Source organism: Myxococcus xanthus (assembly GCF_006402735.1).
Taxonomy (GTDB): domain Bacteria; phylum Myxococcota; class Myxococcia; order Myxococcales; family Myxococcaceae; genus Myxococcus; species Myxococcus xanthus_A.
Genome location: NZ_CP017174.1, coordinates 653,847 through 881,933 on the forward strand (window position 1 = coordinate 653,847; position 228,087 = coordinate 881,933).

Consider the following 228,087-nt stretch of genomic DNA (forward strand, 5'->3'; position numbering starts at 1 on the left):
TGCCGATGCCCGCGTCACGGGCCCGTCGTGTGAGCTCCCGCTCCAACCGGGCGCCGCCTCGCGTGAAGGCGACGCACAGGTGCAGGCCCGCGACGGATGGCAGTTGCTCAAAGGCGTCTCCAAAGTGGTGGCGGAGTTTCTCCGACAGCCGCGTGTGCCGTTGCTCGTACTCGCGCCGCGTCTTTCGCAGGTGCCGGGCCAGTGCTCCCGTGTCGATGAAGCGCGCGAGCGCCGCCTGCGCGGGAAGCTGGCTGTGCCAGTCCGTCACCTGCTTCGCCAGCCGGAGCTCTCGTTGGAGCGAGGGCGGCGCGACGAGGAATCCCAATCGCAGCGCGGGGAGCAGCACCTTGGAGAACGAGCCCACGTAGAGGACTCGGCCCGAACGGTCCAGGCTGTGCAACGTCTCCAAGGGCCGGCCGCCGAAGCGGAACTCGCTGTCGTAGTCGTCCTCGATGACCACCGCGTCGCGCCGCCGGGCCCAGTCGAGCAGGGCCCTGCGGCGCGCGGGCGACATCACGATGCCCAGCGGGAACTGGTGGGACGGCGTGACGTAGACGAGGCGCGTGTCGTCCGGCAGCGCCTGCATGTCGAGCCCCTCCTCGTCGACTGGCACCGGAACCACGCGGGCTCCGAGTGACTGGAACAGGAGCCGTGCGGGCGGGTAGCCGGGTTCCTCCACGGCGACGCGGTCTCCGGGCTCCAGCAGCACCCGGCCCGCGAGGTCTAGCGCCTGCTGCGCTCCATGCGTGATGAGCACGTCCGACGCTTCGGCACGAACGCCTCGGGAGACGCCCACGTGGCGTGCCACGGCCTCGCGCAGCTCGGGGTGGCCGGCCGGGTCCGCGTAGGCTGCCGTCATCACGGCGGCGCGCAGGTGCCGCGCGAGCAGCCGATGCCAGGTTTCGAACGGGAACAACGCGGCGTCGGGGGTGCCGACGCGGAAGTCATACGGCGCTGGCGGCTCGGCGGGTGGAGGGACGTGCAGCTCGCTCCAGACGGCGCGCGGACGCAGCTTCACACCGCGCGTCGCCGCCGCGCGCGCACATTGTTCCCGGGGCGCGTTCTGGACGAAGCTGCCCGCGCGGCCTCGGCCCACGAGCAGGCCCTCGGCGGCCAGCCATTCGTAGGCTACGCCCACCGTGTTGCGCGAGACGCCCAGCCGCTGGGCCAGCTCACGCGATGGAGGAACCTGCTCACCGTCCCGCAGCCGCCCGTCGAGAATCCGCGCGCGCAGCCCTCGGTAGATCTGCCCCGCGACGTCTCTGCGGTCCTGGAGGTCGACGTGAAGGTCCATGCCAGGAGCCCCTCTAGTTTGGCCCAGTGAGATTCGTCAATTCTGGCCCGGTGGGCGGGCCAGTGAGGGCGCAAGGTGACGGCGTTTCTTCACAGGAGCCATCATGAACGACACGTCCTTGTCCTCTGCGTCCTCGCGCCCGGTCGACCCTGAGCGCATGCCCTGGATTCCCATGGGCCCCGCGGGCCTCTCCTTCAAGCCGCTTCGTTTCTTCCGGGATGGCTCCGGCTGGATGTACCTCTTCCGCTTGGAGCCCGGCACCGTCATTCCCCGGCACCGCCACACCGGCGAGGTGCACGGCTTCAACCTCTCCGGGACTCGCGAGCTGCTCGACACGGGGGAGGTGATTGGCCCCGGTGGCTACGTCTACGAGCCGCCCGGCAATGTCGACAGCTGGCGGGTGACGGGCGACGCGCCGGTCGTCCTGCTGATCACCGTGCGCGGGGCCATCGAGTACCTGACGGAGGATGGCCAGGTCTCCAAGCGCGTCACGTCCGAGGACCGGCTCCAGACCTACCGCCGCTGGTGCGAGGCGAACAGCGCGCCGTTCATGGCCACACTCGAGTGAGCCCCGACGGCATGGTGTGAAGGCACGCTTGTTATGCTGACGCGGTGAAGACCCGGCACCTCAAGTCCGTGCTCCTGGCCCTGACCGTGGCGGGAGTGGCCATCCCCTACGCGGCCTTCGTGCCCTTCGTCGTGGAGCACGGGCTGGATGTTCCACTGTTCGTCGCGCAGGCCGCGGCCAATCGCATCAGCGCGTTTGCATGGCTGGACGTCGTGGTGTCCGCGGTCGTGTTGCTGGTGGCCGCGTACTCCGGCAGGTTCATCCAGCGGAATCAGGCCCTCTTCGTCACCGGCCTCACCCTGGGGGCCGGCGTTTCGGCGGGCCTGCCGCTGTTCCTGTACTTCGCGCTCGATGCCGGCGCGTTCAAGAGGGATTGAAAGAAGATGGATGCCGTCATGGAGCAGGCCCAGAGGGGGCTCCTGGCGGCACCGTTCGCTTTTCCACGCCTGCGGGGCGGGCCAAGGGGCGACGGCTTGTTCCGGGCTGCCCCCACCTGTCGGGGCCGGTCGTTCGAGCCCCACGGGGTTGGGGGACGCTCTCGCCTTGAGTGCGCTGTTGCACCCTGGTATCCGCAGAGCCCCTCACTCCACCTTAAGCAGGAAGGCCCAGATGGCCCAGAATTTCATCTTCACGATGCAGGACCTGCGCAAGGTCAAGAACGGCAAGGAGATCCTCAAGGGCATCTACCTCTCGTTCTTCCCCGGCGCGAAGATTGGCGTCATTGGCCCCAACGGCTCCGGTAAGTCGACGCTGCTGCGCATCATGGCGGGCGTGGACACGGAGTTCTTCGGGGTCGCCAAGCCAGACCCCAGCGCCAAGGTCGGCTACCTGGCGCAGGAGCCGCAGCTCGACGCCTCGCTCGACGTGAAGGGCAACGTCGAGCTGGGTCTGAAGGAGATTCGCGCCACGCTGGACCGCTTCAACGAGGTCAGCGCGAAGTTCGCCGAGCCCATGAGCGACGCGGAGATGGAGAAGCTGCTGGCCGAGCAGGGCCGGCTGCAGGACGCCATCGACGCGGTGAATGGCTGGGAGTTGGACCGCACGATTGAAATGGCCATGGACGCGCTGCGCCTGCCGCCGGGCGACGCGGACGTGACGAAGCTGTCCGGTGGTGAGAAGCGCCGCGTGGCGCTGTGCCGCATCCTGCTGGAGAAGCCGGACCTGCTCCTGCTGGACGAGCCCACCAACCACCTGGACGCGGAGAGCGTCGCGTGGCTGGAGCAGGCGCTCAAGGAGTACAAGGGCACCATCGTCTGCATCACCCACGACCGGTATTTCCTGGACAACGCGGCCGAGTGGATTCTGGAGCTGGACCGCGGCGAGGGTGTGCCCTGGAAGGGCAACTACTCCAGCTGGCTGGAGCAGAAGCAGAAGCGCCTGGAGCTGGAGGAGAAGTCGGAGAGCCACCGCCAGAAGACGCTCAAGCGCGAGCTGGAGTGGGTGCGTGCCTCCCCGAAGGCCCGTCAGGCCAAGAGCAAGGCGCGCATCGCGGCCTACGAGGAACTGCTCAACCAGACGCAGGACAAGCGCGACGCGACGGGCGAGGTCATCATTCCGCCCGGGCCGCCGCTGGGCGGGCTCGTCATCGAAGCCAAGGGGCTGCGCAAGGCCTACGGCGACCGGCTGCTCATCGACGACCTGAGCTTCAAGCTGCCGCCGGGTGGCATCGTGGGCGTCATCGGTCCCAACGGCGCGGGCAAGACGACGCTGTTCCGGATGATGACGGGCGTGGAGTCGCCGGACGCGGGCGAGCTGCGCATCGGCGAGACGGTGAAGCTGGCCTACGTGGACCAGAGCCGCGACGCGCTGGACGGCGACAACACGGTGTTCCAGGAGGTGAGCGGAGGGCTGGACCACCTGGACCTGGGCAAGGCCGGGCAGGTGCCCAGCCGCGCGTACCTGGCGGGCTTCGCCTTCAAGGGGCAGGACCAGCAGAAGCGGGTGAAGGACCTGTCCGGCGGTGAGCGCAACCGCACGCACCTGGCGAAGATGCTCAAGAGCGGCGGCAACCTGCTGCTGCTCGACGAGCCCACCAACGACCTGGACGTGGAGACGCTGCGGAGCCTGGAGGACGCGCTGCTGAGCTTCGCGGGTTGCGCGGTGGTCATCAGCCACGACCGCTGGTTCCTCGACCGCATCGCCACGCACATCCTCGCGTTCGAGGGCGACAGCAAGGCGTTCTTCTTCGAGGGCAACTTCGAGGACTACGAGGCGGACAAGAAGAAGCGCCTAGGCCCCGAGGCCCTGGAGCCGCACCGCATCCGCTACCGGCCGATTACGAAGAGCTGAGCTGCTGCAGCCCGGAGCCACCGTACCGTGAGGTGCGGTGGCTCCACGGTGCTTCAGCAGCTGTGGATGCAGTCCACCGTGTAGAACGGCGTCACGTCCTCGGTGTTGTAGCAATCCGGGTTCGCGCAGGAGCAGTGCAGCGTCATCACGTACTCCGTGAGCGCCTCGTCGTTGTAGTACGTGTACGTGCAGGCCTGGTTGAGCGACTCGGCCTCGGCGACGGGCGTGTACCCCAGGCCGCCGACGACAACCCCCGCGGGAACCGCCAGCACCGCGAACGCCATGAGCAGCTTCTTCATGTCTCTCTCCTGAGTCAGGGCCGGTACTCCCAGTGCCAGGGCTCGGACGGGACGGTGCGCACGAAGCCGAAGTTCTTCGCGTTGTTGGCCATCCACCGGTACGTCGAGGTGCCAGTGCCGCCCGTGTTGACGTCCACCGCGATGCCGCCCTGGTGGTTGGAGTAGCCCGGAGGCGCGGCCAGGTTGCCGGTGCCGTTCTTGTACGCGCGGTACAGAGCTTCCTGCTCCCCCATGCTGCGGAAGCCGCTGTTCACCTTCAGGGTGATGCCCTGCGCGCGCGCCGCCGCGTACATGCGGTTGTACGCCGCCGCCGCGTCCGAGCGCATCTCCTTGCCGTTCGGGACCGACGAGAGCGAAATCTGCCGAGGCTGCCCGTTCACATAGCCCGTGACGACGCGTCCGCCACCGCCTCCGCCCGGGTTGGTGACGGGGCCCTGCACGTTGATGCCCAGCTTGTCCCACGTCTTGGGACCGACGATGCCGTCCGCCACCAGACCGCGGGACTGCTGGAAGGCCTTCACCGCGGACAGCGTCTTCGGACCGAACGCGCCGTCCGCCGTGCCCGACTTGAAGCCCAGCACGTTGAGCCGCTGCTGGAGCGCACGCACCGGCTCGCCCCGCGCGCCATTGCGCAGCGTGGGGCCCGAGCCGCCCGTACCGCCCGCGGAGTTGAGCGCGCTCCACGTCTTGGGCCCGACGATGCCGTCCACCTGGAGCCCACGCGCACGCTGGAAGGACTGCACCGCCGCCTGTGTCTTCGGACCGAACACGCCATCCGCGGCGCCTGGGTTGAAGCCCGCGGCCCTGAGCTTGTTCTGGAGTTGCGTCACGGCCGCGCCGCGCGCGCCACTGCGCAGCGTGGGCGAGGCAGAACGGGACGTGCTGCTGGACGCAGCCGCGGAGGAGCGGGCAATGGCTACCATGGGGGGACTCTTCCCTTAAAAGAAGAATGGAGTTGGACCCATTTTCCCAACCGCTCAAATAAAGTTGCCTGGGATTCCGTCAAAAACGCGTGTCAATCCAAGCGCGCGCTCATGATTGAGCTGCGTTTCGTGGCGTGACGGAAAATTTGCGCCAAGGTGACAGTGGGCAGACGGGATTCGTGGCATTCATTGTTGTGGAAATATTCCACCTTCTTCGTCTGATTTGTCATTGCTGACGCGGGAAGGGGATGTGCGGTGGAGTCGCACGTGTGGCGCCCAGAACTCACCCCTGGTGTGGAGCCGCACGGGCAGGGCCCAGGCACCCAACCTGGCGGCCGATCAAGCCCCGGGGAAACGCCCGTAAAGGCCGTTTCATAGAGAAAATCTCAGGTTCCTGAAGGAACAACCTTGGGAAGTGCCCCGTCGGAAGGCTGTTCTAGTCCGGTCGGGACAAGAAGTGGCCGACGAAGCTTGCATTCGTCCCGCGCTGCTGAATGTTGTCCCCAAGGTTTTTTCTAGGGAGAGAGAGTCATGAAGGGAAGCTTCGCCAAGCGCATCACACTGTTCGTCCTGACCAACCTCGCGGTGGTCGCGATGCTGGCGATCGTCGGGCAGCTCATCGGGGTGGAGAACCTGCTCGCCCGCCGCGGCGTGGGGCTGAACCTGCCGGGCCTGCTCATCATGGCGGCGGTGATGGGCTTCGGCGGCGCCATCTTCTCGCTGCTCATCTCCAAGCCCATGGCCAAGTGGAGCACGGGGGCGAAGGTCATCACGTCGCCGCGCTCGGAGGACGAGCGCTGGCTGCTGGAGACGGTGCACCGGCTGGCCCGCGACGCGGGCATCGGCATGCCCGATGTGGCCATCTACGACAGCCCGGACATGAACGCCTTCGCCACGGGCGCCAAGCGCAACAGCGCCCTGGTCGCGGTGTCCACCGGCCTGCTCCATGGCATGAAGCGGGACGAGGTGGAGGCCGTGCTCGGCCACGAGGTGGCCCACGTGGCCAACGGTGACATGGTGACGCTCACGCTGCTGCAGGGCGTGCTCAACACCTTCGTCATCTTCCTCAGCCGCGTGGTGGGCTTCTTCGTGGACCGCTTCCTCAGCCGCTCCGAGGATGGCGAGGAGAGCGGCGGCTCGGGGCCGGCCTACTTCATCACCAGCATCGTGCTCCAAATCGTGTTTGGCATTGGCGCCAGCATGATCGTGGCCTGGTACAGCCGCCGGCGTGAGTTCCGCGCGGATGACGGCGGCGCGCAGCTGGTGGACCCGGGCGCCATGGCGCGGGCGCTGAACCGGCTGCGCATGCAGCAGGGGGAGCCGGCCATGCTGCCGTCCAACATGCAGGCGTTCGGCATCCGGGGCGGCGGGATGATGGCGCTCTTCTCCAGCCACCCGCCGCTGGAGCTGCGCATCCAGCGCCTGATGGACGGCAGCTGGAAGAGCTGACGCGAGCGCGGTCGTAACGCCGGCACATGTCACGAATGTGTGACATGTGCCGGGCTGTTCCGTGACACGGCGAAGGGGCCTGTGACGGTGAGGCAACAACAAGGGCCCTTGCGTTGCGGCAGTTCATTCCGTCCTGTAACGGGAGCGCAAACTCGAGCCCGTGCGCGCTTTCGCGCTCTGCTGGCAGTTCCGCGCCGTCATGACCCCCACCGCTTCGTTCCGCGCTGCTCTCCAGGTCCTGTTGTCCGGCTCCGCGCTGCTTCTGGCGCCTCTTGCCCACGCGCAGCAGGACGAGGCCGCGCCCTCGTCCTCCACCGAGACACCTCCTGCTTCCGAGCCGACGCCCACGCCGACGCCGGTTCCCGAGGCGGCGATGCCCGAGCCGGAGACGAAGCCCGAGGCGGAGAAGAAGGAGCAGGCCTGGTACGACCGCATCCGCATCCGGGGCTACACGCAGTTCCGCTACAACCGGCTGCCCAGCTTCCGGGTGAATGACGAGCTGGTCAACGACCAGGGCGACCGCTTCCTCGGCAAGAACACCGGCTTTGGCATCCGGCGCGCGCGCCTCGTGCTGTTCGGTGACGTCTCCGACCGCGTGTCCATCTACCTCCAGCCGGACTTCGCGTCGGTCATCGGGGACCAGTACAACGTCACCATCATGCGGGACTGGTACGCGGACATCTTCCTGGACGCGAAGAAGGAGTTCCGGCTGCGCGTGGGCCAGTCGAAGGTGCCGTTCGGCTTCGAGAACCTCCAGTCCAGCCAGAACCGCGTTCCCCTGGATCGCAATGACGGCATCAACAGCGGGCTCAAGGACGAACGCGACCTGGGCGTCTTCTTCTACTGGGCGCCCGACGAAATCCGGAAGCGCTTCAAGTTCCTCGTCGACAACAACCTGAAGGGCTCCGGCGACTACGGCGTGGTCGGCTTCGGCGTCTTCAACGGCCAGACGGCCAACCGCGCCGAGCGCAATGACACGCCGCATGGTGTCGTTCGCGTCACGTGGCCCTTCCTGTTCGGCTCGCAGTACGTGGAAGCGGGCGTGGGCGGCTACTACGGCCGCTTCGACCTCACTGCCTCGCCGCGTGACGGCGCGCCCTACGCGCTCGCCCGGGGCTCCAACATGGTGGACGCGCGCGCCATCGTCAGCCTGGTCATCTACCCGCAGCCGCTGGGCTTCCAGGCCGAGTTCAACCTGGGCCGCGGTCCCTCGCTGGGCGAGGGGCCCGTCGATGGCCTGCTCATCGACAGCCGCCAGCTCCGGGGCGGCTATGCGCAGCTCATGTACAAGCTGGACGGCGTGCTAGGCGTGTCCCTCATCCCCTACATCCGAGGCACCCTCTACGACGGCGGCAAGAAGTTCGAGACGAACGCGCCGCTCTACGACGTGCGGGAGATGGAGATGGGCGCCGAGTGGCAGCTGAACAAGGTCTTGGAGCTGACGGGCACCTACCTCATCTCGGACCGCACCTCGTCCCGCTATCCGTATATCCAGCAGCAGGGACACGTGACGCGCGTCCAGCTTCAGGTCAATTATTGAGCAATTCTGGATGCTGCCGCCGGGTGTCTGTCACAATCCTGTGACTGGTGCGGTGCGTCAGGGCTTGTTCATGTGCACTGGATTTGAACGCTGAGGCTGTTGTTTCGCGGCTTGCGCAACTTTCGGATATTGATCCGGAAAACCATGGAGGCGTCTGACTTACTTCGCCCCCCATGGAGCCGCTGATGACTGGTAGCAACTCCTATCGAATCCGCCAGGGAGATACGCTCAGCGCCATCGCCCGGCGCAACAACACGACCGTCGATGCGCTGGCGCGAGCGAACAACCTCCAGAACCCGGACCGCATCATCGCCGGGAAGACCCTGGTCATTCCGGGCGCCAACGATGGCTTCGAGGCCAATGCGCCTCGTCCGATGCCGCGCCCAGCCAACCGGCTGGCGGGTACGTCACAGAACCGTGACAGCTTTGAGCCTGGCACCGCGCAGGGCACCGTGGCGCAGGGCGTCACGCCGGCGGGCACCGCTGGCGTGTCTGGCACCCAGAATGGCTATCGCAACATCGACCTGACGGCCTTCCGCCAGGGCGGGTCCAACTCCGAGTCCGCCATTGTCGTTGGCACCTCGGAAGGCAACCGCACGCCGAACGGTGGCTTCACGGCGAGCTACGGGGGCCACACCGACCCGGGCAATGCCAAGCACAACCGCGGCTCGTTCTCCTACCAGGGTGGCGGCGCGAACTCCCCGTCGCACGCGGACGAAATCTGGAACCGCGAGCTGGGCCGCGTCACGCCGCAGTACCAGCGCGCCGCCGAGCGCGCGGGCCTGGACCCGAACAACGCGCTGCTGGCCTCCACCTTCTACGACCTGCACACGCAGTCGCCCCGCGCGGCGCAGAACTTCCTCAACCGCGAGCTGCCCAAGCTGGCGCAGGACCCCCGTGGCGTGACGTCCGAGGCGCTCGTCGACGCGCGCGTGAATGCGTTCCGCACGGACAACGGGCAGATCAGCGCCTCCGGCTTCGACCACAACGAGCAGCGCCTGCGCGCCGACCAGACGCGGCGTGAGACGGCGTTGGTCCGGGCCCTGGACGCGCGCGGCTACCGCGACGGCGGCGGCGCGGTCGAAAACGCGCCCATCCCGCGCCCGCGCCCGGAGAACCTCACGGCGGGCACCACGGAGCTGCCCGCCGAGGTCCCCATCCCGCGCCCGCGCCCGGAGAACCTCCAGGCCTCCAACACCACCGAGGGCGCGACGCCCACTGACTTGAGCGACACGGCGGAGATCGCGCCCGCGGCGGACCGCCCGGCGGTGCAGACGGCCACGCCGTGGGTCAGCCAGTACAACGCGTCGAAGGTGGAGCGTGCCGGTGACAAGGCCTGCTTCCGCGCCGCGGTGGTGATGGCCGCGGGCGCCGGGGCCACCGTGACGGGGCCGGACAACCGCATCCAGGTGGCCACGGGGGATGACCCGAACGGCGGCGTCACGGTGAATGCCGCGGCGGCGCGCCGGGGCCGTGAGTACATCGATGGCCAGCTCGACGCGGGCAAGCCCGTCGTCGTGGGCGTGGACCACCGCTCTGGCCGGAACTCGGACAACGTGGACGGCATCACCGACCACTTCGTGGTGATTACGGGCCGCGGCACGGACGAGCAGGGCCGCACGTACTACACGTTCCACGACCCGGCGACGAACCACGAGCAGCGCGGCGCGGACACCAACCCGAACAACCGCTTCTACGTGGACCAGGACACGGGCAACCTCTACCGGGAGGGCCCCACCACGGGCAACGTCGTCCAGCGGCACTTTGAAGTGTCGATGGTCCGGCCGAACGCCTAGCCGTTCCGCTGGGAGACGTGCAGGGCGCTGGGAAGCCCTGATTCCAGGCGCACCCGAGGCGGGAAGGAGTGACTTCCCGCCTCCGGGCGTTCAGTCAGGAACTGGGCGCGGGCGCGCGGCGCGATATGGTCGCCTGTGCCCCGAGGAGCCATGAACTTCGTCTTCATCTCCCCCCACTTCCCTCCGCATTACTTCCACTTCATCTCCGCGCTGCGGGAGCGGGGCGTCACGGTTCTGGGCATCGGTGACGCGTCCTACGAGTCGCTCCGCCCCGAGCTGAAGGAGTCCCTGCGCGAGTACTACTTCGTCCCCAGCCTCATGGACGAGGATGCGCTCACCCGCGCGGCGGGATACCTCACGTGGCGGCACGGCCGCATCCACCGCATCGACTCGCTCAACGAGTCCTGGCTGGAGGTGGAGGCGCGCTTGCGTGGGGACTTCAACGTGCCGGGCCTGCAGCCCGCGGACATCCACCGGCTGCGCTCCAAGTCCGGCATGGCGGAGGTGTTCCAGGAAGCGGGCGTGCCGCACCCGGACCTCATTCGCGTCCGCGACGCCGCGCAGGTGAAGGCGTTCGCCGCGCGCGTGGGCTACCCGCTGGTGCTCAAGCCGGACGTGGGCGTGGGCGCCGCCAACACCTTCAAGGTGGCCAGCGACGCGGAGGTGGACGCGGCCCTGTCCTATCCGCTGCCCACCACCTACGTGGCACAGCCCTTCGTGCGCGGCACCATCGTCACCTACGACGGCATCGTGGACCGGCACGGCGTCATCGTCTTCAACCTCAGTCACGAATACAGCGACGGAGGCATGGAGACGGTGGTGGAGCAGCGCGACATCTCCTTCTGGAGCCACAAGGAGATTCCCCCCGCGCTGGACGTGCTGGGCCGGCAGGTGGTGGCCGCCTTCGGCCTGCGCGAGCGCTGGTTCCACCTGGAGTTCTTCCGTCTGCCAGATGGCCGCTTCATGGTGCTGGAGGCCAACCTGCGGCCGCCCGGCGGCTTCATGGTGGACATGATGAACTACACGTGTGACATCGACGTGTACCGGCTCTGGGCGCGGGTGGTGACGGGCGACCCGGTGGCGGACTTTCGCTTCACGCCGCGCTACCACGTCTGTCACAGCGCGCGCCGCAAGTCCCGCCGCTACCGGCACCCGCACGCGGACGTGGAGAAGAAGCTGGGCACGTCACTCATCCTCCACCGCGAGCTGCCGAGCATCTACCACAGCCTCCTGGGCGAGGAGATGTACCTCACCCGCCACGCGGACATGGACGCCCTGCGGGATACGGTGCGCTTCATCCAGGACAAGGCGTAGCGCGCTCAGCGCGCCGCCCAGGTGAGCTGGTAGGTGGTGCTGTCCGCGTCCTCGTGGATGCGCGCCACGCGGGGGGACTCGGCGCCGCCCAGGCGCAGCAGGGACTCGAAGAGCGCCTCCGCGTAGCCGGGCGCGTCCACCCGCGAGTTCATCCGCATGGCGTAGGTGGTGGGGCCCTGCTCGGTGAGCTCCACCTCCGTGTAGTTGTCGGTGGCGCGCAGCGTCTGCGGCAGGCGCTGCACCAGGCGGCGGGGGCCCAGCAGCCGCATGACGCCGTACACCGCGCGGCCCAAGACGGTGCGCCCGTAGCCCTGCACGTGGCGCTCGGCGAGCTGGCGGAAGGCCTCCTCCCGGGGCAGGCCCGGAAAGGCCTCCTCGACGATGACGTCGAGGCACTTTCCCCACAGGAGCACCGGATAGCCCGGCAGCAGGGGCCGGTCCAGGTCGATGCCCGCCTGCCGCAACCGGTGCTTGAGGCGGGGCGACACGCTGCCGCGCAGCCCGTGCTCGAGCAGGCCCTCCACCACCTGGACGTAGACGAGCCGCTGCTCCAGGGGAACCGCCCTGCGGTGCTTCATTCGAAGCGCCTCACCCCAGCAGCCAGCGCATGGCGGAGGGCAGGCGCCGCTGCCAGTCCCGCTCGTGGTGCCCGCCGTGTGGATCCAACACCAGCGCCAGTTCGTGGTCCGCGTAGCCCAGGTGCTTGAGGTGCTCGTAGAAGGCGCGCGTGGATTCGCCGTAGTAGACGGGCACGCCGCTGGCGTCCGTGTACTCGTGGGCGCCCGCGTCCAGGTAGATGCGCGTCCAGCGGCGGCTGTGCGCCGACCATGCGCCGAAGAGCTGGTTGGCGCCCCACGTCACGGTGGGAGACAGGGCGCCGATGCGGCCGAACACCTCCGGATAGCGGCACCCGAGGTAGAGCGAAATCAGGCCGCCCAGCGACGAGCCCATGGCGCCCGTCCACTGCGGCTCCGTCCGGGTGCGGTAGGTGCGGTCCACCAGCGGCTTGAGGTGCTCCACCAGGAAGCGGCCGTAGGCCTCGCCGCGCGCGTGCATCGGGCTGCGCGGTTCATTCCACGGCGAATAGTCGTGCACGCGCCCCACGCCCGAGTCCACCGCGACGATGAGCCACGGCTCCAGGCTTCCTTCGCCCACGCCGTGCTCCAACGCGAGGTTGGCGCACCAGGTCTCGAAGAGGGCGGATTCGGGGTGGGCGAACACGTTCTGCCCGTCGTGCATGTACAGCACGGGGAACCGATGGCCCGGCATCGCATCGTATGCGTGGGGGGTGTAGACGCGCACGGTGCGCGCGAAGCCCTCCTGGGGGGAGGGGAAGTCTCGGACGATGTGGACGTGGCCCATGGGAACCGGGTGCCAGCATACCTGGAGGGGGTGACCGGTCGGGAAGCGCTGGCCCCGGGGATGCACAGGCGACGGGCGGACCGCGCGGTGCTCCCAATCTGCGTGGAAAGCTGCTTAATCTGGAGTTCCATCATGGAGCTGGAACACCCGCATCTGGCGGTCCTGCTGCTCACCACCGAGTCCGACTTGCGCGAGGCGCGGGAGGCCTTGGATGGCAGCGAGGAGTCACGCCTTCGTTACGTCGCCGCGGAGAGCCGCGCGGAGGCCGCGTACTTCCTGGCGTGGGACCTGCTGGAAGTCGACCCGCGCATGGGCCGGGCCTGAGCTCCTGACACGCGTGTCCCGCCTTTGGACGGCGCGTCCGCGTGCCGGACGGCCCGTGAGAAGGGGGCTGCTGTAGGGAATCGTGGTCCTGGATGTGCACAAGGCGCGGTGCGTGCGTCGGGTGCTCTGGGTGGGATGGTGTTTGGGTTGGTGGCTGGCGGGCGCGCTGCCCGTGCATGCCGCGCCGTATGAAGTGGAGCCCGAGTCCGTGGGCGCGCAGGACCTGCTCGCGCTCGTGGAAGAGGGCGCCATCTCCGCCGAGACACTCTCCACGCTGCTGGCCTTGCGACGGACGGGCGTGGACCTGGGGCTGGCGTCGCGTGCCTCGCTCTACGGCTTGCCGGGGCTGACGTACTCGGACGTGGATGTGCTGCTGCGGTCGCGGGGAGAAGGCGGCGCCGCGGGTGGCGCGTTGACGGAGGCGGCGTCGCGGCGGCTCGCGCCGTTCCTGGAGGTACGGACGCCAGGACGGCTGTCGGGTGACGCGCGGTTGATGATGGCCTTCGCGGCGTCGGATGGGCTGCCGCCACCGTTGGCGTTGCAGGTCCGCGCTGGAGGGCTCGCGGGGCTTCGGGTGGGACTGCTGACGACGCTGGCCCGGCGGACGCTGGAGCCTCCGCGCAGGGACGCGCGGCGGCGTGCCTTCGTGGTGGAGGCGCCCGGGACGTCCGTCATGCTGCCCAAGCTGTACGTGCAGTGGACGGGAGCGCGCGCGTCGCTGCTGGCGGGGACGTACCGGCTGGGCTTCGGACAGCGGCTCACGCTGGACACCACGGCGCTGCCGTCACCCGACGGGTTCCTTCCTGACGATAACGTGCGTCCTCCGGCGGGATTGGAGCGCGCGTGTCTGGCGGGCGGTGCGGGTTGCGAGCCCGAGGAACGCCTGTCGGACGTCACTCCGGACTTCCGCTGGGACGAGGGCTTTCGGGGCGTCGCGGGCACGGTGCGAGGTCCGCTGGGGACGGGGGCCGCGCTGTCGCTCACCGGCTTCGGCTCGTATCAGTCCCGTGCGCTGGCTCGGCATGCGGTGCTGGACCGCTCGTTGTGTCCGTCGTCCGCCCGAGGCGTGTGCAAGGCCCCTGACGTCTGGGTGTCCGTGGCGGAGGGGCGATGGGAGAAGCTCACGGCACGGACGCTGCCGGGGATGTTCCGAGAGCTGGCGGGCGGTGGCAACGCGACGCTGGCGCTGTCGTCGCGGAGCCATGTGGGGCTCACCGGTTGGATGGCTCGGCCCGTGTGGGGCCAGGAGGGGGCGAAGCTCGACTTCCAGCCCAACGCCCGCTACCCAGCGGGAGGTGCCTTTGGCGCATTCGGGCTCGACGCCGCGTGGGGGCGTGGCGCGCTGGACGTCTTCTTTGAAGGCACACGCAGCTTCGATGCCGCGCCGGGTGGCGGCGGGGACTTCGGTGCGGTGCAGCGCACCGTGCTGTCAGGGGAGTCGCGCGAGCTGGAGCTGTCGCTGCGCTACTACGGGCGCGGTTTCGCCAATCCCTACAGCGGCGCGACGTCAGGCCCGGATGCGCTGGAAGGACTGCGCGTCCGCAACGAGCTGGGCGCCCGGCTGCGCTATCTCCACCGTGAGGAAGGCGCATGGCGGCTGCGAGGGCAGGTGGACGCCTGGACGCTGCCCGCGGATGGGGCGGTGTCTGGGAGCGCGGGCACGCTGCATGCGCGTGCCTCGATGCGCGGGGACCTTCGGGTGCGGCCCTGGCTTCAGCCCTCGCTCCAGGTGGAGTTGCGTGACAACGGCGTGGGTGGGATGGGGGCGTGCGCGGATGACTCGCTCTCCGCGCAAGAGGTGGCGGACCTGTGCGCCAGCGCGCGGTACGGCGTCACCGCCCGGGTGCGCTCCGACGTCGCGAAGGGGCTGACGGTTTCGCTCCAGTACGGACATGCGCGCGTGCAGGCACCCGAGACGAAGGGACTTCGCGACGACGCGCAGGCGGTGCTGGATGTCCGTGCCCAGCCGCTCGCGTCGCTGAAGTTGCATGGGCGACTGGTGTGGAAGGACCAGGACCTTTCCGAGCGCAGCCGGCTTCAACAGGAGCTGCGGACCGCGCTGGATGTCGCGTGGAGGGTGTCGAGCGCCGTGTCCGCCCGGGGCCGGTACGCGTGGGTGCTCGACTTGAAGGACGCGCGCGTGGCGCGTGTGCCTCCCGACCCGCCGCGCCACCTCTTCCACCTGGAGTTGGAGACGCGCTTTTGACGGAGCTGAACGTGAGGGGGCAGGGCATGAAGGGCTGGGGCAGGTACTTGGGGTGGGGCTGGTTGCTGGGGTTGGCGGGCGCGTGGGCGTGTGGTGGCACACCCCTGGACGAAGACGTGGACGCGGCGTGCGCGGGGCTGTTGCCCGGTGATGTCGTCATCACCGAGTACCTCAACGACCCGGTGGGGTCGGACACGGGCCAGGAGTACGTGGAGCTGCACAACCCCACGCGCATCCCCGTGGACCTGTATGGGCTGACGCTCTACGCGTCCCGCTCGGATGGCTCGCAGGAGAAGGCCTATGCCGTCCTCGATGAGATGACGGTGGCGGCGGGGGACTACCTGGTGCTGGGCGACGTGCGCGACGGGCCGGTGCCCGCGCACGTGGACCACGCCTATGGCGACGGGCTGGGGGCGTTGGGGAACTCAGGCGGACGGCTGGGCATCCGGTGCGGTGAGCGGGTCCTGGACGAGGTCCAGCTCTCCGCGCCCGCGAAGAGCGGGGTATCGCGCATCTACGACGGACGCCTGGTGCCGGACATGGCGGGGAATGACGACCAGGCTCGCTGGTGTGACTCGCCCGACGCCGGTGTCGGCGGGACGCTCCAGGGGAGTCCTGGCGCCGCGAACGCCCCCTGTGGCCCCGTGGGTGACGCGGGTGTCCCCGCGGACGCGGGTGTGGTGGCGACGTGCAGGCCCGCGGGCGCCGATGCCGGGAGACCTGTCCTGCTTCCGGCGCCTGGAGACCTGGTCATCACTGAGCTCATGGCCAATCCGCGTGGCGACGACACGTTGGGTGAGTGGGTGGAGCTGCGAGCCACGGCCCCCGTGGACCTCAACGGCGTGACGCTGGTCGCCGAGGCGGGTGAGGCGACGGTGAAGGCGGACGGTTGCCTGTCACTCGCGACGGGGGAGTACGCGGTGCTGGCCCGTCGCACGGATGCCACCCTCAACGGAGGGCTTCCTCCGCCCGTGGCGACGTTCAACATGGACCTGCGCAATGCGGGCGGTCGGTTGCAGGTGAAGGCCGGGGGCGTGGTGGTCGACGCGGTCGATTACGGTCTGGCGATGGATGGCGTGGCCACGCAGGTGTCCGCACCGCTCGCGGATGCTGTCCAGAATGACGCGCCCTCCGCATGGTGCGCAGCCACGGCCGCCTATGGCTCGCGCGGTGACCTGGGGACGCCCGGTCGTGGGAATCGTGTCTGTGAGGGAGACGGAGGCACGCTGGGCGGCGCTGGCGACGGTGGAACCTCCGATGGCGGCGTGGATGCCGGGACGCTCGAGGACGGATGTATTGACCGGACCACCGGAAGGACGCGCGCGCGCAGGGTTCCCGATGGGGGCTCGCTCGTCCTCACCGAATTCATGGCGGACCCACAGGCGGTAGCGGACGCCATGGGGGAGTGGGTGGAGGTGCTCGCGCTGCGCGACGTGGACCTCAATGGTGTGTCGCTGTCCAACGAGAGCGGGAGCCGCTCGACGTTCGACTCGGCGCTGTGTCTGGCAGTGAAGGCAGGAGGCCGCGCGGTCCTGGCGCGCAGTGAGGACGCGTCCCGCAATGGCGGGCTGCCCGCGGTGCTCGGCACCTTCAACTTCAACCTGGCGAATACAACGGGCAGCCGGAAGCTCGAGCTCTCGGTGGAAGGGCGCGTGCTCGACGCCGTGTCGTGGACCGGCGCGGCCATCCCGGGTGTGTCCTCACAGCTCGACCCCGGGCGCAGTGACCCTCAACGCAATGACTGGCCCGGGAGCTTCTGTCCCACGCCCGAGTCGGCCCGTTATGGCCGGGGAGACCGGGGCACGCCGGGAGGGGTGAACCGCTCATGCGCGCCTTGATGAAATGTGCGTTGGCCTGTTTGCTGGCGGCCTGTGGCGGAGGTGACGCGGAAGTCTCTTGCGGCCCCGCTTCAGGACGGGTGGCGGAGGTCCTGGATGGGGACACGGTCGTCCTGGAGAGCGGCGAGCGTGTTCGCTACCTGCTCGCGGATGCACCGGAGCGCACGGGCGCGGGCGGTGACTGCTTCGGTCCGGAGGCGCATGCCTTCAACCGGGGGCTCGTCGAGGGCAGGCGGGTAGCGCTGACCTATGGCGAGGCGTGCGAGGACCGCTTCGGCCGGCGCCTCGCCTACGTGTCCGTGGACGGTCGCGAGGTGAACACGCTGTTGGTGGAGAGAGGCCATGCCTGCGTGCTCCACGTTCCTCCCGCGGGCCGTTCGAGACGCGCGGAGTTCGAGGCACTGGAGGCGCAGGCCCGGTTGGCGAGGCGCGGTGTCTGGGGGGCCTGCGCGCCCGTCCCCTGTCAGCGGTGAGCCACCTGTCGGACGAGGCACCGCCGTGGCTGCCTCTCCCGCGAGGCATCATCCGAGCCCGACTTGGAGACGGGCAGTCCCGCCGGGGGGCGGGATGTATCCCAGTGGTAACAGCCACGCGCGGCCCGCATGGAGAGGGCGGGCGTTCCTGGTTGGGGGGCTGGTGAGGACATGCCAGGGCAATCATCGACCACGAAGGCGCGCGCATGAGTCCAAGCGTCACGCCGACGCTCTCGCTGCCGGACGTCTTGGAGGTCCTTCGGGAGGACATCATCCGGCGCCTGATGGCGGGGGTGGGCGCCGCGCTCGGAGCGCTCGCGCCCCTGGCGAGCGCGGATGCGGGGGGCCTTCACAAGCTCGTGGGGCGGCTCGGGGCGCTGCTCCGAATCCCCTCCATGGCGGCGCGGCTGGCGGAGGCTCGCGCCCTGGGCTGTGAGTATGGACGTGAGCGCTACCTGGCGGGCTTCAGTATCAGCTCGCTGGTGCTCGAGTATGGCGCGCTGCGCGACGCCATCCTCGAGAGCCTGGATGCCGTGGGCTGGGTCCCCGAGCTCGCGGGGCTGCGCGCGCTGGCCCAGGTGCTCGACGCGGGGCTGGCGGAGGCGGTGGGCCAGTCCTCCCTGGAGGACGAGCGCACCGCGCGGGCGACGGGGGCCTGGCTGCACGGGCTGCTCGACCACGCACCGACGCTCATCTACGCCAAGGACACGGCGGGCCGGTACCTCTACGTGAACCACGGTTTCGAGAGGGCCTCCGGTAAGCTCCGGCGCGATGTGATGGGGCGCACCGACTTCGACCTGTTCTCCGCGGAGGTCGCCAGCACCTTCTCCGGCAATGACCGGCAGGTGCTGGACTCCGGCCAGCAGCTCACCATCGATGAGCACGTGCCGCTCATCGACGGGCTGCACGTCTTCCAGACCCTCAAGTTCCCCCTGCCGGACGCGCAGGGGCGTGTCGTTGGCGTGTGCGGCTTTTCCACCGACTTCACCGAGGCGAAGCGGCTGGAGCGCGAGCGGGACGAGGCCCGCGAGCACTTGCGCCGCATCGTCACCCAGTTGCCCGTCATCCTCTGGGCCACGGACGCGCAGGGCATCATCACCCTCTTCGAGGGCGAGCGGCTGAGCGCGCTGGGGCTGGAGCGAGGCGCCTACGTGGGGCGCTCCGCGTTCGACGTGTACCGCGACCGGCCGGACCTCGTGGCCGCCACGATGCGCGCCCAGGAGGGGCAGTCCTTCACCCTGGAGGTGGAGATGGCGGGCTCCTATTTCATGACGGGCGTCTCCCCCGTCATCGGGCCCGACGGCAGCGTGATGAGCGTGGCGGGCGTGTCGCTGGACATCAGCGAGCGGCGGCGCGCCGAGGAGGTGCTGCGCCAGTCGGAGATGCGCTACCGGCTGGCCACGCTGGCGACCAGCGACGTCATCTACGACTGGGACCTGGACGCGGGGACCGTCGAGTGGAGTGAGTTGGCCGCCGCCCAGTTCCGGCTGGCCTCGCGCGCCCCGCCGCGGGACATCGCGTGGTGGACGGAGCACATCCATCCGGAGGACCGCGAGCGGATTGCCCGGGACATGCAGGCCGTCATCGACCAGGGCGCGAGCCATTGGGCGGACGAGTACCGCTTCCTGCGCGGGGATGGCACCTGGGCCGTGGTCGCCGACCGGGGGCAGGTGGTCCGGGACGCCGAGGGCCACGCGGTGCGCATGGTGGGCGCCATGCAGGACATCACCGAGCGGCGGGCCACGGAGCTGGAGGCGAAGCGGCGCGCGGAGTTCGAGCAGCTCCTCATCGGCATCGTCAGCCACGACCTGCGCAACCCCCTCGCCGCCATCAGCATGTCCGCCACCGCGCTGCTGCGGCGGGAAGGCCAGGATGAACGGCTCCGCAAGGGCCTGGGTCGCATCCTCTCCAGCGCCGAGCGCGCCACGCGCATGCTGAGGGATTTGCTCGACTTCACGCAGGCCCGGCTGGGCGGTGGCATTCCCATGGAGCCCCAGTGGTTGGACCTGCACGAGCTGACTCGGCAAGTGGTGGAGGAGGTCCGGCTCACCCGCCCGGAGCGGACGCTGGAGCTGGAGTGCCGGGGAGACGGCTACGGGCTGTGGGACGCGGACCGGCTGGCGCAGGTCATCACCAACCTGGTCAACAACGCGCTCAGCTACAGCCCGGAGCACTGCCCGGTGCGCATCCGCACGCATGGACTGCGCGATGACGTGCTGCTGACCGTCCATAACGCGGGCGGGCCCATTGAGCCGGAGCTTCGGACCCGCCTGTTCGAGCCGATGAAGCGCCCGGAGCGCAAGGGCGCCCGGGGCGGACTGGGGCTGGGCCTCTTCATCGTGAAGCACATCGTGGATGCCCACGGCGGCGCGGTCCGCGTCCACTCCACGGAGCAGGAGGGAACCACGTTCCAGGCCCGCCTTCCCCGCCAGCCCATGCCGCCTGCTCGCCCGGACGTTGACGCTCCGTGACACCGTGACGCTTGCTCCAGGGGGCCCAGCCCGGCTAGCACTGGGTCCGTGGTGACACGTCTTCCCTGGAGGGTTTCATGAAGAAGGTCCTCATCGGACTGGGCATCGGCTGCGGTGTCTTCATCCTGGCGGGCATCGGCTTGATGCTGGCGGGTGGCATCTGGGCCAAGAACAAGTTTGGCGGCAGCATCGAAGCCATGCAGGCGATGCAGGCTCAGGAGCAGGAGCTGACACAGCTCAACGCCAGCAATCCATTCAAGGCGCCCCCGGAGGGGCAGGTATTGCCGTTGGACGAGCAGCGGCTGCTGGCCTACCTGACGGTGCGCGAGTCGGCGCTGCCGGCCTTCAAGGCCTTCGAGGTGAAGTCCAAGGAGTTCGAGGCCCAGCACGAGGGCGACGGTGACGAGAAGCCGGGCTTCAACGCGGCCGTGGACGCCGCGGGCCTGTTCATGGGGCTGATGGCGGACGTGCGCAAGGCGTACATCGCCGGCCTCAAGGCGCAGGGGATGTCGCCCGCCGAGTTCCAGAGCATCACCACCACTGTCTACGCCTCCATGGTGGCCGACAGCCTGGACCAGATTGGCGCCGCGGCGGAGCAGGGCCGGAAGATGATGGTGACGCAGCTGGCCGAGGTCGACAAGCGGCTGGCGGACGACTCGCTCGCCGACGAGGAGCGCGCGCAGTTGGAGGAGGCCCGGGCGCAGCTCCAGGAGACGCTGGACACGATTGAGGAGACCCACGCGAACGAGGAGCAGCCGCTGTCCGAGGAGTCCAAGAAGGCGGCCGCCGCCAACGTGGCGCTGCTGAAGAAGCACAAGGAGCGCGTGGAGCTGATGGCCAACGTGGCCTTCGACGGCTTCGTGTTGGGTGGTGCCGGCGCCGACGGTCAGGCCGCGGGCCTGGAGTAGCCGTTCCGCCGTGTCATGGGCGTTCCCGGCTCAGGCCTCCCGTTCCACGGGGGCGCCGGGCCGGGACGCCGCCGCCGCGCGTGCCTCCCGCCGCCGCGCGCGCTGGCTGGCCCACGCCGCCCCCGTGATGAGCGTGACGATGATGAGCACGGACGTCATGGGCAGGACGTGGAGCCACGGCTCCAGCACCATCTTCAGCCCCGCGAAGGCCAGCACACCCGCCAGGCCGTAGTGCAGGTAGCGCAGCGTCCCGACGGTGCCCGCCAGCACCAGGTAGAGCGCGCGCAGCCCCAGGATGGCGAAGGCGTTGGAGTTGTAGAGGGGGCACGGAGTCCACCGCGAGCAACACCAGCACCACGGCCCAGAAGACAATCCACATCCATGGCGGCACGCTCTGCATGGCGGAGTCAACCGATGCATGCCTGCCTCCGCGCGGGCGTGCGCACCCTGGTTGCGCCCCGCGTTGCAGTTGCAGGCGTTTTTCACATGCGCAATGGATTGCGCCCGCCAAAGGTAGGCGCGTGTGGCCTTCCGTCCGCCCGGCCTCTCCCTTTGCGGCCAGCCGTCCGTGAGATATGCAAGCGATTGAATACAACGAAAGTCGCTTCGCGCGGGGAGGGGCGCGTGAACCTTTGAGGAATGGAGTTGGACGTCTGATGAACAAGGTCATCTTCGCCTGTGTACGCAACGCTGGCCGCTCGCTGATGGCGGAGGCGTTCTTCAATGTGATGGTAGACCCCCAGAAGGCGCGCGCCGTCTCCGCGGGGACGCAGCCTGGCGACAAGGTGCATCCCGAAGTGCTCGCGGCCATGCGGGACATCGGCATCGACCTGCACGACGTGAAGCCCCGCCTGCTCACGGACGACCTGGCCCAGGACGCGCAATGGCTCATCACCCTGGGATGTGGCGAGGCCTGTCCCCAGGTGCCGGGGCTCCAGCGCGAGGACTGGCCGCTGGAGGACCCCAAGGACAAGTCGGACGTCCTGGTCCACCGCATCCGCGACGAGCTGGCCGCCCGCGTGGCCGGATTGCTGGAGCGCGAAGGGTGGATGCGCGCCGGCTAGCGCGGCTTCGAACGCGCGCTCATTCCAGGTGGTAGTTGAAGGGCAGCTCGACGGTGACCCGGTCGCCGAGCGCTGGCGGAGGCGGAGGAAAGGGCGCGGCATGCCGCACCGCCTCCTGCGCGGCTTCGCACAGGAGGGGGTGGGGGCAGGGGCCCAGCACCCCCAGGGCCACCAGCTGGCCCTGCACGCCCACGGAGATGCGCAGCACCAAGGACCCTTCGATGCCCGCCATCCGCGCCTCGTGGGGGTAGGGAACGTCCTCGAAGCGGTCGCGGAACATCTGTTCGAAGTAGCGCCGGGCCGCGTCCTCGCGGTTGTCGGGGGCCGTGGCGGGCGGCGGCTCCACGAGCAGCCCCGGGAGGCCTGGCCCCAGGGCGCGCTGGGTAATGCCCGCCACGGCGCGGCCCGCCAGGCTGTCACGGCCATGGGCTGGGATGCCGGCGGGGCGCCCGACGGACAGCGGCTCCGCGAGTTCGGAGGCGCGCGGTGCCGCGGCGGTGCGCGGCGGTAAGGGGGCGCGCAAGGGGCGAGGCCTGCGCGCGGTCCGGGGCCGAGGGGGCGCGGGGGCTGGCCCGGTGACGTCCCCCTCGGGATCCGAAGGTGGCATGGCGGTCAGGCGGAGCACGAGGACTTCTCCCCGAGTGGTTTCGCCTTCGAGCCGTCGCGGTGTGCCGTGCCAGAAAGAGGCCGCGCCGATGAGCGCCGCGGCGTGCAGACCGATGACGGCCAGGACCAGCATCAGCGTGCGTTGACGGCTCCGGGCCCCTGTCTCGTGGTCACGGAAGGCCGAGGCGAACAACACGTCCTCCGGCGCGCGGGCCTTCGCTGGTGCGTCCGGCATGGTGTGCCCCCCTCTCCCGCCCACGTCGCGCCACGGGATGGGGGTAGTGGCGTGCGTGTCGGACGTGAAGGGTTCCTGCGCCGCGGGCGTGTGCGGCGGTCCGCACTCAGCCAGCGCGGTGTCGGGCGGCCTTCAGTGCGGGGACACCGGAGGACGGGGTTTGCGGAACACCACGGTGAGGTTGTTGCTGGGCATGTCCACCACGCGCTCGCGCTCCAGGCCATGCAGGGCGGCCTCGGCGGTGACGGCTTCCAGCGACCTCACGCCCCACGCTGGATTCCTGGCGCGGAGGGAGGCGTCGAACTCCAGGTTGCTGGGAGCCGTCTCGCGGCCCTCGACGAAGTAGGGGCCATACAGGACGAGCAGCCCGCCGGGAATCAGCACCCGGCCCGCGCCTCGCATCAATCCCTGGCAGGCCGCCCAGGGGGAGATGTGAATCATGTTCACGTTGAGGATGACGTCCACGGCCGTCTCCGGCCAGGACTCCGCGCTCGCGTCGAGCCGGCGTGGCGGCAGCAGGTTGGGCGGGCCTTCCTCGGTGCGCCACGCCTCGATGCTCTCCAGCGACTCCGCGTCCACGTCGGTGGGCTGCCAGACGAGGTGGGGGAGGGCTCGGGCGAACCAGGCCGCGTGTTGGCCGGTGCCGCTGGCCACCTCCAGCACCCTGCCGGAGGCGGGAAGGACTTCGCGGAGGACAGCGAGCAGGGACTCGCGATTGCGTTCCGTGGCCGGGGCGTGACGCTTCATCCCCCGGGTTTCGCACATCCGCCGCGTTCCGTGCGAGCGCCGCTGGCCGCCTGCGTGGGCCAGCGGACGCATGGCGTTCAGTCGGGCCGCCAGCGCTCGATGCGCGCGGGGGGCGTTCCATCCTCCACCACGCGGTACAGCGCCACCGTGCGTGCGCCGGACTGCGCGTCCACGGTGTGATGCACGAGGAGCGGCGACACGGGAACGTTGGGGATCGCGGCGCGCACCCGCTGGAGCGCGGCCTCGGGCGTCTGGGCCTCGAGCACGCCCGCCGTTCCGTGCCCTGTCAGCGACGCGTTGATGAGCATCTGCAGTTCCTCGTCCGTGCGGACCTCGTCCGCGAAGACCAGGTCCGGGTCCTGCCTCAGGAACGCGCGGAGTGTGCCAGGCATCGTCATCTCACCTCCGGGCTGGACGATGCTGAAGCGGAGGTCCGTGGCGCGGGGCGTCTCCAACGCGGCCAGCCCGCGCACACCGTCCGGGAGTGCCTCGATGGCCGCGTGGAGCGACGTCGTCCGCCCCGAGCCGCGCGCGCCGGTGAAGAGCACCAACTGCCCCTGGAAGAGTGAGTCGAGCCGGAGGAAGCGCTCCGACAGGAAGTCGGCCTCCTCGGCGGACAGGGGCAGCGAGGCGAACGAGGGGAACGCGTCCCGTGTCCGTGGGTCCCGGGCCACGGAGATGACCCACGGGCCCAGCGCGCCCGGCTGGAAGACGACCCGGAACTCCACCTCCGGGCTGCTGGCGTCGTAGGGGAATGGCACGCTGCCCCGGTCGGGCCGCCGGGCATCGGCGCCGCGTTTCGCGAGCGCCGCCATGGCCTCCGTGAGGGGCCCGTGGAGCGACAGGTCCAGGGCGTGCCGCACCACGCGCTTCTCCGCGCCGAGCAGCCCCGGTGGTGCCGACGTGTCGGGGACGTCATGGAAGAAGAGGCTGATGCCCGCGGCGTCCTGCCCGTCTTCGAGCGTGTCCGCCCACACCGAGAAGTGCGCGGCCCGCGTCTGCCCGGCGATGGCGTAGAGCGCCCGCGCGGCTTCATCGAAAGTTCGCGCTGCGGGCGGCGTGGCCACGGAGCGGTCCTCCCGGGCCAGCGTTTCGAGCAGTCCTGCAATCACGGCGGAGATGGGCGAAGGGGGCGGACTCATGGTGTAACTCCGATGCGGAGACGGCCGACTCTCTCACGGGAGACACCCACCGAAGCGCACCTCCTCTCAGGCGCACCACCCATGCACCGACGTGTCGTGGTCCTCGCCTTCCTCGCTCTCGTTGCCACGGCGTGTTCGGATGCCTCGGAAGCCGGGCCGGCGGACAGCGGCACCGTGCTTCCGGACGGCGGCGGCGACGCGGGCACGCCCACCCGGGCGCTGGAGCTGTGGACGGCCCGGGCCACCCTGGCTCCCGGGATGCCCCCGGTCACCTACGCGGCCGGCCGCCTGGTGATGTATGACGGGCAGCTCTACCGGGCCCGTTCCGCCAGCACGGAGCAGGTGCCTCCGGAGCATCCGGCCGTCTGGGAGCGGCTGCCCCCGCCGGTGGACGACCTGCGCACCGCCCCGGGGAGCGAGTGGGCAGAGCGGGGCGTGGGCCTCCTGCCGTGACTCCGGGTCCGGGTCCGGGCTGGAAGGAACGTTCCGTCCACGCCCGTCTGTTTCCCACCCGGCAATTTCCGGCCCCCCGGGTCGAGTTGGAGTGTCGCCCCCAGATGGCCCTTGGGGGGGTACATTGGGGGCATGGTTCCACGGCAGGTGGACGGGCCGGGCGTTATCTCTGGCGTTACCGTCTCCCAAAGAGGAAAGTTCACCCAGGGCTCCCCTTCCTACCGGGCGAGCGGGCACTGGGATGCACTCCTGCGCCCGCGGGTTACACTGCCAGGCGTGGGTCCCAAGCAGGGCGGGGCGCTTCACATGTGTGTACGGTCCCTTGTTGTCGCGGACCTGCCTGCCACACCTTTAGGTGGGCAGGCCTGAAACCCAATTCGGAGGAGAGTCACCATCATTCGCGAACAGAGAAGCAGCCGCGGCGGGAGCCGCGACCAGAGAACCAATCGCCGTATCCGTGCCCGTGAGGTCCGCGTCGTCGGGTCTGACGGTAGCCAGCTCGGGGTCATGCCTCTCGAGGCGGCCCTGGATCGCGCCCGGACCGAGGGGCTGGACCTCGTTGAAATCAGCCCCATGGCCAGTCCTCCGGTCTGCAAGATCATGGACTACGGCAAGTTCAAGTACGAGGAGAAGAAGAAGGCCTCGGAAGCGAAGCGTGCCCAGGTCACGGTCCTGCTCAAGGAAGTGAAGCTCCGTCCGAAGACGGAAGAGCACGACTACGAGTTCAAGGTCCGCAATACCCGCCGGTTCATCGAGGACGGGAACAAGGCGAAGGTCGTCATCCAGTTCCGTGGGCGTGAAATCACGCACAAGGAGCAGGGCACGGCCATCCTCGACGACGTGGCCAAGGACCTGAAGGACGTGGCCGTCGTGGAGCAGATGCCCCGCATGGAAGGGCGTCTGATGTTCATGATCCTCGCGCCCACGCCGAAGGTGGCGCAGAAGGCCCGCGAGCTGGTTCGTCAGGCCGCCACCGCCGCCAAGCGGACCCCTCCTCCGGGTGCCCCTGCCGCGGGCAAGTCGGCTGGTGCCAGCAGTGGCGCTGGGGAGAAGTCCGAGGAGAAGGCCGAGGAGACGGCCGAGGAGACGAAGGAAGCGCAGGCCGCGCCGGCAGCAGCCGAGGCGCAGAGCCCGACGGCGTCCTGAGGGATTGCCGGCACGCGGTGGGTCTGGGTTCCCACCGCGTGCGGCGCCTCTCGAAAGTTGGGAAGGTGTGGCCGCCGCCACACGGGCAGGCAGCCAGGCGTGGCTCGCCGCCCACACATCCGGCGCACGTTGCCAGGGAGAGGCCGCCCAGGAGGCTGGCAGGCGACTTGAAAAGGAGGGCACTGCTGCCGCAGTCTGTCCGCCCGCGAACGCTCGCGGACCTCCTTCTATCAAGGACGCGTGATGCTGCCTGTCCTCCTCGCCGTGCTGCTGGCGCAGACGCCCGCCTCCAATCCCCGTCAACAGGGCGTGCCCATTGGCAAGGGCAAGACGCTCCCGGTCGTCACCCTGACCGCGCCGTCGGGCGGTTGGACGGTGGACCGGATGATGCTCATCGAGGGCACCGTCAGCGACACCACCATTGACCCGGTGGTGGTGTCCATCAACGGCGACCGCTACCTGATGCGCACGTACCGCGGGCGCTTCAGCCGCAAGTTCCCCGCCGCCAGCGGGAAGAATGTCGTCACGGTGATGGCCACCAACCAGGCCGGCACCGCGCGCACCCAGGCCACCAGCTACGCGCAGATTCCGCCGGTGCCCTTCAAGGTGGTGCTTACCAGCGACACCGACGGCGTCTACACCGACCTGCACCTGTACGAGCCCACCGACGCCAGCGCCGCGGGTGACACCCTGGACGTGCAGAAGATGGCGCACGTGTACTGGGCCGACACCGCGAGCCCCTCCGGTGGCACCTTCTTCCTCAACTCGCAGGGCGGTGACTTCGACCAGCCCGCGTATGGCCCGTACCTCTACATCCACCGCGCGCCGCCCAAGGGCGTGTACCTGGTGGCCACCAACTACTGGCCCAGCGGTGACAAGGCCCACACCGTGGCCACGCTGAACCTGTCGCTCTTCGAGGGCACGCCGAACGAGATTCGCCGCATGGTGCGCATCCCCCTGGCCACGCCGGGTACCACCCGCGTGCTGGCCTGGGTGAACGTGCTCGGGGGCGGGCAGGCGGAGGTGTACGTGCCCTCGCAGGACCCGCGTCCGAAGCACGCCGCGTGGCCGAAGAATCTGGATGAGGCCCTCAAGGCGCTCCAGTCCAATGGGGATGGCGGCGGCGAAGGCGAGTACTGACGCCTCCGTCATTCAGGGCCTCCACGTCCATGCGCCGCGTCCTTCCCGTGCTCCTGCTGCTCCATGCATCCGCGCCTCTGGCGAACGGAACGGCTGGCGTGCGGCCTCATGCGTCAGCGCCGTCCGCGTCCGGCGCGGTCAGTGTGCGGACCCACGCGTCCTCGCCTGCGGCGCCGTCCCATGCTTCCGCGCCAGCGGCAGCGGACGCGAGGCCGCCCGACGCGGAGGCAGCCACGACGCCCGAGACGCGCGACATGCTGCTCCGTCGTCTGGTGGCGCGCGTGGCGCTGGCCCAGGTCCGCAAGCAGGACGCCGCGTGGCATCCGGACCAGCGTGACTGCGCGGGCCTCATCCGCTTCGCCTTCCGTTCCGCCTACAAGCAGGTGGCTCCGGACCGCCTGTCCACGCCGCTGTGGCGTGACGGCCGGGGCCACCCGTCGGACTTCGCGGACGCGGAGGTGCTGCTCCAGCACAGCTTCCAGCTCCTGGGCCGTGACGATGCCACCCGGGAGTCGCTGCGCACCGGCGACGTGCTCGCCTTCCGCCAGGAGCAGGACGCGGGCCCCATCTTCCATCTGATGCTGGTGGTGCGCCCGGAGGACCGGGCCCATGCGCCCGCGCGCGTCGTCTACCACCCGGGGGAGAAGGGCGCCGCGGTGCGCACCGGCGTCCTCCACCACCTGGCCACCGAGGCGCCGCTGGAGTGGCGCCCGGTGCCGCAGAACGCTTCCTTCCTCGGCTTCTTCCGTTTCAAGGAGTGGATGTCATGACGTCTCCCAAGAGTGGCCCGCCCAAGGCGCTGCTCATCGGCGTGGTTACCGTCCTCGTGGGCGGCGCCGTGGCCGGAGCCTTCTTCCTGGGCCGGCGCAGCGGGCAGTCAGGCGACGGCGGTGGCACTGTCACGAACCTGCTCGGCGGCGAGCGCAAGGGCCCGCCCAGCGCGGGCGCCGGCGTGGAAGGCCTGCCCGCGCCCGCGATGACGGCGCTGGAGGTGCCCGGCACGGCCGCGCCTTCCGCCCTCTGGGTGGACGTGCACCACCCGGGCAAGGTGCGGGATGCGCTGGCGGCCAACGTGTGGCTGCGCGACCAGCTCCAGAAGCCGCTGGGCCAGGGCTTCATCGGTGCGTGGGCCGCCTTCTTCGGCTCCACCGGCGAGGACCTCCAGGCGGGCTTCAAGGGCGCGGTGCTGGACCTCTTCGCGGGGCAGCTGTTGGACGCCCCCTTCCGCGTGACGTGGTTCGCCGGTGACGCGCGCTCCAGCACGCCGGCCTTCATCCTTCCCAAGCCGGGCCGCGCCGCGACGTCCGCGTACGAGGCGCTGGACGGCGTGGCCAGCCGCGGCGGCATGACGGCGCCGCACTGCCCGGGCGGCGGCTCGGAAGGCACCTTCGAGCTGAAGCGCTGGCTGGTGGCGGAGCAGACGCTGTGGGCGGGCCGGCTCAAAGACAGGCTGGTGCTCGCGCGCCACCCGGTGGCGGTGCTCCACGGCCTGTGCGCGGAGCTGCCGGAGCTGAAGGCGAAGGACGGCGTGGACGTGGAGCTGGGTTACGACCCGGAGGCCTACGGCCGCGAGGTGCAGCTCTTGTCGAGCGTGGTGGGGCTGGCCCCGGGCACGCGGCTCCAGTTCGGCGTGGAGGCGGGACGGCTGGTGGGCCGGGGCATCGCGGGCGAGTTGCTGGACGGCCCCGCGCGCCTGGACGCCGCGCCCCTGTCCGACGACCTGCTGAAGCTGGTGCCGGAGGACACGCCGGTGCTGCTGGCCTTCCAGCTCAAGCTGCCGGAGTCGTTGGACCCCGAGACACTCAAGGCGTACTGGGAGAAGGGCGGCGGCAAGGGCCCCACGCGCACGCGCCAGGTGGCGCTGGTGTGGACGCCGCGCGGTGATGCGAAGCTGCCCGTGGAGCTGGCCGTGCTGTGGGGCCGCACCGACGACGCAGCCGCGCTGGAGGGCCTGTTCTCCGGTGGCTACAACCGGTTGGTGCGCGGCACCCACTGCAACCACGTGGTGCTGGCGTCCAACGACGCGGAGCTGGAGCGGCTGCGCAAGGCGTGCGCGGGTCAGCAGCCCAACATGCTCAACGCCGCGGGCCCGGTGGTGGCGGGGCTGCGCGCGCCCACCTCGGTGGCTTTCGGGGTGAACACGGGCCGGCTGCTCAGCGGACTCACCATGGATGGTTACCTGTCCGAGTTCCGGGTCAGCCGCAACGCGCCCATGCCGAGCACGGCGCCCCCGGAAATCGAAGCGGCGCGGAGCGACCTGGAGTCGCTGCCGTACCTGGGCCTGCGCGGCACCGTGCAGGGCGATTCGCTGGTTCCTGGAGGTTTCGGGTCATGAAGTGCCTCATCCGACTGGCGGCTCTGTCCGCGCTCATGCTGTCCGGCGTGGCCCTGGCCAAGCCGCTCTACATCACCGTCCCGCGCTCCTATGGCACCCAGGAGCCGGTGGCGGTGGACGTCGCCTTCGAGGACAAGGGCCCCGTCGAGCTGCGCGTCCTCAAGCCGGAGAACCTGGACGCCTTCATCCGCGCCCAGGGAGATTTGCGTCGCGCGTACCAGACGCCGCCCACGCTGAAGAACCCGGGCCGCGCGCTCAGCCGGGGCTTCAACGCGGTGCGCACGCCGGGCATGTTCCTGCTCGACACGCTCAACCCCGCGTTCCGCGACGAGGTGGGAGAGGTGCTGCCCCGTTCGCCGCAAGCGTCGGGCTCGGGCGAGCCGCTGGCCAAGGTGGCCGAGGGACCGGAGCGCCTGGTGGGCGTGCCGCCCGGCTTCACGGTGGCGCGCAGCCAGTGGCTGAACCTGGACCTGGGCGGCGCCGAGCGGGACTTCAACGTCCCCGGCTTCAACGCCAGTGGCCCCAGCGGCTTCCAGGAGCGCCGCGTCACGCTGGCGCCGCTGCCCGCGGGCACCTACGTGCTCCAGATGGTGCAGGGCCGCGTGGAGGGACAGGTGGTGCTGGTCGTCAGTGACTTGACGGTGCAGCTCAAGCAGACGGATGGCCAGGTGCTGGTGCGCGTGGCGGGCCGGGACCAGAAGCCGCGCGAGGGCGCCGAGGTGCAGGTGTACCTGCCCAAGGGCAAGGGCCCGGTGGGGAAGACGAACGCGAAGGGCGAGGTGACGCTGGAGGTGTCGGAGCCGCGCGTCATCGCCACGGCGACGGCGGGTGGGGACACGGCCATTGTCGACACGGACTTCTACTCCGCGCTGGCGGTGGCGCCGGACGTGTTCATCTACAGCGACCGGCCCATCTACAAGCCGGGCCACGAGGTGAAGTTCCGCGGCGTGGTGCGCCAGCCGGACACCTTCCTGGCGCGCCTCTTCACGCCGAAGAAGCGCCAGGTGCAGGTGAAGCTCGTCTCGCAGGAGGGCCGCGCCCTGACCACGCGCGCCTCGGTGGACGAGTTCGGCGCCTTCCACGGCACGCTGAAGGTGCCGGAGGACCTGGGCACCGGCGTGCTGCGCGTGGAGGCGGAGGTGGACGGCCACCCGCACCAGGGCGAGGCCCGCGTTCAGGACTACGTGAAGCCCACCTTCTATCTGGAGATGGAGCCCGCGTCGGAGACGGTGGTGCCCGGGCAGACGCTGCGCGCGAAGGTGCGCGCCCGCCGCTATGCCGGTGGGACGCCCGACGCCACGAAGTACGAGGTGTTCCTCTACCGCAGCCTGCTGGACGCGCCCGCCTGGGTGGATGACGCGGGCAAGGGCGGTCAGGGCAGCGACGTGACGTACGGCAGCGCCTCCAGCACGGAGGGCAAGCTGAGCGTGCCGGAGCGGCTGTACTCCTCCGTGGAGGCGCGCGGCGCCTATGACGACCCGTGGTCCAGCGCCAGCGGCTTCGACGCCAACGGCGAGGCTGAAATCGAGGTGGCCGTGCCGGCGCTGGCCGCTGGCGAGGAGCGGCTGCCGTACCGGTACTCGCTCACCGTGCGCGCGCGCGATGACCAGGAGACCTTCGCCAACGCCACGTCCGCCTTCTTCCTGTCGAAGGTGGAGGTGCTGGGCCTGGCGCGTTACTCCGACGCGGTGGTGGCCAAGAGCGGCGACGCGACGCTGGCGATTCGCGCCACCACGCTGTCGGGCAAGCCCTACGGCGTGACGCAGGGCGAGGTGGAGTTCGTGCGGCGCGCGGCGGATGGCTCGGAGAAGAGCCTGGGCAAGCGCTCCTTCTCCACGGCGGCGGATGGCACGCACCGTGAGAAGGTCCCCACCTCGGACGTGGGCACCGTGCTGGCGCGCGTGGTGGTGAAGGACAAGAACGGTGAGACGTGGCAGGGCGAGGAGTCCCTGCTCGTCATCGGCGGCGCGGACGAGCCGGTGGCGCGCGTGCCCAACCTGACGCTGGCCTCGCTGTCCGGGACGCTGGCGCCGGGAGACACCGCGAAGCTGGTGGCGCTGATGCCGGACAGCTGGGGCTCGGGCGGCCGTGACGCGGGCCCGGTGTGGGTGACGCTGTCGGGCGCCTCGCTCTACGACACGCAGGTGGTGGAGCTGACGGGCCGCACGCTGGTGCACAGCTTCAACGTGGAGAAGCGCTTCGGCAGCGCGGTGTACGCGTCCGTCGCGTACCCCACGGCTACGGGCCGCTGGGAGGAGCGCACGGTGGCCTTCCGGGTGATTCCGCGCGAGCGCACCCTCACGGTGGAGCTGCAGCCCCGGCGCGCGGAGGCCCCGCCGCTCACCGAGCAGAGCATCGACGTGCGCGTGGTGGACCACGAGGGCCGCGGCGTGGTGGCGCAGCTGTCCGTGGGCGTGGTGGACAAGGCCGTCTACGCCATCCAGAGCGAGTTCCGGCCCAAGGTGCTGGACTTCTTCTACCCGCCGGCGCGCAACAACGTGTCCAACTTCTTCTCCTCGGAGTTCCAGGGCTACGGCTACGGCGAGGCGCTGGCGCGGAAGATGGCGGGGCTGCCGGACCACGCCTTCGCCTCCATCAAGCCGCCCAGCCGCCAGACGAAGGACCTGGAGCGCGACACCGCGCACTGGGACCCGACGGTGGTGACGGACCGGGATGGCCGCGCCACGGTGCGCTTCACGCTGCCCTCCAACCAGACGTTGTGGGTGGTGACGGCGGTGGCGGCGGACACCTCCGGCCGCTTCGGCGAGGGCACCTCCGAGTTCGCCACGCGCGGCGGCCTCAACCTCTACGCCGCGCTGCCGCAGTTCCTCCGCGAAGGCGACGAGGCGCTCGCCTCCGTGCGTCTGTCGGCGGGAGAGAAGTCGCCGGCCAGCCAGCTGCTGGACGTGAAGCTGGCGTCGCTGGGCGCGCTGAAGGCGGACCAGTTCGAGCACAAGGTGGAGCTGGCGAAGGGCGGTGAGCAGGTGGTGCCGCTGACGCTGAAGGCCGCGTCCACGGGCGCCGCGCAGCTCACCGTGAATGTGGCGGGCGGCAAGGACCCGCTGAGGGACCTCAAGCGCTTCGACGTGGGCCCGGCGGCGGTGGAGGACGAGGTGAAGGTGAGCGCCTGGGGCGGCGGCGCGCTGGAGGTGCCCGCGCCTCAGGAAGCGACGCTGGCGCGCGTGGAGCTGGTACTCCAGCCGTCCATCGTCGACGCGGCGCTGTCCAACGTGCGCGAGCTGCTCACGTACCCCTACGGCTGCCTGGAGCAGCTGGTGTCCACCACCGTGCCCAACGTGGCGGTGTACCAGGTGCTGCAGAAGGCGGGCGCGCTGGCGAAGCTGGACACGGACACGCAGGCGCTGCTGGCGGAGGCGCGCAGCCGCTCCGTGCAGGGCACCGCGCGCATCCTCGACCTGTCGGTGAAGGGCGGCGGCTTCACCTGGTTCGGCGGCTATGAGACGCCGAGCCTGCCGCTGACGCTCATCGCGCTGGACGGCCTGGCCTACGCCGCCGAGGCGGGGCTGGTGGACCGCGCCGACCCGCGCCTGGTGGAGAGCGCCCGCTGGCTGGAGGCGCAGGAGGGCCTGCCGCCAGAATACGACGCCACGCGCGCCTACGTGCTGGCGCGGCTGGAGGGCTCCAAGCAGGCCGCGCGCGTCCGGGCGCTGGTGCAGGGCGCGGAGGGCGGGGACCTGTACCCGCTGGCCCTGGCGGTGCTGGCCGCGGAGAAGGCCGGCGTCATCAAGGAGCCCGCGCTCCAGACTCAAATCAACGCGCTGGTCGCGCGCAGCGCGCAGGGCTACGCCACGCTGGCCGCCCTCACGCCGGGCCAGCCGCTGGAGCAGTCGGAGGCCTTCTTCCGCTTCCCGCTGCGGCGCGTGGGCATGACGGCCATCGCCGCGCACGCGGCCTCGTTCGGCACGCTGGACATCACCCGCGCGCGCCGCCGCATCCTGGAGCTGCTGTCCGAGCCTGACCTGTCCACCTTCGACCGGAGCACCGCGCTGCTGCACTCGCTGTGGCTGCTGGAGCGCGACGCGAAGGCGATGCAGGGCATGAAGGCGCCCGAGGTGAAGGGCGTGAAGACGCCGGTGAAGTTCGCCCCGCGCGGTCTGGGCCTGGTGGCGGTGCTGGCGCCGGGTACGCGCACCGTGGACGTGGGCGGCTTCGACGGCGTGGCCACGCTGCGCGCCACCACGCGCACTCCGTTGTCCGCCGTGCAGCCGAAGGCGGAGGGCATGTCCATCCAGCGCGCCTACTACGTGCTGCGCGAGGGCGGGAAGGTGCGGCTGGGCGCGGGCGACACCGTGTCCCAGGGCGAGGAGGTCTACGTGGAGCTGACGCTGGATGCGCGCGGCGACAACCGCGTGCGCTCGGCGTACTACGTGGTGGAGGACGCGGTGCCCGCCGGCTTCGTGCCGCTCCAGGAGGACAAGGCCTTCCGTGGGCCGCCGCACTCGCTGCCGCTGGTGCCCGAGGCGCTCAAGCGCCGCGTGCTCAACCCGGAGCGGGCGACCTTCTTCTTCGAGGAGCCGGCGTGGTGGAGCGACAGCCCGCGCACCGTGGGCTACGTGCTGCGCGCGCAGTTCGCCGGCACCTTCTCCGCGCCGCCCGCGCACATCGAGGACATGTACGCCGCCAGCATCCACGGGCGGACGGCCGCGGACTCGCTGAAGGTGGTGCCCTCCAAGAAGCGCCTGGGCGACCTGTAGTCCATGGGGTTGGCTGTCACGGTGGCCGTGCTGCTCGCGGCCACCCCCACCTTCGTCACTCGCGGCGACGTGACGCCCGAGGTAGGGCTGCGCCGCGAGGCCGAGGCCGCCTGGACGGCGCTGGAGGCGCGTTACGTCCAGGAGGCCGGAGGCGTGCCGGCGAAGCCCCCGGCTTCCATCGTCCTCCAGAGGGGCGCGGCGCTGACGCCCCAGCGCAACGGCCAGGGGCGCCCGGGGCTGGTGGAGCTGCGGCAGAACACGCCGGGCGTGCTGGATGAGCGGCTGCGGCTGGCGCTCCGGCACGAGCTGGCACACCAGCTCTTGTGGTGGGCGTGTCCCCAGTCCAGCGAGGACCGCCTCTTCCACGAAGCCTTCGCTGTCGCGGTGAGTGGCGAGCTGCCTTCATGGAAGGAGGGGCCCTACCTGTCGTTGTCCCGCGCAGCGTCGGAGCTGGCCGTGGCGCCGGAGGTGGACACGCCCCGGGCCCGGCGCGCGCTGGCGCGGTTGCTGAACGAGTCCACGGGCTTTCCCCCGGCGCTGTCGCGCAGGCTTCGGCAGTGCCAGGACGGCGCGCGCTGGGCGTCGCCGCTGTCCATCGACGAGCTGGCGGGCGTGGGCGTACGCGAGGCCCGGCCCGCGACGGTGGTGGTGAGCCGCCATTCGGGAGAGGTGTTGCTTTCGGAGGGCGACGTGCGGCGCGCGCTGCCGTACGGCTCGGTGCTCAAGCCCTTCCTGTACGTGGCGGGCGCGGAGCACCCGACGCTGCCGCCGCGCCCGGGCGTGCCGGAGTGGGCCTGCGGCGCGGGGTTGCCGGCGAAGGTGGACGCGCGCACCGCGCTGCTGCGTTCGTGCAACGGCTACTTCCTGGACTGGGAGGCGCGGGGCTCGGCGCCCCGGGCCTTCGGCGCGTGGGGACCGGTGCTGGCCGCGGTGGGACTGACGGGCCTGCCGGAGGATATGGCGGAGGCGACGGGGCTTCGCTCCACGCTGGCCGTGTCGCCCTGGGGCGTGGCGCAGGCGTACCGGCTGCTGGCGGAGGCCCGGCCGGATGTGGTGGCGCTGCTAGCGGACAATGCCGCGCGCGGCACGCTGGCGGAGTTGCCCGCGTCGAAGTCACTGGTGGGCGTGGCGACCAAGACGGGCACCGTGCGCGACGCGGCGAGCCGGCCCCAGTTCGGTTGGATTGCCGCCGTGGACCCGGATTTGGTGGCGGTGGTGGTGCGGCCCGGCGCGATGCCCCGCCAGTTCGCGGACGAAGTGCCCAAGGCGCTGGCGCGCGCGCGCAAGCAGGCTGGCCTGGAGGCCGCGCGCGTGCAGGTGCTGGGGCTGCTTCCACCGGGGGACGTGGAGGCGCGGTGCTCCGGTGCGGGCTTCGCACTGGTGGAGGGTGTGCCGCGCGCGGGCGCGGAGACCTGGGCACCACTGGCATCCCTCACCCAGCGTGGCGCGGCCGTGTGTCTGGGCGCGCCCTGGCGCGTGCGCTTTCCCGGTGGCCCGGAAGAGGGCCGTGACTACGCGGGCGTCTTCATCACCTCCGAGCCTCCGCCGTACCGGCCGCCGCCGGGCGTTCCCACCACCCCCAGCGCCATGAAGGCGCGGCGCGGCTCCGACTTCGTCTTCCGCACCACGCGTCTGCAATACGCGGCGGGCGTGGTGTCCGCCGAGGACGTGACGCTGACGGGCGAGGCTCGCGTGGCGCTGGCGCGGGTGGTGGCCCACAACGAGCAACATGGCCACAGCCGTCACCCGGGGCGCCCCGTCTGTGACACCACGCACTGTCAGGCCTTCCGCGGCACCGTGCGCGTGCGGTCCGAGGATGCGAAGGCCCTGGGACTGGCGCCGCTGAAGTGGCGCAAGTGGCTGACCTTCTCTCAGGGCGGGGAGGAGCCCTGGCGGCAGGCGCGGCCCCGCGCGGAGGTGGAGCGCCTGTTGGGGCGCGGGCTGGTGTCGCTGCGCTTCGAGGCGGGGCGGGTGCACTACCTGCGCGCGGAGACGGATGGCGACGCGACGTTCGACACCGCGCGCTCGGTGCCGTGTGACTTGCTGCGCTCCGGTTTGAAGCTGCCGTCGTGCCCGCGCACCGCGTCATTCAATGGCGAATCACTGATGTTCGAGGGCCGTGGCCGAGGCCATGGCGAGGGTTTGGATGTCGAAGCCGCCAAGGCCGCGGGTTCGCGCAGCGACGCGATACTCGAGGAGGCATATGGACAGTGAAGATGGGTGAGAAAAATTCGATATATCTATCTGCTTTCCATGTTTAACGATGAATCACGTGAAATCATGTCAGGGCCGGGCGTAGAGTGGTTTTGCCCGCCCTTTCCGGCGGGCCCTCATCGTTAGGAGTGGTCGCCCATGCGCATCACCCGTACCGCCTCTCGCAGAAAGCTGTTCGGCGCGCTGTTGTGTACCCTCTCTGTCGCGGCCTGCGGCCCGGCGCCCGAAGGAGAGCCCTCCGGTGAGAAGTCCCCCGAGATGGGTTCGCAGGAGAATCCCGTTGTCTATGGCACGGACCACCGCACGGACGTCTATGCCTATCCGGCGTCCGCACTGCGGACCCGGGCCGAGAAGTCCACCGTGGCGCTGATGAGTCCGTCGGACTTCAACGCCTCCAATCCCAACAACGTCACCTTCAATGGCAGCACGCTGCAGAGCGCCTACAACCTCTGCTCCACGCAGCGCTTCCTGAATGACCCGACGCCGGCCTTCTGCTCGGGTACGCTCATCGATGATGACCTGGTGCTCACCGCGGGGCACTGCATCACCAGCGCGTCCGCCTGCGCCAACACGCGCTTCGTCTTCAACTTCTACCGCACGTCGGCGACGGCACTGCAGACGGTGACCACGGCAGACATCTTCTCCTGCCAGTCCATCGTCGCGCGTCAGCAGAGCACGGTGAACGGCCGCAACCTGGACTTCGCCGTCGTCCGGCTGGACCGTCCGGCCACGCCGCGCTTCGAGCCGGCGCCCATCCGTCCGGGCAACACCGCCCTGCCGCTGAACACGGGCGTGTCCGTGATTGGTTCCGGCAGCGGCATCCCGTTCAAGATTGACGACGGTGGCTGGGTGCGAGACGCCCGCGCCGGCACGCTGGACTACTTCGTCGCCAACACCGACACCTTCGGTGGCAACTCGGGCTCGGGCGTGTATGAGAACAACGGCGTCACCGTGGCCGGCATCCTGGTCCGGGGCGTGACGGACTACGTCAGCCAGGGCAGCTGCAACGTTGTGAACCAGTGCACCGACACGGGCTGCGGTGGCGAGTCCATCACCTACGTGCGTCCCGCCATCGACGCGTACTGCGCCGTCGCGGGCAGCATGCGCCTGTGCGGCACCACCGAGCCGCCTCCGCCCCCGCCGGTCAAGACCTTCACCTTCAACGTGACCAACACCAACAGCGCGCAGCAGAACACCACCAACGTCAGCGTGACGCTGGCGGCTGGCCAGACGCTGTCCTTCGGCACCTGCTCGCTGCCGCAGGCCGCGGGCACGGGCGACACCTACCTGCGCCTGTTCAACACGGCGACGAACACCCAGGTGGCGGCCAACGACGACTCCTGCAGCCTGCTGTCCTACGTGTCCTTCACGGCGCCCGCGGCGGGCACGTACCAGATGCGCGTCGGCTGCTACTCCAGCGGCAGCTGCAGCGGCACGGTGGCCTACTCCATCCAGTAGCACCGCTTTGACGTGAGGGCGCGGGTGGCCCTGCCGCCACCCGCGCCCGTAGCTTCGCAGACAACACCTCGCATCCCCTTGTTGCCCGCGTGTCCTCGCGTTCCCCGTGGCCTCCCTCTGGAGCGCGGGTGGAGCGCCTCCGGCACGCGCCGTGCTCTGGGCCTCCGCCGGGCCGAGCCCGGAGCCGGTCCCTCAACAAGGACGATGCGTTACATGAATCAGCGGAAACACACGAAACAGCTACGCCGCCAGCTGCGTTGGGCGGGCTTGTCCGCGACGGTGCTGGCCGCGCCCGCGAGCTTCGCGCAGGACTGTCCCAAGCCCACATTGCAGCAGTGCGTGGACGCCGACTACCGCGCCAGCAGCTGCGGCAGCGTCCACGACGCGTATTGCCAGGGGGAAGTGGAGCAGCAGTGGAAGGCCGGTTGGGAGGCTGCTCCCAAGCGCGTGGCGCTGCTGCCCGAGGAGCTGGGTGGCGGGGTGGACACGGTGGCCTACGAGCCTCACGTCCCGAAGCGCACGCGCTTCCAGGGCATGGACCAGAGCATCATGGGGCAGGTGCTCAAGGGGCAGATTCTCTACCGCAAGAACCTGGAGAACCTGACGAAGGACGAGCAGGCCTACCTGTCCCGGATTCGGAGCTGGGAGAAGGACGGCACGCAGGTGACGTCCTGCCAGGAGTTCGTCGACGAGAAATACCTCGGCTTCAGCCGCTTCGAGCGGCAGGCGGGCCGGTACGGCGACGACTACCGCGCCTTCTTCAACGGCGCCTTCGGCAAGGACGGCATCGCGCACCGCGTGCTCTACAGCCGGGACCAGGAGAAGCTGGCGCCCATCTGGGACGGGCAGCGCGCGGCGAAGAACGCGTACTTCCGCTTCACGCCCGGCCGTTACCCGAAGGGCACCGACGGCTACGTCTTCAAGTCCGAGGCGGCGAAGCTGGCCAACAACGTGGAGGCGCGCAACTGGGTCGCCCCGTCGGACCATTGGCACCAGGAGCAGGCCGAGCAGTTCAGCCACATCGCGGATGACGTGCTCAACCACTACCAGGTGGAGCAGGAGTCCTTCACCGCGCTGCTGCGTCAGCGCGACGCCGTCTACGCGGAGTGGGAGCAGGCCTCGAAGGTCCTCCGCTCGCGCGACCACCAGACGGTGGAGCTGGACAAGCTGACCGCGGAGCGGCTGTACGGGTTGGACCAGGCCATCGAGGAGTCGCTGGTCAAGGCGCAGAAGGACGGCTGCCTCGACACCCAGGGCCCCACGGTGTGTGACTGGAGCCCCCGCCGCTACAAGACGATGCTGGAGGCCGCCATGGCCCCGCGCCGCGAGGCCGACCTGCAGGCGTGCCTCTTCCTGACCGGCAACGACTTCGGTCTGGAGAGCTTCGTGCGCAACGCGGACAAGCTCAAGGTGAAGGGCCTGGACCGGAAGGACTACACGCTCTCCTCGTCGTTGCTGGCGCAGTACATCGCCATCTACGGCGCCCACATCCACGGGCTGAACGTGCCGACGAACCCGTCCACGGGCGCGGTGCGGCACGGGGGAGAGGCCAGCGACAGTGGCTACGCGGGCGGCGACACCTTCGGTGGTGGCTACGACTACGTGGCTGGCTGGGAGTACGTCCAGCCGGGCTCGGGCCTGAGCAACAAGGCCCTGGGCGCCTGGTGTGACAGCGACGTGCGGCTCTACGGCGAGTTCAACGCCTATGCGAATGTGTTCGGTCCCACCCGGCACGAGATGGCGCACGTGAGCGGTGAGGCTGGCACGGAAGGCAACGGCATCCGCCTCAAGCTGGACGCGCGCGTGCTGGGCACCTCCCTCTACAGCCACGACAAGCACTACCCGCTGCGCGTCACCTTCTATGAGGGCAAGCCCGTCTTCGACAGTGACGTCGCGAAGGCCTCCACGACCTTCGTCGTCGTGTTCGTCCCCGTCACCGTGCAGGGCGGTCTGTCCGCGGAGACGGGCGTGAAGCTGAACATTGGCGGCGCCGTCACCCGCAACTGCACTGAAGACCTGCTGGGCGTGGACCTGTACGGGACCATCACCCCGTTCGCCTCGGTCAAGGGCTTCGCGTCCGTGGGCATCGGGATTCCGGGCCTCCAGGTGGGCGTGAAGGGCGAGCTGGTCATCGCCCGCGTCAACGTGCCGCTCTACGGCGACATCGGCCTCTACCTGAGCTCGCCCTCGCACCCGACGAATCCGAACACGCTGTACCTGCGGGCGTCGTCGAAGCTCGACATCGAGCTGCGCTTCCTGGACGGCAGCATCAAGCTCTTCGGTGAGCTGCTCTTCCTGAAGGGCGAGACGACCATCGTGAGCTGGAGCGGCTTCGGCAACACCTGGAACATCTACAACGAGTCCAAGTCGCTGCCGCTGGTCCGCGTCTACTAGTCCGTCTCACCCCCTGGCTCGTGCCTGACGCGAGCCGGGGGCCCCTCGCCGCCGCGGTGTGCCCATCCGCCGCCGCGGCGCTCCTTCTCCCTCATCTGTCTGGAGTCCTTCATGCGTCGCTCGAGGCTCGCCGTCCGCACGGCCGCGCTGACCACCACCCTGCTGTTCGTGGGCGCGGTGCCCGTCTGGTCCTACTTCCACCACGCCGCGCCGGAAGCCGTGGTGGCCGCCGCGCCCGTGAGCGCCTCCCGGCTGCCGCTCTACCGGTGGACCGTGGGGGAGGAGCGCACGTACCACTTCGTCTGGAACGACCTGCAGCGCGTGGCGCTCCCCGTTCCGCAGCAGGGGGATGCACCCCAGACGATGGACGGTACGCTGAGCCTGGACGGTGAGCTGACGCTCCAGGCGCTGGAGGTCCGCGCGAATGGCGCGCGCGTGCGGCTGGCGGTGAAGCGGCTGGACCGGCACGACGCGACGCTCTCCGGCCAGGCGCTCTTCCCCGACGCCGCGGCCGTGCAGGCGCACCTGCCCCAGACGGCTTCGGCGTGGCTGGAGCTGGACGGCCGGGGCGCGCTCGTGGCCGTCCGGTTCTCCGACGCGGAGCCGCCCCTGTTCCGCCAGGTCGCGCAGACGCTGGCGGCGGAGTTGTTCCCCACGGAGCTGCGCGACGCCGCCGAGTGGAGCGCCGTCGAGTCCACGCAGACGGGCGAGGTGGAGGCGCGCTTCCAGTTCGACGGCGAGGACGCGCGCCTGACGCGCCGCCGCGCGCGCTACCAGTCCCTGCGGGCCGCCGCCACGGCGCCGGCCTTCCGGCAGACGCTGAGCTCCCTCACGCACTTCGACCGGGACCCGGAGGGCTTCCTGGCCGGGGTGTCCCACGACGAAATCCTGGATGCCACGCACACCGATGGCCGCCCGCTGATGTCGCGGCGCGTCCGCCTGCGCCTCGCGTTCTCCACGCGTCAGCAGAAGCCGCTGCCGCCTGCCACGGAGGACAAGCCCATTGTCCGCGCGCCGTCGCAGGTGGCCTTCGAGGGCGACGAGGAGCTAGCGCTGACGACCAGCCAGGCCGACGGCATGACGGTGGACGCGGCGCTCCAGGTGCTGGCGTCCGCCACCGACCCCGGCGCCATCCCCGAACTGGGCACCTTCGCGCGGCGGGCCATCGCCGCGCTCAAGCTGGAGCCCCACCGGGCCGGTGAGCTGGGGCAGCTGTTCCTCCAGAAGGGCAGGTCTCCCGCGATGCGCGAGCTGATGCTCGACCTGCTGGCCGGCGCGGGGCACGCCGATGCCCAGGCCACGCTGCGCGAGCTGATTGTCTCCACGGAGGCCCGCGAGCATGCCGGCGCGCATGGGCTGATGGTGCAGCGCGCGGGCTTCCTCCGCGAGCCGGAGCCCGAGACGGGCCGGCTGCTGGCGCGGATGAACACGGAGGCCCGGACCGCCGGTGACGTCGGCGCCGAGCGCGCGTCCGCCTACGCTCTGGGCGCCGTCGTCTCCCGCCTGCCCAAGGGCAGCCCCGAGGTGGCCGAGTTCCTCCGCCCGCTGGAGGACGCCCTGGCACGCGCGGACAACGCCGAGTCACTGGAGCACTCCCTGCGCGCGCTGGGCAACAGCGGCACGGAGCGCGTCATGGACCTGGCGTCGCCCCACTTGCGTGACGAGGCGCCCGAGGTGCGCTCCGCCGCCGCGGGGGCCCTGCGCACCGCGCCCCAGGAGGCCGCCACACGCATGTTGCTGGACGCGCTGATGTCCGAGCCAGCGCGTGCCGTGCAAGGCGCGCTGCTGGACGCGCTGAATGCCCGCACCCTGGGCGCACCCGAGCTGGAGCGCCTGAGCGGCTGGGTCGTGGCGGGGCAGCTGGCGCCGGGTGCCGAGGCCGCGCTGCTCAACGTCCTCACCCCTCGCATGGACGACAGCGCCGCCGTCCTCCGGATGCTCCAGGCCCTCTCGGTCCGTCCCGACCAGCAGCCCGCCACCCGGGCCCGCGTCATGGCGCTGATGGCCCAGGCCTCGGCCAGCCGCGGCGGCTGAGCCCCTTCGCTTCAACCCACCCACCGCAGTCGAGGTCCTCATGAAACGCAGTCTCAACGGGCTGTTGCCCCTGGCCCTGCTTGGCTTCTTCCTGGCGCAGGCCGCCCACGCGGACGTCGTGGACGACGTGTGGCGCGGCACGAACATCCGGCTCAACGCCGCGCGCATCCGCGTGAAAGGCAATGACTACGCCACCGGCTACTGGCTGCTGCCGAAGGCGGCGAACACGCTGAATCTCAACGTGCCGGCGCGGCAGTTCGGTCTCAACTCGGACCTGGTGCTGCACATGTATGGCTCGCGCTCCGGGAACGTCATCACCTGGACCTTCGATGACACCTTGCCCAGCCGCTACAACCTGGGGGACTCCACCTACGTGACGCGTGTGCGGGGGACGCTGAAGGCCTACGCCCGGCAGGTGCGTGGCGCGGATGACCCCTACTGTGACAGCGCCGCCTGCCCCCACAACGTGGAGCTGACCCTTGCGCCTGGCTCCAGCGCGAAGGTGAGCGGCTACAAGACCTTCATCTTCGACATCGACTTCACGGAGGACGTCCAGGTGAAGCAGTTCGTCGCGTATGGCGGCGTCCCGCGCCCCCGGCTGTCGTCGATGGCGGTCGTCACCCCCAGCAGCCGTTGCCCGTCCTCGGGGCCCAGCGAGCTGTCCGGCGACGTGGTGCTCAGCAGCCCCGCGCCCACCGGCGGCATCCTGGTGGACCTGATGAGCGTGGACGCGAGCGTGGGCGTGCTGCCCGTGCGCGTCCCCGAGGGCCAGCGCTCCGCGCGCTTCACGCTGCGCCTGCCGCCCTACTGGACGGGGCCCACCGTCGTCTACGGCGCGTCGGGCGGCGTCCGGAAGAGCGTGAAGGTGGGCGTGCGCCCGTGCCTGGTGCGTGTCTTCCCCTTCGTGCGCTGGTACCTCATCGATTCGCTCTACGCCCCCGCGCACCTGCTCAACGGTGGGGCGGTGATTGCCCGGTACAAGGAGGCGGAGTCGGACGTCCTGCTGACGGGCAAGGGCGAGACGTACTGGCTGAACGAGGTGCTCGGCGCGCAGCAGGCGCGCGTGGCGGGCGTCAACTCGACGGGGGACATCTTCGGCACGGCATACACCTCCAAGGGCCCCAACGCGTTCCTGCTCCGTTCGGAGGACGTGAAGGCGGGCGCGGAGCAGTGGCTGGAAGGCTGGGAGGCCGTGACGGCCAACGCACACGGCACGCTGCTGGTGCGTGACCCGAAGGACGCGAAGAGCATCTACCGCGTGGACGAGGTGGGGCCCGCCAGGCACCCCGGCTTGTCCGAGCTGCTTCCGAGCCGCGTCCTCTTCAATGCGCTGGGGGAGGTGGCGGTGACGCTGGAGACGGAGAAGGGGCTCCGCGCCGCGCGCGTCTACGGCAAGGACGTGAAGGTGCTGCTGGACAACGAGTCCGAGGTCACCGCGCTGAACGACGTGGGGGTGTTCGTGGGCACCGCGCTCGATTCGGACAAGCGCCCCCGTCCTTTCATCTGGTCGCGGCAGGAGGAGGCCCGGTGGCTGCCGATGCCCAAGGGCGCCGTGTCCGCGAAGGCCGTGGCCATCAACGACGGAGGCTGGGTGCTGGGTACCGCCACCGCCGAGGACGGCAAGACGCAGGTGCCCTTCCTCGCCTCGCCCGACGGGAAGACGGCCACGCGGTTGGATGAGGTGCTGCCGGAGGAGCTGAAGAAGGCCGGCTACCGCGTCCTGAGGGCGCTCGCGCTCGCCGACGACTTCAGCGTGCTGGTGCAGGCCCTGGATGGACAGGGCCAGCGCGTCCACCTGGTGCTGAGCCCGTGAGCCGCATTCCGGCCAGCGCGACTTCCACTCTTCCACAAACAAGGACCTTCCTCGTGAAATCAAACCTTCCCCTTCTTCGGGGGCTGATGATGGTGTTCATGGCCATCCTGGCGGGCTGCGGCGGTTGCCAGAGCAGCTCATCGTCGTGTTCCCCAAGCCAGTATGGAACCAACGGCTGTGCCTGCAGGACGGACTCCGCCAGCTGCAACGCCGGGCTGGTCTGCCGCAGCGGCACGTGTGAGCCGTGTGGCAACGAAGGCGGCGCTTGCTGCGTCAACGCGGGCACCACGTCCTGCAGTGGCACGTTGACGTGTGTGATGGAGGCCGCGGGCGAGCGCTGCCGCAACTGCGGCGAAGTGGGCGAGGCGTGCTGCGTCTCGTCGGGGAACAGCCAGTTCTGCCGCGCGAACGCCGTGTGTGTCAGCGGGAGCTGCCAGTCCGTGGCGGCGCACACCTGCGACCCGAATGGCACTGTGTACTCAGTGGGCATCCAGGACACGAACCTGTGCGCGCGGCGCGTGGTGGAGGTCCGCGCGAGCTCGCCCGCGAACGCGCTGCAGTGTGCCAGTGCCAGCGGGATGCTGGCGGCGGATGAGACCGTCTATGAAATCCCCAACACGCCCATCACCGACTACGAGCTGTGCCTGGAGTCGGAGAGCCAGGGCCGGCGCACCACGAGCGTGCAGGCGTTCGAGGACTACAACGCGCTTCGCTGCGCGCGCTGGACGCGGTGTGGCGCCAGCGACCCGTGCACCAGCGTGACGCACGGCGCCTGCACGCCCTGAGGCGAGGGGGGACGGATGCGGGGCGGAGCGCGCGGAGGGGGACGCTCCGCCCCGTGTCATGTCGGGAGGAGCCGCAGCACCGCCTGGGCCGCGCGCTCGGTGCCGTCCACGCCCTCCAGCGTCGCGGCCAGGGCGCGGGCCCTGGTGGCCACCTCTGGCTGGGACACCTGGGTGAACGCGTGGGCGATGGACGCGGCGCCCAGCGCGGAGGGCAGCACGGCGCGGCCCACGCCAAGCCGCTCCACGCGCCGCGCGTTCGCGAGCTGGTCGCCGCCGAAGGGCACGACGACCATGGGGCGTCCGGCCGCGAGCGATTCCTGCACGGTGTTGTTCCCACCGTGCGTCACCACCAGGTCCACCTTCTGGAGTAGCGGCACTTGAGGCACACGGCGGAACACCCGCGTGCGTGGGCCCGCGCGGGCCTGGAGTCGTTCGAAGCTGGCGCCCGCGCTGACCACCACGTCCACGTCGTGCCGCGCCAGCCCGTCCAGGATGGCGTGGAAGACGTGCGGCTGGGCGTTGAACACCGTGCCCAGTGACACGTAGACGTGCGTGCGGCCGGGCCGGATGGCGGTGAGCGCGGGGTCATCCACGTTCGCGGGCGCGGGCCGGGGCAGGCACGGGCCGGTCATCTCCACCGGGCCGGGCAGCGGCTTGAGGCCGGGCTCCAGCGCCGGGGTCGTCGCCATCAGGTTGAGGTCGTCGGAGATGGGCGCAGCGAGCAGTCCGTTCGTCTTCAAGGGGACGCGCAGGCGCTTCGCGGCACGGGCGACACGCGCATCGAACCAGCGCAGCAGCGCGAGCCCCCGTTGCTCGGCCTGGGTCCATGCGGCATCGCGGGGGGCGTCGTCCTCGAGCCCACTCCCAAAAGGAGCCGCGCCCTCCACGGGGAAGGGAAGGGCGGAGTGATACAGCGCCACATAGGGGCGCCGGGTCCTCCGGGCCGCGAGCAGGGCCGCGGGCATGAGGTAGTCCGCCAGCACGACGTCAGTCCCAGAGGTTTCGATTTCCTCGGCGATGCGCCGTGCATGCCCCTCCATGCCGGTGGTGAACAGCCGGAGCGCCCACCCCAGCTCGTCGAGTCCCCGGGCCCGGGTGATGCGCATGCCGTACCAGAGCGCGGCCGGAGAAGGGCGCAAGGGCACCAGCCTGAGTCCGTCCTGGCGCAGGGCTTCCGGAAGCTGGGAGGCGAAGCGCAGCGGCTCTGGCATCAGGCCGGGAAAGCGCGCCGGCGCCACGACCGTTGCGATGGCCAGGTCGTGGCCGAGTTCACGCAGGCGCCCACCCATGGCGCGCAGTGCGTTGGTGTGCCCCGCCGTGGGGTGGGCCGCCATGAGAATCCTCGCCATGGGGCCCAGCGTAGCAGTGCGGGGCCGCCCGCCCGACAGGCACTCCGCCGTGACGCTCGGCGTGGTGCCGCTGTCCGGGCCCGCTGGCGCCAACGTCGTGGTAGCGGCCAGGCGCCAGGACTGAGTCCCGTGTCCACGGGGCCCCACGGGGAGGCCCCGCCGGGCAGGCCATGTTTGCCATAAGCGCCACTCGGGCCCCACCTTCGGACATCGCTTCGTCGGGAGGTGGACATGACTGGAAGGCTTGGCAGAGCAGGCGGCGTGGCGGTTCTTGCGGCCCTGTGGGGCACCCCCCTGGTGGGGCTCACCGCCCGGGCGGAGGCGCCCCAGGCGGGGCAGACGCGGGACGTCCTGTCAGAGCGGGACCTGCTCCTGGGACAGCTCGCCCTCTTCGACGCGAAGACCATCGCGGCGGGCAACCTGGCGTTGGAGAAGTCGACCAACCCGCAGGTGCGGCAGTTCGCGTTGCGGCTGGTGGAGGACCACCGCCGGCACCTGCAGGACTTGAAGGCGTGGGGAAGCTCGCCGTCCATGGACATGGTGGTGGCGGACCTCACGCAGCCCCGGGTCACCGCAGGGATTGGTGGCTCGGGGAGCAAGGACGGGGGCCTCATCCCGGGGCCGAGTCTGCCCATGCAGCGCGCGGACGCCCGCCTGGAGCAGGCCGTGGCGTATGCCCAGCAGCATCTGGACGTGCTCCGCAAGGCGCAGGGCCGGGACTTCGACGAGGCCTTCCTGAAGCGCGTCATCAAGGACCAGGAGGACGGCCTGCGGCTCGTGAAGCAGGCACAGGCGACGTACAAGAACGATGGGGCGTTCACCCTCATGCTCGACAGAACGGGGAACCTCGCGGACCGTCATCTGCAGCGGGCTCAAGGGCTGAAAGAGTCATTCGAGTGAACGCGCCATCCATTCGCCCGGCCTGCCGGGTTGACGTGACGAAGAGGGGGCGCCTAACTGCGGCGGCATGAGGACCGCCGCGAGGCTGCTGTGGGTGTACCTGGCCGGGGCCCTGTGCTCGTGCGCCGCGCCCGCGCCTCGTGTGTCGCCCGTGCCCCCCGAGGGCGCGACGCCCGTGGGCCCCTTCCTTCCCGAAGCCCGCGCCTTGTTCGAGGGGTGCACGCCGGTGCCGGACCGGGCCGACTCACGGCTGTACCGCTGTGACGGCGTGACGGTGTGGCTGACCGAGCGGGAGGACCTGACGCCCGAGCAGGCATTGACGGAGGCCCAGGCACGAATCACCGAACGGCTGGGGCCCGGTGCCACGGTGGTAGAGGAAGCGCTGCCGCTGGCGGGAAGTCCGTGGCCCTCGGTCCGGGTCGAGGCGTGCGAGGCGGAGGACTGTCGCGCCGCCGGGTATGCATCCGCTGTCACTGGGACACTGGGTCGGGTGCGGCAGGTCGGGTGCGTGGTCCGGGCGCCCGTGCGGCCTCTGCTGGCGCGCTGCCTGGAGTTGCTCGAGTCCCTCGCCTCGAATGGCAGCCCCGAGGGCGAGACGCTGGGACGCGAGGCGCTGCTCGTTCCGCCGCGCCTGCCGTGGCGGGCCCTGGCCGTGCCGGACGGATGTCAGCTCGCCGCGTCCACGGCGCGCGCGGGACGCATCCGCTGTGAGGGGGCATCGCTGTTGTGGAGCCTCTATCAACCGGCACGGTCCGAGGTGACGGAGCGCTGGCGCTCGCAGAGCGTGGCGGAGTTGGTGGACGCGCTGCCGGGAGCGGGGCCCGTCGAGGATGTGCCCTGCCGGCTGGAGAACCTGGACACGCGATGCGCGCGCTTCACGGTGCCTTCTCCCGAGGGGCCGCTGCTCGTGTGGGCCGCGGCCGTGACGTGGGAGGACCGGGCGCTCTTCGCCGCGTGCAGCCACCGGGCCTCCGAGCCTCCATATCCCGCCGTCTGCAATGGCGCGTTCACCCTGCCTTGATGCTGCGAAGGACGGCACCCCGTGTACGAGCTTCAGGACGTCTCCAAATGCTACGGGGCCACGCAGGCCTTGCATCCGCTCAGCTTGAGCCTGCCGACAGGACGCACCACCGTGCTGCTGGGGCCGAGCGGCTGTGGCAAGTCCACGCTGCTGCGCCTGCTCAACGGGTTGTTGCCGTGTGACACCGGGCGAGTCCTCTTCGATGGCAAGCCTCTGCCCACGGGAGGCGAGGCGCTGCTCGCGGTGCGCCATCGCGTGGGGTACGCGCTCCAGGGTGGCGGCCTCTTTCCGCATCTCACGGGCGAGGAGAACGTCACCCTCATGGCGAGCCACCTGCGCTGGCCCGCGGCGAAGACGCGCGAGCGGCTGGATGCATTGGTGGAGTTGACGCGCTTTCCCACGGACGCGCTGGCGCGCTATCCCTCGCAGCTCTCCGGTGGCCAGCGTCAGCGGGTGGCGCTGATGCGCGCGTTGATGTTGGACCCGGACGTGTTGCTGCTGGACGAGCCCCTGGGCGCGTTGGACCCCCTGGTCCGTCACGAGCTGCAAGGTGACCTGCGCGGCATCTTCGCCCGGCTGCGCAAGACGGTGGTGCTGGTGACGCATGACCTGGCGGAGGCGGGCTTCCTGGGGGACAGCATCCTGCTCATGCGAGAGGGACGCGTGGTGCAGCAGGGGCGGCTCGCGGATTTGGAGGCGCGGCCGACGGATGACTTCGTCACCCGGTTCATCCAGGCGCAGCGGCCGCTGCCTGGTGGTGGGCCGGGAGGCGAGGCGTGAGGGTGTGGCTCCTGGTGTTGCTGCTCGTGGGGGCGTGTGGCGGGGCGCCCTCGTCTGGGGACGGCGCGCCCCAGGTGCGCGTGGGCTCCAAGAAGTTCACCGAGTCCGTCATCTTGGGAGAAGCGGTGACGCAGCTCGCGCGGAGCACCGGTGCGCGTGTCACGCACCGGCGGGAGCTGGGCGGTACCACCGTGCTCTGGGAGGCGCTGCGCCGGGGCGAGCTCGACGTGTATCCCGAGTACACGGGCACGCTGCGCCAAGAGCTGCTGTCCGGCCGCCACCTGCCGGACGACGCGGCGCTGCGGGCAGCCCTGGCCGAGGCCGGGCTGCGGATGAGCGAGCCGCTGGGCTTCAACAACACGTATGCCCTGGGCATGAAGGAAGCGGAGGCCGAGCGGCTGGGCATCCGCCGCATCTCCGATTTGCGCGCCCATCCCTCGCTGCGTTTGGGTTTCAGCAACGAGTTCATGGACCGCGCGGACGGCTGGCCCGCCTTGCGGGACAGCTACCGGTTGCCGCAGCGGGACGTGCGCGGGCTGGACCATGATTTGGCGTACCGGGGCATGGAGAGCGGGTCGCTCCAGCTCACGGACCTGTACTCCACCGATGCGGAGATTCAGGCCTACGGGCTGCGCGTGCTGGAGGACGACCTGCACCACTTCCCCGCGTATGACGCCGTGCTGCTGTATCGCGACGACCTGGAGGCGCGGGCGCCCGAGGCACTGGCCGCGATGCTTCGTCTGGAAGGCCGCGTGTCCGAGGAGGACATGGTGAAGCTCAACGCGCAGGCCCGGTTGGAGCGCGTGTCGGAGGGCCGTGTGGCCTCGGGCTTCCTCGCCACGGCGCTGGGGGTCACTTCGGAGGTGCGTGGGGACGGGCTGGCCTCTCGCGTGTGGAAGCGGACGCGTGAGCACCTGTTCCTGGTGGGGGTGTCGCTGCTGGCGGCGATGGCGCTCGCGGTGCCCTTGGGTGTGTTGGCCGCGCGGCGGCCTCGGCTGGGGCGCGGTGTGCTGGGGCTGACAGGTGTCATCCAGACGGTGCCGTCGCTGGCGCTGCTGGTGGTGATGATTCCGCTGCTGGGAATCGGTTCACGTCCGGCGATTGCCGCGTTGTTTCTCTACAGCCTGTTGCCCATTGTCCGGAACACAGCGGCGGGGTTGGCCGGAATCCCACCCGAGGTTCGCGAGTCCGCGGAGGCATTGGGACTGCCCGCACGGGCGCGGCTGTGGCGCATCGAATTGCCCATGGCGGCGCCGTCCATCCTCGCGGGCATCCAGACGGCCGCGGTCATCAACGTGGGCACCGCCACGCTGGGTGCGCTGGTGGGGGCAGGGGGCTACGGCCAGCCGATTCTCACGGGCATCCGGTTGGATGACGTGCGGCTCATCCTGGAGGGAGCGATTCCCGCCGCCGCGCTGGCACTGGTCGCCAGTGGCCTGTTCGACGTCGTGGAGCGTGTGGTGGTGCCCCGGGGGCTGCGGCTGGGCGCGGCGGCGCGTCCACGTTGAGACCTGGGCGGTTGTCGTCAGGGCTCGTCGAGGGCGTCGAGCTGGACCTGGGCGAGCTCTCGATAGAACGGGACGACTTCAACGGCGAGTAACTCCATGAGCGCCGCGCGCGCCCCGTCCGTGTCGCCCGCTTCCTGCCGTCTGTTCGCTTCAGTCAGCGCTCGTGACAGTCGCCAGGAGCCTTCACGGATTCGCTTTGCGACTTCTCTGAGCAGCTCAGTGGCGCTCGCGTTGCCTTGGAGCGCCAGGGCGACGGTGTCGGACGCGATGGCCACGTCGGATGCGGTGTCACGCAGGAGTGCCCGGATTTCGTCCGTGAGCGCGAGCGGTTCGCCCAAGTCGTTGACGCGGCGGTTGAGCTCCCGGATGGCGTGCCAGGTGCGATGTTCCGGCATCGGAGGCCTCTAGCGCTTTCTGCGGCTGCAGTCTTCATAGGGCCACTGCCGTTGCCCTTCGCAGTACCGGAAACAGGCCTAGCAGTCGCCGTCCCATGTCGGCTTCTTTTGATCCCGACACAGGACGTATGTGTTCAGGCAGTGTTCACGCCAACCGTCGTCGGCGTCGTCTCCTTGATCCATGGTGCTGGTTGGGTTCATGGCTGCATCCAAGGCTCCGATGTAAACGGCCACGCCTGGGTTGCGCATGATGCAGCACGATACGCTGTCGGAGCAGGACGCCAGGGCATAGGCGTTGCTGTGGTCCATGTCGCGGCGGGTGCCGCTGACAGTGGCACTGCTGGAACATCCCAACGCCAAGGCCAAGAAGGCGCACGCCATGAAAGTGGCGATGTTCGGTTTTCGCACGGCACGCAGCCTAGCCGCGGCATGTTCTTCCGGCCCCTCGAACGGGAGCGGTTCGCTCAGACCGGCTCGGCGCTCGAAGCGGGCGAGGCTTCCGTCACGACCCTGGGCGCATCCGCGGCCAGGCCCGCCGCGCACAGCACCACCACCGCCATCCACACGAAGTCCGCCAGCAGCAGGTGCACCAGCTGCATCCACACCGGCGCCAGCAGCAGCAGATTGGTGACGCCCGCGCCCAACTGCACCGCGTAGAGCACGGTGATGGCGGACGCCGCGCGCCGCACGTCCTCCGATGGCCGTGCCCGCGCCACCCACCGTGACGCCAGCACCAGGAACGCGCCCACGCTCACCGCCAGCAGCGGGTGCAGCACCCGCAGCTTGATGAGGATGTGTGCCGTCTCCGAAATATCCTGGCGCAAACCCTCCGCCAGCGTCGTGGACGGGAACAGGGTGTCCCCCAGCGCCGCGATGGCGCCACTCACGCCCAGCACCAGCAGCCCCAGGATGCTCAGGCCCATCAGCGCGCCCGGCAGCCCCTGTCCCCGCAGGCTCAGGGGGGCGCGTCCCCGGGAGAACCAGATGACCAGCGTCTGCGCACCCACCAGCAGGAAGGTGTTCACCAGGTGCACGCCCATCCACAGGGCCCGGCCCACGGAGGCGTTGTCCGCCACGTACTTCAGCAGCACGATGCCCGCGCCGACGAGCGCCTCCGTCATCATGAAGAACAGGGCCCAGGCCGCCGCGCTCCGCACCGGGTGGCCCTTGGCGTGCCCCTTCCGGGCCCAGACGTAGAGCGCCACCGCCAGAATCATCGCCAGGCCGCTCGTCAGCCGGTGCGTGTATTCGATGAGCGTCTGGACGCTGGGGGCCCGGGGGATGACCTCGCCATTGCACACCGGCCAGTGGTCTCCACAGCCGGCACCCGAGCCCGTGGCGCGCACGAACGCACCCCACAGAATCACGACCAGCGTGAAGGCAAGCACCCCCAGGCTGAAGGCCTGGAACCGGCGGGACGAGGCAGCGTGGGTCATCACGCTCCCCCTTAACCCACTTCCACCCCCCGCCGCTGTCCCACACGTCGCTTGGACGCTCACCCCGGCCATCAGCGCGGCTGCTCGGCTGTCGGGCCGGCTGGGCATCCAGTGTATCCGGAATGATTCAGATGGATGCTGCCCTGCATCCATTGGATATGCCCGCCCCCTGTCCGGGCGCGCGGATGATTTCCATTTAAGTCAATCACCCTCCCGGGCATTGGCACGCCGGGTGCTTAACACCCCCCCAGTGCATCCGGTGCCGCGGTGGGCGCCGGAGGCACACATCTTTCGCATGAGGCCGCTTCGGTGGCCTCGGCACCCCGGGTTGGAGTTTCCCCCCTCTCCGACCCGTGGGTGTGTTCTTCCAGAGACGTGGACGCACGCATCTCTGGAGTCGCTTCCCACAGGGGTGTGGGGAAACAGGGTGGAGCGCATCGCGGGCTGAGGCCACTCCTCTGGCTTCAGCCCGCGATGCGCATCTGCTCCGCGCCCAGCACCGCGGGGAACGGCCCGTAGGCCATCGACCGCTCAATCACGTTCCGCAACTCGCGCACGTTGCCGGGCCACGGGTGTGACATCAGCGCGGCGATGGCATCTGGCCCCAGTTGCGGCGGCTCCATGCCCTCGGGCGTGAGCTGCCGGACGAAGTGCCGGGCCAGCGCCACCACGTCCTCGCGCCGCTCGCGCAGCGGGGGCACGCGCACCGGCACCACCTGGAGGCGGTAGTAGAGGTCCTCGCGGAAGCGGCCCTCCCGCACCAGCTGGCCCAAATCCCGGTGCGTGGCCGCCACCACCCGGACGTCCACCTCCACCGGTCGCATCTCCCCCAGCGGGAAGACTTCGCCGTTCTCCAGGAAGCGCAGCAGCTTGGGCTGCACCTCCAGGGGGAGCTCGCCAATCTCGTCCAGGAAGAGGGTGCCGCCGTGCGCGGCGCGGATGACGCCCGGATGGTCCGTGGCCGCGCCGGTGTACGCGCCGCGCCGGTAGCCGAAGAGCTGCCCTTCGAAGAGGTCCCGGGGCACCGCGGCGCAGTTGAAGGCCACGTAGGGCCGCTGCGAGCGCGCGGACAAGGCGTGCAGCGCCCGCGCCACCACCTCCTTGCCGGAGCCGGACTCGCCGGTGACGATGACGGTGGCGCGGCTGGAGGACAGGCTCGCCAGCTCCGAGCGCAGCCGCCGCATGGCGGATGAGGCGGCGATGAAGCCCGGCACGTCCGTATCCCGCACGTCCGTGTCGTCACTGGCCAGCGCGGGCACGTCCACCTGGGCAAAGCCTCGCAGGGTGGCGACCTCCATCGCGAAGCCGCCCAGCCGGGACAGCGCCGTCAGCAGCGCGCGGCCGTCCGGGGGCAGGTGGCCCGCGACGCCCAGGCGGAGCCGCCGGCCACAGCCGTCCCCGAACTCCACGGCCTCGGTGGCGGGCACGGAGGTGTCGCCGCCCAGCGGCGTGGCCCGGCCCTGCGAGTCCAGCTCCTCCAGCCGGGGCGCGCAGTGGGGGAAGAGTCCCTCCACCACGGCCAGCAGCTCGCGCTGGATGAGGGGCGCGCCCATGCCGCGCACCGACAGCCGCTCGAAGGGCACCACCAGGGCCTCCGCGCCCAGGCGGGGAGCGCCCTCGGCTTCGCGGGCAGTGGCGTGGGGCTCGCGGGCGACGTAGTGCACGAAGTGCTGCGGGTGCACCACCATGCCCACGCGGCGCAGCTCCGCCTCGCTGGCGGCCAGCAGCTCGCCGGCGGCGGGGTCGCCCTCCATCCGCGCCAGCAGCGCCAGCAGGTGGCGCGTGTAGACGGCCATGCACAGGTCGCCGGTGAGGCTGAAGGTGCCCAGCGCGGCCTCGAGCAGCGACCGGGCCTCGGCGGTGCGCCCGTCCAGGACGTGCAACAAGGCCTCGAAGCGGTGGAGAAGGGCGGAGTGCCACGCGGACGGCATGCGCTCCAGGAAGGCGCGCGCCCGCCGTAGCAGCACCAGGCCCTCGTCTCGCTGGCATGCGTAGACGCGCGCATACGTCTCGTACAGCAGGCATTCGCGGCGCAGGTAGGGCCAGCCGCCCAACTCCATGGTGCGCTGTCCGGCCGCGGCGAAGCCCTCCGCCGCGCGATGCGCGTTGCCCTCGGCGAGGTCGGCCAGCGACTCCGCGAACTGGGCATAGGCCCCGGTGAGTGCCCGCTGGATGGTGCCGTCGTAGGCCGTCAGGTGCCGCGACAGCTTGCGCAGGCCCGGGTACCGGCCACTGAGCAGGTACAGCCGCGCGCGCGTCACCGTCAGGTACAGCGGCGTCCAGCGCAGCTCCTCCACCACCGCGTCCGCTTCATCCAGCACGGCCTCGGCTTCCGCGAAGCGCGCCAGCCGCAGCAGGGCCTCGGCCTCCGCGCGCGCGGCGAAGATGAAGGAGAAGCCGCGCACCATGCGCCCGCCATACGCGGCCTCCCGCGCGCGGCGCACCATCTGGAGCGCCTCGGCTGGCTCGCAGGCCTCGTCCAGCCGGCGCTGGGCCAGGAAGGCCAGGTTGCGCGCCTCCAGGAAGGCGTAACCCATCCGCGCCGCGCCCTGCGCCACCTCGCGGAAGCGCCGCGTGGCCAGGGTGGCCTCGCCGCGCAGGGCCGCCTCGTGGGCGCAGGCGTCCTCGGCGAGCAGTCGCAGGGCCGGGTCCTTCACCCGCACGAGCGCATCCTCCAGCCGTCCGGACCCGTGGGTGATGCGCTCCGCCTCGCCCAGGTAGAAGCCGCAGGCCACCTCGGCCATGCGCAGCTGGCAGCGCACCTCCGGGTCGTCGTGGTTGGCCAGCAGCGCCTCCGCGCGCGCCACGTAAGCGGCGGACTTGTTCGCGTCGAACAGCTTCCCATCCGGTGACGCGTAGAGGTTGGCCGCCATGGCGAGCACGCGCAGCTCCACCTCTTCGGGAAAGATGCCGGCGTCCGCGAACGCCAGGTGGGGCAGCAGCGTGGTGAAGGCGCCCCGGCTGTCCTCGCGGCCCCAGCGCTGGAGATAGGCCAGTCCCACCGCGGCCATGGCCCGCGCGCCCGGGGTGCGCAGCAGTCCCGAGGCCAGCAGTGACAGCAGTTCCTCTTCGGCGGCTCGCCACTCGGCCCGCGTCAGGTGGGTGACGCTGGGGAGGATGCGAGCCAGCTCCTCGGGATGCAGCTCCTGCCGCCGGGACGCGGAGACGACGGGCGTGGGGGCCCCGCCTCGCGCGGCGAGCTGACGGAGCGCCAAGGCCACGCGGCCTCGCGGACGGCGGGCCTGGGGGGCTTCGCTCGGCAGCTCCCAGCGGTAGACGGTGAGAGGGGTGACGCCCAGCAGGCGAGCAAACGCCGCGCGGCTCTGCTCACCTCGCAGGGCGCGGATGGTCTCGGGTTCCCACCCGGCGCTCGCCCCCTTCTCCTCCGGTAACTCCACGGCACCTGCCCCCTTTTTCGCCCCCCGCCAGGGCACATTCTCTACGGAGTTTCCCAGGACGAATGCAAACGGTTGAGCATTTCCGTTTGTTGCACCCTGCATATGCAGCAGGCGACGAATGGCGCGCATCCCCTCCCTGCGGGGACGTGTCGTCGTTATCGTCACCCCGTGCCTCGCGGACGTTCCCAGCCTCCGATTTCCCCGCCTTCCCGTCTCCAATATGAACGCCTGCTCAGGTTGGAGGACGCGCTTTCGGAGGGTCGTGCGCGTGAGGACGCGGCGGTGGAGGCCTGGGTGCGCCGCACCGGGCAGATGCCGCCCCGGAAGATTCGCCGGAAGTGGGAGAAGCAGTGGCGGCGGGAGGCGAAGCACGCCGCCCGCCGCGCCGAACGGGAGGTGCTGTCCAACCGCTCTCGCAACCCCGCGCGGGGCGCCGCCTACGTCACCGCGTCGATAACGTGCGTGCTGATTGCCCTGGCGCAGCCCCGCAGGCTGTGGTGGCTGGTCTTCGTGGCCCTGGGCTTCTTCCTGGCTTCGTTGAAGCACCTGGAGCGCCCCCGTCGTGACGAGGGCCGTGCGCGCGACGCTGGAGCTCCGGAGCGGGCGCCCGTGGGTGTCTCGGCGGGGGAATCGGACGCCCGGGTGGCGAAGGTGGATGCCCTCTGCGTCCGGCTGATGGAGGCCCTGCGCGAGGGGCCCGCGGTGCTGCGCGAGCTGGTGCATGCGCCGGAGCGCACGGTGGAGGCCCTGCGACAGGGCTGTCACGCACTGGTGCGCCGTGAGCGGGAGCTGCGGGCGCTGGCGCCACCGGATGAGGCCCAGCGGCTGGACGCCGAGCGGGACGCGCTGGCCGCGCGGGTGGCTTCGGAAGAGGACGCGGTGGTGCGGGAGCGGCTGGCCGGCGCGCTGGCCGCGCTGGAGGCGCAGCGGCGTCAGCGCGCGGAGCTGGCCACCGCGGCGGCGCGGCTCGAGGCGGAGCACATGCGCCTCTACTACACCCTGGAGGGCCTCTACGCGCAGGTGCTGCGGGTGCGCTCGGCGGACACCGCGGGGGAGGACATCGCTGGGCTGGGGCTGCGGCAGAGCGTGGAGCAGCTCGGCGCGGAGGTGGAGGCGGTGACGCAGGCGCTGGAGGAGGTCCACGCCGCGCCCGGCGGTGGTGGCCGGACGCGGACGCGGTAGAGGCCTGGAGCGTGGGTCACGCCGGTGTGCTGTCCGGCGCGTCTACGTGGGACGCGGTTCGCGGTGGGACGGCCGCCCTCGCCCCCGGCGCTCAGCGGACCTCGGGGCAGTCCCAGACGTTGCGCGTGCCCAGGGGGCGGCAGGTGCAGACGTAGTCGGACCAGATGCCATCCGTACACTGCTGCGTCGTGCCCGGGCCGGGGCACGACGTGTAGTGGAGGTTCCAGCAGAACTGGAGCAGCGGCGGCCGACTGGCGTCGGCGGCCTCCTGGCTCACGAGCTCCTCCGGGTCCACGTCCACCGACAGGTCCTCCGAATCGAAGTCAGACGAGGCGAACGCGGGCAGGGATAGGGACAGGGCGATGAGGAAAGCCTTCTTCATGGGACGGACTCCGTGGGGTGAGAGGGATTGCAGCTGAAGACGAAGCAACTCGAATCCTGGGGAGGCACCTCTATCGTTACCGGTGTGAGGCCGCGAGCGCCTGGGGCTCCTGCTGCGGTGCCTCGGAGGTGGCGGGAAGCAACGGGCCCCCCTCGTATTCCACCCCCTTGGGGTAGGGGAATTCCAGGCCATTGGCGGTGAAGGCCTCGATCAGCAGCCGGTTGAGAAGCCGCTTCACGTCGAAGTGTGTCCCTGGCTGCACCTTGGCTTCGATGCGCATGGTCATCCAGCTCTCGTCCATGCTCTCGATACCCAGAAGCTTGGGGATTTCGGACACCTTCCCCTGCGACAGCATGGGCACCTGCTCGCACACCTGGCGAATCACATCCATCACCTTCTTCAGGTCGCTTTCGTAGGCCACGGCCATGTCCACAATGGCCAGCGTCCAGCCGCGGCTGTAGTTGATGACATTCTTGACCTCGCCATTGCGGAGGATGTGAAGGCGCCCGAAGCGGTCGCGAATGCGGGTGATGCGAGGCGTTATCTCCTCCACCACGCCCTCTGTATCGTTGATGCGGATGTAGTCGCCGTTCAATATCTGGTCTTCGAAGAGCAGGAAGACGCCGTTGACCATGTCCGTAACGATGGCCTGCGAGCCCAGGCCCACGGTGAGGCCGACGATGCCGGCGCCCGCGAGGATGGGGGTGGGGTCCACGCCAATGTCGCTGAGCACCATCATCCCCACCAGGAAGTAGACTAGGTATTTGGAGGTGCTCTGGATGAGGGCGACGAAGGTGTTGCGCCGCCGGGTCGCATCATCCAGGTCGGGGCCGTCCACCTTGAATGCCCGGGCGATGAGCAGCCGGACGAACTCCACGACGACGCTGGCGGCGAAGAACAGGGCGATGACGCGGATGAGCACCGGCCCGTACGGAGCAAAGAGTTCCAGGCCCTGGAACCGGCGGATGATGAGGGTCGCCACCGAGATGTAGACGATGGCCTCCAGGCTCTTCTGCCCCACCGGTAGCAGCCGGCTGAGCGCCATGAAGTACTCCTCGTACTTCGTGGCCGTGTTCTTCGCCGCCCAGGTCCCGACCAGCCGCCCTGACATCAGGTGCAGCAGCGACACCGCCAGGCGCCCGCCGCTGATGGACATCAGCACGAAGAGGATGGTGCCAATGAGCCAGTCGAACACGGTTGGGAGTTGCAGCGAGGTGAGCGCCAGGCCCACCACGAAGTAGGCCAGCACCAGCTTGATGAAGCCGGGGCCCTGCTCCATCGCCTTCTGGGCATGTGCCCTGTGTTCCGGGGGCAGTTGCCATTCATTCAACCTGCGTTCGATTCGCACCAGGAGCTGGCGGGCCGCTCGATCCAGCACCAGGAAGGCCGCCATCAACAGCACCAGCAGCCCCGCACCGCGCCCCAGGTCCGCCAGCCCTTCCGCCGTCACCCCCGCAAGCAAGGCATTGAAGTGGGGGGCCAGGTCCTTCTCCGCCCACAGGGCGAAGCCCAGCACCGCGATGCCGGCGACCACCACCACCAAGGACAGGAGGGCGGCGCTCAGCCGGGCGCGCTTGCGAAGGGCGTCGGCCGCCTGCTCCAGCGCCTTCAGCCCCACCAGCCGGATGCCCCGGTACAGCAGCGCGCTGGAGCCCACGAGAAGGGCCCAGAGCGCGAGCAGCATCAATGTCACGCTCAGGCCGACGAGCCAGGCGTTATTCAATTCGACCGTATCCGCGATTCTGAAGATCTCCATGCAATGCGTGCATATCATGCCGATGGACGCGCTGCGTCTCAGGCTACTCGCTGATGGCGGCGCGAGGCGGAGGCTGCTGCGCCGTGTCCTCCGACGCCGCGATGCGGACGGACTTGATGTTGACGAACTCGTGGATGCCCACGTCCGCCAGCTCGCGCCCGTGGCCGGAGTGCTTCACGCCGCCAAACGGAAGCCTGGCGTCCGACGCCACCAGCGCGTTGACGAACACCATGCCCGCTTCGATGCCGTCGATGAAGCGCCGCTGCTCGGCTTCGTCTTGCGTCCACACGCTGGCGCCCAGGCCGAACGGCGTCGCGTTGGCCAGCTCCAGGGCGTGGTCGACGTCACGCGCGCGCAGCAGCGTGGCCACGGGGCCGAAGAGCTCGTCGTGGAAGGCGGGGGCTTGGGGCGGGGGCTCGGCCAGGACGGTGGCCGGGTAGAAGTTCCCCGGACCCTCTAGGGGCTTGCCGCCCAGGAGCAGCCTCGCGCCGGCCTTCACGCTCGCCTCCACCTGGGCATGGAGCCCGTCGAGGATGCCGCGCGTCGCCAGGGGACCCAGGTCCGTCTTCGCATCCATGGGGTCGCCCACGGTGACGCGCTTCATCCGCTCCACGAAGCGACGCTCGAACTCGGGGTAGATGGCGTCGGCGACGATGAAGCGCTTGGCGGCGATGCAGGACTGGCCGTTGTTGATGAGGCGCGCGGACACCGCCGTCTCCACCGCCTTCTCCAGGTCCGCGCTGGGCATGACGATGAACGGGTCACTGCCGCCCAGCTCCAGCACCACCTTCTTGATGGCCTTGCCCGCGGCGGCGCCCACGGCCCGGCCCGCGCCCTCGCTGCCGGTGAGCGTCACCGCGCGCACGCGGCGGTCCTCGATGACGCGATTGACGTCGGCTGACTCGATGAGCAGCGTCTGGAAGGCGCCGCGTGGGAAGCCCGCCTGAAGGAAGAGTTCCTCCAGGGCCAGCGCGCACTGGGGCACGTTGTGGGCGTGCTTGAGCAGGCCCACGTTCCCCGCCATCAGCGCGGGCGCGGCGAAGCGGACCACCTGCCAGAAGGGGAAGTTCCACGGCATGATGGCCAGCACGGGCCCCAGGGGCTGGTAGCGCACGAAGGCGCGGCCGGTGCCCATGTCGACGAGCCTGTCGCGCAGGAGGGATTCGCCCTTGTCCACGTAGTAGCGGCAGGCCGTGGCGCACTTCTTCGCCTCGGCCTTGGCGGCGTCGAAGGGCTTGCCCATCTCCTGCGTCATGATGCGGCCGTAGCGGTCGGCCTCGGCCTCCAGCAGGTCGGCCGCGCGCCGCAGCCAGATAACGCGGTCGGCGAAGGTCGTCTCGCGGTAGGCGCGGAACGTGTCGGCGGCCGTCTGAAGCTTCGCCTCCAGTTCCTCGGCGGAGAGGGGCGTGAAGGTGCGCAGCGTCTTGCCGGTCGCCGGGTCGATGGTGGAAATGGCCATGGAAGTGCCTCCTTGGGGCCCTGTGATAGCAGCCAGGCGCGGGGAGCCCGTGCCGCTCGTGGCCCGAGCGTCCAGCCGTTCACTCCAGGGCTTTCGCGGCCCCGGCCCCTCCTTTATATGGGGGGCAGGACTGGAGACTGCCATGGCCGACATCATCCGCGAGCGCCGCTTCAACTTCCTCATCGCTGGGGTGCTGTCCTTTTTCATTCCCGGCCTGGGACAGCTCTACAAAGGCCAGTTCCTGCGCGCCGTCCTGTGGTTCCTGATGGTGGGGGCCGGCTACTGGTTCTTCCTCATCCCGGGCTTCGTCCTGCACTTCTTCTGCGTCCTCGGCGCGGCCTTCGGCAGCGCGGGCAGCGACCGCATCCGTCTTCCCGGATAGCCAACGTTCAGCGCGGGAGACGTCCCGCCGGACGCCGGAGTGCATACAGTCACCGCCATGTGGCGGAGGCTCTGGCAGTGGATGTCGGGATGGGACGTGGCGGTGACGCGGCCATTGGGGCTGCTGTTGTTGTTGCTGGTCTGCTGTCTGAGCTTCATCGCCCTGTCAGACGAGGTGGCCGAGGGCGAGACGCAGCAGCTCGATGAACGCATGCTGTTGGCGCTGCGCAATCCCGAGGACCCGGCGCGGCCTCGCGGGCCCTGGTGGCTGCGGCGCACGGCGGAGGACGTGACGGCGCTGGGCGGCGTTCCCGTGCTGACGCTCGCCACCATGGCGGTGTGTGGCTTCCTCCTGCTGGTGAGGCGCTACCGGACGCTGCTGCTCGTGCTGGGCGCGACGCTGGGTGGCGCGGGCCTCAATGTCTTGCTGAAGCAGTTCTTCGCCCGGCCTCGGCCATCCGTGGTGCCGCACCTCACCGAGGTGGTCAGCCAGAGCTTCCCCAGTGGGCACGCCATGCTGTCGGCCACCGTGTACCTCACGCTGGGCGCACTGCTGGCTCAGCTCGCCGAGCGCAGGCGACTCAAAATCTACATCCTCACCGTGGCGCTGCTGCTGCCGTTCCTCGTGGGTCTGACGCGCGTCTACCTGGGCGTGCACTACCCCACGGACGTGCTTGGTGGCTGGGTGGCCGGACTGGCGTGGGCGCTGCTCATGGCGGTCTGCGCGCGGACGCTCCGCCGGCGGAGTCCCGCGCTGCGCGCGGAGGCCCGGCGCCCGGTGGAGTGAAGCGCGGCGGGCCGCGTCATGCCGTCCACCCCATGGCGCCGTTCACTGCGCGAAGCTCCACGGTGCCGTGGTGCCTGGGCGTCCTGTTGGACCCTGGTCCCAGACCTGGCGCCGTGAGAGACATGGGCCCATGAGCCTGTGGGACTGGCTGTCGCGATGGAGCTGGGGCGGCGCGCCGGTGCCCGCCTTCTACGACGAGTCCTACCGGCTGCCCCTCGCCGGCATCGAGTCCTCCGTGGGCATCGAGCCGCGCGGCGTGGACTTCACCACCTGGTATCTCCTGGAGGCCCGCGCGCTGCGCTCCCAGGACGTGCACCACCCGCAGCCGGTGAGCCTCGCCGAACTGTCGCGCGTGCATGACGCCGCCTACCTGGAGTCGCTCGGCCAGCCGGAGACGCTGGCGCGCATCTTCGCCACCAACCCCGCCGACGTGCCAGTGGACGCGCTGCTGTCCAACCTGCGGCGGGTGTGCGGCGGCACGCTGGGCGCGGCGCGGCTCGCGGTGGCGCGCAAGGGCCCGGTGGTGAACATGGCGGGCGGCTTCCACCACGCCGGTCCGGCGCGCGGCGGCGGTTTCTGCGCGGTGAATGACATCGCGATAGCGCTCGCCGCCCTCCACGCGGATGGCTTCGACGGACAGGCCGTGGTGCTCGACCTGGATGCCCACCCGCCGGATGGCACGGCGGAGTGTCTGGCGGGCCAGAAGCGGGCCTGGATTGGCTCGCTGTCCGGCAGCGACTGGGGCGCGCTGTCGCCCGAAGTGGATGAGACGCGCGTCCCCGAGGACACGGACGACAGGACGTACCTGGCCCTGCTCGACGGCCTCCTGGAGCGCATGCCCCGGCCGGACGTGGCCTTCGTCATCGCGGGCAGCGACGTGCTCGCGGGAGACCGCTTCGGCCGCGTGGGCCTGTCCCTGGACGGCGCCCGTCGCAGGGACCGGGCCGTGGCGCGCGCCCTGCGTGGCATCCCCAGCGTCTGGCTTCCAGGCGGGGGCTATCACCGCGACGCGTGGAAGGTGTTCGCGGGCACCGTGCTCGTCCTCGCGGGGCAGGGCCGTCGCCGCATCAAGGCGCGCTATGACCCGCTGAGCGCGCGCTATCAGCGCATCGCCCGCTCACTGACGCGCGAGGGCGCGACGCCGCTGGACGAGCCCATCACCCAGGAGGACCTGGAGGGCTCCCTCGGCCTGAGCGGCGGCCAGCGCCAGCCGCGCATCCTCGGCTACTACACGGCGCAGGCGCTCGAGTACGCCTTCTTCCGCTACGGCCTCCTCTCCTTCGTGGAGCGGCTCGGCTACAGCCGGCTGCGCGTGGCGGTGGGCTCCGTGGGGGAGGGAGACCGGATGGAGGTGCACGGCTGCGCGGCGGGCCAGGAGCACCTGCTGGTGGACTGCGTCGTGGAGCGCCGCGTGCTGGCGGGGGAGCCCTTCCTCTTCGTCAACTGGCTCAGCCTGCGCCACCCTCGCGCCCGCTTCAGCGAGGGGCGCTCGCGGCTCCCCGGCCAGGACGTCCCGGGCCTGGGCCTGGCGCGCGAGGCGACGGAGATGCTGCTCGTGATGGCCCGGCGCCTCGTCCTGGCGGGCGTGGCCTTCCGTCCCATGTGGTTCCACCTGGCGGCGCTGGCGCGCGCGCGCTTCCGCTTCCTCGACCCGGCGCGGCAAGGGCGCTTCGAGGCGCTGCTGCGCGACCTGGGGCAGCTGCCCCTCCTGCAGGTCTCCCAGGCGGTGGTGGACGGCCACGTCCTGCTCAACGGTCAGCCCTACGCGTGGGAGGCGAGCGACATGGTGTCGCGCCTGGAGCCCGCGGCCGGAGACGTGGAGGCCATTGCCCGGGAGCGTGAGCGCTGCCAGTTCACCTGGGAACCCACCCGGCTGGCCACCGGAGCATGATAGGGAACGGGCGTGGACCTGGACGCGCTTCGCCGTGAGCAACACAAGCGCCGGCTCTCCTGGATGCCGTGGCTCTACTTCGTCCTCAAGCCCCGCCACCGCGAATGGGCGGATGCCTGGCAGCGCGAGGTGCAGGCGCTGTTGCGCGAACTGGAGACGGTGGACATCGCGGAGGGGTGCTTCATCGCCCCGGAGGCGCGCATCTTCGCCGAGCCCGGACGCACCGTCTCCATCGGCCCCGGGTGCAGCATCGCCGCAGATGTCTTCCTCCACGGTCCCGTGTCACTCGGACCCCGGGTGAGCATCAACGCCCGGGCGAGCCTGGACGGCGGCGCCGCGGGCATCCGCATCGGCGAGGGCACCCGCATCGCCACCGGGGCCACCCTCTACGCCTTCGACCACGGCATTGCCCCGGACCGGCCCGTGCGCGAGCAACCCGTCACCTCGCGGGGGCTCGTCATCGGCGCGGACGTGTGGGTGGGGGCCAATGCCGGCATCACGGACGGTGTCACCGTGGGGGACCACGCCGTGGTGGCCATGGGGGCCGTCGTCACCCGGGATGTGCCGGAGTGGGCCATTGTCGCGGGCGTGCCGGCCCGCGTCGTGGGGGACCGGCGGCAGCGGCCCCGCTCAGGTGCTCCGGGTGGATGGGAGCCCGAAGACGGAGCGTGAACTTCTCCCGCCTTCATTGACTTCCAGTTATTGAGACCCAATATGCTTCGGGTCGACGTCGCCACGGGAGGGGAACCGCAGGGTCTGGATTCGCTCCCGGCAGCCGTAGGTGCTGTCAGGGCTCCGGCCCCTCTCCGATGAGGCGCTAGGGAGGCCAGCACGTGGCAGACGAGCAACGGGACGCGGCGGTCATGGACGCTCCCGGGAAGGCTTCAGGGACAGTTCCCGCCGACATGGCGTGTGAGCTGCTCCCTCCCATGAAGTCGCAGGCGTCACACGCCGGGAGCCAGGTGGAGTCCGAGCGTTTCCAGCACCTGTCCGAGCTGCTGCACGAGGTGGTGTTCCAGCTCGACGCGCAGGGGCGGCTCACGGTGCTGGGGGGGGCCTGGGCGCGGCTCACCGGGACGCCCGTGTCCGCGTGGCGGGGCCGCGCGCTCCTGGAGGCCATCCACCCGGAGGACCGCGAGCGCGCCCAGGCGTTGCTGGCGTACACGCCCGGCACCGCCGTTTCGCGCCAGGAAGTGCGCGTGGACACGGGCGGCGGCCATGGCGTCCGCTGGGTGGAGCTGTCCGCCCGGGCCCTGGCCACCGTGCCGGGCGAGGTGATGGGGACGCTCCTGGACGTGACGTCGCGGCGCACCGCCGAGGAGGCCGTCACCACCCGCGAGCGCTACCTGGAAGCCATGGTGCAGGTGCAGCGGCGGATGATGGGGCACGAACTGCCGGATGACCTGTACGGCGCCGTCGTCGAGCCGCTGGGCCACGTGTCCGCCGCCAGCCGCGTCTACGTCTTCGAGATGCACTTCGCCGAGAACGGCACGCTGCTGGCGTCGCAGCGCGCGGAGTGGTGCGAGCCCGGGGTTCCTCCCAACCTGGAGGACCCCAACATGCACGGCCTGCCCTTCGACGAGGCCCTGAGGCCCCACCAGTCCGAACAGCTGCAGCGCGGCGAGCCGGTGCAGGGCCAGCCGCGCGACTTCTCGGAGCTGCTGGCGCCCATGCTGGAGGCGCAGGGCGTCCGCTCCGTGCTGCTGCTGCCCATGCACGTCCACGGGCAGCTCTTCGGCGTCATCGGCTTCGACAACTGTCGCGAGCCCCATTCCTGGGGCCCCATCGAGGTGAACCTGCTGTCGGGTGCGGCGGGCGCGCTGTCCCTGGCGCTGGAGCAGCGCACGGCCAACGCGCTGCGCATGCGCACGGAGACGACGCTGCGGCGCACCGAGGCCGGCGTCCACCTGCTCATCGAGGCCTTCCCGGACCCGGTGCTGGTGCACGTGGGCGACGGCGTGCTGCTCTCCGTCAACCCGGCGCTGGTGCAGTACCTGGGCTTCCGCGACGCCTCGGAGCTGGTGGGCCGCCACATGCTGGACCTGGTCCGCCCCGAGGACCGGGGGGCCGCGCAGCTCCACCTGAGCCAGGCGCTGGAGGGCAAGAGCGCGGCGCGCGTGGTGGAGATGCCGCTGGTGCGCAGCGATGGCGAGGTGGTGGTGGCGGACCTGGTGACGCTGGCCGTGGTGCTGGATGGCTCGCCCGCGCGCATCACCGTGGCGCGCGACTTCACCGAGCGCAAGCGCACCCAGGCGCAGCTCATGCTGACCGACCGCATGGCCTCCATGGGCCTTCTGGCCGCCGGCATCGCCCACGAGCTGAACAACCCCCTGGCCTACGTGCTGTCCAACCTGGACTTCCTCCACAGCGCCGTGGGCGGCGTGCGTCCACGGATGCTCTCCCCGGAGGACATGGTGGAGCTGCGGCAGGTGCTCGACGACGCCCGCGAGGGCGCCGAGCGCATGCGCCAGATTGTCCGCCAGCTGCGCGTCTTCTCCCGCGTGGAGGACGGCAAGGAAGAGTCGGTGGACGTCCACGCGGTGCTCGAATCCGTGACGCAGATGGCCGCCAGCGTGGTGCGCGCCCGCGCCCGGCTGGTGAAGGACTACGGGGATGTGCCGCTCGTCCGTGGCAACGAGGGCAAGCTGTTCCAGGTGTTCCTCAACCTCCTCATCAACGCCGCGCACGCCATCGAAGAGGGCGACTCGGAGGCGAACGAAATCCGCCTCACCACCCGCGCGGAGGTGGGCGGCCGGGTGATGGTGGTGGTGAGCGACACGGGCCAGGGCATCCCCCCGGAGCACCTGCGCCGCATCTTCGACCCCTTCTTCACCACCAAGTCCTCCGGCCTGGGCACCGGCCTGGGGCTGTCCATCTGTGACACGATTGTGACGGCGCTGGGCGGCCACATCTCCGTGGAGTCGTCGGTGGGGGCCGGCACCACCTTCCGCGTGGCGCTCAACCCCGCGCCGCCCAAGGCCCCGGCGAACCGGCCGGGCGCGTGAGCGCTGAGACGGCCGGTGTCACCTCCGGCCTTCGCGCGGACTGTAGCCCTCTCGACGGCTCGTTCTTCCGGTACTGCGCGCCCGCCCTGAAGCGTTATCCACTTCCACCCCAGGGGGATGTCCCCTGGCTCCTTGGAGGCAGGCCATGCGCACCCACTTCGTCCGGCACCTGCTGGCGCTCTCGCTCGTGCTCGCGACGGGCGCCCAGGCGGCCAGCCAGCCCTGGCGGACCTCCCCTCATCCCGAGTCCGCCGCGTCCGGCCTGACGGGCGCGTGCGAGGACGCGCGGGACTTCCTGCTGGGCACGGGCAGCGCCGACATCACCGGCCCCGCCGCCGAGGTGGGGATGATGGGCTACGGCATGGTGGAGCAGCAGACCACCGGCATCCACCAGCGGCTGCGCTCGCGCGCGTTCGTCATCGCCTCGCCCTGCAACGGCAAGCGGGTGGCCTTCGTCAGCGCGGACCTGGGCATGGTGTTCCAGGCGGTGAAGCAGCAGGTCGTGGAGCGGCTGCGCGCGCGTTATGGCGACCTGTACACCGACGACAACGTGCTGCTGAGCGCCACCCACACCCACTCCGGGCCCGGGGGCTATTCGCACTACACCTTCTACAACCTCACCACGCTGGGCTTCTCGCCGCAGAACTTCGAGGCCATCGTCTCCGGCATCGTCGCCTCCATCGTCCGGGCGCATGAGCGGCTCGCCGAGGGCACGCTGCGCCTGTCGTCGGGGGAGTTGTTCGGCGCCAGCCGCAACCGTTCCCCCAACGCCTACCTGCTCAATCCAGCCGAGGAGCGCGCCCGCTACGCGCACGACGTGGACACGCGGATGACGCTGCTGCGCCTCACCCGCGCGGATGGCACCGACATGGGGCTCATCAACTGGTTCGCGGTGCATGCCACGTCCATGGGCAACGGCAACACGCTCATCAGCGGCGACAACAAGGGCCTGGCCTCGTACCTCGCCGAGCAGGCGCAGGGGGCCGGGGACACGTTCGTCGCCGCCTTCGCCAACGCCAACGAGGGCGACGTGACGCCCAACATCCTGGGCGGCACCCACGGCGGCGGCGCCAATGACTTCGAGGACACGGACCTCTCTGGCCGCAAGCAGTACGACTTCGCCGCGAAGCTGTGGGCGGAAGCGAAAACGCCGCTCACGGGCGGTGTGGACTACCGGCATGTCTACGTGAAGATGGACGCGGTGGACGTGGCGCCATCCTTCGCGGACGGCGCGCCGCGAGCCACCTGCCCGGCCGCCATCGGCGTGTCCATGCTGGCGGGGGCGGAGGACGGGCCGGGCGTCGGCGTGGAGGGCGTCACCTGCGCCGCTGGCCAGAATGCCTGGGGGCAGTTCAGTTGCTCGCTCGCCACCACGCCGTGTCAGGCGGAGAAGCCCATCGTCCTGGAGACGGGCAGCATGCGGCCCTTCCCGTGGACGCCGGAGGTGCTGCCCCTTCAATTGGTCACCATCGGCAACCTGGCGCTGGTGGCGGTGCCCTTCGAGCTGACGACCATGGCCGGACGCCGCCTGCGCGACACCGTGGAGACAGCGCTGGCGCCCGCGGGCGTGACGGACGTCGTCATCGCGGGCCTGTCCAATGCCTATTCGGGCTACGTGGCCACCCGCGAGGAATACGCGCGCCAGGACTATGAAGGCGCCTCCACGCACTTCGGCCCGTGGACGCTCGCGGCCCTCCAGCAGAACTTCCACCTGCTGGCCACGTCGCTGCGGGACGGCGCCGGTGTGCCTCCCGGGCCCACGCCCAGGGACTTGCGCAAGGAGCAGCTCAGCCTGCAACCCGGCGTGGTGTTCGACGACAAGCTCTTGTGGGTGGACTTCGGCGAGGTCGTCACCGACGCGCGGCCCACGTACTCGCGCGGCGACACGGCGAGCGCCACCTTCTGGGGGGGGCATCCCAAGAATGACCTGCGCCTGGAGGGCACCTTCCAGCGCGTGCAGCGGCGCGAGCCGGACGGCACCTGGACGGACGTGGCCACCGACGCGGACCCGGCCACGCGCTACCAGTGGCGGCGCGAGAACTGCGTGCCCACGTTGGCGTGCTCCCACGTCATCGTGACGTGGGGCATCCCCGACGACACGGTGCCGGGCACGTACCGGCTCGTCCACGAAGGCAACTGGAAGTCGGGCTGGGATGGCAACGTGCGGCCCTACTCCGGTGCCTCGCGGACCTTCACGGTGAAGTGACGCGCGGCCCGCGTCAGAGCACCACCTCCGCGCGCATCAACGTGGACGCGGGCGTGGTCAGCCGGTGGGGCTGCACGCGGCGGATGAGCTCGCACAGCCGGGCGGATGGGTTGATGAACTGCACGCCTACGCCCGTGGACAACATGCCCCATGTTTGCGCCTGGGCGGCGTCCACGTGGCGCACCACCTCGCCCGCGCACTCCACCAGCTCGCCGGCCAGCAGCAGGGTGAACTCCAGCCGGTTGAACAGGCGCGGGAAGGGGTCCGCGCAGCACATGAAGAGCCCGCCCCGGCTCAGCTCCGTGCACAGCACCTCCACGTCGCCCGCGCCGGAGCGGCGCCGCACCCGCGCTACCCACGTCAGGGGTGGGGTGAGCATATTGGGCTCCGTAACCGGGCCCTCCGTGTCCAGCCACGCCAGGGACGGCACCGGCGTGTGGCTGCGCGGCGGCGGCGTCTGGGGCGACAGGGCGTCCGCCAGCGGCTGGGCGGCGGCCAGCAGCAGGGCCTCCTTGAACTCCAGCGCGGTGGCGTAACGGTCCTCGCAGCGGCGCGACAGCGCGCGCAGCAGCACCTCCGACAAGGCGGGCGGCACCCCGGGCACCAGCAGGTGCGGCGGCGGCGCGCCCACCGGGCCCGTGCCCAGCGCCAGCTCCACCATCTGCCCCCGCTCGAAGGGCAGCTGCCCCGTGGACAGGTAGTAGGCCGTCACCGCCAGCGCGTAGATGTCCGCGCGACCGTCCACCGGCTGCCCCGCGGACTGCTCGGGCGCCATGTATGCCGGCGTGCCCAGGACGATGCCCGCCGCTGTCTCGTCCTCACCCGGGTGGGGACGGCGCGCCTTGGCCACGCCGAAGTCCAGCACGCGCAGCGACGGCGGCTCGCCCGCGTGCCGCACCACGAAGAGGTTGTCCGGCTTCAAGTCCCGGTGCACCACGCCGCACCGGTGCGCCGCGTCCAGCGCGTCACACGCCTGCGCCAGCAGCGACACCAACGCTGCGGGCACCATGGGCCGGGGCAGGTGCGACATGGGCACGCCTTCCAGGTACTCCATGACGAAGTAGTGGATGCCGCCGGGCGCCTCGTTGATGTCGAAGATGTGGACGATGTTCGGATGGCCCACCACGTTGACCGTGCGTGCTTCCGCGTAGAAGCGCGCGCGCAGGCTTTCGTCCCGGCCCAGGTGGGGGTGCAGCACCTTCACCGCCACCCGTGCGCCAATGCGCGTCTGCTCGCCCAGGTAGACGGTGCCCATCCCTCCAGCGCCCAGCCGGCGGACCAGCCGGTAACTCCCCAACGTCTGGCCCGTGAGGTCCACGGGAGGGGCTTCCGCGTCGCCCGTGGACAGGTACACCTGCGTCCAGGGCTCGCCGCCACACGCCACATCGTAGGGATGCTCGGTCAGACAGAGCTCGCAGTGCATGGTTCCCTGAAGCAGACACCAGGGCGGCGCCCGGGCGCGCATCACCCCGGGCACGCACCGTCTGTCAGGTGGCAATGCGGCGCCGCTCCGTCGACCAGCGGACCGGTGACTCCTGCCGTGGGACGGCTGGCCTCAGCTCGCGGCGAAGGGGGCGGCGTCGACGCGCACACCCACGTACGACGGGAAGCGTGGCACGCCGTCGTTGGACAGCTCCTGGTAGCGGAAGGTGATGATGGCACCCACGGGTGGCGGCGATGCGCGCTCCGCGTCCGACAGGCCCGTGCCCACGCTGAAGCGCGTGCCGTTACGCAGCACCACCTCCAGCGCGCCCAGGCGGCCCTTGTGGCGGCCCGCGCCAGCCACGTGTCCCACCACGCGCGCTTCGTCGTCCTTGAAGCTCTTCACCTTGAGCAGCGTGTGGGAGCGGCCCGCCTCGTAGCGCGAGCCGGGCTGGCGCAGCATCAGGCCTTCTCCACCCAGTGCCTCCACGCGCGCCAGCTCCGCGCGCAGGTGCGGCGTGCCGTCACAGCGCGCGTGGGCGTGCCACTGCGCATACGCGGGCTTCGCCTCCTCCATCCACTGTCGGCAGCGCTCCAGCCTCGCCTCGAAGGTGCCTTCCACGCCGGGCGCGTCGAAGGCGACGAAGGCCAGCTCCTTCCAATCGTCGCTGCGGTCCTGCCGGCGGACGATGCTCACCGTGCGTTGAAAGCGCTTGCGCCCGCCGAACAGCTCACCGTCGAGCGGGAAGTCCGGCAGCCCCGCGGTGAACCACTCCGGCGCGAGGAACGCGTTGCCCAGCCGCGACCAGAACTGCTTCCCGTCCCAGTACGCGCGCACGCCGTCCAGCTTCTCACTCATCCACCAGCCGGTGAGGTCCACGTCGTTCTCCCACGACTGGGCCAGCAGCAGGGGCGGGGCCTTGGTGTCGTCGCTGGCCGACGTGCTCCTCGTCGGACGCGCGGGGACCGCGGGAGCGCCGGATGCGTCACCGCCGATGCGCGCGTCCTCCGCGGCGTCTCCGCGCACGCGGCGCAGGTGCTTGCAGGTGCGCCGCTCGATGGCCACCGACTGGTTGCGCCAGGCGGGGCACGAGCACGAATACACACCGCCGGTGTTCTTGAGGATGTAGGGCTTGGAACCCGAGCCCTGAACCGAGACCTGCTCCCCGTCCGCGATGTCCGCCATGACCGACCCTCCGTGCCGCATCCGGAGCGGCGATGGGATGAAGCATACCCCCTGGGGCCGACGTTTCAGGACGTGATGCGGTGGGCATTCCGCCTCGGAAGGGGTGGCGCGAGGCCGTTGGGCACCCCACGATGTGGAGTGGGCCCCGGAACCAGGAGGAGTCGCGTCAATGGTCGTCATCGTCATGGGGGTATCCGGAGCGGGGAAGACGACGGTGGGCCGCACCCTGGCAGCCGAGCTGGGCTGGCGCTTCATCGACGCGGATGACCTGCACCCGCGCTCCAACGTGATGAAGATGGCCGCGGGCGCGCCGCTGACGGACGAGGACCGCGCCCCCTGGCTGCGCAAGCTGCGCGACGAAGTGGCGCGGGCGCTGACGCAGGGCGAGGACGTGGTGATGGCGTTCTCCGGCCTCAAGCAGGCCTACCGCACGCTGCTGGAGGAGCTGGACCCCGCGCACGTGAGGTGGGTGTTCCTGCACGCGCCGCATGAGGTGCTCGCCCGCCGGATGTCGCAGCGCCAGGGGCACTTCATGCCCGCGTCCCTGCTGGAGAGTCAGATGGCCGCCATGGAGCTGCCTTCGCGCGCGCTCAGCGTGGACGTGACGCCGCCGCCAGCGGACATCGTGAAGCACATCCGTGACCAGCTGGGTATCTGACGGCTGAACTCCCGCGTCGAAGCACGAGGACGGCTCGCCCCTTGGTCGCCCGGCTGGTGTATAGCGCTCTGTTGGGTTGACACCTTTTCGCTTCACCCACCCGCGAGGACCCGCGCAATGCCCACTGCTTCGACGCCACCCATCTCCGCCCAGGATGCCCTTGCGCGCCTTCGGGAAGGCAATCAGCGGTTCGTCCTGAACGCGCGCAGCATGGAAAACCTGCTCGGCCGCTCCGCCCGGCAGGCGCTGGTGGCGGGGCAGAGTCCCTTCGCCATCATCCTGTCGTGCTCGGACTCGCGCGCGCCGTCGGAGTACATCTTCGACCAGGGGTTGGGGGACCTGTTCGTCATCCGCGTGGCGGGCAACGTCGTCGCGCCGTCGCTGGTGGGCAGCGTGGAGTTCGCGGCGGCGAAGTTCGGCACGCGCCTGGCGGTGGTGATGGGGCATTCGCACTGCGGCGCGATCCAGGCCACGCTGGACTACGTGCGTGACGGCAAGGGCGCGGCGTCCGAGAACATCCGCGACATCGTGGAGCGCTGCCGCGCGCCGGTGACGACGGTGGTGAGCGCCGCCGGGCCGAATGCGGACCCGGAGTTCCTGATGAAGGAAGCCGTCCGCGCCAACATCCGCAACTCCTGCGACACTCTCCGCCATGGCAGCCGCCTGCTGGAGCGTTTGTGCAGAGAGGAAGGCATGCTCATCGTCGGCGCCGAGTACTCGCTGGAGACGGGCGCGGTCGACTTCTTCAACGGCGTCTGAGAGAGGACACGTTCATGAAGAAGCTGGTCAACACCCCTCGCGCGGTGGTGCGGGAGATGCTGGAGGGGTTGGTCTCGCTCGCCCCCGGGCAGGTGCTGCTGGAAGGGGAGTCGGTGGTGCTCCGCGCCGACACGCCTTCCGACGTCCGCGCGCGCAAGGTGGCTGTCATCTCCGGTGGCGGCAGCGGCCATGAGCCGGCGCACGCGGGCTACGTGGGCGCGGGCATGCTGGACGCGGCGGTGGCCGGTGACGTCTTCACCTCGCCCAGCACCGATGCCGTGCTGGCCGCCATCCGCGCCGTCGCGGGGCCCGCGGGCGCGCTGCTCGTCGTGAAGAACTACACCGGGGACCGGCTCAACTTCGGGCTCGCCGCCGAGCTGGCACGCGCCGAGGGCATCCCCGTGGAGATGGTGTTGGTGGCGGACGACGTGTCCCTGCACGACACGGTGGAGCCCGCGCGGCGCCGGGGCATCGCTGGCACGGTGCTGGTCCACAAGGTCGCGGGCGCGGCGGCCGCGGCGGGCGCGGCGCTCCAGGACGTCCTCCGCGAGGCCACCGCGGCGGCGGAGGCGCTGGGCACCATGGGCGTGGCCCTGGGGCCCTGCACCGTGCCCGCGGCGGGCAAGCCGGGCTTCACGCTGGGGGAGGACGAAATCGAGCTGGGCCTGGGCATCCACGGCGAGCAGGGCGTGCGGCGCGTGCCGATGCAGACGGCGGACAGCCTGGTGGACACGCTGCTCACCACCATCGTCGAGGACCGGCGCATCAGCTCGGGAGACCGGGTGGTGCTGCTCGTCAACGGACTGGGCGGCACGCCGCCCATGGAGCTGGCCATCGTCGCCCGGCACGCATTGGCCGTTCTGCGTCAGGGCGGCATCCGCGTGGAGCGCGCGTGGAGCGGGACGTTCCTCTCCGCGCTGGAGATGCCCGGCTGCTCGTTGACGCTGCTGAAGGTGGACGACGCGCGGCTGGCCCGCCTGGATGCGGCGGCGGATGCGCCCGCGTGGCCCGGCGCGGGACGGCTGCCGAAGGAGCCGGGGGTGTGCCGGCCTTCGTCCACGGCGTCTTCGGCATCGCTCCCGGCGGAGGCGCCGCAACCGGGGATGGACCGCTTCCGGAAGGCCGCCTTGCAGGTGGCGGACGCGTTCGAGCAGTCGGAGCCCCGGCTGACCGCGCTCGACAGCGCCGCGGGCGACGGTGACCTGGGGCTCAGCCTGATGCGTGGCGCCGAGGCGATTCGCGCCCTCCCGGAGGACGCGTGGACGAGCCCCGCGCGCGCGTTGACGGCGCTTGGCAACGCGCTCCGGCGTAGCATCGGCGGCAGCTCGGGGCCCTTCTATGCGACGGCGCTGCTGCGTGCCGCGCGACGGCTGGCGGAAGGGCCCGTGGATGCCGCCGCCTGGGCCGAGGCCTTCGACCTCGCCGTCACCGCCGTGTCGGAGCTGGGCGGCGCGCGGCCCGGAGACCGCACCATGCTCGATGCGCTGCGGCCCGCCGCGGATGCGTTCGCGAAGGCGGTGCGGGACGGACAGGGGGCTCGTGACGCCTGGACCGCCGCGGTCCAGGCGGCCGAGGCGGGAGAGGAGGCGACGTCCCGGATGCAGCCGCGCCTGGGACGCGCCAGCTACCTGGGCGCGCGCGCCGTCGGCGTTCCCGACGCGGGCGCCGCCGCCGTGGTGGTGTGGATGAAGGCGCTCACGCCCGCGCTGGGCTGAGCGCCGTCGAGGACCGCGCCCCTCGGAGTGAGGGCGTGCAAGCCGGGATGCGCGTCCCGTTCCTGGCCGCGGGGCTCCGCCCTGGGATGAGCCCCGCGGCGTCACTTCTGGCGCACCGTGGGGCCGGAAGTCCCGGAGCGCGCGGGCCCCTGAGGCGCAGCGCGTCCGGCTCCCTCAAGATGCAAAGTCCGTGGAGAGGGACAGCGCACGGTGGGCGGCCATCTCGCGGGCGACGAAGGCGTTCTTGTCCTCGATGCTCTTCACCGTGTCGCTGCCCAGGGCGAGGCGCAGGGGTGGGTTCTCCATCTTCGCCAGTTCGAGCATCGCGGTCGCGAGCTTTGACGGGTCACCCGGCTGACGGTGATTGAGCTCGGTGGCGCGCGCCCGGATGGCGCCGACCGTCTCCGCGTAGTCGGGAATGCTGGCCGCGGCCCGGGTGAGCGAGGCCGCGTCCAGGAAGTCGGTGCGGAAATAGCCGGGCTCGACGACGGTGACGTGGATGCCCAGTGGCGCCAGTTCCTGGTGCAGGGCCTCGCTCAGCCCCTCCACGGCGAACTTCGTGGAGCAGTACACACCCCAGCCCGCCCCCGCGTGGTAGCCACCAATGGACGACAGGTTGATGATGTGCCCGGAGCGCTGCTGACGCATGCCAGGAAGGACCGCGCGGGTGACGGTGAGCAGTCCGAAGACGTTGGTGCGGTAGACCTTCTCGACTTCCTCGGCGCTCGCCTCCTCGACGCCTCCGAGCAGGCCGATGCCCGCATTGTTCATGAGCACATCGATGCGGCCCGCGCTCGCCACCACGCTCCGGGCCTCTGCCTCGTTGGTGACATCCAGCTTCGCCACCACCAGCCTCGGGTGGGGCGCCAGGGGAATGCTCTTCGGATTGCGCGCCGTGGCGATGACACGGTCTCCCGCGTCGAGCGCCGCCTGCGCGATGAGAACGCCGAAACCACGGGATGCGCCAGTGATGAGCCAGGTCTTCATGGGGTGTGCTCCTCTTCAGCGGGTTACACGCGAAGAACTACGCCCTGGCCGCTCATGAGAGAATGCGCACGGAATGCGCAAGACTGTTGAGCCGCCCTCAACACCCGGGCGGCGCGTCCATGCAGGCCGACGTCCGTGAGCTGACGGTGTTCCTGGAGATTGCCCGGTGCTTGAACTTCCGCCGCGCGGCGGTAAGGAGCTGGGAGTGGGGTGCCCGTCCTACCCGGGCTTCTTCCTCGACTCCCCGAGCCGCCGGCACCTGTGGGCGTGCCGCGCGCGTTCAGCGGACGCCCGGATTCGGACCTTCCGGCCTACTGCACCCAGCGTTTGCTGGTCTGGTACACGTCCACCAGGGGGGAGATCAGGGTGATGCGCGGCCCCCAACGGGTGGCGTCCTCCAGGTCTTCATCCCGCAGGGATTTCAGTGAAAGAATTTCCGACATACAGGCCAGCGGCGCGTGCTGCCAGACCCGGGTGAGGTCGTCGGCCGTCACGTCGCCGATGAGCTCGCCGTGCACGTCGTCCACCACCGGCAGCCGGCTCAGGCCATACCGCTGCATCAGTGACAGTGCCCTCACCACCGTGTCCTTGGGGAAGAGCGTCACTGCCTTCGCCACCGTGTCCTCGCACTCCACGTACAGTTCCGTCATCGCCGGCCTCGCCACCCTGTTGTTGCCCTGCGAGGCACCGTAGCAAGACAGTTGCCAACAACCGGGGCGCTGCCCGGCATGGGCGGGGAGGCAAGCGAGGGCTGGCTGCTGTCGCCCGGGTGGCAATGTCCCTGGGGCGGAGTCGGGGCCCGGCGGGGGCTACAGCCGGATGCCCACCGTGGTCCGCAGCTGGGTGTCGAGCTTGGGGACGGCCAGGGGCGGGGAGTTGTCGAAGGTGAGGTTGAAGCCGATGCCCACGGTGAGGCGTTCGTTGGGCTTCACCTCGAAGATGGTGTCGTTGAGCAGGCGGATGTCGGCGGGGTTCGTCACGCGGGGCTGGGCGTAGAGCGTCTGCACCAGGAAGACGTTCTCCATGAACTCCAGCCGCCCCAGCACGTAGCTGGACAGGCGCGGGTCGGTGCGGAAGTCCCCGGCATCCGGTTCGGAATCCCGGCGGATGCGCTCGTGCTCCAGCATCAGCGCGAGCCCCACCACCAGCGTGGCCTTCTTGTCGGTCAGCACCCTCACCCGGGGCCCCGCGCCCAGCAGGGCCCGGAACTGGATGCGGCGAAACTTGTCGAACTCGTGTTGGAGGAACACCTCGCCGGAGAGCCGCTCCGTGAATCCGTAGCGGTAGCGGACGTGCTCCATCACCTTGCTGACGATGACCTCATCGGCGGCGAAGGCGTACTCCCCCCGGATGACGGCCAGCCAGGTGTGCTTCTCGCTGCGCCACTGGCCCAGCAGGGCGCCGCGCACGCTGAAGAGGTCGGTGCTGCCCGTGCGCCAGTCCGCGCCCAGGTCCACGGCCGCCGAGCGCCCCGGGCCTGTGTTCTCGTCGAACAGCGCCTGGACGTTGACGATCTGCGCTGCCGCGCTCGCCGCATGAAGCCACACGAGCAGCAGCACCCACCTGCTGGATTTCCGTCCCGCCATGGCCCGGGTCTGCCCCGTCGGCCGGCATGTTTCAAGGGTACCCGCGCGGTTCAGGGCAGGCGCTCCACCGTGGCCCCCGCGCGCTCCAGCAGCTCCCGATACCAGTCGAAGGCGCGCGCGGTCCGCTCGCCCAGGGCCTTGGCGCCCCAGAGCACGGTGAGGGTGCGGCGGGTGTCCGCGTTCGTCTTGGTGCGCTGCGCGTCCTTGACGGCGTTGGCGCACGGGCCCTCCGCGTCGAAGAGGCACAGCAGGCCCGCCAGGTCGATGCTCTGCCCGGACGCGTTGAAGACGTACTGCGCGCCCTCCGGGGCCACGCCTACGCGGAAGGGGGCGGCGGCCCGGTCCAGGTCCACCACGCTGATGGGCAGGCCGCTGTGCAGGGACACCGCGTTGCAGGCATCCACGGCCAGGTTGATGGCGCCTAGCGAGCCGTCACCCGAGGCGCGCACCAGGTACTCCGACGCGGGCTTGCCTCGCCCGGTGGGCTTGTAGCCGCCGTGGCGGAGCATGTCGCGGATGGCGCCGCGCACGGTGTCGTCGCTGGACAGGGGCGCGGTGGCGCCGGGCTTCAGCAGGGCCACCAGCCACTCCGGGGAGGGCAGTCCGCCCAGCGGCCCGGGGAAGGTGGTGGTGAAGGCCAGGGTGTCCAGGGAGGGGTGGGCGTCGATGGTCAGCACGGCGCGGCAGTCTATGCCACGGCGCGAGTGGGGGCAGGTCCCACTTCCAGCCTGGGACCGGGGGCTCCCCCGCCTGTCCGCTCCCATGCAAGAGAAGTCGCTTTCCAGGGGTTCGGAACATTCTTCCCGGGGCGCGCTACGTGGCATAAGGGCGCCGCACCCGCTTCCGGGCCCCCCGCACGCACATGATTCGTCTCGACAACATCAGCAAGCAGAACGGCCAGCAGATTCTCTTCATCGAGGCCTCCGCGGCGCTCCACAAGGGGGAGAAGGTGGGCCTCGTCGGACCCAACGGGGCCGGCAAGACGACGCTGTTCCGGATGATTACCAGCCAGGAGCACCCCGACGAGGGCCAGGTCGCGGTCGACCGGGGCGTCACCATTGGCTACTTCAGCCAGGACGTGGGTGAGATGGAGGGCCGCAGCGCCGCCGCCGAGGTGATGGACGGCGCGGGCCCGGTGAGCACGGTGGCCGCCGAGCTGAAGGAGCTGGAGGCCGCCATGGCCGACCCGGACCAGGCGGACAACATGGACAAGCTCGTGGAGCGCTACGGCCTGGTCCAGGGGCGCTTCGAGGAGCTGGGCGGCTACGCGCTGGAAGGCCGCGCGCGGGAGATTCTCGCGGGCCTGGGCTTCAGCCAGGAGATGATGGACGGCGACGTGGGCGCGCTGTCGGGCGGTTGGAAGATGCGCGTGGCGCTGGCCCGCATCCTCCTGATGCGTCCGGACGCGATGCTGCTCGACGAGCCGAGCAACCACCTCGACATCGAGAGCCTCATCTGGCTGGAGGAGTTCCTCAAGAACTACGACGGCGCGCTGCTGATGACGTCGCACGACCGCGAGTTCATGAACCGCATCGTGAACAAGGTGGTGGAGATCGACGGCGGCTCGCTGTCGACGTACACCGGCAACTACGAGTTCTACGAGCAGCAGCGGGCGATGAACGAGAAGCAGCAGCAGGCGCAGTTCGAGCGCCAGCAGGCCATGCTCGCCAAGGAGCTGAAGTTCATCGAGCGCTTCAAGGCGCGCGCCTCGCACGCCGCGCAGGTGCAGAGCCGGGTGAAGAAGCTGGAGAAGATTGAGCGCGTGGAGCCGCCCAAGCGGCGCCAGACGGTGCTCTTCGAGTTCCAGCCGGCGCCGCGCTCGGGCGACGACGTGGTGAGCCTGAAGGGCGTTCACAAGGCCTACGGCAGCCGCACCATCTACGAGGGGCTGGACTTCCTGGTGCGCCGCACGGAGCGCTGGGCCGTCATGGGCGTCAACGGCGCGGGCAAGTCCACGCTGCTGAAGCTGGTGACGGGCTCCACGCAGCCGGACACGGGCAACGTGGCGCTGGGTGGCAGCGTGAAGATGGGTTACTTCGCGCAGCACGCCATGGACCTGCTGGACGGCGAGCGGACGGTGTTCCAGGCGCTGGAGGACGCCTTCCCCCGCGCGGGTCAGGGCTCGCTGCGGGCGTTGGCCGGCTGCTTCGGCTTCTCCGGTGACGAGGTGGAGAAGAAGTGCCGCGTGCTGTCCGGTGGTGAGAAGGCCCGGCTCGTCATGGCGAAGATGCTCTTCGACCCGCCGAACTTCCTGGTGCTGGACGAGCCCACCAACCACCTGGACATGGCCACGAAGGAGATGCTGATTACGGCGCTCTCCCGCTACGAGGGGACGATGCTGTTCGTCTCCCACGACCGTCACTTCCTGGCCGCGCTGTCCAACCGCGTGCTGGAGCTGACGCCCGAGGGCATCCACCAATACGGCGGCGGCTACACCGAGTACGTGGCCCGCACCGGCCAGGAAGCGCCGGGCCTGCGGAGCTGAGGCGCGTGGCGGTGCTGCCCGGCGGACCGTCTGGGCAGCGCCGGGCCTGCCGCGTCCCGTGGCCGCGTGGCCGCTGCGAACAGAGGCCGCGGTCCAGGCGCGGGGACGTCGCCCGTGCCCGACGGGCTCAGGGCTCCGGTGGGCCCCGTGCGGCCCAGGTGCTTCGGAGCCCTCGGACCTCGGCCAGCAGCTCCTTCGCCGCGCCGAGCGTCTCGGCCGAGGGAGCCGTTGAGGGCGGCAGGGCCGGCTCGGCATGCTGCGGCTCGCCCAGCCCGGCGTCCCGGTGCATGCGCACGCGCGTCATGATGACGTCGCGAATCTCCTCGGGATTGTCCACGCCCCGGAAATGGGCCTCGTGCAGGCCTTCGCGGGTCGACGCGTCCGCGTCGTGCGAGCCGCTGTTGCCGCCTCCACCCGCCGTCTCCACCTTCACGTCGGAGATGCCGAACAGCCGCTGAAGCGGGTTCTGCCGGATGGAGACCTGCTGGATGTTCGCGAAGGTCATCGTCTTCTCCTGAAGCGAGACGAGCCCTTCCCGGATGCGCAGGCTGCGGTCGGAGAGGATGTACCAGCGGTACTCGTAGTCGAGCCAGGCCACCAGGAAGGTGATGGGGACCTGCACCGCGAACGCGAGCCAGGCGAACAGCTCGACGGCGAAGAAGACGGTGTCCGCATACGCGTAGGGGATGTGCGGGACGAACCGGTGCTTCACCGCGACCCAGGTGAAAATCAGGCCCACCACGACGCTGGCCTGCCGCAAGCCCCAACGGAGCAGTTGGAGCCGGCGATAGGACGGCGCGGAGCGGAAGACGCGCACCGCGGCCCCCTCGGGGATGTGGGGCGCGGGGGGCACCTTCAGCAGGCGCAGGAGCCAGGCAGGCGCGGCGTCAGACATCCTGCTTCTCCCGCGTGTCGCCGGCGCCCAGGCTCAGCCGCAACGCCCGCACCTCGGAGGCAATCTCCCGCAGCGTCGCCGCGAGCTCATCCGGACCTCCCGGCGTGACGTGCGACGCGTCGTTCGCGGGCACGGCGCGCTCCCGGCTCCCGCGCATCCTTGAATAGAGGAAGTCCCGCATGGCCTCGTGAGCGGGAACGCCCTCGATGGTGATTTCCGCCTGCGAGTTGCCGCTCGCCGTCTGGATTTGGATGCGCGCCAGCCCCAGCCAGCGCTCCACCAGATTGCTGGACAGGTGGATGTCCTGGATGCGCGCGTAGGTGAGGGACACCTCCCGCCTGAAGAGGATGCCCCAGCGGACAGTGATGCCCTCGGCGTCCAGCGTGTAGCGCAGCGTCTGGTACTTGAAGTAGCGGATGAGCCCGAGGATGGGGAAGCCGGGCCCGGCCAGCAGCGCGCTGACGAGGTAGTAGGTGAGCAGGCTGCGGTGCGGCTGCAGCACCGTGGGCAGGCGCGACAGGAAGCCCCCGTCGCGGGTCGCGGCTGTGAGGGCGTGAGACGAGTCGGTCATGGACGGCCGTGCGGGCTGGTGGCGATACGGACGGGCGCGGACGTGATTGCACCGGCCCGCCCGCGATTCTGCGCCCAGGGGAGGGGGACGGCCACCCCCTCCCAGGCATATCCACTGGCGGTGAATCAGAGCGGAGAGACCGTCGCGCAGCTGGGCGTGTCGCTCTCCGCGGTCCGCCGCGCCAGCGACTTCGGAGCCGCGTCCGTGTAGGGCGACACGCCGAGCACCAGGCACGTCCGGTACACGAGGTCGCGGCTCGCGGGGAACGCGTTGATGGGGAGCGAGGCGCCGGCGTTGAAGTACACGGAGCCCAGCGCGGAGCCGTAGAACGGGCTGCTGCCCCAGGCGAACTTCTTGCCCGTCACCGCCGTCGCGGCCGACAGGCCGCTGTACTGCGCGGACTGGAAGGGCCACTCGCCAGCGGAGAAGCCCCCGCTGAGCAGCGCCCGCCCCGAGGCCGCCCGCGTCGTCCCGTTGTTGAGGCTGTAGCCGCCGTACACCAGCCCGGTGTCCTGGCCGAGCTTCAGCTCGACGAGCCCCAGCTCATACAGCACGCCGGAGGTGGGGTGCCGCGCCAGCAGCGCATGGTACTTGCGCGTGGTTCCGATGGGCTCGTTCCACGTCCAGTTCGCCTCGGTGGTGAGCGCGCCCGCGGCGGCCACTCCTGTCGTGAAGTGGTGGAGGGAGTCACCCCACTGCACGTTGTTGAGGGTGGCGCTGGCGGCGGCGTCCGCGAACTCGACGACGCCGTAGGGGCCTCGCATGTCGAAGGACAGTTGGCCAGCGGTGGCCTCACTCAGGTCCATCCGCGTGTCGATGCGCGGGAAGTCGGTGCCCTTCTGGAAGACCCACTGGATGGTGACGGGCACCATGAACTTCTGGTGCGCGGCATCCGCCGACGCCGTGGCCTCCGTCACGTTGGCCATAGCGGCGCGGGTGCCCCACTTGGGATACCGCAGCGTGAAGCGGTGGCTGGCGGAGGTGGACGCCGCGGAAATCTCCGAGCGCGAGGCCTCCACCGGGAAGCCCAGCCCCAGCGGCGAGTCGTCCTCGCCATGCCGCCCCGCGATGGTGCCGGACGTGCCGTTGTCGAAGGAGCGGTACAGCTCGTGGGCCACGAAGTAGCCGAAGCCCGCTTCGCCTCCGGCCGTGCCATCCACCGTCACCGTGCGCCACTCCGCGCCAGCGGGCACCTGATACGTCATCTGCACCGCATAGCCGCCGTTGCCAGCGGGAGACTGCCGTTTGAGGGACACCGTGCGCGGGCGTCCCTGGGCGTCCGTCCAGGCGTAGCGGTCCACGGGGATTCCCGCCACCGTGGTCGTCTCGTGAGAGACACCATCGCCCTGCTCGGAGGTGGGCTCGGGGCCGGCGTCCGGGGTGCCACTATCGGGCGTCCCGCTGTCGCCGCTGCCTCCGTCCGTGCCCGCGTCCGTCACGCCGGCATCCTCCGGTCCCTCCCCTGGGCCACCGCCGTCGCAGGCCCCCAGGGCCAGCGCCATTCCCAGCCAGAGCCTCGCGAACCGCCGTCCATTCTTGGTCATGGACACAGTTATCCCGGAAAACGGGAGACTTGTGCCAGGGAGGCCCGGCCCTACTCGAACAAGCGCCCCGCCAGCCGCGCCAGCTTCTGCGCCTTGCCCGTGAAGGGTGGGAAGAACAGGTGGACCAGGGACGTGCGCCCCTGGCGCAGCACCGCGCGCTCATGGCTGAAGGTCCGGAAGCCCGTCTCGCCGTGATACGCGCCCACGCCGCTGGCGCCCACGCCGCCGAAGGGCAGGTTCGGATTCACGTTGTGCAGCACCACGGTGTTGATGCACGTGCCGCCCGCGCGCGTCTCCCGCAGCAGCCGCTCCACCGTGGCCTCGTTGTTGCTGAACACGTAGAGCGCCAGGGGCTTTCCGTCCTCGCGCACGTGCGACACCACTTCGTCCAGGGACTCGAAGCGCAGCACCGGCAGCACCGGCCCGAAAATCTCCTCGGCCATGATGGGCGTGTCCGGCGTCACGTCCGCGAGCACCGTGGGCGCGATGTAACGCGACTCCGCATCCACGCCGCCGCCCGCCACCACGCGCGCGCCGGCCTCCACGGTGTGGTCCATCAACCGGCGCACCCGCGTGAAGGCGCTGTCATGCACCATGCGGCACAGGTCCAGGCTCGCGCGGCGTGCCTCCTCGGTGCGGCCGTAGAAGCGCTCCAGGGCCGCCTTCATCGCCTCCAGCAGCGCCTCTTCCTTCGACGCGTGGACCCAGACGTGGTCGGGCGCGATGCAGGTCTGCCCGCCGTTGAGGAACTTGCCCCACACCACGCGCTCGGCGGCGGCCTCCACGTCCGCCGTCTCATCGACGATGACGGGCGACTTGCCACCCAGCTCCAGCGTCACGCTGGCCAGGTGCTTCGCCGCGGCCTCCATCACCCGCTGGCCCACGCGGGCCCCACCGGTAAAGAAGAAGTGGTCGAAGGGCAGGCGCAGCAGCGCCTCGCCCACCTCTGGCCCGCCTTCCACCACCGCGACCTCTTCCGGAGGAAAGACGTCCTTCACCAGCTCCGCGATGAAGCGCGCCGTGTGGGGCGTCTTCTCACTGGGCTTGCACAGGACGGTGTTGCCCGCGGCCACCGCGGCCACCAGCGGCGACACGAGCAGGTGGAAGGGGTAGTTCCACGGGGCCATCACCAGCACCACGCCCCGAGGCTCGTACTGCACCAGGCTGGACGTGCCGGTGAGGAGCAGGGGCGTGGAGACCTTCCGGGGCTTCATCCACGTCTTGAGGTGCTTCTGGATGTAGGCCAGCTCCATCAGGACGGGGAGGACCTCGGTGGCCTCCACCTCCGCGCGCGGCTTGCGGAAGTCGGCGTGGAGCGCCTCGGCCAGGGCTTCTCGCCGGGCGACGAGCAGCGTCTTGAGCTGCTCCAGCCGGGCCAGCCGTTCCTTCACGCCGCGGTGCGCCACCTCCCAGCGATGCGCATGGAGGCGGTCGAACGCCTCCTGCACGCCGTCCGGCATCCGTGCTTCTTCCAACTTCACCACGCGCATCGCCTGGCTCCTTCCGGAGGTGCCCCGGCCTGGGGTGCCTACTCCATCAGCCGGGTCGCGCGGGAGGCCAATTCCTGCGCCTTCCCGCGATACGGCGGGAAGAACACCGAAGCCAGCGACTTCATCCACTGAACCATCACTGCCCGCTCATGGCTGAACGTCTTGAAGCCGAAATGGCCGTGGTAGTTCCCCAGGCCACTGGTGCCCACCCCTCCGAACGGGAGGTTGGGGTTCGCGAGGTGGACGAGCACGTTGTTCACCACCGCGCCACCCGACGTGGTGTTCTGGAAGATGTCCTCCACCGCCCGCTTGTCCTGGCTGAACACGTAGAGGGCCAAAGGCTTCCCGCCCGCGCGGATGTGCGCGTAGACCTCTTCACGGGACTGGTAGGTGAGCACCGGCAGCACGGGGCCGAAAATCTCGCCCTCCATCGCCGGGCTCTCCGCTGTCACGCCGGACAGCACGGTGGGCGCGATGTAGCGCGAGGGCCCGTCCGCCTCCCCGCCCACCTCCAGCTTCGCTCCCGCGGCCACCGAGCGGTCGACCAGGTCCTTCACCCGCCGCCACGCCACCGGGTCCACCAGCCGCGTCAGGTCAGGGCTCGCCTGCCGCTCCTGCTCCGTGCCGCCGTAGAAGCGCGTGATGGACGCCTTGAGCGCGTCCAGGAACGCCCGCTCCTTCGACGCGTGCACGAACACGTAGTCCGGCGCCACGCACGTCTGGCCGCCGTTGACGAACTTGCCCCAGCACAGGCGCTCCGCCGCGGCGGCGACGTCCGCCGTCTCATCGACGATGACGGGCGACTTGCCACCCAGCTCCAGCGTCACGCTGGCCAGGTGCTTCGCTGCGGCCTCCATCACCTTGCGGCCGATGCGCGTGTTGCCGGTGAAGAAGATGTGGTCGAAGGGCAGCTCCAGCAGCGCCTCCGCCGTCTCCGCGCCGCCTTCGAACAGCGCCACCTCGTTCTCGGGAAACACGTCCTTCACCAACTGCGCCAGGAAGCGCGAGGTGTGCGGCGTCTTCTCGCTGGGCTTGCAGATGACGGTGTTGCCCGCGGCGATGGCGGCCACCAGCGGCGACACCAGCAGGTTGAAGGGGTAGTTCCACGGCGACAGCAGCAGCACCGTGCCGCGCGCCTCGTAGCGCACGTGGCTGGACGAGCCCGCCAGCAGCATCGGCGTGCCCACCCGCATGGGCTTCATCCACGACTTGAGGTGCCGCACCGTGTGGTTCAGCTCCTCCAGCGTCGGGTGGAGCTCCGTCAGTTCCACCTCCACCGCGGGCTTGCGGAAGTCCGCGTGGATGGCGTCCGCCAGCTCCGCGCGGCGGGCGATGATGGCCTCGCGCAGGCGCTTCAGCCGGGCGATGCGTTCGGCGGCGGTGGTGCGAGACATCGTCCAGCGGTGCGCGCGCTGGGCTTCGAACACCGCGCGGATGCGCTCGGTGTCGGCGGCGTGCTGCGTGTTGGCTTGAGAAGTCGCTTCGAGCATGGGGCTCTCCAGGGGTGGGGAAGGGGACTCAGCGGGACTCCAGCCCGCGAAGAAGGGTGGTGAGGGCCGCCGTCAGCTCGGCGGTGAAGTCGACGCGCAGCGGCGCCAGGTGGGGCAGTGCCTCCAACACCGCGCGCGCCACCGGGGCCACGTCCGCCATCTGCCGCAGGCCCGTCACCAGCGCGTGAAGGTGGATGAAGAAGCGCGGGCCGTCTCCGGCATGAAGGAAGGGCAGCCGCTGCTCCACCCGCGTGCCCGCGCGGAGCAGCGCCGCCAGCAGCCGCTCCTTGAACGGGCGGAGCTGCTCGGCCGTCACGTTCTGCTCCAGCACCGTCTGCAGCAGCGCGAGCAGCCGCGTCAGGGCCTCCTCGCCATCCAGCGACTCGGCCACCGTGCGCGCCAGTCGGGGCCCCGTCCAGGCGGAGGTGTCCTCCGCCAGCAGTCCGTCCAACCGGGCGAACCACGCGAAGAGCAGGTCCTCCAGCAGCGCCAGGAACAGCGCCTCCTTGGTGGGGAAGTAGAGGAACACCGTGCCCTTGGCCAGCAGCGCCCGGCCGGCCACGTCCGCCATCTTCACCTCGGCGTAGGACGTCGCCTGATACAGGGCCAGGGCCTCATCCAGGATGAGCCGCCGCCGCGCTTCCTTGTCCTCGTCCTTGCGAGCTCGCTGGGGCAGGGCCCGCTTCGCCTTCGCCGCTGGGGTACTGACCATGACGCATGGATGAATGACCCACGGTCACTCGTCAAGTGACTGAAGGTCATTTGTCCGCCAGGTGGCCAGGTGAGGACATGTGTGGTGGAGTGCGCGCCATGCGTCCCATCGAGGCGGAGCTCCTGTCGGGCAGCGCGCTGTACCGGGAGGTGGTGTTGGAGAAGCTGCTCCACGCCCGGGAGTCGGTGTGGATGGCCACGGCCAACGTGAAGGCGATGTTCGTGGAGCACGGTGGCCGCTTCGTCCCGCTGGTGGACGTGCTGGACACGCTCGCCGCGCGTGGAGTGGCGCTGCGGCTGTTGCACGCGGAGCTGCCGAGCCGGCCCTTTCGCGCCGCCTTCGACAGACAGGCGCGGCTGGTGGCGGGGGGCCTGTCGCTCAAGGTCTGCCCGCGCGTGCACTTCAAGGCGGTGGTGGTGGATGGCGCCTGGGCATACCTGGGCAGCGCCAACCTCACCGGCGCGGGGCTGGGCGCCAAGGGCGACTCCGCGCGCAACTTCGAGCTGGGCTTCGTCACCGAGGACTTCGACGTCATCGACCGGGTGACGGCGCTCTACGAAGCGGTGTGGAGCGGCGCCGAGTGCAAGGCATGCAAGCTCCGCGCGGTGTGCCCCGACCCCATTCTGCCCGCAGGCAAGCGAGCGCCCACGCCGCGCCGTCCTCGCGCGGCTGCCCCACGTCTGGGCAAGGCGCGCCGTCTCCAGCGGGGCGCGAAGGCCGCCACGCGCTAGGTTTGTCACACAGCGCGTAGGGGGCGCCCGGCGCGGCTGGCAGGCGTCCGGGACTCGGGCTGAAATCGCAGCCCTTCCGCTGTACCGTTCCGCCGTTACTCGCGCGCTTCTCGTCCCGCATCAGGAAGCCCCCCTTGCGCCCGGCCACCCTCTCCGCCACCTCACCCCCCGAGTTGGAGTCGCAACTCGAGCTGCGGCGCCGCAACTTCCTCCTGTGCGCCGCGGGGCTCGCGCTGTCGCTCGTGATGCAGCCGCTGACGCTGGGGCAGGTCGTCACGCAGATGCTCTGGGTCCACCTGGGCTGGTGTGCCGCCTTCATCTTCCTGGGCGTGGCGGTGGGAGCCCGGTGGCTGTCGCCTCGCACCAGCGGCCTGGCCGCCGCCGTCGTCAGCCTGGTGGGGCTCACGCTGGACATCCACTTCACGGGGGGCATCTACAGCCCCTTCTTCCCCTCGCTGTACGCGGTGCCGCTCATCATCTGTGTCTTCACGCCGGGGCACCGCCGTCCCACGCAGCTGGCCAGCGCGCTCACGTTGGTATCCATGTGGGTGACGTGCTGGACCTCGGGCGCGTCGCTGCAGGTGGCGGTGTCGCAGGGCCTGTCCTTCGCGTTCGTGGCGTGGGTGTCCGTGCTCGGCTCGCAGACGTTCCGCCGGTTGAGGGACGCGGAGCGGGAAGCGGACGAGGAGCGGGTGGTGGCGCTGGAGCGCCTGGCGGAGAGCGAACGGCTGCGCGCCCAGGTGGACCTGCACCGCGCGGAGATGGAGCGGCTGGCGCTGGTGGGGCAGCTGGCCGCGGGCGTGGCGCACCAGGTGAACAACCCGCTGTCCTATGTGAAGTCCAACCTGGGCTACCTGGACGAGGAGCTACGCGAGCCGTCGCCGGACGTGGAGGACCTGCGCCGTGTGGTGGACGAGACGCAGCAGGGGGTGCTGCGCATCCAGCAAATCGTCACGGAGTTGCGCGACTTCTCCCGCGCCAATGCCCAGGACGAAGAGGCCTGCGTGGTGGCGGAGGCCCTGGCGAAGGCGCGTTGGCTGGCGTCCGCGGAGCTGCGTGGCCTGAGCGAAGTCGTGGAGGACGTGCCGCCAGACCTGCCCCGCGTGCGCATGGGCCTGGGGCGGCTGGTGGAGGTGCTGGTGAAGCTGCTCCTCAACGCGGCCCAGGCCGCGGATGACGCGCGACCTCGGCGCCCGGGCCGCATCATCCTTCGCGCGCGGACGTTCCAGGATGGCGTGCGGCTGGAGGTGGAGGACAATGGCGAGGGCATCCCCGAGTCCATGCTTCCTCGTCTCTTCGAGCCCTTCTCCGCCGTTCCTCGCGCCAAGGCCGCGGGGCTGGCGCTGTCGGTGTGCCGCGACCAGGTGGAGAGCGTCGGGGGAACGTTGTCGGCGGAGAATCATCCCGACGGTGGCACCCGCTTCGTCCTCGATTTGCAGCCAGCGCCGATGCCCGCGCCCGTCTGAAGCGAGCGGCGCCGTGTGACGGCGACGCATGTCGCGCTGGACCTTCAGCCTTCGTGGCGACGGAGCCCGGGCTCGTCGAAGAAGTCCCGGGGCGAGGCCTGGTCCACGAGCATCCCGTCATCGATGAGCAGCACGTGGTCGGCCACCATGCGCGCCAGGGCAAATCGAAGGAGCGCTTCGCCAGCACCGCGCGAGGGCCATGGCCGGCGCCCAGGTTCCTGGCTTGAATCACGGCGCTGCGCTCCTTTCTCGATGCCGGGGGGGACGGCTTTCAGCGGGCGGCGGCCAGGGCTTCCTCCTCGGGAGGAGGCACCGCGCCGTGTTCGCCCAGGAGGCTCGTGGCGAGCCGCTCCAGTGTCTCCCGCCACTCCGCGCGCTCCACGGCGGTGGGATTCTCGATGCAGTCGTCCAGCACGTCGTCCACGCCCAGCAAGGGATGGGCGAGTTCCGCCAGCCGCTCGGCGCTCAGCGAAGGGTCCAGCTCCAGGCTGAGCAGGAGTGAGCCCAGCAGCGCCTGGTCGTGCTCGCGCAGCTCGGGGCGGAGGCTCACCTGCGTGAGCAACTCGGCGAACACCGCGATGTCCTGCCACAGCCTCCGGCCGGACACGGCGTCATGGCCATCCTGCCCGCGCAGCCAGTCCAGCACCGCCGCCTGGAGCCGCCGCAGCTCGGTGCGGTCCTCGATGCGCAGGTCCTCGTAGATTTCCCGGCCCGTCAGCTCGGAGAAGCACACCGCGGCCCGGCGCAGCACGGGCGCCAGCCACGGCGCCGTGGGCTCCGCGCGCGTGAGCAGCCCCCGGCGGAACAGCACGTAGGCCTGACGCACCTTCAGCGACCGCTCCAGCTCCTGGGTGAGGAGTCCTTCGAGCCGGGGCGTCAGCCCCTCATGCGCGCACAACGCGCGCTCCACCGCGGCGGCGCACTTGAAGAGGCGGCGCCGGGCGCTGCCACACGTGGCGATGATGTTCCAGGGCGCCTCGGAGGCCGTCATCGCCCCCAGCCGCTCCAGCCGTTCGCCCAGGTCCAGGCGCGCCATGAAGGCCAGGTCCGCGATGCGCTGCCGCCCGGTGTCGGCCCCGAGTCCCGGCGGGTCCTCATCCTCTTCGTAATGGGCGCGAACGGCGCCCAGCGCCTGGGCCCCCTCGAGGACGGCGTTGCGCAGCGCCGGCACGGATTCCTGCAAGAGTCGCGGGGACTCCTCCTGCTCGCACCGGCGCAGGTCCACCTGCCGCGCCAGATGAATCGCGTCCGTCAGCGCTGTCTGTAATTGACCGGGCGTCAAGGGAGGCAGCTCCGAGGCCAGCGGTGGAAGCGCCGGTGGGGTGGGCGTCGCGTTCCTTGTTTTTGTAGTGTTTGTTGATAATTATTGTCAAATCGCCATGAGGTACGGGAATCAGTCTGAAAGTCCGCTGAGAGTCGGAACTCACGGAGTCCCGAGCGCCAGGTATCGCACCCACGAGGTGTCAAAGACTTGCGCGTCACCCGCTGAATCGCGCGGTCCTGCCTGACAACGTTTTGGAATAGGGATTGCCGGGAGCCAGCGGCTTCCCGGCTCCAGGGCGTGACTACTCGGGGACTTCGGACGTGGCCGCGACGGGGCCCTTGCCGGGCGCTCCGGCCACTTCCTCCACCAGGGCCTCGGCGGGTAGTGGCGCGCCGTTGCCCTGCGGCCGTTTCTGCCGGTCCCGCCACGCGCTGGGGGACTCGCCCACCAGTTTGCGGAAGAGGCTGCTGAAGTGCTGGAGCGAGGCGCAGCCCACTTCCACGGCGACCGCCGTGAGCTTCATGTTCGACTCGCGCAGCAGCGACTGCGCCATGCGCACCTGCACCGCGTTGAGCTCCGCCTGGAAGGACGTGCTGGCCTCCTTCAGCCGGCGTTGCAGCGTCCGTTCGGACATGCCCATCTCCCGGGCCACGTCCGACAGGTTCACTTCCGGCAGCCGGCCCCGCATCACCTGGTGCAGCTCACGCAGCAGGGGCGACTGGCCGGTGGCCTCCGCGACCAGTCCGTTGAGCTCCGCCAGCAGCGCCGCGGCTTCGGCCTCTGGCTGCCCCAACCACTGGAGGGCGGTGTCGGGAGCGGTGAAGGCCCGGCTGGGATAGGCCCCGGACAGCAGCGTGTAGAAGCCGCCCACCACCGCGCCCACCACGCCTTCGGGCCGCACCAGCGCCTGTTTCAGCACGGAGGTGCTGAAGTCCTTCTCGCGAGGCTGCATGTATTTGACCAGGGCGGCAAAGGCCATGGGGTCCGCGGCCTCCAGCCGGCGCGCGTCCACCAGCGAGGCATGGGGCTTGGCGGGGGCCAGCTCCACGTCCAGCACCTGGACGAGCCGACGCACCTCCGCCTCTCCGGGACGTCCCCAGAGGACGAAGCCGCACAGGTCCGCCGAGGCGTACCAGTGGAGGAAGCCCTCCCCGACTAGGTAACGGCCGTGGGGGTCCCGGAGGTAATCTTCGACTCCGTCTGCCGATCGCACGGCTTGGCAGAATAGCGCTTCGCCACCCGGGCCACCCACAACGGATTGATGGGGGAGAGCCCAGTAGTCAGCTCTGGACGGAGCCTGGACGTCCGAGCGAGCTCCTCGGTGAGGGCCGGAAGCTCGTACCAGGGCACCTGCGGCTTCAAATGGTGGGCCTGGTGGTAGCCCGCGTTGAAGAACCACCGGTTGTAGAAGGCGGAGTAGGACGTGGTCCCCAGGGCGTCCTTCTGCTCGGAGTCCGTTTCGAAGTGGGCCGCCAGGTTGAGCCAGTGGATGCAGAACTGCGTCACCAGCAGCACCCCCCACCAGGCCAGGCCCAGCGCGGGCTTCCACACGATGAGCGCCAGCAGCGCGCCGTCCACCACCAGGAAGTCCACCGCCAGCTCCAGCCGCTGGTTCTTCTTCTTCGCCCACTGCCAGACCTGACCCAGCGTCTCGTAGGGCCACAGCCACGGTGTCAGCGCCGAGCGCAGGCAGTAGCGGAAGACGCGCTCGCCGGGACGGCGGCGGCCCCAGTCACCCGGGCCGTCATCGTACCGGTGGTGGTTGAAGTGGTGGATGAAGTAGCCCCGGTAGGGGAACCCACACGCCATGCCCAGTGCACGGGACACCACCCAGTGCGCCAGCGGAGGCCGGGCGATGGACACGTGCATGTGGTTGTGCAGGACGGCGTAGTTCCAGAAGCAGATGGCCCAGCCCAGCACGCACATGGCCAGCCGCCCCACCCAGGGAAGCGCGTCCCAGCTCAAGATGAAGGCTGGGAACCACCCCCACCACAACGCATGAACCGCGAGCTGCGGCAGGTCGGCTGAAGGGGGCGGGGGGCGGGCGGGGGTCATGAAGCATTCAGTACGCCCCCCCAGCAGCGGCTGCTTCACTCCACGCGCCAAGCGCTTGCGCCAGGGCGCAATCCGTCCGGCCCCTCACCACCCTTCAGGTCCCAGCCAGGGTCTTCACCGCCCCGGCCGGGTCCCCGCTGTATCGCTACGTCTCGAGCGCGTTCGCCACCTGCCCGAGCAGGCGCAGACGCGGTGCGTCCAGCTTGCGCACCGTGCGCAGCAGCCGGCGGACTTCCGGGCGCTCACGGTATTCCGGCGGGTCCTCCGCCAGCGTGGGCGCGCCCTCCACACCCGCCATTCCCAAGAGCACGTCCGAGGAGCAGTTGAGCACCAGGCACAGCTTGCGCAACGTGCGGACGCTGGGGAGCATGTGGCCGCGTTCCAGGCGGCCATACACCTCGGTGGCGATGCCAACGCGCTCGGCCACGTCGGCCTGGGTCAGCTCCAGCCGTTGTCGCGCCGCGCGGACCGCGTTTCCAATGAGGGTTGCCAGTCGTTGTTCCATGGCGTGCTGAAAACCTGTCGAAAAGAGGGCTTCGTCCCCCCGCATCCAGGCGGAGAGGCTCCGGGGAGAAGTGACGGCCGTTGGCTGCCTCGTGGAACACAGATTACGAGTGGGGTCTGACATTCCGGGGCTTCCGGGAGGGCCTGCTGGAGCGTCCGGAATCGAGCGCTTCAACCCCTTGAGACGGATGTGTCTCCTGCGGCCCCCTCGAGCGCGCGGAAGCCGAAAATTCGGCCTGCGCGGCGTTGTCAATGACGGCCCGGGACGCGTTGAAAAAAGCCCTGGTGTTTCCGTGGTTTACGAAGTGAGGACGTCTGACGTAGGGTGGGCCCCCCGGTAGGTACCGGGAATCCGGTGCAAACCCCCGGTGACTCGGATCCGCAGGCCGCGCCGCGTGCCTCGCGGGGAGGCTGTTGAGGTCGTGAGCGACGAGCGTCCGGACGCGCTGCTCAAGAGCGCACTCGAAAAGATCGTCTACTTCGAGGCGCGTGCCCAACAGCTCCACAGCGAGCTGGCTTCGACGCGCGATGAGATGGAGCACCTCAAGCGCGAGGTAGCGGAGACGCATCAGCGCGAGCTGGGCCTGCGCCGTGAAGTCGCCGAGCTGGAGGTCCGCGTGGGTCGGCTCCAGGCCGAACGCGAGGAACTGGCCCGGCTCAACCAGGCCCTGCGCGGCGAGCGGAACCAGATGATGGACAAGCTGCTGGACGTGGGGCGCATCCGCGCCACCGCCCAGGAGCGCGACGACGAGGACGATGACCTGGGGCTCGACCTGGCGTCGTTCATCTCCCAGCTTCGCAGCGAGGTGTTGCTTCGCGGTGAGGCAGGTCCGGTGGCCCGCGGGCTGGTGGTCCCCACGCGGCGCTCTTCGGTGCCGCTGCGTGAGACGGCGGCCAGTGTTCCCGTGACGCCGGCGCCGGTGAGCGAGCCGCCCGTGGCCGTTGTCATCGAGGGCGACGGCCTGTCTCCTGTGGCGCGTGAGGCGCAGCGCTTCCTGCAGGCGGGACGGTTGGGCGTGAGCGCGGCGCAGCACGCGGAGCTGTCCTCGCACGCGGGTTTCGGCGGGACGACGGATGAGACCTTGTTCGGGTTCTCCGTCCGCGAGTTGTCCGCGCAGGATGGCGCGGCCCGAGTGCGTGCCGCGGAGCGATTGAAGGCGCTGTCACAGCCGGCCGCCGCGCCCGCGCTGGCGTCGGCGCTGCATGCTGAGACGGATCCGACGGCGCAGGTGGCGCTGCTCCAGGCGTTCGCGTCGCTGTGCCAGGAAGAGGGCGCGTCGGTGGTGTCGCCGCTGCTCGCGTCGCCGGTGCCGGAGGTGCGCATCGCGGCGCTCAAGGCGCTCCTGACGCTGGCGCCGAAGGACGCGGCGCCGCATCTGGCGCAGGCGATGAAGGACCCGGACCGTTCGGTGCGCCGCCGCGCGTCGCTGCTGGCGCTGGGCCTGGAAGGGGAGACGGCGCGGCGGCTGGGCGAGGAGGCCATCCACGACGCGGATCCGGAGGCGCGCGCGCTGGCCGCGCTGGCGCTCGGAGCTGGCGCTGGGGAGAACGCGCGCACGCTGCTGCTGGGCGCCTTGGGTGACCGTGAGCAGCGCGTTCGCAAGGCCGCCGCGCAGAGTCTGTCGCGCATCCTGGGGCAGGACGTGTCGTCGGTGGTGGACCTGGACGAGACGCACCGCCGCCGGGAGATTCGCCGGCTGGCGACGTTGCCCGTGAAGCCCGTGCGGGCGCGGCTGGAGCAGCCTCGTCCGGTGGTGGCTTCGGTGCAGGCGGTCGCGCCGGCAGTGGCTGTTGCCGCGGTGGTTCAGGCGCCGGTGGCGGCGGTCGAGCAGCCCGCCTACGCGGTCGCCGCCTTGGGGGCCGCGAATCGGCAGGCGGTTACGGTCGGGCTCGCGCAGGGAGCAGGTACCGCTCCGGCGGGACTTGCGCAGGTGCGAGTGAGCCCGGTGGCTCCGACGCCCGCGCCGACTCCGCAGACCGCATCCCCCGCGCAGCGTTCTTCCGTGCCGACTCCGCAGGCCGCCACTCCGGTGCAGCGTCCGCCCGCGTCGGCTCCGCAGGCTGCCGCCTCCGCACAGCATCCACCCGCGCAACAGGCTGCCGCCTCTGTACAGCGTCCGCCCGCGTCAGGTTCGCCGGTCACTACACCGGTGCAGCGTCCCTCCTCGCAGCAGGCCGCTCCCGTACCGCATCCGCCCACGCCAGCTCCGCAGGCCGCCACTCCGGTGCAGCGTCCGCCCACGCAACAGACCGCCGCCCCCGTGCAGCGTCCGCCCGCGCCAGCTCCGCAGGCCACCCCAAGCAATTCCAGTCCCGCGCAGGCTCCGCGCGCCCCAGCCGCTCGCCTGTCCCCTGTCCAAGCAGCCTTGGTGGCCATGGGCGCGGTGCCCGGGCAGGCCGCCCCCGCGCCGCGTGTTCCCGCTGCCGCCGCGGAGCCATCCCGCCCGGCCCCCGCGCGCCCCAGTGCGTCGCCGGTGGAAGCCCTCTGCACGCAGATGCTGGCCGAAGTCCGCGTCGCCGTCCGAGGCCGCTCGCTCGTCGAGCTGGCGGTCGCGCTCTCGGCGCCCTCGGAGCTTGCCCAGGAGGCGCTCACCCTGTTGTCCGCCCGGGGAGCGGTGATTCGAAGGGGGCACAAATACTTCGCCGCTTGAGGCAAGGTAGCCGTCCCGCACGTCTTTCGAAGGGTCGTCCATGGAAGCGCCGACGTACAGCTCCAAGCAGGTCGCCGAGATGCTCGGCGTGTCCCCGAAGCAGATTCCGGAGGAATCGCGGAAGGACGCCTACACGCCGGACGACATCTGGGAACTGCGCACCACGCTCGACCGTTTCCCGGCGCGGCTGGGCCACCGCCGCCAGCTCTTCCTGAACTTCAAGGGCGGCACTGGCAAGACGTCGCTGTCCACGTCCTACGCCTGGCGCCTGGCGGAGCTGGGCTACGCGGTGCTCCTCATCGACCTCGACAGTCAGGGCCACGCCACCAAGTGCCTGGGCTACGAAGGCGAGGACTTCGAGAAGACGCTCCTGGACGTCCTCGTCCGCAAGACCCCCCTGGCCAAGGTCATCCAGAAGTCCTCGCTGCCCAACCTGGACTTCGTCCCCTCCAACCTGACCATGTCCACGGTGGACCTCGCGCTGATGCCCATGGCCGGCCGCGAGTTCAAGCTGCGCAACGCCCTCAAGGACGTGGAGGCCCAGTACGACGTCGTCGTCTTCGATGCGCCGCCGTCCTTCGGCCTGCTCAACCTCAACGCGCTGATGGCGGCGAACGACTTGTTCGTCCCCGTGCTCGCGGACTTCCTGTCCTTCCACGGCCTCAAGCTGCTGTTCGAAACGGTGCAGAGCCTGGAGGAGGACCTGAACCACGTGCTCGACCACGTCTTCATCGTGGTCAACTCCTTCAACGCCACCTTCAAGCTGGCGAAGGAGGCGCTGGAGGCGCTCCAGACGCACTATCCGGAGTTCCTGCTGCCCACCATCATCCGGCAGTGCACCAAGTTCGCGCAGGCCTCCAGCGAGGGTCGGCCGGTGTTCGTCGCGGACCCCTCGTCCAAGGGGGCCAACGACATCCAGGCCATGATTGACAACATCCTGCCCCGGCTGGTGGCCGCGGCAGCCGCCGCCCAGACGAAGGGCACCCAGCAGGCCGGCTGAGAACCATGAAGAAAGCCTTTGAACAGAACGTGTCCCGCGCCAAGCCGCGCCTCCGCCTGGGCGCGCTGACGGGCCTCGTCGACCCCGTCGAGCCCCCGCCTCCCGAGCCCGAGGCCGAAGCGGCACCCGCGCCCGTCGCCGAGGCCCCCGACCTCTCCGCCGAGGTGCGCGCCCGCATCGAGCGCGCCCGCACCCCGCGCCCCAGCGCCGCCCAGGCCATGGACGCCGCCCTGCGCGAGCCTGAACTCGAGCAGGACACTGTCGCCTACGCCGCGCCCGAGCAGGACGAGGCGCCCGTCTACGAGGAGCCCCCGCCGGAGCCCGAAGCGGTCGCCGATGTGCCCGTGACGTACGGGGCCCCGCCGGAGGCCGAAGCGCTGCTCGACACCGAGCCGTCCGCCGGGCCCGTCACCTTCGCCGCGCCGCCTCCGGCGCTGCACTTCGACGCCGTCAGTCCTCCTCCGGAGGCGCACCCCATGACGCAGGCCTCGGCTCCCGTGTCCATGCCGCACGTCACCGCCACCGTCGCGGAGCCGGTGGCCCGTGTCGAAGCGCCGCCCACCGAGGTGGAGGTGCAGCGGCCGGCCCCGCCGCGCGAGGACGGGCAGGACTCCTCGGCCCGCCGTGAGCGACTGAAGGCCCGGCTCAAGGCGGTGCGGGAGAATCCGCGCCCGGAGCCGTTGCCCGCCACCGTTGCGGAGGCGGGTCAGCGCGCCGTTGAGCGCATCACCCACCTCCAGGCGGAGCTGGTGAAGGTGAAGGCGCTCAACCTCTCCCTCACGCAGGACCTGGAGGTGTCGCGCCGTCAGGCGGAGAAGGCCACGGAAGAGGCCCGCCTGCGCATGGACGAGGCGCGCCGCCTGTCCTCGGAGATGGAGGGCCGGGTGAAGCTGCTGGCCGACCTGGAGCGCGAGCTGTCCGCGCTGGAGGGCGAGCGCGACGAGGCGCTGCTGTCGCTCCAGGAGACGCGGCAGGCGCTCCAGGCCGCTGCCAAGGAGCGCGAGGCCCTGGAAGAAGAGGTCGCCCGCGGCAAGCAGTCCCTGGTGGACAGCCTGGCCGAGGAGGAGCGGCTCGCCGGTGAGTTGGAGTCCGCCAAGGACGAGTCCACGTCGCTGCACCGCACGGTGGAAGCGCTCCAAGGGGAGCGTGACGTGCTGGCCCAGCAGGTGGCCTCGCTCACCGCCGAGCGCGCCGAGCTGCTCGAGGCGCGCAAGGCCCTGGAGTCGGTGCACCGGGCCCTGAGTCAGGCCACGGTGCGCTGAAGCCTCCCGGCTACTTCCCGTCCTTCGCCACGCCGCGTGCGTTGTTCCCAGCGCGCACGGCGGCGAAGGCGGGGCTGAGCGGCGGCGAGCGGAGCCCTTCGGTGGCCAGTCCACTGAAGGCGCCAGCCGGCTGTTTCAGCGCCTGGACGTGCGCGAGGATGTTGCGCCGGCGCTCGTCCTTTCCCGGGTGGTTGGCGAAGGTGCTGCCTCCGTCCTTCGTTTTGGCCAGCAGGGCGAGGTAGTCATCCGGCGTGTAGCCCGCGGAGAGCATCAGCTCGACGGCGATCCGGTCCGCCTCCAGCTCCTGCTCCTTGGCGTTGCCCTTGTCGATGAGGTCGATGGTCTTCTCGCTCAGGTGGCCCAACAGGCCCGGGTCCTTGTCCAGGTCCAACGTCCCGTCGCCATGGCGGCCCGCGGAGAGCACCTTCACCGCGGTGGGGGAGAGCACGGCCTCGCCGTAGGTGACCAGCTCGCACGTCTTCACTTTCGCGTCGCCGTACTGGTGGATGGCGTGCTTGAGCGTGACGTGGGCGATTTCGTGCGCCAGCACGCCGGCCAGCTGGCCTTCGTTCTCCAGTCCCTGGAGCAGCTTCCGGGTGACGAAGACGTAGCCACCGGGCGCGGACATCGCGTTGAACTGGGACGTGTCCTGGAGCACGCCGAAGGTCCACTCGAGCGTGGGCCGCGCGGATTGCGCCGCCAGGTTCTTCCCCACGACGTTGACGTAGCGGTGGAGCGCGTCGTTGGGGCCGTCCAGCAGCAGCCCGTCACCCCGTCGCACGAAGTTGATGGCCAGCGCTCCGCCCAGGGCGTACTCCTCCTGGACGCTGGGGGCGGCGCGCAGCTTCTTGCACGTCTTGGCTTCCTCGGACGCGGCGCTCAGCTTCCCCAGGATGTTCTCACCCCGGGTGAGCGAGGACGCATTGAAGCCCTTGCAGGACGCCGTCGCCGCGCCCAGGCCCACCAGCGCGAGCACCTTCCAGCCCGTTCGCATCATCGGTTGCCGCTCCGCTTGTTCGTCCCGGCCTTCGCGACCGTGTCGCTGGCGCCCACCACCGGGAAGAGCCCCGCCGCCGTCACGTGCGCGGCGATGTCCGCCGTGGAGACGGACTTCGCCAGCGTCTCCAGCGCCTTGATGTCCCGCACGGCCTTGCCGTGGTCGCCGCCCTTGTCCTTGCCGTACTGCTCCGCGCCGGGGCTGAGCGCTTTCACCGCGGCGCCACTGGCGACGAACTTCTTCGGGTCCACCTGCTGCTTGCCTCCGCCGTCCGTCACCAGCTCCATGTTGGGCGGCGTGGTGGACAGGTTCGTCTGGAACACGAAGCCCTTCTTCCCGGTGGCCGTGGTCACCCGGTGCCACTGCTTGTGCTTCGCATCCGCGCCGCCCCACGTCACCTGCTCTCCGGGCTGGAGCACCGCCACGGCGTTGTCCGAACCGGACGGGCTCGCCTGCACGCGTGTGTTCTTCGCCTTCACGTACAGCGGCTCGCCGACCTTCACGGCCGACGCCCCTGTTGGAATCGCCAGCGCCAGCAGGGCGGTGGTCCACGTCACCCGCGTCTTCATCCCCATGTCTCCCCGACTCCTTTCCGCACCGCTCACTTGTCCAGGTTCGCCACGCCGTCGAAGTCCGGCGGCGGCGCCTTCACATATCGCTGACAGCGCTCCAGCAACGCCTGCGTGGGCCCGTCCTCCGGGTCCTCCGCGCGGCGCGCTTCCAGCACCGCTGCTGCTTCCTCGAACCGCGCCGCGCGGTAGAGCGTCAGCGCCGCGTGATAGCGCGCCACCGTCTCCCGCTTGCGCGCGTCCAGCCCGCCCTTGAGCGCGAGCAATTCGTACACGGTGACGGCCTCCGTCTTGCCCGCCACGCGCACCCGGTCCAGCTCCCGCACCTCGATGTGCTCGCGCGCCAGTTCGTACGTGCGCGGGCCAATCATGATGACGGAGCCATAGGCCTTGTTCGCGCCCTCCAGCCGCGCGGCCAGGTTCATCCCGTCGCCAATCGCGGTGTAGCTGAAGAGCTGCTCGCTGCCGAAATTGCCCACGAAGTTGACCGCGGTGTTCACGCCGATGCGTGTGTACATGTCCGGCAGCCCCTGGGCGCGGAACTCGTCGCGCAGCCGGTCCACCGCCGCCTTCGCCGCGAGCGCGCCCTTGCAGCCGCGCAGCGCGTGGTCGGCCTGTCGCATCGGCGCGCCGAAGAGACACACCACGGCGTCACCGATGTACTTGTCCAGGCACCCACCTTCCTTCAGCAGCGCCGCGCTCACCCGGGTCAGATACGTATTGAGCAGGCGCACCAGGTTGCGCGGGTCATCCTTGAAGCGCTCGCTGAAGGTGGAGAAGCCCCGGATGTCGCTGAAGAAGGCGGTGATTTCGACATTCTCTCCATCCAGCCGAGGCAGCTCGCGCTGGGCAATCATCTGCTCCACCAGCTTGGGCTCCATGAAGCGGCTGAAGGCCTGCCGGATGAAAGCCGTCTCCTCGTTGGCCACCAGGTGGTTGAAGGCCACCGCGCTGACGCTGGCCAGCACGCCCGCCATCGCGGGCAGGGCGGTGAGCACGTAGGTGTTCGTCAGTCCAAGGGCGGGGCCCGTCACCCAGCTCATGCCGGCGTAGAGCCCCAGCGGCCACGCAATCTCCAGCGGCGTCCAGCGCGCCGTCATCAGCAGCACCACCGACACGAAGGCCACCGCGAAGACGAGCGCCAGACTCACCCCCAGCGGCGCGCGGGTGATGAAGCGGCCGTTGCCCAGGAGCGTGTCCAGCACCGCCGCCTGTTTCACCACGCCGGGCTCGTGCGACGAGAAGGACGTGGCCTTGACGTCGTTGAGGCCCACCGCGTTGCCGCCAATGACGACCACCTTGCCGCGGAAGACGTCCGGCGGCAGCCCCGTGGGTTGGCCCTGGCCCCGGTGCACCCACGCGTCGAGTACGGAGATGAGCGGAACGCTCGTGAAGCGGTCATGCAGCTGCCCGCCGAAGTCGATGCCCGCGCTGCCATCCGCATCCACGGCGTAGCTGCGCGAGCCCAGGCGCAGCGTGCGCCCGGAGAACTCGATGGCGCTGGCGCCCAGCAGGCCCGCGGCCACGCGCACCGGCAGCGTCGCGAAGGCATTGGGACCATCCGAATAGACGAAGCGCGTGCGGCGCATGAAGCCGTCGGCGTCCGACTCCGGCTCCACCAGCCCGAAGCCATCCACCGCCCCCACCAGCACGGGAATGGGCGGCACCGGGTGGCTGGGAAGCCGCTCCCCCGAGGACGTCGCGTAATCCAGCACGGGCAGCATCCGGCCGTTCGCGCGCACCGGAAACGCGATGGCCCGGGCAAGCTGCTCGGGAGAAGCCGAGGGAAGAGCGGCCTCCGGGGCGCCGTCCTCGAACGTCTCCGCGCCGGCTTCCTCCGGGAAGGTGTCCTCCTCCTGAGAGGGGCCGTCCACCACCACCGCCGCGCCGAAGTCAGCGGGGGGCAGCCGTGGCGCGTTCGCGTGGGTGGAGACCCCCAGGTAGAAGGGGATGGTCGTCTCCTGGAGCACCTGCGCGAAGGCCAGGTCCATGGACTCGTCGGTGCCGCGCTCGTCCATGACGGCGTCGAACACGATGGCCCGAGCACCCTCGGCTTCCAGCTGTTCCACCACGCGTGCCCAGAGGTTGCGGCTGTAGGGCCAGCTTCCGAAGTTGAGCGCGTACTGTTCGTTGGCGCGGATGCGCTCCAGGCTCGGCTGGTCGATGGTGACCAGCACCACCTGGGATGACACCGCGCGCCGCTCGGTGAAGCGCGTGACGACGGTGTCGTACGCGGAGCGCTCCGCTTCTTCCAGCAGGCCGCCCAGCTTCGCGTCGAAGTGAAGGCAGACGGCGGCCAGCGTGGTGGCCAGCACCGCCACGCCCAGCATCAGCCGCCAGTGGTTCTGCCACCGTGAACGGACCGTTTTCCAGCGCTCGCCTGCCACGTCCCCGTCCCCCTCTTGCGAAGCGTGCTGGAGTGGACACTACCCCAGCGGCAGGTGCGAGGGCAGTCACCTCGCATGTCTGGGTGTGCCGGCCGTGTAGTCACGGAGAAACCCGAGATTTCAGAGGGTGCCCAAGCAGGCATCCAGGCGGGCCACTGGAGCCTCTGACGTCACTCTTCCGGAAACCCGTGGACCGTTTGCCACATGTCGGTGCCGTCCGGACCTTTGCACTCAGTTCGACACGGATTTCCGCATTCAAGGAGTCAGACGTGGCCCTGGATATCCTCCAAGAAAAAGGCGTCCCGCTCGACAAGCAGGTCTTCACCTGGAAGGACCTGGTCCGGCGCCCCTACAGCAAGCTGGATGACGACGCCTTCACCCGGGTGTGTGTCATCTACATGAACGGCATCATGGCGGACGCGCTCCGGACCAAGCATGCCTTCGCGCGCATGAATCGAGAGCTGAGGGAGCCGCTGGCGTTGATTCGCCGGTTGGAGCAGTACGAGCAGACGCTCATCAACTGGCTCAACCCTCCCGACCAGACGCCGCTGGAGACCACCCTTGGATTTGAGCAGGTGGCCATCGAGGTGACGGCCAGCGTGGCCCTGCGCGAGCCGGACCCCTACCTGGCCCAGACGTACCGGTTCGGTCTGCTCGAGGACTTCGACCACCTGTATCGCTATTCCGCGCTCTATGACCGCATCGAGGGCAAGGACCCCAACAACATCACCCAGTCGTACACGGACATCATCCCTGGACGGCCTACCTCCGTGGAGCATCGCCATCCGCTGGATGACCTGCGCCGTCCCTACGACAAGCGCACGGCGCACCCGCTGACGAAGCTTCACGCGATGAGCATCACCGCGGCGGAGAACCAGACGCACGACTACTACATGACGGTCGGCCCGTTCTTCAGTGACCCGGTGGCCCGCCAGCTCTACGCGGAGATTGCCTCCATCGAGGAGCAGCACACCTCCATGTACGAGTCGCTGCTGGACCCGGGCGAATCCATGCTGGAGAAGTGGCTGATGCACGAGGCCTGCGAGGTCTACAACTTCTACTCGTGCGTCGCCTTCGAGAAGAACCCGCGCATCAAGGAGATCTGGCAGCGCTTCCTGGACTACGAGCTGGGACAACTCCACTACGTGAAGGAAATCTTCCAGAACGTGGAGAGGCGTGACGCGGCGGAGGTGCTCCCCAGCACGCTGCCGGAGCCCATCGGCTTCAAGGAACACCGCGACTTCGTTCGCAAGACACTGAATCAAGAGGAGGACATGGCCTCCAACGGACAGGACTACGTGCGGATGGCGGACCTGCCGCGCGACCACCGCTCGTACATCTGGCGCGACCAGCTCAACTCCGACGGCTCCCCGTCCGAGACAGTGGCCGCTGGCTACAAATGGATTCCGGGCACGGAGCTCGCCTCGCGCACGCCGCGCATGGGCTCCACGTTCGAGGGAAAGAAGGTTCACTGACATGAAGACGACCACCAGCGACATGGGGCGCAACCGGACGGGCGTGGCCACCTCGCCCATCGACAGCGCGGACATCACCCAGGAAGCGCAGAAGCATCAGCCCAGCCACCTCGGAGACGGCTCGCTCCTCCTCCAGGTCCGGAAAATCTACGCGCGGGAATCCGAAGGCCTGGGCAGCGTGCCGCCGCCGACCAGCCTCAAGGGCGTGGCGAAGACGGCGGTGGAGGCGCTCAAGGGCTCCAAGCCCACCGTCTTCATCGACAAGTTGGGAGAACGGCTGGCCTTCGAGCGCAGCGGCACCCGGCTCTACGAGGGCGCGCTCGCCAAGTTCGACGTCTACGGCAGCTGGGAAGGTGGGCCCACGCGTGAGGGCCTGGAGAAAATCTACAACGACGAGCTGTCCCACTTCCTCATGCTCACCGAGGCCCTGAAGTCACTGGGCGCCGACCCCACGGCGATGACGCCCAGCGCGGACGTCACGGCGGTGGTGTCCCAGGGGCTCCCACTGCTCATCTCGGACCCGCGAGCCAACCTGCGCCAGTCATTGGAAGCGCTGCTGGTGGCGGAGCTGACGGACAACGCCTGCTGGGAGATGCTCATCGAGCTGGCCCGCGACCTGGGCCATGACACGCTGGCGGACCGCTTCCAGCTCGCGCTGGATTCGGAAGGGCAGCACCTCCTCTGGGTGCGTGGCTGGCTGGCCGCGGGCGTGAGCGTGGAGGCGCGCGGGGCGCCTGCCCGCGAGGAGCGCGCGGGCACGCAGCCGCGGGTGTAACGCTCAGAACGCCGAGCCCGGCTCCTGGAGGAAGACGGATTCCTCCGGAGTCGTCGGGCGGCCCAGCGTCACGTTGCGATGCGGGAAGCGGCCGAAGCGCTGGATGACGTCCCGGTGTTGCCGGGCGTAGTCGAGCGCTTCCCGGCTGTCCGCGTGATACAGCGCGAGCACCTCGAAGAGGGCCACTGACAGCCGTTGGTCGTTGACGGACTCGCTGTGCTCGAAGGGCAGGTACATGAACCACCGCCACAGCGGCGGCAGGGTCATGTCCAGGCCGCGCGCCAATCCATGCCGGGCCACCTCGCGCGCCCGCGCGTCCGCGGCGAAAGCCTGGGGCGTGCCGCGGAAGAGATTGCGCGGGAACTGGTCCAACAGCAGGAGCAGGGCCACGCAGCTGCGAGGCTCGTCCCGCCAGTCGTCCAGCTCGCCCTCGGCGGCGCGCTCGACGGCGGGCAGGAAGCGGCGCCGGCATTCATCATCAAAGGCTTCGTCCCGCAGGAACCACCGCTCGCGTGGCTGCCCGAACCAGAAGCCCAGGATTTCCTCTGCGCTCACCATGAGACGCCTCTTCGTCAACGAGGGGAAGCCACCTTGTACACCGGCGCCAGCCGGGGTGGCGGCTGGGAGGCTCCGGTACCACCTTCCACCCGACACTGGCGGGTGCTCCGCCAAGGGAGGACGCGGATGGACTGGACGCTGGAGCCGACGACACGAAACATGCCTGACCCGGTGCGGCGCACGGCGCTCAACCCCACGCTGCGCAAGGAGTCCGTGGTGGCGCTGGGCGTCTTCGGCGCCCTGACGTTTGGCGCGGCGGCCCTGGGCGCTCGCGTCAGCTCGGCGGACACGCGCTGGTACCGGCGTCTGCGCAAGCCCTCGTTCCAGCCCCCACCGAAGGTCTTCGGCCCGGTGTGGACGGTGCTGTATGGCCTCATCGCCCTTTCGGGTTGGCGTGTATGGACGGCGCCCGCGGGCGCGGCCCGCTCCCAGGCCCTGGCCTGGTGGGGCATCCAGATGGGATGCAACGCCGCCTGGTCCTGGCTCTTCTTCGGCAGACACCAGCCTCGCCGCGCCCTGGCGGACAACCTGGCGCTGCTGGGCAGCGTGACGGCGTATGTCGCCGTCACCAAGGACGTGGACCGCCCCGCGGCCTGGATGGTGGTGCCGTACCTGGGCTGGGTGGGCTTCGCCAACGTGCTCAACGCCGAAATCGTCCGCCTCAACCCCTGAGCCACCTCCCGCCCTAGTTGCGCAGCTTCGACGGCTGGGGCGGGTTCATCGCAAGCACGGTGGCGAAGTAGCGGGCCTGGCTCTCCGTGGTGCAGCGCACCTCCTGGATGCGTCCGCCCACCTTCACGCGGACGAGCCAGCCTTCGTTGTCACGAGTCCAAGCAGGCGTGTCGGTCGTCATGGTCATCCTCCCTCGAAGTGCATCCTCCGCCTTTCGATAGAGCAGCCGCCATGCCAGCGCTGGAAGCGTGCGAATCCAGGCGCTTCCCCCGGCCTCTTGGCCAATGGAAGACACCCACACCTGTCATTTTTGCGGAAGGCGGGGTGGCGGAGTTTCAGTGGATGAGCTGTCCGGGTTCCTCGACGTTCGGCTGCGCGGGAGCGCCCGCCATCAACGGCAGGGCGACGTGGAAGGTGGAGCCATGGCCTGGCTCGCTCTCCACCCAGATGCGCCCGCCGTGGCGCTCGACGATGTCCCGGCTGATGTAGAGCCCCAGCCCCAGTCCACCGAAGGAATGGGCAGAGGCGTTGCGCGCCCGGAAGTACCGGTCGAAGAGCAGCTTCTGCTGGTCCGGAGGGATGCCGATGCCTTCGTCGGAGACAGACAGGAGCGCCAGCCCGCCGCGCTGGCGCAAGCTCACGCGCACGGTGCCTCCATTCGGGCTGTACTTGAACGCGTTCTCCACCAGATTGGCGAGCACCTGCTCCATCCGGAAGGGGTCCACGTTCACCTGCACGGGCTGCTCGGGCGCGTCGAACCGCACGGTGTGGTTGCCGCGCTGGGGCTCGAGCTCGTGGAGGACGTGCTCCACCAGTCCTTCCAGCCGGGTGGCCTCCCGGTGAAGGGCCAGTCGTCCTGCCTCGATGCGTGAGGAATCCAGCAAGTCGTTGATGAGGCTGGTGATGCGCAAAAGGTACAGGCGCGCCTGACGCAAGGTGGAGGACTCCACGAGCTCGCCACGCGCCAGCCGGCGCTCCAGCGTGGCCAGCCGGAGGCTCAGCGGGGTGAGGGGTGTCTTCAGCTCGTGCGAGGCGATGGACAGGAAGTCGTCGCGCACGCGGATGGCCTCCTGGGCTTCACGGTACAGGCGCTCGCGCTCGCTCTCCGCGCGGCGGCGCTCGGAGATGTCCTCGACGATGCCAATGCCGCCCTCCACCTTTCCGGCCGCGTTGATGTAGGGGGCGAAGCGGATGTGGACCGGCGTCTTCTTGCCGGAGGTGATGGCGCGGTACTCACCTTCGTAGTCGCAGGTATGTCCCGCCAGCGTCTCCCGGACGCAGTGGAGGATGCCCTCATCCCGGAGCGACAGGAGGTTGAGGCCCACCAACAAGCGCTTGGGCGAGCCGATGATGCTCACGAACAGCTCGTTGCACGCGATGACGATGGCGCTCCGGTCGAAGTAGATGATGCCCAGGGGCGCGTGCTCCACGACGATGCGGAAGAGCGCGTCGCCAGGAACGCTCTCCGACTCGCGTCCGTGCAGCGCGCGCTCCACGGGCTCTGCCAGGATGTCGACGACCTCGTGCAGGCGGCGGAAGTTGAGGACGATGCGCTCATCGTGGCCCTTGCCGGAGGCGCCCACCGTCAGCTCCACCATGATTTCAGCGCCGTCCTTGCGACGCGCGAGCACCCGGGTCGCGCGCCCCCCGAGCGTGGTCCGCCGGGAGAGCAGGTGGCGCAGCAGGCTCTCGCCTTCATGGCGGTGCAGCCGCTGGGGAAAGAGCCGGGACGCCGGCTGGCCGATGAGCTCTGCCTGCGTCCATCCCAGCAGGCGCTCTGCCGCGGCGTTGAGGAAGCAGACGTTCTCACCGGCGTCGCAGGCCACGAAAGGGTCCACGGCGGCATCCAGCCACGCGCTGAGCTCGTCGATGCATGAGGCCATGCTCTCCTCGGAAATCCGCTGGCCGTCGTTGCCAGCGTCCCGGGACATGGGAGCTCGAAACGCCTCGACGCGAAATGCGGAGGGCGTGTCCCTTTCCATACAAGTAGGCATTGGAGGCACAGCCCGCGTCTCCCACGTCGATGGTCGGCGTGCGGACGCCAGGTTCGACGGGCAGGCGAGCGGGCGGGCCCCTGTCTAGCGACGCGTGGCCTTGCGTGTCCGGCCACTCGCCTTGCGTGTAACGGGCTTCGCGCCCCCGCGCGGTGGACGCGGCGGTTCGGGGGGCTTCAGCGCGAGCCCTTCCAGCCGCTCGCGCAAGGCCCGCGTCTCCTCCTTGAGGCGGTCCACCTCTTCGCGCAGCGATGCCACCTCGCGGGCCTGCGGTTCACCTTCGCGCAGGAAGCGCACCGTCTCGCGCGCCGCGCGCCGGGCGACGGCATCCAGCAGTGGCGTCTGCTCCAGCGCGGGCAACAGGCGTGAATCCCCCAGGGTGCGCGCCGCCTCGAAGACGCCCATGCGCACGCGGAAGAGCGGGTCGCGGAGCAGCTCCGCGAGCAGGTCCACGGCCTCGCGCTTGCGACCCGCGACCTCCGCCAGCTTCGCCACCGCGAGCGTGGCGGCGCGGCGCAGCGGAGCCGCGTGGCCATAGGCGGTGCGCGCCAGCACCACCGAGAAGGCGGCGGGGTCCTGAGACTCGGCGAGCCCATCCACCGCGCCCACGGCGATGACGTCCTGGTACGAGGGCCGGGTGCTCGCGGCCTCCAGGACGCCCAACGCGTCCGGCGCGCGCACGCGGCCATAGCTGCGGGCGGCCTCCGCCTCCACGAAGTAGCTGGCGTCACCGCCGTTCACCAGGGCGCGCAGGCGCGCTGCCACCTCCGCGTCGCGGCGGAACTCGCCCAGCGAAGCCACCACGGCGCGGCGCACACGGGGGTGTTCGGTGGACAGCGCGGCCAGCAGGCGCACGCGGGCCTCGGGGGTACGGATGCGGCCCAGGGACTTCGCGCACGCGGCGCGAGTGCCCCAGAACAAGCGCGCGTCCGTTAGCGCCGTGCCCAGCGCGTCCACGGCGCGGGGGCTGCCGTCACGTCCCAGGGCCACGGCGGCTTCGGTGCGCGCGCGCATCTCCGGCGCGGCGCGCAGCTCCTCCATCCAAAGGCCCGCGGACTTGTCCACCGTCAGCGTGCCGAGCACCCCGCGCCGAGGGTCCACCCGCACCTGCGAGGGCGCGCTGGGGCAGGGCAGGTGGAACGCGTGCTCCGCGTCCGTCACCTCCAGCCGGTGGACGGTGTCGTGGCCGTCCACGGTGAGCGCCACGTCCAGCGGCAGCCGGAAGAGGGGCACGCCGTCTGCCGTGGACTGCGTCTGGCGCACCTGGAGGCGCAGCCGCGCTTCCTCGGCGTCGTAGCGGAGGTCGACCTTCAGCTCGGGGTGGCCGGGCGCGAAGACGTACTGGTCGAAGAAGGCGTCCAGGTTGTGGCCCGTGGCATCCTCGAACGCGCGGGCCAGGTCCACCGTCTCCACGGAGCCGTGGCGGTGCCGCGCGACGTAGTGACGCAGGCCCTTGAAGAACAGGTCATCGCCCAGCCGGCGGCGCAGCTCGTGGAGGACCAGGCCGCCCTTCTCGTAGAGGTGCCGGTCGAAGACATCCATGGGCGCGTGGAAGCGCCGCGCGACAATGGGGCGGGCGTAGCGCTCACGCGCCTCGCCCAGGTAGGCCTCCAGGTCCACGAGCCGGTGCTGGTCGGCCTCGTCCTGCCCGTCGGCGCGCTCCTTCCAGAGCATCTCGAACCAGGTGGCGAAGCCCTCGTTGAGCCAGCCGTGGGGCCAGTCTCGGCAGGTGAGCAGGTCCCCGAACCACTGGTGGGCCAGCTCGTGCGAGACGAGCGGCTCGGCGTTGTAGTCCGGCTGGGCGCGCGCGTCGTGGAGGACGGCGTCGGTGAGGCTGGTGGCGGAGGTGTTCTCCATGCCGCCCAGGATGAACTCGGTGACGAAGACCTGGGCGTAGCTGCTCCAGGGGTAGGGCTCGCCAGTGACTTCCTGGAAGACGCGCACCATTTCCGGCGTGCGGCGCACGCAGCGCAGTGCGTCCTCCTTGCGGCCCTTGGGGAAGAGGTAGCGCAGGGGCACCGTGCCAGCCGTGTCGGTGGCCTCTTCAAATTCACCCACCACGAGCGTGACGAGGTACGGCGCGTGCGGCTGCGCCATCCGGTAGTGCTGGGTGCGGCGCCCGTCGTGGACGCGGTCGCTTTCCAGTGTGCCGTTGGACAGGGACGTCATCGCCTCGGGGAAGGTGGCGATGACCTCGGACGTGGCCTTCTGGGCGGGCGTGTCCAGGCAGGGGAACCAGGCACGCGCGTCGATGTCCTGGCCCTGTGTCCAGGCCTGACGCGGACGGTGGGGATAGGCGGCGTCGGGAGCCCAGAAGTAGAGGCCACGGCGAGGCCGGGCCGTGTAGCGGATGGCCACCTCGAGGGCCTGTCCGGCGGCGAGCGGCGCTGACAGCTCCACGCGGACATGAGCGCCGGAGTTGGAGAAGCGCGCGGCGCGGCCGTCGACCTGGACGTCCGACACGTCGAGGTCCATCGCATCGAAGGTGACGGTGTGGACGGGACGGACGGCGGAGACGCGCGTGGTGCACAGGCCGTTGATGCGGTGGGTGTCGAAATCGAGGTCGACCTCGATGCGGACGTGCTCGGCGCGAACTGGCCGCTCGGCGGCATAGTGCTCGGTGGCGCCAGGAAGGGAGAAGGGGCGGGGGCCGGAGGGGATGGACTCGGAGGCGTGACGGTGGCAGCAGCGCATGGGCACTCAGGACTCTTCCGCAAGCCCGCGTCACCGTCGAGGAGGAGTGCACCCGGGGGCCGATGAGCGTCGTGTATCGACGAAGTCATGAAGATGACGCCAGGGTCGCGCTCCTCCCCACTGGGGCGTTCATGACATTCACCTGAACACACGCGGAACGGCGTCGACCGGGTAGTCTCTGACCACCGTGCAGTGGGTCCTCTTCTTCTCCGACAGACAGGTGCGTGAGCAACTCTTCGCCCGGGTGGATTCGACCCGTGGGTTGTTGCTGGTGACAGGGGTCCGGCACGGCGCGGCCATGCGTCCTCCGGAGACGCGCGAGCCCTTCGCCACACTGGAGCGGCTCCACGGCGCCGTGTTGTCACAGGTGCTGGTGGCCGACGAGGGCACCACGGATGGTATGTGGAGAGACCCGCTGGGAGACCTGGGCGACCGGCTCCACCCCGGCAGCCGGGATGACGCCTACGCGGCGGCCACGGGCTACCTGCTGCTGCGGGACGGCCGTCCAGCGGCGGTGGTGCGCAAGCAGGGCACGCCGTTCGAGGAGCTCTGGTTCCTGCAAGAAGCCCTGAGCAAGCTCACCCCTCGCGTGCCCCCGCCGGACCCGGCCCAGCGGCCAGGACGTCGCCGCGCGGAGCCCGCGCCCCGCTCGCCCCGGCGGCCCGCGAGCGGTGGCACGAGCGCCCGCGCCACGGGCACGCGGGAGCGGACCGTCTGGGACGATGAGGCCACGCCGCCCCGTGGCACGCGCGTGCCTCCGCCCGAGCCGCCGAGGAAGGACCCGTGGACGGTGCTGGGCATCGCGCCCGGGACGCCCTTGGATGAGGCGCGCAAGGCCTTCCGGGCGCTGGTGGTGCAGTACCACCCGGACAAGGTGGCCCACCTGGCGCCGGAGTTCCACGCGCTCGCCGAGCTGCGCACGCGGGAGATTCTGGACGCGTGGGAAGAGGTGGCGCGAGCGCTGTCCGGAGGGACGTGAGCCCGCGTGGCTACAGCAGCAGCGACGTCGGCGGAGGCGTGATGAGCGTCTTGCCGCTCTCCAGGGCGAAGCGCGCGACGATGGGCATGTGGTCGGACAGCCCGTGGAAGCGGCTGCGGAGGTCCCCGAAAGGCGACGTCTCCTGCGTGTCGAGCCAGCGCACGCCCGTGCCGGAGAACACGTGGTCCAGGTGCATCCGCACGTGCATGAAGCCGGCGGTGGGGAAGCCGCGCGACACGTTCGGGTCAATCTGTCCCACGGCGGCCTGCGCGCAGGTGAGCCGGCCGTCGGTGGTGAGGTAGCGGTACACGGGCGACGCGGGCGGTGAGTTGAAGTCGCCGCACACGATGTAGGGCTCGTCACCGGTGAGCCCTTGCATGAACTCCGTCAGCTTGCGGGCCTCGTGGAGTTGGTTGACGCCGCAGCCCATCTTGTCGCGCGTGGCCCAGAACTCACGCGCGAAGGGCGTGGGCAGGCTGAGGTGGGTGTTGAAGATGTGGAAGGGGTGCCTGTCCTCGCGGCGCAGCAGGCGCATGTGCGCGCAGATGCGGCTCTGCTTCCGGTCCTTGAGCCGTTGGACGTGGTGGTGGGTGATGGCCTGGGGCGCGCCCACGTTGTGCGTGGCCACCTCCAGCTTGCGCGTGTTCACCAGCACCGCCAGCCCGGTGGTGTAGAGGGACACCTCGCCGAGTTTGTAGTGGTGGGCGCGGAAATAGAAGGCCTCGTAGGGCATCTCCCGGCCCAGCCTGTCGAACGTCTCCACCATCCGGCCCATGAAGGCGGTGAGCTGCGTTTCGCCCGGCTGCTTGGGCCGGTCGACGATGTTGCTGCGCAGCGAGGACGTCTCCACCTCCTGCAGGCAGACGACATCCGGCAGCGGGTCCAGCGACGCCAACGCCGCGGCGACGCGCCGCTTGGGGCCCACGGTGCTCGCCAGGCCGCGGAGCATGTGGCCGAAGTAGCGGACGTTGTAGGTGACGATTCGCAGCGGGGATGGGCTCATGGGCAGCGCGCTGGCCCCTCCGGTGGGCCTCGGGAGGAAACTACTAACCGCCAGGCGCTCCGGCTTGAGACGGCGTCAGGCGCCTGACACTCCATGGGCCTGCCTGCCCGGTCGCTTTGACGGCGAGGATGCGAGAGAGGGCCTGCTCAGGGCGAGGATGTGGTCTCATCCCGGTCCCAACCCGTCTTTCTCCAGTGAGAGGCAATGCGCATGCGCGGAACGACAAGGGGACTGCTGACCGCCGCGATGGGGCTGCTGGCCTGCGGCGGCGATGACACCTACGTGTATGACGTGACGCTGGATGCGGAGACGCTGGCCAACGTGCCCACGGAGTGCTCCGAGTTCGTCCAACCCGCCCAGGGCCCCGCGGTCGGCCTGGACGCGCAGCAGCGCTGGACGATTCGCCGCGGGGAGTTGGACTCGATGTACCTCGAGGTCCCCGACATCGACTTCCAGACGCCGAACAACGCCTATGTCATCAACGGCGACGGCGAGCCGGACGTCCTCATGGGCTCGGTGGGCGCGGACGGCGGCTACCAGTTCATCCACATCCAGACGCGCCTGGATGAGGAGCACAAGCTGTCCGCGCTGGGCAACGAGCACGCCTTCCGCATCGCCATCAACAACAAGGACCTGGATGACGCCATCCAGGGCACCGTCTGGGTCCGCAACGAGCACGTCGAGCGGGACCCCGTCAGGGGCTCCACGATAGCCTCCGGCTGCGCCTCCGCCGTCCGCTTCACCGGCCGCCGGGTGACGGAGTAGCTCGCTTCATCCGCACCACGGTGTCCAGCAGGTGCTCCAGCGCCGCCTGGGGCTCGTTGCACAGGCCAGAGTGCACCGGCCCCGTCTGGATGATGGTGCTGCGCGGTGCCACCACCCAGTGCCAGCGCTCCTTCTGGGACAGCTGGCCAATGGGCCCCGAGCCCTTCCCGCCCTCGCACACGCGGCGGAAGCTCTCCAGGTGGCCTCGCACCAGGTCCACGTCCACCTCGGGCCACAGCGCCTTCAGCCGCGCATCATCCGGCTCCACGCGCACGCCCAGGAAGCGCTGGGTGGCGCAGAAGAGGACGACGCCCGCGTTGATGAACTCCTCGCGCTCCACGCGCGGGACGACGCGGATGATGGCGTAATCAAACGAGCTGGGCGCGGGCACGGTCCGCCTCCTCGATGAACGCGGGCACGGCTTCCAGCCGGCGCAGCAGCCAGGTGGCGTAGGCGGCTCGGTGCGCCTCGGCGGTGGGGAAGGGGGACTCGGTGCTCGTGAGCCACGCCTCCGGAATGGCCCCGACGATTCGCTCCACCACCTCCCGGGTGATGCGCGCGCCCAGGTGCTTGCCGGCCTCCGTCAGCGCCGTGGCCCACGGCAGCAGCACGTGGTCCTTGATGGGCGCGAAGCGGCCCTGGCTGCGCGCCTCCCAGTCGTCCCACGAATGGTGGAAGTACAGCGAGGCCCCGTGGTCGATGAGCCACAGGTTCCGGTGCCAGGTCAGCATGTTGGGGTTGCGTGGGGTACGGTCCACGTTGGTGATGTACGCGTCGAAGGCGACGATGCCGGACGCCTCCGCCGCGGTGGGCGCGGGGTCCGCCACCGGGTCGAACGTCACCGACGCCGGAAGGTAGTCCAGCGCCAGGTTGAGTCCCGCGCTGGCCTTGAGCAGCTCGCGAATCTCGGAGTCCGGCTCGTTGCGTCCCAGGGCCGGGTCCAACTCCACCAGCACGAGCTCCGGCACCCGCAGGCCCAGCTCCCGGGCCAGCTCCCCGGCGATGAGCTCGGCGACGAGCGCCTTGGCGCCCTGTCCGGCACCCCGGAACTTCACGACGTAGAGCCCCGCGTCGTCCGCCTCGATGATGGCCGGCAGCGAGCCGCCCTCCCGCAGTGGCGTCACGTAGCGCGTGGCGGTGACCGTCCTTGGCATTCCTGACCTCCCGTCCTCTCTCCTGGCGTCGTCCCTGGGGCGCCGGGCCGCGCCGCGGCATGTAGCATGTCGGCCGGGGGTGGGAGGCGCTGACGCCGCCTCGGGCTGATCGCCGGAAACTTTGTCCGACACAATGCGACAATCATTTATCGGCGTTTTTTCTGCCCCCCACGGAGCACCCCCACCATGGAAATCTCTCGCAAGCCGAAGTCGCCCGTGTCGCAGTCCACCCGCGCTGGTGACACGGCCAAGCCGGCCGCTGCGGCCAGGCCCGTGGAGAAGGCGCCGGTCCAGACGGCGAAGGACGGCTTCGACTCGGCGCCCACGGGTGGCGCGCGGGGCTCCAACTTCGTGGACCGCCCGAAGGGCAACTTCGTGGACCGCCCCACGGGCCTGCCCCAGGGCACCCCGTCGGCGCTGCCGGCCTCGGCCTTCACCTTCGGCTCCGGCCACGTCGCCGTCCGTCCCTTCGCGGCGAGCGCGGCCCGCGCGCCCGTCACGCTGGCGGCGTCCGCCACGCCCAACGCGAAGGTGAACGACCTCCAGACGACGACGTCCACCGTGTCCTTCGACCAGGACGTGAAGCTGGACTCGCTGAAGCTGAACCTGGACCTGGCGCACACCTTCAAGGGTGACCTGGTCGTCAAGCTGACCAGCCCCTCCGGCAAGACGGAGACCCTCCACAACCGCCAGGGCGGCAGTGCGGACAACATCAAGGGCAGCTTCGACCTGGCCGCCTTCAAGGGCGAGTCCACCAAGGGCACCTGGACGCTCTCCGTCGAGGACAAGGCACGCCGCGACACCGGCACCCTGAAGAGCTGGAGCCTGGACGCCGCTGGTCAGACGACGGGCACGGGCCCCATCGAGGAGCCGAAGCCCCAGCTCTCCGGCCCGCCGGTCATCGCCGTGTTCGACGGCGGCGTGGACTTCAAGCACTCCGACCTGGATGACGCGATGTGGGTCAACCCGAATGAAGTCGCGGGTGACGGCATCGACAACGACGGCAACGGCGTCAAGGACGACATCTACGGCTACAACGTCGGCTACAACAGCGGCGACGTGATGCGCGGCAGCGGCACGGACCACGGCACGCACGTGGCCGGCATCATCGCCGCAGAGGACAACGGCGAGGGCAACACCGGCGTCGCCGCGGGCAAGGCGAAGATCATGAGCCTGGGTGGCCTGTACAACGGCGCGGACCTGCTCACGAACTTCGAGCGCGGCGTCGACTACATGGTGAAGATGAAGACCGAGCACGGCGTGAACATCCGCGCCGTCAACGCGAGCTTCGGCAACGAGTACCGTGACGCGGCCTCCGTGAAGCGCTGGACGGACGCGGTGCAGAAGCTGGCTGACGCGGACATCCTCCTGGTCGCGGCCACGGCGAACGGCTACGGCAGCAACCTGAACGACGTGGCGGACATGCCCGCCAACATCGACCTGCCCAACGTCATCACCGTGGCGTCCATGGACAAGAAGAACGACAAGCTCGCGGACTTCTCCTCCTACGGGGACAAGGTCGTGGAGCTGGCCGCGGTGGGCGAGGACGTGCTGAGCACCGTCCCGGGCGGCGGCTGGGAGGAGATGAGCGGCACCTCCATGGCCACCCCGACGGTGGCGGGCGCCGCGGCGCTGATGTTCGCCGAAAACCCCAACCTGACGGCCGCGCAGGTGCGTGACCTGCTGGTCCAGACGGTGGAGGTGGACTCCGACCTCAAGGGCAAGGTGAGCACCAGCGGCAAGCTGGACATCGCGGCCGCCGTCGCCGCCGCCAAGGCCACGCTCGAGGACGACACCACGGTCGCCGGGCGCTGAGCCGGTCCTGAGATGACGCAGTGAAGAGCTCCCGGTGCCCAGGCGCCGGGAGCTTTTTCGTGTCCGATTTGATTGCGCACAATTTAATTGCGCCCTACTTATCTTCCATGTCGATGGATGACCCGCTCAGCCTGGACCGGCAGATCTGCTTCCCGCTCTACGCGGCGGCCCGGGCGATGACGCAGGCGTATGCGCCGCTGCTGTCACGGCTGGGCCTGACGTACCCGCAGTACCTGGTGTTGCTGGTGCTGTGGGAGACGGACGGGGAGACGGTGAAGGGGATGGGGGAGCGGCTGTACCTGGACTCGGGGACGCTCACGCCGCTGCTCAAGCGGATGGAGTCCCAGGGCCTGGTCCGGCGGGAGCGGAGCGCGGAGGACGCGCGCTCGGTGCGCATCTACCTGACATCCGAAGGGCGGGCCCTGCGCCGCAAGGCTACGTCCATTCCCGAAGCGATGGCCTGCAAGTTGGGGCTGACGCTGGAGGAAGCAACCCGCCTGCGCCGCGACGTCCAGCGTCTTTTCGAAGTGCTTTCGCAGTCCCACGTTGATTCCGCGAAGTAACGCTCAAGGAGAACACCATGGCTCCCGTCGCTATCAGCCCGCTGTACAGCACCTCCGCCACCACCCACGGTGGCCGCAACGGCCGCGTGAAGTCGGAGGACGGCGTCCTGGACCTGCCCCTGGCCATGCCCAAGGAGCTGGGTGGCGCGGGCGGCGCCGTCACCAACCCGGAGCAACTCTTCGCGGCGGGCTACTCCGCCTGCTTCGAGAGCGCGCTGCGGCTGGTGGCGCGCATGCAGGGGAAGAACCTGGGCAACGACGCGGGCGTGCGCGCCACCGTCACCATCGGCAAGACGCCGGACGGCGGCTTTGGGCTCGCGGTGGAGCTCCAGGGAATCCTGCCGGGAATCCCCAATGACGAGGCCCAGAAGCTGATGGCGGCGGCTCACGAGGTGTGCCCGTACTCGAAGGCCACGCGCGGCAACATCGACGTGAAGGTCTCCGTCGCTGGCTAGTTGCACGTGGAGTGCTCAGGAGGGCCACTCAGGCGTTGGTATCGTGCGCGATGGCGGATTCCTCGCTGCCTGCTTTCGCGCCGCGTGCATCGATGGCCCTCATCGCGACCGGGTGGGCCATGTCATCGACCGGCGCGAAAGGAAGCCTGAGCACGCGCGCGCTGTTCGACGAGTGCGCGCGTGCCTGGACACAAGGCGCCTACGGTGTGACGCCCGGCACCCACACGCCCCAGTCCGTGAGCTGCGTGCCTCCACCGTTGGGCGTGATGCGGTCAAGCAGTGGCTGGAAGCGGGCCTCGTGGGCCAGCCCCGCCAGCGCATCCTCCCAGGGGTCGGCGGCGTAGGCCTGGACGCGGACGTTGTTCGCCTGGGGCTGCGCGGTCTCGAACTGGAGCGCCGGCACCCGGTGCGTGCCCACCGTCAGCGTCTCGCGCTTCGCTGGTGCGGCGAGGCCCTCGGGGGCAGGGGGCCATTGCCGTGCGTCCAGTGACTCCCAGATGCGCGCGAGCACCGCCTCCTCCAGTGGCACGGCTTCCGCCTGGGCGAAGTCCGGGCACGCCGCTCCCGAAATGGGCGGCGTCGCCTGCTGACGCAGGATGAAGCCTCGCTCCGCGGCCTGGCAGGTGCGCAGCACGGACGTGGTGCCTTCCGTCTCCATCCGCATGTCGAACCAGGTGCCTGGGCCCCAAGGGCGGGCGAGCGCTGGAGGCAGGCCGGTGCCACCTTCCTGTCCCTGGCGCGCCTCCACCAGGGTGAGCTGTGAGCCGCCGCCCATGCCGAAGCCCGACAGCGTGATGCTCGCGTCGAGCAGGCCATTGGTGAGGTACAGCAGGCCCGGCGTCGTCGCGTAGAGGCGGTTCTCCAGGGGGCCGTCGAATGCCCGCTTGTCATTGAGGTACCGCTTCGCCTCCCACTGGCGGCCCGCGGCGGTGAGCTGCTCGGTGCTCTGCTTGCCCTCGCGGGGGACCTCCAGCGCACGCGACTCATCCGCTCGCATGGGCACCACCAGCGGCCGCGCCAGCATCGGCTGCCGCGACGGCGCGCCGCCATCCTCGGTGAAGTAGAGCGTCACCCAGACCCAGGGCAGCTCCACGGCGACGACCTCCAACGTCACCACGCCGGCTACCGCGGCCTCGGGCACGGTGCCGGGCTGCTGCCGGCCCATGGCCTTGCGGTTGGCGGAGAAGGAATACGCCACGCGGTCGCCCACGCGAGCCCGCAGCCAGGGCGAGTTGCCGCGCCGCGTTGGCGTCTCCGTCTCCGTCTCCGTCTCCGTCTCCGCCTCCGCCTCCGTCACGGTCTCCTGGGTGGAAACTTCCGGCGGGGCGGTGGTGCCGTCGGAGGGCGTGGTGTGGGGCTCCACGCTCTTGCAACTCGTGCCAAGGGCCAGGGCCGCGCACAGCATCGCGGGGCGGGACAGGGAGGAGGCGATAGGCTTTGGCATTCGGGCAACCTCGGCGGTGAGGGGCATTGCGTCACCCCTGTCGGACCTTGATACACCGGGGCGTTGGCCCGCCCTCAACTTTCTGGAGTTCCGCGTCCCATGACCACGAACCTGCGCATTCGTCGTGTCGTTCTCTATAAGCATGGCGTCGGCTACTTCGAGCGCCGGGGAAAGGTGAGTGGCAGCGACATGCTCCACCTGGACTTCAAGGCGCGCGACATGAACGACGTGCTGAAGTCGCTGACGGTGTTGGACTTGTCGGGCGGCTCGGTGTCGGCGGTGAGCTACGACTCCACGAAGCCGCTGGAGCAGCTCCTCGCGGAGGCCACCATCCGCATCCCGGAGGACGGCAGCCTCATGGCGCTGCTGGGGCAGATCAAGGGCGCGCGCGTGCGGGTGCGCGTGGGCGGCGCGCAGGTGGAGGGCTCCATCATCGGCCTGGACTCGCTGGCGGTGGCGGCCGGCGAGACGAGCCTGATGCGCCCGTTCCTGTCGCTGCTGGTGGGCGCCTCGCTGCGGACCTTCGACATCCTGGACGTGGCCGAGCTGGAGTTCCTGGACGAGGCGGTGCGCAAGGATTTGGAGTTCTACCTGGCCACGGTGCTGTCCTCGTACAAGAAGGACTCCAAGCGGATGGCCATCCTCACCTCGGGCCAGGGCGAGCGCGAGCTGTTCGTCAGCTACGTGGTGGAGTCACCGGTGTGGAAGACGAGCTACCGCATCCTCCTGGATGAGGGCGAGCCGCCGCTGCTCCAGGGCTGGGCGCTGGTGGACAACACCGGGGACGAGGACTGGGTGGACGTGAAGCTGTCGCTCATCGCCGGGCTGCCGGTGTCCTTCGTGCATGACCTCTACAACCCCCGGTACATGAAGCGGCCGGTGGTGGAGGTGCAGACGGAGGCCGCCGCCGCGCCGGTGATTCCTGAGGAGAGCTTCGGCAGCGCCGGGGACATGATGATGGAGCAGGAGATGGCCGCGCCGATGATGTCCGACATGCCCGCCGCGGCCCCCATGGCCGCGCCGCGCCGTTCCCGGGCGGAGAAGGCCATGTCGGTGGGCGGCCCTGGCCGTGGAGGCCCGAGCCGGCGCGAGGCCATGGAGAAGAGCGCCGCGGTGACGACGCTCACGAAGGAGGTGGGGGACCTCTTCGAGTACGGCGTGGACCGGCCGGTGACGGTGCACCGCAACCAGAGCGCGCTGGTGCCCATCCTGCACAAGCCCTTCGAGGGCAAGCGGGTGCTCCTCTACAACCGGGCCACGCGTGAGAAGAACCCCATGGCGTGCATCGAGCTGAAGAACACCACGGGGCTCACGCTGGAAGGCGGCCCGGTGACGGTGTCGGAGGACGAGCGCTACGTGGGCGAGGCGATGCTCGACACGATGAAGCCGAATGACCGGCGCTTCGTGCCCTACGCGGTGGAGCTGGGCTGCGTGGTGTCGATTGAAGACCGCACGGAGGACGGGCCGGTGTTCCGGGTGGCGGTGAACTCCGGGATGCTGGTGGCGGAGTACTTCCACGTGCGGCGTACGACGTACGTGTCGCGCAACAAGGGGCAGCGGGCGCAGGTGCTGTTCGTGGAGCACCCGCGCCAGGGCTGGGAGCTGGCCAAGGATGCTCCGGAGCCCGCGGAGACGACGGACGGCTTCTGGCGCTTCAAGCGGGAGCTGGCCGCGGGGGCGCAGGACTCGCTCACCGTCACCGAGCGCACACGGGGGCAGCGCCAGTACCTCATCTCCAGCATGGGGCTGGACCAGGTCTCCTACTTCGTGTCGCAGCGCTTCGTCGACGAGAAGATGGCGGGCGCGCTGAAGGAGGTCGTCGCGCAGCGCGAGCAGGTGGATTCGCTGGCGAAGGACGAGCAGCGCCTGCAGGAGGAGCGCAACCAGCTCTTCCGGGACCAGGAGCGCATCCGCTCCAACATCGAATCGCTGAAGAGCGGGGCGTCGCAGCGTGAGCTGGCGGACCGCTTCGTGTCCAAGCTCAACGAGCAGGAGGACCGCCTGGAGGCCATCGCCCGCGAGTTGGAGCAACTGGCCAAGCAGCGGCAGGAGGCGCAGAAGGCGCTGAACCGCCGCATCCAGGCGCTCAGCTACACGGTGGACCTGTAACCCGCGGTGGGCTGCCCGGACCGCACCGGGCAGCCTTCGCTACCCGGAGAGGATGCGCCAGCGCAGCGTCCCGTCCTTGTCCGGCGCGACGATTTCCACGCGCGGATTCTTGGCGCTGGAGCATTCCAGGTACGCCTTGAAGCCTCCCGCCATCTCATGGAGGGCCACCGGCGTCTGGTAGGTGAACTGGCGCAGCAGCAGCATGCCCGTGCCGTTCTCCTCCTGGTGCAGCAGCTCCCCCTGGTCGCAGTAGGAGCGCCACATGCGCCGCGCCATCCCCAGCACCATGTTGGGCGTGGTGAAGCGCAGCACCATCTTGAAGATGGAGTGGATGTCTCGCAGGGTGACTTCGTAGCCCACCGTGTGGGCCCCCTCCGGCTTCCCGTCGAAGTGCCGGTCCACCACGTGCTGGATGATGCCGAAGTACGTCTCCACCGGCACCCAGCCCACCGCCAGCGTCGTGCGCGGGTCCGCGTGGGGTTGCAGCTCGGGAAGCAGCGACTCCACGGCCGTACGCGCGGTGTCCTCGCCGAAGCGCTCGTGCACGTAGGCCAGCAGGTTCTGGACGGTGAAGCCCTTGTAATTCACTCCGGACAATGAGGCTGTCACGCTTGCGATACCCCCCGCTCCAACCTGTGAGCCGGCCTTGGCTCACAGGAGGGTTGCGGCAAAGTCGTATGCTAGAGCACTCCACGACACGGCGGAAATAGCGGTACGCGCCAATTCCCCGCGACAGCCACGTTGCGCCCTGGATTCCCCGCCTGTCCTGAGCGCTCAGCGCTGGAAGGCGCGGTAGACCTCCACGCCGGCCACCACCGTCAGCCGCACCTCGGCGCCGGGCAGCGTGGTGACGGGCCCGTCCACCGGGTCCACCGACAGTGCCACGAAGTCCGCGTCCATGCCGGGCTGGAGCCGGCCGCGCCGGGCTTCGGCGAAGGACGCGTGCGCCGCGCCCACGGTGAAGCCCTCCAGCGCCTCCTGCCCGCTCAGCCGCTGCTCCCCGTACCAGCCGCCGTCCGGCAGGCCCCGGACGTCCTGACGCGTGCGCGCCGCGTACAGGCCCGCCAGCACGTTGGGCCGCTCCACGGGGAAGTCGCTGCCCAACGCCAGCACCGCGCCGGACGCCTTCAGCCGCTGCCACGCGTAGGCCCCGCGGATGCGCTCCGCTCCCACGCGGGCCTCCGCCCACGGCATGTCGCTGGTGGCGTGCGTGGGCTGCACGCTGGCGATGAAGCCGCTCCTGCCCAGCCGTTCAATGTCCTCGGGGCGCATGATTTGCGCGTGCTCCACGCGGTGCCGGCCGGACTGGAGCGTGCCGGTGGCCTCGGCCGCGCGCGCGAGCACGTCCAGCACCACCGTGTTGGCCCGGTCTCCAATCGCATGCGTGCACACCTGGAAGCCCTTCGCCATGAAGGCGCGCACGCGCGCTTCGTACTCCGCGGGGGACAGCAGCAGCAGGCCACGGTGGCCGGGCTCGTCGCTGTAGTCCTGGTGCAGCGCCGCGCCCCGGCTGCCCAGCGCGCCATCCAGGGTGAGCTTCACCGCGCGCATCGTGAGCATGCGCCCCTCATAGGGGCCGTCCTTCAGGTACGTCTCCCGGTCGCCCGTCTGGCCATCCGCCATGGCGTAGACGCGCAGCGGCAGCTTGCCTTCCTTGTCCCAGCGCTGGAGCAGGCGGAAGGTGCGCAGGTCCATGCCCGCGTCGTGGACACCGGTGAGACCCACTTGCGCGCCGCGCTGGAGCGCCGCGGTCAACTGCGCCGCGTGCTGCGCGTCCGTGGCGGGCGGCAGCACGGACTCCACCAGCTCCATGGCGTTGTCCACCAGGATGCCGGTGGGCTCTCCGCCCTCGCCCCGGAGGATGCGCCCGCCCGCCGGGTCCTTCGTGTCACGGGTGATGCCGGCGCGCCGCAGCGCCTCGCCATTGACCCACAGCGCGTGGCCGTCCACTCGGCTCAGCGCCACCGGACGCAAGGGAAAGCGCTTGTCCAGGTCGGCGCGCGACGGGAAGGTCTTCTCCGGCCAGTCGTTCTGGTCCCAGCCGCGGCCCAGCAGCCACTCACCCTGGAACGCGGAGGAGGGCGCCGAGGCGAGCCGCTCCAGGGCCTCCTCCTTGGTGTCCACGCCCTGCAGGTCCACCGTCACCAGGCCGCGGCCCAGGCCCGCCAGGTGCCCGTGCGCGTCGGTGAGGCCCGGCACGACCGTGGCGTTGCCCAGGTCCACCACGCGCGCGTCCTTCCCCGCGGCGGCGAGCACCTCGTCCTTCGTGCCGGTGGCCAGCACCTTGCCATCCTTCACCGCGAGCGCCTGCACCTGGGGCTTCGCCGGGTCCAGCGTCCGGATGCGCTGGGCCACGTACACCGTGGTGGTCGCGGTGGGCTCCGGCACGGGGCCCGGGTTGTCGTCCACGGGCGCCACGCGCCGGGCGCAGCCCGAAAGGCTTGTCAGAAGGAGTACCGCTCCGAGCAATCCACCACTGAGTCGTCGCAAGCTCATGTCTGGCACCTGTCTGGGAGCCCGCGCCAATTCCTGGCGCGTCCGGCGCGACACTCTGGCGCACCCAGAGGAGGAGGCCAAGCACTGGCGTCCCCCTCCGAGCGTGCCTACGTCACTACAGGTTGGTGGGGCACGGTTGCGTGCGTGGCGAGCAGCCCGTGGATTCAACCTGATAGGTCAGCTCGTACTTGCCGCCGTGGCCTTCCAGCACCGCGGTGAAGGTCCCCGTCTGGCCGCGCAGCGTGGTCCAGCCAATCTGCTCCTGCACATCGAAGATGTGCATGCTCTTGTCCCAGAGCGCCACCAGCTTGCCGCCCGCGCCCACCGTGTTCGTCGTGAACAGCAGCGGCGGCGGATAGGAATTCAGGGGGCTCCACTCCACCCGCTTGTTCGGCGTCATGTAGTCGTCGTTCCAGATGACCTCGGACTGATGGTCGCCGGTGACCTCCGCCTCCAGCCAGGCCTCGTCGTTGCCGTCGATGTCCGACGTGGTGATGCACTTCAGGGACAGCAGGTTCGCCCGCCAGAACAGCGTGTAGTAGGGCCAGTCGGGGTCGGGCTCGCCGCCGCCACCGCCGCCCTCACAGGACGGGTCATTGCACTGCGCCGGCGGCGCCAGGCTGGCCTCCTGCAACTGCTTCTCCATCGCGATGATGTCCACCGGCTTCGCGTCCGCCGCCTGCGCGTCCACGCTCTCCATTGCGTCCGCCTCCACGGGCGGCTGCGCCGGCTCCATGCGCTCCGTCCCACAGGCCGTGAGCGCGAGCACCGCGCCCATCGTCAGCCCCAGCGTCTGCCGCTTCGTCTTGCTCATCCGCATCTGCGCTTCCTTCAGGTGTCTGGCCCCAACAGCCTGGATACGCAGTGCTTCACGAAGTCTGGCAATTCGCGGATGCGGAAAAGTCAGCCCTCCCTCACGGATGGTTGGGATGGAGCCGGTGGCGCATCGACGTGCGCTGGTTCGTGTATCGCGGGTTCTGGAACAGCTTGATGAGCGCCATGCCCGCCACGAAGCCACCGATGTGCGCCCAGAAGGCGACGCCGCCGGACGCGTCCGCGCTCACCGTGTTGAGCTGGGGCAGGCCGCTGAAGAGCTGCACGCAGAACCACCACAGCAGCACCGCCCACGCGGGCACGGAGAAGACGCGGATGAAGATGACGATGATGAACAGCATGTTCACCCGCACCCGTGGATAGAGCAGCAGGTACGCGCCCATGACGCCGGAGATGGCGCCGGAAGCGCCCACGGTGGGCACCGGCGAGCTCGGGTCCACCAGCAGGTGCGCCGCCGCCGCGGCCAGTCCGCACAGCAGGTAGAACACCACGAAGCGCAGGCGGCCCATGCTGTCCTCGACGTTGTTGCCGAAGACCCAGAAGAAGAGGCAGTTGCCCAGCAGGTGTCCCCAGCCGCCGTGCAGGAACATGGAGGTGATGGGGGTGAGGAGGTTGATGGGCTCGTTGTCCACGACGCACGCCAGCCCGTCTCCGAGGGGAACGGGGAGGCCCAGCGCCGCCTTGCCCGTCAGCTCGCCGGGCACCATGCCCAGGTTGCAGACGCTGGCCGCCAGCCGGTAGGCGTCCAGGCCGGCGCCCTGGATGAAGACCCAGACGAAGCCGATGGTGCCGAGCAGCAGGTATGTCACGACGGGAGTGCGGAGGGTGGGGTTGTCGTCGCTGATGGGAATCATGTGGGGGCCCCATCATGCGCATCTCCCTGGCGGGGCGCGGCGGCGGAGGGGGCCTGGATGTGCGGCGCTGGACGCATGGACACCCATACGGGCGGAGCGGGTGGGATGCTTGCCCAGGGAAACCATCCCCGGGGAGACTTGGCTGCGGGAAGAAAGTTGAGGGATGTTGAGTCGCCTCATACTCCCGTGGAGTCCTGAGAAATGAACCTGTCGATGCTGTCGCGCGGCGCCGCCGCGCTCCTCGTGGTCGCCGCGCTGTCCCTCACCACCACTGGTTGCGCCGGCCGCCGCCGCGAAGCCTTCCTGCTGGAGAAGGCGCGCAACCACGTCTACCGCAAGCCCGTGGCGGAGGTGTATCCGCAGGCGCTCGCCCTGCTGAAGGAGAAGGGCTACTCCTTCAAGACGGGCCAGGGCGGCTTCGAGGCCACCACCGAGTGGTTGATGCAGGGCGCCCCGTCGTCGCTGGGCACCACCCAGGTGCGCTACCTGGTGCGCGGCATCGAGAAGGGCCCGGGCCAGTGCTCGGTGGAGCTCACCCGGCAGCTCGTCACGCAGTCCGCGGGCGCCGCCAACACGTCCGGCCGCGCGAGTGACATCACCGAGCCCGCCGTTCGGGCTGACGGCGGCAACATCACCCGGGACGAGGCGCTTGAGTGGGAGCTGGTCCAGCTCGTGGACGCCGAGTCCGCGTCGGCCCTGCGCGCCGAGTCCGAGAAGATTCAGTAGCCTCAGTCCCGGAGGGGCAATTCGACGGTGAACCCGTCGAAGGCCACCTCCACCGGCCCCTGGTACTCCTCACGCGCCTGCGTGAGCAGCTTCGAGGGGTCGGTGTCGTGCCGGCTGGAGAGGTGGGTGAGCACCAGCCGCCGTGCTCCCGCCTCTCGCGCCACACGCGCCGCTTCCCGCGCGGTGGAGTGCCGGGTCTCCACGGCCCGCTCCTGTTCGTCGTCGGAGAAGGTGGACTCGTGGACCAGCAGGTCCGCGTCCTTCGCGGCCTTCACCATGGACGGGCACGGGCGCGTGTCCCCGGAGATGACCAGCCGGCGCCCGGGGCGCGGCGCGCCCAGCACGTCCTCCGGCTTCACCGTCCGCCCGTCCTCCAGCGTCACCGGCTCGCCCCGCTGGAGCTTTCCGAAGCTGGGGCCCTCCGGCACACCCAGCGAGCGCGCCACGTCCAGGTTGAAGCGCCCGGGCCGGTCGTCCTCCACCAGCGCGTAGCCCAGGGCGTTGATGCGGTGGTCCACGCCCACCGCGTGGACCGCGTAGCCCTTGCGTGGCACCACGTCACCGTCCTTCAGTTCGTGAATCTCCACTGGGAAGGACATGGACTCCACGCCCAGGTGGACGGCCTGGTGGAGCAGGCGCTTCGCGGAGGGCGGGCCGTACAGGTGGATGGGCTCTGAGCGCCCCGTCATGCCCAGCGTGCGCAGGAAGCCGATGATGCCCAGGTAGTGGTCCGCGTGGAAATGCGTGAAGAACACCGCGTCCACGGTGAAGCCGGTGCCGTAGCGAACCATCTGCCGCTGGCTGCCCTCACCGCAGTCGAAGAGCAGCAGGTCCGCGTGCGCCTTCACCGCGAGTCCGGACAGGTTCCGGTGCAGCGTGGGCTGCGCGGCGGATGTACCGAGGAACGTGAGCCTGAGGAGGGACATGCCGGCACTTCCCACGCGTTAGAGGACCTCCCGCGCCAGTCAACCGCCGACGCGAGGGGGCCATTTACCAGGGTTGGAGGCACCCATGCTATGTGGCCGCCCCCGACCTCGGACTTCACCATGCCTGAATCCCTGACCTTCGCGCCGACTTCGGACCCTCGCCGCGTGCGCGCGCCGGATGGCCGCGTGCTCACCGTGCCGGACGGCTGGGCCCTGCTTCCCCCCGGTGACGCCGGGCTCACCCGCCGCGTGAAGGCGGCGGGGCCTTCCTGGACCGTGGCGGAGAAGGTGGGCCGCAAGCTCTTCTCCCGGGGCGTGTGGGCGCCGGAAGCGCACATCCTCCGCGCCCGCGCCGTCCTCGAGGCCGAGCGCGCCACCCCCGCCTACGAGAAGAAGCTGGCCGCCGGACGCGAGCGCCGCGCCCGCGAGCAGGAGGCCTACGAGGTCGACTTCGCCAACGCCGTGCTGCGCTTCCTCGCCTTCTCCCCGGCGTGGCTGCCGCACGCCAAGCGCATGGCGGTGCTCGTCGCCACCCATGCCACCCCCGTGGGCAGCGGCACCGTGGCCCGCACCGAGCGCATCCCCCTGGAGCGCCGCGCCGAGGCCGCCGTCATCGCGTGGATGCGACATCAGACCACGAGCTACGACGACATGCGCATCGCTCGGGTGAAGGGCGCCCGGCGGGAGGTGCGCCGGGAGCTGGCGGACATCTCCCGCGCCGTGCTGGACCTGCACCGTCGCGATGCTCCCCACGGGCCCGCAGCGTGCCCGCTGTGCACCGCGCTGACGCGGACCTGAGCGGCGGAACGCACCCACAGTCGCAGTCTTTGGATTACTGACCCGGTGTTCAGAAACCTTGTGTGGTTAATGACCGGCGGGTTAGGAATCCGGCCAGCATGGCCCGTCCCGCCGACCCTCACGCTCGCAGTGCGCTGGTGTCCGCGGCCCGGCGGGAGTTCGCTCGCCGGGGGCTGAAGGGGGCGCGCATCGAGGACATCACCGCCGCGTGCGGGCTGTCCAAGGGCGCCTTCTACCTGCACTTTCCGTCCAAGGAGGCGCTGTTCGGGGAGGTGGTGGGCGCGTTCGAGTCCGGGCTGATGGAGATGAACGGGCGTCGCATGGCGCGCATGGAGGGCTTCTTCCAGACGCACGGCATCCCGGGCGCGCAGGACCGCATCGAGCGCAGCGAGCGCTACCTGCGGTTCCTCCAACTGGAGAAAGAGCACGACCTGGAGGCCCTGGATTGGGTGTGGGAGTTCCGGGACGTGTCCCTGGTCCTCACCAGCGGCAGCCAGGGCACGGAGTTCGAATCCCTGCTGTGGCGCGTGACGGATGCCCAGGTGGAGCGCATTTCCCACGACTTCCGGCGGCTGCAGGAGGCTGGCGCCATGGACCCGGAGTTGGACGCGCGAATCTTCGCCTCCATCATCGTCGGGTCCTTCCTGCTGCTCTCCACGCAGATGGCGCGGCTGGATGAGAAGCCGGACCTGAACGCGTGGGCGAACACGCTCCAGCGGCTGTGCCAGGAGGGCACCCGTCCGGCGTCGCCCGCCCCGTCCAAGCGTGTTGCGCGGCGGCCTCGTGCCGCCGCCGAGAACCCCCGAAAGACCTCGAGGAAACGCTCGTGAAACCCAACCTGAAGCCGTCCGCTGTCCGCGTGTTCGCCGCGGCGGGCATGGCCGCCGCCGTGCTGTCGCTGACCGCATGCCAGAAGGCGGATGCCTCGTCGTCGCCGCCCGCCAAGGGCTCGGCGCAGGAGGTGGTGCCCACGGTGAAGGTCGTCTCCGCGCGGACGGTGCGGGCCGCGCCGAGCGAGTCGGTGACGGGCACGCTGTTTCCCGCGCAGGGATTGATGGTGGGCTTCGAGGTGGGAGGCCGCCTGGCGGTCGTCCGGGTGAAGAAGGGGCAGGGGGTGAAGAAGGGCGATGTGCTGGCGCAGCTGGACCCGGAGATCGCCGACGCGCAGGTGGCCCAGGCTGAGGCCGCGGTGGCCGCCGCGGAGGCCGCCTCCACCATGGCCGCCGACGTGGCCGCCCGCAACGAGAAGCTCCAGCAGCAGGGTGGGGTGAGCGAGGTGGCCCACCGCACCGCCAGCGCCAATGCCGCGCAGGCGCAGGCGCAGTGGATGGCCGCCAAGGCGCAGCTGGCCCAGGCGCGCGCGTCCCGCCGCCGGCACGAGCTGCGGGCGCCCTTCGACGGCACCATCATCGACGCACCGGAGCAGACGGGCGCGACGGTGGCGCCGGGCACGCCGCTGTTCAACCTGGAGCGCCTGGACACGCTGCTCTTGAAGACGACGGTGTCGGAGGCCCTGCGCTCGCAACTGGAGCCCGGCGCCAAGGTGCGCGTGGAGTCGGTGGGCGCGCGCGTGTCCTCGGACGAGGCGGTGGTGCGCACCATCCTTCCCTCCGCGGACCCCGCCACGCGCCGCATCCCGGTGGAGCTGGCCGTCCCCAACGCGGATGGCCGCTTCGTGGCGCACACGCTGGCGCGGGCGGTCCTCTCACTGGGGCAGGCGCAGGACGCCCAGGTGCTGCCGGGCAGCGCGTTGTCGGCCCTCAACGGGGACCATGTCTGGGTGGTGGCGTCCGGTCAGGTGCGTCGTGTGGACGTGCGGGTGTTGGAGCGGCGCGAGCAGGGCGAGGTGGTGGTGCTGGCGTCCTCGCCGCTCGACTCCGTCGTTGACCACCCCACTCCGGGCCTGTCGCAGGGCGCCCGCGTCTCCGTGAAGTAGGGAGCCCTCTCCATGCTGCTCAGCGACGTCTCCATCCGCAGGCCCGTCTTCACCGCGATGTTGTCGCTGTGCCTCGTCGTGCTTGGCCTCATGGGCCTGGGCCGCCTGGGCACCGACCTCTATCCGGACGTGTCCTTCCCGGTGGTGGTCATCAACACCGTCTACAAGGGCGCGGGTCCGGGCGAAATCGAAACGCAGGTCATCAAGCCCCTCGAAGACGCCGTCGCTGGCATCAGCGGCGTGGACAAGATTCACTCCTACAGCCGGGAGAACGTGGGCATCGTGGTGGTGCAGTTCAAGATGACCGCCCCGCTGGACCGCGCGGTGCAGGACGTGCGCGACAAGGTCGCCGGCATCGTCAGTCGCCTGCCCCAGGACGCGGACGCGCCCGTCATCGGCCGCGTGGACCTGGGGGCCACGCCCATCCTCACCTACGCCGTCTCGGCGGCGCTGCCCTCGCAGGAGCTGCGCCGGCTCATCGACGACCGCGTGAAGCCCGCGCTCGCGCAGTTGGAAGGCGCCGCCGAGGTGCGCGTCACGGGCGGTGACACGCGCGAGGTGCAAATCGACATCGATTTGGACAAGGCGCGCGCGGCGGGCGTGTCTCCGCTGGGCATCGCCCAGCGCGTGGCGTTGGAGAACCTGGACCTGCCCGCGGGCCGGCTCCAGCTGGGCGCCTCCGAGATGACGGTGCGCTCGCTGGGGCAGTTCCAGAACGTGGATGAAATCCGCGACCTGCCGGTGGCGCGCAGCGCGACGGGCGCGCAGGTGCGGTTGGGCGAAATCGCCAGCGTGACGGACGGCGTGGCGGAGCGGCGCACCCTGGCGCGCCTCAACGGGCAGGACGCCGTCATCCTGGAAATCGTCAAGCAGCCGGGCTCCAACACCGTCGCGGTGAGCGATGCGGTGCGGCAGGTGATGTCGCAGATGGGCTCGGTGGTGGGGCATGGCTTCCAGGCCACGCTGCTCATCAACCAGTCGGACCTCATCCAGGAGAACGCGCACGAGGTCTGGGTGGCGCTCATCTTCGGTGGCGCGATGGCGGTGCTCATCATCCTCATCTTCCTGCTGGACGTGCGTGGCACCTTCATCTCGGCGCTGGCGCTGCCCACCTCCGTGCTGGGCACCTTCTTCGTGATGTACGTGCTGGACTACACGCTCAACCAGATGACGCTGCTGGGCCTGTCGCTGGCCATCGGTCTGCTCATCGACGACGCGGTGGTGGTTCGCGAGGCGATTACCCACCGGCTGGAGAAGGGTGAAGACCCGGTGAGCGCCGCGTCCAACGGCACCAAGGACGTGGGCCTGGCGGTGCTCGCCACCACGCTGTCGCTGGTGGCGGTGTTCGTGCCGGTGGCCTTCATGCCCGGCATCGTCGGCCAGTTCTTCCGGCAGTTCGGCATCACCATCTCCGTGGCGGTGCTGATTTCCCTGTTCATCTCCTTCACGCTGGACCCGATGATGTCGGCGCGGCTGGCGAAGCGGCGCGTGCCGGGCGAGGTCCGCCAGGAGAACGCGGTGGCCGCCGCGCTGCGCCGCTTCCTGGACGGCACCGAGCGCGTCTACGAGTCCATCCTCCGCTGGGTGCTGGCGCACAAGTGGACGACGGTGGGCCTCACGCTGGTGCTGCTGGTGGTGTCCTTCGGAGGCGCCAGCCGCCTGGGCATGGAGTTCATGCCCGCGGAGGACCGCTCGCAGTTCTTCGTGGACCTGACGCTGCCGGACTCGGCCAGCATCCGGGAGACGGAGGCCCGCACCGCCGACGCGGAGGTGCTGCTGCGCCAGCTGCCGGAGGTGACGGACGTCTACTCCATCGTCGGCAAGGACGGCGATGTGAACAAGTCCCGCATGCGCGTGCTGACGGTGGGCAAGGACGCGCGCACCAAGGGCATCCAGGTGCTGAAGGAGGATGCACGCGCGCTGCTGGAGCCAGGGCTGGTGGGCACGCGGGTGAACCTGAGCGACCCGCCCATCCTGGAGGGCATGGGCGACTACTACCCCATCATGGTGCGCATCACCGGGCCGGACCTGGCGCGCGTCAATGAGGAGGCCGAGCGCGTCGCGGGCATCCTCCGCGAGCTGCCGGGCACCGCGGACGTGCGCGTGGAGTCCAACCCGCCCAAGCCGGAGATGCAGGTGCTCATCGACCGGGCGCGCGCCAGCGACGTGGACCTGCACGCGGGCGCGCTGGCCACGCAGCTGCGGCTGGCCATTGGCGGTGACGTGGTGGCGAAGCTGCGCGAGGGCATCACCGAGACGGACATCCGCGTGCGCCTGTCGGAGAAGGACCGCGCCACGCCGGAGCGCGTGCGCCAGTTGGAGGTGTACACGCCCAGCGGCCTGCGCCCGCTGACGGACGTGGCCCGGGTGGAGATGAAGAACGGCCCCAGCCTCATCGAGCATGAGAATCGCGAGCGGCAGATCGCCGTGTACTCGCAGCTGGGCCCGGGCGCGGCGCTGGGCGACATCGCCCGGGAGCTGAAGGCGCGCGTGGCGGCCCAGTCGCTGCCACCGGGCTACGCGCTCATCTACGACGGGCAGATGAAGAACCTGGACGAGCAGAACGACGCCTTCGGCGCGGCGTTCGGTCTGGCCTTCGTCTTCATCTACATGGTGCTCGCCAGCCAGTTCGAGTCCTACAAGCACCCGCTCACCATCATGGTGTCGCTGCCACTGGCCCTGGTGGGCGCGCTGTTGGGACTGGTGGTCACGGGCTTCCACCTGTCCATGGGCGCCATGATTGGCATCATCCTGCTGATGGGCCTGGTGACGAAGAACGCGATTCTGCTCATCGACGGCGCGCTTCAGAACCTGCGGGAAGGCGACACGGTGGACGAAGCGCTGCTCAAGGCGGGCCCGCGCCGGCTGCGGCCCATCCTGATGACGAGCGCGGCCATGGCCATCGCCATGGTGCCCACGGCGGTGGGCACGGGCACGGGTTCCGAGTTCCGCGCACCCATGGCCATCTCCGTGATTGGTGGCGTCATCACCTCCACCTTCCTCACGCTGCTGGTGGTGCCGGTGGTGTTCGCCGGCATGGAGCGCCTGGGCTTCAAGCGCAGCCGTCCGCGCGACGATGCCGCCGCCGCGCCGCCGCACCAGGTGGAGCCCAAGCCCGGTCAGGCGGCCTGAGGTCCACAGGCTCGGGGGACGTTCATCCCCTCGCGTACAGCGGCGCCATCGCATCCATGATGGCGCCCATCAGCCGCTGGCCGTCGGCCGTGTCCGGGCAGAGTCCGCCCCAGACGAGCGTGAGGCGTTCGGCCACCGGGCGGAAGTACATGCGCCCGCGCATGCGGACCGGCTCGTAGCTCTCCCGGCCGCCCACGAGGTAGTCCTCCTCTGGCACGCCGAACACGGCGTAATACGTGAGGTCCGGCGCCTGCGCGTCCTGCACCCGGTGCAGCCCGCTGGGGATGATGCAGCTCACCTCCGCCATGTGCCACGGGCCTTCACGGCCCTGGCGCACGTCCAGCACCTCGAAGCACATCTTCGACGCGGGGCAGCCCAGCTCCCCGGCCGTGAGGAAGTTGTAGTCGAGCCGCGGAATCTCCAGCATCTCGTCCAGGTCCGGGCGGCCGTCGCGGGTGAATCCCCACGGGCTGCCATCCCGCTTGTACGAGCGGATGCCGTAGGTGCCGTAGAAGACGTTGTACCAGGGGCTGTGCGGGTTGAAGTAGTTGGAGCAACCGGCCCGCTCCGGGAAGTCTCCGATGGTGAAGGCCACCAGCAGGTCCATCAGCCGCTTGGTGTCGAAGGCCATGAACGGTTCATGCGCCACCGCGCCAATCGACCCGCGGATGGCGGGCACCGGTGTGGCGATACCGGCCTCCGCCAGGAAGTTCTTCTTCCCCGGCAGCGGCGTGGCTTTCATGGCCAGGATGGCGAGCTCTCGTTGCAGACCCATGGAATTCCTACCCCCTCGCCGCACATCCTAGCGGAGGAAGGGTACACTGCTGAACATGCCGGAGAAGCTCGTCTTCGAGCACACCTTGGAGGGTCTCTTCGTGCGAGGACTGGGCGCCCGCGTCACCCCCGTGCTCCGCGAGCGGCTGCGGGAGGTGGGCGTGGACCTGGAGCGCAAGCTACAGCCCGCCTACTCCTTTGAAACATGGTGCTCCGCCGTGCGCGTGGCCGCGCGCGAGCTGCACCCGGACGTGCCCGACGACGTGGGCTACGCGCTGCTGGGTGAGCGCATGGTGGACGGCTACCGGGAGACGGTGCTGGGGCGCGCGGCCTTCGGTGTGATTCAGCTCCTGGGCCCCCGCCGGTGCGTGAGCCGGGCCCGGCAGATGTTCCGCTCCGGGAACAACTACACGGAGACACGCCTGGACGACGTGTCCCCCTCCGAAGTGGACCTGTGGATGAACGAGGCCGGGGCCATCCGCTACTTCACGCAAGGCGCGCTGCGCGCGGGCCTGCGCGCCGTGGGAGCGCTGCATGCCGAGGTGCAGGTGCGCGCCTTCACCGACGAAGGCGTCACCTACCGGCTCACGTGGCGCACCGGCGACGAGGCCTGAGCCTGCTGGGCTTCCATGGGCTGGAGCCATCCTGCTCCAGCCTGGAGGTGTTTCTCAGCGCGCCGCGTGCTCCACCGCGCCTTCCGGAGCCGCGCCCAGGAAGTAACGCGAGCGCGCCTTGGCGAGCTGCGAGTGCGCTTCCTCCAGCGACACGCAGTCCACCGTGATGTCGTTGTCCGCCGCCGCCGCCGAGGCCACCCGCGCCGTCTGCAACCGGGCGATGGTGGAGTCCGAGACGTGCGCGCACATGACGCAGCCCATCTGCCGGCCGTAGGCCACCACCTCTCCGAAGAGGCTGGCGGACTCCGGCTCCAGGGTCCTGAGCCCACGCATGTCCGCGAGCACCAGGTGTCGTCCTCCTCCATAGGAGTCTGTTTCGTGACGATACCGGCTCGCGAAGTCCCGCATCTCGTTCGGCCTGACGAACCCACTCAACCGCACGGTGACGGTACGGCGATTCTTGTCATTGATGACTTCGAACATGCGTGCGCCCTCCTCGCGAGGCAAAGATTAACATGAAAACAAACGGGGTTCCATGCAGCCCTCCAGGGCAGGTTCATGGCTGGAAGGGTGTGCAAGCGTGTCTGGATTGTCTGGCGCAGGTGGAAGATTCCGCGCGCTGGTGCCCACATGTGGTGGCGGCGCAATCCTCTGCCAGGAGGTGAAACCCGTCTGGGAAAGGTTCAGGCGCGCTGGCTGCTCTGGCCGGTGACGACGGCGGAGCCGATGAGGTGCGCCAGCCGCAGGGCCTCGGGGACGAGGCCGCGGTCCGTCACGCGGGCCAGCGCCTGGGCCACCCATGCGGGCTCCGCGCCCTGCACCTGGAAGGTGAAACCTCCCAGCTGGTGGATGGGACCCGCGCGCTTCAGCTTCGCCCAGCGCGCGTCCGCGCGAGGCAGCCGCCGCAGCGCGCGCTCCACCGCGCCCAGGTCCGGTGGCCGCCGCATCACCGCCACGCACGGCCGCTTCAGCCGGCTTGCCAGCAGGGGCAGGTCCACGACATTGAAGCCGCCGAACGCAATGCCATCCAGCAGCACCAGGTGGAGCTGCGGGAGGAACTTCCCGCCTTCCAGCAGCCGGCACACCTCCTGCGTGGCGTTCCAGCCGTCGCGGCGCACCCGTCCCCAGACGAGCCCTTCGAAGCGCGTGCCTCCACACACCACGCCCGCCAGGGGCACGGCGGCGCCGGGGCGGCGCGCGAAGGGGCCGTCGTCGAAGCCGATGACACGCGGGAAGCGGGGCAGGCGCATGGGCCGCGCAGCCTCTCAGGGGGAGCCCGCAAAGAGAAAGCCCGGACTCGCCATCCGCGAGACCGGGCTTTCATGGCTTCGCCGGACCGCCGTTCAGGCCGCGCGAACGTTCTGCGCCTGCAGACCCTTGGGGCCTCGGCCTACTTCGAACTCCACCTTCTGGCCTTCCTGCAGGGTGCGGAAGCCATCCATGTTGATGGCGCTGTGATGGACGAACACGTCCTCACCGCCGCCGTCCTGCACGATGAACCCAAAACCCTTCGCATCGTTGAACCACTTGACGGTACCGGTTGCCATGAATCGCGTTCTTTCGTTCCAAAGCGGCTGGGGTGGCCGCGGATATCGCCCTCTCAGAAACTGAAGGGCCGTGCTGCGAGCCATAGTCTGCCCGGGGCGGGCCACCGAGTGGAAGCCCCCCTGGTTGCCCAGCAGCCAGGAATTCGCGGGTGGACAGGCTTCCTACCCCCGGTGCCCGGGCAGGCGAGGGGCGCATCGCCGTGCGTCACGGGCCGCGTGCCTACCGTAGTGGCGACTTCACGACGGCAAGACTGGAAGGAGCGCCACATGGCTGAACCGCAGACCCTGAGTCCGTCCACCCCCAGACTCGTCCCTTCCCCGGTGCCTCCGGAAGGGCGCTTCCGGCGGGGCGTGCGCCGCGCCATGGACCGGAGCGCCGCCGCTGGCATCCTCTCCCGTCCGCTGCTGGGGCGGCTGCCGTTGCGCCGGTGGGTGCCCCAGGACCTGCACTCGCTCATGCACTACAAGGGCGGGACGGCTTCGGTGGTGGCGGGGGTGTTGTCCGGAGATGCCGTGGCGAAGTCCGCGGGCATTGCCCTGGGGTCCACCATCCTCGGTGTGTCATTGTTGACGGATTACCGCATCAGCTTGACCAAGCTCATCCCCATCGAAGCGCATGAAATCGCCGACTATGCCTTTGGCGCCGCGTTCATCCTCGCGCCCTTCGTGCTGGGCTACGCGAAGCGCAGCCCGCTGGCCGCGGCCATCCACGTGGCGGTGGGCGTGACGACCGTGCTCGCGTCGCTGGTGACGGACTATCGGTGCCAGACGGGCATGCACCTGGGCGGCGAGCTGGCGACGGACCCGGGGGCGATTGGCGCGTGAGTGCCCCTGTTCCTCCAGCGCGCGGCAGCACCGTGCGCGGCGCGCTGGAGGCGGCGCTGACGTCCGCCCCGGAGAGCGGCCTCACCGCGAAGGACCTCTCCGCCCTGGTGGGCATCTCCGAGAAGGACGTGGCCGGGCACCTGGAGCACCTGGAGAAGTCCCTCAAGGCCCAGGGCGCCCGCCTGGAGGTGTTGCCCGCCTCCTGCCTGGCGTGTGGCTTCACCTTCAAGGACCGCAGGCGCTTCACGCGGCCCGGCGCCTGCCCCCAGTGCCGCGCCACGCGCATCGATCCGCCGGCCTTCCGCGTCATCGGTTGAACGCGCCTGGGGGCGAGGTGGAGATTTCACCATTCGGTTGACAATCGAGCGGTGATGGCTGAAATATTCAACCAATTGGATGAATATCGGGAGTGCGTCATGGCGTCGACAGGGAATGACAAGGGTGCGCCGGTTGCCACGGCGATGATGATGATTCGCCGTCCCGTGGCGGACGTCTTCGCGGCCTTCGTGGACCCCGCAATCACCACGAAGTTCTGGTTCAGCCGGGGCAGCGCGCGGCTCCAGCCCGGCGGCACGGCGCAGTGGTTCTGGGACACCTATGGCGTGTCGGCCACCGTGAACGTGTTGGACTTCGAGCCCGGCGCCCGCCTGCGCATCGAGTGGGGCGACCCGGGTGTGATGACCTTCGTCGAGTGGACCTTCACGGCGCTGTCGCCGGACCGCACGTATGTCCGCGTCGTCGAGTCCGGCTTCCGGGGTGACGACAAGGTCGTCGTGGCGCGAGCGCTGGACAGCACCGGGGGCTTCAACCTGCTCCTCGCCGGGGCCAAGGCCTGGCTGGAGCACGGCATCGCGCTCGCGCTCGTTCCGGACCATGTCCCCGAGGACGCGCGGCACCTCGTCTGACGCCGCGGTTTCCCCCACCCCCACGCATGACCGAAGGCGCCATGAAACGAGACTCGCACGCCCGCCTGTTGTCCTCCGACACCGTCCGTATCGAGCGCCTGCTGCCCGGCCCCATCGAGCGCGTGTGGGCCTATCTCACCGAGCCGGAGAAGCGCCGGCTGTGGCTCGCGGGCGGTCCCACGGAGACGAAGGTCGGTGGCAAGGTGGAGCTGCTGTTCCGCCACTCCGAACTGGCAGAGGAAGGCGGCGCCCCACCGCCGCGCCACGAGGACATGGCACAGGGCCACGTGAATGCGGGACGCGTGACGGCGTGTGAGCCGCCGCACCTGTTTGCCTATACGTGGGCGGAGAACCACGGGGACCCGTCAGAGGTTCGCTTCGAGCTGGCCGAGCGCGAGGACGGCGTCCTGCTGACCGTCACCCACGTGCGCCTCAACGGCCGGGATTCCCTGCGCAGCGTGGCGGGAGGCTGGCATACGCACCTCGACCTCCTGGTCGACCGTCTGAACGGGCAGCGCTCGCCGAACTTCTGGGAGGCCTACGAGCGCGCCCACGCCGAGTACATCACGCGCCCGGGCTTTGAGTAACGCTGCCACCGGCGCTCCAGCGGTGCATCCGGGTGCGGCCCTTGGAGGACCGCCCCGGAGGCCAGTGCTTACATCGGGTCTTGGGGGTCGAAGCGGCAGTCCGGGTCGGTGCTGGCGCACAGCTGATTGCAGCAGCCATCCGCCCGGCAGCTGCAGGTGGGCTCCAAGATGATGGGCCTGCAGGTCTGGGAGTTGCCGTTGCAAGTCACGGTGCCGCCGTTGGCGCTGCTGGCCGAACAGGCGAAGCCCGTGCCATTGCACTCCTTGATACTCCCACCCTGGCACTCGATCCGCACGAAACAGTCACCGGTCAGCGCGGCCTCCTGCGTGCGGAAGTGGTCCTCGGCGGTGACGTCGTTACCTCCCTGGGTCTGCTCCTCGGTGGGCACGGGCCCGCAGGAGGTCAGCATCACCAGCGCCATGACGAAGATTCCAGCCATCGACTTCATGAGAACCTCTCTTCTGTTGGGGGACACCGCGACAGGAAATATGAAAGGAATTTCCTGTCGTCAATAGTGACGCTCCGTGATGGCTGGGTGTCTTTTTCGACCGTTTGAGAGGGATTTGTAACCCTTTATGTCTCGCCCGGTGCGTCACCAGGCATAGTCCTCCGGGGCGGGTTTGTGGCCCGGGAAGATGTCATCCAAGCGTGACAGTGTTTTGGCATCAAGAGTGACATCGGCCGCGCGGATGGCGGCGTCGAGCTGGGCGGACGTTCGCGGTCCGATGATGGGCGCGGTGACGGCGGGCTGGTGCAGCAGCCACGCCAGCGCGACGTCTCCGGGCTCATGTCCGAGCTCGTCGGCGAGCGCCTCGTAGCGCTCGATGCGCTCACGGTGCTTCTGGAGGGCTTCCTTGGCGCGTCCTTCCAGACGGCGCTTGCCCTCGCGCTCCTTACGGAGCACGCCGCCCAGCAGTCCGCCCTGGAGGGGAGACCAGGGAAGGATGCCTACGCCATGGAACTGCGCGGAGGGCAGCACCTCCAGCTCCACGGTGCGGGCCATCAGGTTGTAGAGCGACTGTTCGCTGACCAGTCCGGTGAAGTTGCGCCGTGCCGCCACGGCCTGGGCCTGGGCGATGTGCCAGCCCGCGAAGTTGCTGCTGCCGACGTAGAGCACCTTTCCCTGCGCCACGGCCACCTCCATGGCCTGCCAGATCTCCTCCCAGGGCGTGGCGCGGTCGATGTGGTGGAACTGATAGAGGTCGACGTAGTCCGTGCGCAGCCGCTTCAAGCTGGCATCCAGCGCGCGGCGGATGTTGAGCGCGGACAGCTTGCCCTCGTTGGGCCAGTCACCCATGGGCGCATAGAGCTTGGTCGCGAGCACGGTGCGCTCGCGCCGCCGGCCGCCCTTGGCGAACCAGTTGCCGATGACCTCCTCGGTGCGGCCCTTGTTCTCTCCAAAGCCGTAGACGTTGGCGGTGTCGAAGAAGTTGATGCCGCGGTCGAGCGCGGAATCCATGATGGCGTGGGACTCGGGCTCCTCGGCCGTCCAACCGAAGTTCATGGTGCCCAGGCACAGCCGGCTGACGGAGAGCCCCGAGCGGCCCAATTGCGTGTACTTCATGGCGACTCCTCGATGGCCGGAGGCAGGCTCCCTCCGCCGAGGACGGCCCGGCCGTTCACCGCCCGCGGGTGCCGTGCATTCAGGGCATCCGCGGCGCATGGGGGCCAGGGGTTTGCGGTGACGCCCACGCCAGGTGTCGGGCAGCCAACCCGGACGCGCGTCGAGGCGGCGTTGGTGAAACGAAAAAGGGCCACCACCATGAAGGCGGTGGCCCTTGGGGCCGGCGGACGAGCGTAGGGCTTACGGGTACAGCGCGCGGGCGCCGCTGCGGTCGTAGCTGGTCAGCACCAGGTCACCCGTCTGGGTGCCGCTGCACTGCGGGTAGTGCATGACGGAGCTGGCGTCATACGGCGTCAGCGCGCGCCAGGCGTTGTCCTCGTAGCAGCCGGTGGTGGTGAGGCGGGTGTGCTCGTGGCGGAAGCCCAGCACGTGACCCAGCTCGTGGCGAATCACGCCCTCCAACGTCCAGGGGGAGATGTTCTGGAAGGACGTGGTCGAGATGAGGACGTTGGCGCTGCGGCGGGCGCTGTTGGGGAAGAAGGCGCGCGCCAGGTACTGGGACGTGTTGGTCTGGTTCACGTCGAACACGACGTTGTTGTTGCGGTTGGTGCACTTCGAGTCTTCAGCGCTGACGTGGACGAACTTGACGTTGGCAGCCGCCTCCCACTCCGCCGCGGCGCTCTTCATCGCATTGACCACGCGCGTGTAGTTGCTCCCGAACTTGGTGCTCACGCAGTACGTGAGGTTGAGCGCCTGGCTGGCGCTCCATTTGATGTCGCGTCCACCGCTGTAATACACGGCCAGCGCGCCCTGCTGGGTGCCAATGCCGCTGACGGCCTGCTCGTAGAACTCGCGCAGCTCCGACTCCGTCGGCAGGAAGATGTCACCGTCGACGACGAAGCCACCCGACTCCGGCTCCTGGTACGCGCTGGCGCGGAACTCCTCGAACGAGACCTGCTGCGTATCCTGCGTCTCGGACTCAGGAGCGCCGCACGCGGAGCCAAGGAGGGAGATGCCTGCCAGAAGCGCAACGGAGTGAAACTTAGCCATGGTGGACCCTCGGAGCGGATTCTCGGAATTGAAACAAAAAGCGAGAAGAAGACCCCGGCTCCGAAAAAACGGACACACAGGTCCACGCGAATTCTGAACCGGGTTTCGAGTCCCACCGGAGGGGAGAGAGTCTGCTCTGACTCAGGGATATGTGATTAGGGTTGTTCCAACTTCCAGACGGTGCCGGTCCGCTCCAGCGAGACGCGGCGGAGGAAGGGGTCGACACCGATGGAGACGGGGCGTTGGTCCACGGTGAGGGAGACCTCGGTGATACCGCCTGTGAAACGGTGTTTCGCTGCGTACAGCGTTGCATCCTGGGACAACACCGCCACGTCGAGGGACTCGTTCATGGGCAGGGGGACGTCCTGTCCGTTCTGGCGTGCGTGCTTCGACGCCGATATCCGCGCGGTGACGCGGTAGCGGCCATCCGCCAGGGGCTCGACGGCGGCGGACTCCACCTTCAGCTCGTACAGCACGACCTGCGTCAGCCACTGGTCCACGAGCGGCCGCGCCTCCTCGGTGGCCTCTTCATGCAACAGGGCGAGCAGGTCGCTCGCGGTGGGCTGAGGCTTCGGGTGGGCATGCTGCTGGACGAGCTTGCGCAGGGCCCGGTCGAGCGCGGCCTCACCGAGGAGGTCCGCCAGGGCGTGCATCACCAACGCGCCCTTGCCGTAATAGAGGTAGGGCTCGTCCTTCGTCTGGAGGAGTGGAGGTTCCTCGCCGTGCTCCTCCGCGCGGCCCCGCAGGTAACGGTCCAGGTCGAAGGCCAGCACCTGACGCACCTGGGCCTCGCCGTGGAGGGCCTTCAGCACTCGCTGCTCGGCGTACTTCGCCAAGGACTCGGTGATGAGCAGTCCGCCGGGACCGCTCACCGGGTCGACCTGATGGCCCCACCATTGGTGCGCCACCTCGTGTGCGATGCGCCGGGTGATGAGGTCCACGGTGTCCTGCTCACCCGAAGCGGTGAGGAAGCCTCGGTGCTCGGGGTAGTAGATGGTGTTCGACAGCGCGAGCGCACCGAAGCCCCAGGTGGAAGGCACCTCCACGATGCGAAGCTGTCGGTGGGGGTAGCGGCCGAGTTGCTCCTCGAGCACCTCCAGCGAGCGTGTCGCCGCGCGCAGCATCCGCTCCACGTTGTGGGCATGCCCGGGGTGGTAATACACCTCCACGTCCACGCCCCGGTGTTTCTCCTTCTTCACCGCGTAGCGCGCGGAGACGAGGGCGAACCAGTTGAGCATGGGGCGCTCCATGACGTAGCGGAAGACGCGTCGGTCCTCCTCATTCCACGTCTGCCTCAGCTCGCCTGGGGCCACCGCGAGCTGGGTGTCCGGGGTCGACACCGTCAGGTCCAGCGTGGTCCAGGCGCGCTGCCCGCCGCCACCCTCCGCGAGCCCCAGGTCGCCCGCGGCCTCCGCCTCCACCCGAGGCGTCTCCGGCAGTCCTCGCTGGCGCCGCTCCCGGGCGTCGTCGAGCTCGTAGCCCTTCCGGTATCCGATGGCGGGAAATGCCTCCTGGTTGGAGATGAACGAGCCGTTCCCGGCGATGGAGGTGTCGCGCGCGCCTTCGCGAATGCCTCGCCGCTCCGTCTCGATTGAGAACGTGAGCCCGGTCTTCGCGCCGGGGGGTAGCGGCGTGTCCAGCTCGAAGGCGGACATGCCGAAGCGGCTGTCGTGGTGGACCTGTCGGGCCCCTTGCAACGAGAGCGTGGCGTGGCGCACGTCGCGGCGCACGGAGATCCACACGCGTTGGATGGGCGCTTGCGTCCGGTTCTCCAGCACATAGCGTCCGGTCGCGTGATAGCGCGCTTCTTCTGGGTACAGGTCGACGCGGGCCTTCACGGCGACGATGCTGGGCTGGGGGAAGGATTCGTAGCGCTGGTAGGCCTTCTCGTAGTCGGCCTTCCAATCGGCGAGCTGGGCGCGCGTCTCGTAGCGGTTGAGCACATTCGTGCCGTGGAAGATGAAGCCTCCCGCCAGCACGAAGAGGGCCAGGCACGCCGTTACCGCCGTCTGGCCTCTTCGTCCCCACACCTGGGGGAGGGCCGCGAGGCTCGCACGCAGCGGAGGGCTGACGCCGCGCCGCCACAGGCCACAAGTGAGCAGCCCCAGCACACCCGCCAGGGCGCTCCAGTACACCAAGTATGCGTTGAAGCCGTGGACGCTGGCTCCAAAGCCATTCATGTCGGAGTAGCGCAGCGGCGGCCCGCTCGCGTAGCGCAGCAGGCCGTGCTCCAGTCCCACGAGGCCGCCCTGCCGCATGGCCAGCGCCAGGAGCAAGCCCAGGAACATCCCCACATAACGGTGGGGACTCAGCGTCTGGAGCCACAGCACCGCCACCGCGAACAGCAGCAGCGGCAGTCCGGAGAAGTACAGCAGCGACAGGTACAGCGCTGGCTCCAGGGGGCGGTGGCCTCGCGAGAACTGGTACAGCACGGCGATGCCCACCGCGGAGGCCGTCAACACGAGGACCTGCAGGGCCAGCACCGCCAGCTTCGACAGATAGAACACGGCGCTGGAGGCGGGCGTCGCGTCGAGGAGTTCGCTCAGACGGACCCCGCGCTCCCGCCAGACGAGCTCGGCGCCGAAGTAGACCACGCACAGCGAGCCAAAGAGGAAGAGCGGCGGCTGGATGGCTTGTAGAAGCAGCCCCGTGGTGGGCAGCAGCCGCGTGCCGTATTCCGCCTGCGTGGCGCTGGCGGCGACCTCCATGCCGAGCACGAAGACCCAGAGCGCCATCAACGCCAGGAAGGCCCGGCTCTTGAGGATGGCGTGGGTCTCCATCTTCCACGTGGATACCAGGGCGGCGCGGAACCGGGCGCCCTCGTCGCGTTCCGGCTCCACGGGGCGGTAGGGGACGCTGCCGGGGGCCGCCGTCTCGGACGCGATGCTCCGGGGCGTCGCGCCGGACGCCGCGCGGAAGGAGAAGCGCTGGTAGACGAAGGCCAGCACCCCGGCGGAGACGCCCATCCATAGGAGCCGGTTGTGCAGGAAGGCACCTTCCAGATGGAGCAGGCGGGTGTTGCGCTCGTGTTCGGTCCAGTAGCGCGTCTGGGCGAAGAAGGCGGACAGGCCGAACGGGTCCAGCAGGGCGGCGCGCGCCAGGGCCTCCGGTGTCTGCGGCGCGGTGCCCGCCATCAAGGGGGAGTCCCCCATCAGCGCCCCCACGAAGTAGAGCGCGTAGAGGAAGACGGCGCCGACATAGGTGGCCAGCGCGCTGCGTGTCAGCGTGGCGACGGCGAACAGCAGCGACGCGGCGAAGAGCAGGTTGGGCAGCACCATGACGGCGAGCGCCCAGGCATAGCGGAGGACCTCCCAGCTCGCGCGCCGCTCAGGGGCCACGTCGAGGACCCATGGCGCTAGCATCAGCCCCAGCGCGGTGACGGTGAACACGGCGAGCGCCGCCAGCAGCGCGCCCGCGAGCCGGACCGACAGGTACGTGAGCTTGGAGACGGGCGTCGCGTAGACAAGCGCCTCCATCCGGTGCTCGCTGTCCCGCAGGGCGGCGTTCGCGCAGAAGGCGCTGAGCACGAAGATGGAGAACAGTGACAGGAACCCCAGCGACTGCATGACGGACGCCGGGGAGTTGACGTGGGCGTTGTCCGGGCCATAGCCCGTGCCGACGAACACGAACGCCATTCCCAGGAAGGCGGCGACGGCCACGAGGAAGGCGGCCTGGCGCGTCTGGAAGCGCCACTCGAAGCGAATCAGCTCACCGGCCATGTCCGACCAGGGCGGCGAAGTAGACGTCTTCCAGGTCCGGTGGCACGCGCTCGAAGCCCGGCGCGGGCGCTTCGTCCGCCAGCACGCGGAGCACCGTCCTGCCTCCCGACAGCTGCGTGGAGAGCACCGTCTGGGAAGCGCGGAGGGCGGGGACCTCGAGTTTCTCCACCGTCTTGCGCCACACGCGGCCCGTCAGCTCGGTGACGAGTTGCTCGGGGATGCCTTCGCGCAGCACCCGGCCTCCGGACAGGATGGCCATGCGGGGACAGAGCTGGCGGACGTCCTCGACGATGTGGGTGGACAACAGCACCACGATGTCCTCCGCCACCTCGCTGAGGAGGTTGTGGAAGCGGTTGCGCTCCTCAGGGTCCAGTCCCGCGGTGGGCTCGTCGACGATGAGCATCCGAGGCTGGCCCAGCAGGGCCTGCGCGATGCCGAAGCGCTGCCGCATGCCTCCAGAGAAGCCGCTGACGGCCTTCTTCCGGTGCGCGTGGAGGTTGGTTTGATGAAGCAGCGCGTCCACCTGCTCGCGGCGCTGGCGCGCGTTCGTCAAACCCTTGAGCACGCCCAGATGGTCCAGCAGCTCCACGGCGGACACGCCCGGGTACACACCGAAGTCCTGGGGCAGGTAGCCCAGGTGCCGCCGGTGCGCTTGTGGGGCCGCGAGCACGTCGACGCCGTCGAAGAGGAGCTGCCCCTCGTCAGGCAGTTGGAGCGTGGCCAGGATGCGCATGAGCGTGGACTTCCCCGCGCCATTGGGGCCCAGCAGCCCGAAGAGCCCCTTCTCGATGGTGAGGTCGATGCCCTGGAGTGCTCTGACGCCGTTGGGGTAGGTCTTCGAGATGGCGGAGAGGCGGAGCATGGGGGACCGGAGCGGGATGGGGTCCAACGGCTACGGTCCGCCCGAAGCGCGATTGCGTTCGTCCGGTGCCGTAAGGGGAATACGGGTTGTGAATGAGTTGGCCCGCATCGACGGCGGGTACCGGGGGCTGGTAATCGAAAAGAAATCCCCCGTGAAAAGGCGGTCGATTCACGGGGGTTCCGTTCGACCACGGAAGCAGGGAGGCTCTTCTCCCGCTCACCCGTGAGGCACGGACCCATGAAGTACCTGCTGATGATCTACGAGAACGAGAAGGCCGCCGAGACGCTGTCGGAGGCGGACGTCCAGCGCGTGATGGGGGAGTACGGCACCTTCGAGGCGGCCATCAAGCAGAGCGGGCACTTCATCTCGGGCGAGGAACTGGAGCCCACGGCTGCGGCCACCACGGTACGCATCCGCGACGGCAAGCGCCTGACGACCGACGGCCCGTTCGCGGAGACGCGGGAGCAGTTGGGCGGCTTCTTTCTCGTGGAGGCCAGGGACCTCGACGAGGCCATTGGCATCGCGTCCCGCATTCCCAGCGCGCGCAGCGGCTCCGTCGAGGTGCGGCCGGTGCGGGAATTCACCATGCCCCAGGACTGACGCAGGGGCCCGCGCGGCATGATGGACACCACCTCCATTCTCGAACGGGCGCACCGTGAGGATTACGGGCGCATCGTGGCCACGCTCATCCGCGTGCTGGACGGCGACTTCGGCGCGGCGGAGGAGGTGGTGCAGGACGCCTTCGCCGCTGCCTTGAAGCAGTGGCCGCGCGAGGGCGTGCCGCGCGAGCCGGCCGGTTGGCTGATGCGTGTCGCGCGCAACAAGGCGGTGGACCGCATGCGGCGGTCCGCTCGCCTGGAGGCGCGCGTGGGTGAGTTGGAGGCGGTGGCGCCATCCGTGGACGCCGCCGAATGGCAGACGTTGCCGGACGACTCGCTGCGGTTGCTCTTCACCTGCTGTCACCCCGCCTTGTCACCCGAGGCCCAGGTGGCGCTCGCGCTTCGTTGCCTGTGTGGGTTGACGACGGAGCAGATCGCCCGCGCCTTCCTCGTGTCGCCCGCCACGCTGGCCCAGCGGCTGGTGCGCGCGCAGCGGAAGATACGCACCGCGCGCATTCCCTACGTCATCCCGGAGCCCGAGGCGCTGGCGGAGCGTACCGAGGGCGTGCTGCACACGCTCTACCTCGTCTTCTCGGAGGGCTACGCTGCCACGGATGGGCCGGCGTTGCTGCGAGTGGACCTTTGCGAAGAGGCCCTGCGGCTGGCCCGGCTGGCGCGCTCGCTGCTCCCGGAGGACGCGGAGGTAGCGTCGCTGCGGGCGCTGATGCTGCTCCACCACTCCCGCCGCCGGGCACGCGTGGCGGCGGATGGCGGGCTGGTGCTGCTGGACCGGCAGGACCGCTCGCTCTGGGATGGCGCGCAGCGGGACGAAGGACTGGCGGAACTGGAATCCGCGCTCGGCATGGGCGCCCGGGGGGCGTACACGGTGCAGGCGGCCATCGCGGCGCTGCATGCCCAGGCTCCGCGCGCCGAGGACACCGACTGGGCGCAGATTGCCGCGTTGTATGCGCGGCTGGTGGTGCTGACGCCGGGGCCCGTGGTGGCGCTCAACCATGCCGCCGCCGTGGCGATGGCCCGTGGCCCCGAGCACGGATTGTCCCTGGTGGATGACCTGGAGGCCTCCGGACGGCTGGCGGACTATCACCTGCTGCCGGCCGCGCGCGCGGACCTGCTCCGGCGTCTGGGGCGCAAGGACGAGGCCGTGAGTGCCTACCGACGGGCGCTGGCGATGGTCCGCACTGCGCCCGAGCGGCGATTCCTGGAAGCGCGGCTTCGCGAGCTGCTGGCGGAGTGAAGGGTCCCTCCGTGGCGGAGGTCCTGGAGCGGCACCTCGGCCAGCCCTGAGCTGACGTGAGGCCGGCGGGCGCTCTGGATTCAGGGCGCCCGCGCTGGCTCCGCGGTGGTGTCTACAGCGCCAGGGACATTCCTCCGTTGGCCCGTCACATAGGGGTGGTCATGCCGGGACATGGGGGGGCCACCGAGCCGGGGCAGAGCGCGTTCACCCGGATGTCCAGGGTGTCGTACTCCAGTGCCGTGGCTTGGACCAGCCCCACCAGCGCGCGCTTGCTCGCGCTGTAGGCCGAGGTGCCCTTCCGTGTGGCGATGGACTGGACCGACGACGTCACGACAATCGAGCCACCCCCGCCGCGGAGCATGGTTCCGGTGACGGCTCGCTGTACCGCTGGCAGTTCCTGAAGAAGGGGCAGCCGCTGGAGATGGCTGTCCAGGGCAGCGTCATCGTCAATGACCCCGTGCTCAACCTGAGCGCCGCCGTGAAGGGCCTGGGGTTGGCCTACGCGGCGGAGCCGCTCGCCGCGGAGCACGTGCGCCAGGGGCGGCTCGAGCGGGTCCTGGCGTCATCCTGCCCGGGCACGCCTGGCTTCTTCCTCTACTTCCCCAGCCGCCACCAGGCGCTGCCGAAGCTCCGCGTGTTCATCGACTCCGTGCGCAAGCACCTGAGGGTGTCACAGCCCTGAGGCGGCGGCCGCCGTCGCGGCTCAGGCGGGCAGTCGTCGCAGGGCCTCCGCGAGGCGGATGTGTCCCTGGAAGGCGCCGTTGCCCCGGGGCGTCTCGCCCTTTTCAATGGCGTGGGCGAAGCGCACGCCTTCGTCGGCCTCCAGCCGCTCGAAGAGGCCCTGGAGCTTCGGGTAGTCCCGACGGTCCAGCACCTCGTGGTACCGGGTCCACCGGGCGATGCCGATGAAGTAGGCGTCCGCCAGGGTGCGCTGGTCGCCCAGCAGCCACGGCTGGTGACTCAGCATCGCCTCGAGCTTCGCGTGCGCGGTGACCACGCTGCGGGCTCCGTAGGTGCGCAGGGCCTGCTTGTCGGACTCCGGCAACTCGGCGTGCTCCAGCGCGTACCAGAGCGGCGAGAAGGCGCCGAAGAAGGTGGTGTTCAGGTACGCGAGCATCTGGTTCAGGCGGTCGAAGCCCTCGGTGCCTTGAGCGAATGACAGCCCCGTGTCGCCGCCGCGCGCGCCCAGGTGGTTGAGGATGGCCATGCTCTCGCTGATGCGCGCGCCTGTCTCCGTCATCAGGGTGGGCGTCTCCGCGACGGGGTTGATGCGGCGGTAGTCCGCGGTGGTGACGTCCTCCGGCATTGCGATGCGGCACAGCTGGTAGGGCCGGCCCAGCCATTCCAGCGCGACGATGGAGCCGAATGAGCAGCCAGAGGGGATGCCGTAGAAGAGGGTGGGCAGTTCCATGGTGAATCTCCTGTCCGAAGCGGAAGGCGCGATGCCTTCGATGGGGACAAGATGGCCGTGGAAACGTGCGCCGTGTAGACAGCGGAACGCGAACGCAAGGTCCACATCCGTGGACGATGAGGCGCGGCCCTTGAATCTCAACGACCTCCATATCTTCGTCCAGGCGGTGGAGAGCGGTGGCTTCGCCGCGGCAGCTCGGCGGTTGGGTATTCCCAAGTCCACGGTGAGCAAGCGCGTGGCCGAGCTGGAGGACGGGCTGGGCGCCCGGTTGATTCAGCGCACGTCGCGGAGCTTCACGTTGACGGACGTGGGGCGGGACTTCCTCGACCATGCCCGCGCTGTCGTGATTGAGGCGGAGGCCGCGGAGAGTGTGGTGCGCCGCCGGCAAGTGGAGCCCAGTGGCGTGGTGAAGATCACCACGGCGGTGCCAACGGCGCAGTTCCAGCTCGCGGACCGGCTGCCGCTGCTGGCGCTGGCCCATCCCAAGGTGCGTGTCGAGCTTCACGCGACCGACCGCTTCGTGGACCTGGTGCAGGAGGGGTTCGACATCGCGGTGCGCAGCCACTTCGCGCCGCTGCCCGCTTCGGGTTTGGTTCAGCGTCGGCTGTCGGTGGAGCCCATCATCCTGGTGGCTTCGCCCGGCTACCTGTCCGGACGTGGCAAGCCTCGCCGGCCGGAGGACCTGCGCGAACACGACGGTCTCCTGACCAGCTCCATGGCCACCCAGTGGCGGCTGCGCGGACGCGCCGGTGAGGCCGTCACGGTGGTGCCTCGTGTGCGCATGAGCGCCGACGAATCGCTGGTGCTGCTGAAGGCGGCCATTGCTGGGCTGGGCATCGTCTGCCTGCCGGAGTCATTCACGCGCGCGGATGTGGAGGCAGAACGGCTGGTGCGCGTGCTGCCGACGTGGACTGCTGGCGCGGTGACGACGACGCTGCTGACGCCACACCGCAGAGGCCAGTTGCCCGCCGTGCGCGCCGTCATCGACTTCCTGATGGAGGGCGCCGACGCCGCGTGAGCTTCGTCACCGCGCGTGACGGTGCGGCTACGTCGCCACCCGCTCGATGGTGGCGAGCCAGGCCAGCGCGCCCTCCGGGTCGGTCTGCTCGTAGTGCGCCTCCCGGATGGACTTCACGCGCCATCCTTCCCCGAAGGTCGCGCTCAGGGCCTCCGGGGGAATGGCACGCGGTCCGTCGCGGAAGTACAGCGCATGGTAGTGCCCGCCGGGCCGTAGCACACTCGCGAGGCTGGCGGCGAACGCGGGCCGGTCTCCAGGCTCGAAGACGTGGAGCAGGGCCGAATCGAGGAGGGTGTCGAAGCGCCGGCCCAGCGTGGCCAGCTCCAGGGCGTTGCCCACGCGCAGGTCCACGTCGAGCCCGCGCAGGTATGCCGTGTCTCGCGCCCGCTGGATGGCCGGCTCCATCATGTCCACGCCGCACACCGGCAGGCCCTTGGCCGCCAGGAAGAGCGCGTTCTCCGCGAAGCCGCAGCCCACGTCGAGCACCTCGCCGGAAATCGCGCCGGCCTCCCACAGTTCGACGAAGGCCCGCTGGGGCCGTCCGATGTCCCAGGGCGCGCCCAGCAGGTATGCCGAGCGGAAGAACTCGCGCCGGACCGCTGCTCCTTCAGGCACCCGCCGCATGCCGCACCTCGCCTTCCTGTGTGCTCTGAGCGCGATGCCGCGGAATCAGCCGGACCCCGAGCGGCTGGAGCGCGAGCGCCGGCCGGGGCCGCACCACGCAGCCCGGTGCCAGCTCCAGCCGGAACCGCCGGGCCACGCACGCGGTGATGAGCACCGTCTCCAGCATCGCCAGCGCCGAGCCGATGCAGAACCGGGGGCCGCCGCCGAACGGGAAGTAGACGTACCGGTGCATGCGCTGGGCGTCCTCGGACAGCCAGCGCTCCGGACGGAAGGACTCGGGGGCGTCGAAGTAGCGCGCGTCGCGGTGGGTGACCCACTGGCTCACCGCCAGCATCGTGCCCGCCGGGACGTGGAACCCACCGAGCTCACAGTCGCGCAGGGCCTCCCGGCTGGTAATCCACGCCGGTGAGTACAGGCGCATGGCCTCCTTCACCACCGCCTCCGTGTAGCGCAGGCGCGGAAGGTCCTCGGCGCCAGGAAGCCGGCCACCGAGCACCGTCTCCAGCTCCGCCACCAGCCGGGCCTCGGCTTCCGGGTGCTGGGCCAGCAGGTACCAGGCCCACACGAGCGCGTCCGCCGTCGTCTCGTGCCCGGACATGATCATCGTCGCCAGCTCATCGCGCAGTTGGGCCTCGGAGAGGGGCTCCGGGGCGGACAGCAGCAGGGCGAGCAGGTCCGTGCGCGACTCCGGTTGCTCCCGGTAGCGGCGCACGAGCGTCGCGAGCAGCGTGTTGAGTCGGCCCAGCGCCCGGCGCAGGCGCAGGTTGGTGGGCGTGGGCACCCAGATGGGCGGCCGCAGGGGACTGTCGGTGTGCCGCATGACGGCGTCCACGGCGGCGGCCACGTGGTGGGCCTCGTCGTCGATGGGCGTGTGGAAGAGGAAGCGGCTGACGATGTCGAGCGCCAGCGCGGACACGTCCGCGTGCACGTCCCGCGCGTCGCCGGGGCGCCACGTCTGGAGCATCGTTTCGGTGAGGGCCACCACGGTGTCACCACACGCGGCCACGTGCTTGCGATGGAACGCGGGCTGGACGAGGCGCCGCTTGCGCAGCCAGTCCTCGCCCTCGCTGTTCATCATCGCTTCGGGAAAGCCGCCTTTGTGACGCTTGCCTTGGCCCACGCCGGCGAGCTTCACGAAGTTGCCGTCGCCGTTGACCAGGACCCGTTCAATCAGGTCCGGGTGATTGAGGAGGAAGTTGCGCTTCCCCAGGCGCACCACGTCGCCGTACTCCCTGGCGCAGCGGGTGAGGAACCCCAGCGGGTCCTCGGAGAACTCCACCAGGTTGCCAGCAATGAAGTGGCCCTGGGGCCCCGGCGGAAGGCGCACCTGTGGCATGAAAGGGTCCTGGAGGGGGGAACTGCCGCTGGCGCAGGCGGAGCGAACCGTGCGCCCCACCCGCGTCGACCAGCTCTTGCGACCCAACCGTCAGGGCACAATGCCTGACGGCTTTTGACTAGTAATAGATATACGGGGCGGAGAGCTTGTCCGCGCGAGCAAACCGCATCAGCACAGCCAAAGAGTACAGGGCCTTCTTCATGGCGAACTCCTGGTTTGAGGTGGTGGCGTCTTGCTGTCTGCTGACGTCATGGCCAGCACGGTGAAATGTGGCATAGCCCGAGAAGGCAGTGCAAGTGTCTGTGATTAGTGGAAACCCCTTGCTTCCCAGGCTGGCGCGCAGCGCCGTCACCGGTAGTGGGTGGCAATCCAGTCGCCTTCAATCTGCTGCACGGAGATGTCCAGCTCGTAGATGGCGCGCAGGACGTCGGGGCGCATGATGTCCTCCGGGCGGCCCTGGAACGCGACCTTGCCGTCGCGCATGGCGACGATGTGGTCGGAGTAGCAGGAGGCGAAGTTGATGTCGTGCAGCACCAGCACGAAGCTCTTGCCCAGCGTGTCCGCGGCGTGCCGGAGCCGCTTCATCATGGACACCGCGTGTTTCAGGTCCAGGCCGTTGAGCGGCTCGTCCAGCAGCACGTGGTCCGTGTCCTGGCAGAGCACCATGGCCACGAAGGCGCGCTGACGCTGGCCGCCGGACATCTCATCCAGGAAGCGGTCAGCGAGCGCGCTCAGCCCCATGTGTTCAATCGCCCGCTCCACGTGTTCGCGGTCCTGCACGGTGGGGCGGCCCTTGGAGTGCGGATAGCGGCCGAAGGTCACCAGCTCACGCACCGTCAGCCGGGCGGTGATGTGGTTGTCCTGCCGGAGGATGGCCAGCCGCTTCGCGAGCGTGTCCCCGGGCGTGGTGGTGACGTCCAGCCCGTCCACCAGCACGTTGCCCGACGACATGGGCATCACCCGGCTCATCATGGACAGCAGGGTCGACTTGCCCGCGCCGTTGGGGCCGATGATGGCGGTGATGCCGCCCACGGGCAGGCTCAGGGTGACGCCATCCACCACCAGCGTTTCACCGTAGCGCTTGCTGACGTTCTTCGCCTCGATCATCTCGTGGCCTTTCTCATGAGCATCGCGATGAACACCATCCCGCCGACGAACTCGATGATGACCCGGGGATTGGTGTCCAGGCGGAAGACGCGCTCCAGGATGAACTGCCCGGCGACCAGGGCGATGGCGGCGATGAGCGCGGCGGCGGGGAGGACGAACGCGTGCTTGTACGTCCGCATCACCGCGTAGGCGATGTTGGCCACCAGCAACCCCAGGAACGTCACCGGCCCCACCAGCGCGGTGGACACGGCGACCAGGATGGCCACCAGCGCCAGCACCCAGGACACCGTCCGCTGGTAGTCCACGCCCAGGTTGATGGCGGCCTCCCGGCCCAGCACCAGGACGTCACAGGCCCGCAGCAGCCGCAGGCCCAGCACGGAGACACCCAGCGTCAGCACCGCGGAGAGCAGCAGCAGCTCGTGCTCCGGGTCGTTGAAGCTGGCGAAGAAGCGGTCCTGCAGGAAGATGAACTCGTTGGGTTCGATGACACGCTGGACGAACGACGACAGGCTCCGGAACAGCACGCCCATCACCACGCCGGTGAGCAGCAGCAGGTGGACGTTGCCCCGCGCCATGCCGAAGAGCCAGCCGTGCAGCATGGCGGAGAAGGCCACCATGATGATGACCTCCGCGCCGAACAGGAGCCGGGGGTCCAGCCCCGCCACGGTGGTGGAGCCCAGGAAGAACACCAGGCACGTCTGGATGAGCACGTACAGGTAGTCGAACCCCATGATGGCGGGCGTCAGCACGCGGTTGCCCGTCACCGTCTGGAAGAGCACCGTGGAGACGGCGACGGCGTAGCCCACCAGCAACGCGGTGGCGACCTTCTTCCCGCGGAAGGGCAGCACGAAGTCCCACGGGCCGCTCACGTCGACGAGCATGAACAGGGCCATGAAGGCCGCGGCCACGCAGCCCAGCACGAGCAGGGACCGCAGGGGGCTGACGGACGGGGCGCTAGCCGACACGGGCGCCTCGCTTCAGCAGGAGGTACAGGAAGAGCACGCTGCCGATGACGCCGGCGATGGTGCCTCCGGGAATCTCATACGGGTGGCCCACCACGCGGCCCACGATGTCGCAGAGCAGCACGAAGGCGGCGCCGCTCACCGCGACCCAGGGAATGGACCTGCGCGCGTTGTCGCCCATGACCATGCTGACCAGGTTGGGGACAATCAGGCCCAGGAACGGAATCATGCCCACCGTGACGACCACCATCGCGGTGACCAGGGAGACGATGAGCAGCCCCAGCGCGACGATGCGCGGGTAGTTCAGCCCCAGGTTGGTGGTGAACGTCTCGCCCATGCCGGCCACGGTGAAGCGGTCCGCGGCGGTGTAGGCGGCGCAGGTGAGGCCCAGCGTCACCCACAGCAGCTCGTAGCGGCCGCGAAGCACGGTGGAGAAGTCACCCGTGGTCCACGCGTTGACCGTCTGCAGCAGGTCGTACCGGTAGGCGAAGAAGGTCGTCGCCGAATCGATGATGCCGCCCAGAATCAGGCCCACCACCGGGACGATGAGCGCCGAGCGCAGGGGGATGCGCCGCAGCACCAGCAGGAACAGCGCCGTCCCCGCCAGGGCGAAGACGGTGGCCACCATCATCTTCCCGAGCACCGGAAGGCCAGGCGCCAGCAGGGTGGCGGTCAGCAGGCCCAGGCTGGCGGACTCCGCGGTGCCCGCCGTCGTGGGCTCCACGAAGCGGTTGCGGGCAATCATCTGCATGATGAGGCCCGCGACGCCCAGGGACGTGCCCGCCAGCATGACGGCGAACATGCGCGGCAGCCGGCTGATGACCAGCACCTGGAGGGCGCGCTCATCCGGCTCGGGAGCGAAGAGGGCGCGCCAGGACACGTCACTGGCGCCAATCAGGAGGCTGACCACCGCCAACGTGACGAGGACGGCGGCCGCGGCGAATGCGCGCTTCACGGCGGGAACGGACTACTGGGCCTGCGCGTAGGCGCTCGCGACCTGGTCGCGCAGCTGCTTGACGGACTGGATGCCGCCGCCGGTCAGGTAGGTGATGCCGGGGTCCAGGTAGACGACCTGGTTCTTCTGCCAGGCCGTCGTCTGCCGCACCAATTCGTTGTCCAGCACCTGCCGGGCATTGCCCTCCTTCTGGCCGGTGGCGGCGTCCCGGTCGATGACGAACAGCCAGTCGGGATTCTTCTCCCGGATGAACTCCGCGCTGATGGACTCGCCGTGCAGCGAGGTGCGCAGGCCCTCGGCGGCCTCGGGCACGCCGAAGTCACCATGGATGACGCCAAAGCGGGAGCCCGGGCCATAGGCGCTCATGCGCCCGCCGGTGACGAGCACGACCAGGCCCTTGCCGCGGGGCGCCGTCACCTGCTGGAGGTCCGCCACTGACTTGCGCAGGTCCTCAATCAGGCCGCGCGCCTTCTCCTCCTTGCCGAAGACGCTGGCCAGCATCTCCGTGTTGGCAATCACCGAGGCGATGAAGTCCTTGCCGCTCATCGGCACGTCGATGGTGGGCGCGATGCGGGACAGGTTCGCGTACTTCGCGCTGGAGCGGCCCCCGGTGATGATGAGGTCCGGCTTCGCGGCCTGGAGGGCCTCGTAGTCGGGCTCGAACAGGGTGCCCAGGCGCGGGTACTTCGCGTCACGGAACCGGGTCAGGTGCTGGGGGAACATGTCTCCCGCCACGCCGTGGACGTCCACCTCCAGGGCCTGGAGGATGTCCAGCGCCACCAGGTCGAACACCACCACCCGCCGAGGCTTCAGCGGGACGACGGTGGTGCCCTGTCCGTGCGTCACCGTGCGGCCCTCCGGCGCGGCGGCCTCTGCGGCGGGGGTGGACGCGGCGGCGTCCGGGCGCTGGAACTTCACGCCCACCCACAGGACGGCCAGCACGACGACGACGGAAAGCAGGGCGAAGAGCGGAAGGGAACGCCTGTTGGATGTACTCACAGTGGTCGCCGGAAAGGGTGATTTTGATTCTGAGAATCAATTGCGCATCATAGGTGCTTACGTCCGCACCGTCAAAGCCTGGGTGTTTCTTCTGTCGCGCTCCGGGGCGGTCCCTCGCGCCGGGCTGCGGGTCGCCAGGCTGGCTGTTTGAATCCGGCCGCGCCGGAATGACGTTGCCGCTGGGGGACGCAGGAGGAGGACTCCATGGGCGAGGCATCCGCGACCAGCACCCACCCCGAGCCGGGCATCCCCGCGCGCTTCTTCGGGGACCCGGACTTCGACTTCGAGGCGCGGCTTCACGAGGATGAGCAGTTCTGGCCCGGCCAATCCCAGGTGCTCTACCGCGCGCTGTCTGGTGAGAAGGCATTGGCCCGCTTCACCCGTTAGGACGGCGCGAACCTCCATTGCCAGCCAAGCGCGCGGGTCCGTCATGGAGACGAGGAGGGCAGGGCCGGGCGGATGTCCGTGTTCGCCCGCGCATGCAGGGGCATGAAGAGCGCGCGGGCGCCGTCCGCGAGCACTGGCAGGGCCACCGAAGGCTGGAGGACGGCGCCCAGCCCCGCCTGGAGATGCAAGAGGCGGTTGAACTGCCGGTGCACGGCGGCGTCCCGGGAGCTGCGCTCCATCATCCGCCGGATGTACCAGTGCAGCACCCCCACGCCGGGCTTCCGCTGGCCGACGGCCTGCGGGTACTGCAGGTCGATGTTCGTGCCCATGAACCAGGGCAGGCGGATGGTGTCGGACAGGCGCTTGCGGAAGCGCTGGGCGAGTCCGTCGAGCGTCGTGGGGGAGCGCCTGGCCTGCTCTTCGATGCAGGCGTGGAGCAGCGCCGCGCCCTGGGCCGCCACCGACATGCCCTGGCCGAAGACGGGGTTGAAGGCACACACGGCGTCACCGACGATGACCCAGTTCTCCGGGAAGCGCGCGAGGCGTTCATAGTGCCGCCAGCGGCTCTCCTTCACCTTGTGCAGGGTGAGCGGTCCCAACGGCCGGGCCTCCCGCATGCAGGCGTACAGGTCCGGCTGGGGCAGGGAGCGGGCGAACGCGAGGAAGCCTTCGTCGTCCGTGGGCGCGTGCTCACCGAAGTACCCATTGAGCGTGACAATCCAGCGGCCCTGCTCCACGCGGGAGATGAAGCCAGCGCGCCAGTTCACCGGCGGACACGGGTACTGCATGAGCACCTTCCAGTCCTCCTGGAGGTGCGCGGGAGGTTCGTAGAGGCGGGTGGTGTACGCGAGATCCACCCGCACCTGTTCCTCCTCGGGGCGTGCATGGCCCAGGGCCTCCAACCACTGGGGCGCACGCGAGCCCCGGCCCGTGGCATCCACCACCAGCGCGGCCTCCAGCGGCTCCTCCACGCCGTCCTTCTTCAATCGCACGCCGGTGACGCGCTGGTGGGAGGCGTCCGTGCGCAGCCCTTCGACCGAGACGCCGCCGTGAAACTCGACGTTGGGCAGCGCCAGCACCCGGCGCAGCACGTGCCATTCCAGGAAGGGACGCGTACACACCAGCAGGGGAAGTCCCTGGGGGACGCGCGACTTCCAGACGCCGAAGTGGTGCCACGCGACGTCCCGGCTCGAATCGATGAGCGCGGCCCCCTGGGCCTGGAGGTCCTGGAGGAGGCCGGGGAAGAAGCGTTCCAGGATGCGGTGACCCGCGTCCAGCATCACGTGGACGTGCGTGCCCTGGGGAACACCTTTGCGCGCCGCGTGCGTGCCGGGGAGCGGGTCCCGCTCCAGGATGATGACTTTCTCGAAGTGGTCCGCGAGCGCGCGGGCGCTCAGCAGCCCCGCCATGCTGCCGCCCATGACCACGGCACGTCCAAAGCGATGTCCAGGCATGTCCACGTTTCAGGTCCCCTGCGTTCCATCCGACGTGCCCGCTTCGGGAGAAGGCAAGGCCATCTCCCGAAACCAGTCGCCGTCAGTGGGGACATTTCATGGCGTGGGTCTGACGTGTGCCGTTGGAATGCGCACGCGCTGCCCAGGCTGGACGCCTGCTCAAAGCAGTTCGCAGTCGGGGATGCAGTGACGCACGTTGATGAGCGTGCGCGTGCTCGCCATGCTGGACTGACACGCCGCGTACTGGGTCGCGGGCTGGCCGTTCTGACGCGTGTTTCCGCACTTCGCCGTACAGGCCTGCACGTTCTCGAACCAGTAGATGAGGTCTCCATTGGGGCAGTGAGGCGGGTGGCCCAGTCCCTGCTCGATGCTGATGGGGGCCTCACCCTCGGGGACGTCCATGTCGGCCTCTCCGCCACCGCAGGCGATGAGCGACAGGGAGAGACACGCGGTCAGCGAGGCGATGAGACGGGAGGCATTCATGGCTCGGCTCCTTCCAGGAGTGGAATCCAGAGATGATGCACCATCCCCGGCTTTCACTGAAAGCACGTGCCGAGTGCTGCCGCGGAGGACAACCGCACCAGCACTTTTCGTCGGGAGCACAGATGCCGCGGCCCGGTCCGCCGCAGCCGCGGTCGCATTGGAAGTCGAAGGAGGCTCCCAACCGCAGGCGATTCATCGCAAAAGAAGAGTGACAATGGAGCCTGTTTCACTGCGCACCGCGTTCTGTGGCCTTTCTCTCATCGCGGCTCCCGCTGCCTTTGCCTGGGGGAGCACGCATTCCATTCCGCTGTTCGAGTCGCAGATGGCCGCGGGATTACGAACGCGGGAGATGGCGCGCTACTACGTCACCACGTGGGTGGACCCCTATGGCCGCGCGCGCCCGGGTGACATCGGCGGCTACGTCGTGGCGTTCGTCAACGAGGACCGGGACTCCGTCCGGTTCATCGAAGTGATGACCTGGTCGCAGTAGGGCCGGGACTCGGCCCTCATGGAGCGGCGGAGGCTGAATGGCCCCCTTCCACCGTCCCCTGCGTGTCTGTGGTTTACATCTTTTCATTCGTTTGCACGTTGGCGTCCTCCTTGGGTGGGCAGCATGCCGCTCCCTCACGCTCACGAAGGAGGCACACGTGCAGACACGAAACCCACTCTCCGCCCTGGTGACATCCACGCTCATCCAGGTCAACGGCAACGGCGATGGGACGACGCTGCGCGGCTTCTATGCGCGCAACGCCGGGAGCACTGGCATCCAGGTGCGCCTGTCCGGAGAGGCGAGTGCTTTCACGAATCTCTGCGAGGACGTGCGCATCCAGGGCAACAAGGTGGAGAACAGCCGGCAGGACGGCATCACGGTCCACCAGTGCAACCACATCCTCGTGGAAGGCAATCGGGTGGCTGGCTTCAGCAAGGGGAGCGACGCCGGCAACGAGCATGAGCACGGCATCGACTTCGTGGCGGTGGGCGCCTGTTGGCATTGGGTGAAGCTGCGCAGCCTGGACACGTTGGCGCTCCAGTCTGGGAGCGTCACCTTCCGGGTGGAGAACCGGGAGAAGGGCGTCGCCATCGACCGGTCCTTCCTCACCAGCGATCCGAGCACGCTGCCTTGGCCAGACGCCTTGTCGGATTTCCGGAAGTGACCTGCCCTCTAGGGCAATGGGCGTTCGCCACTCGGCTTCCCACCGTCCTCCGGTTTCGGACCGGAGAGGAGTGGTGCACATGCGCGTTGGCAGATGGTGTGTTCTTGCGGGGCTGGGGATGCTGGGCTGTGGTGGGGTCGAGGAGGACGTGCGCGCCGCCACCGGAGAAGAGCGGGTCCATGCACAAGCCTGTGCTCCCGGGGGCTCCGTCTACAAGGTGAAGGACATCCTGCCTCCGGGCGCGCCGCTCCCGTCCCCAAGCGTGCCGGTGCCCGACTCACTGACGAACGTGCAGGGCACGCTCTACTTCGGGTCGGACCTCTACGGAGACCGCGCCACCCTGTGGCGCAGTGATGGGACATCCGTGGGCACCGTGCCCGTGAAGGAGTTCATCGCGCAGGGGCCGGGTTACCGGGGGCTGCGCGAGTTCACGTCGGTGGGCGCCCGCCTCTTCTTCATGGTGAATGAGCCACCATTCGGAAGGGAGCTGTGGGTCAGTGATGGGACGGGAGCGGGCACGCGGCTCGTCAAGGACCTCGAGCCGGGGACCGCCAGTTCCTCGCTGTACTACCTGGGACAGGCAGGGGACGTGCTGACCTTCTTCCGGATGCCCTCCGCGGGAGCCGGGCAGTCGCTGTGGCGCTCCGATGGGACGGAGGCAGGCACATTCCAGCTCATGGCCTACGGACCGGAGCAGGAGGTGTCGTCACGGTCGCTGGGGGTGGCGGGGGCGCGCTTGTTCACCGTGAGCAGCACGGGGGAGGGTACCTGGCTGTGGCGGACGGATGGAACGGCCGCGGGAACCACGCGGGTCAAACGCCTGGACGCGGAGCAGGTCTATCTCTCCGGCTGGGAGCACACCGAGGCGGGCGTGAGTGTCTTCACCTTCTGGGACTCGGGGTCCATCACCGAGGTCTGGAAGACGGACGGGACTCCGGGCGGCACCGTGCGCCTGGAGTCCTTCGGTGGCGATGTCCGGCTGTTGGGGGCCCTGGGTGGGCACGTCTATCTGTCGTCCGTTGTCGGGGGCGGGACTTCCTTGAGGGTGTCGAGGGTGTCGCTCGCGGGCGGTGGAAAGGAGGCGGTGACCACGCTGCCGAACCGCTACGCGGGCCAGCCCGGCGCGTGGCCCTTCGTGCAGATGGCGGTGTGCGCGGGCGGGAAGCTCTATCTGTCCGTGGGCATCGGCACGCCCGGGCCCGCGCCTCGCGAGGTGAGCCTCTGGGTGACAGATGGCACGGCGGCCGGGACGCGGGAGCTCAGCCGGGGCCTGTCGACGTCGGATGAGTGGGCCTCGCCGCTCTTCGACACCGGCGTCGGGACGCTGCTCTTCAGCACGAGCGAGGGCGGCACGGGCCTGGAGCCCTGGGTGACGGATGGCACGCACGAGCGGACAGGCCTCGTCGCGGACCTCAGCCCCCTGGGCGGCTCCGGGCCCGAGGACTTCACCCGCGTGGGCAGCACCGTGTTCTTCCGCGCCAACTCCAACACCTGGGGTGACGCGCTGTGGGCCATGCCCGCCAACGTGGCATGCCCCACCCAGGAGCTCCACGCGCGCTGACGCGATGCGCGCCGTGACGGCGTGAGGCGGTGGCTGGCGGCGTGCGTTCGAGCCTGCCTGGAGCAAGGCTCGACGCACGCGGTCGCAGCCGGTGTCGGGAAAGTCCCAGTTGTGACATGAAATGTAACAACCAGGCATCCATACATCGGTGATGGGGCTGGCTCTTGCCAGGAAATACGGGGGGATCCAAACGAGAATCGTGTCGTTGCGCGCCTCGTCGTGCTGATGGCATGTGACTGCATTCACACTTTGGCTGTCGTGATTTGACCGATAGTCCTGGCTGGATTATCTCTTCGTGCGCTGCTTCATGTCGCAGCCATGAAGCCTGTCGTCCATGCTGGTGGTCTGAAAAGGCAGGGCCCCATGAAGACGCTGAGCCGTGCGATAGGCCCGGGGCCGGCGCTGCTCCGCTCGTCGTCCCGCAGCCCATTCCCACAAGGAAGGTAGCCTGTGAACAGTCCCATCCTGATTCTGGGTTTGCTCGTGGCCAGCGCAGGCCCGAGTCATGCCGCGAACTCCTCGCGTGAAAGGGCGGCCACGGTGAACTCCGCCAGCTCCAGTGCCTCGACGGACCGTGTCTCCATGCAGGCCAATGGCGCGAGCCTGGTGGTCGAACTCAAGACGGTGCGTGACGTCAGCGCGGTGGTCGTCACCGAGTCGTCTCCAGTGGCGTTCTGGCCCTTCCAGAAGAACGACGTCATCGTGCGCATCAACACGAAGCAGATCTCCCGACCGTCGGACATCCTCTTCGTCTGGCGTACCGGTGCGCCCTCGTCCTTCGAGTTCGAGGTCCTCCGAGGCGGCACGCGCCTGGTGTTCACAGGCACGGCCGCGGAGTTCCCGGGGCTGGGCCTGCCGCCCACGCCGGAGCCGCCCCCGCCGCCTCCGCCCCCGACGCCCTGAGTCCCTGGCGCCGCCCGTCTCCAGTCAGTCGCGAGGCCCCGGTACGCCGGAGGCCCGCGTCTGCCGTTCCAGGCGCCTGACAAAGCCATTTCAGTCGTGGTGGCAGTGGGGTGTCTGTTTTTTGTTGGGCTGCGTCTTGATATGGCGTGAGAAAGTCATGAACAATCAAGACGCCCGGACAGGTGATGCGTGAAGACCTGAACGGGTCGCAGACAAAACAACACCCCCGGAGGTACGCATGGACGACTCGAAGAAGGGTTCTCGTCGTACGATTCGCGCACTTGCCTCACCGGCTGCCCTGACGGTGCTCTTCGGAGCCTTCGCCAGCAACGCCGCGACCCTGAAGCCCGTGGTGAATGACACCATTGGCGTCAACAACGTCAGCTTCCCGACGACCGAGGTCCAGCAGCAACAGCAGCAGCAACAGCAGCAGGTCGTGAAGCCTGGCACCATGGCCAGCGGCAAGCCGGTGATGCTCCAGTCGCTCGTCGCGGACCTGGGCCTCGCATAGCTCCACCGAAGTCTGTTGTCAGCGCTGCCTTCCTGTGGGGAGGCAGCGCTTCTTCGGGGGCATTCAATTCATGGGAGCGCTCCCGGCGCGCGATGACGCACAGCCTTGTCGGTTCAGCCCAGCACATGGAGGTTCTGGCCCATGGAAACGCCCTTGACGCAGCGGCCCGGTGACACCCCCCAGGAGGCCCGCGACAGCTCGCGACCGGACCTTCATCTCGTCTTCCCTCCGCAGTGGTCTCCGCTCCAGCCCTTCCTGAGCACCCCGTCGCTCAAGGCCTACCTGGAGCAGAAGGGCCACCGCGTCCACCAGGACGACTGGAACGTCGTCTTCTACCGCTGGTTCATCGGCCGGGCGCGCCTGCCCCTGGCGCGGGCGCGACTGGAGCGCTTCATCGAGGCGCTGTCGGATGAGCACCGCCTCTACCGCGCCCGGTGCCTGCAGGCGCTGGCGACGCTGGAGGAGTATGAGCAGCTCATCGTCCAGGTGGAGGGGCTGCGCACCGGCGATACCTACGGCACGGTGGAGAGCTTCAAGGACAGCGTGGACGCGCTCAAGGCGCTGCTCGCGGCGTTCTCCGCGGCGGAGCCCGTCATCGAGGTGGGGACGACGTCACTCCAGGACGGCGACGTCCTGGGCTCCATTCCGTCACTGCTCGCCTTCATCGACAACCGCAACGCCAACCCCTTCATCGCCTTCTTCGAGGAGCAGGTCGCGGGCGTCAAGCAGCTGCCTCGCTACTTCGGCGTGTCCATCATCGGCACCGAGCAGATTGTCGCGGGACTCACGCTCTGCCGTGTGCTGAAGCAGCGCCATCCGGACGTCCCGGTGCTGGTGGGGGGCAGCGTGTTCTCCCGCCTGGTGGAGAAGGAGAGCACGTGGGTCACCCAGCTGTTCGGCAGGTGCTTCGACTTCATCTGCCGGTACGAGGGCGAGCGCCCGTTGGACCGCTTTCTGTCCGTGGAAGACCCACGGGGAGACCGCCCGCCCAACTTCGCCTTCATGGAGGGTGAGAACCTGGTGCTGACGCCGCTGGGGGACTCACTGCCCATGAGCGAGGTCCCCACGCCGGATTTCGGGGGGCTGCCGCTGGATGAATACCTGTCCCCCGAGATTGTCCTGCCGCTGTTGACGACGCGCGGTTGTTACTGGGGGAAGTGCGCGTTCTGCTACCACGGCATGATTTACGGCGACCGCTACCGCATGCGCGCGCCCGAGATGATTGCCAAGGACCTGGAGGTGCTCAACGCGCGCCATGGCGTCCGGCACTTCGCGTTCAACGACGAGGCGCTGCCGCCCAAGCTCTTCCGCATGTTGCCGCCCGCCGTCCCCAAGGGGCGCTACTTCTTCACCGCGCTCTACAAGTTCGAGAAGTACTTCACGCGGGAGGACTTCCAGAACATGCACGACATCGGCTTCCGCTCGCTCTACATCGGGCTGGAGACGGCGTCCGAGCGCGTGCAGCGCCACATGCGCAAGAACAACACGCAGAAGGTGATGGTGGACAATCTCCAGTTCGCGCATGACGCGGGCATCTGGAGCCATACCTTCAACTTCTTCGGCTTCCCCACGGAGACGGAGGCCGAGGCGGAGGAGACCGTCCAGTTCCTGCTGGGGCATTCGGACATCCTGCACTCGGAGGGCACGGGGACCTTCGTCTTCGAGCACAACGCGCCCATCCACCTGTCGCCCGAGCAGTTCGGCGTGAAGGCCTTCAAGCCGCGCACGGACACCGTGCTGGACCTCTTCTACGAATACGAGCCCGCCGTGGGACTGGACGCGGCTGGCGCGCAGGCCGTGCTGGAGCGCTACAACCGCCTCAAGCGCGAGCGGAAGGTCTACCAGCATGGGCACTGGGTGGACCGAGAGCACCTGCTGCTGCTGCTCAGCCGCTACGGGCGGGACGCACTGAAGAAGGCCTTCGCCGAGGTCGAGGATTCGGACCGGGGCTATTCCGCGGCGGAGTTGCTGCGGGGCTATGAGTTCGACACGCCCGAGGGCAAGCGTCACTTCGTGGTGAACCGCCGGTTGCGCCGGGTGTGCATCACCAACGAGGACGCGGTGCGCATCGTCGGGTGGCTCCAGTTCGGCGCCAAGGTGGAGGACCTGCTCTCCGCCTATCCCGCGCTGTCGGCCGCGCTGGACCCGGTGCCCGAGGACGTGGTGGAGCTGACAGCGCTGCGCGAAGCGTCCTGAAGCCAGTGGCCCGTGTCCCTCGCGCCTGGAGGCCCCGGGCGCGAGGGACAGCGCCCCGTCACCGCTTCTGGATGGCGATGATGGGGTCCACGCGGGAGGCGCGGCGCGCGGGCAGCCAGGTGGCCAGCAGCGCCACGCCGCCCAGCAGCAGGGCGAACACGCCGAAGGTCAGTGGGTCCGTCCCGCTGACGCCGTACAGCAGGCTTTCCATGTAGCGGGACAGGCCGAAGGCGGCGACGAGCCCCACGCCGATTCCCAATCCCGCCATCTTCATGCCCTGGTCCATGACCAGCCGCACCACCCGGCCCGGAGGCGCCCCGAGCGCCATGCGGATGCCAATCTCCTGGGTGCGTTGCGAGACGAGGTAGGAGATGACGCCGTAGAGGCCCGCGGTGGCCAGCACTAGCGCGATGAGCGCGAACGCGCCCAGGAGCGTGAGGCTCAGGCGCCGTCCCGCCACGGACTGCTGGATGATCTCCTCCATGGTCATGATGTTGTAGAGCGGCTGCTCGGAGTCCACGGCGCGCACCGCGCCGCGCAGCGTGGCCGCCACGCCTGCGGGCGCCGAGTGTGTCTTGAGCACCAGCGTCACCGCTTGGAAGTACCAGAGCGTGGAGCGCGGATGGTTGTAGGGGAGGTGGACCTCGGGGAGGGGCTGCTGGTCCAGGCCCGCCTGCCGCACGTCTCCCACCACGCCGATGATTTCCACGGGCTGGCCCCCGACGAGCAGCCGGCGTCCCACGGCCTCGCTCCCCGCGAAGTGCCGGCGGGCGAGGGCCTGGTTGACGATGATGACCTGCTCGGCGCCGCGGCCGTCGTCCTCGGTGAAGTCGCGGCCGGCCAGCAGCGGTATCCCCAGCGACTTGAACAGGTCCGGGCTGGTCGTCCTGAACTCCGCGAACAGCGTCTTGCCCGGCTCCGCCGGCAGCTCGCCCTCCACGGCGTAGTCCCCGCTGGTCCACGCCGTCTGGATGGGCAGGAGGGAGATGAGCGCCGCGGACTCCACGCCTGGGAGCGTCCGGGCCTTCTCCAGGATGGGCTGGAAGAGGCGCTCGACGACCTCTTCCCGGGGGTACTGGTTCGGGGTGATGGGCAGGTGGGCGGTGAGGACGTGGCGCGGCTCCAGCCCTGGCTCGGTGCCCAGCAACTTCACGAAGCCTCGCAGCAGCAGCCCCGCTCCGACGAGCAGCACCAACGACAGTGCCACCTCCGTCACGACGAGCGCGCCGCGAAAGTAGTGGTGCGCGCGCGACGGAGACTGCTTGGCCCCCGGCTCCGCGAGGCTGGCGCTCAGCGGCGTGCGCGTCGCCTGGAGCGCCGGTGTCAGGCCGAAGGTGAGCGCGCTTCCCACGGAAATCAGCAGGAGGAAGCCGAGGACCCGCCCGTTGAGGGGAAGGTCCCCGGTGAGTGGGAAGGACGCCCGGACCAGGTTGCCCATGGCGCTCACACCCCAGGCGCCCAGGAGCACGCCCAGCAGCGCGCCCAGCAGCGACAGCAGCAGGCTCTCCACCAGGAGCTGCCGCACGATGTGCCCCCGGCTCGCGCCCAGTGCGAAGCGGACGGCAATCTCCTGCTGCCGCGTGGAGGTCCGGGCGAGCAGCAGGTTGGCCACGTTGGCGCATGCGATGAGCAGCACCAGCAGCACCGCGCCCTGCAGGAGCAGCAGCGTGGGCCGCACGTTGCCCGTCACCGTCTCCGCCAGGGACACCGCCGTGGCGCTCCGCCCGGCTTGCTGCGCGGGGTGTTCCTCCTCGATGCGGCGCGCCACTTCCTTCAACTCCGCCGCGAGCGTCTGGGGCGGGACACCCGGGCGCAGCCGCCCGAGGACACTCAGGAAGTGCGAGCCCCGGTTGTCCACCCGGTCGGCGGAGGGGACGAAGGGGATGAAGACCTCCATCCGGGCTCCCGCGGGAAAGCCCACCGCCGTGGGCAGGATGCCCACCACGGTGTGGGGCTGCCCGTCCAGCGTCAGCGTGCGTCCCACGAGGCCCGGGTCGGCCCCGAAGCGGCGCTGCCACAGGCCCTCGCCGATGACGACGACGGGCGCGGCCCCGGGCTGGTCATCTCCGGGCGCGAAGCCGGGGCCCAGCTTGGGCGGCGTGCCCAGGAGTTGGAACAGGTTGGCCGTGGCCGCCACCACGTTCACCCGCTCCGCGCCCTCGGGCGTCATCAGGTTGCGCCCCTGGAACTCGTAGGCGGCCACGCCTTCCAGCGAGGGGAGCTGGGTGGACCAGTCCTGGTAATTGGGCCACGACACCGAGCCCAGCCACTTCGGGTCCCGCGACGGCGTCGTTTCGAAGAGGCGAACGAGCTGCCCTGGCTCGTGGTAGGGCAGCGGGCGGAGCAGCACCGCATCCACCACGCTGAAGATGGCCGCGTTGGCGCCAATCCCAAATGCCAGACACAACACGGCCACCAGCGTGAAGACCGGGTCCTTCCGGAGCATCCGCGCCGCGAACTTGAAGTCGCTCGCGATGTCCCCCACTCCGTCGGCGATACGGGCCATGTCCACCTCGCGCGGGTGAGCCTAGCAAAAACAGCTCACCCGGCAATGAGGCCAAGCCCTGAGGGGGCGGTGGTCAGGCCTTGGAAGGGACGGGCGCGTCCCGCGCAATCAGCCCTTCCTTCTTCAGTGCCTCCCAGAAGGTGTCTGGAATCGCGACCTTCATGGACTGCACGTTCGCCTTCACCTGTTCGGGCGTGCGCGCTCCAGGAATGACGGAGGAGACGACGGAAGGCGCGGCGGCGAACTGGAGCGCGGCTGTGCGCAGGTCGATGCCGTGCTTCGCGGCAATCGCGCTCATGCGGGCGCGCTTCTCCTGCACGCCGGGCGGAATGGTGCCGCCGTAGAGGTAGCGGTTGCGTCCGGCGAGGTAGCCGGCGTCGAGCGGCGAGCCCACCACCACGGAGATGCCGCGCTTCTCCAGGGCGGGGAACGTCTTGCTCAGGGCCTCCTCGTGGTTCGTCAGCGAGTACTGCGTGGCCAGCAGGAAGATGTCCGGGGCGCTGACCTCGAGGGCGCGCAGCGCGGGCTCCGCTCGGTTGACGCCGAAGCCCCAGGCCTTGATGAGGCCTTCCTCGCGCATCTTCGTCAGCTCGGGGATGGCGCCCTCAACGGCCTGGTCGAAGTACTCCGTCCACTTGTCGCCCATGTCCTGGTTGTCCGGCGACAGGTCGTGGATGAACACGATGTCGATGCGCGACACGCCGAGCCGCTGCAGGCTGTCCTCGACGGAGCGGCGCACTCCGGCGGCCGAATAGTCGTACCGGTAGCTGAACGGGGAGGCGTCGCTCCACAGCAGCTTTGGCGGCGGCGCGTCTGCGGCGGTGAGGATGCGGCCCACCTTCGTGGACAGCACGTACTCGTTCGCGTCGCGGGTGTGCAGGAAGCGGCCGAAGCGGCGCTCACTCAGGCCCAGGCCGTACCAGGGTGACGTGTCGAAGTAGCGCACGCCAGCGGCCCAGGCGGTCTCCAGGGTGGCCTGTGCCTGTGCGTCGCTGGTGGACGCGAAGCCATTGCCAATGGCCACGCCGCCCAGGCCAATGCGGGTGGTGGGCCGGAACTTGCTGCCCGGAGCGTTGGTGGGAACGGACCGGGTGGCGTGTTTGCCCTTCGTCGGCATCACCGCGCCTTCGCCCGCGGCGCTGGCGAGCAGGGGCGCGGCGGCGAACGCGGCGGCCCCGGTGGCGGCGGCGGAAAGGAATTGGCGTCGAGTACGCATGTCTTCCTCCAGGAAGTCCGGGCCGGGAGGGCTCGCGGGCGCGCGCATCCGGCAAGGTGGAGGAAGGACCGTGTCGGTGACTCCGCGGTGTGTCAACTGGATGCCGCCGCGGCACGGAGGTCCGCGGTGGATGGCGCCGCGATTCGTCGGGCGCTCATCACCTGGCTGTGAAGCCCCCAGTCCCGAACACGGGGCGTGGGGGCTTCACGGGGCGCGTCACTTCAGTGGGGAGCGATGCCCCGCTTCTCGCTGGGCGTCTCCGTGTAGGTGGACTTGAACAGCGAGGCCAGCCCATTGACGGTGGAGCCGAAGGCCTCCACGCCCGCCTGCTTGTAGTTGCCCTTCTTGGCGTTTTCGAAGGCGTCCCGGCCGAAGTTCAGGGCCTCGCGCTGGTGGGCGTTGACCTCGCTGCGCTCCCCCGTCTCCACCTTCTTCACGTTGTCGATGACGCTGGCCTGGGAGCGCGAAGAGATGCCGATGTTGGCCCGGTCGAGAATCTGGTTCACGCCGCCGACCGCGTGGGCGTAGTCGCTCTTCTTGCCCTGCGTGGTCTGGTCGATCTGCTGCCGCATCGGATTCTGGAACGTGTGGTTCTGCTTGACCTTGAACATGGCGTTTCCCCCGTGGGCCTTCGCGGCCCCGCTATGTGATTCTTGAAATGATTGTCGGGGTGTGTGGGCGAAAGTTTCCTGGTCGCGCTTTTTCTCCCACAAAGGCGCCTGTGTGTGGGGATGGATGTGAGCGTCAGTAGAGGATGCTGCAGCCCCACCTCGGCTCCATGCGAGGTGCGCTTGGGCCCGCCTGGGGGAGCTTCTCCAGGCGACGTCAGGCTCCGGCCCGTGTTGCGCTCATCGCCGCGCGAGTAGGTGATGTTGCCCCACCACTGGAGCGTGCCCGAAGGGCGTACTGCGTGGAGCGCCGGGCGTTTCAGGGGTTGCCTTTGGATGGCGCGTCTGGAGTGGCGGCGGCGCCGTGCTTCACGGGGCACGTCTTGGGGAAGGTGCCCAGGGATTCGACTGAGAAGCCCTGCGGGTAGCTGCGGATGTTGGCGCGCTTCCGGGCGTAGGCGGGCTCCTTCCGCGGAGACAGCGCGTAGCGCACGAACGTGCCGCGCGCCTTGAGCGCCATACGGAACACCTTGCGGCTGAGGCCGGACGGGTGGGGGTAGTTGAACGCGTCCAGCAGGGCGTCCTCCATCAGCGTGCGCGCGAAGAGGGTGACCAGCCGCTTGGGTGCGAGGTTCGTCGGCGGGAAGGTGGTGAGCAGCTCCAGGGTGGCGTCCGCGACGGCCTTGCTGCGCGCGTCGAAGGCGAAGTGCTCGGCTTCGTAGCCGTCCATGAACGAGCTGAAGGCCTCGTAGGTCTCCGGGATGTCCTGGATGCCCATGTGGCGGCCGACGGCGCGGTAGTAGTTCGTCCATGCCGTCACTTCATGCGGCGTGAGCGGCCGCCAGCCGAAGTCCGCAATCCAGCGCACGGGCATCACCACGAAGGTGGAGAGCACGTAGCGCATGTCATCGTTGGAGATGTCATAGGCGCCGTGCATCTGGTTCATGCGCCGGAAGGCGCTCCGGCCTTCCTGGCTGGCCATGCCGTGCTCCAGGATGGTGTCCAGGATGAGCACGGTGTCGTCGTAGCGCTTCTGGGTGCGCTGGGTGAACTCGCCCGTGTCGTGCAGGAGGACGCCGATGCTGGGCACCGCGTAGGTGCGGAACAGCGCGAAGCTGAGCGCCTGTTCGACGTCCCAGGGGAACTCCCGGGTGGCGAGGATGCGGACGATGTCTTCGTGTTGGGTCTGGGCGTCGAGACGGTCGGTGAGGTCACGCAGCGCGAAGCGGTTCATCCAACGCTCCTCTGTGAATGCCAACGCGGAGCCTAGCCCAGACAGGGCCTGCCGCGCCCGCTGGCGCCACGTCGGGGCCTTGCCCGCACGGTTGCTGACGCTCGCGACCGGATTGGCACCTTTCCGGCGGCGTCCATCCCTGGGCGCCGGACCAAGGAGCAGCGCGCATGAACCTGGACCCCTCCACACAGAAGTTCGTCTCGGACCTGGCGGCGTCGAACAGCCCGCCGCTGTACACCCTGACGCCAGAGCAGGCGCGGGAAGTCCTCCTCAAGGCGCAGTCGATTCCAGTGTCCATGCCGGACGCGGACGTGGAGGAACGCAAGCTGCCCGTGGGGCCCAGGGGCTCCGTCCGGACGCTGCTCTTCCGGCCGAAGGGGAGCAAGGAGCGCCTGCCGGTGCTGATGTTCGTCCACGGCGCGGGCTGGGTGATGGGAGATGCCAGGACGCACGAGCGGCTGGTGCGGGAGTTGGTCAAGGGGGCGAATGTCGCCGCGGTGTTCGTGGACTATGGCCGCTCGCCTGAGAACAAGTTCCCCGTGGCCATCGAAGAGGCCTATGCCGCGACGAAGTACGTGGCGGAGCACCCGGACGAGTTCAACGTGGACGCCCGCCGCATGGCGCTGGTGGGGGACAGCGTCGGGGGGAACATGGCGACCGTCGTCAGCATGCTCGCGAAGGAGCGTGGTGGCCCGTCCATCCGCTTCCAGGTGCTCTTCTATCCCGTCACCGACGCCAACTTCGACAACGGCTCCTACCAGGAGTTCGCGGAGGGGCCTTGGCTGACGCGCAAGGCGATGAAGTGGTTCTGGGATGCCTACCTGCCGGAGGCCGGCAAGCGCGTGGACCCGCATGTGTCCCCGCTGCGGGCGTCACTGGACCAGCTCAAGGGGCTGCCTCCCGCGCTGGTCATCACCGATGAGAACGACGTGCTGCGTGACGAGGGTGAGGCCTACGCGGCGAAGCTCTCCGAGGCGGGTGTCAACGTCACCCAGGTCCGCTTCCTGGGGACGCACCACGACTTCGTCATGCTCAATGCGCTGGCGCAGACGCCGGCGACGCGGGGCGCCATCGAGCTGACCACCACCAAGCTGCGCGAGTGGTTGCACGCGAGCTGAGCCGGCCGAGGTGCTCGGAGGTGCTCCGAGCACCTCCGCCACAACGCAGATTCGCGAGCCTTTCATTTTCTGAGAGCCGGCCGGGAAGACTGGCAGGCGCATGACGGGCGCTGGCTCTCCGAGGCAATGGCTGCATGACGGCTGCCTCTCAATCTTGGCGCCTCCCCCCCCGCTGCATTGGAGGCCGTCATGAAGCGCCTGTCTCTCAAGTCCTCATTCGCTGTTGCCAATTGCGTGAGTGGTATTGCCGCGCTGGCGTTCACTGTCGCTCCCGCGGCGGCGTTCGCGCAGGTTCCCCCACCCGAGTTCGCCCTGGTCGAGTGCGCGCAGGGAAACCAGAGCCAGAACTACGCGCCGGCCATCTCGCTCTTCGCCCGCCCGGTGAGCGTGACGGGCTCGGGGCAGTTCTCGTCCTGTCTGGATGCGACGAACCCTGGGATTGCCTTTGGTTCATTCACCATCACCGGGAACGGCGCGGCGAGCTGTCTGATGGCGAGCGTGCCCACCCAGAACACCGTGACCTGGAATGACGGCTCGCAGAGCGTCATCGAGTTCATCGGTGGGGTGGATGTGCGGCCGGTGGGGATGACGATGGTGACGCTGCTGGGCCGGGTCTCCAGCGGCCGGTATGAGAACGCGCTCGCCATCAAGACGATGGACGTGTCGTCCGTGCCCGGGGTGACTCAGTGCATCCTCGGCGGCGTGCGCTCCGCCACGGCGAACGTCTCGCTGTCCCTGCTGCGGCTGTTCTAATCGCTGCCCGCGGTATCCAATTCGCTGGGGCCCGAGGTCGTGGCCCCAGTTGGGGCGAACCGTGGCTGTCAGGAAGGCGCTACCCGGGGCGACCCTGGGCGCCATGCGAATCCTGAAGCTCGAAGCGGAACCGTTGTACCTGTGGCCCTACCTCTCCGCGGCCCCCAGAGGTGGAACCGAAACCCAGAACCTGCCCCTCCTGCAGGGGAAGGTCGACGCATTGCCAGCGGGGCTGGATGCCCTGGTGGTGACGTCGGACCTGCAGGGAGTGGCGCCTCGCGCGCTGCTGGGAGGCGCGGTGGCCCTGCTGGGAGAAGTCCTGGCGGATGGGCTCGCATCCTTGAGTGCGGAGGGCGTGTTGCCTCCGCTTGAGCACACGGGCGTGGTGCTGGCGGGGGACCTGTTCTCCGACGACACCGCGCTGGTGCGGGGGGCATCAGGGGACGTGCGGTCCGTATGGGATGCCTTTGGACGACAGTTCCGCTGGGTGGCGGGCGTGGCAGGAAATCACGACACCTTTGGCACTGCGCGCGAGCGGGCGCAGTTCTTCCGCCAGCGTCCGGAGCAGCAGATGCTCGATGGCGACGTGGTGGATGTGGATGGGCTTCGGGTGGGCGGCGTGAGCGGCATCATCGGCCGTCCGGACAAGCCGGGCCGGCGCGACGAAGAGGCGTTTCTCCGGAGCCTTCGTGACGTCATACGGCAGGACCCGGAGCTGCTGGTGCTCCACCAGGGACCCGATGTGCCTGGAACGCGCATGCGTGGAAGCGCGGCCATCCGGGAGGGCCTGCCGGCCCGTGACGACCTGTTGGTGATTTGTGGCCACGCGCACTGGGACACGCCGCTGGTGGCGCTGCCCGCGGGGCCTCAAGTCCTCAACGTGGACAGCAGGGCCGTGATTCTCACGTGCTGAAGTCGCGGGCTCCGCGCTGGCTGTCCCTCAGGGCCTCAGGCGGAGAAGGAATCCATCCTGCGGGCGAGGGTAGGGCGTGCCTTCCGGAAGCGAGCGCGCCAACGCGCCCGCCGCCACCGCGTGGCCGCTCGCATCCACCGCCACCGTGCGCGCCAGGGTGGGGCTTGGACTGGTGAAGCTGCGCACCCAGAGCGAAGCGCCGTCCTCCGGGTGGAACCTGGCCACGTAGAGGCCCGCGGGCACGCCGCCGCCGCCCAAATCCAGCCCGCCATCATGCGAGCCCGCCAGGGTGAGCTGCCCGGCATCATCCGTGGCCAGCGCGGTGGCGGTGGCCGCGAAGGAGCGCGCCCAACGTTCCTTGCCATGGGTATCAAAGACAGTCACGAAACCCTGGTAGCTGCTGGAGGTGTGAGGCTTCCCCCGGAAGTAGAAGCGTCCGGAGAAGTTCCCACCGACGAAGACGCGGTCGGGGCCCACCGCCAGGGCATTGGCGGTGCCCTCGGTGCCACGCAAGTCCCGGCTCCAGGCGTGCGCGCCGTCTGAAGACAGCTTCAGCACGAAAGGCGTGCGCTGGCGCACCGTGACGAGCGTCGGCCCGCCAAAGCAGACGGAGCCCGCATAGGCACCCGCGACGTGCACGCCGCCAAAGACATCCACCGCCACGGCCCGGGCCGTCACCAGGCCTTCATCCCCCGCGGCCCAGGTGCGGCTCCAGCGCGTCTGGCCGCTGGCGTCCAGGCTCACCGCGAAGGCGGAGCGCTGGCCCTGAGGGGATTCCCTCACGCCGTCGCCGAAGTCGCGTTGGCCCTGGAAGTCTCCCACCAGCACCACGCCGCCAGTGCCGTCCGGCGCGAGCGCATTGACGGTGAGCGCACCCGTGCCGTTGAAGTTCCGCACGCGCTCCAGCGCGCCCTGGGGCGACAGCCGGGCCAGGAAGGCTCCGGGCGGGATTTTCACCTCGCCCAGCGCGAAGCCGGCGGAGACGCCGCCCAGCCACGCGTTGCCTTCGCCATCCACGGTGAGCCCGCCCACGTGCGCGCGCGCGGTGTCTGCCGCCGGTGTCAGCCCATGCGCCCAGCGCAGGGTGCCTTCCGAAGAGAAGCGCGCCACCAGCAGGTGAGGCGCTTTTGATACGTGGTTGAAGGGCAGGGGGCCTCCCCCAAGGTCCAGAGGCTCACGGTAGGTCGCCGCGACGAGGACGTCCCCGTCGGGAGCCACCACGGCATGTGGCGCTTCGCTGTCCCCCAGTACCAGCGGACGCGTCCACGCCAGGACCCCCTCGCCCTCACCTGCAGCCGACCCCGCCACCTCCAAGCCCGGAGCGCGGGCTGCCGCGTGCGCCCTCTCCCCGCACCCCGCCAGGAGAAGCCCGAACGCCAGCACCCCGATTGCCCATCGCCGCCTCCCCACCATCCCCGCCCCGGCCTCTCCCCCAACCCCAGCCCCGACAACCCCCTGCCCCTCAACCGCGGAAGCGCTTGTGCAAGGGCATTGCCAGACGCCGTCGCGGGTCGGCTCTCCTCTGGAAGCGGGCGGAACATTGCCCCCGGGACAGAGGCGGGTGTCGGGTGCGCTGAAAAAACTCCCTGTCCGGCAGGGAACGTCGGAGGAAAAACGACGGCCTGCCCGACCTTGAGGGCAGGTGTGTGCCTGGTGCGCCAAAGCGAACGCCCGCCAGGTGGCCTGAGGGCCGCTGGCGGGCGCTGGGTGCTTCCACCTGCTTCAGGGGTGAATCAGAGCACCTTGACCTGAATCTCCTTCAGCACCTGGTCCCCGCGCAGCACCGACACCGTCCAGGTGCCAGGCTTGTTCAGCCGCAGGCCCGTCCACTGCCGCGCGCGCCAGCCCTCGCCCTTGATCTTCACGTCCTTCGTCTCACGGACGACGGCGCCTTGCTTCGACTGCACCATGATGTCCTCGACGGAGTCGCCCTGCGGCACCAGGTAGGCCTGCCACAGCATCACGCTGGTGCCGGCCTTGATGCCTTCCGGGCCGACCTCGGTGGTGCACTCGTACTTGTTGGGGCCTTCCTTGGCGACCTCGGTGCAGACCTTGGCCTCCACCAGCACGGGGCTCTGGCCCTGGCCCTTGTAGAAGTAGTTCCAGGTGTCACGCACCGCGTCCGCGTCCGGCGCCTTCACCTGCGCGGCGGCGGGCTCCGCGTCCTGCGCCATGGCCACCGGCGACATTCCCAGCACCGCGCACAGCAGGCTCCGCGTCAGCATCTTCGCCATCTCAAGTCCCCTCGTTCTCGTGATGTGGCAGGCCCCCAGGCCCGCCTTGCCAGGCTGGGTCTAGCACACCCCGCGCCGCCGCTCAGCCGAAGAGGAAGAAGGCCAGCGTCACCAGCGGCAGGTACACGAGGAAGGCCACCAGCAGGAAGCCCAGGAGTTCCTTGAACTCCAAGCGCGCCACGGCCAGCAGCGGCAGCGCCCAGAAGGGTTGGATGAGGTCGGTGGCCATGTCACCCCACGCATACGCCAGCACCACCTTCTCCGGCGCCACGCCCAGCCGCGTCGCGGCGTCCAGGAGGTAGGGCGCTTCAATGGCCCACTTCGAGCCGCCGGAGGGGACGAAGTAGTTCACCACGCCGCTGTACAGGTAGACGATGGCGGGGAACGTCTCGCGCGTGGACAGCGACACGAACAGCTCGCCGATTCGCTCCGTCAGGCCGGTGGCCTTGAAGATGCCGTAGATGCCCGCGTACAGCGGGAACTGGAGGACGATGCCGTGCAGCACGGTGCCGGCCTCCTCGCTGGCCTTGAGCAGCCGCGCGGGGGTGCCGTGCAGCAGCACCGCCAGCACCAGGAAGGTGAAGTTCACCACGTTGAGGTTGAGCGCGCGCCAGCCGCCGTTCATCCACAGGTGCCGCGCCAACCACACGAGCCCCAGGACGCCGATGACGGTGTTGAGCAGCCGCGAGTGGTCCAGCCACAAGGCGAAGCCGCGCTCGGCGGGGCGCGGGGGCGGGGTGAAGTCACCCAGGGACTCCAGCACCGCCGGGTCCACGCGGACGGTGTTCTCCGGCTTCGGGTGCAGCACCCACGCCAGCAGCGTCAGTCCCGCCACCACGGCCAGCGTGAGGCCGATGTTGAAGGGCGAGAAAAGCGTCCTGTCGATGGGCAGCACGCCCAGGCTCTTCTCCAGGAAGTGGCCCGGCGTGGCCACCAGCAGCGGCGCGGAGGCGGACAGGCCCGAGTGCCAGGTGGCGCCCAGTCCGAAGTACGCGCACGCCACCAGCAGCCGGTAGTCCACGTCCGGCCGGCGCTTCACCATGAAGCGCACCAGCATGGCGCTGGCCACCAGGGACAGGCCCCAGTTGACGTAGGCCAGGGCCATGGAGACGAAGGCCATCCACGCCACCGCGCCCCGAGGCGTGCGGGGCACCCGCGCCGCGCGCTCCAGCAGCGCGCGCACCGGGCCGGTGAGGGCCAGCAGGTAGCCGGTGAACATCACCAGCGCCATCTGCATGGAGAAGCCGAGCAGCTCCCAGAAACCGCCGCCCCAGGCATCCAGCACGGCGGGCGGCGCGGCGCCGGCCCAGCCGGTGGCCAGCGCCATGGTGAGCAGCGTGAGCAGGACGGCGATGGCGAACGCACTGGGGACGAAGCGCGAAGAGAAGCGGCCGAGGCTCTCCGCGATTCGGACAAGGGTCTCCACGAGGTGTCGCTCCTTGGCAGGGCCGGCACGTTACGGCATGCGCGGCGCGCCGGTGGCGCAATCCCGCCGCGAGTCCTGGCCGCACGAGCCCGGGCGCGCCGGCTCCCCTGGCCGCGGGGGTGCCCGGAGAGGGAGGGCGGAGGTTCCTTCCGCGCCGCACGGTGTCAACGCTCCAGGATGCGCCGACTGCTGAGACACCTGCGCTCCGTCCTCCGCGTCCGGCCAGGAAAGCCCGCCATTGGCGCGGGCTTGCGGACCGCGCTGGCCACCGCCGTGCCCCTGGTCCTCGCGTTCCTGCTGGGCGTGAAGGATGCGAGCTGGGGGGGCTTGTCCGGCCTCCTGGTCTCACTGGCGGACAAAGGCGGCTCGTACCGGACGCGCGCGAAGGAGCTGGGCGCGGTGACGCTGCTGGGTGCGCTGGTGGGCGCGCTGGGCGCCCCGGGCGGGTCCACGCCGTGGCTGGACGTGTCCCTGATGTGGCTGGGGGTGACGGCGGCGGCCTTCGCGCGGAGCTACGGAGAGACGGCGGGCTCCGTCGGCGGGCAGCTCGCGGTCATCTTCGTCGTGTCGCTGGGCGCGCCCGCGGTGGGCGTGGATGCCGCGCTGGCCCGCGCCTTCTGGCTGCTCTTCGGCGGCCTGTGGGCCATGATGCTGTCCCTGGTGCTGTGGCCCTTGCGGCCCTACCGCCCGGCGCGGAGGGCCATCGCGCGCGTGTACCGGGAGCTGGCGGAGGCGTGCTGGGATTTGGGCCGCCTGTCGCGCGAGGGCGCCAGTTCCCAGGAGTGGGTGGAGGCCGCGGAGCGGCACATGAGCGTGCGGCCCCTCATGGAGCAGGCGCGCGCCACGCTGGGGGCCATGCGCGGCAGCAATCTGGGCAAGTCCCGGCGGGGCGAGCACCTGCTCGTGTTGCTCGAGACGTGCGAGCCGATGTCCGCCCAGCTCATCGCCCTGGCCGAGGCCATGGAGGCGGCCGTGCGCGAGCCCCGCTTCCTGCCGCTGCGCGCGCGCGTGGACTCGCTGTGTGACGCCTACGCGGCCATGGCGAGCTGGGTGGAGCAGGTGCTGGTGCGCGAGCGCAATGAGGGCGTCCCGCGCGCGCCCCGGATGGTGCCTCGCTCGCGCAGACGGCACTACCGGCCCGCTCCAGGCATCCGGAGCCGCGAGGACCCGCTGTCCATCCACGTGGAGGCGCTCTTCGGGAAGCTGCGGGAACTGGCGGGAGTGGCGCACGAGACGGCCGCGGGCCTGCTCCATGGCGACCCGGTGTCCGACCGCGGGCGGAGCGTGGTGGGCCATGAGCAGCGGCGCGCGCGCTCGTGGCTGGCCCCGCTTCGCGACCACCTCCGCTCCGACTCGCTCGTCTTCCGGCACGCGCTGCGCGTGGGGCTGGTGGCGACGACGGCGCTGGTGGTGACGCGGGCGCTGGGCATCCGCGACGCCCACTGGGTGAGCCTCACCGTCATCGCCATCCTCCAACCGTATTCGGCCATCACCGAGGAGCGCGCGCTCCAGCGCGTCGGCGGGACGCTGCTGGGCGCATGCCTGGCGGCGGTGATTGCCACGCGCGTGCATTCCCCCTCCGCGCTGCTCGCCGTCATCGTCCTGCTCACGGCGGTGTCGGTGTCCCTGCTGCCCATCAACTTCGGTGCCTTCCAGATTCTGCTCACGCCCGACTACCTGCTGCTGGCCACGTTGAGCTCGGGGGACTGGAGCCTCGCCGGCCAGCGCGCGCTGGGCGTGCTGGTGGCCTGCGCGCTGGCGCTGATGGGCGCGTGGCTGCTGTGGCCCATGCCGGAGCGCCGCCGCTTCCCAGAAGCCGCGGCGGCCGCGTTACGCGCGGATGGTGAATACCTGCGCGAGGTCATCTCCCGACGCAGCGGCACCCGGCCCGAGGTGGGCGCCGCGCGGCGCACCTTCGGACTGGCGCTGCTGGACGCGGAGGCCTCCTTCGAGCGGCTCACCGCCGAGTACCACGGCCCGCCCCAGCAGCTCGAGTCAGGCATGGCCGTCATCACCTATGCGCGCCGCTTCGCCACCGTGGTGACGGCCCTGGGCATGGAGCGGCCGGAGGCGGAGGTCCCCGGCCAGTTGAAGCAGCTGGCGCACCAGGCGGGGCGCGCGCTCGACGAACTCGCGGACGCGCTCAGGGACCGGCGCGTGCCGCCGCCCCTGCCGCCGTTGAAGGTGTCATGCAAGACGGATGACCCCGTCTTCGGCGCGTTGCTCGAAAGGGTGCCCCGCCAGCTGGGCATGCTGCACGGCGCCGTGTCACGGCTCAGCAGTGGCACCGTCCTGCGGTGACCCGCGTCAGGGATGGGCCTCCCGCTGCGCCGTCGCGGTGAGCACGGGCAGCGAGACATGGAACGTGGAGCCTCGGCCCGGCTCGCTGTCCACGCAGATGTGGCCGCCGTGCCGTTCGATGATGTCCCGGCAGATGTAGAGCCCCAGGCCCAGGCCCCCGAAGCCGGACACGGGCGCGTTGCTCGCGCGGAAGAAGCGGTCGAAGAGGTGCGCCTGCTCCTCCTGGGAGATGCCGATGCCGCCGTCCGCCACGCTGAGCACGGCGTTGCCGTCCGCATGAGACAGGGAGACGCGCACGGTGCCGCCCAGCGGGCTGTATTTGACGGCGTTCTCCAGGAGGTTGGCCAGCACCTGCGACAGCCGGCCCCGGTCGCCCATGACGAGGAGGTCCTCCTGGGGAAGCTCGCACGTGAAGGCATGCTCCGCGCTGAGGGCGCGGAACTCCGAGCACGCCTCGTTCGCCAGTTCCAGGAGCGACACGGGCTCACGTTGCAGCTTCAGCCGGCCCGCCTCCACGCTGGAGGCGTCCACCAAGTCATTGACCAGCGCGGACAGGCGGTGCACCTGCGCCATGGCCTTGTCCACGCGCTCCGGTGCGATGGGCTCCTTGGCCGTCAGCGTCCGCTTCAGCAGCTCCAGGTGGAGGCGCAGCGGCGTCAGGGGCGTCTTGAGCTCGTGGGCGGCGATGGAGAGGAAGTCGTCGCGCACGCGAATGGCCTCGTGCGCCTCGTCCAGCAGCCGCTCCTGCGTGCGCTGTGCGTGCACGCGCTCGGTGATGTCGCGGAAGCTCCAGACGCGGCCGGTGATGAGCCCGCGCCACCGCTGGGGCAGGGAGTAGTGCTCCAGGATGCGGCCGTCGCGCAGTTCGATGATGCCGAAGCTCTCCTGCCATGGCTCCTCGTACAGGGCCTGGACCCGCGAGAGGAAGGCGTCCGGGGCCTTCAGCTTCTCGCGCACGGCCGCGAGCAACGTCGCGTCGTGCGTGCAGGCCGCCAGTCCCGTCAGTCCCCAGAGTTGCTCGAACTGGCGGTTGCAGGCGGTGATGTGTCCGTCCCGGTCGACCACCAGCAGTCCGTCCGCCGTCGAGTCGAGCGTGGCCTCCAGCAGGGACACCGTCTGCTCCAGCCGCTCCTGGGCCTGATGCTGCTCGGTGACGTCCACCATGAGGCCGTGAAGCCGGTGGGCGTGGCCGTCCTTGGACAGCACGGTGACGATGTCACGCAGCCAGACGATGCGGCCGTCCGCGGCCAGCATCCGGTATTCGAATTCGTGGGGAAGGCATTGCTCCACCGCGGAGCGGCAGTAGGTGGAGGCCCAGTCCCTGTCGTCCGGATGCAGGTGCTCCACCCAGAAGTCGGGCTCCGTGAGCCACTGCTCCACCGGATAGCCGAGCAGCCGCTCCGCCTGCTTGCTGACGAAGATGAAGCGGATGGCGGGGTCTGCCTCCCAGACGATGCCATCGACGTTGTCGACCAGCGTGTCATGTCCACTCCGGGCAGGGGGGCTGACGACCCCGGCTGCGTCCAGGCCCGGCTCCCTCTCCGACATGGCGCGCTCCCTCCCCTGGAGCGGGGGCTCTCCCGTGTCTCAGGCCCCTTCAATCAATACACCCGGGGAGCCCGGCGCCACCGGCCCCTTACGGCCAGTGGTGCATCGTCCGCCAAATCTCCGGGGCCGGGCAGGCCGGGGCGCCCCGGTGCAAGGCCTTGCTTCCGCGCGGGGAATGCACAGGCGGAGACATGCGATGATGGCGCACCGAGCCCGCCCCATGACGCCTCCTCGCCCCACCCGTGCCCGAGCGAAGTCATCCCGTGAGGACCGTTGGCTGGGGCGCGTCTTCTTCGGCCCCCGGCGCTTGATGTACGCGGGGCCACTCGCTCCGACGGACCCGCATGCCCACCCCACCTTCCAGGTCCTGCTGTCCCTGGACGCGCGGGTGCGCCTGCGCGACGCCCGTCAGCAGGAGGTCGAATGCCAGGCGGCCGTCGTTCCTCCGGACGCCGAGCACGCCATCGTTGAAGGCGCCCTGGCCACGGTGCTGCTCCACGTCCCCGCGGAGGACCTGGTGGGCCGCCGGCTGGCGACGCTGGGCATTGGCGCGGACGCAGCCGCGTGGGGCGCGGCGGGCGAGCGTTTGAGGGCTTGTGGCATCGACCGGTTGCCGGTGCGCTGGGCGGAGGCCGAGGCGCAGACGCAGGCACTGCTGCGTGAGCTCCAAGCCGACGCGGGCGTCGCGAAGCCCACCCACCCCGCGGTGAAGAAGCTGCTGCGGCTGCTGCCAGAGGCGCTGGATGAAGACGTGCGGCTGGCCACGCTCGCTCCGCGCGTGGGCTTGTCGGTGGGCCGGCTGTCGCATCTGTTCAGCGCGCAGGTGGGCTTCCCCTTGCGGCCCTACATCCTCTGGCTGCGCCTGCACCGGGCCGCCGGGCACCTGCAACAAGGCGCGTCCCTCACCGAGGCCGCGCACGCCGCGGGCTTCACAGACAGCGCGCACCTGAACCACGCCTTCCGCCGCACCTTCGGCCTCAAGCCCTCGGAGATTGCCGGGGTGGTGGAGTGGGTGCGCCCGCCCTCGCGATAGCGCGTTCTTACAAGCCGGCGGGGGCTTCGTGACGCGAAGGTGGCGACATGACCGGGAAGAATCCATGTCGATGAAGGCGAAGCTGCGCGCCGCTTTCGAAGCGGAGCTGCGCGAGGCCCATGAAGCGGAGTCGCGTTCGGAGCATGTGCGTGCCTGGCGGCACCTCGAGCGGGCCCACGTCCTCAGCCAGGCCCACGCGGGCCCTCACGTGCGGGTGCACTGGCGCATGCTGGGGTTCGGGTGGCGCCGGCGGAACGCCGCGGAGTGGGTGGGGCAGGTGGTGCGGCTGCTGGTCGCCGCGCCGGGCTCATGGCTCGGGCGGGCGCCGTTGGGAAACACCGGTGGCGCGAACGTGGGCATCCTCACGCCCATGCCCATTCCCGACGACCTGCGCGCCCTGCTGGACGCCGACCGCTGAGGCCCTTCCGTCGTTCACGGCCCGCGCGGCTCTCTTCTCGCATTCCGAGGCGCGCGCTGGGGCGAATTACGGTATGGAACGGACATCATGTCCTCTTCCGAGCAACCCGCACGGCAGGACGCACGCGTATCGACTGGCGTGCCTGGGCTTGACGCCGTGCTGGGCGGCGGCCTCGTGTCGTCGGGTGTCTACATCGTCGTGGGGGAGCCGGGCGCGGGGAAGACCCTCTTCGCCAACCAGCTCTGCTATCACCAGGGGCGCGCTGGCGCGCGGTGTCTGTATGTCACGCTGCTCGCGGAGTCCCACGCTCGCATGCTGGCCAACATGCGGGACATGGCCTTCTTCGACTCGGCGCTGCTGCCCGAGGGCGTCTACTACGTCAGCGGCTTCCGCACGCTGGAGGAGCAGGGGCTGCCGGGGTTGTTGGAGCTCTTGCGGCGCGAGGTGCGCAACCACAACGCGAGCATCCTGGTGCTGGACGGCCTGGTGCAGGCGCAGGAGGCGGCCGGCAGCAGCCGCGACTTCAAGAAGTTCATCCACGAGCTTCAGGTCGCCGCCGGGCTGACGCGCTTCACGGCGCTGCTGCTCACCAGCGCCAACGGTCCCGCCGTCCATCCGGAATACACCATGGTGGATGGCATCCTGGAGCTGCGCGAGCGCACCCAGGGCGTGCGTTCCTGGCGCGAGCTGCAGGTGCGCAAGTTCCGGGGGAGCGCCACGCTCCACGGCGTCCACTCCTTCCGCATCACCAGCGACGGTCTGGAGGTCTTTCCCCGGTTGGAGTCACGCGTCCAGCGCACGCCGCCGCCGGACCCGGGCGCCCATCGCCTCCACTTGGGTGTTCCATCCCTGGACGCGCTCTTCCCGGAGGGGTTGGCGGCGGGGTCCACCTCCCTGGTGCTCGGTCCGCCTGGCGCGGGCAAGACGCTGCTGGGCAGCAGCTTCCTGGCGGAGGGGCTGAAGCAGGGTGAGCACTGCCTCTACATGGGCTTCTACGAGCCCCCCAACCGGCTGCTGGGCAAGGTGGCATCCGCGGGCATCGATATGGGCGGCGCCATGGCGGACGGACGGCTCAGCTTCATCTGGCAGCCGCCTTCCGAATGCATTCTCGATGTGCTGGCGGACCAGCTCCTGTCGGTCGTGCGGCGGCGCAACGTGAAGCGGGTGTTCGTGGACGGGCTCAGCGCCATGCAGCAGGCCTCGCCCGAGCCCGCGCGCATCAATTCGTTCTTCGCGGCCCTCACCCAGGAGCTGCGTTGCACGGGGACCACCACCCTCTTCGGCATGGAGACACCGCGGCTCTTCGGTCCGGTGCTGGACGTCCCGATGGAGGTCGGCCCTTCCGCTGTAGCGGAGAACCTCTTTTTCCTGAGACATGTCGAGCTTGAAGGCCGCCTGCGCAAGCTGCTGAGCATCTTCAAGATGCGTGACACCCACTATGACCCCACCCTGAGGGAGTTCGTCGTCACCCCCCAGGGAATCGAGGTGCTGCCCCCCTTCAGTGTCGCTGTGGATACCTTGCTCACGGGACTTGCCCGGCATCCGGGCGCTGGCCATTTCTGAACGAACGTCGAGGAGTAGTACCACCCGTATGGAGACGGTCCTGGTGGTGGATGACGAGCAGGGCATCCTGGAAGCCCTGGCGGACCTCCTTCGAGAGGAGGGCTACCGCGTTCTGACGGCCTCTCACGGACGTGAGGCGCTGGAGCGGATGGCGGAGCTCCGGCCGGACCTGGTCCTCACTGACTGGATGATGCCCGTCCTGGACGGACCGGCCCTCATCGCGCGCATCCGGGCTGAACCGGCCTACAAAGATGTATCACTCATGGGGATGAGCGCGGTGGACGTGTCCTCGCTGCGGCATCTGTATCCCGGCATGCCGTTCCTCCAGAAGCCCTTCGACATCCACGCGCTGATGCGACAGGTCCGCAAGGCCCTGGACGGAAAGCAAGGCTGAGCCCCATGTTCTACCTGCTCAAGCTGGGCCCTGTGCCACTCAGCCAGGGCAACACGCAGGTACAGGTGTATCTGCGTATCTCCGATGCCGGAGAGCCCGCCGCGCCCGTCTTCGAATCGGATGACGGGGCCGGGCTGCGGGCCCTGCTGGAAGGAGTGGACGCGGCGGAGGTTCGCTGCGAGCCGGCGCTGGCCGCCGCGGGCGCGGAGCTGGGGCTCGCCGTGGCGGAGCCTTCGCCGCAGGCGCTGTCTTCCTGCGCGGCCATCGCTACCTTCGTGGCGTGGGGGCAGCGAGGCTTGTCCGGGCTTGGCTCGGACAAGGCGCTGCTCTTCGTGCAGGCGTCGACGGAGTACTGGGATGCGCGGCCCTGGACGCATTGGGATGACAGCCAGCCCTTCGAGGTGGCCGTCACCGGGCCGATGAACCACACCTTCGAGGGGTGTGTCTTCCACATGGGAGACGGGCGCGCGGGACTGGCGCTGTACTTCAAGCCGGGCGCGCTGCAGATGCTGATGGAGATGCAGGCGCGTGGCCAGGGTGACGCCGCCACCAGCCTTCCCGCGATTGCCGTCACGCTGGACACATCTCCTTCGTATGCCGTGGACGCGCTCACCGCCGCGGGGCGCGCGCCGCGCCTGCCGTTGCCCCTGAAGACGGGGCCGGACGGCATCAGCGTGCCGTCTCCGCTGGAGTCCCTGGTGCTGGTAGCGTCATTGCGCGCCGTGGCCCGGCTGTCACCGGAGCAGCGCGAAGTGCTCAGCAGCGTCGTGGCCGGAGACGAGCAGATGCAGGTGCGCGTCCGCGCGCCCGCGCCCCGCGTCCGTCACTGAGCCTGTCTGCTCTGTCGGCGAGCGCACCGGACTGTCACGCCGGGTGGCGGCGCGTTTGAGCCAGTGTTGGCTGCCGGACGAAGTCCTCCTGGAATGTCGCCTGATAGCCAGCCGAGCGCCTCGGGGGGGCTGGTTCAAGTGTGCGAAAGCGCGAGAAAACACGCTCCAGCTGCGAGATTCCCGCAGGACGGCAGCCCGTGCTTCGCCGTTCCGGGACCGACCAGGAACTCATATGGCCACGAAGAAGGTTTCCTCCCGCCGCGCACCCGTCGCGGCTCCACCTCCGCCGCGAATCCGGGAGGATGATTCGCAATCGCTCGATTCGCGTCAGTTGCTGCGTGTCCTCACCGCTGTCCGCAAGGGCGACTTCTCCGTGCGCATGCCGGTGGACAAGGTGGGCAGCGCCGGCAAGGTGGCGGACACGCTGAACGAAATCATCGAGCTCAGCGAGCGCATGGCCCGTGAGTTCGAGCGCATCGGCAACGTGGTAGGCAAGGAAGGCCGCATCACCCAGCGTGGCAACGTGGTGGGCGCGCTGGGCTCGTGGGGTGACTGCGTCGAGTCGGTGAACACGCTGGTGGCCGACCTGGTGCAGCCGACGACGGAGATGGGCCGCGTCATCGGCGCGGTGGCCAAGGGTGACCTGTCGCAGACCATGGCCCTGGAAGTGGATGGCCGCCCCCTCCGCGGCGAGTTCCTCCGCACCGCCCGGCTGGTGAACGGGATGGTTGAGCAGCTTGGCGCCTTCGCTTCCGAGGTGACGCGCGTGGCCCGCGAGGTGGGCACCGACGGAAAGCTGGGCGGTCAGGCCAAGGTGAAGGGCGTGGCCGGCACGTGGAAGGACCTCACGGACAACGTGAACTCCATGGCCTCCAACCTCACCGCGCAGGTGCGCAGCATCGCCGAGGTGACCACCGCTGTGGCCAAGGGCGACCTGTCGAAGAAAATCACGGTCGACGTGCGCGGCGAGATTCTGGAGCTGAAGAACACCATCAACACGATGGTGGATCAGCTGTCGTCCTTCGCCTCGGAAGTGACGCGTGTGGCGCGTGAAGTGGGGACCGAAGGCAAGCTGGGCGGTCAAGCCGTGGTGAAGGGCGTCGGTGGCACGTGGAAGGACCTCACGGACAACGTGAACTCGATGGCGTCGAACCTGACGTCGCAGGTGCGCAACATCGCCGAAGTCACCACCGCTGTGGCCAAGGGTGACCTGTCGAAGAAAATCACGGTCGATGCCAAGGGCGAGGTGCTGGAGCTGAAGAACACCATCAACACGATGGTGGACCAGCTCAACTCGTTCGCGTCGGAAGTGACGCGTGTGGCGCGTGAAGTCGGCACCGAAGGCAAGCTGGGCGGACAAGCCGAAGTGAAGGGCGTGGCCGGCACGTGGAAGGACCTCACGGACAACGTGAACTCCATGGCGTCGAACCTGACGTCCCAAGTGCGCAACATCGCCGAAGTCACCACCGCCGTGGCCAACGGTGACCTCTCCAAGAAGATCACCGTGGATGTGCGCGGTGAAATCCTGGAACTGAAGAACACCATCAACACGATGGTGGACCAGCTGTCGTCCTTCGCCTCGGAAGTGACGCGCGTGGCGCGTGAAGTGGGGACGGAAGGCAAGCTGGGCGGTCAGGCCGTGGTGAAGGGCGTCGGTGGCACGTGGAAGGACCTCACCGACAACGTGAACTCGATGGCGTCGAACCTGACGTCGCAGGTGCGCAACATCGCCGAGGTGACGACGGCCGTCGCCAAGGGCGACCTGTCGAAGAAAATCACGGTCGATGCCAAGGGCGAGGTGCTGGAGCTGAAGAACACCATCAACACGATGGTGGACCAGCTCAACTCGTTCGCGTCGGAAGTGACGCGTGTGGCGCGTGAAGTCGGCACCGACGGAAAGCTGGGTGGTCAGGCCGACGTGAAGGGCGTGGCCGGCGTGTGGAAGGACCTCACGGACAACGTGAACTCCATGGCGTCGAACCTGACGTCGCAGGTACGCAACATCGCGGAGGTGACGACGGCCGTCGCGAACGGCGACCTGTCGAAGAAGATCACCGTCGACGTGCAAGGCGAAATCCTGGAGCTGAAGAACACCATCAACACGATGGTGGACCAGCTCAACTCGTTCGCGTCGGAAGTGACGCGTGTGGCGCGTGAAGTGGGGACCGAAGGCAAGCTGGGCGGTCAGGCCGTCGTGCGCGGTGTCGGTGGAACGTGGAAGGACCTCACGGACAACGTGAACTCGATGGCGTCGAACCTGACGTCGCAGGTGCGCAACATCGCCGAGGTGACCACCGCCGTCGCCAAGGGCGACCTGTCGAAGAAAATCACGGTCGATGCCAAGGGCGAGGTGTTGGAGCTGAAGAACACCATCAACACGATGGTGGACCAGCTGTCGTCCTTCGCCTCGGAAGTGACGCGCGTCGCGAAGGAAGTCGGTACGGAAGGAAAGCTCGGTGGTCAGGCCATCGTGCGCGGCGTCGGTGGAACGTGGAAGGACCTCACCGACAACGTGAACTCCATGGCGTCCAACCTCACGTCCCAGGTGCGCAACATCGCCGAGGTGACGATGGCGGTGGCGCGCGGTGACCTCTCCAAGAAAATCACCGTCGACGTGCGCGGGGAGATTCTGGAGCTGAAGAACACCATCAACACGATGGTGGACCAGCTCTCGTCCTTCGCCTCGGAAGTGACGCGCGTGGCCCGCGAAGTGGGGACCGAAGGCAAGCTGGGCGGTCAGGCCATCGTGCGTGGAGTCGGTGGAACGTGGAAGGACCTCACCGACAACGTGAACTCGATGGCGTCGAACCTGACGTCGCAGGTGCGCAACATCGCCGAAGTGACGACGGCCGTCGCCAACGGTGACCTCTCCAAGAAGATCACCGTGGACGTGCGCGGCGAAATCCTGGAGCTGAAGAACACCATCAACACGATGGTGGACCAGCTCAACTCGTTCGCCTCGGAAGTGACGCGTGTGGCGCGCGAAGTCGGCACCGAGGGCAAGCTGGGCGGTCAGGCCGTGGTGAAGGGCGTGGCCGGCACGTGGAAGGACCTCACGGACAACGTGAACTCCATGGCGTCGAACCTGACGTCGCAGGTGCGCAACATCGCCGAGGTGACGACGGCCGTCGCCAAGGGTGACCTGTCGAAGAAAATCACCGTCGACGTGCAAGGCGAAATCCTGGAGCTGAAGAACACCATCAACACGATGGTGGACCAGCTCAACTCGTTCGCGTCGGAAGTGACGCGCGTGGCGCGTGAAGTGGGGACCGAAGGCAAGCTGGGCGGACAAGCCGAAGTGAAGGGCGTGGCCGGCACGTGGAAGGACCTCACGGACAACGTGAACTCCATGGCCTCCAACCTCACCACGCAGGTGCGCGGCATCGCCAAGGTCGTGACGTCGGTGGCCAACGGTGACCTGAAGCGCAAGCTGGTGGTGGACGCGAAGGGTGAAATCGCGGAGCTGGCGGACACCATCAACGGCATGATTGACACCCTGGCGGTGTTCGCCGACCAGGTGACGACGGTGGCCCGCGAGGTGGGCATCGAAGGAAAGCTGGGCGGTCAGGCCCGTGTGCCCGGTACGGCGGGCATCTGGCGTGACCTCACGGACAACGTGAACCAGCTGGCTGCCAACCTCACCACGCAGGTGCGCGCCATCGCCGAGGTGGCCACCGCCGTGACGAAGGGTGACCTCACGCGGTTCATCACCGTGTCCGCGCAGGGCGAAGTGGCCGCCCTGAAGGACAACATCAACGAGATGATCCGCAACCTGAAGGACACCACGCGGAAGAACACGGAGCAGGACTGGCTCAAGACGAACCTGGCCAAGTTCACCCGCGTCCTCCAGGGGCAGCGGGATTTGCTCACGGTGTCCAAGGTCATCCTGTCGGAGCTGGCGCCGCTGGTGGATGCCCAGCACGGCGTCTTCTACATCTCCGAGCGCGCGGACGGCGGCGACCAGATGCTCAAGCTGCTGGCGTCCTACGCGTACCGTCAGCGCAAGGGGCTGGCCAACACCTTCAAGTACGGCGAGGGCCTGGTGGGCCAGTGCGCCCTGGAGAAGGAGCCCATCCTCCTGTCGGATGTGCCGGACAGCTACATCCGCATCGCGTCCGGATTGGGCGAGGAGGTGCCACGCAACATCGTGGTGCTGCCGGTGCTCTTCGAAGGGGAAGTCAAAGCCGTCATCGAGCTGGCCTCCTTTCACACCTTCAGCGAGGTCCACATGGGCTTCCTGGAGCAGCTCACGGAGTCCATCGGCATCGTGCTCAACACGATTGCCGCCAACATGCGCACCGAGGCGCTGCTGAAGCAGTCGCAGGCGCTGACGGACGAGCTCCGCAAGCAGCAGGAGGAGCTGACGGAGACGAACAAGCGCCTGGAGCAGCAGGCCACCTCGCTCCAGCAGTCGGAGGAGCTGCTCAAGCGGCAGCAGGAGGAGCTGCGCAGCACCAACGAGGAGCTCCAGGAGAAGGCGAAGCTGCTCTCCGAGCAGAAGACGGAGGTGGAGCGGAAGAATGGCGAGGTGGAGCAGGCCAAGCTCGCCCTGGAGGAGAAGGCCGAACAGCTCAGTCTCACGTCCAAGTACAAGTCCGAGTTCCTCGCCAACATGAGCCACGAGCTGCGCACGCCGCTCAACTCACTGCTCATCCTCAGCCAGACGCTCAGCGACAACGTGGACGGCAACCTCACGTCGCGGCAGGTGGAGTTCGCCAAGACGATTCACGCGTCTGGCGCGGACCTGCTGGAGCTCATCAACGACATCCTCGACCTGTCGAAGATCGAATCCGGCACCATGGCCGTGGACGTGGGGCCGCTGCGCTTCGGCGACCTGCGCGAGTTCGTGGACCGCACCTTCCGGCAGGTGGCGGACAAGAAGGGGCTGGAGTTCCGCATCCGCCTGGCGGACTCGCTGCCCGGCGAGTTGGAGACGGATGCCAAGCGGCTGCAGCAGGTGCTCAAGAACCTGCTGTCCAACGCGTTCAAGTTCACCGAGTCCGGCTCGGTGTCGCTGCAGATGGGCCTGGCGAAGGACGGCTGGTCTCCGGACCACGCCATGCTGTCCTCCGCGCCCTCGGTGGTGGCGTTCACCGTGGTGGACACGGGCATCGGCATCCCGAAGGACAAGCACCAAATCATCTTCGAGGCCTTCCAGCAGGCGGACGGCTCCACCGCCCGCAAGTACGGCGGCACCGGCCTGGGCTTGTCCATCAGCCGCGAAATCGCGCGGTTGCTCGGCGGCGAAATCCGGCTGGAGAGCGACGTGGGCAAGGGCAGCGCCTTCACGCTCTACCTGCCGCTGGCCTTCATGGCGGAGCGCCCGCCGCAGGAGCCTTCGCGCTGGGACTACCATCCGCTGGCCACCACGGTGCTCCCCGCGCCCATCGCGGAGCCGGCCATCGAGTCGTCGGTGTCTTCGCTGAGCCGGATGGACATCGATGATGACCGGGGCTCCATCCAGCCCGGAGACAAGGTGCTGCTGGCCGTGACGCACCTGGCGGACCATGCCGCGCGCCTTCGTGCCGCGGCGCAGGGCACGGGCTTCAAGGTGCTGGTGTCCACCGAGGTGGAGGGCGCGCTGGACGCCGTCCGCAACATGCGGCCAGCGGCCGTGGCGGTGGACCTGGACCTGCCGGAGATGGCGGGCTGGGTGGTGCTGGACCGGCTGAAGCACGACGCGGCCACCCGGGCGCTGCCGGTGTACACGGTGTCGGAGGAGGACCACCGCGAGCGCTCGCTCAACCTGGGGGCCATTGGCCACCTGCGCGCGGCGGCGGACCCGGAGGCGGCGGTGGCCGCGCTGGAGTCCCTCAAGCGCTTCGTGGAGCGCAAGGGCCGCGGGCTGCTCGTGGTGGAGGACGACCCCGTCCACCGCCAGACGCTGACGGAGCTCTTGGGCAGTGAAGACGTGCAGACGGTGGCGGTGGGCACCGCGGCGGAGGCCCTGACCGCGCTGGCCGAGCGCCGCTTCGACTGCATGGTGTTGGACCTGGGCCTGCCGGACATGCCCGGCACGGAGCTCATCCGCCGCATCCATGAGGCGCATGGCGCGGGCGGGCCGCCGCTCATCGTCTACACGGGCCGCGAGCTGACGCGCGCCCAGGAGACGGAGCTGCGGCGGGTGGCCGAGGCCATCGTGGTGAAGGACGCGCAGAGCCCGGAGCGGCTGCTGGAGGAGACGAGCCTGTTCCTCCACCGTTCGCCCTCGGAGCTGACCGAGCCCAAGCGCCGCATGCTGGAGAAGGCGCGCGAGAAGGACCCCTTGCTGGTGAACCGCAAGGTGCTGGTGGTGGACGACGATGTGCGCAACATCTTCGCCCTCAACACCGTGCTGGAGCGCTACGGCATGAAGGTGGCTTTCGCGGAGAGCGCGCGCGAGGGCCTGGGCCAGCTGGAGAAGGACGCCGACATCGAGCTGGTGCTGATGGACGTGATGATGCCGGAGATGGACGGCTACCAGGCCATGCGCGCCATCCGCCGCATGGAGCGCTTCGTCCACCTTCCGATTCTGGCTCTCACCGCCAAGGCCATGAAGGGTGACCGGGAGAAGTGCCTGGAGGCGGGCGCGTCCGACTACATCACCAAGCCGGTGGACATCGAGAAGCTGCTCAGCCTGCTGCGCGTGTGGCTGCACGCGCCGCGGGGCATGCCGCCGCGCGGCCTGCGCACGGAGGTCTCCGGATGACGGGGCCCGGCGCGCGCGGCGCGGAGCTGGAGGCGCTGGAGGTGGACCTGCTGCTGGAGGGCGTGGCCCGGAAATGGGGCTTCGACCTGCGCAGCCGCTCCCGGCCGCAGCTCTTGCGGCGGCTGCGGCACCACCTCCGCGAGGAGCGGCTGGACAGCTTCTCCGCGCTCCAGGCCCGCGTGCTGCACGACGCCGAGGCGCTGGACGCGCTGCTGCGCACGCTGTCCTGTACGCCGCCCGCCCTGTTCGCGGAGGCCGCCTTCTTCCGCGACTTCCGCACCCGGGTGGTGCCCGTGCTTCGCACCTGGCCCTCCGTGCGGGTGTGGCACGCGGGCTGTGGCACCGGCGAGGACACGTACTCACTGGCCATCCTCCTCCAGGAGGAAGGGCTGTGGGGCAAGTGCCGGCTGTATGCGTCCGACGCGAGTGAAGGGCTGTTGGCGGACGCGCGCACCGGCGTGCTGCCGCTGCCCACGCAGGAGGACGCGCAGCGCTACCTGGAGACGGGCGGGAAGGGCGACCTCTCCGACTACTACACGCGCGACGGCAACTGGGCGCTGCTCCAGCCCCGGCTGCGCGACGGCATCTTCTTCACCCAGCACAACCTGGCCACGGATGGCTCGTTCAACGAGTTCCACGTCATCGTGTGCCGGGACACGCTGCTGACCTTCAACCGCGCACTGCACGACCACATCCACGGCCGTCTCTTCGAGAGCCTCGCCCGCTTCGGCTTCCTGTGCCTGGGGCGCAAGGAGTCGCTGGCGCGCACGCCGCACGCGGGGGCCTACGAGATGCTGGAGGACCGCGGTCGCATCTTCAGGAGGGTGGCATGAATCCCTTGGGCTTGCTGGTGGTGGGGGCGCCACGCTGCGCGGCGGCGGACGTGGAGTCGGTGCTGGCGCTGCTGCCTCCGCACCTGCCCGTGCCGGTGGTGTTGGCGCTACACCGGGGCCCACTGGATGCGCTGGCCGCGCCGCTGGGACGCCGCTGCGCGATGCCGGTGGTGGAGCCGGACGACAAGGACCCGCTGCTGCCCGGCGCCGTGTACCTGGCGCCCGCGGGCTACCACCTGTTGGTGGACCGGGGCTGCGTGTCCCTGTCCGTGGAGCCGCCCGAGCATGGGCAGCGGCCCGGCCTGGACGCGCTCTTCGAATCCGCGGCGGACAGCCATGGCCCCAGGGCCGCGGGGCTGCTCTTCGCGGGGCACGAGGATGGGGGGGCGGGCTTGCAGGTGCTCCAGGCGAGAGGCGCCCGGGTGGCCGTGGTGAGCGCGCTCCAGACGGGCGGAGAGGGTGAGGAGGGAGAGATGGAGCAATTGACGGTGGGTTCCGTGGGAGGGTGGCTCGCGCGGCTGGCCTATGTGCCGCGTTCCAAGGTGCTGCCTTGAGCGGCGCGCCCACGCGCGAGCGCCTGCCGGCGATTCCGGCGGAGCCCGTCTGCCTGCTGCTGGTGGATGACCAGCCGGAGAACCTGCTGGCGCTGGAGGCGACCCTGGCGCCCCTGGGGCAGCGGCTGGTCACCGCGAGCAGCGGCCGCGAGGCGCTGCGTCACCTGCTGACGCAGGACTTCGCCGTCATCCTCCTGGACGTCGTCATGCCGGACATGGACGGCTTCGAGACGGCCCAGCTCATCCGCGAGCGGGAGCGCAGCCGCGGCACGCCCCTCATCTTCCTCACCGGGCTGTCGCGGGGGCCACATCCGGAGCTGCGCGGCTATGCCATGGGCGCGGTGGACTACCTGCTCAAGCCCTTCGAGCCGGCCATCCTGCGCTCCAAGGTGAGCGTCTTCGTGGAGCTGTACCGAAAGACGGAGCTGGTGCGGCGGCAGGCGGAGGCGCTGCGCGATGCCCAGCAGCGCGAGCACGCGCGGGAGTTGTTGGAGGCGCAGCGGCGCGTGGAGGCCGAGCGGCTTCGTTCAGAAACCAACCGGAACCAGCAGCGCTGGCTGGAGGCGGTGATCGCCGCGCTCCCCATGCCGCTGGCGCTGGTGGAGCCGGGGAGCGGCCACACCCTGCTGGCCAACCGGGCGGCGCAGGGGCTGGCGGGGGGCTGTCTGGCCTACCGCGAGGCGCGCGCGCTGCATGCGGACGCACGCTTCCTCGGCGCGGATGGACGGCTGCTCGAGGACGACGCGCTGCCGCTGATGCGTGCCGCGCGCGGCGAGGTGTTCCAGGCGTCTCCCGTGGAGTGGGACGTGGGCGGCCAGCGCGGTTCGGTGCTCGCTTCCAGTGAGCGGCTGCCTCGCATGCACGGACGCCCGGAGACAATGGTGCTGGGCCTCTTGGATGTGACGGCGCTCCGAGCCGCCGCTCGCCACGACTGGCTCCCCCTGCCGCTGACGGAGCACATCGCTACACTGGAAGCACAGGGGGAGGACACAGGCCCGCTCACCCGGCTCATCGAGGTGCTGCGGAACCTGCCGGGCTTGAGCACCGCGAGCCCCGGACAGGAACGCGAGGAGGGCTCCGTGCCAGCGGAGGAGAGCAGCCAGGCGGGCAATCCTCCTCGGCCCGCGCGCTGAACATCGCCGGTCGAGAAATGGTTGACGCACAAAATAACATGGGCAAGGTGGACGTGTGAGTGACGCCGGAATCCCACAGCGGGTCCAGCGCTTCATCTCGACGCACATCGACTCCCTGGAGAAGTTGGAGGTGCTCCTCCTGCTTCGTGCGCGCGCGGACAGGGAGTGGACGGCATCGGCGGTGAGTCTGGAACTGCGCATTACAGATGCTTCCGCCACCTCCAGGCTGGAGGACCTGACGAACCGACGCATGTTGGTGAGTGATGGTGCCTCACCTCCGTCGTATCGCTACAGTCCTGAGTCGTCGGAGGATGTGCAGGCGGTGACGGAGCTGGCGGCGGTGTACGGCGCGAAGCGCGTCAGCGTCATCTCCTTCATCTTCTCGCGGCCGCTGGACAAGGTGCGAGGCTTTGCCGAGGCATTCATCCTGAAGAAGGACAAGGACGGCGATGGCTGAAGCAGTCTACATCCTGTGTGCGTTGACGAGCGTGGCGTGTGCGGTGCTGCTGCTCCGCGCCTACAAGCGCACGGGCATGCGGCTGCTTTTGTGGAGTGGGCTGTGCTTCGTGGGCATGGCGGTCAGCAACGTGCTCCTCTTCGTGGACCTGGTGCTGCTGCCCGCCACCATCGACCTGTACATGCCGCGCCTCATCGCCACGTTGTCCAGTGCCTCTGTCCTGCTCTATGGCCTCATCTGGGACGCGTCCTGAGGTGCCATGATGCTCAAGCCCATGCTCAACGGTGCGGTGGCGATGGCGTGGCTGGCGAGCGCGCTGTTCTTCCTGCGCTTCTGGGTCCAGTCGAAGGACCGGCTCTTCGCCTTCTTCGCGCTGGCCTTCACGATGCTGGCGGGCAACTCGGTGGTGGCGGCGCTGCTGGACGCGGATGACGAGCGGCGCCACTACATCTACGTGGCGCGGCTCTTCGCCTTCCTGCTCATCCTCTACGCCATCTGGGACAAGAACCGCGCGAACCGCCACGGCTCCGGGTAGGGCCGCGCCGTTGTCTGGCAGGTCATCTGGCTGACAGTTGTCTCGTACCTGCGTCGGAGCACCGTTGTCGCAGGTGGAGGGGCGTCATTATCTCCGGCACCCCATGTCGCGCCGCCCTTCTTCATCCTCGCGGCCCACGTCCGTGGACGAGCGCGAACCCGAGCGGTCCGTCTCCGCGGAGCCGGACGCGGTGTGTCCGCCGCGAGGGCTGGAGTCCCAGGTGGGTGGGGCCGGGAAGGCCGTCCGCTTGCGCGGCAGTGACGACGCGGAGGAGCGCCTCGCGTTCCTGGCCAGCGCGGGCGAGCTGCTGTCGTCGTCCCTGGATTCGGGCACGGTGCTCCAGCGGCTGGCGGAGCTGGCCGTGCCGCTGCTGGCGGACTGGTGCGCGGTGGACGTGCTCACGGCGGACGGACGGGTGGAGCGGGTGGCCGCGGCGCACCGCCTGGCGGAGCAGGTGCCGCTGGTGCACGAGCTGGCGCGCCTCCATCCCTTGGACCTGACGGCCGAGGGCGGCATCCCGGAGGTGCTGCGCACCGGCAAGGCAGCCCTTCTTCCCGAGGTCCTGGACGGGATGCTGCCGGGCGTGGTGCTCACGGAGGCGCAGCTGGAGGTGGCGCGGCGTCTGGGCATCCGGGCGGGCCTCATCGTGCCGCTGCTGGCACGAGGCCGCGTGCTGGGCGCGCTGTCGCTGGTCCGGGGCGACTCGGACGGCGTGCCCGGCGCGTCCGACCTGGAGCTGGCGTTGGAGCTGGCCCGGCGCGCCAGCCTGTCCCTGGACAACGCGCTGCTGTACGCGGAGGCGCGCGGCGCGCAGCAGCGCACCGAGCGCCTCCAGGCCATCACCGCGGCCCTGTCCCGCGCGGCCACCGCCGCAGACGTGGCCGAAGCGCTGATGCGCGAGGAGCTGCGGCCCGCGGGCCCGGCGCGCGGCGCGGTGCTCGGCATGCTGGAGGATGGCCGGCTGCACGTGCTGGGCTCCTTCGGCTACGCGCCGGCGGTGCTGGATGCCCTGCGAGGGCTGTGGGCGGACCAGGTGCCCGGGGTGGACCGGGCGCTGGAGCAGTTGGAGCCGCAGTGGTTCTCCACCCACGCGGCGGCGCCGCGCGCCGTGCCCGAGTGGGCGTGGGACCTCGTCCAGGGCGTGGGGACCGGGGCCTGGGCGGTGCTGCCCTTGAAGGTGGAGCACCGCATCCGGGGCTTCCTGCTGTTCGCGTGGGACGGGCCGCAGGTGTTCCTCGCGGAGGAGCGCGGCTTCCTGTCCTCGCTGGCGCAGCAGTGCGCGCAGGCGCTGGAGCGCGCGGCGCTGTACGAGGCGCTGCGTGAGCGCGGCGGCAAGCTGCACCTGGCGCTGGAGGCGGGCAAGGAGGCCGAGGAGCGGCTCTTCTTCCTGCTGGAGGCGAGCCGCGCGCTGGCCGAGCACCTGGACGACGTGGAGTGGACGCTGGAGCACCTGGCGCGAGTGGCCGCGCGAAACGTGGCCACGTACTGCCTGGTGGAGTTGATGGGGGCGGACGGCGTGCTGCGCGGCGTGGCTGCGTCCCACCGGGAGCCGGAGCGGGACGCGTCGGTGTTGGCCTCGCTGTCCCCTTCATGGGTGGAGGGCACGCTGAATCCGGCGCGCGAGTGCTTCCTGTCGGGAGAGACGCGCTTTTTGCCCGAGGTGGGGCCGGAGCTGCTCGAGCGCATGTGCCAGGGGCCCGAGCACCGCGCGTTCCTGGAGGCGCTGAATCCGCACTCGCTGCTCGCGGTGGCGGTGCGCATGCGGGGACGCACGCTGGGCGTCATCACGCTGGGCACCGCGGCCCCCTGCCGCCGGCTGGTCACCGCCGACGTGGCCATGGCGGAGGAGCTGGCGCGGCGCGTGGCGGTGGCGCTGGAGAACGCGTCGCTGTACCGGGACGCGCAGGCCGCGGTGCGTCTGCGCGACGAGTTCCTCTCCGTGGCCAGCCATGAGCTGAAGACGCCGCTCACCAGCCTGAAGCTCCAGCACGGCCTCATCGACCGCGCCGCCCTCGGAGACGTGGGGGACAAGGTGCGGCCCCGGCTGGCCACGGCCGTGCGGCAGGTGCAGCGGCTGAGCGCGCTGGTGGACAGCCTGCTGGACGTCAGCCGGATTTCGCTGGGGCGGCTGATGCTGGAGCCGTCCGACGTGGACCTGGGCCAGGCGGTGCGCGACGCGGTGGACCGCATGGAGGAGGTGTTCTCCCAGGCGGGCTGTCCGGTGCGGGTGGAGGTGCCGGGCCCGCTGCCGGGGAAGTGGGATTCGCTGCGGCTGGACCAGGTGCTGGTGAACCTGCTCACCAACGCGGCCAAGTACGGCGCGGGCCGGCCTGTCCTGGTGGAGGCGGCCTTCGAGGGCGAGGAGATGGTGCGGGTGTCGGTGCGTGACGAGGGCATCGGCATCGCCGCGGAGGACCTGCCGCGCCTGTTCGGCCGCTTCGAGCGCGCGGTGTCCGACCGGCACTATGGCGGCCTGGGATTGGGGCTCTACATCAGCCGGCAAATCGTGGACGCCATGGGCGGCCGCATCGAAGTGGAGAGCCGGCCCGGGCTGGGTTCCATCTTCACCGTGCGTCTGCCCCGGTCCACGGCACAATGCGCGCCATGGTGACAGTGGGAAGGGCGGATGTGCCCAAGGTGTTATCGGTGGCGAAGCTGCGGAAGGAGTACGGTGGCAAGGCCGCGGTGGAGGGTGTCTCCTTCGAGGTGGGTCGCGGAGAGATTGTCGGGCTGCTGGGCCCCAACGGCGCGGGGAAGACGACCACCATCAACATGGTGCTCGGCGTGCTGCAGCCCACGTCCGGCACCATCCACATCCAGGACCTGGACCTGGCGGCGCAGCGCTCCGCCGCGCTGGCGCTGACGAACTTCGCCGCCGTCTACTCGCCGCTGCCGGGCAACCTCTCCGTGTACCAGAACCTGCGCGTCTTCGGCCTCATCTACGGGGTGAAGTCCCTGGGGGCGCGCATCGCGGAGTTGCTGGAGCAGTTCGACCTGGTGAAGTACCGCGACGTGAAGTGCGGCGTGCTGTCCTCCGGAGAGCAGACCCGCGTGGCGTTGGCGAAGGCGATGCTCAACCGTCCGCACCTGCTGCTCCTGGATGAGCCCACCGCGTCGCTGGACCCCGCGACGGCCCGCGACATCCGCGCCCGGATTCGCGAGTTCGCCTCGCGGGACACCGGCGGCGTGCTGTGGACGTCCCACAACATGTACGAGGTGGAGGAGGTCTGCGACCGGGTGTTGTTCCTGGCACGCGGCCGGGTGCTCCTGGAAGGCAACCCGCGGACGCTGCCCGGCGAGCACGGCCAGGCCTCGCTGGAAGAGCTCTTCATCACCGTGGCGCGCGAGCCGCTCGCGCTGGAGCGGAGCTGACCATGCACCTGCACCGGGCCGCCGCCGTCGCGCTTCGCCACTACTACCTCCTGCGAGGGAGCCTCGCGCGCTTCCTGCCACTCTTCGCATGGGTGGCCATCGACATGGTGCTGTGGGGCTTCATGAGCCGCTACCTCAACACCGTCACCTCTCAGGAATACAACTTCGTCCCGGTGCTGCTGGGCGCCGTCCTGCTGTGGGACTTCTTCATCCGCGTCATGCAGGGCGTGACGATGGTGTTCTTCGAGGACGTGTGGTCGCGCAACTTCCTCAACATGTTCGCGTCCCCGCTCACCATCTCCGAATACCTGGGCGGGCTGGTGCTCTCCAGCATCGCCACCAGCACCCTGGGCTTGTTGGTGATGCTGGTGCTGGCCAGCACCGTCTTCGGCCTGTCCTTCGCCGCGTACGGCGTGCTCTTCGTGCCCTTCCTGCTGGTGCTGTTCCTGTTCGGCATCGCGCTGGGCATCTTCGGCTGCGCGCTGGTGCTGCGCCTGGGCCCAGCGTCGGAGTGGTTCGTCTGGCCCATCCCCGCGCTGCTGTCGCCCTTCGCCGGCGTCTTCTACCCGCTGTCCACGCTGCCCGCGTGGATGCAGGCGGTGTCCCATCTGCTGCCACCCTCGTACGTGTTCGAGGGCATGCGCACGCTCGCGGCGGGGGGCGCGTTCCAGGTGTCCACGCTGCTGTGGGGGGCTGGCCTCGCCGTGGTGGAAATCCTGCTCGCGTGCGCCTTCTTCACGCGGGTACACCGGCAGGCCGTGCGCACCGGACTCATCGCGCGATACAGCGCTGAAAACGTGAGCTGAGACAGGACGTTTTCAGTCGTGCTGTCGACACAGTGAGGGCGTGCGCAAACGCGTGGCCGGTGGGGCCGTGGGCGAGTCTATTCTCCGTGGTGGCTGTATCCGCGGGGGGCCGAGTCCTGGACGAACCGCGCTTGTGACTCCAGATGCCGCGCCCCTGCCCGCGGACTGGTGTCGACATGTGCAAGGTGGTGGTTGAGGTCGTCGTGGAGGAGGCCCGGCGTGGGTGGCAGCACTCGCACACCCGAACCTGGAGCATACCGATGCGAAGCCTCAATCCTGTTTTCTCGTCCGCGGTGGTGATGGCCCTGTGCTCACTGCTCGCGGGTGGTTGTGGCGGTTCACCGTCGGGCGGTGAGTCCCCGGACACGCAGACCCCTCAGAGCGGCGGGCTGGGCGGCAAGGCCGGCGAAGGAGGCCCTGTCTTCGGCGACGAGCCGACGTACCCCGGGGACGATGACGCCACGCCGGGCAAGGTCACCATCTGCCACATTCCCCCGGGCAACCCCGCCAACGCGCACACCATCTCGGTGTCCACGTCGGCCTGGCCGGCGCATGAGCGGCATGGGGACACACGGGGCCCCTGCGACGGTGACGCGGGCACGGGCGGCGAGGAGCCGGATGCCGGCGGTGGCGAGGAGCCGGACGCGGGCACGGGCGGCGAGGAGCCGGATGCGGGCACGGGCGGCGAGGAGCCGGACGCGGGCGCTCCGGTGTGCGCGCCCATTGGCGCGGCCTGTGGTGAGTCTGCCGCCTGCTGCTTGGGGCTGATGTGCGGCGAGGACAACACCTGCGATCCCGTCATCGGCTGACGTGGATGAACGCACCTCCCCGTCCGCAACTGGGCGGGGAGGTCCGCCGCGCTCGGCTCACGGGCGCGGACGCGCGTTGAGCGCAGCACACTTGCCGAGGCTCCAGACGGTGGCGCGACGTCCGCCATGGAACTCCCGCGAGGCGTGCGTGCTCCGCCCAACAGAGCGGTCGTTGCGCGTTCGACGCACGTTCCGAAGTGCGTCGCGAAACGTGCCGTGACGGCGTTAGGGTTTCAGCTCAAGGAGGGGGACATCGGAGCGCCAGGACGCGCGTTCCGAACGGGCACTGTCACATCTTCCGAAACCCATTTCGCGCTGGCTCGTGCGTGGGCCCACTGGCTGCTGGCCGGAGCGGGGCGCCTGTCGCGCGAAGGATGTTGGCATCATGTCCCGGTTGGATGTCACCACCTCCATTCCCGTGTTCACCCAGACCTTCCGGTCCACGTGTGGCTGTGTGCCCGAGCACGGGGGGACCTGCGAATGTCCGGCCCGGGCGCGCGCGCGTCGTGCACCCTTGGAGTGTCCGCCAGCCTTCATGGTGCCGCCCGCGAGGGAGGCCCCGCTTCCGTCCTCGGCGGCCTCGCTGGTGGGACAGCAGGTGGGGCACTTCCGGCTGCTGCGCGAGCTGGGCCGGGGGAGCCTGGGCATCGTGCTGCTCGCGGAGCACGCGCTCATCCAGAAGCGCGTGGCCATCCAGGTGCTTCACAGGCACGTGACGCAGGACCCGGCGCAGGTCGCTCGGTTCCTTCAGGCGGCGCGCACGCTGACGCTCATCCAGCACGCGCACATCGTCTCGCTCTACGACCTGGGCATGCGCGACGGGCGTCCCTACCTCGTCAGGGAGTACCTGGAGGGACAGAGCCTGACCGCCTTCGCGAAGGGGCCGCTGGCGTCCGCGCTGGTGGTGGACCTGCTCACCCAGGTGTGTGACGCGCTGGGCGCCGCGCATGCGCACGGCATCGCCCACGGCAGTCTCAATCCCACCAGCATCTTCCTCATCCCCGACGCGAATGGCCGCCAGCACGTGAAGCTGCTGGACTTCGGCATCGCCGGGTTGCTCCCTCCCTCCGACAGCGCCGCCGACCTGCCGGTGGCCGCGGACCTCTTCGCCGTGGGCGTGCTGGGTGCGTTGCTCGTCTCGGGCCGGCTGTCCTCGCGCGGGCACGCGGCGGAGGAGCCGCATCCTGGCCACGTTCGGGAGGTGCCACCGCTGCCGGCGGGCATCCCGTCGGCGCTGTCACGCGTGCTGCTCAAGGCCATGGCGCGCCGCCCGGTGGACCGTTATGCCAGTGCAGCCGAGCTGCGCGCGGCCTTGCAGGCGTCGGTGGCGCTCGACGGCGGCGTGGCGCATCCAGAGGCCCTGGAACTGGAGCGGCTTCCCAGCTGGTACACGCGCCGGGGGCCTCCGGGGGCCGCGCCCGCCTCCAGGTAGGGCGGCCTGGCTGTCTCGGCGGGGCGTCATGCCTTGCGTCTGGCGGGGCCCTCCTCGTTAATCCACTTCAGCTCCCATGGCCTCCGACCCCGACGACAAGCTTCCTCCCCAGGGCCGCTTCAACCGCCTGCGCAAGCTGGCGGGCCTCTCCGTGCAGGTGGGCGCGGATGTGCTCAAGAGCGGCGCGAAGCGCCTGTCCGGGAGCACGCCCGACCTGCTCAGCAAGGAGGCCGCGGAGAAGCTGGTCTCCACCCTGGGCGAGCTGAAGGGGGCCGCCATGAAGATGGGGCAGGCCATCTCCATGGACCCGGACCTGCTCACCCCCGAGGTGCGGCAGGTGCTGGCGCGGCTGCAGAACCAGGCGCCCTCCATGTCCTACGCGCAGGTGTCGCGCGTGGTCCAGGCGGAGCTGGGCGCGCCGCCGGAGTCGCTCTTTCGCGAGTTCAGCGAGGAGCCGTTGGCGGCCGCGTCGCTGGGGCAGGTGCACCGCGCGGTGCTGGAGGACGGCCGGGCGGTGGCGGTGAAGGTGCAATACCCCGGCATCGACGTGTCCCTGGCTCACGACATGGCGAACCTGGGCATCGTGGCGAAGACGGCGTCGACGGTGCTGCGCGTGTCCGATGCAGGCGCCTACTTCCAGGAGTTCCGCGACGAGATGCTGCTGGAGTTGGACTACCTCCGCGAGGCCGAGCTGGCCGAGGGCTTCGCGCGCAGCGTGGCGAAGCTGCCGGAGCTGTGTGTGCCCGCCGTCATCTCCAGCCACAGCGCGAAGCGGGTGCTGACGCTGGAGCTGCTGGAGGGGCTCACCCTCAAGGACTGGCTGCCGACGAATCCCTCCAACGAGGAGCGCTTCCGCGTGGCGCGCCAGCTCATCCTCGCCACCTACGGGCCCTTCTTCGGCGCGGGCGAAATCCACGCGGACCCGCACCCGGGCAACTTCATGGTGATGCCGGATGGGCGGCTGGGCCTGCTGGACTTCGGCTCCATCAAGCGCTTCTCCCCGCGCTTCGTGGACGTCAACCAGCGCATGCTCCGGCAGACGATGCGCACGGAGCCGTTGGACATCCTGAGCCTGAGCCGGGAGGTGGGCTTCACCGTGGAGCTTCCGGACGAGGAGGCCGAGGCCCTCATCGCCGAGGTGCTGCGCATCGCCGGGCGGCCCATGCGCCTGCCGGACTACGACTACGCGGTCTGCGAAATCAACCGCGACATGCGCCACCACTTCTCGCGCAACGCGCCGCGCTTCCTGAAAATCAGGCCGCCACCGGAGGCGATGATGTTCTTCCGCTCCACCGGTGGGCTGGCGCAGAACCTGAGGCTCATCGGCGCGCGGGGGGACTTCCGCGCTGTCTTCCTGGAAGTGACGGACCTGCCCGCGTGAGGCCGGCGCCGCGCTAACGCGAGGCCGGCACGGCTTCCGAGGCCGCGGGCTTGAGGTGGAGCGCCTCCAGCCGCTGGGCCAGCTCCTCGCCCTGCACGCTCTTGCAGATGTAGCCGTCCGCGCCCGAGGAGCGCGCCAGGGCGCGCAGCTGGGATTCGTCCGACGCGGAGTAGAGGATGAACTTGGTGCCCTTGGGCGCCTGACCGCGCGCGAGCGTGAGCACCTTGTCGCCGCTGAGCGCGGGGATGTTCACGTCCAGCAGCACCAGGTCCGGCTGGGTGGTGCGCACCAGGTTGGACACGCCCAGGGAGGAGCGGTGGGTGCGGACGTCGAAGCCGAAGGCGGAGAGCGTGCGCTCCGCGAGGGAGAGCTGGTCCTGGTCATCGTCCACGATGAGGACGCGAATCTTCGTCTCCGGCATGGCTTCCCCCTTCAGCGTGCGGATGGCACTGCGGGTGCTTCCTGACGGGGGAAGTATCCTCCAGACGTCATTCCCTGTCGCCCCCCACATGAGGGAATCCCCTTAGAGGGGTTGAATCGCAGGGGACGAACGGGGAGGGTGGAAGGGCCATGGAATCGGAACGCATCCGGGTGGCCATCCTGGAGGACCAGCAGGTCTTCCGGGAGGCCCTGGTGGCTGTGCTGGAAGGCGCGGGCATGGACGTGGTGGCGGGCTTCGGGGAGCCCGCGCCGTTCTTCGCGCGCGTGCGCGAGACGCTGCCCCACGTCGCGCTGGTGGACCTGCGCCTGGAGCAGCCGGGGTGGGACGCGTCCACCAGCGGGATGTCGGCGCTCCAGTGTCTGCATGACTTCTTCCCGGCGGTGAAGCCGCTGGTGCTGTCGGGCCACCGCGAGGCGGAGGTGGTGGAGCAATGCCTCCAGGCGGGCGCGGCCGGCTACCTGTGGAAGCAGAACGTGGGCTGCGCGGAGGTGGTGGAGGCGGTGGAGCGGGTGGTGCGTGGCGAGCGGCTGCTGCCCGCGGGGCTGGCGTGGCCCCAGCCGGAAGCGTCGCCGCAAGGTGAGCTGGGCCGGCTGACGCCGCGCGAGCGCGAGGTGCTGGGCTACATCGCCGCGGGCGCGGACAACCTGAGGATCGCCGCATGCCTGGGCATCACCGAGCGCACGGTGAAGGCGCACATCACCGCCATCTACAAGAAGGTGGGTTCGGAGAACCGCACGCAGCTGGCGGTCCTCGGGTGCCAGTTGGGTGTGCAGCGCCCGGCAAGCCTCTGAGTCCGGAGGGCTTGCGCGTCAGACCGCTGGGCACTGGGAGCGCGCCACGACTGGTGGCACCGTCGAGGTGCCCGGGCGTCAGGCGCGCTCGCGTCTTCTCCCCCCACGCCAGGGCGTCCGCTGGGGGCCAGGGCAGCGTTGCTGGCTGCCCTGGCCCGCCATGTGGAAAGCCGGTGCTTCAGCTCCCGGCGGCGCGCGGCGCGGGCAGGGAATCCCAGCGCGGCGCGCCCAGGTGCTGGAGGAACCAGATGCACGCCAGGTCCACCATCTGCGTCAGCGTGCCGGGTTCCTCGAAGCGGTGCGTGGCGCCGGGGATGACCTCCAGGCGCTTCTCCGTCGTCATCGCGGCGTAGGTGCGGCGGTGGGGCTCCTGCGCGGACGTGTCCTCCGCGCCGACGATGAGCATGGTGGGCGCGCGCACCCGGGCCAGCGTCGCCCCCGGCTGCGCCAGGCGTCCGCCCCGGCACACCACCGCGTCCACCGCCTCCGGCCGCATCGCCGCGGCGGCCAGGGCCGCGGCCGCGCCCGTGTACGCCCCGAAGTAGCCGATGCGCAGGGCGTTGGTGCGAGGCGCGCGCCGCAGCCAGCGCGCCACGCCCGCCAGGCGTCCGCCGAAGAGGCCCAGGTTGAAGCGCAGGTCCCGCTCGCGGCAGGCCTCCTCTTCCGTCGCCGTCAGCAGGTCCACCGCCAGGGTGGCCAGCCCCTCGTTCTGCAGCAGCCGGGCGACTTCCAGGTCCGTGGCGCCGCGGCGGCTGCTGCCGTGGCCCCGGACCATCACCACCACACCAGTGGCGCCCGGAGGCACCTGGAGCAGGCCCCTCAACTCCACCCCTTCCTCCACGGGGATGCGGACCTCTCCGTCCGCGGCGGGCGGCGTCCAGCCTCCCGTGCCTTGTGGCTGTGTCACCAGCCCGCGGACCGCCTTCTCCGAGCCTTCATCCGACCTGCGTGAACCCTGCTTCTTCATGCGGAGTCCCTCCTCTTTGTCGGACTGCGTCGCTGCCGTGCTACACGCGCTACGGACTGGAAGATTGCAGAAGCCGTGCCAGGGTTTTACCGGACACGGGGTGAGCCCATTCTACCAGCGCTTCCCTGGCGCGGTGCGGTGGGGCCGGTGACACTTGGGGGACAAACAGGTGAACCCACCTGTGGGGTCCTGTCGTTTTTACCGGTGGGCCAGGATGAGCTCGAAGGGGCCGGGCAGGACTTCGACGTCCTTGAAACCCGTCTCGTCCAGCACGCGCAGGTAGTGCTCCACCTCGCGCAGGCGGCTCACGCAGGTGTCCACGCCCATGAGGAAGTAGGACCAGAAGAACTGGGCCGCCAGCCGCTCCGGGGTGCGGAACTCCTCGCAGATGAGGACGCGGCCACCGGGTGGGAGCGCGTCGCGCGCGGCCACGAGCAGCGCGCGCGCCGTGTCCGCGGGCCAGTCATGCAGCACTCGCACGAAGCAGAGCGTGTCGTAGCCGCCGGGCAGCGGTTCCCGGAGGAAGTCTCCGCCCTGGAAGCCCAGGCGCTCGGGGGAGAGGCCGAAGCGCTCGCGGGTGCGCGCCACCAGTGGCTCGGTGGCGGGCAGGTTGAACACGTCCACGTGAAGGCCCGGGTGCTCGCTCGCCAGGTGGGCGGCCAGCGTGCCGTCACCACCGCCCACATCGAGCACACGGCCGCCGCGCTCCCAGAGCCGGTCGTGATGGGCGCGGAACGTCTCCAGGATGGGGGGCAGGCCCGCGGCCATGCTGGCCTCGAAGCCCGCCACCTGCTCGGCGGTGCGCGGAGGCCAGTCGAAGGCGGCGGGGGGCATGGAGCGCTCACCGCGCAGCACCTGGGGCAGTTGCCCGTGCAGCTCGTGCCAGGCGTAGCGCTCCCGGTCCTTCTCCAGGGACTGCGGGCCCAGCACGGCCTGGGCGGCCGCGCGCAGGCCGGGGATGGCCTGGTAGCGCGCGGACTCCAGGGCGTCGGTGGGCTGCTCGCGCCGCACCAGCCCCAGGCTCTCCAGGCAGTCGAGCAGCTTGTAGAGCCGCACGGGCACCAGCCGGTGCCGCGCCGCCAGTTCTCCAAGGGTGACGGGGCCCGGCTCCAGGGCGTCCAGCAGCCCCAGGTCCAGGGAGGTCCTCAACACGTCCACGGCGCGGGCGCCGTTGTACAGCAGGTGGAGCAGTGCGCGAGGGGTGGTGGCCAGGGCCGTGGCCTCCCCCTTCATGGCTGTTCCACCTGCATCCTGGCCGCGTGCGCCATGGGGCAGCCGCCGCCTGGAGGGGCCCGGTTGGCGCCCGGGGCGATGCCGCCCTCGCGTTGCCACCCGGACGTCAGCTCCAGCCGCACGTCCCAGAGCTGGCGGAACAGCGGCAGCGTCATCCGCCCCGCGAGCACCTGCGTGGGCAGCCCATCCAGCGCCTTCACGGAGCGGTCCACGCCGATGGTGCGGCGCACCAGCTGGAAGTGGGCATGGAGCCAGCCCTGGAAGGCCTCGTCCATGTCCACCAGCTGCTCGCAGATTCGCTTCAAGTCGTCCGGGCCACCCGCGGTGTACACGGACGCCAGCGCCAGCCCGCGCCGCGCGAGCAGTCGGTCCAGGGCGCCTTCCAGACCCTGCGCCACCCGCCGCAGCATGTTGTAGCCGGGGGACTCCTGGCCGCTGCCGTTGCCCAGGCTGCGCCGGATGACCTGGTAGGTGTCCGGCGTCATCGTCTCCAGGATGGCCAGCTCCTGCTTCACCGCCTGGAGCACCCGGCAGATGCGCTCCAGCCGCGACGAGGCCGCCCACAGCGCGTCCCGGTCCAGCTCGGCCACGACTTCCACCGCCTCGCGCGAGGCCAGCTTCAGCCAGAGCTCCTGCGCCTGGTGCACCACCTGGAACATCAGCTCGTCGTGGGCGACGCGCTCGCCGTCCGGCGCCTGCAGCGACAGCAGCGTGGGTGTCTTGAGGTAGACCTCGTAATCGAGCTCGCCCTTGCCCACCCACTTCTTCAAGAGGGGGTTGAAGAGGGGTTCTGCCAGTTCGAGTCGTAGTCTTTCAGCGTAACTGTAATCGATGGACGCGCTCATGCGGCCCTCCTGAGTGGGGGGTAGCTCGGAAGGTGTGGAATCGCGGGCACCGTCCCAACGGTACCCGCGGGCATGTCATCCGGCGTTCAGGGGGCGGGCGTCGGGGTGGGTGGCCGGGGCTTCAGGTGGAAGGCGCGCAGGCGCTGGGCCAGCTCCTCGCCCTGCACGCTTTTAGAGATATATCCGTCCGCACCGGACGCGAGCGCCAGTGAGCGCAGCTTTGATTCGTCGGATGCTGAATAAAGGATGAACTTCGTCTTCGGCAGCGCGTACTGGCGCGCCAGGTTGACGACCTTGTCGCCCTTGAGGGCGGGGAAGTTCACGTCGATGAGGACGAAGTCCGGCTCCACCGAGCGGACGAGGTTGGAGACACCCAGCGCGGAGGTGTGCGTGAGCACCTCGAAGCCGTAGGCGCTCAGCGAGCGCTGTACGAGGTCGAGCAGGTCCGGGTCGTCGTCCACCACCAGGACGCGCGCTTTTTCTTCAGACATGGGTTCTCCCTAGATGCTTTCGAATCATCTCGAGCAACTGGTCACGATCAAGGGGCTTGGTGAGGTACGCGGTGCAACCGGCCTCGTGTGCCTTGTCCTGGTACTCCCGCCCCGCGTGTGCCGTCACCGCGATGACGGGAACATTGGCCGCGGCGGGTAGGGCTCGCAACCTGCGGGTGACTTCCCAGCCGTCCAGGCGGGGGAGCGACAGGTCCATCAGGATGAGGTCCGGGGCGTCGCGGATGGCGCGCTCCAAGCCGTGCTCGCCGTCCTCCGCTTCAATGACTTCGAAGTGGCCGTTGAGGTAGCGGCGGACGATGTCGCGGTTCTGCGCGCTGTCCTCCACATAGAGGATGCGGGCCAGCTTGCCGGCGCTGGCGGCGCGCTGGGACAGCAGCAGGCCCTTGGCCTGGGCGATGACGTCCTCCAGCGCGTGGCCGCCCTTCTTCACGAAGCCGGCGAAGCCGTCACGCAAGAGGGCCTCTTCCTCCGCGGAGAGCGTCTTGCCGGTGAGCACCACCACGGGCACCTGGAGCTTCTCCGCGCGCAGCCGGCGCAGGACTTCGAAGCCGTCCAGGTTGGGCATCATCAAATCCAACACCACCAGGGCGGGAGGGGAGACGCGCGCCTTGAGCAGGGCGTCCTCGCCGCTGCGGGCCTCGGAGGTGGAGAAGCCGGCGCGGCGCAGGTTGCGGCTGACCAGCTCGCGGGTGGCCGAGTCGTCGTCCACCACCAGCACTTCGCCCACGCTGGTGGTGGCGCCGGGGGCCTGGTGGAGGCTTCGCTGCACCACCTCCACCAACCGCTCCGGCTCCACCGGTTTGACGAGGTACTCGCACGCGCCCAGGGAGAAGCCGCGCGCGCGCTGCTCCTCCACGGAGATGAGGATGACGGGGATGCCGGCCAGCGAGGGCTCGCTCTTGAGCTGGCTGAGCACCGACCAGCCGTCCAGCTTGGGCAGGTGGATGTCCAGGAGGATGGCCTGGGGCCGCAGCTCGCGGGCCCGCTTGAGGGCGGCGATGCCGTCCTCGGCCACCACCACCTTGAAGCCGGCGGGCTCCAACTGCCCGGCCACCAGCTGCTGGATGAGCGGGTCGTCGTCCACCACCAGCACCGTGCTGCCCGGCTGCGCCATGGTGCCCACGTGCTGGGCCACTTCCGCCACGGGCACGCCGCGCTCCAGGTGCGGCCCGCCGCCGTTGTCCGGCGACTCCAGGGTGGTGGGCAGGCGCACCGTGAAGGTGGTGCCGCGGCCCAGCGTGGACGTCACGGACACGTTGCCGCCCAGCACGCGGGACAGCTCACGGACGATGGCCAGCCCCAGTCCGGTGCCGCCCACCTTGCGCGTGGTGGAGCCATCCACCTGGCGGAACTTCTCGAAGATGAAGGGCAGCTGGTCGGACGGGATGCCGACGCCGGTGTCCTCCACCGTCATGATGACTTCGCCGCCCGCGGGGACCAGGCTCAGCGACACCTCGCCCGCGTCGGTGAACTTGGCGGCGTTGCTCAGCAGGTTGAGCATGATCTGCCGCAGCTTCAGCGCGTCCGAGCGGAGCATGCGGGCGGACGGGTCGATGTTGGTGGTGAGGGCCACGTCCTTGCCCTTGAGGTACTCCTTCACCGTGGCCAGGCACTCCTCGGCCAGCTCCTGCACGTCCACCTGCTCGGTGACGACCTCCACGCGGCCGGACTCAATCTTGGACAGGTCCAGGATGTCGTTGATGAGCGCCAGCAGCGTCTTGGCGTTCGTCTTCACGACGTTGAGGTCGCGGCGGCCGTGCGCCGTCAGCCGCTGGCCCTCCTCGCGCATCAGCAGGTCGCAGTAGCCGATGATGCCGTTGAGCGGGGTGCGGATTTCGTGGCTGAAGTTGGCCAGGAACTCGCTCTTGAGGCGGGCGGCGGCCTCCGCCTCGCGGGCGCGCTCCTCCTCGTTGCGCTTGGCCACCGCCAGCTCCTGGGCCAGCCGGTCCAGGTCCTCGTTCTGCTGACGGATGATTTCCATCTGCAGCGCGCGCTGCTGGTAGGACGCCAGCGAACGGGCGGACACGGCGCGCGTGCGCTTGATTTCCTCCAGGCTGGCGGCGAGCTGCTTGTTGGCCGCCTCCAGCTCCGCCTTGGACGCGCGCAGCATCTCTTCATGCTGCTTGCGCTCGGTGATGTCCTCCGTGACGCCCATCACGTAGCGGGCCACGCCGTGCTCGTCGAGCAGGGGCAGCTTGCGCGTGGCGAAGATGCGGTCCACGCCGTCGGCGCGGGCCACCTCCTCGAAGGACCTCATCTGCTTGGATTCGAGAATCTCCGAGTCGATGGCGATGAACGACTCGGCCTGCTCCTTGGGGAAGTAGTCGTGGTCCAGCTTCCCCAGCAGCCACTGCTTGGTGACGCGGAAGGCGTCCGCGAACGTCTTGTTCGCCACCACCAACCGGCGCGTCTGTGCGTCCTTCACGAAGAGGACGAACGGAATCGCGTCGATGATGTTTTCCATCAAGTAGTTGGTGCGCTCCAACTGCACCGCGGTGGCGGTGTGGCGGCGGCGGTCCGCCGTCATCCGCAGCTCGCGCTGCACCACGGGCACCAGCCGGCTGAAGCGGTCCTCGGTGATGTAGTCGAGCGCCCCGGCGCGCACGCTGGCCTCCAGCGTGTCCTCGCTCCAGTCGCGCGACAGCACCACGAAGGGCAGCTCCTTGCCGTGCTTGCTCCACAGCGCCTGGACCTCGGCGAAGCCCATGTCGGGGACTTCCGAGCCGCACAGCACCAGGCCCCACGTGCGTGACAGCGCGGCCTCCGCCGCGGCCGCCGTGGTGGCGCGCTCCGTCACCACCGTCACGCCCGCGCGCTGGAGGGCTTCCTCCACGCGCTGGCACTCACGCTCGCCGGCCACGAGCAGGAGGGACGCATTGTCCGCCGGAGACTCAGAGGGAGGCTGCGAGGAGGCCATGGCTCAGTTCGCCCCGAAGACCAGCGCGGTCAGCGTGGTGTTGATGTGGAACCCCGAATAGATTTCGAAGTGCACGTTCATACCAGCGGCGGTGGGCGCGGCCTTCAGCGTTTCCGCCAATTGCTGCGCGGTGTTGGTGGCGCTGGCGTACCACATGCGTCCACCACAGTGAAAAAGCAGGGCGGCCTGGGGGTTCTGGACCCTGCGGGGTACCTCGTCGGTGAAGAAGCTGCGCGTCATGCCGGCCATGTCGCCCAGCTTCATCAGCTCCAGCTCGGTGCCTTCCTCCAGCAGGTTGGCGAAGAGGATGGAGCCATCCTCCTGCGGGCTCCAGGCGGCGCGGATGAAGTATTCGCGGCCCACGCGCAGGGCGGTGGGGCGCACGGCGAAGCCGCGGGGCGTGCCGAACTCCAGCTCGTCCACGCCCACGCCCAGGATTTCCGCGTAGCGTTTGGCCGCCGGGTGCCCGTCGATTTCGAGCGCGCGGGTGTGGCTCTCATCCACCTTGGTGATGGTGAGCTTCTCACCGGTGGGCACGTACCAGTGGGAGCGGAGCGCGGCCCAGGGCGCGCTCGTCTTGAAGAGGGCCACCAGCACCGCGTCGGTGGCGACCTCGCCGTCCACGTGGACCATGGCGGACTGCTTGGCCGGGTCGCGGTTGGTGTCGCTGGCGCCGCCGCCCACCAGCACCAGCGTCTGGCACTTCTCGAGGATGCCGAGCAGCAGCTCTTCCTTCTTGTAGCGGAAGCCGTCGTCAATCACGAGGCCGACGAACCGGCGCGGGTCCAGGTCCTGCTGCCGCACGCCCAGGTCCTCGCACGCGCGCTTGATGGAGGCGGCGCCCGCGCTGATGGCGTCCACGGACAGGCCGGTGCCCAGGCCCAGGCCCACCTCGAAGTCACCGAAGAGGGCGCTCATCACCACGCTGCCCTCGTGGATGCCGGTGTTGTCCAGCTCGCCCGCGGTGGTGGCGCCAATCAGGCGCGTGCCCGCCGGCAGCCGCTGACGCACGGCGCGGTTGAGGGCGTGCTGGTCACGCTCCCGCGAGGCGAACATCGTCACCAGGCGGGGCGTGTCGCTGCCCAGTTGACTCAGGAGGTCCTCCGCGGCGGCATCTGGCTCCCTCAGCGTGGTGCGAGCCGTCTGCATCTTGACCTGAGCCATGGAGGAACTCCGGGGTGCGCGAGCGGGGGTTAGAGGCCGCTGCCGGGGTGCCGAGTATGACAGGCGCCGGTGCACTGCTGGAAAGACTCAGCGCCGCCCCCCACGTACATGCTCTCGATGGGTCCAAATTGCGCCACGTGACTGTCCGGGTAGCTCTTGTGGCAGGACAGGCATGCGGCCTTGCTCGTGCGCTGGATGCTCTCCTTGGTGAGGTGACAGGACGAGCACTGGTGGAGCGGTGCGTCAAAGCGGTTGGACCGGGAGTGGATGAAGTGGGTGCGCACGAAGATGGGGCCCTCCAACTCGAAGGCGAGCGGGGCGTGGCACCCGGCGCACGCGGCGCGGTTGTCGTTGGCGTGCAGCACCACGCCCAGCTCGCCGCCCTTGCTGTGGCAGGAGGTGCAGGGGCCGGTGGTCAGCTTGGGCTGGGTGCGCTGCGGGGTCCCCACCTGGATTTCAATGGTCGTCGTCCCGGGGATGTCCTCGCCCAGGTACGCGCGGCGGCCCTTCACCGTCACCAGGTAGGTGCCGGGCACCGCGTTGTCCGGCAGCTTGAACTGCCAGGTGTCCGTGTTGGGCTGGTTCCAGAGGTTCGGGTCCACGAAGGCGCCGCCGAAGAGGACGTTGGCGAAGGGGAGGGTGGCGAACTGGGAGAAGACGCCGTCGCGCTCGGGCGTGGCGACCACCTGCTCGTCCACTTCGGGGTCCAGGAAGGCCTCCAGGGCGACGATGGAGCGGATGGGCTGGATGTTCTGCGCCGGCCCGATGATTTGCGTCATCAGCATGCGCTCGCGGTGCTTGCGCCGGTAGTAGGTGGTCGTCGCGTCGAAGAAGGCCCGGTAGTACTGCAGCCCGGAGTCGGTGCCGTCGGGGGCCACTTCGTTGTAGGGCGGCAGGTATCCCTTGTCGTGGAGCCGGTTGCCCGCGCCGTCCCGCAGGGTGAGCTGGAAGCTGATTTCCGTGCCGGGGGCATAGGTGCCGTCCGGGCGAGGCGGGGTGAGGGCCTCCACGCCAATGCGGAAGCCGTAGGTGTAGCGCCCGTCGCGCACCTGCTCCACCGGGATTTCGTAGGGCGCGGCCGGACGCAGGCTCCAGCGCAGGCGCAGCGTGCGGGTGTCAGAGCGCAGCGTGAGCGTCTGGCGCTGGGCGTGCTCGTACGCGTTGCGCAGCTCCAGGATGGCCTCTTCCTCGAAGTCGGTGGAGGCCGAGCAGTCGTCGGGCGTGGCGCAGCCGGAGGCCGTCTGGATGCCGCGGAAGCGGCGGATGAAGAAGTCATCCATGCCCGCACGGCGCTGATGCTCGGTGCCCGCGTTGAGCAGGATGGGGACGCCGGTGAGTCGGCCGCGCGAGTCCACCGGTTCCACGATGAAGTGGCTGGGCAGGTCCATCCACGCCGCGTTCCGGAAGAAGCGGCGGCGGGTATAGGGCCCCGGGGCGCCAATGGACTCCTGGTCCACCTGACGCACGCCCCACCAGCCCAGGCCGCCGAAGTCGCTCTGGGCGATGAGGTTGCGCAGGCCCTCGTCCCGGGTGGAGGTGACGAAGGTGCGGATATCAATCTGGTTGATGAAGAAGGTGGAGCCCTCGCGCACGCGCAGCGGCTGTCCCACGCCGTTCTTCACCTCGAGCGCCAGCGCCACCGCGGGCGTCTTGTTGCCAGGCCACGGCCAGCCACCCAGCAGCGACTGGGGGTCCGCGTCCAGGAGCGTCTTGTCCGCGGACCGCGCGTCCAGCGAGGCCGTCTCCAGCGAAGCCGTGTCCAGCGAGGCCATGTCCAGCGCCTGCGCGTCCAGCGAGGCTGCGTCCGGGGCATCCTGTCCGCCGCAGGCGAGCATCAGCCCCGCGAGCGACGCGAGCAGGGCCCGGGGGGCTCCAAGTCCACCCATGGTGCAACTCCTCGTACGTGTAAAAGCCGACGCCGCCATGGCGCCTGGGGCCAGTGGGCCGTGTAACCCGTCGCCTATGGGGCGGTGTGGGCTGGGCCTCTCCCGTTTCCGGGTTTCCCCGGTTCGAGCCTTTTTAGCCGTACGAAGATTATCTGCAACCAGCAGATTTGTTCAACTTCTGGGAAAACAATCCGCCTGGAGTCAAACCTGCTGTGTTTTCAAGGAGATGAATGCCTGCCCCGCAGGGTCGCCTCACCTACAAGGTCATACCTGCACTTCATTCACTGAGCAGGATTCCTTGTTTGTCCTGCGGGGAAGTTCAATTGTGAATTCCGCGCCTTCCCCGATTCGACTCTGGACGTGGATGGTGCCCCCGTGGGCCTCGACGAGTTGGCGGACGATGTAGAGCCCCAAACCGGCGCCGGGGTGCTGTCCGCCGGCATGGACGCGCTGGAAGCGGTGGAACAGGCGCTGCTGTGCTTCCACGCCAATGCCGATGCCTCCGTCCCGGACGGCGAAGCGGACGCAGTGGGTGTCGGCCTGGACGCGCAGCTCCACGGGGTGGCCGCGGCCGAACTTGAGGGCGTTGCTCAGCAGGTTGGTGACGACGCGGTCCAAGCGCTGCCGGTCCCACTGGCCGGTGGCGCCTTCCTCCACGCGGATGCTGAGGGCGCAGCCCGCGGCGTTGGCCTGGTCGCGGTGGCGCTCCACCACCTCTCGCACCAGGTGCGCCAGGTCCAGCGGCTCCGTGTCCAGCACCATGCGGCCCGCCGACAGGCGGGACAGGTCCAGGAGGTTGTGCACCAGCCGGCCCAGGCGCAGCGTCTCGCCCTCGGCTCCGGCCAGGCCTTCGCGCAGCCGCGTGTCGGAGGTGCCGGCGCTCTGCATGGACATGCGCCGCAGCCGCAGCTGGAGCGAGCTGAGCGGGTTGCCCAGGTCATGCGCGGCGATGCCAATCAGCTCCAGCGCGCCCTGGGCCTGCGCCAGCAGCCGGGCGTTGTCGAGCGCGAGCGCGGCGCGCGCCGCCAGTTCTTCCATGAAGGCCCGGTCCACCTCGCCGAAGCGGCGGTGCGTGCCGGTGGACATCAAGCACAGCGCGCCCAGCACGCGCGAGCCCACCGCCAGCGGCACCGTGAGGGCGGACGTCACGCCCAGCGCGCCCAGCAGCTCGCCGTGCGCGCTGCCTTCCAGCGCCGGCGTGAGACGGGCGCTGTCCAGCTCCGGCAGCAGCTCGCTGCGACCCGTGCGCACCACGCGGGAGGGGCCCACCTCGCCGTCCTCCGGACAGCGCAGCAGCGGCTCCCACATGCGGTGGGTGGCGGCGATGTCCTCGCAGGCCACCGCGTGCGGACGCACCGTGCCGTCCTCGGAGGGGAGGAAGAGGATGCAGGCGTCGGCCACCTCGGGCACGCACAGCCGGGTGAGGGCCTCGCCCACTTCGCGCGCGCCTGACAGCGGCTGGAGCACGCGACCGGCTTCCGCGAAGAGCGCCTGGGCCCGCTCCATCCGGCGGCGCTCGGTGATGTCGCGTGTCACCTTCACGAAGCCGCGCAGTCGCCCGTGCGCGTCGTACAGCGCGGTGAGCAGCGTCTCCGCCCAGAAGCGGCTGCCATCGCGGCGCACCCGCCAGCCCTCCGCCAGCAGGCGTCCCTCGCGCGCGGCCCGCTCACGGTGCGCGCGGGGCACGCCAGCGGCCACCTCGTCCACCGGATAGATGCGGTCCGCGTCGCGTCCGGCGAGCTCCACCTCGGACCAGCCCGTGAGGCGCTCGGCGCCCGCGTTCCACGCCGTCACCCGGCCGTGCCGGTCCAGGAAGCACAGCGCATAGTCCGTCACCCCGTCCATGAGGAGCTGCAGGTGCTGCTCGCTGGACTCGTGGCGCGCGTGCAGCGGCGCCAGCGCGCGGTGGAGCACGAAGCCCAGCGCCGCCACGCAGGCCAGACCGAGCAGCCCCGCCAGCACGGCCTGGGGCAGGGCGCCGTGGCCCACGGGCGTGCTGGCTTGCGCGTAGACGGCGGACAGCAGCGTCGCGAGCAGCAGCAACCCGGCGAACAGGCAGGCGGACAGGCCCGCGCTCACTCGCTGAGCGAACGTCCAACGGCGCATCATGTGGTGACTCCCCCCCAAGGCACCCTGTCGGGCGTGCCGTCGGTAAGGAAAGCATCACCGATACTGCACGCTGGAAGACATCGTCCTGGTGGACGGGGTGGGTCCGCCCCAGGGGGGGCTCGGGCCGTGCGGTGCGGGCCTCCGGAGGGCGCTCCGTCCGACGAAAGGCCGTCACGGGAGGCTGTCATGGAATGGCCTTCATCCGGACGGGGGGTTATGAGCGGACGTCCATGTCTCTCGTCGAAGGTTCGAAGGTCCGCTACCTCCCGCAGCCCGAATGGGGTGTGGGGCATCTGTTGTCGCTGCAGGAGGACGGCGCCAAGGCGCTCGTCGCCTTTCCCGCCCGGGAAGACGCCCCGGTGCTGGTGTCCACCAAGGGGGGCGCCCTGGTGCAGTACCCGCTGCCTCCGGGCGAGCCGGTCATCACCTACAAGGGCCGCCTGGCGCTGGTGGTGCGCGAGGAGCCGGGGGCGCGCGGCCTGCGCCGCTACGTGCTGCGCTACGTGGAGAACGACGAGGAGGACGAGCTCCCCGAGTCCTCGCTGCGCGCGCTGCCGCCCCGCTCCGACCTGCTGACCACCCTGCGCGAGGGCCGCGTGGGCGAGGCGAGGGCCTTCACGCTGCGCAAGCAGGCGCTGGTGCTGGACGACGAGCGCCGCTGTGACGCGCTGGGCGCGCTGCTGGCCAGCCGCATCATGGTGAAGCCGCACCAGGTGGGCGTGGTGCAGCGCGTGTTGTCCGCCAGCCGTCCGCGCTTCGTGCTGGCGGACGAGGTGGGCCTGGGCAAGACGATTGAGGCGGGCATGGTGTTCAGCGCGCTGCGCCTGTCCGGACTGGCGCGCCGCTGTCTGGTGGTGGCGCCCAGCCACCTCACCGTGCAGTGGCTGGTGGAGCTGTTCCACAAGTTCAACCAGCTCTTCACGCTGATGGATTCGGACCGCTACGCGCAGTCCCTGAAGGAAGCGCCGGAGGTGTCTCCCTGGGCGCGCTTCCCACTGGTGGTGACCAGCCTGGAGTTGCTCCAGCGCAGCGAGGAGCACCGCCGCGCGCTGGCCGGCGAGGACGCTTTCTGGGATTTGGTCATCATCGACGAGGCGCACCACCTCAAGGGCGAGCGCGCCTTCGAGGCCGCGCAGGTGCTGGCGAAGAACACGTGGGGCCTGTTGCTGCTCACCGCCACGCCCATGCAGTTGGACCCGGCGGAGTACCACGGCCTGCTCACCCTCATCGACGCGGCCACGGCGCCCTCCGTCGCGGGCTTCGAGGAGCGGCTCAAGCGTCAGGAAGAACTGTCCGCCGCGGTGCGCGCGCTGATGGAGGGTGGCAAGCCGTCCGCCGCGGTGCAGGCGCTGGCGAAGCGCTTCCCCGAGGACGCGAAACTGTCCTCGCTGAAGGACCGCGACGCGCTGCTGCAACACCTGTCGGAGACGTACAGCCTCAGTGACCGGCTGGTGCGCAACCGCCGCGCGGTGGTGGGCGGCTTCTCCACGCGCCGGCTGCACCGCCACCCGGTGACGCTGCCCGCCGAGGAGCTGAAGGTCCGCGACGCCGCGCTGGCGGTGCTCGCCGGGGCCAGCCTGCGCGGCGCGCCGCTGGGCAACGTGCTGCGCCGGCTGGAGTCCAGCCCCGCCGCCTTCGCGGGCGCGGTGCGCGCCAACCCCGTGTTCAAGGGGCATGCGGACGCGCTGCGGTTGCCGTCGCGCGACGCGAAGTTCGGCGCCTTCCTGGGCGTGCTGCGCGGCGTCTGGAAGTCGGAGCCGGCGGCGAAGGTGCTCGTCTTCACGGAGAGCCGAGACACGCTGGACGCGCTCCAGTCCGAGCTGGGCCGCGAGGGCGTGGAGGCGCTGGGCTACCACGGTGATTTGCCCCTGGTGGAGCGCGACCGGCAGGTGGCGCGCTTCCGTGACCCGGAAGGGCCCAAGGTGCTGCTGTGCACCGAAGTCGGTGGCGAGGGCCGCAACTTCCAGTTCGCGCACCACCTGGTGCACTACGACCTGCCTTGGAGCCCGGCCACGGTGGAGCAGCGCATTGGCCGCCTGGACCGAATCGGCCAGACGCACCCGGTGGAGATTCACGTCTTCGACCCGGCGGGCACGCTGGCCTCCGACGTGCTGATGCTGCTGGCGGACGCGGTGGGCGTCTTCGGCGAGACGGTGGGCGGCCTGGACGCGGTGCTGGAAGAGGTGGAGGCGCGGCTGGCCGAGCTGGCGCTGATGCCGCGCGAGGCCCGCATGGCCTACGCGCAGGAGCTGAAGGCCCGCGTGGAGGCGGCGCGCGCGCAGGTGAAGCGCGCGTATGACCCGCTCCTGGATGTGCGCAGCTTCGACCGGCCCGCGGTGGAGCGCCTGGTGAAGCGTGCGCAGGAGCGCATGGGCATCGAGGCCGACGAGGAGGACGAGGACGGCGAGGCGGAGGCGTCCGGCGTGGAGGATGGCCTGTGGGGCATCGCGCGCGACCTGGACGAGCGGCTGGAGGAGACGGTGACGGAGCTGGCGCGCCGGGTGGGCATCGGCGTGGACACCGACGAGCAGGTGGAGGCCTTCCAGGTGGCCTTCCAGTTCGGCCACGCGCTGAAGGTGGACGGGCTGCCGGGCATCGACGTGATGGAGGACCGCACGCAGCTGGGCACCTTCTGGCGCGACACCGCGGTGGAGGCGGAGGAGCTGGAGTACTTCGCCACCGGCCACCCGCTGGTGGAGGCGCTCTTCGGCTTCCTGCGAGACGGCCCCTACGGGCGCAGCGCCTTCCGCTTCATCGAGCGGCGTGGACCCCAGAAGGGACGCGGCGTGGAGCTGCTTTTCCACGCCCAGTTGCCGGAGCCAGAGGACACGTCCCCTGGCGCCCGGGTGCCCAGCCGCCAGCTGGCGCGCTTCCTGGAACGCACGCTGCTGCACGTGGCCGTGGTGGACGGCGCCGGCGGCCCCAAGGCCGACACCGCGCTGCTTCCCGCGCTGGAGACGGAAGGGCGCTCGCTCAAGGGCGACGAGGTGGCGCGCGCCTTCCCGGGCTTCGCGGACTTCGTGGACGCGGCGGTGCCCGTGGGCCAGAAGGCCGCCGAGGCGGAGCTGGCGAAGCTGGCCACCCGGGCGCGCAAGGCCATTGAAGCCGAGCGCGACGCCGCCGTGGCCCGCCTGCGCTTGTCCCTGGGACACCAGGGCCTCTCCACGGAGGCCGTGGAGGCGCAGCTGGACGCGGAGCGTAACCACTACGCCCGGCTGCTGGACGCGCTGGCGGGTGCCAAGGTGGTGCTCGACTCCGCCTGCGGCTTCGTCCTCAACCGCTGAGGCGCCCCGCCCAATGTCCGCCTGTTGACGCGCGATGTCGTGTTGCTGGGACTTCCAGAGTTTCTGCTTTTGTTCTCCTAGTGAAATCGCGCGTCTTCAGGATGGCGGGCCATTTGACCGATTCCTCAATCAACGAGAAATAGGATGGTGGAGGCTCGCATGATCCACCGAGGCACCCCACGCACACGACGTCAGTCGGGACAGGCCGCGGTGGAAGCGGCGCTGACCCTTCCGCTGGTGGTGTTCCTTGTCCTGGGGACACTGCAGCTCTTCATGATGCTCCAGGCCCGCATCCTGGCGCAGGTGGCGGCATACCGGGCGGTGCGCGCGGGCAGCATCAACCACGGCAACTGCCTGCCGATGATGCACGCGGCGCTGGTGACCATGCTGCCCACGGTGGCGCGCACGGACAGCGCGGAAAACCTGGCGGCGGCCTTTTCCCCCCGCCGTCACAACCAATTCCGGGTGCGCAGCTCCTACGGGCGCGACTTCAACGAGCCGTTGATTGAAATCGTCCGGGAGTCGCCGGATGCCGGCTGGGCGCAGGAGCTGACGGGGGGCGAGGACCTGCTCTTTGATCAGCCCACGGACAACGCGGCGGCGCTTCGGGCCCGCACGTTGGAGATACGCATGGTGGCCTGGTACTACATGCGCGTCCCCTTCGCGAACTGGGTGATGAGCCGCATGCTGCTGGCCCACTTCCGGCTGCGGCGCTACACGGCGGCCAACCCGCTGATGCCGGTGCAGCGCCGCTCCGCGTGGTGGGGCGAGACGAGCGCCACGCTGGGGCGCGACGGTTGGCCCGGCGGTGATTTGGGCACGCGCATGGTGCGCTGGAGCGACGAGGGACACTTCGTGTTCCCCATCCAGGTCAACGCGGCCATGCGAATGATGACGCCCGTCATGTCCGAGTACTTCATGGGAGGTCCCGCGTGCAATCTCCACGGCTCGTGAGGCACTCGCGGCGAGGCCAGGCGCTGGTGCTGTTCGCGCTGACGCTGCTTCTGCTGACGTTGATGGTGCTGATGACGCTGGGCTTCGGCATGCGCGCCAAGGAGCGCGTCGAAATCCAGATGGCCGCCGACGCGGCCGCCTACAGCCAGGCGGTGGCCACGGCGCGCGCCTTCAACGCCATCGCGGTGATGAACCGCGCCCAGGTGGCGCACATGGTGGCCATGGCCGGCACCCAGTCGCTCATCAGCCACAGCAGCCAGGAATACGCGGCGCACGACGTGGCCTGCCCCGGCTCCATCCCGCCGCCGGTGTGGTTCGCCGCGGACGCGGCCGCCGCCATGCAGGTGCAGCAGCTCCAGGGGCGGGCCGGCAACATGTTCCAGGCCGGGCTCAACATCTACGGCAAGCTCCTGAGCGAGCACATCGCGGAGCAGGAGCTCACCCGGCGTGTCGCGCAGGCGGTCAGCTCGGAGCTCCGCGCGCCGCCCGAGGGCGCGGCCAAGAGCTTCTCCGAGCTCAATGGGGGCAACGACGTCCCGGAGCGCGACGCCGTCATCCAGTCCATCAAGGCGGGCACCTATGGCTGCGGCGTGGGAGACGGAGCGCTCTGCCCTTCGGGCGGCGGCACCCCCGCGCTCAACGCCACCATGGGGAGCATGGGGTGGACGTGGGTCCACAACCGTCCGGGAGGCACCGCCGGTTTCGGCACCGGCGGCGCCGCCATCTCCACCAGCTTCCGCCGCTACGGCTCGGTGTCGCAGATGGACCCCGCGTCGTACCACACCGTGTCGGGCCGCAACTCGACGGCGCATGACCACGGGCGCGTCGTCATCCCCACGCGCTGCACCAGAGCGCCGACGCTTCCACCCATCGCGACGGATGCATGGGTGATGTCCGACGAGGAGCAGACGCACGAGGACCAGCACGTCTACGGCGCGCGTATGCCCCCGGGCCAGGCGCCGGAGGACGGCAAGCCGCCCTACGAGACGCACACGCTGGGCGCGTGCGTCGTGTGCCCCGGCATCTGGCCCTACTCCGTTGGCTACAACGTGGACGAACTGCACGCCGGCGCGTCCAACCACTATGGCCAGCCCAAGCTGTACAGCATGCTGTACCGGGACTACGCGAGCGCGGAGCGCCAGGCCCGTCCGGACCCGTGGAACCTCTTCTTCCGCTTCCGCTTCGCGGGGACCGAAACAGAGTTCGACAACAGCAGTCCGCTGGGCCGCATTCGCCCCACGGGCCGCGAGGACGTGCACCGCAACCAGGTGGCCCTCTCCGCCGGCATGGTCTACTACCACCGACCCCGGCCCGCGGCGCAGGGCGGCGGCTGGCGCGAGCCTCCCAACTTCCTCAACCCCTTCTGGCGCGCCACGCTGGTGAGCGCGGAGGGCGCCCGGGATGACCGGCCCGCGGACAGCCTGTCCGCCGCGGGCTTCGCCGGACACGCGCGGGCACTGCGCGAACTGCACTCCGTGGGCTACCGGGGCGGTGGCCCTGGCGACAGGGGCTACTGACATGCGGGCTCGCCACGCACGAGGCCAGTCGCTGGTGGAGACGGCGCTGGGGACGATGGTGTTCGTCACCATCCTGCTGTTCGGCATCTACTTCGCCGAGGTGGGCGCGCTGACGCTCAAGGTGCAGGAGGCCGCCAACTTCGCGATGTGGAACGCCACCGGCCGGGTGATGCACGACCCGCAGGACAATGAGTGGGGCCGACGGGGCACGGTGCTCGCCGCCGAGGCGGAGGCCAACGGCCGCTACGCGGACTTCGACGGACGTCAGCGCATGGGCCGCACGGGCGTGGCCGTCCAGCAGGCCATTGCCCGCGCGCAGCCCATCCAGGTGGATTGCCGCCCGGAGCTGCCGGGCACCGTGCGCGGCCTCTCCATGGCGGATGCCGACCCGGACCTCGCCGGCACCATCGCCATGGGGACGCAGGGCATGGGGTGCACCGCGTCCTCGAGCATTCGCGGCGTCCGGATTGGCCGCTATCTGGAGAATGGCCGGGAGGGGTTCTTCAAGGTGTCGCAGCGCCGGGCCGCTGATGCCTTCACGGTGTGCGCCGCCGGGCGTGCCTCGGGCGGCCGCTGCACGGCGCGCTTCGGCATGCTGCTGGATGACTGGGGGCTGGGCGGCGTGGAGGAGGGAAGGGCCTGCGCGCTCAACATCAACGGCGCGCGCCGGTGCGCCAACCCGGACTACTACGAGTGGGCGCAGCGCGTGTACCGGGCCAACGGTGCGGGTGGCAACGACGGCTCCGCGCTGGCGGTGCTGACCGGCGCGGCTGGCGTCAACGAGGACCAGTTCTTCATGAGCTTCCGTGGCGAGGAGAACAACTACGAGGAGAACCTCGGCTCCACGCACGCCGGCGGCCAGACGCGCTGGGAGGTGACGCCCTTCGACGCGCCCAACATCCGCTCGCACAACGTGGGCCGGGTGAACCATTGGCTCGGGGTGCCGCGGTGACGTGGCGCCGGGGGCTGCTCGTCACGGCGTGCCTGCTCGGCGCGGCGCCGGTGGTGGCCCAGGGCACGGCGGCGAAGGCACCCGTGGCTGCACGGGGCTCGGCAAGCAAGGCACCCGCCGCGTCTCCGGCGCAGCCCGATGCTTCCGCGCGGCCGCGCTTCGCCTGGCCCCGCGTGCAGGTCATCGACACCGTCGAGTCGAATGAAATCGTCGAGGCAGGGGGCATCCCCGTCGCGCTGCGCGCCGTGCACGCGAAGGAGCGGATGGATGACCTGGTGCAGCGCTTCGCGGACGCCTTCATCCAGGCGGGCCTGCACGTGCCTCCGGGGCATGAGCAGCCGCAGCTCGCCAGCGGCGCGGTGATGCTCACCGCCATCGACGGCCACCGGGGCATCACCTACACCGTCATCTTCCAGCCGCAGCCGGACCGCACCACGAAGATGTACCTCGGTGAGGCCAATCACGCCCTGCGCAGGGACCCGGCGGCGGCGGGGGACTTCGCGCCCATGCCGCCCCAGGCCAGCCAGGTGCTGCGCGTCAACAGCGAGAGCTCACGGACGCTTGCCTTCCATGTCCCCCTGTCTGGCGAGGCCGTGGACGCCTTCTACGCCCAGGCGCTCACGCGCGCGGGCTGGAGGCTGGAGGAAGGGGAGACGTCCTTCTACGTGCGCGCGGGCGAGGAGCTGCGCGTGGTCCACGAGTCGGGCGAGGCCAACCTGCGGGCCGTGGTGCTGGTGTACCGCGGCGGACGGAGCGTGCCGCCGCCGCCCGGGCCCGCCGCCGTCGTGCGCTGACGCTCAGGCGCGCAGCTTCTCGCGCAGCGCCTTGGCGCGGCCCTGCATGTCCGGATCCATGCTCGTCAGCTCAACGGACTTCAGGCGCTGGTCCAGGCTCTGCGGCACCTTGGTCTTCAGCTTGCCTTCCTCCCCGAGGACCTCCAGCTTCGCCAGCGCCTTGTCGACGATGCGCTCGCGCGGGTGGTCCAGCAGGCTGTCGAGGAAGTACGCGTCCTCGGGCAGCTCCGGGTACTTCTCCAGGTAGTCCACCACGGCCTTCACCCAGTCGGCGCGCGTCTCGGACTCCGTCACTTTCTGCATGGCCTGCTTCTGGGCCTTGCGCTTGCCTTCGGGGTCGAACGTCTTCGCCAGCCCCTCAGGCAGCTCGCCGCCGGTGAAGAGCGCGTCCGCGGCGGCCTTGTACTTCTGGTAGCTCGCGCTGCGCTCCAGCTTCTGCTGCGCGGGGTCGTCCTGGCGGGAGGTGTACTTGCTGCCCTTGCCGCGCCCCGCGTCGATTTCGCGCCAGCTCTTGCTTCGCTTGCCGGAGAAGCCGCCGCCGCCGTTGTCGTCCCTGTCCTTGGCCATCCTTCATCTCTCCTTGCGAGCGCCCCACAGCGCCGCCAGTCCGCGATGGACGAGGCGCCGCACCACCTCCAGTTCCTGGGAGGACAGGGGCTGCTCCTCGTCCTGCTCCGCCTCGAAGAGCGCCTCGTCCGCGTAGTCCTTCAGCGGCTGAGGCACTGGCGGGGCATCCGTGTCCGCCTCCAGCACCGCCGGCTTGATGGACGTGAGTCCCGGCGGCCAGCCCAGCTCCAGCATGGCGTACAGCTCGAGGAGCAGGTGGCGGGCGACGCCATATCCTTCGTCCGTGAGCGCCGCCGCGTCAAGCGCGCCCAGCAGCGCGTCCTGCCGGTTTTCGAAGGCATGGGTGAAGCGCGTGCGCGTCTTCTCGTCGTCCTCCAGGTAACGCCAGGCGGCCTCCACGAATTCGCCCGAGGGCGTCCCCGGGTGGAAGGGCGCGGGCGCGGAGGCCTTCACCTTTTTCGGGCGGGGCGGGCGGGCCTCGTCTTCCAGCCGCACGTGCTTTCCCTCCGCCACCAGGTCCCAGAGGCCCAGCAGGTTCTGGTACAGGCGCCGGGCGATTTCGGGGGAGGGGAAGCGCGGCTCCTCGTCGAACAGCGCGGGGATGACGTCGCTGGGCGGCGTGCCGTCGGCGCGGGCGTCCCGCATGCGTTCGAGGACCTGGGCGCTGTCCAGCCCGCTGCCGGCCAGGTCCAGCAGGCCGTCGAGCGTCTGGGCGCCCTCGAAGTGGCGTTGGAAGTCATCACCTCTGTCGCGGGAGCGGCTCATGTGGGCGGGCACGCTAAGCACAGCGGGCGGGCGGGCGCACGCGGCTTCATGACTCGCCGGGCCATTCGCCCATCAGTTCGTCCTGGCGCTCCTTGGGATTGGAGGTCCACGCGTAGTCTTCCGGGACGTGGCCGCCTCCGTGCGCGGCCCAGCCATCCCAGCTCACCTGTGCCTTCATGAAGGCGTCGGTGGGTTCGTCAGTGACCTCGGGGCGGTTGGCGGGGACCTCGAAGGGCGTCTCGATGGGCTCATCGGGAAGGGTGATGGCCATGGCTCAATCCTCCTGGTGTGAACAGTAGGGAGGCTCCGGGTGCGAGAGGAGCGGGGCTGCCAGGCAGACGAGCAGCGGGTCGTCTTCCGTTTCGGGACCTTCGCACCTAGTCTCCGTTCACAAATGGCAGAAACCTCCGTGGAAACGTTGAAGACCGCGGTGCAGGCGCTCTACCGCGTCCACGCGGTGGAAGGCCCGCCCGGCGAGAATGGGCTGCGCACCGTCTGGCATCTGTGCCCGGACGGCGCGGAGCTGATGTCCCTGGTGGATTCAGAGGGGCGCGTGCGCCGGCAGGAGCTCACGCTGCTGGAGGACCACTACGTGTGGGCCAGCGGTGAGGGCGTGCGCACCGGCTACCTGGAGCGCGGCGGCGGCAAGCCCACTGCCGCGGCGGTGGTCCAGACGGACCCGGAGCTCGTGCCGCAGCGGCTGATGCGCGCCGCGCTCGCCATGGGCACGTACACGGGACAGGACCGCTACCTGCTCCACATGCAGCGGGTGCTGGCGCTGGCACGCGAGGGCCTGGAGATGAAGGGCGGCCTTACCCGTCCCTCGGAGCCCACGCTGCCCGCCGTGGAGGCGCCAGTCGTGACGACGGCTCAGGCCGCCGTCTTCGACGTGCCGCCCGCTTCGGTGGCGGTGGTGGAGGAGGTCACGCCTCCGGTGGTGCGGCCCGGTGAGGGCATGACGATGCTGCTGGTGCTCGCCCTGGGTTTGCTGGTGGGGTTCGGGATGCTGGCGTTCATCTTGATGGGCTGAGCGGGGCTCACGTCTCCGGAGGGCGGCTGCGGCATGCTCCCCGAGGGGCTCTCGCCGTGTTCGGCGGGAATGGCCACGGGCGCGTGTTCCGTGGCGGAGCTCACCGGGTGCGCATCCAGCACCAGCAGCACGGCCACCGCGGTGGCGGGCACCAGCCGGGCGGACCAGCCCAGCGGCGTGTGGGAGTCTTCTCCGGCGCGCCGGGCCATCAGCGTCAGCCCCAGCACCGTCAGCACCCCGGTGCACGTCCACCGCAGCGCGCGCAGGTTCGCCGTCGCGGCGAGCCCCGTGGCGATCAACTCCGAGCGCTCCGCGTCCGGCATCCGCGCCAGGCTGGTGAGGAAGCTCAGCAGGTGGCGGGCCTCGAGCGCGCCCACCATGGCCACCGAGGCCAGGGACGCGGAGACGCCGCTGGCCAGCAGCAGTCCGCGGTTGCGGGGGGCCGCGGCCTCCCGGAAGCCCGTGGGGCCGAAGTGCGCCAGCGCCAGTCCCAGCGCCAGTCCAAGCAGCAGCGCGGTGCTCGTCCAGGCGCCCAGCAGCCGCGGCGCCATGGCCTCTCCCGTGCTGGTCGCCAGCACAAGGCCCGCCTCCACCGTGTCCAGCCGGGGCAGGGACACCAGCACCCGGTCCATCAGGACCTCGGTGCCCATCAACCCCAGCATCCACGGCAAGGTGGCGAGTCCCAGCATCGCGGACAAGGGCACCCGCCGATCCATCCCGGAGCTGACCAGCGCCAGGGACAGCAGCGGCACCTCCAGCGCCAGCGCCATCGCCACCAGCGCGGCGAATGGCCCGGCCGCCTGGAGCGCGTGCGACACGCCGGCCATCCCCTCCAGCAGGGGACCCAGTGTGAAGCACCACACGAACACTGTGATGGGCACGGCCAGCGCCACGGCCAGGCCGGGCGCGAGACGAAGCCGGAGCGGAACGAGCATTTCAGGAGAGAGTAGTCTCTCCGGTTAAGCCTGTGAAATTAGACCGGGGGACGATCCACGAGCCAGTAGATGACGCTCGCCAGCACCCCTGCGACAGGAGAGACGAGCACACCCAGCAGGTAGAGCTTGGGACACCCGCCGCCGCTGCAGCCGATGCGGCCATAGGCGAGGACGCCGGCCAGCAGCAGGGGGACGTGCATGCCCATGAGGAAGACGCCCACACCGCGCAGCACGAGCCCGCGGTACCAGGTGCGTGTCCACAACCGGAAGACGACGGGGAGCAGCAACAGCGTCAGGGTGGCCGCGGTGGCCAGGGTTCCTTGCTGAGCCGACACCGCCACACACGCCAGGGCCGCGAGCGCCAGGGCGGGGACGAGCAGCAGGGCGTTGAGGGACAGGGGCTCCCGGGGACGCATTGAAGTCAGCCAAGGACGCTGGCAGAGCGACGGTGGGGGTGCAAGGACGGAAGCGGGCGGGGTGTCCGGCATCAGCCAGGGCCGCGCGCCGCTTCACGCCGCGACAGCGCCTTCGCCCAGGAGCTGCGTGTACCGGCCCCGCAGGGCGAGCAGCTGCGCGTGGGTGCCGGCCTCCACCACGCGGCCGGCCTCCACCACGGCAATCAGGTCCGCGTCACGCACCGTGGACAGCCGGTGCGCGATGACGAGCACCGTGCGCCCCTTCATCAGGGCCACCAGGCCTTCTCCCACCGCGGCCTCGCTCGCCGCGTCGAGCGCGCTGGTGGGCTCGTCCAGCAGCAGCAGCGATGGGCGGCACAGGAAGGCCCGCGCCAGCACCAGCCGCTGCCGCTGTCCGCCGGACAACCGGCCGCCGCGCTCGCCCACCAGCTCATCCAGGCCGCCGGGAAGCGAGCGGACGAAGTCGTCCGCGTGCGCCAGCCGCAGCGCTTCCCACAGCTCCTCGTCCGTCGCCTCGGGCCGGCCCAGGCGGAGGTTGTGCCGCACGGTGCCGGAGAAGAGCACCGGCTCCTGGGGCACCCACGCCACCTGGCCGCGCACGCTGGACGGCTGGAGCGCCGTCAGCGGCGCCCCGTCCCACAGCACCTGTCCGCCCGACGTGGGCAAGAAGCCCAGCAGCACGGAGAACAGCGTCGTCTTGCCCGCTCCGGAGGGCCCCACCAGCGCCACGCGCGCGCCAGCGGGTACCACCAGGTCCACCCCGCGCAGCGCCTCGCGCCCGTCCGCGTAGGTGGCCCGCACGCCTTCCAGCCTCAGCTCGCGCGACAGCGGCCCGGCGGCGTCACCCACGTCCGGCGCGGACGGCTCGTCCGCCATGGCGAAGAGGCGCTCCGCGGCGGCCATGCCCGTCAGCACCTGCGACAGCGTGCCGCTGAGCGACTTCACGGGCTGGTACAGCAGCAACGCGGCGGCCATGAAGGAGAGCAGCCGCCCCGCCAACGCAGGGTCCGCCGCCACCGCGCGCGCGCCCCAGGCCACCGCCATGGCCACGCCGGCGATGCCCAGCAGCTCCACCGTGGGGCTCACCGCGCCGCGGAGGAAGAGCGAGCGGCGCATCTCCCCCAGGTACTTGTCCGCCTCCTCCTCGAAGGCCTCCAGCGCCCGCGGCTGCCCGCGGAAGGCCTGCACCACGGGCAGGTTCTGGAGTTGCTCGGCGGTGAGCGCCGTCAGCGAGCCCAGCCGCTCCTGCGAGCGCGCGGCCACCTTCTTCAGCGAGCGCGCGAAGCGGTTGATGGGCAGCACCGTCACCGGCACCACCACGAAGGTGAAGAGGAACAGCGTCTTGTCGATGAGGAAGCAGGTGGCGAGCAGCGCGATGATTTGCAGCCCGTCCTTCACGTAGGACGTGAGCGCCTGCGTCACGGAGAACTCGACCAGGGGCACGTCCGCGGTGAAGCGCGCCAGCAGCTCGCCGGAGTGCCGCCGCTCGAAGAACGCGGGCGGTTGGCCGAGCAGCCGTCCGTAGAGGAACCCGCGCAGGTCCGCCATCACGCGCTGCCCCAGCCGCTGCATCAGCCCGCCCTGGAGGAACTGCGCGGTGGCCTTCACGATGGCCACGGCCACGACGAGCAGGGGCAGCCGCTTGAGCAGGGCGTCTCCCGGCAGGGATACCCCGGCGACGGTGACGGGCTCGTGGGTGAGCAGCGCGCGCAGCAGGGGGCCCACCACCCAGGCATAGGCGGACGTGGCGATGGCCGCGGCCACCGACGCGCCTACACCCGCGGCGAGCAGCAGCCGGTACGGGCGGAGGTAGCCGAGGAGCCGACGATAGACGTGAGGAGAAGGACGGGGAGCCACTGTTCGGCGGCGGACTCTGTCACTGAGTCGCCAGAAGGTCCAAGGCTACCGGGTTTCGGGGGCTGGTGCCCTGTTGGCTGCCCTGCCACCGGGCGCTTGCGGCGCCCGGGCCAGTTCCATTGCCCACCTTCAACCCTGCGGACAGGTTCAGGGGAGCCATGGAAACCAATAACGAAAAAGAGGCCCTGTTCAATCCGGGCTGTGAGCCGGTGGTGGAGGACGAGGAGCGCCGGCGGCTCCTGTGGCTGATGGCCGAGTACTTCCGCACCATCGGTTACACGGACATCAAGGCGCGCCTCCCCGGGTTCATGCCTCCTCCCATCCTGTCGGGGACCATCGAGGACCATCGCCCCGACTTCACCTGCAGGCAGTCGGATTCGGCTCGCACGCCCATCATCCTGGAAATCGTCACCCCGCACATGGTGGACGACCCCACGGCGGAGAACCGCTGGAGCCTCCTGGCCAGCGCCGCGAAGCTGTACAACGCGGAGCTCCACTTCGTGGTGCCCAAGTGGGCCGCTACGGGCGCGGTGGACCCGGGACTCAAACGCAGGCTGGCCCGGATGGAGCTGACGGCCAACCGCGTGTGGACCGTCTGACGGCTCCCTCTCTTCCCGCCACGCCACCCGCCCGGATGCCCGCCCGGCGCCGGGTGGGCGCGGGCGGCGCGTGTCCCCACTGGATTGCCGGTGCGTTTCGCTGCGTTATAGTGACTCGAGATTTTACGCAGCGCAGAAAAGCACAGCAAATTCCAGGGGTTGTAATCAATGTCAGCGGCGGCGGGTCAGAAACGCGACTACTACGAGGTCCTGGGCGTCCAGAAGTCTGTCTCCGCGCAGGAGCTCAAGAGCGCGTTCCGCAAGGTGGCGCTGCAGTACCACCCGGATCGCAATCCGGGGAACTCGGACGCCGAGGAGAAGTTCAAGGAGGCCTCGGAAGCCTATGAGGTGCTGAGCGACCCTGAACGGCGGGCGAAGT

The 228,087-nt window shown here is 69.8% G+C and carries 199 protein-coding genes (2 of these 199 running past the window's edge); 108 read left to right on the plus strand and 91 right to left on the minus strand.

Translation table 11 applies throughout. From position 1 onward, the window contains the following. Positions 1–1,294, minus strand: the 5' portion of a protein-coding gene (gene pdxR, locus BHS09_RS02875) for a MocR-like pyridoxine biosynthesis transcription factor PdxR (RefSeq protein ID WP_140797095.1). The gene continues 134 nt to the left of window position 1, outside the view; only the first 1,294 of its 1,428 coding nucleotides appear in the window; it begins with the start codon at positions 1,292–1,294; the stop codon falls past the left edge of the window. 103 nt (positions 1,295–1,397) lie between these two features. Here pdxR and BHS09_RS02880 point away from each other — a divergent pair, with 103 nt between their 5' ends. The 3 genes from BHS09_RS02880 (at position 1,398) to ettA (ending at position 4,151) form a co-directional block, all read left to right on the plus strand. Continuing rightward, positions 1,398–1,862, plus strand: a complete 465-nt coding sequence (locus BHS09_RS02880; protein WP_140797096.1) for a 2,4'-dihydroxyacetophenone dioxygenase family protein — start codon at positions 1,398–1,400, stop codon at positions 1,860–1,862. Positions 1,863–1,906: 44 nt separating this feature from the next. Beyond that, the gene (locus BHS09_RS02885; RefSeq protein ID WP_140787003.1) at positions 1,907–2,239 is read left to right on the plus strand and encodes a DUF2834 domain-containing protein; all 333 of its coding nucleotides are present in this window, start codon (positions 1,907–1,909) and stop codon (positions 2,237–2,239) included. A 232-nt stretch (positions 2,240–2,471) separates the two neighbouring features. Further along, complete coding sequence (gene ettA / locus BHS09_RS02890; RefSeq protein WP_140787005.1) at positions 2,472–4,151, plus strand: energy-dependent translational throttle protein EttA; 1,680 nt, start codon at positions 2,472–2,474, stop codon at positions 4,149–4,151. Positions 4,152–4,204: 53 nt separating this feature from the next. On the opposite strand, the gene BHS09_RS02895 is transcribed toward ettA, so the two are convergent. Together BHS09_RS02895 and BHS09_RS02900 are read right to left on the minus strand one after the other, a co-directional pair. Continuing rightward, a complete protein-coding gene (locus BHS09_RS02895; protein WP_140787007.1) occupies positions 4,205–4,450 on the minus strand; it encodes a hypothetical protein in 246 nt (81 codons plus the stop codon). Between the two features lie 14 nt (positions 4,451–4,464). Continuing rightward, entirely contained in the window at positions 4,465–5,373 is a 909-nt protein-coding gene (locus BHS09_RS02900; protein ID WP_140797097.1) for a peptidoglycan-binding protein, read from the minus strand. Positions 5,374–5,904: 531 nt separating this feature from the next. Between BHS09_RS02900 and htpX the strand changes: the two genes are divergently transcribed. From htpX to BHS09_RS02920, 4 genes are all read left to right on the plus strand, one after another. After that, positions 5,905–6,822: a protease HtpX gene (gene htpX, locus BHS09_RS02905; RefSeq protein ID WP_140787010.1), complete on the plus strand. Its 918-nt coding sequence runs from the start codon at positions 5,905–5,907 to the stop codon at positions 6,820–6,822. Between the two features lie 160 nt (positions 6,823–6,982). Further along, a complete protein-coding gene (locus BHS09_RS02910) occupies positions 6,983–8,362 on the plus strand; it encodes a porin (RefSeq protein WP_140797098.1) in 1,380 nt (459 codons plus the stop codon). A gap of 185 nt (positions 8,363–8,547) precedes the next feature. Then, positions 8,548–10,158 carry a LysM peptidoglycan-binding domain-containing protein gene (locus tag BHS09_RS02915; protein WP_237077991.1) on the plus strand — a complete coding sequence of 537 codons (1,611 nt, stop codon included), beginning with the start codon at positions 8,548–8,550 and terminating at the stop codon, positions 10,156–10,158. Between the two features lie 150 nt (positions 10,159–10,308). Next, positions 10,309–11,472, plus strand: a complete 1,164-nt coding sequence (locus BHS09_RS02920) for an ATP-grasp domain-containing protein (RefSeq protein ID WP_174259178.1) — start codon at positions 10,309–10,311, stop codon at positions 11,470–11,472. 5 nt (positions 11,473–11,477) lie between these two features. Here BHS09_RS02920 and BHS09_RS02925 read toward each other — a convergent pair whose 3' ends face one another. Beyond that, entirely contained in the window at positions 11,478–12,050 is a 573-nt protein-coding gene (locus tag BHS09_RS02925; protein ID WP_140787017.1) for a DUF2378 family protein, read from the minus strand. Between the two features lie 10 nt (positions 12,051–12,060). Then, positions 12,061–12,834 (minus strand): alpha/beta hydrolase, encoded by a 774-nt coding sequence (locus BHS09_RS02930; protein ID WP_140787019.1) that lies wholly within the window; start codon positions 12,832–12,834, stop codon positions 12,061–12,063. A 132-nt stretch (positions 12,835–12,966) separates the two neighbouring features. Between BHS09_RS02930 and BHS09_RS02935 the strand changes: the two genes are divergently transcribed. The 6 genes from BHS09_RS02935 (at position 12,967) to BHS09_RS02960 (ending at position 21,054) form a co-directional block, all read left to right on the plus strand. Beyond that, positions 12,967–13,158 carry a hypothetical protein gene (locus BHS09_RS02935; RefSeq protein ID WP_140787021.1) on the plus strand — a complete coding sequence of 64 codons (192 nt, stop codon included), beginning with the start codon at positions 12,967–12,969 and terminating at the stop codon, positions 13,156–13,158. Positions 13,159–13,270: 112 nt separating this feature from the next. Then, the gene (locus BHS09_RS02940; protein ID WP_237080162.1) at positions 13,271–15,364 is read left to right on the plus strand and encodes a hypothetical protein; all 2,094 of its coding nucleotides are present in this window, start codon (positions 13,271–13,273) and stop codon (positions 15,362–15,364) included. 26 nt (positions 15,365–15,390) lie between these two features. Continuing rightward, the gene (locus BHS09_RS02945) at positions 15,391–17,202 is read left to right on the plus strand and encodes a lamin tail domain-containing protein (protein ID WP_140800597.1); all 1,812 of its coding nucleotides are present in this window, start codon (positions 15,391–15,393) and stop codon (positions 17,200–17,202) included. A gap of 80 nt (positions 17,203–17,282) precedes the next feature. Beyond that, complete coding sequence (locus BHS09_RS02950) at positions 17,283–17,675, plus strand: thermonuclease family protein (RefSeq protein WP_237080163.1); 393 nt, start codon at positions 17,283–17,285, stop codon at positions 17,673–17,675. A gap of 206 nt (positions 17,676–17,881) precedes the next feature. Next, complete coding sequence (locus BHS09_RS02955) at positions 17,882–20,146, plus strand: PAS domain-containing sensor histidine kinase (protein ID WP_140797100.1); 2,265 nt, start codon at positions 17,882–17,884, stop codon at positions 20,144–20,146. Between the two features lie 77 nt (positions 20,147–20,223). Then, positions 20,224–21,054 carry a hypothetical protein gene (locus BHS09_RS02960; protein ID WP_140787027.1) on the plus strand — a complete coding sequence of 277 codons (831 nt, stop codon included), beginning with the start codon at positions 20,224–20,226 and terminating at the stop codon, positions 21,052–21,054. A 30-nt stretch (positions 21,055–21,084) separates the two neighbouring features. On the opposite strand, the gene BHS09_RS38720 is transcribed toward BHS09_RS02960, so the two are convergent. Further along, complete coding sequence (locus tag BHS09_RS38720) at positions 21,085–21,426, minus strand: TerC family protein (protein WP_162520979.1); 342 nt, start codon at positions 21,424–21,426, stop codon at positions 21,085–21,087. Between the two features lie 284 nt (positions 21,427–21,710). On the opposite strand from BHS09_RS38720, the gene BHS09_RS02965 reads away from it, so the two are divergent. After that, a complete protein-coding gene (locus BHS09_RS02965) occupies positions 21,711–22,118 on the plus strand; it encodes an arsenate-mycothiol transferase ArsC (RefSeq protein ID WP_140787028.1) in 408 nt (135 codons plus the stop codon). A 19-nt stretch (positions 22,119–22,137) separates the two neighbouring features. Here BHS09_RS02965 and BHS09_RS02970 read toward each other — a convergent pair whose 3' ends face one another. From BHS09_RS02970 to BHS09_RS02980, 3 genes are all read right to left on the minus strand, one after another. After that, entirely contained in the window at positions 22,138–22,959 is an 822-nt protein-coding gene (locus BHS09_RS02970) for a TonB family protein (protein WP_140797101.1), read from the minus strand. 132 nt (positions 22,960–23,091) lie between these two features. Next, complete coding sequence (locus tag BHS09_RS02975) at positions 23,092–23,706, minus strand: DUF938 domain-containing protein (RefSeq protein WP_140797102.1); 615 nt, start codon at positions 23,704–23,706, stop codon at positions 23,092–23,094. Positions 23,707–23,783: 77 nt separating this feature from the next. Beyond that, positions 23,784–24,848 carry an ATPase, T2SS/T4P/T4SS family gene (locus BHS09_RS02980; RefSeq protein ID WP_140797103.1) on the minus strand — a complete coding sequence of 355 codons (1,065 nt, stop codon included), beginning with the start codon at positions 24,846–24,848 and terminating at the stop codon, positions 23,784–23,786. Positions 24,849–24,929: 81 nt separating this feature from the next. Between BHS09_RS02980 and BHS09_RS02985 the strand changes: the two genes are divergently transcribed. From BHS09_RS02985 to BHS09_RS03040, 12 genes are all read left to right on the plus strand, one after another. Continuing rightward, positions 24,930–25,301 carry a hypothetical protein gene (locus BHS09_RS02985; protein ID WP_237077994.1) on the plus strand — a complete coding sequence of 124 codons (372 nt, stop codon included), beginning with the start codon at positions 24,930–24,932 and terminating at the stop codon, positions 25,299–25,301. A gap of 393 nt (positions 25,302–25,694) precedes the next feature. Next, on the plus strand, positions 25,695–26,447 hold the full coding sequence (gene infC / locus BHS09_RS02990) for a translation initiation factor IF-3 (RefSeq protein WP_140787035.1): 753 nt from the start codon (positions 25,695–25,697) through the stop codon (positions 26,445–26,447). 243 nt (positions 26,448–26,690) lie between these two features. Then, positions 26,691–27,587 carry a DUF2135 domain-containing protein gene (locus BHS09_RS02995; protein ID WP_140787036.1) on the plus strand — a complete coding sequence of 299 codons (897 nt, stop codon included), beginning with the start codon at positions 26,691–26,693 and terminating at the stop codon, positions 27,585–27,587. 29 nt (positions 27,588–27,616) lie between these two features. After that, positions 27,617–28,357 (plus strand): DUF1175 family protein, encoded by a 741-nt coding sequence (locus BHS09_RS03000; protein WP_140797104.1) that lies wholly within the window; start codon positions 27,617–27,619, stop codon positions 28,355–28,357. After that, positions 28,354–29,922 carry a hypothetical protein gene (locus BHS09_RS03005; RefSeq protein ID WP_237080165.1) on the plus strand — a complete coding sequence of 523 codons (1,569 nt, stop codon included), beginning with the start codon at positions 28,354–28,356 and terminating at the stop codon, positions 29,920–29,922. The genes BHS09_RS03000 and BHS09_RS03005 overlap by 4 nt, the downstream gene beginning before the upstream one ends. Next, positions 29,919–34,637, plus strand: a complete 4,719-nt coding sequence (locus BHS09_RS03010) for an alpha-2-macroglobulin family protein (RefSeq protein ID WP_140797106.1) — start codon at positions 29,919–29,921, stop codon at positions 34,635–34,637. The genes BHS09_RS03005 and BHS09_RS03010 overlap by 4 nt, the downstream gene beginning before the upstream one ends. 3 nt (positions 34,638–34,640) lie before the next feature. Continuing rightward, the gene (locus tag BHS09_RS03015) at positions 34,641–36,851 is read left to right on the plus strand and encodes a SpoIID/LytB domain-containing protein (protein ID WP_140797107.1); all 2,211 of its coding nucleotides are present in this window, start codon (positions 34,641–34,643) and stop codon (positions 36,849–36,851) included. Between the two features lie 138 nt (positions 36,852–36,989). Next, on the plus strand, positions 36,990–38,309 hold the full coding sequence (locus BHS09_RS03020; RefSeq protein ID WP_140787044.1) for a trypsin-like serine protease: 1,320 nt from the start codon (positions 36,990–36,992) through the stop codon (positions 38,307–38,309). Positions 38,310–38,522: 213 nt separating this feature from the next. Continuing rightward, positions 38,523–40,703, plus strand: a complete 2,181-nt coding sequence (locus tag BHS09_RS03025; protein ID WP_237080166.1) for a hypothetical protein — start codon at positions 38,523–38,525, stop codon at positions 40,701–40,703. Between the two features lie 111 nt (positions 40,704–40,814). Next, positions 40,815–42,737, plus strand: coding sequence for a HEAT repeat domain-containing protein (locus BHS09_RS03030; RefSeq protein ID WP_140797109.1), 1,923 nt, complete (start codon positions 40,815–40,817; stop codon positions 42,735–42,737). A gap of 40 nt (positions 42,738–42,777) precedes the next feature. Further along, positions 42,778–44,550 carry a hypothetical protein gene (locus tag BHS09_RS03035; protein WP_140787048.1) on the plus strand — a complete coding sequence of 591 codons (1,773 nt, stop codon included), beginning with the start codon at positions 42,778–42,780 and terminating at the stop codon, positions 44,548–44,550. Positions 44,551–44,603: 53 nt separating this feature from the next. Beyond that, a complete protein-coding gene (locus BHS09_RS03040; RefSeq protein WP_237077999.1) occupies positions 44,604–45,335 on the plus strand; it encodes a hypothetical protein in 732 nt (243 codons plus the stop codon). A gap of 56 nt (positions 45,336–45,391) precedes the next feature. On the opposite strand, the gene BHS09_RS03045 is transcribed toward BHS09_RS03040, so the two are convergent. Then, positions 45,392–46,669: a nucleotide disphospho-sugar-binding domain-containing protein gene (locus BHS09_RS03045; RefSeq protein WP_140797110.1), complete on the minus strand. Its 1,278-nt coding sequence runs from the start codon at positions 46,667–46,669 to the stop codon at positions 45,392–45,394. Between BHS09_RS03045 and BHS09_RS38515 the strand changes: the two genes are divergently transcribed. The 5 genes from BHS09_RS38515 (at position 46,668) to BHS09_RS03065 (ending at position 50,893) form a co-directional block, all read left to right on the plus strand. Beyond that, the gene (locus BHS09_RS38515) at positions 46,668–46,808 is read left to right on the plus strand and encodes a hypothetical protein (protein ID WP_161605121.1); all 141 of its coding nucleotides are present in this window, start codon (positions 46,668–46,670) and stop codon (positions 46,806–46,808) included. The two genes, BHS09_RS03045 and BHS09_RS38515, sit on opposite strands and share 2 nt — an antisense overlap. A gap of 107 nt (positions 46,809–46,915) precedes the next feature. Beyond that, a complete protein-coding gene (locus BHS09_RS03050) occupies positions 46,916–47,584 on the plus strand; it encodes a DUF4142 domain-containing protein (RefSeq protein ID WP_174259179.1) in 669 nt (222 codons plus the stop codon). Between the two features lie 67 nt (positions 47,585–47,651). Continuing rightward, positions 47,652–48,605: a hypothetical protein gene (locus BHS09_RS03055; RefSeq protein WP_174260485.1), complete on the plus strand. Its 954-nt coding sequence runs from the start codon at positions 47,652–47,654 to the stop codon at positions 48,603–48,605. A 21-nt stretch (positions 48,606–48,626) separates the two neighbouring features. Further along, a complete protein-coding gene (locus tag BHS09_RS03060; protein ID WP_140787052.1) occupies positions 48,627–49,385 on the plus strand; it encodes an ATP-binding cassette domain-containing protein in 759 nt (252 codons plus the stop codon). Further along, entirely contained in the window at positions 49,382–50,893 is a 1,512-nt protein-coding gene (locus tag BHS09_RS03065) for an ABC transporter permease/substrate-binding protein (protein ID WP_140797111.1), read from the plus strand. Before BHS09_RS03060 ends, BHS09_RS03065 begins: the two co-directional genes overlap by 4 nt. 17 nt (positions 50,894–50,910) lie before the next feature. Here the strand turns inward: BHS09_RS03065 and BHS09_RS03070 are convergent, their stop codons facing one another. The 4 genes from BHS09_RS03070 to BHS09_RS03085 form a co-directional block, all read right to left on the minus strand. Then, positions 50,911–51,288: a DUSAM domain-containing protein gene (locus tag BHS09_RS03070; protein ID WP_140797112.1), complete on the minus strand. Its 378-nt coding sequence runs from the start codon at positions 51,286–51,288 to the stop codon at positions 50,911–50,913. A gap of 78 nt (positions 51,289–51,366) precedes the next feature. Then, positions 51,367–51,696 carry a hypothetical protein gene (locus tag BHS09_RS03075; RefSeq protein WP_237080167.1) on the minus strand — a complete coding sequence of 110 codons (330 nt, stop codon included), beginning with the start codon at positions 51,694–51,696 and terminating at the stop codon, positions 51,367–51,369. A gap of 56 nt (positions 51,697–51,752) precedes the next feature. After that, positions 51,753–52,724, minus strand: coding sequence for a COX15/CtaA family protein (locus BHS09_RS03080; protein WP_140797113.1), 972 nt, complete (start codon positions 52,722–52,724; stop codon positions 51,753–51,755). Positions 52,725–53,188: 464 nt separating this feature from the next. Further along, positions 53,189–56,122, minus strand: a complete 2,934-nt coding sequence (locus BHS09_RS03085; protein ID WP_140797114.1) for a sigma-54-dependent transcriptional regulator — start codon at positions 56,120–56,122, stop codon at positions 53,189–53,191. A gap of 96 nt (positions 56,123–56,218) precedes the next feature. Between BHS09_RS03085 and BHS09_RS03090 the strand changes: the two genes are divergently transcribed. Continuing rightward, positions 56,219–57,304, plus strand: coding sequence for a hypothetical protein (locus BHS09_RS03090; RefSeq protein ID WP_140800599.1), 1,086 nt, complete (start codon positions 56,219–56,221; stop codon positions 57,302–57,304). A gap of 91 nt (positions 57,305–57,395) precedes the next feature. Here BHS09_RS03090 and BHS09_RS03095 read toward each other — a convergent pair whose 3' ends face one another. From BHS09_RS03095 to BHS09_RS03105, 3 genes are all read right to left on the minus strand, one after another. Further along, entirely contained in the window at positions 57,396–57,686 is a 291-nt protein-coding gene (locus tag BHS09_RS03095) for a hypothetical protein (protein WP_237078002.1), read from the minus strand. A gap of 76 nt (positions 57,687–57,762) precedes the next feature. Further along, positions 57,763–59,442 (minus strand): mechanosensitive ion channel family protein, encoded by a 1,680-nt coding sequence (locus BHS09_RS03100; protein ID WP_237078003.1) that lies wholly within the window; start codon positions 59,440–59,442, stop codon positions 57,763–57,765. 43 nt (positions 59,443–59,485) lie between these two features. Then, on the minus strand, positions 59,486–60,901 hold the full coding sequence (locus BHS09_RS03105; protein WP_140787060.1) for an NAD-dependent succinate-semialdehyde dehydrogenase: 1,416 nt from the start codon (positions 60,899–60,901) through the stop codon (positions 59,486–59,488). A 142-nt stretch (positions 60,902–61,043) separates the two neighbouring features. Between BHS09_RS03105 and BHS09_RS03110 the strand changes: the two genes are divergently transcribed. From BHS09_RS03110 to BHS09_RS03135, 6 genes are all read left to right on the plus strand, one after another. Further along, the gene (locus BHS09_RS03110) at positions 61,044–61,283 is read left to right on the plus strand and encodes a hypothetical protein (protein WP_140787062.1); all 240 of its coding nucleotides are present in this window, start codon (positions 61,044–61,046) and stop codon (positions 61,281–61,283) included. Positions 61,284–61,364: 81 nt separating this feature from the next. Continuing rightward, on the plus strand, positions 61,365–62,069 hold the full coding sequence (locus BHS09_RS03115) for a phosphatase PAP2 family protein (RefSeq protein ID WP_140787064.1): 705 nt from the start codon (positions 61,365–61,367) through the stop codon (positions 62,067–62,069). Between the two features lie 130 nt (positions 62,070–62,199). Then, positions 62,200–63,960, plus strand: a complete 1,761-nt coding sequence (locus BHS09_RS03120) for a histone deacetylase family protein (protein WP_140787066.1) — start codon at positions 62,200–62,202, stop codon at positions 63,958–63,960. Positions 63,961–63,972: 12 nt separating this feature from the next. Further along, complete coding sequence (locus tag BHS09_RS03125) at positions 63,973–64,632, plus strand: acyltransferase (RefSeq protein WP_140787067.1); 660 nt, start codon at positions 63,973–63,975, stop codon at positions 64,630–64,632. A gap of 161 nt (positions 64,633–64,793) precedes the next feature. Further along, a complete protein-coding gene (locus BHS09_RS03130) occupies positions 64,794–66,965 on the plus strand; it encodes an ATP-binding protein (protein WP_140797115.1) in 2,172 nt (723 codons plus the stop codon). Between the two features lie 145 nt (positions 66,966–67,110). Further along, positions 67,111–69,171 (plus strand): neutral/alkaline ceramidase, encoded by a 2,061-nt coding sequence (locus BHS09_RS03135; RefSeq protein WP_140797116.1) that lies wholly within the window; start codon positions 67,111–67,113, stop codon positions 69,169–69,171. Between the two features lie 13 nt (positions 69,172–69,184). Here the strand turns inward: BHS09_RS03135 and BHS09_RS03140 are convergent, their stop codons facing one another. Together BHS09_RS03140 and BHS09_RS03145 are read right to left on the minus strand one after the other, a co-directional pair. Then, on the minus strand, positions 69,185–70,594 hold the full coding sequence (locus BHS09_RS03140; protein ID WP_140797117.1) for a serine/threonine-protein kinase: 1,410 nt from the start codon (positions 70,592–70,594) through the stop codon (positions 69,185–69,187). Between the two features lie 132 nt (positions 70,595–70,726). Then, positions 70,727–71,779 carry a DNA ligase gene (locus tag BHS09_RS03145; RefSeq protein WP_174259180.1) on the minus strand — a complete coding sequence of 351 codons (1,053 nt, stop codon included), beginning with the start codon at positions 71,777–71,779 and terminating at the stop codon, positions 70,727–70,729. Positions 71,780–71,948: 169 nt separating this feature from the next. Here BHS09_RS03145 and BHS09_RS03150 point away from each other — a divergent pair, with 169 nt between their 5' ends. From BHS09_RS03150 to BHS09_RS03160, 3 genes are all read left to right on the plus strand, one after another. Continuing rightward, positions 71,949–72,437 carry a gluconokinase gene (locus BHS09_RS03150; protein WP_140797118.1) on the plus strand — a complete coding sequence of 163 codons (489 nt, stop codon included), beginning with the start codon at positions 71,949–71,951 and terminating at the stop codon, positions 72,435–72,437. 210 nt (positions 72,438–72,647) lie between these two features. After that, positions 72,648–73,196, plus strand: coding sequence for a carbonic anhydrase (locus BHS09_RS03155; protein ID WP_328285501.1), 549 nt, complete (start codon positions 72,648–72,650; stop codon positions 73,194–73,196). Positions 73,197–73,210: 14 nt separating this feature from the next. Beyond that, positions 73,211–74,911 carry a dihydroxyacetone kinase family protein gene (locus tag BHS09_RS03160; RefSeq protein ID WP_140797119.1) on the plus strand — a complete coding sequence of 567 codons (1,701 nt, stop codon included), beginning with the start codon at positions 73,211–73,213 and terminating at the stop codon, positions 74,909–74,911. A 174-nt stretch (positions 74,912–75,085) separates the two neighbouring features. On the opposite strand, the gene BHS09_RS03165 is transcribed toward BHS09_RS03160, so the two are convergent. The 4 genes from BHS09_RS03165 to BHS09_RS03185 all read right to left on the minus strand — a co-directional run bounded on the left by BHS09_RS03165 (position 75,086) and on the right by BHS09_RS03185 (position 78,161). Beyond that, complete coding sequence (locus BHS09_RS03165) at positions 75,086–75,898, minus strand: oxidoreductase (RefSeq protein WP_140797120.1); 813 nt, start codon at positions 75,896–75,898, stop codon at positions 75,086–75,088. A gap of 311 nt (positions 75,899–76,209) precedes the next feature. Continuing rightward, positions 76,210–76,548: a CBS domain-containing protein gene (locus BHS09_RS03175; RefSeq protein ID WP_174258628.1), complete on the minus strand. Its 339-nt coding sequence runs from the start codon at positions 76,546–76,548 to the stop codon at positions 76,210–76,212. 159 nt (positions 76,549–76,707) lie between these two features. Next, a complete protein-coding gene (locus BHS09_RS03180; protein WP_140797122.1) occupies positions 76,708–77,484 on the minus strand; it encodes a DUF481 domain-containing protein in 777 nt (258 codons plus the stop codon). 50 nt (positions 77,485–77,534) lie between these two features. Continuing rightward, on the minus strand, positions 77,535–78,161 hold the full coding sequence (locus tag BHS09_RS03185) for a phenylalanine--tRNA ligase beta subunit-related protein (protein ID WP_140787090.1): 627 nt from the start codon (positions 78,159–78,161) through the stop codon (positions 77,535–77,537). Between the two features lie 185 nt (positions 78,162–78,346). Here BHS09_RS03185 and BHS09_RS03190 point away from each other — a divergent pair, with 185 nt between their 5' ends. Continuing rightward, a complete protein-coding gene (locus BHS09_RS03190; protein WP_140787092.1) occupies positions 78,347–79,969 on the plus strand; it encodes an ABC-F family ATP-binding cassette domain-containing protein in 1,623 nt (540 codons plus the stop codon). Positions 79,970–80,096: 127 nt separating this feature from the next. On the opposite strand, the gene BHS09_RS03195 is transcribed toward BHS09_RS03190, so the two are convergent. The 6 genes from BHS09_RS03195 to BHS09_RS03220 form a co-directional block, all read right to left on the minus strand. Next, positions 80,097–80,864: a PH domain-containing protein gene (locus BHS09_RS03195; protein ID WP_140797123.1), complete on the minus strand. Its 768-nt coding sequence runs from the start codon at positions 80,862–80,864 to the stop codon at positions 80,097–80,099. Beyond that, complete coding sequence (locus BHS09_RS03200) at positions 80,857–81,435, minus strand: PH domain-containing protein (RefSeq protein ID WP_140797124.1); 579 nt, start codon at positions 81,433–81,435, stop codon at positions 80,857–80,859. Before BHS09_RS03200 ends, BHS09_RS03195 begins: the two co-directional genes overlap by 8 nt. Positions 81,436–81,560: 125 nt before the next feature. Beyond that, positions 81,561–82,979: a hypothetical protein gene (locus BHS09_RS03205; protein ID WP_140787098.1), complete on the minus strand. Its 1,419-nt coding sequence runs from the start codon at positions 82,977–82,979 to the stop codon at positions 81,561–81,563. Positions 82,980–83,029: 50 nt separating this feature from the next. Then, entirely contained in the window at positions 83,030–84,469 is a 1,440-nt protein-coding gene (locus tag BHS09_RS03210; RefSeq protein ID WP_140787100.1) for an aldehyde dehydrogenase family protein, read from the minus strand. A gap of 38 nt (positions 84,470–84,507) precedes the next feature. Next, entirely contained in the window at positions 84,508–85,959 is a 1,452-nt protein-coding gene (locus BHS09_RS03215) for an aldehyde dehydrogenase family protein (RefSeq protein ID WP_140787102.1), read from the minus strand. Between the two features lie 28 nt (positions 85,960–85,987). Continuing rightward, entirely contained in the window at positions 85,988–86,671 is a 684-nt protein-coding gene (locus BHS09_RS03220) for a TetR/AcrR family transcriptional regulator (RefSeq protein ID WP_140797125.1), read from the minus strand. A 98-nt stretch (positions 86,672–86,769) separates the two neighbouring features. On the opposite strand from BHS09_RS03220, the gene BHS09_RS03225 reads away from it, so the two are divergent. Together BHS09_RS03225 and BHS09_RS03230 are read left to right on the plus strand one after the other, a co-directional pair. Beyond that, positions 86,770–87,402, plus strand: coding sequence for a phospholipase D-like domain-containing protein (locus BHS09_RS03225; RefSeq protein ID WP_140787106.1), 633 nt, complete (start codon positions 86,770–86,772; stop codon positions 87,400–87,402). Positions 87,403–87,536: 134 nt separating this feature from the next. Then, entirely contained in the window at positions 87,537–88,868 is a 1,332-nt protein-coding gene (locus tag BHS09_RS03230) for a sensor histidine kinase (RefSeq protein ID WP_140797126.1), read from the plus strand. A 271-nt stretch (positions 88,869–89,139) separates the two neighbouring features. Here the strand turns inward: BHS09_RS03230 and BHS09_RS03245 are convergent, their stop codons facing one another. The 4 genes from BHS09_RS03245 to BHS09_RS03260 form a co-directional block, all read right to left on the minus strand. After that, on the minus strand, positions 89,140–90,150 hold the full coding sequence (locus tag BHS09_RS03245) for a hypothetical protein (RefSeq protein WP_140797127.1): 1,011 nt from the start codon (positions 90,148–90,150) through the stop codon (positions 89,140–89,142). Between the two features lie 283 nt (positions 90,151–90,433). Beyond that, entirely contained in the window at positions 90,434–91,207 is a 774-nt protein-coding gene (locus BHS09_RS03250; RefSeq protein ID WP_140787112.1) for a helix-turn-helix transcriptional regulator, read from the minus strand. A gap of 80 nt (positions 91,208–91,287) precedes the next feature. After that, positions 91,288–92,187, minus strand: a complete 900-nt coding sequence (locus tag BHS09_RS03255) for a fatty acid desaturase family protein (protein ID WP_174258629.1) — start codon at positions 92,185–92,187, stop codon at positions 91,288–91,290. 145 nt (positions 92,188–92,332) lie between these two features. Continuing rightward, the gene (locus BHS09_RS03260; protein ID WP_026114223.1) at positions 92,333–92,692 is read right to left on the minus strand and encodes a helix-turn-helix transcriptional regulator; all 360 of its coding nucleotides are present in this window, start codon (positions 92,690–92,692) and stop codon (positions 92,333–92,335) included. A gap of 421 nt (positions 92,693–93,113) precedes the next feature. Between BHS09_RS03260 and BHS09_RS03265 the strand changes: the two genes are divergently transcribed. Genes BHS09_RS03265 through BHS09_RS03275 form a run of 3 tightly spaced genes read left to right on the plus strand, consistent with a single transcriptional unit; the run spans position 93,114 to position 97,604 of the window. Next, positions 93,114–95,342, plus strand: coding sequence for a HEAT repeat domain-containing protein (locus BHS09_RS03265; protein ID WP_140797129.1), 2,229 nt, complete (start codon positions 93,114–93,116; stop codon positions 95,340–95,342). 40 nt (positions 95,343–95,382) lie between these two features. Beyond that, complete coding sequence (locus BHS09_RS03270; protein ID WP_140787120.1) at positions 95,383–96,342, plus strand: ParA family protein; 960 nt, start codon at positions 95,383–95,385, stop codon at positions 96,340–96,342. 5 nt (positions 96,343–96,347) lie between these two features. Further along, positions 96,348–97,604 (plus strand): extensin-like protein, encoded by a 1,257-nt coding sequence (locus BHS09_RS03275; protein WP_140797130.1) that lies wholly within the window; start codon positions 96,348–96,350, stop codon positions 97,602–97,604. Between the two features lie 10 nt (positions 97,605–97,614). Here the strand turns inward: BHS09_RS03275 and BHS09_RS03280 are convergent, their stop codons facing one another. The 3 genes from BHS09_RS03280 to BHS09_RS03290 are packed head-to-tail and all read right to left on the minus strand — an operon-like array spanning position 97,615 to position 101,557. Next, on the minus strand, positions 97,615–98,601 hold the full coding sequence (locus tag BHS09_RS03280; RefSeq protein ID WP_140797131.1) for a M48 family metalloprotease: 987 nt from the start codon (positions 98,599–98,601) through the stop codon (positions 97,615–97,617). Continuing rightward, complete coding sequence (locus tag BHS09_RS03285) at positions 98,598–99,176, minus strand: SH3 domain-containing protein (protein WP_174258630.1); 579 nt, start codon at positions 99,174–99,176, stop codon at positions 98,598–98,600. The genes BHS09_RS03280 and BHS09_RS03285 overlap by 4 nt, the downstream gene beginning before the upstream one ends. A 26-nt stretch (positions 99,177–99,202) precedes the next feature. Continuing rightward, on the minus strand, positions 99,203–101,557 hold the full coding sequence (locus BHS09_RS03290) for a CHASE2 domain-containing protein (RefSeq protein WP_140787128.1): 2,355 nt from the start codon (positions 101,555–101,557) through the stop codon (positions 99,203–99,205). Between the two features lie 269 nt (positions 101,558–101,826). On the opposite strand from BHS09_RS03290, the gene BHS09_RS03295 reads away from it, so the two are divergent. Further along, a complete protein-coding gene (locus tag BHS09_RS03295) occupies positions 101,827–103,032 on the plus strand; it encodes a hypothetical protein (protein WP_140787130.1) in 1,206 nt (401 codons plus the stop codon). A gap of 1 nt (position 103,033) precedes the next feature. Next, the gene (locus BHS09_RS03300; protein ID WP_140797132.1) at positions 103,034–103,807 is read left to right on the plus strand and encodes a ferritin-like domain-containing protein; all 774 of its coding nucleotides are present in this window, start codon (positions 103,034–103,036) and stop codon (positions 103,805–103,807) included. A gap of 3 nt (positions 103,808–103,810) precedes the next feature. Here the strand turns inward: BHS09_RS03300 and BHS09_RS03305 are convergent, their stop codons facing one another. Then, entirely contained in the window at positions 103,811–104,365 is a 555-nt protein-coding gene (locus BHS09_RS03305) for a DUF924 family protein (RefSeq protein ID WP_140797133.1), read from the minus strand. A gap of 159 nt (positions 104,366–104,524) precedes the next feature. Between BHS09_RS03305 and BHS09_RS03310 the strand changes: the two genes are divergently transcribed. Next, complete coding sequence (locus BHS09_RS03310) at positions 104,525–105,037, plus strand: TspO/MBR family protein (protein ID WP_237080170.1); 513 nt, start codon at positions 104,525–104,527, stop codon at positions 105,035–105,037. 13 nt (positions 105,038–105,050) lie between these two features. Here the strand turns inward: BHS09_RS03310 and BHS09_RS38725 are convergent, their stop codons facing one another. From BHS09_RS38725 to BHS09_RS03320, 3 genes are all read right to left on the minus strand, one after another. Next, complete coding sequence (locus BHS09_RS38725; RefSeq protein ID WP_162520980.1) at positions 105,051–105,218, minus strand: hypothetical protein; 168 nt, start codon at positions 105,216–105,218, stop codon at positions 105,051–105,053. Between the two features lie 154 nt (positions 105,219–105,372). Further along, positions 105,373–106,968: a sensor histidine kinase gene (locus tag BHS09_RS03315; RefSeq protein WP_140787138.1), complete on the minus strand. Its 1,596-nt coding sequence runs from the start codon at positions 106,966–106,968 to the stop codon at positions 105,373–105,375. Between the two features lie 147 nt (positions 106,969–107,115). After that, a complete protein-coding gene (locus BHS09_RS03320) occupies positions 107,116–109,725 on the minus strand; it encodes a M1 family aminopeptidase (protein WP_174260486.1) in 2,610 nt (869 codons plus the stop codon). A gap of 187 nt (positions 109,726–109,912) precedes the next feature. On the opposite strand from BHS09_RS03320, the gene BHS09_RS03325 reads away from it, so the two are divergent. Further along, positions 109,913–110,704, plus strand: coding sequence for a J domain-containing protein (locus BHS09_RS03325; protein WP_140797136.1), 792 nt, complete (start codon positions 109,913–109,915; stop codon positions 110,702–110,704). 10 nt (positions 110,705–110,714) lie between these two features. Here BHS09_RS03325 and BHS09_RS03330 read toward each other — a convergent pair whose 3' ends face one another. Further along, positions 110,715–111,707: an endonuclease/exonuclease/phosphatase family protein gene (locus BHS09_RS03330; protein ID WP_140797137.1), complete on the minus strand. Its 993-nt coding sequence runs from the start codon at positions 111,705–111,707 to the stop codon at positions 110,715–110,717. A 210-nt stretch (positions 111,708–111,917) separates the two neighbouring features. Between BHS09_RS03330 and BHS09_RS03335 the strand changes: the two genes are divergently transcribed. Next, a complete protein-coding gene (locus BHS09_RS03335; RefSeq protein ID WP_140797138.1) occupies positions 111,918–112,472 on the plus strand; it encodes a hypothetical protein in 555 nt (184 codons plus the stop codon). Here BHS09_RS03335 and BHS09_RS03340 read toward each other — a convergent pair. Beyond that, positions 112,447–112,863 carry a DUF3037 domain-containing protein gene (locus tag BHS09_RS03340; RefSeq protein ID WP_140797139.1) on the minus strand — a complete coding sequence of 139 codons (417 nt, stop codon included), beginning with the start codon at positions 112,861–112,863 and terminating at the stop codon, positions 112,447–112,449. The genes BHS09_RS03335 and BHS09_RS03340 overlap by 26 nt on opposite strands. After that, positions 112,841–113,626 carry a HipA family kinase gene (locus tag BHS09_RS03345; RefSeq protein WP_140797140.1) on the minus strand — a complete coding sequence of 262 codons (786 nt, stop codon included), beginning with the start codon at positions 113,624–113,626 and terminating at the stop codon, positions 112,841–112,843. The genes BHS09_RS03340 and BHS09_RS03345 overlap by 23 nt, the downstream gene beginning before the upstream one ends. 186 nt (positions 113,627–113,812) lie before the next feature. Between BHS09_RS03345 and BHS09_RS03355 the strand changes: the two genes are divergently transcribed. The 3 genes from BHS09_RS03355 to BHS09_RS03365 all read left to right on the plus strand — a co-directional run bounded on the left by BHS09_RS03355 (position 113,813) and on the right by BHS09_RS03365 (position 116,459). Next, complete coding sequence (locus BHS09_RS03355) at positions 113,813–115,441, plus strand: S8 family serine peptidase (protein ID WP_140797142.1); 1,629 nt, start codon at positions 113,813–113,815, stop codon at positions 115,439–115,441. 107 nt (positions 115,442–115,548) lie between these two features. Further along, positions 115,549–116,004, plus strand: a complete 456-nt coding sequence (locus tag BHS09_RS03360) for a MarR family winged helix-turn-helix transcriptional regulator (protein WP_171452291.1) — start codon at positions 115,549–115,551, stop codon at positions 116,002–116,004. Positions 116,005–116,021: 17 nt separating this feature from the next. After that, entirely contained in the window at positions 116,022–116,459 is a 438-nt protein-coding gene (locus BHS09_RS03365; RefSeq protein ID WP_140787159.1) for an organic hydroperoxide resistance protein, read from the plus strand. A 199-nt stretch (positions 116,460–116,658) separates the two neighbouring features. Here BHS09_RS03365 and BHS09_RS03370 read toward each other — a convergent pair whose 3' ends face one another. Beyond that, positions 116,659–117,903, minus strand: a complete 1,245-nt coding sequence (locus BHS09_RS03370; protein WP_237080171.1) for a DUF6068 family protein — start codon at positions 117,901–117,903, stop codon at positions 116,659–116,661. A gap of 99 nt (positions 117,904–118,002) precedes the next feature. Here BHS09_RS03370 and BHS09_RS03375 point away from each other — a divergent pair, with 99 nt between their 5' ends. Further along, positions 118,003–120,012: a hypothetical protein gene (locus BHS09_RS03375; RefSeq protein ID WP_140797144.1), complete on the plus strand. Its 2,010-nt coding sequence runs from the start codon at positions 118,003–118,005 to the stop codon at positions 120,010–120,012. A gap of 39 nt (positions 120,013–120,051) precedes the next feature. Here the strand turns inward: BHS09_RS03375 and BHS09_RS03380 are convergent, their stop codons facing one another. The 4 genes from BHS09_RS03380 to BHS09_RS03395 form a co-directional block, all read right to left on the minus strand. Further along, a complete protein-coding gene (locus BHS09_RS03380; protein ID WP_237078408.1) occupies positions 120,052–120,600 on the minus strand; it encodes a hypothetical protein in 549 nt (182 codons plus the stop codon). 186 nt (positions 120,601–120,786) lie between these two features. Then, positions 120,787–122,508 (minus strand): amidohydrolase, encoded by a 1,722-nt coding sequence (locus BHS09_RS03385; RefSeq protein ID WP_237080172.1) that lies wholly within the window; start codon positions 122,506–122,508, stop codon positions 120,787–120,789. Positions 122,509–122,623: 115 nt separating this feature from the next. After that, a complete protein-coding gene (locus tag BHS09_RS03390) occupies positions 122,624–123,322 on the minus strand; it encodes a hypothetical protein (RefSeq protein ID WP_237080173.1) in 699 nt (232 codons plus the stop codon). A gap of 100 nt (positions 123,323–123,422) precedes the next feature. Further along, positions 123,423–124,196: a rhomboid family intramembrane serine protease gene (locus tag BHS09_RS03395; RefSeq protein ID WP_140787171.1), complete on the minus strand. Its 774-nt coding sequence runs from the start codon at positions 124,194–124,196 to the stop codon at positions 123,423–123,425. Between the two features lie 201 nt (positions 124,197–124,397). On the opposite strand from BHS09_RS03395, the gene BHS09_RS03400 reads away from it, so the two are divergent. Beyond that, positions 124,398–124,922 (plus strand): hypothetical protein, encoded by a 525-nt coding sequence (locus BHS09_RS03400; RefSeq protein WP_140787173.1) that lies wholly within the window; start codon positions 124,398–124,400, stop codon positions 124,920–124,922. 2 nt (positions 124,923–124,924) lie between these two features. Here BHS09_RS03400 and rnz read toward each other — a convergent pair whose 3' ends face one another. Beyond that, positions 124,925–125,848: a ribonuclease Z gene (gene rnz / locus BHS09_RS03405; protein WP_140797147.1), complete on the minus strand. Its 924-nt coding sequence runs from the start codon at positions 125,846–125,848 to the stop codon at positions 124,925–124,927. A gap of 120 nt (positions 125,849–125,968) precedes the next feature. Here rnz and BHS09_RS03410 point away from each other — a divergent pair, with 120 nt between their 5' ends. From BHS09_RS03410 to BHS09_RS03425, 4 genes are all read left to right on the plus strand, one after another. Continuing rightward, positions 125,969–126,646 (plus strand): DUF2293 domain-containing protein, encoded by a 678-nt coding sequence (locus BHS09_RS03410; RefSeq protein ID WP_140873157.1) that lies wholly within the window; start codon positions 125,969–125,971, stop codon positions 126,644–126,646. A 98-nt stretch (positions 126,647–126,744) separates the two neighbouring features. Next, positions 126,745–127,476: a TetR/AcrR family transcriptional regulator gene (locus BHS09_RS03415; RefSeq protein WP_237078010.1), complete on the plus strand. Its 732-nt coding sequence runs from the start codon at positions 126,745–126,747 to the stop codon at positions 127,474–127,476. Continuing rightward, entirely contained in the window at positions 127,473–128,582 is a 1,110-nt protein-coding gene (locus BHS09_RS03420) for an efflux RND transporter periplasmic adaptor subunit (protein WP_140797149.1), read from the plus strand. Before BHS09_RS03415 ends, BHS09_RS03420 begins: the two co-directional genes overlap by 4 nt. Positions 128,583–128,594: 12 nt before the next feature. Next, on the plus strand, positions 128,595–131,714 hold the full coding sequence (locus tag BHS09_RS03425) for an efflux RND transporter permease subunit (RefSeq protein ID WP_140797150.1): 3,120 nt from the start codon (positions 128,595–128,597) through the stop codon (positions 131,712–131,714). Between the two features lie 22 nt (positions 131,715–131,736). Here the strand turns inward: BHS09_RS03425 and BHS09_RS03430 are convergent, their stop codons facing one another. Next, the gene (locus BHS09_RS03430; RefSeq protein WP_140797151.1) at positions 131,737–132,489 is read right to left on the minus strand and encodes a DEAD/DEAH box helicase family protein; all 753 of its coding nucleotides are present in this window, start codon (positions 132,487–132,489) and stop codon (positions 131,737–131,739) included. Positions 132,490–132,544: 55 nt separating this feature from the next. Here BHS09_RS03430 and BHS09_RS03435 point away from each other — a divergent pair, with 55 nt between their 5' ends. Beyond that, positions 132,545–133,102 carry a DUF2378 family protein gene (locus BHS09_RS03435; protein ID WP_140797152.1) on the plus strand — a complete coding sequence of 186 codons (558 nt, stop codon included), beginning with the start codon at positions 132,545–132,547 and terminating at the stop codon, positions 133,100–133,102. 54 nt (positions 133,103–133,156) lie between these two features. Here the strand turns inward: BHS09_RS03435 and BHS09_RS03440 are convergent, their stop codons facing one another. The 3 genes from BHS09_RS03440 to BHS09_RS03450 all read right to left on the minus strand — a co-directional run bounded on the left by BHS09_RS03440 (position 133,157) and on the right by BHS09_RS03450 (position 134,649). Beyond that, the gene (locus BHS09_RS03440; protein WP_174258632.1) at positions 133,157–133,585 is read right to left on the minus strand and encodes a hypothetical protein; all 429 of its coding nucleotides are present in this window, start codon (positions 133,583–133,585) and stop codon (positions 133,157–133,159) included. Between the two features lie 200 nt (positions 133,586–133,785). After that, entirely contained in the window at positions 133,786–134,352 is a 567-nt protein-coding gene (locus BHS09_RS03445; RefSeq protein ID WP_140787192.1) for an endonuclease dU, read from the minus strand. A gap of 93 nt (positions 134,353–134,445) precedes the next feature. Beyond that, entirely contained in the window at positions 134,446–134,649 is a 204-nt protein-coding gene (locus BHS09_RS03450) for a cold-shock protein (protein WP_002635980.1), read from the minus strand. Positions 134,650–134,916: 267 nt separating this feature from the next. On the opposite strand from BHS09_RS03450, the gene BHS09_RS03455 reads away from it, so the two are divergent. The 4 genes from BHS09_RS03455 (at position 134,917) to BHS09_RS03470 (ending at position 136,966) form a co-directional block, all read left to right on the plus strand. Beyond that, positions 134,917–135,474 carry an SPW repeat domain-containing protein gene (locus BHS09_RS03455; RefSeq protein WP_237080174.1) on the plus strand — a complete coding sequence of 186 codons (558 nt, stop codon included), beginning with the start codon at positions 134,917–134,919 and terminating at the stop codon, positions 135,472–135,474. Then, entirely contained in the window at positions 135,471–135,791 is a 321-nt protein-coding gene (locus tag BHS09_RS03460) for a transcriptional regulator (protein ID WP_140787193.1), read from the plus strand. Before BHS09_RS03455 ends, BHS09_RS03460 begins: the two co-directional genes overlap by 4 nt. Before the next feature lie 99 nt (positions 135,792–135,890). Continuing rightward, a complete protein-coding gene (locus tag BHS09_RS03465) occupies positions 135,891–136,379 on the plus strand; it encodes an SRPBCC family protein (RefSeq protein WP_140797154.1) in 489 nt (162 codons plus the stop codon). Between the two features lie 41 nt (positions 136,380–136,420). Then, positions 136,421–136,966, plus strand: a complete 546-nt coding sequence (locus BHS09_RS03470; RefSeq protein WP_237078012.1) for an SRPBCC family protein — start codon at positions 136,421–136,423, stop codon at positions 136,964–136,966. A 68-nt stretch (positions 136,967–137,034) separates the two neighbouring features. On the opposite strand, the gene BHS09_RS03475 is transcribed toward BHS09_RS03470, so the two are convergent. From BHS09_RS03475 to BHS09_RS03495, 5 genes are all read right to left on the minus strand, one after another. Then, positions 137,035–137,415: a hypothetical protein gene (locus BHS09_RS03475; RefSeq protein ID WP_140797155.1), complete on the minus strand. Its 381-nt coding sequence runs from the start codon at positions 137,413–137,415 to the stop codon at positions 137,035–137,037. Between the two features lie 144 nt (positions 137,416–137,559). After that, positions 137,560–138,531, minus strand: coding sequence for an aldo/keto reductase (locus BHS09_RS03480; protein WP_140797156.1), 972 nt, complete (start codon positions 138,529–138,531; stop codon positions 137,560–137,562). 240 nt (positions 138,532–138,771) lie between these two features. Next, positions 138,772–139,581 (minus strand): M57 family metalloprotease, encoded by an 810-nt coding sequence (locus BHS09_RS03485; RefSeq protein ID WP_237078013.1) that lies wholly within the window; start codon positions 139,579–139,581, stop codon positions 138,772–138,774. A gap of 155 nt (positions 139,582–139,736) precedes the next feature. After that, a complete protein-coding gene (locus BHS09_RS03490) occupies positions 139,737–143,300 on the minus strand; it encodes a M1 family aminopeptidase (RefSeq protein WP_140797157.1) in 3,564 nt (1,187 codons plus the stop codon). Beyond that, the gene (locus BHS09_RS03495; RefSeq protein ID WP_140797158.1) at positions 143,290–144,162 is read right to left on the minus strand and encodes an ABC transporter ATP-binding protein; all 873 of its coding nucleotides are present in this window, start codon (positions 144,160–144,162) and stop codon (positions 143,290–143,292) included. Before BHS09_RS03495 ends, BHS09_RS03490 begins: the two co-directional genes overlap by 11 nt. A 237-nt stretch (positions 144,163–144,399) precedes the next feature. On the opposite strand from BHS09_RS03495, the gene BHS09_RS03500 reads away from it, so the two are divergent. Both BHS09_RS03500 and BHS09_RS03505 read left to right on the plus strand, forming a co-directional pair. Continuing rightward, positions 144,400–144,762, plus strand: a complete 363-nt coding sequence (locus tag BHS09_RS03500; RefSeq protein ID WP_174259184.1) for a YciI family protein — start codon at positions 144,400–144,402, stop codon at positions 144,760–144,762. 18 nt (positions 144,763–144,780) lie between these two features. Next, positions 144,781–146,016, plus strand: a complete 1,236-nt coding sequence (locus BHS09_RS03505; RefSeq protein ID WP_140797159.1) for an RNA polymerase sigma factor — start codon at positions 144,781–144,783, stop codon at positions 146,014–146,016. 145 nt (positions 146,017–146,161) lie between these two features. Here BHS09_RS03505 and BHS09_RS39860 read toward each other — a convergent pair whose 3' ends face one another. Then, positions 146,162–146,467, minus strand: coding sequence for an SDR family oxidoreductase (locus tag BHS09_RS39860; protein ID WP_257792150.1), 306 nt, complete (start codon positions 146,465–146,467; stop codon positions 146,162–146,164). On the opposite strand from BHS09_RS39860, the gene BHS09_RS39175 reads away from it, so the two are divergent. Then, the gene (locus BHS09_RS39175) at positions 146,396–146,698 is read left to right on the plus strand and encodes a LysR substrate-binding domain-containing protein (RefSeq protein WP_257792151.1); all 303 of its coding nucleotides are present in this window, start codon (positions 146,396–146,398) and stop codon (positions 146,696–146,698) included. The two genes, BHS09_RS39860 and BHS09_RS39175, sit on opposite strands and share 72 nt — an antisense overlap. A gap of 21 nt (positions 146,699–146,719) precedes the next feature. Here the strand turns inward: BHS09_RS39175 and BHS09_RS03520 are convergent, their stop codons facing one another. After that, a complete protein-coding gene (locus tag BHS09_RS03520) occupies positions 146,720–147,427 on the minus strand; it encodes a glutathione S-transferase family protein (protein WP_140797161.1) in 708 nt (235 codons plus the stop codon). Between the two features lie 130 nt (positions 147,428–147,557). Between BHS09_RS03520 and BHS09_RS03525 the strand changes: the two genes are divergently transcribed. Then, the gene (locus tag BHS09_RS03525; RefSeq protein WP_237080175.1) at positions 147,558–148,445 is read left to right on the plus strand and encodes a LysR substrate-binding domain-containing protein; all 888 of its coding nucleotides are present in this window, start codon (positions 147,558–147,560) and stop codon (positions 148,443–148,445) included. A 27-nt stretch (positions 148,446–148,472) separates the two neighbouring features. Here the strand turns inward: BHS09_RS03525 and BHS09_RS03530 are convergent, their stop codons facing one another. The 7 genes from BHS09_RS03530 to BHS09_RS03555 form a co-directional block, all read right to left on the minus strand. Then, positions 148,473–149,069, minus strand: coding sequence for a class I SAM-dependent methyltransferase (locus BHS09_RS03530; RefSeq protein WP_140797162.1), 597 nt, complete (start codon positions 149,067–149,069; stop codon positions 148,473–148,475). Further along, positions 149,053–150,405: a cytochrome P450 gene (locus BHS09_RS03535; protein ID WP_174260487.1), complete on the minus strand. Its 1,353-nt coding sequence runs from the start codon at positions 150,403–150,405 to the stop codon at positions 149,053–149,055. The genes BHS09_RS03530 and BHS09_RS03535 overlap by 17 nt, the downstream gene beginning before the upstream one ends. 118 nt (positions 150,406–150,523) lie before the next feature. Next, the gene (locus BHS09_RS40195) at positions 150,524–150,607 is read right to left on the minus strand and encodes a cittilin family RiPP precursor (RefSeq protein WP_225888965.1); all 84 of its coding nucleotides are present in this window, start codon (positions 150,605–150,607) and stop codon (positions 150,524–150,526) included. A gap of 146 nt (positions 150,608–150,753) precedes the next feature. Then, positions 150,754–151,512 carry an iron ABC transporter ATP-binding protein gene (locus tag BHS09_RS03540; protein WP_140797164.1) on the minus strand — a complete coding sequence of 253 codons (759 nt, stop codon included), beginning with the start codon at positions 151,510–151,512 and terminating at the stop codon, positions 150,754–150,756. After that, positions 151,509–152,477: an iron chelate uptake ABC transporter family permease subunit gene (locus BHS09_RS03545; RefSeq protein ID WP_140787221.1), complete on the minus strand. Its 969-nt coding sequence runs from the start codon at positions 152,475–152,477 to the stop codon at positions 151,509–151,511. The genes BHS09_RS03540 and BHS09_RS03545 overlap by 4 nt, the downstream gene beginning before the upstream one ends. After that, positions 152,467–153,429 (minus strand): ABC transporter permease, encoded by a 963-nt coding sequence (locus BHS09_RS03550; RefSeq protein ID WP_140797165.1) that lies wholly within the window; start codon positions 153,427–153,429, stop codon positions 152,467–152,469. The genes BHS09_RS03545 and BHS09_RS03550 overlap by 11 nt, the downstream gene beginning before the upstream one ends. Before the next feature lie 12 nt (positions 153,430–153,441). After that, on the minus strand, positions 153,442–154,428 hold the full coding sequence (locus BHS09_RS03555; RefSeq protein WP_140797166.1) for a siderophore ABC transporter substrate-binding protein: 987 nt from the start codon (positions 154,426–154,428) through the stop codon (positions 153,442–153,444). Positions 154,429–154,632: 204 nt separating this feature from the next. Here BHS09_RS03555 and BHS09_RS03560 point away from each other — a divergent pair, with 204 nt between their 5' ends. Further along, on the plus strand, positions 154,633–154,815 hold the full coding sequence (locus tag BHS09_RS03560) for a hypothetical protein (RefSeq protein ID WP_140797167.1): 183 nt from the start codon (positions 154,633–154,635) through the stop codon (positions 154,813–154,815). 41 nt (positions 154,816–154,856) lie between these two features. Here the strand turns inward: BHS09_RS03560 and BHS09_RS03565 are convergent, their stop codons facing one another. After that, positions 154,857–156,269: an FAD-dependent oxidoreductase gene (locus BHS09_RS03565; protein ID WP_174260488.1), complete on the minus strand. Its 1,413-nt coding sequence runs from the start codon at positions 156,267–156,269 to the stop codon at positions 154,857–154,859. A gap of 159 nt (positions 156,270–156,428) precedes the next feature. Next, positions 156,429–156,752 (minus strand): hypothetical protein, encoded by a 324-nt coding sequence (locus BHS09_RS03570; protein ID WP_140797169.1) that lies wholly within the window; start codon positions 156,750–156,752, stop codon positions 156,429–156,431. Between the two features lie 214 nt (positions 156,753–156,966). Between BHS09_RS03570 and BHS09_RS03575 the strand changes: the two genes are divergently transcribed. The 6 genes from BHS09_RS03575 to BHS09_RS03600 all read left to right on the plus strand — a co-directional run bounded on the left by BHS09_RS03575 (position 156,967) and on the right by BHS09_RS03600 (position 163,077). Beyond that, positions 156,967–157,242 (plus strand): hypothetical protein, encoded by a 276-nt coding sequence (locus tag BHS09_RS03575; protein WP_140797170.1) that lies wholly within the window; start codon positions 156,967–156,969, stop codon positions 157,240–157,242. 157 nt (positions 157,243–157,399) lie between these two features. Then, positions 157,400–157,906, plus strand: coding sequence for a right-handed parallel beta-helix repeat-containing protein (locus tag BHS09_RS03580; protein ID WP_161605122.1), 507 nt, complete (start codon positions 157,400–157,402; stop codon positions 157,904–157,906). 79 nt (positions 157,907–157,985) lie between these two features. Further along, positions 157,986–159,467 carry a hypothetical protein gene (locus BHS09_RS03585; protein ID WP_237080176.1) on the plus strand — a complete coding sequence of 494 codons (1,482 nt, stop codon included), beginning with the start codon at positions 157,986–157,988 and terminating at the stop codon, positions 159,465–159,467. Between the two features lie 450 nt (positions 159,468–159,917). Then, on the plus strand, positions 159,918–160,370 hold the full coding sequence (locus BHS09_RS03590; RefSeq protein ID WP_237078016.1) for a PDZ domain-containing protein: 453 nt from the start codon (positions 159,918–159,920) through the stop codon (positions 160,368–160,370). A gap of 238 nt (positions 160,371–160,608) precedes the next feature. Continuing rightward, on the plus strand, positions 160,609–160,881 hold the full coding sequence (locus BHS09_RS03595; RefSeq protein WP_237078017.1) for a hypothetical protein: 273 nt from the start codon (positions 160,609–160,611) through the stop codon (positions 160,879–160,881). Between the two features lie 141 nt (positions 160,882–161,022). Further along, entirely contained in the window at positions 161,023–163,077 is a 2,055-nt protein-coding gene (locus BHS09_RS03600) for a B12-binding domain-containing radical SAM protein (RefSeq protein ID WP_140797173.1), read from the plus strand. A 58-nt stretch (positions 163,078–163,135) separates the two neighbouring features. Here the strand turns inward: BHS09_RS03600 and BHS09_RS03605 are convergent, their stop codons facing one another. From BHS09_RS03605 to BHS09_RS03625, 4 genes are all read right to left on the minus strand, one after another. Beyond that, entirely contained in the window at positions 163,136–165,583 is a 2,448-nt protein-coding gene (locus BHS09_RS03605; RefSeq protein ID WP_140797174.1) for an ABC transporter permease, read from the minus strand. Between the two features lie 73 nt (positions 165,584–165,656). Further along, positions 165,657–166,799: an aldo/keto reductase gene (locus BHS09_RS03610; RefSeq protein WP_140797175.1), complete on the minus strand. Its 1,143-nt coding sequence runs from the start codon at positions 166,797–166,799 to the stop codon at positions 165,657–165,659. Positions 166,800–167,020: 221 nt separating this feature from the next. Next, positions 167,021–167,410, minus strand: a complete 390-nt coding sequence (locus tag BHS09_RS03615; RefSeq protein WP_140787241.1) for a hypothetical protein — start codon at positions 167,408–167,410, stop codon at positions 167,021–167,023. Positions 167,411–167,726: 316 nt separating this feature from the next. Then, positions 167,727–168,641, minus strand: coding sequence for an oxygenase MpaB family protein (locus BHS09_RS03625; RefSeq protein ID WP_140797177.1), 915 nt, complete (start codon positions 168,639–168,641; stop codon positions 167,727–167,729). Between the two features lie 167 nt (positions 168,642–168,808). Here BHS09_RS03625 and BHS09_RS03630 point away from each other — a divergent pair, with 167 nt between their 5' ends. The 3 genes from BHS09_RS03630 (at position 168,809) to BHS09_RS03640 (ending at position 171,425) form a co-directional block, all read left to right on the plus strand. After that, entirely contained in the window at positions 168,809–169,759 is a 951-nt protein-coding gene (locus BHS09_RS03630; protein ID WP_140797178.1) for an alpha/beta hydrolase, read from the plus strand. A 189-nt stretch (positions 169,760–169,948) separates the two neighbouring features. Then, complete coding sequence (locus tag BHS09_RS03635; RefSeq protein WP_237080177.1) at positions 169,949–170,512, plus strand: hypothetical protein; 564 nt, start codon at positions 169,949–169,951, stop codon at positions 170,510–170,512. Positions 170,513–170,615: 103 nt separating this feature from the next. Next, a complete protein-coding gene (locus BHS09_RS03640; protein WP_140787250.1) occupies positions 170,616–171,425 on the plus strand; it encodes a metallophosphoesterase family protein in 810 nt (269 codons plus the stop codon). Positions 171,426–171,452: 27 nt separating this feature from the next. On the opposite strand, the gene BHS09_RS03645 is transcribed toward BHS09_RS03640, so the two are convergent. The 3 genes from BHS09_RS03645 to BHS09_RS03655 form a co-directional block, all read right to left on the minus strand. Next, positions 171,453–172,646, minus strand: a complete 1,194-nt coding sequence (locus BHS09_RS03645) for a hypothetical protein (protein WP_237080178.1) — start codon at positions 172,644–172,646, stop codon at positions 171,453–171,455. 512 nt (positions 172,647–173,158) lie between these two features. Further along, on the minus strand, positions 173,159–173,659 hold the full coding sequence (locus BHS09_RS03650; protein WP_140797180.1) for a hypothetical protein: 501 nt from the start codon (positions 173,657–173,659) through the stop codon (positions 173,159–173,161). Between the two features lie 82 nt (positions 173,660–173,741). Beyond that, entirely contained in the window at positions 173,742–175,085 is a 1,344-nt protein-coding gene (locus BHS09_RS03655) for a short-chain fatty acid transporter (protein ID WP_140787255.1), read from the minus strand. Between the two features lie 177 nt (positions 175,086–175,262). Between BHS09_RS03655 and BHS09_RS03660 the strand changes: the two genes are divergently transcribed. Then, on the plus strand, positions 175,263–177,386 hold the full coding sequence (locus BHS09_RS03660; RefSeq protein ID WP_140787257.1) for an FUSC family protein: 2,124 nt from the start codon (positions 175,263–175,265) through the stop codon (positions 177,384–177,386). Between the two features lie 6 nt (positions 177,387–177,392). Here the strand turns inward: BHS09_RS03660 and BHS09_RS03665 are convergent, their stop codons facing one another. Next, positions 177,393–178,934, minus strand: a complete 1,542-nt coding sequence (locus BHS09_RS03665; RefSeq protein ID WP_140787258.1) for a PAS domain-containing sensor histidine kinase — start codon at positions 178,932–178,934, stop codon at positions 177,393–177,395. A 220-nt stretch (positions 178,935–179,154) separates the two neighbouring features. Between BHS09_RS03665 and BHS09_RS03670 the strand changes: the two genes are divergently transcribed. From BHS09_RS03670 to BHS09_RS03755, 18 genes are all read left to right on the plus strand, one after another. Continuing rightward, a complete protein-coding gene (locus tag BHS09_RS03670; protein ID WP_237080179.1) occupies positions 179,155–179,967 on the plus strand; it encodes a helix-turn-helix domain-containing protein in 813 nt (270 codons plus the stop codon). Positions 179,968–180,031: 64 nt separating this feature from the next. Then, positions 180,032–180,385 (plus strand): DUF3703 domain-containing protein, encoded by a 354-nt coding sequence (locus BHS09_RS03675; protein ID WP_237078021.1) that lies wholly within the window; start codon positions 180,032–180,034, stop codon positions 180,383–180,385. An 87-nt stretch (positions 180,386–180,472) separates the two neighbouring features. After that, on the plus strand, positions 180,473–181,948 hold the full coding sequence (locus BHS09_RS03680) for a DUF7125 family protein (protein WP_140787263.1): 1,476 nt from the start codon (positions 180,473–180,475) through the stop codon (positions 181,946–181,948). A gap of 28 nt (positions 181,949–181,976) precedes the next feature. Beyond that, positions 181,977–182,342 (plus strand): response regulator, encoded by a 366-nt coding sequence (locus tag BHS09_RS03685; protein WP_140787265.1) that lies wholly within the window; start codon positions 181,977–181,979, stop codon positions 182,340–182,342. A 5-nt stretch (positions 182,343–182,347) separates the two neighbouring features. Continuing rightward, positions 182,348–183,172 carry a hypothetical protein gene (locus BHS09_RS03690; RefSeq protein ID WP_140787267.1) on the plus strand — a complete coding sequence of 275 codons (825 nt, stop codon included), beginning with the start codon at positions 182,348–182,350 and terminating at the stop codon, positions 183,170–183,172. Between the two features lie 232 nt (positions 183,173–183,404). Beyond that, complete coding sequence (locus tag BHS09_RS03695; protein WP_201800548.1) at positions 183,405–189,860, plus strand: HAMP domain-containing protein; 6,456 nt, start codon at positions 183,405–183,407, stop codon at positions 189,858–189,860. Beyond that, positions 189,857–190,693, plus strand: a complete 837-nt coding sequence (locus BHS09_RS03700) for a CheR family methyltransferase (RefSeq protein WP_140797182.1) — start codon at positions 189,857–189,859, stop codon at positions 190,691–190,693. The genes BHS09_RS03695 and BHS09_RS03700 overlap by 4 nt, the downstream gene beginning before the upstream one ends. Next, positions 190,690–191,247 carry a chemotaxis protein CheB gene (locus BHS09_RS03705; RefSeq protein WP_140787271.1) on the plus strand — a complete coding sequence of 186 codons (558 nt, stop codon included), beginning with the start codon at positions 190,690–190,692 and terminating at the stop codon, positions 191,245–191,247. Before BHS09_RS03700 ends, BHS09_RS03705 begins: the two co-directional genes overlap by 4 nt. Continuing rightward, positions 191,244–192,380, plus strand: a complete 1,137-nt coding sequence (locus BHS09_RS03710; RefSeq protein WP_140797183.1) for a response regulator — start codon at positions 191,244–191,246, stop codon at positions 192,378–192,380. The genes BHS09_RS03705 and BHS09_RS03710 overlap by 4 nt, the downstream gene beginning before the upstream one ends. A gap of 55 nt (positions 192,381–192,435) precedes the next feature. Beyond that, a complete protein-coding gene (locus BHS09_RS03715; protein ID WP_140787276.1) occupies positions 192,436–192,837 on the plus strand; it encodes a hypothetical protein in 402 nt (133 codons plus the stop codon). Continuing rightward, positions 192,830–193,090 carry a DUF5985 family protein gene (locus tag BHS09_RS03720; RefSeq protein WP_140787277.1) on the plus strand — a complete coding sequence of 87 codons (261 nt, stop codon included), beginning with the start codon at positions 192,830–192,832 and terminating at the stop codon, positions 193,088–193,090. Before BHS09_RS03715 ends, BHS09_RS03720 begins: the two co-directional genes overlap by 8 nt. A gap of 6 nt (positions 193,091–193,096) precedes the next feature. Continuing rightward, complete coding sequence (locus BHS09_RS03725; protein WP_140787279.1) at positions 193,097–193,372, plus strand: DUF5985 family protein; 276 nt, start codon at positions 193,097–193,099, stop codon at positions 193,370–193,372. 103 nt (positions 193,373–193,475) lie between these two features. After that, on the plus strand, positions 193,476–195,983 hold the full coding sequence (locus BHS09_RS03730) for an ATP-binding protein (protein ID WP_237078022.1): 2,508 nt from the start codon (positions 193,476–193,478) through the stop codon (positions 195,981–195,983). After that, the gene (locus BHS09_RS03735; RefSeq protein ID WP_140787283.1) at positions 195,968–196,744 is read left to right on the plus strand and encodes an ABC transporter ATP-binding protein; all 777 of its coding nucleotides are present in this window, start codon (positions 195,968–195,970) and stop codon (positions 196,742–196,744) included. Before BHS09_RS03730 ends, BHS09_RS03735 begins: the two co-directional genes overlap by 16 nt. A gap of 2 nt (positions 196,745–196,746) precedes the next feature. Continuing rightward, a complete protein-coding gene (locus tag BHS09_RS03740) occupies positions 196,747–197,550 on the plus strand; it encodes an ABC transporter permease (protein ID WP_140797185.1) in 804 nt (267 codons plus the stop codon). Between the two features lie 260 nt (positions 197,551–197,810). After that, positions 197,811–198,359 (plus strand): hypothetical protein, encoded by a 549-nt coding sequence (locus tag BHS09_RS03745; protein ID WP_140787287.1) that lies wholly within the window; start codon positions 197,811–197,813, stop codon positions 198,357–198,359. A 535-nt stretch (positions 198,360–198,894) separates the two neighbouring features. After that, positions 198,895–199,791: a serine/threonine-protein kinase gene (locus tag BHS09_RS03750; protein WP_237078023.1), complete on the plus strand. Its 897-nt coding sequence runs from the start codon at positions 198,895–198,897 to the stop codon at positions 199,789–199,791. A 76-nt stretch (positions 199,792–199,867) separates the two neighbouring features. Next, on the plus strand, positions 199,868–201,172 hold the full coding sequence (locus BHS09_RS03755) for an ABC1 kinase family protein (protein WP_140787291.1): 1,305 nt from the start codon (positions 199,868–199,870) through the stop codon (positions 201,170–201,172). 13 nt (positions 201,173–201,185) lie between these two features. Here the strand turns inward: BHS09_RS03755 and BHS09_RS03760 are convergent, their stop codons facing one another. Next, a complete protein-coding gene (locus BHS09_RS03760) occupies positions 201,186–201,593 on the minus strand; it encodes a response regulator (RefSeq protein WP_140787293.1) in 408 nt (135 codons plus the stop codon). A 149-nt stretch (positions 201,594–201,742) separates the two neighbouring features. Here BHS09_RS03760 and BHS09_RS03765 point away from each other — a divergent pair, with 149 nt between their 5' ends. After that, the gene (locus BHS09_RS03765; RefSeq protein WP_140787296.1) at positions 201,743–202,405 is read left to right on the plus strand and encodes a response regulator transcription factor; all 663 of its coding nucleotides are present in this window, start codon (positions 201,743–201,745) and stop codon (positions 202,403–202,405) included. A gap of 178 nt (positions 202,406–202,583) precedes the next feature. Here BHS09_RS03765 and BHS09_RS03770 read toward each other — a convergent pair whose 3' ends face one another. The 8 genes from BHS09_RS03770 to BHS09_RS03805 all read right to left on the minus strand — a co-directional run bounded on the left by BHS09_RS03770 (position 202,584) and on the right by BHS09_RS03805 (position 214,038). Next, entirely contained in the window at positions 202,584–203,372 is a 789-nt protein-coding gene (locus BHS09_RS03770) for a dienelactone hydrolase family protein (RefSeq protein WP_140797186.1), read from the minus strand. Between the two features lie 198 nt (positions 203,373–203,570). Further along, positions 203,571–204,605 (minus strand): methyltransferase, encoded by a 1,035-nt coding sequence (locus tag BHS09_RS03775; protein ID WP_140797187.1) that lies wholly within the window; start codon positions 204,603–204,605, stop codon positions 203,571–203,573. After that, positions 204,602–205,450: a tryptophan 2,3-dioxygenase family protein gene (locus BHS09_RS03780; RefSeq protein WP_140797188.1), complete on the minus strand. Its 849-nt coding sequence runs from the start codon at positions 205,448–205,450 to the stop codon at positions 204,602–204,604. Before BHS09_RS03780 ends, BHS09_RS03775 begins: the two co-directional genes overlap by 4 nt. An 86-nt stretch (positions 205,451–205,536) precedes the next feature. Next, the gene (locus BHS09_RS03785; protein ID WP_013936116.1) at positions 205,537–205,941 is read right to left on the minus strand and encodes a response regulator; all 405 of its coding nucleotides are present in this window, start codon (positions 205,939–205,941) and stop codon (positions 205,537–205,539) included. Beyond that, positions 205,934–208,879 (minus strand): response regulator, encoded by a 2,946-nt coding sequence (locus BHS09_RS03790; RefSeq protein WP_140787304.1) that lies wholly within the window; start codon positions 208,877–208,879, stop codon positions 205,934–205,936. Before BHS09_RS03790 ends, BHS09_RS03785 begins: the two co-directional genes overlap by 8 nt. A gap of 3 nt (positions 208,880–208,882) precedes the next feature. After that, entirely contained in the window at positions 208,883–210,043 is a 1,161-nt protein-coding gene (locus BHS09_RS03795; protein WP_140787306.1) for an FIST signal transduction protein, read from the minus strand. 29 nt (positions 210,044–210,072) lie between these two features. Beyond that, positions 210,073–211,968 carry a cytochrome c3 family protein gene (locus BHS09_RS03800; protein WP_140797189.1) on the minus strand — a complete coding sequence of 632 codons (1,896 nt, stop codon included), beginning with the start codon at positions 211,966–211,968 and terminating at the stop codon, positions 210,073–210,075. Between the two features lie 225 nt (positions 211,969–212,193). Next, the gene (locus BHS09_RS03805; RefSeq protein WP_140797190.1) at positions 212,194–214,038 is read right to left on the minus strand and encodes a sensor histidine kinase; all 1,845 of its coding nucleotides are present in this window, start codon (positions 214,036–214,038) and stop codon (positions 212,194–212,196) included. A 230-nt stretch (positions 214,039–214,268) separates the two neighbouring features. Between BHS09_RS03805 and BHS09_RS03810 the strand changes: the two genes are divergently transcribed. The 5 genes from BHS09_RS03810 (at position 214,269) to BHS09_RS03830 (ending at position 221,539) form a co-directional block, all read left to right on the plus strand. Further along, the gene (locus BHS09_RS03810; protein WP_140797191.1) at positions 214,269–217,322 is read left to right on the plus strand and encodes a helicase-related protein; all 3,054 of its coding nucleotides are present in this window, start codon (positions 214,269–214,271) and stop codon (positions 217,320–217,322) included. Between the two features lie 144 nt (positions 217,323–217,466). Next, positions 217,467–218,276, plus strand: a complete 810-nt coding sequence (locus tag BHS09_RS03815) for a TadE/TadG family type IV pilus assembly protein (RefSeq protein ID WP_140787317.1) — start codon at positions 217,467–217,469, stop codon at positions 218,274–218,276. Next, positions 218,255–219,793, plus strand: coding sequence for a pilus assembly protein (locus tag BHS09_RS03820; RefSeq protein ID WP_140787319.1), 1,539 nt, complete (start codon positions 218,255–218,257; stop codon positions 219,791–219,793). The genes BHS09_RS03815 and BHS09_RS03820 overlap by 22 nt, the downstream gene beginning before the upstream one ends. Position 219,794: 1 nt before the next feature. Continuing rightward, positions 219,795–220,745, plus strand: coding sequence for a hypothetical protein (locus BHS09_RS03825; RefSeq protein WP_174258636.1), 951 nt, complete (start codon positions 219,795–219,797; stop codon positions 220,743–220,745). Next, on the plus strand, positions 220,724–221,539 hold the full coding sequence (locus tag BHS09_RS03830; RefSeq protein ID WP_237080180.1) for a hypothetical protein: 816 nt from the start codon (positions 220,724–220,726) through the stop codon (positions 221,537–221,539). Before BHS09_RS03825 ends, BHS09_RS03830 begins: the two co-directional genes overlap by 22 nt. Before the next feature lie 3 nt (positions 221,540–221,542). Here BHS09_RS03830 and BHS09_RS03835 read toward each other — a convergent pair whose 3' ends face one another. Genes BHS09_RS03835 through BHS09_RS03845 form a run of 3 tightly spaced genes read right to left on the minus strand, consistent with a single transcriptional unit; the run spans position 221,543 to position 223,142 of the window. Continuing rightward, positions 221,543–222,106: a hypothetical protein gene (locus BHS09_RS03835; protein WP_140787326.1), complete on the minus strand. Its 564-nt coding sequence runs from the start codon at positions 222,104–222,106 to the stop codon at positions 221,543–221,545. Between the two features lie 3 nt (positions 222,107–222,109). Then, positions 222,110–222,871 carry a hypothetical protein gene (locus BHS09_RS03840; protein ID WP_140787328.1) on the minus strand — a complete coding sequence of 254 codons (762 nt, stop codon included), beginning with the start codon at positions 222,869–222,871 and terminating at the stop codon, positions 222,110–222,112. A gap of 46 nt (positions 222,872–222,917) precedes the next feature. Then, entirely contained in the window at positions 222,918–223,142 is a 225-nt protein-coding gene (locus BHS09_RS03845; protein WP_011550870.1) for a hypothetical protein, read from the minus strand. Between the two features lie 138 nt (positions 223,143–223,280). Here BHS09_RS03845 and BHS09_RS40095 point away from each other — a divergent pair, with 138 nt between their 5' ends. Then, positions 223,281–223,901, plus strand: a complete 621-nt coding sequence (locus tag BHS09_RS40095) for a hypothetical protein (RefSeq protein WP_237081730.1) — start codon at positions 223,281–223,283, stop codon at positions 223,899–223,901. Positions 223,902–224,874: 973 nt separating this feature from the next. Here BHS09_RS40095 and BHS09_RS03855 read toward each other — a convergent pair. Both BHS09_RS03855 and BHS09_RS03860 read right to left on the minus strand, forming a co-directional pair. Next, a complete protein-coding gene (locus tag BHS09_RS03855) occupies positions 224,875–225,252 on the minus strand; it encodes a hypothetical protein (protein WP_140797193.1) in 378 nt (125 codons plus the stop codon). A gap of 93 nt (positions 225,253–225,345) precedes the next feature. Beyond that, positions 225,346–227,109 (minus strand): ABC transporter ATP-binding protein, encoded by a 1,764-nt coding sequence (locus BHS09_RS03860; RefSeq protein WP_140797194.1) that lies wholly within the window; start codon positions 227,107–227,109, stop codon positions 225,346–225,348. Between the two features lie 158 nt (positions 227,110–227,267). On the opposite strand from BHS09_RS03860, the gene BHS09_RS03865 reads away from it, so the two are divergent. Continuing rightward, positions 227,268–227,708 (plus strand): hypothetical protein, encoded by a 441-nt coding sequence (locus tag BHS09_RS03865; RefSeq protein WP_140787337.1) that lies wholly within the window; start codon positions 227,268–227,270, stop codon positions 227,706–227,708. A 168-nt stretch (positions 227,709–227,876) separates the two neighbouring features. Beyond that, positions 227,877–228,087 carry the 5' portion of a molecular chaperone DnaJ gene (gene dnaJ, locus BHS09_RS03870; protein ID WP_140797195.1) on the plus strand. The gene runs 917 nt beyond the window's last position, so the window shows 211 of its 1,128 coding nt (coding positions 1–211); it begins with the start codon at positions 227,877–227,879; its stop codon lies off the right edge, out of view.

Excerpts from the sequence above, each read along its gene's own strand:
- BHS09_RS02880 (WP_140797096.1), top strand. The coding sequence starts at position 1,398 with ATGAACGACACGTCCTTGTCCTCTGCGTCCTCGCGCCCGGTCGACCCT.
- ettA (WP_140787005.1), top strand. The coding sequence starts at position 2,472 with ATGGCCCAGAATTTCATCTTCACGATGCAGGACCTGCGCAAGGTCAAG.
- BHS09_RS02895 (WP_140787007.1), bottom strand. The coding sequence starts at position 4,450 with ATGAAGAAGCTGCTCATGGCGTTCGCGGTGCTGGCGGTTCCCGCGGGG.
- BHS09_RS02900 (WP_140797097.1), bottom strand. The coding sequence starts at position 5,373 with ATGGTAGCCATTGCCCGCTCCTCCGCGGCTGCGTCCAGCAGCACGTCC.
- htpX (WP_140787010.1), top strand. The coding sequence starts at position 5,905 with ATGAAGGGAAGCTTCGCCAAGCGCATCACACTGTTCGTCCTGACCAAC.
- BHS09_RS02915 (WP_237077991.1), top strand. The coding sequence starts at position 8,548 with ATGACTGGTAGCAACTCCTATCGAATCCGCCAGGGAGATACGCTCAGC.
- BHS09_RS02920 (WP_174259178.1), top strand. The coding sequence starts at position 10,309 with ATGAACTTCGTCTTCATCTCCCCCCACTTCCCTCCGCATTACTTCCAC.
- BHS09_RS02925 (WP_140787017.1), bottom strand. The coding sequence starts at position 12,050 with ATGAAGCACCGCAGGGCGGTTCCCCTGGAGCAGCGGCTCGTCTACGTC.
- BHS09_RS02930 (WP_140787019.1), bottom strand. The coding sequence starts at position 12,834 with ATGGGCCACGTCCACATCGTCCGAGACTTCCCCTCCCCCCAGGAGGGC.
- BHS09_RS02935 (WP_140787021.1), top strand. The coding sequence starts at position 12,967 with ATGGAGCTGGAACACCCGCATCTGGCGGTCCTGCTGCTCACCACCGAG.
- BHS09_RS02945 (WP_140800597.1), top strand. The coding sequence starts at position 15,391 with ATGAAGGGCTGGGGCAGGTACTTGGGGTGGGGCTGGTTGCTGGGGTTG.
- BHS09_RS02955 (WP_140797100.1), top strand. The coding sequence starts at position 17,882 with ATGAGTCCAAGCGTCACGCCGACGCTCTCGCTGCCGGACGTCTTGGAG.
- BHS09_RS02960 (WP_140787027.1), top strand. The coding sequence starts at position 20,224 with ATGAAGAAGGTCCTCATCGGACTGGGCATCGGCTGCGGTGTCTTCATC.
- BHS09_RS02965 (WP_140787028.1), top strand. The coding sequence starts at position 21,711 with ATGAACAAGGTCATCTTCGCCTGTGTACGCAACGCTGGCCGCTCGCTG.
- BHS09_RS02970 (WP_140797101.1), bottom strand. The coding sequence starts at position 22,959 with ATGCCGGACGCACCAGCGAAGGCCCGCGCGCCGGAGGACGTGTTGTTC.
- BHS09_RS02975 (WP_140797102.1), bottom strand. The coding sequence starts at position 23,706 with ATGAAGCGTCACGCCCCGGCCACGGAACGCAATCGCGAGTCCCTGCTC.
- BHS09_RS02980 (WP_140797103.1), bottom strand. The coding sequence starts at position 24,848 with ATGAGTCCGCCCCCTTCGCCCATCTCCGCCGTGATTGCAGGACTGCTC.
- BHS09_RS02985 (WP_237077994.1), top strand. The coding sequence starts at position 24,930 with ATGCACCGACGTGTCGTGGTCCTCGCCTTCCTCGCTCTCGTTGCCACG.
- BHS09_RS02995 (WP_140787036.1), top strand. The coding sequence starts at position 26,691 with ATGCTGCCTGTCCTCCTCGCCGTGCTGCTGGCGCAGACGCCCGCCTCC.
- BHS09_RS03000 (WP_140797104.1), top strand. The coding sequence starts at position 27,617 with ATGCGCCGCGTCCTTCCCGTGCTCCTGCTGCTCCATGCATCCGCGCCT.
- BHS09_RS03005 (WP_237080165.1), top strand. The coding sequence starts at position 28,354 with ATGACGTCTCCCAAGAGTGGCCCGCCCAAGGCGCTGCTCATCGGCGTG.
- BHS09_RS03010 (WP_140797106.1), top strand. The coding sequence starts at position 29,919 with ATGAAGTGCCTCATCCGACTGGCGGCTCTGTCCGCGCTCATGCTGTCC.
- BHS09_RS03015 (WP_140797107.1), top strand. The coding sequence starts at position 34,641 with ATGGGGTTGGCTGTCACGGTGGCCGTGCTGCTCGCGGCCACCCCCACC.
- BHS09_RS03020 (WP_140787044.1), top strand. The coding sequence starts at position 36,990 with ATGCGCATCACCCGTACCGCCTCTCGCAGAAAGCTGTTCGGCGCGCTG.
- BHS09_RS03025 (WP_237080166.1), top strand. The coding sequence starts at position 38,523 with ATGAATCAGCGGAAACACACGAAACAGCTACGCCGCCAGCTGCGTTGG.
- BHS09_RS03030 (WP_140797109.1), top strand. The coding sequence starts at position 40,815 with ATGCGTCGCTCGAGGCTCGCCGTCCGCACGGCCGCGCTGACCACCACC.
- BHS09_RS03035 (WP_140787048.1), top strand. The coding sequence starts at position 42,778 with ATGAAACGCAGTCTCAACGGGCTGTTGCCCCTGGCCCTGCTTGGCTTC.
- BHS09_RS38515 (WP_161605121.1), top strand. The coding sequence starts at position 46,668 with ATGAGAATCCTCGCCATGGGGCCCAGCGTAGCAGTGCGGGGCCGCCCG.
- BHS09_RS03045 (WP_140797110.1), bottom strand. The coding sequence starts at position 46,669 with ATGGCGGCCCACCCCACGGCGGGGCACACCAACGCACTGCGCGCCATG.
- BHS09_RS03050 (WP_174259179.1), top strand. The coding sequence starts at position 46,916 with ATGACTGGAAGGCTTGGCAGAGCAGGCGGCGTGGCGGTTCTTGCGGCC.
- BHS09_RS03055 (WP_174260485.1), top strand. The coding sequence starts at position 47,652 with ATGAGGACCGCCGCGAGGCTGCTGTGGGTGTACCTGGCCGGGGCCCTG.
- BHS09_RS03070 (WP_140797112.1), bottom strand. The coding sequence starts at position 51,288 with ATGCCGGAACATCGCACCTGGCACGCCATCCGGGAGCTCAACCGCCGC.
- BHS09_RS03080 (WP_140797113.1), bottom strand. The coding sequence starts at position 52,724 with ATGACCCACGCTGCCTCGTCCCGCCGGTTCCAGGCCTTCAGCCTGGGG.
- BHS09_RS03095 (WP_237078002.1), bottom strand. The coding sequence starts at position 57,686 with ATGAAGAAGGCTTTCCTCATCGCCCTGTCCCTATCCCTGCCCGCGTTC.
- BHS09_RS03100 (WP_237078003.1), bottom strand. The coding sequence starts at position 59,442 with ATGGAGATCTTCAGAATCGCGGATACGGTCGAATTGAATAACGCCTGG.
- BHS09_RS03105 (WP_140787060.1), bottom strand. The coding sequence starts at position 60,901 with ATGGCCATTTCCACCATCGACCCGGCGACCGGCAAGACGCTGCGCACC.
- BHS09_RS03110 (WP_140787062.1), top strand. The coding sequence starts at position 61,044 with ATGGCCGACATCATCCGCGAGCGCCGCTTCAACTTCCTCATCGCTGGG.
- BHS09_RS03115 (WP_140787064.1), top strand. The coding sequence starts at position 61,365 with ATGTCGGGATGGGACGTGGCGGTGACGCGGCCATTGGGGCTGCTGTTG.
- BHS09_RS03120 (WP_140787066.1), top strand. The coding sequence starts at position 62,200 with ATGAGCCTGTGGGACTGGCTGTCGCGATGGAGCTGGGGCGGCGCGCCG.
- BHS09_RS03135 (WP_140797116.1), top strand. The coding sequence starts at position 67,111 with ATGCGCACCCACTTCGTCCGGCACCTGCTGGCGCTCTCGCTCGTGCTC.
- BHS09_RS03140 (WP_140797117.1), bottom strand. The coding sequence starts at position 70,594 with ATGCACTGCGAGCTCTGTCTGACCGAGCATCCCTACGATGTGGCGTGT.
- BHS09_RS03145 (WP_174259180.1), bottom strand. The coding sequence starts at position 71,779 with ATGGCGGACATCGCGGACGGGGAGCAGGTCTCGGTTCAGGGCTCGGGT.
- BHS09_RS03150 (WP_140797118.1), top strand. The coding sequence starts at position 71,949 with ATGGTCGTCATCGTCATGGGGGTATCCGGAGCGGGGAAGACGACGGTG.
- BHS09_RS03155 (WP_328285501.1), top strand. The coding sequence starts at position 72,648 with ATGGAAAACCTGCTCGGCCGCTCCGCCCGGCAGGCGCTGGTGGCGGGG.
- BHS09_RS03160 (WP_140797119.1), top strand. The coding sequence starts at position 73,211 with ATGAAGAAGCTGGTCAACACCCCTCGCGCGGTGGTGCGGGAGATGCTG.
- BHS09_RS03165 (WP_140797120.1), bottom strand. The coding sequence starts at position 75,898 with ATGAAGACCTGGCTCATCACTGGCGCATCCCGTGGTTTCGGCGTTCTC.
- BHS09_RS03175 (WP_174258628.1), bottom strand. The coding sequence starts at position 76,548 with ATGACGGAACTGTACGTGGAGTGCGAGGACACGGTGGCGAAGGCAGTG.
- BHS09_RS03180 (WP_140797122.1), bottom strand. The coding sequence starts at position 77,484 with ATGGCGGGACGGAAATCCAGCAGGTGGGTGCTGCTGCTCGTGTGGCTT.
- BHS09_RS03190 (WP_140787092.1), top strand. The coding sequence starts at position 78,347 with ATGATTCGTCTCGACAACATCAGCAAGCAGAACGGCCAGCAGATTCTC.
- BHS09_RS03195 (WP_140797123.1), bottom strand. The coding sequence starts at position 80,864 with ATGTCTGACGCCGCGCCTGCCTGGCTCCTGCGCCTGCTGAAGGTGCCC.
- BHS09_RS03200 (WP_140797124.1), bottom strand. The coding sequence starts at position 81,435 with ATGACCGACTCGTCTCACGCCCTCACAGCCGCGACCCGCGACGGGGGC.
- BHS09_RS03205 (WP_140787098.1), bottom strand. The coding sequence starts at position 82,979 with ATGACCAAGAATGGACGGCGGTTCGCGAGGCTCTGGCTGGGAATGGCG.
- BHS09_RS03210 (WP_140787100.1), bottom strand. The coding sequence starts at position 84,469 with ATGCGCGTGGTGAAGTTGGAAGAAGCACGGATGCCGGACGGCGTGCAG.
- BHS09_RS03215 (WP_140787102.1), bottom strand. The coding sequence starts at position 85,959 with ATGCTCGAAGCGACTTCTCAAGCCAACACGCAGCACGCCGCCGACACC.
- BHS09_RS03220 (WP_140797125.1), bottom strand. The coding sequence starts at position 86,671 with ATGGTCAGTACCCCAGCGGCGAAGGCGAAGCGGGCCCTGCCCCAGCGA.
- BHS09_RS03225 (WP_140787106.1), top strand. The coding sequence starts at position 86,770 with ATGCGTCCCATCGAGGCGGAGCTCCTGTCGGGCAGCGCGCTGTACCGG.
- BHS09_RS03255 (WP_174258629.1), bottom strand. The coding sequence starts at position 92,187 with ATGACCCCCGCCCGCCCCCCGCCCCCTTCAGCCGACCTGCCGCAGCTC.
- BHS09_RS03260 (WP_026114223.1), bottom strand. The coding sequence starts at position 92,692 with ATGGAACAACGACTGGCAACCCTCATTGGAAACGCGGTCCGCGCGGCG.
- BHS09_RS03270 (WP_140787120.1), top strand. The coding sequence starts at position 95,383 with ATGGAAGCGCCGACGTACAGCTCCAAGCAGGTCGCCGAGATGCTCGGC.
- BHS09_RS03275 (WP_140797130.1), top strand. The coding sequence starts at position 96,348 with ATGAAGAAAGCCTTTGAACAGAACGTGTCCCGCGCCAAGCCGCGCCTC.
- BHS09_RS03280 (WP_140797131.1), bottom strand. The coding sequence starts at position 98,601 with ATGATGCGAACGGGCTGGAAGGTGCTCGCGCTGGTGGGCCTGGGCGCG.
- BHS09_RS03285 (WP_174258630.1), bottom strand. The coding sequence starts at position 99,176 with ATGGGGATGAAGACGCGGGTGACGTGGACCACCGCCCTGCTGGCGCTG.
- BHS09_RS03300 (WP_140797132.1), top strand. The coding sequence starts at position 103,034 with ATGAAGACGACCACCAGCGACATGGGGCGCAACCGGACGGGCGTGGCC.
- BHS09_RS03305 (WP_140797133.1), bottom strand. The coding sequence starts at position 104,365 with ATGGTGAGCGCAGAGGAAATCCTGGGCTTCTGGTTCGGGCAGCCACGC.
- BHS09_RS03310 (WP_237080170.1), top strand. The coding sequence starts at position 104,525 with ATGCCTGACCCGGTGCGGCGCACGGCGCTCAACCCCACGCTGCGCAAG.
- BHS09_RS38725 (WP_162520980.1), bottom strand. The coding sequence starts at position 105,218 with ATGACGACCGACACGCCTGCTTGGACTCGTGACAACGAAGGCTGGCTC.
- BHS09_RS03315 (WP_140787138.1), bottom strand. The coding sequence starts at position 106,968 with ATGTCCCGGGACGCTGGCAACGACGGCCAGCGGATTTCCGAGGAGAGC.
- BHS09_RS03320 (WP_174260486.1), bottom strand. The coding sequence starts at position 109,725 with ATGCGCTGCTGCCACCGTCACGCCTCCGAGTCCATCCCCTCCGGCCCC.
- BHS09_RS03330 (WP_140797137.1), bottom strand. The coding sequence starts at position 111,707 with ATGAGCCCATCCCCGCTGCGAATCGTCACCTACAACGTCCGCTACTTC.
- BHS09_RS03335 (WP_140797138.1), top strand. The coding sequence starts at position 111,918 with ATGCGCGGAACGACAAGGGGACTGCTGACCGCCGCGATGGGGCTGCTG.
- BHS09_RS03345 (WP_140797140.1), bottom strand. The coding sequence starts at position 113,626 with ATGCCAAGGACGGTCACCGCCACGCGCTACGTGACGCCACTGCGGGAG.
- BHS09_RS03355 (WP_140797142.1), top strand. The coding sequence starts at position 113,813 with ATGGAAATCTCTCGCAAGCCGAAGTCGCCCGTGTCGCAGTCCACCCGC.
- BHS09_RS03360 (WP_171452291.1), top strand. The coding sequence starts at position 115,549 with ATGTCGATGGATGACCCGCTCAGCCTGGACCGGCAGATCTGCTTCCCG.
- BHS09_RS03365 (WP_140787159.1), top strand. The coding sequence starts at position 116,022 with ATGGCTCCCGTCGCTATCAGCCCGCTGTACAGCACCTCCGCCACCACC.
- BHS09_RS03370 (WP_237080171.1), bottom strand. The coding sequence starts at position 117,903 with ATGCCAAAGCCTATCGCCTCCTCCCTGTCCCGCCCCGCGATGCTGTGC.
- BHS09_RS03375 (WP_140797144.1), top strand. The coding sequence starts at position 118,003 with ATGACCACGAACCTGCGCATTCGTCGTGTCGTTCTCTATAAGCATGGC.
- BHS09_RS03385 (WP_237080172.1), bottom strand. The coding sequence starts at position 122,508 with ATGAGCTTGCGACGACTCAGTGGTGGATTGCTCGGAGCGGTACTCCTT.
- BHS09_RS03390 (WP_237080173.1), bottom strand. The coding sequence starts at position 123,322 with ATGAGCAAGACGAAGCGGCAGACGCTGGGGCTGACGATGGGCGCGGTG.
- BHS09_RS03395 (WP_140787171.1), bottom strand. The coding sequence starts at position 124,196 with ATGATTCCCATCAGCGACGACAACCCCACCCTCCGCACTCCCGTCGTG.
- BHS09_RS03400 (WP_140787173.1), top strand. The coding sequence starts at position 124,398 with ATGAACCTGTCGATGCTGTCGCGCGGCGCCGCCGCGCTCCTCGTGGTC.
- rnz (WP_140797147.1), bottom strand. The coding sequence starts at position 125,848 with ATGTCCCTCCTCAGGCTCACGTTCCTCGGTACATCCGCCGCGCAGCCC.
- BHS09_RS03410 (WP_140873157.1), top strand. The coding sequence starts at position 125,969 with ATGCCTGAATCCCTGACCTTCGCGCCGACTTCGGACCCTCGCCGCGTG.
- BHS09_RS03415 (WP_237078010.1), top strand. The coding sequence starts at position 126,745 with ATGGCCCGTCCCGCCGACCCTCACGCTCGCAGTGCGCTGGTGTCCGCG.
- BHS09_RS03425 (WP_140797150.1), top strand. The coding sequence starts at position 128,595 with ATGCTGCTCAGCGACGTCTCCATCCGCAGGCCCGTCTTCACCGCGATG.
- BHS09_RS03430 (WP_140797151.1), bottom strand. The coding sequence starts at position 132,489 with ATGGGTCTGCAACGAGAGCTCGCCATCCTGGCCATGAAAGCCACGCCG.
- BHS09_RS03435 (WP_140797152.1), top strand. The coding sequence starts at position 132,545 with ATGCCGGAGAAGCTCGTCTTCGAGCACACCTTGGAGGGTCTCTTCGTG.
- BHS09_RS03440 (WP_174258632.1), bottom strand. The coding sequence starts at position 133,585 with ATGTTCGAAGTCATCAATGACAAGAATCGCCGTACCGTCACCGTGCGG.
- BHS09_RS03445 (WP_140787192.1), bottom strand. The coding sequence starts at position 134,352 with ATGCGCCTGCCCCGCTTCCCGCGTGTCATCGGCTTCGACGACGGCCCC.
- BHS09_RS03450 (WP_002635980.1), bottom strand. The coding sequence starts at position 134,649 with ATGGCAACCGGTACCGTCAAGTGGTTCAACGATGCGAAGGGTTTTGGG.
- BHS09_RS03455 (WP_237080174.1), top strand. The coding sequence starts at position 134,917 with ATGGCTGAACCGCAGACCCTGAGTCCGTCCACCCCCAGACTCGTCCCT.
- BHS09_RS03465 (WP_140797154.1), top strand. The coding sequence starts at position 135,891 with ATGGCGTCGACAGGGAATGACAAGGGTGCGCCGGTTGCCACGGCGATG.
- BHS09_RS03470 (WP_237078012.1), top strand. The coding sequence starts at position 136,421 with ATGAAACGAGACTCGCACGCCCGCCTGTTGTCCTCCGACACCGTCCGT.
- BHS09_RS03475 (WP_140797155.1), bottom strand. The coding sequence starts at position 137,415 with ATGAAGTCGATGGCTGGAATCTTCGTCATGGCGCTGGTGATGCTGACC.
- BHS09_RS03480 (WP_140797156.1), bottom strand. The coding sequence starts at position 138,531 with ATGAAGTACACGCAATTGGGCCGCTCGGGGCTCTCCGTCAGCCGGCTG.
- BHS09_RS03485 (WP_237078013.1), bottom strand. The coding sequence starts at position 139,581 with ATGGCTAAGTTTCACTCCGTTGCGCTTCTGGCAGGCATCTCCCTCCTT.
- BHS09_RS03490 (WP_140797157.1), bottom strand. The coding sequence starts at position 143,300 with ATGGCCGGTGAGCTGATTCGCTTCGAGTGGCGCTTCCAGACGCGCCAG.
- BHS09_RS03495 (WP_140797158.1), bottom strand. The coding sequence starts at position 144,162 with ATGCTCCGCCTCTCCGCCATCTCGAAGACCTACCCCAACGGCGTCAGA.
- BHS09_RS03500 (WP_174259184.1), top strand. The coding sequence starts at position 144,400 with ATGAAGTACCTGCTGATGATCTACGAGAACGAGAAGGCCGCCGAGACG.
- BHS09_RS03505 (WP_140797159.1), top strand. The coding sequence starts at position 144,781 with ATGATGGACACCACCTCCATTCTCGAACGGGCGCACCGTGAGGATTAC.
- BHS09_RS03520 (WP_140797161.1), bottom strand. The coding sequence starts at position 147,427 with ATGGAACTGCCCACCCTCTTCTACGGCATCCCCTCTGGCTGCTCATTC.
- BHS09_RS03530 (WP_140797162.1), bottom strand. The coding sequence starts at position 149,069 with ATGCGGCGGGTGCCTGAAGGAGCAGCGGTCCGGCGCGAGTTCTTCCGC.
- BHS09_RS03535 (WP_174260487.1), bottom strand. The coding sequence starts at position 150,405 with ATGCCACAGGTGCGCCTTCCGCCGGGGCCCCAGGGCCACTTCATTGCT.
- BHS09_RS40195 (WP_225888965.1), bottom strand. The coding sequence starts at position 150,607 with ATGAAGAAGGCCCTGTACTCTTTGGCTGTGCTGATGCGGTTTGCTCGC.
- BHS09_RS03540 (WP_140797164.1), bottom strand. The coding sequence starts at position 151,512 with ATGATCGAGGCGAAGAACGTCAGCAAGCGCTACGGTGAAACGCTGGTG.
- BHS09_RS03560 (WP_140797167.1), top strand. The coding sequence starts at position 154,633 with ATGGGCGAGGCATCCGCGACCAGCACCCACCCCGAGCCGGGCATCCCC.
- BHS09_RS03565 (WP_174260488.1), bottom strand. The coding sequence starts at position 156,269 with ATGCCTGGACATCGCTTTGGACGTGCCGTGGTCATGGGCGGCAGCATG.
- BHS09_RS03570 (WP_140797169.1), bottom strand. The coding sequence starts at position 156,752 with ATGAATGCCTCCCGTCTCATCGCCTCGCTGACCGCGTGTCTCTCCCTG.
- BHS09_RS03575 (WP_140797170.1), top strand. The coding sequence starts at position 156,967 with ATGGAGCCTGTTTCACTGCGCACCGCGTTCTGTGGCCTTTCTCTCATC.
- BHS09_RS03585 (WP_237080176.1), top strand. The coding sequence starts at position 157,986 with ATGCGCGTTGGCAGATGGTGTGTTCTTGCGGGGCTGGGGATGCTGGGC.
- BHS09_RS03595 (WP_237078017.1), top strand. The coding sequence starts at position 160,609 with ATGGACGACTCGAAGAAGGGTTCTCGTCGTACGATTCGCGCACTTGCC.
- BHS09_RS03600 (WP_140797173.1), top strand. The coding sequence starts at position 161,023 with ATGGAAACGCCCTTGACGCAGCGGCCCGGTGACACCCCCCAGGAGGCC.
- BHS09_RS03605 (WP_140797174.1), bottom strand. The coding sequence starts at position 165,583 with ATGGCCCGTATCGCCGACGGAGTGGGGGACATCGCGAGCGACTTCAAG.
- BHS09_RS03610 (WP_140797175.1), bottom strand. The coding sequence starts at position 166,799 with ATGCGTACTCGACGCCAATTCCTTTCCGCCGCCGCCACCGGGGCCGCC.
- BHS09_RS03615 (WP_140787241.1), bottom strand. The coding sequence starts at position 167,410 with ATGTTCAAGGTCAAGCAGAACCACACGTTCCAGAATCCGATGCGGCAG.
- BHS09_RS03625 (WP_140797177.1), bottom strand. The coding sequence starts at position 168,641 with ATGAACCGCTTCGCGCTGCGTGACCTCACCGACCGTCTCGACGCCCAG.
- BHS09_RS03630 (WP_140797178.1), top strand. The coding sequence starts at position 168,809 with ATGAACCTGGACCCCTCCACACAGAAGTTCGTCTCGGACCTGGCGGCG.
- BHS09_RS03635 (WP_237080177.1), top strand. The coding sequence starts at position 169,949 with ATGAAGCGCCTGTCTCTCAAGTCCTCATTCGCTGTTGCCAATTGCGTG.
- BHS09_RS03640 (WP_140787250.1), top strand. The coding sequence starts at position 170,616 with ATGCGAATCCTGAAGCTCGAAGCGGAACCGTTGTACCTGTGGCCCTAC.
- BHS09_RS03650 (WP_140797180.1), bottom strand. The coding sequence starts at position 173,659 with ATGGCGAAGATGCTGACGCGGAGCCTGCTGTGCGCGGTGCTGGGAATG.
- BHS09_RS03660 (WP_140787257.1), top strand. The coding sequence starts at position 175,263 with ATGCGCCGACTGCTGAGACACCTGCGCTCCGTCCTCCGCGTCCGGCCA.
- BHS09_RS03665 (WP_140787258.1), bottom strand. The coding sequence starts at position 178,934 with ATGTCGGAGAGGGAGCCGGGCCTGGACGCAGCCGGGGTCGTCAGCCCC.
- BHS09_RS03670 (WP_237080179.1), top strand. The coding sequence starts at position 179,155 with ATGACGCCTCCTCGCCCCACCCGTGCCCGAGCGAAGTCATCCCGTGAG.
- BHS09_RS03675 (WP_237078021.1), top strand. The coding sequence starts at position 180,032 with ATGTCGATGAAGGCGAAGCTGCGCGCCGCTTTCGAAGCGGAGCTGCGC.
- BHS09_RS03680 (WP_140787263.1), top strand. The coding sequence starts at position 180,473 with ATGTCCTCTTCCGAGCAACCCGCACGGCAGGACGCACGCGTATCGACT.
- BHS09_RS03685 (WP_140787265.1), top strand. The coding sequence starts at position 181,977 with ATGGAGACGGTCCTGGTGGTGGATGACGAGCAGGGCATCCTGGAAGCC.
- BHS09_RS03690 (WP_140787267.1), top strand. The coding sequence starts at position 182,348 with ATGTTCTACCTGCTCAAGCTGGGCCCTGTGCCACTCAGCCAGGGCAAC.
- BHS09_RS03695 (WP_201800548.1), top strand. The coding sequence starts at position 183,405 with ATGGCCACGAAGAAGGTTTCCTCCCGCCGCGCACCCGTCGCGGCTCCA.
- BHS09_RS03700 (WP_140797182.1), top strand. The coding sequence starts at position 189,857 with ATGACGGGGCCCGGCGCGCGCGGCGCGGAGCTGGAGGCGCTGGAGGTG.
- BHS09_RS03705 (WP_140787271.1), top strand. The coding sequence starts at position 190,690 with ATGAATCCCTTGGGCTTGCTGGTGGTGGGGGCGCCACGCTGCGCGGCG.
- BHS09_RS03720 (WP_140787277.1), top strand. The coding sequence starts at position 192,830 with ATGGCTGAAGCAGTCTACATCCTGTGTGCGTTGACGAGCGTGGCGTGT.
- BHS09_RS03725 (WP_140787279.1), top strand. The coding sequence starts at position 193,097 with ATGATGCTCAAGCCCATGCTCAACGGTGCGGTGGCGATGGCGTGGCTG.
- BHS09_RS03730 (WP_237078022.1), top strand. The coding sequence starts at position 193,476 with ATGTCGCGCCGCCCTTCTTCATCCTCGCGGCCCACGTCCGTGGACGAG.
- BHS09_RS03735 (WP_140787283.1), top strand. The coding sequence starts at position 195,968 with ATGCGCGCCATGGTGACAGTGGGAAGGGCGGATGTGCCCAAGGTGTTA.
- BHS09_RS03740 (WP_140797185.1), top strand. The coding sequence starts at position 196,747 with ATGCACCTGCACCGGGCCGCCGCCGTCGCGCTTCGCCACTACTACCTC.
- BHS09_RS03745 (WP_140787287.1), top strand. The coding sequence starts at position 197,811 with ATGCGAAGCCTCAATCCTGTTTTCTCGTCCGCGGTGGTGATGGCCCTG.
- BHS09_RS03750 (WP_237078023.1), top strand. The coding sequence starts at position 198,895 with ATGGTGCCGCCCGCGAGGGAGGCCCCGCTTCCGTCCTCGGCGGCCTCG.
- BHS09_RS03755 (WP_140787291.1), top strand. The coding sequence starts at position 199,868 with ATGGCCTCCGACCCCGACGACAAGCTTCCTCCCCAGGGCCGCTTCAAC.
- BHS09_RS03760 (WP_140787293.1), bottom strand. The coding sequence starts at position 201,593 with ATGCCGGAGACGAAGATTCGCGTCCTCATCGTGGACGATGACCAGGAC.
- BHS09_RS03765 (WP_140787296.1), top strand. The coding sequence starts at position 201,743 with ATGGAATCGGAACGCATCCGGGTGGCCATCCTGGAGGACCAGCAGGTC.
- BHS09_RS03770 (WP_140797186.1), bottom strand. The coding sequence starts at position 203,372 with ATGAAGAAGCAGGGTTCACGCAGGTCGGATGAAGGCTCGGAGAAGGCG.
- BHS09_RS03775 (WP_140797187.1), bottom strand. The coding sequence starts at position 204,605 with ATGAAGGGGGAGGCCACGGCCCTGGCCACCACCCCTCGCGCACTGCTC.
- BHS09_RS03780 (WP_140797188.1), bottom strand. The coding sequence starts at position 205,450 with ATGAGCGCGTCCATCGATTACAGTTACGCTGAAAGACTACGACTCGAA.
- BHS09_RS03785 (WP_013936116.1), bottom strand. The coding sequence starts at position 205,941 with ATGTCTGAAGAAAAAGCGCGCGTCCTGGTGGTGGACGACGACCCGGAC.
- BHS09_RS03790 (WP_140787304.1), bottom strand. The coding sequence starts at position 208,879 with ATGGCCTCCTCGCAGCCTCCCTCTGAGTCTCCGGCGGACAATGCGTCC.
- BHS09_RS03795 (WP_140787306.1), bottom strand. The coding sequence starts at position 210,043 with ATGGCTCAGGTCAAGATGCAGACGGCTCGCACCACGCTGAGGGAGCCA.
- BHS09_RS03800 (WP_140797189.1), bottom strand. The coding sequence starts at position 211,968 with ATGGCGGCGTCGGCTTTTACACGTACGAGGAGTTGCACCATGGGTGGA.
- BHS09_RS03805 (WP_140797190.1), bottom strand. The coding sequence starts at position 214,038 with ATGATGCGCCGTTGGACGTTCGCTCAGCGAGTGAGCGCGGGCCTGTCC.
- BHS09_RS03810 (WP_140797191.1), top strand. The coding sequence starts at position 214,269 with ATGTCTCTCGTCGAAGGTTCGAAGGTCCGCTACCTCCCGCAGCCCGAA.
- BHS09_RS03815 (WP_140787317.1), top strand. The coding sequence starts at position 217,467 with ATGGTGGAGGCTCGCATGATCCACCGAGGCACCCCACGCACACGACGT.
- BHS09_RS03825 (WP_174258636.1), top strand. The coding sequence starts at position 219,795 with ATGCGGGCTCGCCACGCACGAGGCCAGTCGCTGGTGGAGACGGCGCTG.
- BHS09_RS03835 (WP_140787326.1), bottom strand. The coding sequence starts at position 222,106 with ATGGCCAAGGACAGGGACGACAACGGCGGCGGCGGCTTCTCCGGCAAG.
- BHS09_RS03840 (WP_140787328.1), bottom strand. The coding sequence starts at position 222,871 with ATGAGCCGCTCCCGCGACAGAGGTGATGACTTCCAACGCCACTTCGAG.
- BHS09_RS03845 (WP_011550870.1), bottom strand. The coding sequence starts at position 223,142 with ATGGCCATCACCCTTCCCGATGAGCCCATCGAGACGCCCTTCGAGGTC.
- BHS09_RS03855 (WP_140797193.1), bottom strand. The coding sequence starts at position 225,252 with ATGCGTCCCCGGGAGCCCCTGTCCCTCAACGCCCTGCTGCTCGTCCCC.
- BHS09_RS03865 (WP_140787337.1), top strand. The coding sequence starts at position 227,268 with ATGGAAACCAATAACGAAAAAGAGGCCCTGTTCAATCCGGGCTGTGAG.